Source organism: Paenibacillus sp. J31P316 (assembly GCF_056269105.1).
Map to the genome: position 1 here is coordinate 344832 of NZ_JBWDNI010000002.1, position 230686 is coordinate 575517.

Consider the following 230686-nt stretch of genomic DNA (forward strand, 5'->3'; position numbering starts at 1 on the left):
GCCCATCAAACCCATACGATCGCTCCCGCTGTCTTAATCTTCGCAATATTTCCGTGAATCCGCCGCTCGGAACGACGCTTGCGTAATGAATCTGCCCGGCTCGCCGTCGTCGCCATACTCGAAGACGAAGACGTGGCTGCGCGGAATTTGATTGCCCAGCACGTTGACGTAGGGCGACAAGACCCGATACACCGAAGGGAACGGACAGCAGTACCAATAGGAATCTTCTTTGATCATGCCATGCGCCAGCAGCTCCTCCACCGTCGTCTCGTATTCGCGTTCGACCGGCGTCTCGTTGAAGAGCTCCCAATGCTCGTTCAAATCCTCGATCGCCTGTGCGCGTTCGCCCGATAGGTTGATGTCGCGAATCGCGAGCTCCGATGTCACTTTCCAAATGTCGCGGGAATCCAGCTTGCACCGCTTGAACGCGGCTCCCGCGCGGTTCGCGCTTCCCCCGGCGGCTTTCAACAGCTCCGGCGCTTTCAGCCCCTGCGCGATCAAGATGAAGTTCGACAACGCGATCCAATATTGCTCTTCCGCTTCTTCGTGGCTCTCCGCCGATACGCGGCGGCCGTTCGAGATCGTGCCGACGATGGCATCGCCTGCCTGCCTGCGCGTCCTCGCTTCCTCGTACAACAGTATCGCTTCCTTGAACCGTTCTCCTTCGCCGCGCGCAATATCGACGTCGAGCTTCAACAGCTCTTCCATGTCCCCGGCCGCCCGGCGAAGACCGGCCAAATGCGCCTCCGGACAAGGCTGCGGCCCTTCGATCTGCTTGCCGAGCGTAACCGGCAGCGCCATGCGGGCGGAATTAGCGAACGCTGCCTCCTGCCTGGCGGCGACCATAATATCCGGCAGTGCGCCGTACCAGACATCCGCTTGGTCATGCGTCACGATCGGCACCGGCTTCGGTTCGCCTTCCCCGTCGAAAGCGTCGCCGATGAGCGCATCGGCCATCGTCTGCAAGCTGCGAGCCGCCTGCACGAACGCCAGCGCGCGCGGTGAATTGCTGCCGGCGAATTCCACGTGGAGGGAATACACTTGCTCGCCCAATCGTTTGTAGGCTTCCAAATGCTCGATCGGACAAATCTTCTGTCCCGTAATGCCTTCTCTCAACCAATCCATTAATCCCATATTGAAACCTCCAGTGACGATAGTAATGAATTGTACGCAGCGGTTTACGCCAATGTTTCATAAAAGTTGTATAAAGGCTTTCCCAAGACCGACCGACTTCCCGCGTCATCGAATAATTCTCGCCGTACCTGCAGCAAAGATCGTTATCCTGGCTAACGTCATTACTAATTTCAACCCCTTGATTGAAATATCCTGCCCATATGGATCATATAGGCTGCCGATATCGAAGATCATCGGTCGTTGCACGATATGGAGCAGCGAAAAAAAGAGACCCGCAGCATCGGGCCGCGGGTCTAAAGTATATATACAAAAGGGGGGTCGAGTTCTAGTATAGCCCAGCTCCCTAAAGACGAGTTAAAGATTGGATTGCATTCTCTTTACAATTGTCCTACAAAACGAATACCAAGATTGGTTGCCACGCTGCGTCTACCGCTTCTATTGAACTAATTTGAACTGGCTCATGACGACACCCAAGTGGATGGCTTCATGAAGAAGAGCGAAATTAAACAGCTCTCCGGCCGTGACAAATTGGAACGGTCCCATTTCAAACGGAGACTGAAGTCGCTGTTCGAGCATTTCGGGCGTCAGTTCCGATAGGCGGGACAATTGCTCTGCTAACCTCTCGATCAGCTCCTCTTTCGATGGTGGATTGGTAGTCCAATCCGAGGGTTTCGTTCCGGAGTTGAACAGTGCCTCGTAGAGAGCCGGAATCGCATGCGGGGAACCGAAGCTCAGCGCAGCGTACTTATCCATCCAGTACGCCATATGTCCAATATTCCAGCGGATCGTATTATTGAAGCCTTCCGGTTGAACATCCAGCTGCGACTCCGAAATGCCTTGAAGCTGCCCGATAACGATCTGACGAAGCACTTTACCCGTGTTAATGACTGGCTGTACCATTCTTGAAACGCCTCCCCATGTTCGATTGTTGGATGGTTCCTTTCACAACCAAAGTGTAGCTCTTACCGCCGTTGCGCAACAATCGCGAGATTCCGATGCAATCGATCGGTTTTACTAATGAAAGATTAGCAATTGTTGGAATCCGGTTTTGGTCGTTATAATGATCGAAAGGAGTTCGTACATCGAAAGGGACGTGAAGGAATGGAACTCAGACAGCTCGAATACTTTTCCGCCATCTGCAAGGAGATGCATTTCTCCAGGGCGGCCGAACGGCTCTGCACGACGCAGTCGAATCTCAGCCAACAGATCAAGTTTTTGGAAAACGAGCTCGGCGTTCCGCTGTTCAATCGGATCGGCAGACGGATCACGTTAACCGACGCAGGACAAATACTTCTCGACGAATGCCGACTCATCTTCGAACGCATCGATCATATCAAAGGGGCGATATCGGATCTCAAACGAATGGAAGGCGGCAAGCTGGACATCGGGATTCTTCCGGGCGACGGGGACCTGCTGTTCGACGCCTTATTGATAGACTTCCACCGTACGTACCCCAAGCTGTCCATAAGCGTTACGGAAACGATGAATGTGTATGAAGAGGTTGTCGGCGGGATAAGAGATCTCGGCGTAACCACGGTTCCTGCCAAGCCGGATGAGCGCCTTGCGATCATCCCCTTGTTTCACGAGGAATTTGCTTTAGCCATCCATTCGGATCACCCCATTGCGAAGTCGCAGGCAATCCCCTTCGAACAATTACAGCAATTGAAGATGGTTATGTTCGGGCCGGAGCATCAAATCACAAAGCTCATTCACGCGTGCTGCCAAGAAAAAGGAATCGCGATCGACGCTCCGATCGTTACCTCAACCTTATCGACGCTGCTGTCGTTAGTCGAACAAGGGATAGGAGCCGCTATTCTTCCGCGTTTGCTGCTCGATTACTTAGACCGCGAGCATATCGTTGCCGTCAAGCTGCTCCATCCTACGCCGAGCCAAGACATCTGCATGCTCTATCGTACCGACAAGTTTTTAAGCCAAGCAGCCAAGCTGTTCATGCAAGAATTGCAGGCTTTCCTCCAAAGCGTCACGGAGCGTAGCACGCGGTCATTGGGATAATAGGAGGCTCAATGCGTCCAAGCGCTCGCGTACTTCAGGTAACGGCATCTAATTAATCCATGTTTCCGACCAGTAGGCCTTCATGAAATCCAGCAGCCGCTCCAGGACCTCTACGCCGAACGTCTCGGTTTCCTTCGCCGCCCGAAGCAACGCTATCGCACGGTCCGCAACTTCCGGATCGTCAGGCCGCCCGCCTTGCGGAAACGGGAACCTCCTTACCCGCAAACGGATCAGATGCCAATGGCAACTCATATCTATCACATTTTTATAAATTCCGTGATTCCGCGTTTCTGCATCTCCTCCAATTCGAGAAAAAACTACAATCTCCCTGCTGCTCGCTATTTGCAGGTTATCCGCATAAAAAAACCAGCCGAAGCGTCCCTGCGCTTCGGCTGGCGTGTCACCTGCTATTCTTCTTCAAATAACCGTTCGCCTTTATGCAGCCGCCAGGCGATTCTGGCCGTATGCGGGAGCTCGCGCGCGGTCGGCGCGTGCGCCGCCAAATATCGGGTACAGGCGAGCAGCATCGTTTCCTTGGCTTTCTCCGCGGAAGCGCCTGCCGCCGCTTGCCAATGGTCGTATTCGGCCACTGCGGCCTCGTACATTTGGAACGAATGGAATTCCGCATCCTCCCTCAAGAGCGCATGGCCAAGCGTGTTCAGTAGCGCTCCCGAATCGCCTCCGCCGTGCACGTAGTCCGTCACCCATTGCGCGGCCGGTCCAACCTGCTGGCGCTGATCGAGCATATCGAGCAGTTCCTGGTGGTTGACCGGCGCCGGGGCAGCGGAAGGCTTCGGGCGCGCGGCCGTCGGCACGTTCAGGAAACGGTCGAGATAGACGCTGACGGCACCGTGAAATATCGCTCGCTGCAGCAACGGTTCATCCGACTGCAGCAGCCTTTCGTGGACCGCATGCGCATACGTGAACGTATGAAGCACGGCAATCCAATCGCCGAAATCGTTCTGCGTATGGAACCGAACGATCCGTTCAGCGGCGGCCCATGCAACGAGCTGCGCCAAGTGCGCCGGAGCCGTTCCCGCGAGAAGCAGATCGCGAAGCAGCAAGATCGTCTGATCCGGCTTATCGCTTAGCAGCTGCTCCAGCACTTGCGCTTCCCGTTCAGCAGTCAGCCGCGAACGCGCTGCCTCGCCGGCGAGCTTCGCCTGTTCCGCCGCATGCAGCTCCAATGCAAGCACCGCTTGCTTGATCGGCTCTACGAGGTTCAGCGGCGCCTGCCACTGATGGAGCTCCTCGCTCCGGGTCGGACGCGCCATCATCGGCACGAGCGAGGTGAGAATTCGCTCCTTTTGCTCCCCCTCCGCCCACTCCAGCGCCTCGAAAGCTTTGCTGTGGAAGTCGAATACATGTCCGCCGTCGAGATAGAAGTGATCCGTCGCGGCGGTAAGCATCATGTCCGATAACCGCCTTGTATCGATGCCTTTCAATATGGCGGTGAGGAGCACTTTCTCGGCCCCTTGGGTATCCCGTACCTCGATGCAGCTTCGGTACCATTCGGTCAGCCGTTCGAACGGCACGTCCGTCGACGGCAGCGCCGAGAGCAAGTGACGGGTTCCCCTGCCCGAGCTTCCTCGGGCGACATGAACCAGTCCCTGGTACAAGGCGAGTATCGTACCGTTCTTGTCCAGCTTGCCGACGCTTCGCGCCATCGCGGTCAGAATGGTAAGCCCTGCATTCCAGCCCGTTCCGTAAGTCGTGCCGAATTCGATGCCGATGCGGGCGACTTGCTGCTCCGGCACGCCCGCTTCGATCAGTCCGACGACCGCTTTCGCGACGACGATGCCGATATTTTGCTCGAGCCCTTCTTTTAATTTCAGCTTGTATTTGTTCGCGCCTCCCGTGCTTCTGGAGACCGGATTGACCCATATTTCGCCGTCGTCGACCCGCACTTCATGCGACGGAACATCGTCCGCCCACGGATCGAGCGTGCCGCCGCTGCAAACGTCAAATCGCGCATGATGCCAGTGGCACGTCAATATCCCGTCGCACAAGCTGCCCATATGAAGCGGAAATCCCAAATGCGGGCAGCGGTTGTCCACCGCGTAGACGCGCTCTTCATGATGGAATACGGCGATACCTCCTCGTATAACCTTAGCCCTCTCTTGTTTAAGCGCTTCCAAATTTCCTGCCGAAATCCATTTTGCACCGATGCCCATCGAAACAGCCTCCTTGTCGATATGCTGCTTGCCGCACTGCATCATTCTTTGAAAAGTTCCTGCTCTGATAATAGATATTCCACCCTAACATCCTCATAACCTTCGTAGGGCTGCAAATCTCAGCCCTTCACATGGCTTGCGACAAGACTCTTATCCTCGAATGCCGTCGAGAGCACGATTAAAGTCGTCGAGAAACCGAAGGCATTGCACGCGTCGAGAAAGTGAGTCAAGGTTTCGCTTGTTTCGGTGAGGACCTTCATCAGAAAGTTGAATTCCCCGCTTATTCTGTACAGTTCGACGACCTCGGGAGCCTCTTCGCAGAACGCGGAGAAGTCCTTGCAATTATTCGTTCTGAACATCACGAATGCCGTGCAATGGTTGCCGAGTTTCTGCGGAGACAGCTGCGCGCGATAGCCTGTGATCACGCCTTGCTCCTCTAATTTCCTCAGCCTCTCCGTTACGGCCGGCTGCGACATCGCGATCGTTCTGCTCATCTCGGAGATGGGGATTCGAGCATTTTCGTGCATCAACCCTAATATTTTGTAATCGATTTGGTCCATGAACGCAAGCACCTCACTATTAAAGGTATTTTATTAAATTTAACGATAGATATGACTTAAAATACGCCTTACTCCTTTACAATATCATGTAATTTTTTCATGATCCATACTAAAATGTCCTTATTCGATCGCAAAGGAGAGCAACGCTATGACACCGACCTTGAACGACCCCATCTCGATTGGTCCATTACGATTAAAGAACCGACTCATCATGGCCCCCTTGCAGCAGTACAGGGGTACTCCCGACGCGTTTGCCACTGAGCATCACATCGAACATTACGGCCGAAGGGCCAAGCATGTGGGGCTTATTATTCTGGAATCTACCGCAGTCGCTGCGAATGGCAGACTATGGGGCAACGATATCGGAATCTTCACGGATCGGCACATGGAGCCTTTAAGGAAAATCACGGACGCGGTCCACGCGCACCGAACGCCCGTCTTTATCCAGCTGTCGCACGGCGGACGAAAATCTTCGCCCGAAGTTACGGATTCATTGGTCGCGCCGAGCGCGATTGCGTACGACGATCATTTCGGCACGCCGAAGCCGCTGTCCGTATCCGGCATTAAAAGCATCGTCGAGGAATATCGTCTAGCGGCTAGACGGAGCATGGAAGCGGGATTCGACGGAATCGAGATTCATGCGGCGCACGGTTTTCTGATCCATCAGTTCTTATCGCCGCTATCCAATAAGCGGGAGGATGCCTACGGCGGTTCTTCCGAGAACAGAGCGAGGTTTTTGAAAGAAGTTCTCTTCGCGATTCGAGAAGAAGTCGGTCAAGCATATCCGGTCATCATTCGAATTTCTGCTACCGATTACAGTGAAGGCGGCCTGACTCCCGATGAGTGGGCGCGCATGTTAAAGCCGCTCGAGTCTCAATTGGATGCGATCCACGTCTCTTCAGGCGGAAATCTCCCTATACAACCTAGCGACGTCTATACCGCCTATCAGCTGCCTCATGCGGCCGCGATCAAACAGCATTTCAATATTCCGGTTATTGCGGTCGGCAAAATATATACCCGCAGTCTCGCGAACCGCATACTCGAGGACCGCTTGGCCGATAGTATCGCGATCGGTCGACCGCTCTTGGAGGATCCCGATTACGCGGCACATATTTTGATGCCTCAGGAGCATGCGAGCAGCAGCGTATAACAAGGAGAAGACGACCCCTATTCCGGTTATGGAGTAAAGGTCGTCTTTTTCGTTATTCAAGCCGATTCAGTAGTCAATCGGATTCTTTGCCTATCCGGATGCAGGTAGCCTTAAAACGCCGCTAGGCTCATGAATGAGCGTCCGCCGTCTTGCGCGTGTAACGGTTGGCCGGTATCGGGAGTCCGAGGTTGCCGCGGAGCGTGTCCTCCTCGTACGCTGTCCGGTAGACGCCTCTCTCTTGCAGAATGGGCACGACCAGCTCGACGAACTCTTCCAACGCATTCGGCGTAACCGATTGAATGATAAACCCATCGGCGGCGCCTTCCTCATGCCAGCGTTGAATCAGATCGGCGATATGCTCCGGCGTTCCGATGAACTCGCCCGGGGGCGTCACCGTACGGAGCGCGAGCTGCCGAAGCGTCAGCTGCTGCTCCTTGGCGATACGCTTGATTCGGTCGGTGATGCTTTTGTAGCTGTTGTCGCCCAGGTTGCCAAGGTCGGGAAACGGTTCATCCAGCGGGTACTGCGAGAAGTCGTGATGCTCGAAGAATCTGCCTAGATGGGCGATCGCGCCTTCGATCGTAACGAGATTCGCGATTTCCTCGTACTTGCGCTCTGCTTCTTCCTGAGTCCGGCCGACAAACAGCCCAATACCAGGCAAAATCGCAATGTCGTCTTCCGATCGGCCATAGGCCTTGGCACGGGCTTTCACATCGCTATAGAAAGCCTTGGCTTGCTCGATATTCTCGTGCTCCGTCAAGACGGCATCCGCCGATTTGGCAGCCAGGTTTCTGCCGGCCTCGGACGACCCTGCTTGGAAGATGACAGGCTGGCCCTGCTTCGAGCGGGCGATATTGAGCGGTCCCTGAACGGAGAAAAATTCGCCTCGGTGATGAAGCGCGTGCAGCTTCGACTTGTCGAAAAACACCCCGGTCTCCTTGTTGCGGATAAACGCGTCGTCTTCCCATGAATCCCACAGTCCCCTGGCTACCTCGATATACTCCTCCGCCATGCGATAACGCTCGGGATGGGTCGGATGCCGTTCCTTGCCGAAGTTGAGGGCCGAGCCTTCAAGCGGGGACGTCACGACATTCCACCCGGCTCTGCCTCCGCTGATATGATCCAAGGATGCGAACTGCCTGGCAACGTTGAACGGTTCGCTGTAAGAGGTTGACAGCGTGCCGACGAGTCCGATTCTGCTTGTCGCTGCGGCCAGCGCGGATAGGATCGTAACCGGCTCGAAGCGGTTCAGGAAATGCGGGATCGATTGCTCGGTAATATAGAGCCCGTCGGCGATGAAGACCAGATCCATTTTACCGGCTTCGGCAATTCGGACTTGTCGTTTGTAGAATTCCAAGCTGACGCTTGCATCCGTCCGGATGTCCGGATGCCTCCACAAACCGATATGCGCGCCTACGCCCTGTAAGAGAGCACCGAATTTGATCGCTTTTTTCTTGGCCATGCACTACCACGCTCCTGTTTGGTCGAATTATTCATACTGGCGAGTTCCTTCTCCGTTCCTATCCCCCGACTTGACATCTCCAATAGAAATAATAGGAAAAAGATATCGCTTAGCTTAGCACTGCCTTTTCCCGACGGTCCAATAGATTTTCATTCAAAAAGCATGAAAAATTCGATACGTAAGTTTAAAGAAAATCACTGGATTTTAAATTGAATTTAACGGTTTACAGGTCTGTTTTCCTTTAAATTCATATGCAAAACAGCCTATTGATTTTGTACTATGAAGTGTTAAAAGCTGCGCGGCGATGAAATCGTGAATGCGCATGGCGCTGCAGACATCCTTAAGCTTCTCCTTACTTACGTCGTTCAGACCGGTCGATTTCCCTCCGCCGCTGGCACCGACCAGCGCGATTTTCCGTCCGATGGGAAACAGCGGTGACTTGTGCACGATCATGCAAGCGGAGCGGCCGATACACCGCATACATTTATCCTTTTTTGGAATAATATCGGAAGCCATCCTGGAAGAATCAGAATCGGAGCGTGTATTTATTGTCTATCGTGGCCATGCTGCAGCGTCATTACGCGCACGACAACGATTTCATTTCGCGTCATATCCACCTCGGAACTGACGATATTACGGTGCTGGGATTAAAGTCGTTGATCGACTTCCCTCAGACGATCTCGATGATCCGAGATCTCATCCAAGTCGAAGACTTGGCCGAACACGGTCTGCGCGAGGTAGTCGTCGGACTCGGGGACGACTTCTCGTCCCGTCCTTCCCATGCGTTCGTCGCCGAAATTCAGATCGGCATGCTGCTCGTCGTCCATGAGACCTCCGCTACCTGCGTCAGCCTGATTCCGGTGCCGCAGACGCTCAGCCGTTCGATATCGGCGCCGCTGACCGAGAATAGCATCATGGGTTCGAACAGCGCTTTCAACGAGGATATGGAAACGAACATCGGGCTGCTCCGAAGGCACACGAATGCCGACAGTCTTGAGCTCGCAACCTACTCGTTCGGGAAAACCTTGCAGAACCGCGTGACCGTGTCCTATCTGAAGGGCAGCATCGATCCCGCATTCCTGCGGACGCTGATTGCGGCCATCGAATCGAAGCTGAACCTGGAAGTAAACAACGCGCAGGATCTCATGAAAGTGCTCGGCCTGTCTTCCTTCAATCTGATCACCCATTACCATACGACGGAAATGCCGCAAACCGCAATGCGCGCGTTACGCAACGGAAGAGCCGTGCTCTTCATCGAACGGATTCCGTTCGCGCTCGTCCTGCCGAGCTTATTCACGGATTTATTCATGACCGAAGACGACCGGAATCTGACGCCCGTCTTCTCGGTCTTACTGCGCTTACTGCGCCTGGTCGGCGTTCTCACCACGCTTATCGCGCCGGGTCTGTACGTCGCGCTCGTGTCCGTCAACCCGGACGTGCTGCGGTTCGAGCTGGCGCACTCGATCGCCAAGAGCCGGCTGGACGTGCCCTATCCGGCAATCGTGGAGACGCTGCTGCTGTTATTCGTCCTGGAGCTGTTGATGGAGGCCATCATCCGGCTCCCTTCCAGCGTCGGTCCGACCGTTACGATGGTCGGCGGCATCGTGCTCGGGCAAGCCGCCGTATCGGCGAAGCTGGTCAGCAACCTGCTCATTATCGTGCTTGCCGTCATCACCATTTCAAGCTCAACGGTCGTCGGCATCCAGAATTCGATGTCGGTTCGATTGTTCAAGTATCTGCTCTTGTTTCTATCCGCCGCTTTCGGCGTGCTGGGTCTCATGTCGGGACTCGTGATCATCTGTTCGTATATAGCCGGATTCCAGACGCTTAACGTCCCTTATCTGCAATCAAGAAAGCCCAAAGGTGAATGACATGCACAAAAATTTACAAGTTCCGCTTGTTTTTATCATCACGCATATGGGGTTGATTTTCTTTATGTATCCCACCGACCTCATCGCAAGTACCGCGGAAACCCATTGGGTGCCCATCCTTACCGGGTTCGTGCTGCAATTCGCGTTGCTGGCCTTGTACATGAAAGCCGTACGATTCTATGGCAACCAGAACATCGTCACGACGCTGATGAAGCAGAGCAAGTGGCTGGCTTGGGCGATTCTGCTCCCGGTCATGCTGCATCTGGCCATGATCGCCGTCCTGGCGGTGAGGGCCTATTCGGAGATCATATCAATCATTTTCTTATCGAATACGCCGCTCTGGATTCTCATGTGCCTGCTGATCGTGATTCCGACCTTCATCGTCATGCATGGCGGCGTACGGGGGCTGATGAAGACCGGCCTGCTATTAAGCCTCGTGTTTCTCCTGCCGGCGATATTCGTCCTTGTGTACGCTCTCCAAAACATCGATCCGCATTACGCGCTGCCGCTGCTTCCGAACGATCCGAAGGACTTCTCGTTTCTTACCTATTCCTCCTTCTACAAATGCTTGTTCGCGTTCTCGGACTGCTTCCTCTTCCTGGGGTTCGTGCCGCCCTATGTCCCGTATAAAGCAAAATCCATCTATATCGCCAGCCTGATGCTCCTGCCGTTGTTCATGCTGTCCGTCTATATCCCGATTCTGACGCTAGGCGAAGAAACGGCCAAACAGCTGGAGTTCCCCTTTATCTTCACGATCGATACGATCGAGATCGATTGGCTGATGTTCGAACGGGTCTCGATGTTCCTGGTTCTAAGCTCCCTCGCCTTCATCATGCTTTTCATCGCTTTGGTTCTCTGGCTGCTGGTCAATATTTTCCGGCACAGCATCAAGGACGTGAAGACGTCGATCCTGCATCCGGTGCTCTCCGTTCTCACGTTCGCAGCATGCCTGTTCATTCCCACCTTGAACGCGACCGAGGCATTCCTCCATTGGGAAACCATCCTTCTTGGGTATGTGGCGATCGTCACGCCGTTCGTCCTTCTCCTGACGGGGCGGCGTCATTTCAAGCAGCTGAGCAGGGATGCAGGATGAGAGCGACGGTGAAGTGGACGGTCGCGGTCGCCTTATTGTTCTTGCTCGGCGGCTGTTGGGACAACAGGGATATCAATCATCGCTCCCTGCCGATCGCCATGGGCATTGCTTACAAAGAAGGCGGCTATACGATCTATCTGGATATTCCAAGCGTGAGCGAGGATAAAGAAGAAATCCAGATCATCTCCGACCATGGGGATTCCATCAACGAGGTCATCGACCATATCAGCATGAACATGGAGAGCCAGGTCGATTTGCTCCATCTTAAAGTGATCCTTGTCGATCAAGCGTTTGCGAAGCACGGCTTGGCCGAAGGCGTTGCAAGCATCATTCGTTCGAGGTACATCGCGCCCAAAACGACGTTCGTCATTTGCGACGAACCGCTCGACAAGTTCTTCAACCATATCGACGCCAGTTCAACGGATGACGGAACGGCAATCTACGACTATTTCCAGAAGAATGCCGGCTGGAGCCCCAATATCGCTTATACGCCGACTTGGCGGATCTTCAGAAGCATCCATTCCTACACCCACGATGTCGTCATACCCATCATCAAATCGGGGGACTCGACGGTGATCAAGAGCACGGGCTCGGCGATCATGAAGAACGGCAAAATGGTCGGAAGAATGACCAATGAAGAAACGCTGCTGTACAACGTCTTCACCGGCGTGAATACCCAAGGAAAAATCGAAGTCATGGGCCATGCCACGGTGCAGATCGTCAGCAGCCGCGTCGGAAATCGGAGCCGCATGGAGCAAGGCCGGCCTCGTCTAAGAAGCACGGTGCATCTCAAAATCACCGTCATCGATACCGAGGGAAGTCCTTCGATGCAATTGATTAAATCGGAGCTACAGGAGCTTGTCTCGAAAGGTTTCGTGCAGCTGTTCATGAAAGTTCAGAAGAGCGGTGCCGATATCTTCGGACTCGGCCAGTATTTCCGCGATGATCTGACGCGTTCGCAGCTGTCCGGGTGGCGAACCGATTATTTGCCGAACATGAAGGTGGATCTCCACGTGAAATCGACGATAAGGAATACCGGTAATTTGAAAGCGCGGAAACACGGGGGCCGGCTGGCACGCGGACCGGGACCGGTGTCGTGATAAAGCCTGATTTCTCAGGCCGTTCAGACGCAGAGAAACCCCGGCTACTCATAAGCCGGGGATTTCTAATGCATATAATCGCGGCTGGAAACAACGCCAACGGCGATTTCCTATCGGTAATTGGCATCTTCTTGGGCCGTCGCGGAGATTTCTTCCGGAAGCTGCCCGAATGACATGCCTGGCACGACGCGCGGCTTGTAATCGATGACGTCGGAGGAATAGATCGCCACGAATAATTTGCCTGGGGCTACCTGTGCTCGGATAAGGATCGGCTGATTGTAGCCGTTCTCGAAGACGAAATCGGGACCGTTCCAGCTGACGGTCGCGTCGCGCCCCGGCCTCACGTACGGCACGTGCCGGCTGTGCGAGTAGCGCTTCACGATACGCAGCCCCGCGCGGTCGCTCGCATTGAACAACGTCGAAGACACTTGGCATATTCCGCCGCCGATTCCCTCCGATAATTCGCCTCTGACGATGATCGGTGCTTCCAGGTAGCCGGTTTCTCTCGTACGCTCGCCGACAACCAGATTGAATGAGAACGTCTCCCCGGGGAAAATGACCGTATTATTGATCGCTTGCGCCGCCAGCTTGATATTATGCGCGCGATTCTTGTTGCGATTATTGTAGTAGGTGACGTACTGGCCGATCGGCTTCTCCTTAATGTTCGCCAGCAGCTCGCGGTCAACCCGCGGATAGACGGCGGCAAGCGGCGCATCGATGACGGATGAGCCGCTGCCATAGAAGAAGGCAAAGAATTTCGCGGTAAATTCCATCCGATTGAGTTTGTGCCCGCTCACTTCGGGTATGATTCCGCCTCGATCGCTAATGGCCGCATTTCGAGGGGCTTCATAACTTTGCCGTTCCAAGGTTTTCATAAGTGCGTCGAATTTGTCCAAATCCACCATCGTAAAGCCGGGCGACGCGTAATCGGCGCGTTCGATCACGACGGGGTTTCGCCCCCGAAGATTCACGGATAGCTGCTCGTCGCTGCCGCCCAGCTGAAGTTGTCCCAACATTATCGTCGCCAAGAGCCACTTCATAACGCGTTCTCCACGTTTTCGATGGTCCATGGCTGCATGACGGAGCTTCTGCGCAGTTGAAAGACGAGCGACTTCTCCGCCTTCCGGAAACCGTCGCGGTAGATAACCGCTTTGGCCGGTACATCGACGGTCAGCAGATCGGAAGATGCGGTCCCCTCATATTGCGACTCTCTGCGGATGGCTATGACATCGGCCGCCTCCTCCTTCAGTCGCACCAGCTGCTCATGGTTGCGATACGGGAAAATCGCGGTCATGATCTCGGAGTCCCGCTGGTTGATCGCGATGAAAAACAGCTCCACCAAGTCGTTAGGCGAAGCCTGCTGCGCATATTGCCGGAGCTTTCCGGCCGCTTTATGCACCATGGTCTGATGATCCCTGTCGACGCTCCCGGTTTTGTGCGTGCTGCTGCCTAGAAAGTGGATGCAAAAATGTCCCTGAAAATCGTTGTCCGGGATACCGTCCCCGCCGTGCGGCATGCCGTTCATGGAACCGGCGATGGTTTGACCGTCCTTCACGACAAGGACGGCCCTGCGTCTCCAGCTCCACTTCCCTTGATAGATCCGCTTCATGATTTCCGTATCGCGCTTCGTCAACGGCTGCACGTCGGCATGCGTGCTTCCCGCTCTCCGCTGGACTTCGAACCGCAGACCGGTCTCTAGATCGACAACGGAGAGAATCGATTTCATCGGAATGATCGTTTTCGCCTCGGGCCACGTTAGCAATCTTCCGTAATGCTTCGACTTCATAGCGGATACATGGGCAGCAAGCTGTTGTCTCATTACTCCGCCAAGCTGGATCGCCGTGGAATTCGCCGTATCGTAGAGTTGATAAGACGGATCGATGCTATACGTTTTATCGTTGATGGACAAATAGGTATCGGAAATGGGAACATAGGCAGTTTGCTGCGTGACGCCTTTCGAAACCGCATCGACCCATTTTTTGGAATCGAGCAGCATCTGGGATGCCATGACGGCATTTGGAGAAGTTTTGACGATCAGCTGCACGGAAGGTTCCTCCGATTGAAGTGCCAATGCTCGCACGGGATCGCAAAACAACGCAAAAAAGGCGGTGCCGATCAGGCACAATCGCTGTATACCCTTACCTTTCATACTGTATTCTCCCTTCTGACTTACACTATTGCTTAAAGGGAGGTAAACCATGCGTGGAAAAATATAACATGCCGACCTGTCTGATTCATCGCGGCCGTCCTGCCATTCCCGCCAGAAAAGTGAGCATGAATTGGACCGCAAGGCGAGAGGTTACGTTGCGAACATCCACGGACGGATCGATACAAACGAAATCGATCGCCGCCACCTGCGGCAAAGCGCCTAATCGGTAGAGCGCGTCGAGCGCATCCCAAGGACTCATCCCCCCTGTCCCGATGGCCGGACATCCCGGAGCGAAGGCTTGATCGATCACGTCGACGTCGAAGCTGACATAGATGGCTTCCGTACCGTCGCCGGCAATCGCAAGCGCCTGATCGATAATGGAATCGATGCCCATGCGCCTTACATCGCGCGAAGTGAAAACGCGGACCCCTTTGGCCGCCACATAATCGTGATAAGGCTTCGCGTTCATGAACCCGCGGATGCCGATTTGCACGATATGACGGCCCTCTGCGAGACCCGACTCCAGAATACCGCGAAAAGGCGTCCCGTTGGTGACCCCGCCGTCTTCGAAATTGCGCACGTCATGGTGCGCGTCAAAGTGGATGATTCCGATTTTTCGGCCGGGGTAGCGCTCGGCGAACGCTCGGACCGACGGGCAGCTGATGGAATGGTCGCCGCCCATGACGATTGGAACGATCGCCGGCTGAACCTCGTACAGCGCGCGCAGACTCTCCTCGATTCGCCGATGGCATTCCGCGATGTCCGTCACGTGCATGCGGATGTCGCCCAGATCGCGGACGGCCATGTCCTGCAGGTCGACTCCGTACTCCATGGAATACGTCGTAAAGGATTTGAACGCGGCGCGTATCGCCGCCGGCGCTGTCGAAGCGCTCGATATCGAAATCGAAGATTTCGATATCGGGACGCCGACGATTCCCGCAAGCAGCGGCTCCGCGCCGTCCCATTGCCGAATCCAATGCGCGACCTTCGTCTCGTATCGGTCTTTATAGGCCGCCTGTTCCGGCGATTTCAAATAGGGGATCTCCCGGTTCATGGCATCGCCTCCCCGGAGCTTGTCAGCGGCTTGACGATTTGCCGGTTCCATACGGCAGCCTCCCCGTTCTTGATTACGCCGTACGTATGGTTGATGCCGAAATGGTACGGCAGATAAGCGAGATTCGGCGCATCGAACAGCGCGATGTCCGCGCGTTTCCCGACCTCGATCGTACCGATCCGCTTTCCTCGCCCGATCGCGCCAGCCGCGTTGATCGTGCAGGCCGTGAGAATTTCTTCCGGCGTCATCTTCAAGTTCAGCGATGCCAGCACGATCACGAGCTGCATGGATTCGCTCGGACATGAACCGGGGTTGTAATCCGTCGCCAGCGCGACGGGCAGGTTGAACGTATCGATCATGTCCCGCGCGCGGGCGTGTTTGTTCAGGCCCAGGTTAAACGACGTGCCGGGCAGCAGAACCGGAATAACGCCTCTCGACGCCAGCTTGCGCAGTCCTTCGTCGGATGCAGCCAGCAGATGATCGGCGGATATCGTTCCGAGCTCCCCTGCTAATTCGGCGCCGCCGAGCGATTCGATCTCGTCGGCGTGGATTTTGGGAAGCAGGCCGCAGCGCAGCCCCTCCAGCAAGATACGTCGGGATTGCTCCACGGTAAAGACGCCCTGCTCGCAAAAAACATCGCAAAACTCGGCCAGTCCTGCTTCCGCGATCATGGGAAGCATCCCGCAGACGAGGTCCGCGTACTCGTTCGTCCGCCCTTTGAACTCGGGCGGTACCGCATGCGCGCCCATGAACGTTGACGCCACGTCGAGCGGATGGCTATCGTCTAACCGCTTCGCCGCGCGCAGCTGTTTCAGTTCGTCTTCCAAGGAGAGCCCGTAGCCGCTCTTCGCTTCCACCGTCGTGACGCCTTGCAGCAGCATGATGTCGAGGCTGCGGCTGGCTTTCTCGTACAGCTCCCGTTCGCTCGCCGCGCGAGTCGCTTGAACGGTGCTCAGAATGCCGCCGCCTCGAGCCAATATCTCCAAGTAGGGCATGCCGGCGCGTTTGAGCGCAAGCTCGTGCTCGCGCGATCCGCCGTGCACGAGATGCGTATGCGGATCGACGAGGCCAGGCGTGGCCAAGCAGCCGCGCGCGTCAAGCGTTTCCACGATTTCCGTTCCGTTCAATGCTTCCAATACTTCCGCTTCGGGACCGACAAGCGCAATCAGGCCGTCCCGAATTGCGATCGCAGCGTCCGGAACTTCCCGGATCTCGTTCATTTCCTTCCCGCAGCGTGGCGTGTCCCCGACCGGGGTAACCAAGCAGCCAATACCGGTCAACAGCAGGTCGATTCGTTCGATGGCTAATCACCTCCAGTTTGTTGCGATTCCTCGCGCATCGGTATGCGGATGCCATGTTTCTCCGCGGTTTCGATCGCTTCGTCATAACCCGCATCCACGTGACGGATTACGCCCATGCCCGGGTCGGACGTCAATACGCAGCGAAGCCGTTCCGCCGCTTCTTCGGTACCGTCCGCCACGACGACCATCCCGGCATGCAAGGAGTACCCCATGCCGACGCCTCCTCCATGATGCACGGAGACCCAGGATGCACCGGACGACGTGTTGATGAGCGCGTTCAGAATCGCCCAATCGCCGACCGCGTCGGAGCCGTCCTTCATCGCCTCCGTTTCCCTGTTCGGCGAAGCCACGGAGCCGCAGTCCAGGTGGTCGCGGCCGATCACGACCGGAGCCTTCAACTCGCCGCTTCGAACCATGTCGTTCAGCGCGAGACCGAACTTCTCCCGTTCCCCGTAACCGAGCCAACAGATGCGCGCCGGCAGCCCTTGGAACGCGACGCGCTCTTGCGCCATCTCGATCCAGCGGCGCAGACGATCATTCTGCGGGAACAGGCGAAGGACGAGCTCATCCGTCTTATGGATATCTTCCGGATCTCCGGAGAGCGCGACCCATCGGAACGGTCCTTTGCCTTCGCAAAACAATGGGCGGATATAGGCCGGCACGAAGCCCGGGATATCGAAGGCGGCCGCAACGCCTTCGTCGAACGCGACTTGACGAATGTTGTTGCCGTAGTCGAAAACGACGGAACCCGCCTGCCGCAAGTCGAGCATGGCCCGAACGTGAATCGCCATGCTTGCCTTGGCGAGCCGAGCGTAGCGTTCGGGATCGCGCGCCCTCAGAACGGCCGCTTCGTCCAAGGTGAAGCCCGCAGGGATATAGCCGACGAGCGGATCGTGCGCGGAGGTTTGATCGGTTACGAAATGCGGCCTGATGCCCCGGCGGACGAATTCAGGGTACACGTCCGCCGCGTTCCCTACGAGACCGATGGCGAGCGCCCGTTGCTCGGCAAGCGCTTGATCGGCCAACGCCAACGCATCATCCAGCGTTTCCGCCAGCACGTCGCAGTACCTCGTCCGGATGCGACGTTCGATTCGGCTGCGATCGATTTCGACGGCAATGACGACGCCTTCGTTCATCGTAATCGCAAGCGGCTGCGCGCCGCCCATGCCGCCAAGCCCGGCCGTTAAAGTCAGCGTGCCTTTCAACGTCCCCCCCGCATGTTGACGGGCCGCTTCGGCGAACGTTTCGTACGTGCCCTGCAGAATTCCCTGCGTCCCGATATAGATCCAGCTGCCCGCGGTCATCTGACCGTACATCATCAGCCCTTTGCGCTCAAGCTCGCGGAAGTGCTCCCACGTCGCCCATTTCGGCACGAGCACGGAGTTGGACAGCAGCACGCGAGGCGCGCGTTCATGCGTCCGGAAGACGCCGACCGGCTTGCCGGACTGAATGAGCAGCGTCTCGTCGTTCGCAAGCCGCCGCAGCTCGCGCACGATGGCGTCATAAGCAGGCCAGCTGCGCGCGGCTTTGCCGATGCCGCCATAGACGACCAGCTCCTCGGGGCGCTCCGCGACGTCAGGGTCAAGATTATTCATCAGCATGCGGAGCGCGGCTTCCTGCACCCAGCCCTTGCAGGACAATTCCGTGCCGCGCGGGGCTCGGATGTCGCGTCTTGAATCGGCCGGCTTATTCATCGTCATAGCGGATTCCTCCCATGGCTTGCGATTGGTTAATACAACGAACCGGCGACGGCCTCCACCGCATCCAGCCACTCGCCGGACAACAAGGCGGCCGCCGTGCGCTCGATATCTTCGGACATGGACCGGTCCTGGGCGACCGGCCGAACGAGCGCGCGCAGTTTATCGTAGAGTACGCGAGTCGCGGGCGCCAAACCGTCCGCACCGACGAAATCGGCAGCTTCGGCCGCGCAGATCAGCTCGATCGCCAGCACTTTGGATACGTTGCCGACGACCTGTACCGCATGCCTCGCGGCCGTCGTTCCCATGGATACATGGTCTTCCTGATTGGCCGACGACGGGATCGAATCCACGCTCGCGGGATGGGCGAGCACTTTGTTCTCGGAGACGAGCGAGGCGCTGACATACTGCGTAATCATCAGGCCTGACGCGAGGCCCGGGGCGTGGCTGAGGAAGGGAGGCAGCCCGCCGGAGAGCGCCGGATTCACGAGCCTTTCTGTGCGTCGTTCGGAAATATTCGCGAGCTCGCTCATGCCGATCTTTAGAAAATCCATCGCGAACGCGATCGGCTGGCCGTGGAAGTTGCCGGACGAGACGACCTTGCCTTCTTCTAGGAACAAGAGCGGATTGTCCGTTGCGGAATTGATCTCGATCGTAAGCTTATCCCGCACGTACGCCAGCACTTGCCGGGTAGCGCCATGCACCTGAGGCAGGCAGCGGAGCGAGTACGCATCCTGGACCCGGATCTCTCCTTGCCCCGTGGTCAATCGGCTTCCCTTCAGCAGCGCGCGGAGATTCTTCGCCACGCCGATCTGTTCGGGATACGGGCGCGCAAGGTGCACCTCCTCCGCGAATGCCTCGGGGATTCCGCGCAGGCTTTCCAAGGTGAGCGAAGCGATCGCGTCGGCAATCTGAACCAGCCGATAAGATTGCATGAAAGTCAACGTCCCGATCGACGTCATGATCTGGGTTCCGTTGATGAGCGCTAGCCCTTCTTTGGCCTGCAGGGCGATCGGTCGGAGTCCGGCCCGCGCCAGCGCTTCCTCGCCCGGAAGCCGCTCGCCCAAGTAGGTAGCTTCACCTTCGCCCATCAGCACGAGCGCGAGATGGGATAATGGCGCCAGATCGCCGCTGGCGCCGAGCGAGCCTTGCTCCGGAACGACCGGGTGCACGCCGCGATTGACGCAGTCGATCAGCAGCTGCAGCGTTGCGGGCCGAACGCCGGAATAGCCTTTGGCAAGCGCATTGGCGCGAAGCAGCATGAGCGCCCGCACGGTTTCCTCCGGCAGCGGGCGGCCGACGGCGCAGGCATGGCTGCGGATTAAATTGATTTGCAGCTTCGCGGAATCTTGCGGCGAGATTTGCACGTCGCTGAATTTCCCGAACCCCGTGCTTACCCCATACACGACTTTTCCGGCGGCCGCCAGCTCCTCCACCATCTCGCGGCAGCGTGCGACCCGTTCGCCTGCTTCGCTGCTCAGCACGACCTCCCTTTGTTCAAAAGCGACTTCCATGACGGTTTCAGGCGTCAGATTCCGTCCGTCCAGTAGGATAGGCGTCATGTCAACACCCCTCTCTTGTTGTAGCAACAACGATTTCAAAAATAAAATCCCCTTTCTTGCTTTACCATAAGAAAGGGACCGAGCGGAAGCTATCAGCTTCCACGCGGTCCCTTTTTGCGAAGGGCGGTATGCGATTGTCCCGTATCAAGCTTTCGCCCATACTTCAACGCTAACCACTCATTTCCATTCAATTGGCGGTTCGAATCCCTTTTATTGTCACATGTGGACTTGAATGCTGTCAATGGTTTCCTGCTCATTGTTCACAGAAGTTCAACGTACCCTTCCGTTCCATGCACGCGAATTCGCTGCCCGTCTCGGATCAGCTTGGTTGCATTCTCCACGCCGACGACTGCCGGTAACCCATATTCACGCGCGATTACGGATCCATGGGTCATCAGCCCGCCGACTTCGGTGACGAGGCCTTTGATCGCTACGAACAACGGCGTCCAGCTAGGATCGGTAAAGGAAGTGACCAGGATATCTCCTTCTTCGAGATTGGCCTCTTCCATGTCCAAGATGACGCGTGCGCGACCTTCTATGACGCCGGAAGATACAGCCAGACCTGCGATCGCATCGGCTGGCAGATGTTCTCGATTGTACTTCCCTGCAATGATTTCGCCATCGGACGTAATCACGCGCGGCGGCGTTAGTTTTTCATATCCGTTGTAATCCTCTCTTCGCTTGCCGATGATTCGGTAATCCAGCGTATGCGTGCGCACGACATCATGAAGCTCTTCGAAAGCGAGATAATAGATATCTTCGACTTCATGAATAACGCCTGCTTGCACGAGTCGTTCTGCTTCTTTCAACATAGCCTGCTTATACACGAAGTAGCGGCTCACCATGCCGTATTTGGGATATTCCCGATACCCGATATAATTCCGGACGAGATCGATCCTTCGTTTGGTCTCTTCGGCTTTTTGTTCGCCATCCGGCAAGGACTTCAAGCGATCCAGTAATTCCTGTTCCTTGGCTATAGCTTCCCGCAGCCCTTGCTCGAATTTCCGTTTGCCGGCATTCGGCTCGAAGTTTTTGATATTACTTAGAATCAGCGGGACAAGAGTAATGGGTTTCTCGCTCCAACGCGTTCTTGTCAGGTCGATTTCTCCCGCGCATCGCATGCCGTATTTGCTGAGATAATCATTCAGGGCGTCCAACGTTTCCTGACCGCCATCCAGTTGAACGAGTTCATCCAAGAAGCGCTCCTCTTTCGCATGCTGCAAATAAGCAATGACTTCCGGATAAGGCCGAATCGCGTCCGCGACATCCATCAGCGCAAGTCCCATTTCCGACGTAATATTGTTCGGGACGGATTGGGAAAGCGTGTCCGCCGCGCTTTTCTCACCCAGCCATTCGTTCATGCTGTCATTGATCCAGGAGGAAGCGTTCATGGCAGCCATAAAGACGCTCGTGCTCTGCGGGTCGAATAGGATCTTCTTCAATTCTTCCAGATCTTCCACTATATAATCAAATAACTCCGATCCCGATTTGCTTTGGATGGTTTGTTTTAACTCTGCGATCGAGGTCTGGTTTCGCTTAATCAGATCCGCAACGATTGCCGGATCGCTGTCCGTCGGCACCGGCAGATCCGATAGGCTTCTTCTCGGACCCGGCGCATTCCCTTCATTCGGCGCCAATGGAATAAAATCTCGCTCGACGATCGTCGTAAGCGCGTCTTTGATCAGCGGATCGGACGATCCCAACGTGTGGATCAGCGTTTCTCTGCCGGCGGGCGAAGCCAGCATGGGCGTAGCATCGACAAACAACCTCCCGCCGGCTGTACGCATGGGTGCACGGGTCGTTAACAGGTAAAACGACAATCCCAACGGTTTTATGGGATCGGTCATCATTTGTTGATGTCCGACGGATAAATAGACGCGATTGGCCTCATCGCTCGCTTCCGGGATGGGGTATAACGTCGTGATTGGCCGACTCTGGACAATAAAGAAGCTATCCTGGTCCAAACACCATTCGATGTCTTGGGGGCTGCCGAAATGAGCTTCGATCTGTCTCCCGATGCTTGCTAGCCGTAAAATTTGTTGATCCGAAAGGGTTTGCGTCATTTGCTGATCGGGATCGATCGGCTTGACCTCCGTACCGCCTTCTTGTCGTCCATAAATCGCTACTTTCTTGGCCGCGATCCGCTTGTCGACGATTTCTCCTTCCCTCACTTGATAGCCATCGGCAGAGACCAAGCCCGAGACGAGCGCTTCTCCAAGTCCAAAGCTGGCATCGATGGATAGAAGCTTTCGGTTCGAGGTTATGGGATCCGCGGTAAACAAGATCCCCGAAGCCTGCGGGAAAACCATCCTTTGAACGATCACGGATAGGTAAACGTGACGATGGTCAAATCCGTTTTGCATCCGATAGATGACCGCGCGATCCGTAAATAGAGAAGCCCAGCACTTGCTGATATGCTTCAAGACGGCTTCTATGCCGATGACATTCAAATAGGTATCTTGTTGACCGGCAAATGAGGCATGCGGCAGATCTTCAGCAGTCGCGCTGGAACGCACGGCATAAGCATGTTCCTTGCCAATCTCGGAATGATAGCGGGCAACTGCATGCACAACATCGGCAGGAATGGTTGCTTCCGACATGACTTGCCGGATCTTTCCGCAGATTTCACCGATCTGATCGCGATCTTCTACTTTCAGGTTGGTCAGTCGATCCAACAAAGCCTGATACGCATCGTTTTGCGCAATGGCTTGTCGGAATCCCACGGTCGTCACGCAAAATCCATCTGGTACTTCTATGTCTGGAAGGGTTGATAATGCACCTAATTGCAGCCCTTTTCCGCCGACGAGCAAGAGCTGCGTTTGTTCGATTTCCCGAAAGCCAAGAACCAATGGATCCATTCAACATCTCTCCTGACCTTGAAATTAAAAACAGTTGACTAAAGCTTATCGGCATGTTACGATAAATATATAAGATGAAATAATTATGCCGATTTAACGATACCCAGTCGTGTTTCGATTGTATCATCGTGTCCGTTTATATGCAAGATAAAGAACCTGAGTCGTGTACTCAGGTTCTTTTTTTGATTTCACGCTTTCCAGATGCATTCCTATGAGCGACCGCCAACAAGTATCCTTCCTCCGATGCGTCCCCTATCGGCCGAGGCTCGTTACGCTCAATAGAAAAGACTGCCGACATCTGTCGGCAGTCCTCGAGGATTTCCAATATGAACATCGTTATTATTGAGCTGCCCGCAACGAAGCCGGCAGATTCGGCGTGAAGAGCGGCGCGGTTCTGGCCTTCGTCGATTGCTCGAACGAGTAAGCCAGGCTCAGAAGCTTCTGCTCGCTGTAAGCTAGACCGTAGAACGAGATGCCAACCGGCAAGCCGTCTTTGGTCGCGCCGGCAGGAACCGTCACTTCCGGGTAACCGGTAGACGACGCGACGTAGCTGGCAGCGTACGTGTCGTAAGCTTCGCACTTGTATGTCGGATCCTCGCGGTCGAAACGCGGGGATGCCGGGCAGGACATCGTCGGGAACACGATCGCGTCCAGCCGGTTTGCTTTCATGATGTTCTGAATTTCGGCGCGCGTCGCCGGAATGATCTTCTGCACGATTTGCTTGTATGCGGCCGAGTTCTTGTTTGCCGCCGCGGCCAGCGCTTCCTTCAGTCCTTCAAGGCGCGCCGGGTTGACCGGCGTAGCCGAGCCGAGCACCTCCGGCGATTCGCTGATGTCGATGATGTCCTGCAGCGTCTTCGGCTGGTCTTGCGGCAGACGGCCCAGATACTTCTCCAGTTGGACCTTGAATTCCGCGTCTCCGACCGGCCCAAGCACCGGCGTCCATAAGTAGCTCGTCGACTTCGAGAAGGTGACGGGCACGAACTGCGTTCCCATCCCTTTCATGCCGGCGATCGCCTTGTTGACGACGCCGTCCACCTCGGCATTGTCGCCGAAGAAGCCGGTTGCGATGCCGATCCGCGCCGTCTTGAGCGAGGCGGCGTTCAACCCGGCGCTGTAGTCAACCGCGTGTTTATCCGCAGCTCTCGTTGCGTAGTCGTTCTTGTCCGTTCCAGCCATGGCGCCGAGCGCGATCGCCGCATCCGTCACGCTTCTGGCAAGCGGACCCGTCGTATCGAATGAGAGCGCGGCGGGGATGACGCCGCTGCGGCTGGTCAAGCCGAGCGTAGGACGGATGCCGACGAGTCCGGTTACGTTGGCAGGTCCTCGGATGGAGCCGGACGTATCCGTGCCCAGGCCGAATACCGCAAAGTCGGACGCGACGGCCGCGGCGGAACCGCTGCTCGAGCCGGAGGCATCGCGGTTCAGGTTGTACGGATTGAGCGTCAATCCGCCGAGCGAGCTATAACCCAAACGGCCGTAGGATGCCGCGAATTCGGACATGTTCGTCTTCGCGATCACGATCGCGCCCGCGTCGATCAGCTTCTGGACGGCGAAGGCGTTCTTGGCCGGGTAGGACGATTTCAACGTCACGGATCCCGCCGTTGTTGGCATGCCGACCACGTCGTAATTGTCCTTCACGACGATCGGAATGCCGTGAAGCTTGCCCCGCGGCCCCTTCGCCTTGCGTTCCGCATCCAGTCGCTTGGCAAGGTCGACGGCTTTATCGTTCACCGTGATGATGGCGTTCACGTGCGGGCCGGTATTATCGTACGCCGCGATGCGGGCCAAATAATAGTCGACTAATTGCTCGGACGTCGTTTGGCCCGAATCCAGCGCCGCGGAGATTTGATCAATGCTTTTCTCGAACGGGTCGAAGCCCGTTTCCTTCGCGTCGGCGTTCTTCAAAGGAACGATGGCTATTGCCAATACCAGTGCTAAAACAACTTTGAATACGTTTCTCATCATGATACCGCTCCTCCTGGTGTCGACAAAATTATATGTTAGATTACTTAACATAATTTAAGGTAGGATAAGAGGGTTGTCAATAATCATTCTAGATTACGTCTAAAAAATAAGGTTTTCCGAAAAATGAATGCGCTATTATGTAAGATTTCATGACATTTATGATATTTGGGGTTGCAACAACGCAAAAAAGCCGCGGTCTACGCGGCCTTTCAATCTCGATATCCATTTGCGTCAGCTCGTCCAGTTGTCTCGAATAAATTGATCGCGTCCGGACTTCTCGCGGTCTTCCTTATAATCGTCAGGATTCTTCTTATGGTAATCCTGATGATAATCTTCGGCTGCATAGAAGGTCGCCGCCGGTAAAATCTTCGTTACGATCGGTTTGTCGAACCGGCCGCTCGATTCCAATGCTTGTTTCGATTGAAGGGCCAGCTCTAATTGCTGCTCGTTGTGGTAGAAGATCGCGGTCGTATATTGCGTGCCTCGATCATGGAATTGCCCAAACTCGTCTGTCGGATCAATTTGCGGCCAATACAGCTCCAATAACCTTTCATACGGGAAAATCGCCGGGTCAAACGTAATTTGGACGGCTTCGATATGCCCCGTCTCTCCCGTTTTCACTTCTTCGTACGTAGGATCTGCCTTCGCGCCTCCGGTGTAGCCGGATACGATCCCCATAATGCCGGGCAGCTCTTCAAACGGCGTTACCATGCACCAGAAACACCCGCCGGCAAACGTTGCTTTTTCCATGTTACATTTCCTCCCTTGATGTCATTCTCCGAGTTCTTGACCGATCGCCTTATGCAAGCCCGATGATTCCATCATGATAGCACAAATTCATCGCATCATCATTTCACAGAAACTGATCATCAGAGTATATGCCCTTTCGGACGAAAAACTCGTACACTGATAACTACAAGGAGGCGGTTCGATGTTGACTTCGCAAGTGTTCGTCGGGAGCGTGTTTCTCGCCGGGATCCTTTCCTTCTTCTCGCCGTGCATCTTGCCCATGCTGCCCGTGTATCTGGCCCATCTCGGCGGTACGGCTCCGGGGAGCGATTCGCGTTCGGTCCAATGGGGCAAGCTGCGGCTTCATCCCTCCTTGGTCGGGAATACGTTATTCTTCACGCTCGGCATATCCTTCGTGTTCGTGCTCCTCGGATTCGGAGCAGGCGGGCTCGGAAGCGTGATCAACGCCTCTTGGTTCATCGATGCCTGCGGGATTGTCGTCATTGCGTTCGGGTTGTTCCAGACGGGAATCGTCAAACTGCTCTTCATGCAGCGCGAGAAGAAGATCACTGTCGCCTGGAAAGGAAAAACGGGCTTCGCCGCGGCTTTCCTGCTCGGTTTTACGTTCAGCTTCGGCTGGACGCCGTGCATCGGCCCTATTCTCGCCGCCGTGCTCAGCCTATCGGCCAGCGAAGGGTCCGCCCTGCAAGGCGGAGGCTATATGTTCGTGTACGCGCTAGGGTTAGCGATTCCGTTTCTCGTCCTTTCGCTCTTCTCGGATGTATTGATCGGACGGCTGCGAGCGTTCAACAAGCATTTGCCGACGCTCAAGGTCGTATCCGGCCTGCTGCTTATCGTGATGGGCGTGCTGCTGATGACGAACAAGCTCAATATGATTACGGCGTGGTTTAGTTAAAGACTCCACATCTAAGGAGGTTCATCATGAATCGTACCAAACGGTCGCTGTCCGTCATCGCCCTGCTCTCCCTGCTGCTGCTGCTCGCGGCTTGCGGCAATGCCAGCTCTAACTCCGCCGCCTCGAATGCAGCGAATGCTACCACGGTCAACAAAGGCCCGGCGGCGCCTAATTTCGATCTGTTGGACTTGGACGGTAACGAAGTCACGCTGGCGAGTCTCGCCGGTCAGAAGGTCTATGTGAAGTATTGGGCTTCCTGGTGTCCGATTTGCTTGGCGGGGATGGACGAGTTGAATACGTTGGCAGGTCAAAAAAACGATTTTAAAGTCATTACGATCGTCAGTCCGAATTACAACGGGGAACAATCCGCGGCTGATTTTACGGAGTGGTTCAGAGGGCTGCAGGCTGAGAATACGGGCAAAAACATCTACGTGCTGTTGGACGAAGATGGAAAATGGGCCAAGAAATTCGGCATTAGAGGCTACCCCACTTCCCTCTACATCGGCTCGGACGGCGTTCTCGTCAAAACGGCCCCGGGGCAAAATGCCAATGATGCCATCATCGATGCTTTCAAACAGATTTCGTAGAATCGTAGAGCCGCGGTAACGAAGATCATGATCGGGAGGGATTGACTTGAAAAGACTTGTAACCGCAGCATCCTTGCTGTTGCTGCTATTTACGGCGGCGTGCGGCAGCCGGATGCCCGGCAATGACAGCTCCGACACGGCGGCAACGGCGGCGGCCGGCGTCACGACCGCATCCGCAGGACCTACGACGACGCGTTCGCCGAATCCGAACGATAAGGTGGATTATTCGCAGAGCCATTTGCAAACGATTTATTTGGCCGGCGGCTGCTTCTGGGGAATCGAGGCTTATGTGTCGCGTATTTACGGCGTCCAGGACGTGACCGTCGGCTATGCCAACGGTACCGGGGCCAACCCGACGTATGACGATGTCGTTCAAGGAGACCGCGGATTCGCCGAAACAGCCGAGGTGAAGTACGATCCCGACCGTCTTCCGCTCACGGATCTGCTGACCGATTTCTTCAAAGTCATTAATCCGACCAGCGTGAATAAACAAGGGAACGATGTGGGGATCAACTACAGAACGGGGATTTATTACAGCCAAGACACCGATCTGTCCGTCATTAACGCCGTCGTCGCGAAGGAACAGCAGAAATACACGAAGAAGATCGTAACCGAAGTGCTGCCGTTAACGAATTACTACTTGGCGGAAGATTACCATCAGGATTATTTGGAGAAAAACCCGGACGGGTACTGCCATGTCGATCTTACGATCCTGGACGAACCGGTTAAAGTCGATCCCGCCTTATATTCCCGGCCGAGCGACGAGCAATTGAAACAGAAGTTGACGGATATTCAGTACAAGGTCGCCGTCCTGAACGACACGGAGACGGCTTACTCCAACGAATATTGGAATACCTTCGACGCAGGCATTTATGTCGATGTGACGACGGGAGAGCCGTTATTCTCCAGCAGCGACAAATACGATGCGGGCTGCGGATGGCCCAGCTTCACGAAGCCCATCGATCCGGACGTCGTGACTTACGACGAAGATACGAGTTACAATATGGTACGTACGGAAGTGAGGAGCCGCGTAGGCAACATCCATCTGGGCCATGTGTTCGACGACGGTCCTAAGGAATTCACGGGGAAACGTTATTGCATCAATAGCGCCTCCATCCGGTTCGTTCCGCTTGACGATATGCAAAAGGAAGGCTACGGCTATCTCCGCTCTGTCGTCGAATAACAGATTCGAGGAGTTGGGGTCGATGTATACGCTGCTGATCGTCGAAGACGAGGAGTTAGTGAGGAAAGGCATTAAGCGGCTGCTGCCGTTCGAGGAATTCAACATTACCGAGATTATCGAAGCGGACAATGGCGAGGAAGGGCTTAAGCTCTTCCTTGACCGCCGTCCCGACATCGTGCTGCTGGATATTAACATTCCGAAGCTGAACGGTTTGGAATTCGCGCGCAAAGCGAAGGAATCGAAGCCCGCCGTGAAGATCGCCGTCATTACCGGCTATGATTATTACGAGTATGCGGTCACGGCGTTGAAGATCGGCATCGACGATTACGTACTTAAACCCGTTTCCAAAACCGACGTGTACGAGGTGCTGCGGAAATTGGTGGAGAAGCTCCAAAGCGAACAGCAGCTGTCGGAGCTGAGGCATCTTGTCAGCGAGTACAAGACAACGTTTCAAATGCCGGAGGATTCGAGCAACAAGGCGGCGATCGCCCAAATCATCGAGGATAACGTCGCCAACCCGGATTTCTCGCTCGCCATGCTGGCGAATCAGGTCGGATTTAGCTCGGGCTATATGAGCGTGCTGTTCAAGCGGCTGTTCAACGTGTCCTTTCAGGACTATATCATGGGCACGCGCCTGGAACGTTCCAAGCTTCAGCTGCTCACTTCCGATATGAAAATATACGAGATTTCCACGTCCGTAGGCTTCGACAACCCGAATTATTTCAGCGCCGCCTTCAAGAAAAAGTTCGGGCTCTCTCCCCTCCAATACAGGGAAAGGATCAAACACCCGTGAAGCTGATGCCCCGTTCCCTTCAATTCCGAATCTCGTGGATCTATATGCTGATCAGCGTGTTCACGATCGGCATCATCGGCGCCATTCTCTATGTAGGCATTTCCCGGGCGGTCATGAACGAATCGGTTCAATCCGCCGATATGGCGGTTTCCAAGAGCGGCACTTTAGTCGAAATGTATATCGACCGGTTGAAGGTGCTGAGCACCATGCTTGCCCATAATCCGCAAACGATTCGAACCCTCTCCTCTCCTTCCCAGGAAGGCGAGCAGGAAGAGCTTGAATTCATTCAGCTCGCGCTTAAGTCGGATCCGAACATTAAATCCGTCGTCGTGATCGGCAAGGACGGCTATGTGCTGTCCAACGAGAAGAAACTGAACATGCGGCGTTCATCCAATATGATGAACGAACCGTGGTACGTGGCCGCGATCAACAGCACCAATCCGGTGCTTACTTCCGCGCGCATGCAGAAGTTTTCGATGGATAAGAACAACTGGGTCATCTCGATGAGCCAGGAAATCAAGGACGCGAACGATCATAATCTCGGCGTCGTGCTGCTCGATATCGAGTACAAGGGCATCGAGGATTATTTGAACGATTTGGAGCTCGGCAGCAAAGGATTCGCTTTTATCATCAACAGCGAAGGCGGCATCGTGTACCACCAAGATCCCTCTTATTTTACGGACGCAGCCAAGCAGGAACAATTAAGGACGATCAGCATGTCGAAGCAGGGCTTCGATTCATCGACGAATCTCTTGACCTACCGAACGAAGCTGCGGAATTCCGATTGGACGCTCGTCGGCGTCAGTTCCCTTGACGGACTCCGGCAAGTGCGCAATCAGCTGCTGCTCTCGTTCGTCCTGGTCGGACTTGGCCTGCTGCTGCTGATCATGCTGGTATCCCCTTTCCTGGCCAAAAGCATGACCCGGCCGATTCATCGGCTCGAGCAAGCGATGCAGAAGGTGAAGTCGGGGACGCTGGAAGTGAGCGTATCCGAAACCGGCCCGACGGAGGTCCAAGGGCTGGCGCAGCACTTCAATTCGATGGTCACGGAGATGCGGCGGCTGATGCAGGACATCGAGACGAAGGAAAAAACGCTGCACGGTTACGAGTTGAGCGTGCTGCACAGCCAGATCAATCCGCATTTTCTGTACAACACGCTCGATACGATCGTCTGGATGGCGGAATTCAACGAGAGCGAACGCGTCATTTCGACGACGAAGGCGTTAGCCAAGTTTTTTCAGCTTTCCTTGAGCGGAGGCAGCGAGCTGACGACGGTGGAGAACGAAATGAACCATGTCGCCCAATACCTCATCATTCAGAAGGAGCGTTACGGGGAAAAGCTGCAGGTTCGTCTGCATTTCGATCCGGTACTGGCCGCCAAAGTCATTCCCAAGATCATCTTGCAGCCGCTCGCGGAGAATGCGATCTATCACGGCATCCGGGAAAAAGACGGTCCGGGACTGTTGGAAATTACGGCCCTGCCAACCGACGACGGGAATGTGCGATTCACCGTGAAGGATGACGGCGTAGGCTTCGATCCCGATGCGCGCGCGAAAGCAGAAAAAGAAGCCGATGACGCTGCAGAGCGCGCAGAGGAACCACGGCCCTCCCTGCCCAAACTAGGCGGCGTCGGCATCAACAACGTGGACGAGCGATTGAAGCTCTATTACGGCCAACCCTACGGGATCACGCTGCAGTCCCGTCCGGGCGAGGGAACGACCGTCACCATCATCATTCCGTAAACGGAGCGTTTTTCGAACAACCTAAGCGGCGGCGCAAGCTGCGGAGCTTGCATCGTGAATTCAATCGGAACCTTAACGGTTGTCAGCGATGCTATTCCACGAATAAGGCTGCTTATGAAACTCTAACGGTTGTGACTGACGTTATTGGGCGTAGATGAGCTGATTGGAACGGAAAAGTCTCGCATTAAGCCCCATGACATCCGTTAGCGATATAAAGTGGGCATTACGAGCCGATTAGCCATTCCCGTAACCGTTAGCTGTTTTTCAATGTTTTAGACAAACAAACCATGTCATTATTAATGACATGGTTTTTCATTGCGACCCTTGAACCGCCAGATTCAATTTATCTCGTCGTTTCAAGGGTTTTCGCCCAGCACGAATAGGCTACCGTGACAGCTAGCCGACAGATTGTAATTAATCATTGACAGGAAAACCAATCCGAAGTTAATATTGAGTTATATACATGTCACTTAAGTTGACATAATAGCATGTTTCTCTTGTATAAGCTCATTAATTTGGGATGAGCGTCTCGACCAGGCAACCGTAAATTGCCCCAGGCTACAAGAGGCCAGCCGATGAACTTCTCTTTCGTTCGCCCACAGCGGAGACGAAATCGAGTTTGGTTCATGCTGCGCCTCTTGAACCTGGGGTTTTATGCGTTACCCCATCCAACTCAAAGGAGCATACCCCAATGACAAAAACGAACAACCTTAACGAAACGACTCCAATGCCGCTTCCCCGAGATTGCACGTTCACCCCGAATGACTGGCATGTCCTGTCGCAGTATTGGTATCCGGTCGCCATTGCGAGCGAAGTCGCGGATAAACCGGTCGCCGTCAAGCTGCTCGACGTGAAGCTCGTCTGTTACCGCAGCAAAGGAAAAGTCGTGATCGCGCGCGATCTTTGCTTCCACCGCGGCGCTCCCTTGAGCAAGGGATGGATCGAGAACGATGAAATCGTCTGCCCGTACCATGGATTTCGCTATAACTGCGAAGGGGCTTGCACGTCGGTTCCCGCCCATCCGGATGCCAAAATCTCGCCTAAGCTGAAACTCATCCTGTATCCTGCCGTTGAACGTTACGGTTTGATCTGGACTTCGCTGGCATCGACCGATGCGCAGATCCCTGAATTCTCCGGCTGGGACGATCCGGACTATCTCAACATCCTGCCACCGAGCTTCGACATCGCCGGTTCGGCCGGGCGTCAGCTGGAAGGCTTTCTGGATGTCTCCCATTTTGCCTACGTGCATACCCAAACGTTCGGCGATCGCAACAACACCGAGGTGCCGCAATACAAAGTCGAACGCAGGGGAAATCAGCTCTATGCGGACTATTGGAGCACCGTTAGCAATTACGGCATCGGTCAGGAAAATCCGGCTCCGGAAGGATTCATGTGGCTGCGGGCATTCCGCGTGTTCGCCCCGTTCGCGGCTTCGCTAACCGTGCATTTCCCGGCGGACGGAAAGCTGATGATTCTGAACTGCGCGTCTCCGGTCTCCGCTCGTTATACGAGGCTCTTCTGTCCCATATCTCGTAATTTCGACAAATCCGCCCCGATTGAAGATTCCATTCGGTTCAACCTGCAAGTGTTCCAGGAAGACAGGGAAATGGTCGAAGCCCAGACGCCGGAGGATCTTCCGCTCGATCTCATGGCCGAAGCCCACATCCCGGCGGACCGTACCTCCATTGCTTACAGACAGCTGCTCGTAGAACTGGGATTGGGGCGAAATTATACCTCTTAGGATAACGAAGGCTTGCTTGCCGCCGCTTTCAATCCATTGAAAGCGGCGGCAATGATTTCCTTCACGCCTTCATCGTCCAAGGAGCCGCCCGTGACCAGCATGCGATAAAACAAAGGGCCGTACAACAGATCGACGCCCAAAGACAAGTCAAGGCCTTCGTTCAGTTCACCGCTATGTATGCCTCGATTCATCAACTCCATGGCTTCCGATCTGCGCGGCTGGATATAATGCGTCTGGATCGCTTCTTTTAACGTTGGATCCAATTGCCCCTGCCCGATCAGCTCCCGGATGATTTTGCCATCCGGACTGACCATGAACCGGGCTAAGTTTGTCGCGTGAATCAGCACGTCCTCGTATACCGTGCCGGTGTCGGGAACGGGAAGCCTGTCCGCTGCGGCAGAGAAAAAACCGTCCATGACCACGGCTGCCTTGTTAGGCCACCATTTATAAATGGTGGCCTTGCTTACGCCGGCGCGTTCGGCGATCTTCTCCACCGTTACGTTATCGAACCCGCTTTCGAGCAGCAGCTCGTAAGAAGCATCGAGGATGGATTTTTGCGTGAGCGGACTGCGCGGACGACCTTTCTTAGGCAACAGCCTTCACCCCTTTCGACGACTGCGTTTTGAATAAGTATATCGGCTAAATTGGATAATAAAAAGAGGTTCCCTATTTACAAAACGATACGTTCATTATATGATGAGTCCAGAACATTACTGTACGCACCGTTTAGTAAATAAGAGAGGATGTTGGACATGAATAAATCGATCCTGGCGAAACCAAAGAGCATTTCAAGCGGCATGGTGCTGTTATTGGCTGCCGCATGCGGCCTTATAGTCGCCAATTTATATTATTCCCAAACGCTGATCGGTCCGATTAGCGATAACATCGGACTGCCGCCCGGCGCCGCCGGCCTTATCGTAACGTTAACCCAAATCGGCTATGTCATCGGGCTGCTATTTATCGTACCGCTCAGCGACATGCTGGAGAACCGCCGGCTTATCGTGACTTCGCTCGCCGTCGTGGTGCTTGCCTTGCTCGGAGCCGCTTTCTCCACGGGTTCGGCAATGTTCCTTACCGCATCCCTCTTAATAGGATCGGGCTCCGTCGTCGCGCAGATCCTTGTTCCGTTAGCGGCTTTCTTATCCACCGAGGAACAACGTGGTCGCGTCGTCGGCAATGTCATGAGCGGCCTACTGCTTGGCATCATGCTGGCACGGCCGGTAGCGAGCTTGCTCGCCGGGATCTGGTCATGGCAAACGATATTCGTCGTTTCCTCGGTGCTCATGGCCTTGTTGGCCATCGTTCTGGCACGCGCTCTTCCCGAACGACGCCCGAATCGAAGCATGACTTATGGCGGCCTGGTGGCTTCCCTGCTCGTCTTATTCAAACAAACGCCTATCTTGAGACGCCGCGCGTTTTATCAAGCCTGCTTATTCGGCTCCTTCAGCCTGTTCTGGACGACGGTTCCGCTGCGGTTGGCGGATGAATACGGAATGTCCCAGCAGCATATCGCGTTGTTTGCGTTCGTCGGCGTGGCAGGAGCGATTGCGGCTCCCGTCGCGGGCCGATTGGCGGATCGTAACTGGAGCAAATCGCTGACGATGGGCGCCATTCTGATCGCGACCTTGTCGTTTCTCATGATCGCGCTCATTCACGATAACTCGACCTTCTCGTTAGTCCTGCTGTTCGTTGCGGCGGTTACGCTGGATATGGCGGTTTCCGGCAATCTTGTCGTCGGACAGCGAGCGATTTACTCCTTGGGCAGCGAAACCAGGGGGCGGCTGAACGGCCTGTTCATGGCCATATTTTTTCTCGGCGGAGCTGCCGGATCGTTCCTTGGCGGGCTAACGTATGCCCATGGAGGCTGGGGGCTGTCGGCATGGATCGGCGTTCTCTTCCCCGTCCTTGCGCTGTTCTATTTTCTAACGGAACTCAAATCCAAAGCTTAAGAATGGAATGGAAAAGTAGAAAGCCGCGATTACTCGCGGCTTTTTTGGATTGCCGAATCGTCCATGCAACGGTTCCTCATAAGGTTAACGCTAATCTCTGGATGAGCTCGGCCTGCGTAAAAGGCTGCTTCCTTCCCCAGCGTTTCACGTGGACGAGGTAAGGGCTTGCCGGATTCTTCTGGTGGTAGAAGCCGGGAACGCGCATGACGCGGGAGAGGTCCGTGATCTTGGGATCGGAATTGAATTTGCGGACGAGCGCCTGCTGAATGGATACGAACCGGGTGATGGAGCCTTTGCGGATGGCCCAGTAGATGTGGTAGCCGTTCTTGGTTTCGACGACCATCGAACCGCGAATGAGCTTCGCGTGCTTGGCTAGAAACTTCCGCTTCAGCTGCCGCACTCTTCGCTTGCCTCGCTGGGCGAGCAGCCGATAACGTCCTTGCTTCGTGCGCGTCACGGTAACGGATTCGATCTGTTCCAGGGGATCCGCTTGCAGCTCCTGCATGCGGCGCTCCGCTTCTTCGCTCGTATTCAGCATTTCGGATATTTTGTTCAGGTCGACATCGATGAAATGCGCGCGAACCGCCTGGAAATCGCCGCGTGCCTGCTCCCGATAATTGACGGTCATGAACACGGCGTAGCCTTGTTTGTTTTTGCTCAGCACCGGAACGGGCTGCTTCGTACGGGTCAGCAGCGTAATCCGCGACAGCCGGCGCTCGAGCTGCTTCATCGGCTTATGCAGCGTCATCGCCCGCGCCTTGCTCTGCGAGGTGGGCTGAACCGTCTTGCGCGCCATCGTATCGTGGACAAGCGTGAAATGCAACGTTTGGCTTCTCTTGCAGCCGAGCTTTTTGATAAACTGCCGGAATTGACGGGAACGCAACCGCATGCTTCTGGCATGCAGGGTCAATCGCTGCTCCACGAAATCACATCCCTCTATTTGGGCTGACATCACACACCCTGTTTTTTCCCTAACCAATCTTATTCTGCCGAGATGCCGCGCGTATGGTCGCTCGTACCTGTTCGGCAGTCAGGCGCGAATAAAAGACCGCCAAGCGAAGGATAATAGGGGAAAAATAAGGGAGCGTGTGGTCTTGATCTCCTCGCGGAACCCCGTTTCCTATCCCCGGGAAACGATCAGCGCCGACATGGCCGAGAATGAAGCTCTGCTTCGTCAATTATTCGAACATTGCTTCGACGTCGTCTTTCAACGGGTTGACTTGTCCGACGATTGTACGATTCTCATGGTCTACGTCGACGGGATGATCGACAAGAACGTGTTCGCGTCGCCGCTCTTTCAATCTTGGCTCGTGGAGAAGGCCGGCGCCGGCAGCAAAGACACGGTCGACTATCCGCTCTTGAAAGAGCATTTCGCGGTCGTGCGGCCGATCCGTAACGAGAGCCGTTTGCAAGAAATCGTCGAATCGGTCTTGCGAGCCGAACTTGCCGTCTTCGTCGACGGCGAGGCGGAAGCCCTGCTGCTGGAGACGGCCGGTTCGGAGCACCGGGGCGTCGAGGAGCCGGCCAACGAGGTCGCCATTCGCGGCCCGAGAGAGAGCTTTACCGAGACGCTCCAAATCAACACGAGCCTCATCCGCCGAAGAATTCAAACGCCGAAGCTAAAGCTGGAACCTGTCGTTCTCGGCTCGTTTTCCAAAACGAAAATCGTCATTGCCTACGTGGAGGGGCAAGCGCGTCCGGACTTGATCGAGCTCGTCAAACGAAGATTGTCCGATATTCAGCTGGATATCGTGCTGGAATCCGGCTATATCGAAGAACTCATCGAAGATCGAACGTTCAGTCCTTTCCCTCAAGTGATGAATACCGAACGTCCGGATATCGCGGCGGCCAGCCTGATGGAAGGCAGAGTCGTCATCATGACCGACGGAACGCCTCAAGCCCTGATTATGCCGATCACGTTCTGGACGGCCTTCCAAGCCGTCGAGGATTATTACGAGCGGTTTATCTATGCCACGCTGGTGAGATGGACCCGGTTTATCTTGTTCACCATTTCCTTATACCTGCCCTCTCTGTACGTGGCGGTAACGACCTTTCATCCGCAGCTGCTTCCGACCAACTTCTTGCAAAATATCACGTCGGCGCGCGAAGGCGTTCCGTTCCCGGGCGTCATCGAAGCCTTGTTGATGGAATTCCTGTTCGAAGGCTTGCGCGAGGCCGGCGTTCGCCTGCCGAAAGCCGTCGGCTCCGCTGTCAGCATCGTCGGCGCCCTGGTTATCGGGGAAGCCGGGGTCAAGGCGGGAATCGTGTCCGCGCCAATGGTCATCATCGTCTCGCTGACCGGAATCGCGTCCTTCGCCATCCCCCGTTACAACATGAGCATCCCGTTCCGTATCCTTCGATTTCCGCTTCTGATGGTGTCGGGAGCGCTTGGCTTGTTCGGCATCGCCATGGGAACGCTCGTCATCTTGATCCATATGGCGAGATTGGAGTCGTTCGGCGTTCCTTATCTATCCCCCATCGCTCCGTTTCAACCGGACCAAATCAAGGACGTGCTCATACGCGCTCCCAGGCGGAAATTGAAACCGCTTCAGGCCTCGATAAACAGAAAGCCTAGAAGGAGGTAACATGCGGAACAAACGACTGGGCTTGCCGGCGGCCATCCTTCTTCTGCTTCTGTTGACCGGCTGTTGGGACCGGCGCGAATTGAACGACCGCTTATTCGAGCTCGGTTCCGGCGTCGATCGGCTCGAGGACGGAAGAATCATGCTGATCGGACAATTCATGGTCCCGTCGAAATCCGGTGAATCCGGCGGCGGAGAGAAAAAGTCCTACTTGATCGAGACGGGAGTCGGAAAGATGGTATCGGACTGCCTCCTGGACATGCAGCTCAAGCTGTCTCGAAGAATCACCCGCGGGCATCGCAATAATATTTACTTCGGAGAGGAAATGGCGAAGGCCGGCATCGCGGATCTTATGGACTCCGTGACCCGGGATCCCGACAGCCGGCTCAAATCGGATATTTGGGTCGTGAAGGGAAGCACCGCGCTCGAGTTCATGCAATTAACTTACCCGCTCGAGACGATGCCCACGCTCGCGATTTCCAAAATCAGGCATATCATCGGCAAGACCACCGGTAATTCGTTATTGGAGATCTTAGTCGAGCAAAACGTCGAAGGCAGCGGCCCTACCCTTCCTGCCGTGGAGATAAGCTACGATCCGAAGCTCCGAAAAAAAACGCTGCAAGTCTATGGGCGCGCGATTTTCAACCGGAAACAGCAATTGGCCGGTTATTTGAGCCGGCTTGAATCCGCCTATCGGTTATGGATCACGGGCGAAACGGATCGCATCCCGATCACGGTGGAGTTGCCGAACGGAAAAGGCGCGTTCAATACGGAAGTAACCCGGCTGCATGCCAAGATTCGCACGGCAGTCAAAGCCGGCCAGGTTAACATCGACGTCGACCTGAACGGCAGCGGCGTCATACTGGAGAGCCTGCCGGCCGTCGACCTTCGAAAACCCGAGGATCTGCGCGCATTCGAGGACGAGATGAACCGCCATATCGAGAAAGACCAATTGAACGTCATTCAGAAGGTGCAAAAGCAGTTTAAAGTCGACGTGTTCCATTTCGGACAAGCCGTTAATCGGGAGCATCCCAAGGCGTGGTCGCAGTTGAATGCCCATTGGGAGCAGGCGTTCTCGGAAGCTAAAGTTACCGTTCATTCGCGCGTGAAGATCAGACGAATCGGACTTCAAGGGCCGCCTCCCAATAAACTGTAAGGAGCTCGAGATGAAGCTGACGAACTATCAACTATTTTGGCTGCTGTTTACGATGGAGGTCGGCATGACGATCATGCTGGTGCTCAGCCCGACGTTCGAAGCAGCCCATCAAGGCGCACTTCTAGCCACGCTCTTGGGCGGCGCCGCGTCCGTGCTGGTTACCTTTATCGCGGCCAAGCTGAGCCTGCTCTATCCGGAGCACACGTTCGTCGAATATGTCCCGAAAATAATCGGCAAATGGTTGGGCAACGCGCTTGTCTTCGCATACCTGCTGCTGTGGATCGCCGTAGCCGGAATCGTCCTGCGCGAATACGCGGACTTCGTGCATATGGCCTTGTTCGACAAGACGCCGTTATGGGCCATCGTACTCATCATGTTGATCGTGATTATGTATGCCGTGCAAGGCGGCGTCCATATTATCGGACGCTGCAGCGAGATCATCGGCCCCATCGTCGTCTTCAACATCATTTTGTTCCGGATCTTCTCGCTGAAGGACCTGCACCTGGATCGTCTGCTTCCGCTCTTGCCCCCCGCCGGTATGATGCCGGTACTGTCAGGGAGCGCCCCTGCGGCTTCTTATATGAGCGAGTCGGTCATGGTCGTCATGCTGATCGCCTTTATCGGAAATAAAAGAAAGACGTTATCTTCCGGCATATGGGGGGTGGCGTTCGCCGCGGTCGTGCTGCTGAACGTCGTTATCGATACGATGATGATGCTGGGCAATACCGTTCCGGCCAAGCTGCAGTATCCCGTTTACTCCATCAGTCAGTACGTATCCGTCATGGAATTCGTTCAGAATCTCGATATCTTTCTGGTCGTCGGCATGAGCTTCACCGTATTCGTCAAACTAGGCCTTTATCTGTTCATGGCGAGCTATGGGACGGCTCAATTGTTCCATATCCGGAAGTGGCGCCGCGTGCTTTGGATCGTCGGCATGCTCGTATTCGCCGTCGCCATGTTCCCGCGCAACGTGGACGAATCCCAAGTGAACTTTCCCCTCTTCTGGAAGAATATCGTGTTTCCCATCTTCCTGTGCGGCATCCCGCTGCTGCTGTGGATGATCGGAAGCGCCAGAAGCCGGATGAAACGATCCGAACGCTCAAATGCTTAGCCATACGGCTTTTTGTCATCCGGAAAGAAGACGAAAGCATACGGAAGGAAACGCAGGAAGCCGAGGAGCCGGATGGAGATCGAAATGCAGCAGCAAAGAAAAAAGCCGCACGCAGCGGCTTTCTTTGTGATCCTTGGATTCATTTTTCCTCGGTGAACTTGAACTTTGCATCGCCACCTGCCGATGCAAAGCTAACTTTTCGCAGGGGGAGCAAGCACGGGCAGACTGGTGCCGGAACCTCCCGGACCTTGATAAGGCGGTCCGGGCGGCCGTTTCTCCCGCATGCGCCTGCGTACCGAATCCACCAACAACGCAGCGACGATCGCCATGGCCGCCAACGTCCACAATGCCTCTCGCTTTCGTTCAGGCGCGCGGTCGAAGTGGGCATGTCCCAGCCGCTGCCGCGCCTGCTTCATAAGCGCCAGTTGCAGGTCGGGATCGTTCTGCGCGCCGCCGGCATTGAGACGGAAGCCGTTGCTCTGGCCGGGACTGTCGAGGCCATCCTTGACCGTCAGCGTCACGTCGATGCCCAGCTGCACGCAAATATGGAGCAGCGGCTTGGAGAACGCGCCGTAAGGGAAAGCCAGCACATGGTTCGGAGCGCCGAGCTCCCGGCGCAGCACCGCATTCGCCTGCGTCAGATCCGCTGTCACCCGCTGCTCGTATTCTTTCTCCGTCTCCCGCCTGCCCTTGTCTTTCAAGTAAACTGGCCCGGTCAACGCGGCAATCATATGCCTGCCTTTCGCATCGGTAGGCTCATACTTATGGGAGTCGTACGAATGGCTGTAGAACGAAATCCCGTGCCGGTTCATTTCCTTTACCTGGTTCCAGTTCAACTTCGGAACCCCTGCGTGATGCGAGTTGCCCACCGTGGCGGCAATCAAGAAGCTGGTCGCGGGCGCTCCGTACTTGCGCAGGATCGGATAGGCATACTGGTAGAACGATTCATAGCCGTCGTCGAACGTCAACAGCACCGCGTTATCCGGAACCGGGTCTCCGTGCAGGATGAAGCTTCGGTATTGGTTCATCGTAATCCAGTGAAAATTGTTGCGCTTCATCAATTCGAGCTGGCGCTCGAACTTGGCGGCGGACAGCGAACCGGCATCGTGCGGCGCTTGTTCGACTTCGTGATACATCAGTACGAGCACGCGGCCCTTGTAGTACCTGCCATGAGGTTCGTCGGATCCGGGTTTTAACCCATTGAACAACGGCAGAGAAGCCTCCGGATCTCCGCCGCTTGCCGCGCTTCCGGTACTGTAGAACATCCGTCCGACAAACGGTATTCGGCTATGATAAGCCTGGATGGTCAGCACGCCGCATAGCGCGGTCAGTCCAAGCAGCAATGAAGACAGTAGTACGATTCTGGTTTTAAAGGACATCGGGCCAACTCCTGCTGTATAGTGTCATTCGATGGTGATTCAGCCCATCGCGAACGTCACATTATCGACGCAGGAACATCGTCGGATGTTGCCATTTTCACGATATCGACACGGGAATTTCGTCGGATGTTGCCATTTCGCCTTATTTTATCAGGTTGGAACTTCTTCTCCCCTAATGCAAAAAAGCCGCGATTTACGCGGCCCTGCAGGAGATCCTATTCTCTTCGCCCCACATCGGACGTCGGCGATGAATTCGGGAAACGTCTCTCCTCGCTTCTTCATATTCATGTTACGTGATCGCTTGCAAATCGGATCTAAACGGCGATTTGGCGTTCCAGACCGTGCTCGGAACTTCGCGGCGCAAGATCGGCGCGACTTCTTCCGCGAATCGCTCCAGCTGTTCGCGCTGCTCCGCTTCGGACAAGCCGTCGACGCTAATGCTGAGCACTTCGTTCCCGAATGCTTCTTGATAGTTCAGTATTTTCTCCGCGACGCTCTGTGGACTTCCGACTAACATGGAACCGCGGGCGATATGATCTTCGAGATCCTTGAACGGAGACTGATTATGCTGGGAAGCAGGCGTGGAGAAATAGGCATCGTAATAAGGACGGAACCGCTTGATCGCCTCTTCGGGCGAATCGGCCAAATACAAACTCCCCGCTCCCGCTCCGACGATCGCCTTGCGAGGATCATGTCCGTAGAAGGCAAGACGTTCCCGGTAATGATCGATGAGCGCTTTGTATTTCTCCTGCGGATGGAACGTATTCGACGAGAATATCGGTTCTCCGTATTGCGCCGCCAGCTCCGTGGAGAGCGTGCTCGAAGCGCTGCCGTGCCAGATCGGGATTTTGTGTTGATAAGGTCTTGGCAGCACGGTGACATCGGTGAGCGGCGGCCGGTATTTCCCCTCCCAGGACACATTCTCCTCATCCCAAAGCTTTCGCAACAACCCGTATCGCTCGGCCAGCGATTCCCATTGTTCATCCTCTCGGATGCCGAACAACGGATAATGCCGCGGATCGTTGCCTTTGCCGATGATGATTTCGAGCCTGCCCTCGGATAGATGGTCGAGCGTCGCATAATCCTCGGCGACCCGCACGGGATCCAATATGCTGAGTACGGTTACGGTCGTGAGCAGCCGGATCCGCTTCGTTCTGGCCGCGATAGCCGTGAGCACGACGGGCGGGGACGAGGATAGAAAAGGCGGACCATGCCGCTCCCCTACGCCGTAAGCATCGAAACCGAGAAGTTCCGCCAACTCGGCTTGTTTGAGCACGTTTTGCAGTTTCTGATGATCCGAGAACGTCTCGCCGGATACAGGGTTCGGATTATTCATGATCAAGCTAAATAAGGCGAATTTCATCTGTCGAATAACCTCCCCGTCGCTTCAATTAAATGGCCTTGCGGCTAACGATGGATTGAATTTCTTGCAGGATGGCTTCCTGTTCTTGACCGATAACTTCCGTTCTCCGCTGCTTGATATGGCGAAGCAGTGCTTTCTTCTCCGAATCGCCGAGCTCGCTTATCGGTTTGCCGCGGCCTTCGAGCTCCGGATGCTCGGCCCAGAACGCTTCGATCCATTGGCCGAGAAGAGCGGTGATCTCCGCGGGGCGTTCGATGAACACGCCGAGCTCTTGTCCGGATCGGTCGAAAAAAACGTACGTGGGAATATGGCTGCGCCCGTCGGCATGCTTATACAAGTCTGCGATATCCTGATTGTCCGGATCGCGGTTCAGGATATGCAGCTGCAGCTTATCCGTCCGATCCGCGAGCTTGCCGAAGAGCGGAAGATTCGCGACGACGTCTCCGCACCAATCGTGAGCGAGGACGAGAACGTCCACCGGTTCCTCCCGGTCATTCAGAAAGTCCAATTGCCGGTCCTCCAGCGCGTAAGCGTCGTAATTTGCCGCCAATGTCTGCTGGTTCACTTGCGCCTGCTCGACGAACGCGGCAAAAGAAACCGCTTCTTGAAACGCGCGCTCTTTTCTCTCTTGAGACAAAACGGGTGTTTGCGATACGGACATGGGACAACCTCCATTTTAATTTCCGATTAATTTGATGAGAATATATGTATATACGTTAACATGGCCTCGCCACAAGGGCTAATTGACATTTTCTATCGGGCAATAGGGAAATCCGAAACACGACAAGCAAAAGCCAACAGCCGAAGGGCTGCTGGCTTCTGTGAAGCGATATGTCGGGTTTGCAGAACGGACTTGGATTACCACGCCAGAACGCCTTGCGCATTCAGAAATTCACCGTTGTGACGTTTACCGTCCGTCGCATATCCTACGATAATAGCGGCGGCTTCCGCTTTGGATTTCCCGCCTGCGGAATTGCCGTTCAGATCAGTCGTGGTGAATCCCGGCGTTACCGCAAATACTTGCGCGTTGCTGCTCCTGAGTTCGTAGGCCATCGCCACGGTCATGGCATTGCTGGCCGTCTTGGAGGAATTATAGTCGAATGCGTTCAAGGTGCGTTCGGCGTTCTGCATGTGGTCAAGGGACGCCATATCGGTGGATACGTTGACAACAGTTCCTTCGCTATCCTTGATTAGCTTGAACAAACGCTGGTTTAAACGGTAGGTTCCGAAGAAATTCACTTCGAAAGCGTTGCGCAGGTCTTCTTCTTTCGTTTCCGTGAATGAGCGGGAAAAGGCTCCCGGCATGCCGGCGTTATTCACCAGAAGCTGCAACTTCGGATACTTCGCCGCGATAGCGAGCGCAGCCTGCTCGATGTTCTCCAAATCGGTCATATCGATCGGAACGAATTCAACGTCCAAGCCTTGCGCGGACAGTTCGGAAACTGCCGCTTGGCCCCGTTCCGCGTCGCGGGCGCCAAGGATGACCTTCCAGCCTTTTTCGCCCAATTGTTTGGCGATTTCGAATCCGATTCCTTTATTGGCTCCGGTTACAAATGCGGTCTTTTTCATCAGATTCCCTCACTCCACCGTTGATTTAACGTCAGAAGCATTCCCATAATCCGCTTAAAGCAATCACAAATCCCAGCGAGAGCAATTAGGCGCGCCGCTAAATCGATGATTACCCTCCCATCCTCGACAATAGGAAATAAGGTACCATCACCATAGATGGCACCCCTGTTTTGCCGACCTGCAGCCGAACGATTAGGGCAAGCCCTGATTGCCGACTAACGCCGCTGCTCCCGTGCCAGCCATTCCTGCTTGACCTGAACCAGCGCCTCGACGCTGCGCGTCGTGATCGAGCCAACGCCCCAATCCGCGTATTGCCGCATCAGAGCGGCATCTTCGACGGTCCACGCATAGACCGGAAGGCCCCGCTCGCCGGCATAGTCGACGAATTCCTTTTGCAGGATGCCATGATAGATATTAATGCCTTGGCAATTGGCCGCTTGCGCATCCTCGCAGGTTTGAACCATCGCATCCCGGTAAGACATCGTCTTGAACAGCTCGACGTCCGTGTTCAGCATCTTGCGCATCTCCGGCTGCAGCCGCTCGGCCAGCAGCGCTCTCTCCCGCTGGCAGCCGGAGAAGAAAGACCGCTCCGACAGGCCGTATTGCTTCATCAGCGCAGCAGTCGGCTCGATCGCTTCATCGACCTTCAAATCCAGATTCACGATTTTGCCCGATGCTTGTAGAAGCGGCAGAATATCCTCCAGCCGAAGGAGGCGAAACGTCTCCCGCAGTTCTCCTTGCTCCGCTTCCAACACGAGTTCGCTTAATTCCGCGTACGTCGTCGCTGCTATATTCACGGTCAACCGATCCGCGGTCGACCATTCATCGTCATGCGCCAATACGGGTACGCCGTCCCTCGTCACCCGAATATCCTCTTCCACCACGTCGGCGCCGAGCTCGAGTCCGATCCGAACCGAGCGAAGCGTATGCGCCATGATGTTCATGCTGCCGGCATGTGCCGTTACTAGCGGGAATCGACGTGTCGTCATCTCGTCACGCTCCTTAAAGTGATGTGGATGCAGCCTCCTAAGGCTTTGCCGTTAGCGGGCTTCGTACCTTCGATCAAAGCGTTTTCGGAAGCCTAAGCTGCTTATCAGAATCCATGTAAATCGCATTCGTGAAGGCGATCGTCGTGCGAACGCCGCGTACCGTCCCTTTAAGCTCCGCTCGAATCCACAGCAAGCCTTCCCCCGGAATGTCGAACCGATAATCCGCTTGCCCCGCATGAACGTTGGTTTCACCGATCACGCCAAGATTACTCGTCAGCGCTAGCGAATATCCCGCATCCGGGAACGCCCACTTGCCTTCTCTAATCTGAAAATCAATCGTCGCGGCAGCTTCATAGCCGCTGGTTTGGTCTTGAATCGGCACGGAATCGCCGATGCCGTAAACTGCCGTCTCCGACCGCAGCGCAAGCGTCACGAGCGGTCCCATCGTTACCGTGGCCCTGCCAGCGGCAAGCGCTCGCACCGCTCGCTCCGTCTCGCTGCCTTCCGAGTCGTCCAGCAGCAAATACGTGACGGAAACCGGGTCTTCCGTCTGCTCCTGCGCATGCCAGTCGCGTCCGGACGTCGCCGCGATCCGGTACCCGGCGTTCAGCTTCTCCGTCCACAGACGGAACGCTCGGGCATTGTCCGTCTTGATCGACGGGAAGGTGCCCGACCATACCTCGATATAATCGAGCGCGTTCCAATCCTCGATCTCGAAATCCCAGAAGCAGCCCGTGCACATCGGACTGCCGATGCGGAACGGATGCGCCATGCCGGCAATGCCGCCGTGCGCGTGAACCTTGGCGATGCCCGCTTGAATGTCGCGGGGTCCAGCAGGACGCCAATCGACGAAATCGGTCAGTCCGATCGTCACCATATGTCCGTAGAAGGTCGTCCACTCCATGCCCGATATGATCGTCATGCCGGTTGCTTGCTCGACGTCCGACTTGTTCTCCAAGCCCGTCATCGTATTATGGTCGGTCAATGCAACGCAGTCGAATCCGAGCGCTTTGGCCCCTTGGGCCAGCTCGAGCAAGGATTGCCTGCCGTCGCTGTGGTAGGTGTGACTATGCAGCTCGCAAGCCATCCAGCGCATGATGCTTATGCCTCCTCATGATGAATTCGCAGCCTGTATCGGCAGCTCTCCGTGACGATCGCGTGCAGGCTCAGCGTCACGCGCCACAGCCCTTCGGGCAGATCTCCGCGGACGAAACCCGGGGAAGTCTCCTCCTCGCCGATCGCGAGCAGCTGCTCGGGATCATGTCGATGGCCCGCCCCGCGATGACGCACCGGATCGTCGACCGAAACCGTGATCAGATTCTTGAGCGGCAGGAACGATTCCCATCGGTCCATGACGAGCTCGCGCTGCGCCTGCTCGGTATACTTCTCGACGCCGGCCGCGATCAGTGCCCGCGACTGCTCGCGGTCTTCCAGATTCTTCGGTTCGTACGCGAAGTCGATCCACAGCTTGCCGCCTGACTTAGCCAGATGGAAGCTGTAGGCGATATGCGTCTTGGAGCAGACGGGCCGCACCAGTCCCTCCGCTTCCAGAACGAGTCGTTTCATCAGGAACGCGCCCCCTCTTCCTTAACCATGCTTCGGATGTAGAAGTAGCCCATGAAGGAGCAGAGCAGGAAGGTGAAGAACGCCAGCGCGGACGCCTCCTGCTTCTCCTGGAATACGCCGAAGATTTGCTCCATCGATACCCCAAGCATCTGAGGCGCGTTCGGTCCAAGCAGGAACGGAGCGGTGAACGAACCGATGACGCCCATGAAGACGAAGGTAACGGCGACGAGCAGCGTCTTGTACGTAAGCGGCAGAATGAACCTGGTGAACAGGCGGAGCTTGCCCGCGCCGACGTCCTTCGCGCTCTCGATGACCGCGTTCGGAACGCCGGACAAGGCGGAGCCGAGCAGCATCGTCGTGAACGGAATGTTGAACCACAGATTGGCGATGATGATCCCTTTCATATCGAAGATCATGCGCGGAATGTCGCCGCCTCCGAGCAGCAAGACCCACCGGGATAACCAACCGTGGTTGCCCAGCAGCTGAATCAAGCCGTACGTCGCGATAACCGACGGGATGAAGATCGGAATCATATACATATTGCGGATCCACTTTACGATTTTGCCGTTGTTGAACCGCATATACGCTGCCAGCGCATAACTGACGATAAGCACGATCACGACCGAAATGACCGTCACTTCGAGCGAGAATACGATATTGGAACGCATGAGCTTATCCGTGAACAAGAACATATAATTCGACAGATCGTAGCCGCCCTCCTTGTTGGTGAGGCTCTCCTTGAACGAAACCGCGATCGGGACGACTACCGTGACGAACAGCAACAAAAAAGAGGGGATGACCAGAAGCAATCCCAGTATCCCCATTTTCACCTGTTTCTTCATCATTGCGCCGCTACGTCGCTTTGCCAGCGTTTGTTGATGTCCTTGTCCAGATCGCCGATGTTGAACGTCCGGAACCCTTCCGCCACGCCTTTGAAGGAATCCTGAATGTCCTGCGGCATGCTCGAGAGCTTGATCCCCGGGAAGCCGTGCATTTTGGTCACGACGACGGACTGCGCTTCAGGGGAAAGCACGAAGTTCAGGAATTCGTTGACCGCGTCCTTCTTATCGGACAGCTTCGGCACCATCAGGTACGTCGGGCCGCCGTTGAAGCCTGGCGTGATTTGCGCGATCTTCGTCGTAGCCGGCAGCTGGCCGTTGCCGATTTGCTCGAGCGCCATGTCCGACCAAGCTGGGATCATGTCGACTTCGCCGCTAATAAGCAGATCCAGCGTACCTTGGTTTTTCTTCGGATAAATGCCTTTGCCGTACACGTATTTGCCAAGGCCCTTCAGCGTATCGAAGCCCGTGTCCCACTGCTTCTCGATGCTCGCATCGGTGCTGTGGATCGCGTCCTCCGACAGCTTGTCGTACAGCGTCGTCGTGACGAACGAGCTGCCGGCGCCGCCTGTGGATGGATCGTTGTAGGCAAAACGCTCCGGATTCGCCTTAATCCAGGTAAACAGCTCGTCGAGCGACTTCGGAGGCGTCTGCACCTTCTCGCTGTTGTAGGCGAGCACGACGGCGGACGAACGGTACGGAATCGCCAGGTTGGCGACGTCTTTCAACGTATTGGCGTCGACGGAGGCGAGGTTGGCGATCTTGGCCGGATCAAGCGTGTCCCACAGGTCGTCCTTCTGTCCTTGGGTCACGTTGGACAGACCGTCCTCGTACAGGTCGATGCCGCCGGAGCCTTTGCCCGCCTGCTTCGCCGCGAGAATCCGGTCGTATGTCGGCTGCGCGCCCGTGCCGGACGGAATGTACACTTCCTTCACCTTAATGTTCGCATGATCTTTCTCGAACATCGGAATAATCGTGTCCCACAGGTTCTTGACGTTCTCCGAGCCGGTGAAGTAGAAGTTGAATTCGACCGGTTTGGCTGACGTGTCTTCAGGGGCCGCGTTGCCTGCCGCATTCGTAGCGCCGTTGTTCGCCGTGCCGCCATTTGTCGCGCCGGCGTTGGCATTCTCGGCGTTATTCGTGCTTCCGCACCCTGCGAGAAGAGCTGCGGTAACGGTCGTCACTGTCAATAAAGTAAGAGCGGATTTTCTGCGTAACATGCTTGGTTGCCTCCTTGGCATTGGGGATTCGAATTGGGCTTTAGAATGGAGATTAGGAATTGAATTTTAGACTTCCGGATACATGAGTACTTTCTTGAAGCTGACGTGCACCGGATCGCCCGAATGCAGCGACTTGACGGCATCTCGCGGCTGGAAGGCCCGAATGACGCCGTGCTCCGGCAATTGAATCGAGACTTCGGCATAGTGGCCCAGAACCATGATCTGCTTGATGACGCCGGGCAAGCTTTGTTCTTCAGGACCGTTCATGATGACATCTTCAGGCCGGATCGCCAGCCTTACCCCGCCGGACAACTGGTTCGAATTCGGAAACCTCAACTTCCCTACGGTAACTTGGCCTTCCGAAATCACCCCTTTCAAAAAGTTCATTTTACCGATGAACTGCGCGACGAACAGCGTGTTCGGTTCATCGTAAATCTCCTGAGGCGAAGCGATCTGCTCGATGTTGCCGTGATTCATGACGACGATGCGATCCGAGATCGACAGCGCTTCTTCCTGGTCGTGGGTGACGAATACCATCGTGAGGCCGGTCTTCGCTTGGATCTCCCTCAGCTCCTCGCGCATCTCATGCCGAAGCTTGGCGTCAAGCGCGGAGAATGGCTCGTCCAGCAGCAGCACGGCCGGCTTCAACAACAGAGACCGGGCCAGCGCGATACGCTGCTGCTGTCCGCCGGAGAGCTCGCCGGGATGCTTGTTCTCCGCTCCGGGCAGCCGAACCAGCTCCAGGACGTCTTTCACGGCCTTCTCGATGTCGGCTTTCTTCATCTTGCGTATTTTAAGACCGAATGCCAGGTTCTCGAACACTGTCATATGCGGCCATAGATTGTAGCCTTGGAACACCATCGAAGTCGGCCGCTTCTCCGGCGGCGACTTGAGCACGCTCGCGCCTTCGATGAGAATTTCGCCTGAATCGGGGTCGAGGAACCCGCCGATGCTGCGAAGCACCGTCGTTTTGCCGCAGCCCGAAGGCCCGAGCAGCGTGACGAGCTCGCCTTTGCGGACGTCGAGCGAGATGCCGGTGACGCCTTCGCCGGTGTGGTACCGTTTGGACAACTGTTGAACGGATAGCTGAATTTCCATAATGGCCTCCTTAAGTCTGCGATTGATCCATCATTACTTGAGTTGAAAGCCGCTGGACATGACATCGGCGCTGACGAACCGTTTGGCGGCAAGCAGCAGGATGATCGTCGGAGCCGTCAGGATGATCGAGAACACAGCGCCGGCATAAGCCGGATAATCGCTAATGATGGAATACATGACGATCGGCATCGTTTTGTAATTCGGGATACCGACCAGGAACGTTCCCTGCGCTTCGTCGAGCGAGTTCAGGAACGTGAAGATCGAAGCGACGATGATGCCCGGCAAGGCCATGGGCAGCGTAATCTTGAGGAATACCCGGAACGGCCCGGCGCCTACGTCTCTCGCCGATTCTTCCTGCGCCTTATGCACGTTCCGGAAGGCGGCGGTCGGAATCCAAGTCATGAACATGAGCACGTTGATCATATGGATCAGGACGACGCCGAGCAGCGTGTTCATCAGACCCAGCTTGTAGAAAAGCACGGCGATGGAGACATACAAGCCCATCTTCGGGAACGCATGCGTCAGCAGAAACGAGAACAGGAAGAATCGGCTGAGCGGAAAACGAATCCGGGCGAACGCATACGCCGCGGGGATGCAAATCAAGATGGACAACCCGGTCACGATCGCGGCGATCATGAAGGATAAGCCGATGGACTGCGGAATGTCCTCTTGCTTGAAGACGAAGGTCCACCATTTCATGGACCATTGATGCGGCAGCACGTCCGGGTAATTCCATTTGCCGGTGAAGGCCAGAATGGCTAAGTTAAGCAGCGGGCCCAGGAAGAAGATGACGAAGAGCACGAGTACGATGAATTCCACGATTTTTCGGGTGCCCAACGCTTTGAGATACCAGCGCATGAATGATTGTCGCTCCTTTCGGATGATGGGATCATAGGGTTGATTGTCGAATGATTAACTCGGGAAGCAATTGGCTGGGATGCGCAACGTTCGGCTCTTGCCGGATCAGCTGATCCAACAGATGGACGGACTGTCTGCCCATCTCGCCGGCATCGACCCTGATCGTCGTCAGGGAAGGCGAGAACATCGCGGCCATATCGATGTCGTCGAAGCCGACGACCGAGATGTGCTCGGGAATCCTCGCCGACTGCTCCAGCAGAAACTTCATGGCGCCGAGCGCGAGCATGTCGTTGGTAGCGAACAGCGCCGAGTGCCGGCCTGCCCGGAAGGGTCCCCACTGACGGCTCATGATGTCATAGCCTTCGGCGAAGGTCGACGTCTCCGCATAGCGGACCGAAGCTTCCGAGACCGTGATGCCGGCTTGTTCCATGTACGTTAGAAAGCCCTTGAGCCGCAAATTATGGCTGCGGTGCGTCTGCGGCCCGGCAATGACGAAGATATGGTCATGTCCGGTACGGGTCAGATGCTGGGCGGCGAGCCTTCCTCCCTCTTCATCCTGATTGACGATGTGAATGACGCCGTCCACGTCCGTCGACCCGTTAACCATGACGTACGGAACGCCGAATTTGGTAATGTGTTCGATGACGTTCTGCTGCAGGCGGCTGATAAGAATGAGCCCGTCCACCCGCTTCTCCATCATGAAGTCCGCCGATCGGTAAGACATGTCGTGATCGGTCGTGACGAAGACCGAGTAGTTCAGGCTTGCCGCCGCCAGCAGAATGGCATCGACGATCTTCCCGTAGAACGGATGCGAGGCGATTGGATGATCCCTTCTATAGAGGAGCACGCCAATGTTGTGCGTTCTTTGCGACACCATCGCCCGCGCGACCGCGTTCGGTTTGTATTGCAATTCTTCGATCAGCCCGAGCACCTTGTCACGTGCCTCGGGACTGGAATACCCTTTGCCGGAGATGATCCTTGAAACGGTGGATTTCGAAAGTCCGGCTCGCAGGGCGATTTCTTTAATGGTCGGATTATCCACGGTGCACTCCCTCTCTTGCTGTGGTACCGTTCCCACATGAGACCGTTCCCACACACTTAGAATAAGGAAGCGGTGTTACTGCTGCGTTAAACGGAGCCAAAGGAATTGTAAATCTGACGTCTAAAATAGCCAATAAATAGGAAAAAGACCGGATCAGATGGCTGATTCGGTCTTTTTGTGTAAACATGGCGGCTTATTCTCGGCAAGTGGTGCCGTTAATCGCTATAGCTTGTCAAACCAATCATCATCGACGGGTTCATACCATTCCGTCTCCCCCGGCGTCATGGCCAGGTGCACGAACCAGCTGTCTCTGGTCGCGCCATGCCAATGTCTTACATTTGGCGGAATGTTGACCACGTCGCCAGTTTGGAGCAGCCGGGCAGGCTTGCCTTCTTCTTGATACCACCCTTTGCCGCCGGTAATTAACAGCACTTGTCCAACATGATGCGCATGCCAATTATTACGGGCGCCCGGCGCGAACGTGACGTTACCGATCTTGGTGTTCAGCGGCGCCGGATCGGTAAACACCATCTGCAGGTAAGCGTCGCCGACAAAGTTCGCCTTTACCTTGTCTCCTAGCGGAAAAATCGTACTGTTGCTAAGCTGTTCATTCTCCATCTTGGATTCCTTCTTTCGATTCATTCGTTTCGCTTATTGTCCGGACGGAACATCCGTAGAGGCTGCCCGGAAAGAGGTGCGATCACGTTTCAGCGGACTGCTTGTACATTAGAATACACGCTTGTTGGATGAATGCCCGTTCTTTCATCGACAACACATAAATCTCCGGTTTCTTATCGTCGGGCAGCGCGTTGAAGTTGACCCAGGCCTGCTTCATTCCTTTGCGTATTTCCGGGTCTCCCTGCGATCGGCGCGCGTTCAGCTCCGTTAGGGACCGCGCTAGGCGCAGCGCTTCCGGGCTGCCCGGATCGGCATCGGCTGCCACGAGCCGCCTGAGCTCGTCCCGAAACCGGGTATAGTGGACATGCGATTCTTGGGCGAACTCTTGGCCTGCTAGTTTCTTCAACGCTTCCCGTGAATAGGAATTCACGGTTAATTTGCGCATCGTCTTCCGTTCATCGCTCGTCAAATAATTGTCGATCCATCCCGGCTTCAATTCCAGTTGCATCACCTCCATGATATTGACGACGGCGTTATAGTCGACCGCGCCGCCTTGCGCCATCTTCTCGGTTTCCTCGATCGCGAGCAGGATGGAGTCAAGCTGCGCGCGCTTTTCCAACAGCATCGCTTTCTGTGTTCGCAGCGCGGCCGGTAATTGCTGCGGTCCCGTTTGAATCAGGCGCTTGATTTGGGCGAGAGAGAAGCCGAGATACTTCAGAGCCAGAATGTGCTGCATCTTGACCAAGTCCTCGTCGGAATACAATCGATACCCGGCCAACGTATGCTCCGAAGGAGCAAGAACGCCTTGTTTATCGTAATATTGAAGCACTAACCGTGACGGACGTTTTTTTGGCAAATTCATTCGTATGGTAATACCGTTGACTCAAACGGCAGCCTCCCCTCCAAATCAAATTTAAAGTATGACGCTGCGTCGTACGCAAGCTCTATATTCCGATTTATTACGCATCGCGTGTTCGACGCTGCCTATGTAGTAAATCCTATGCAATCCTGCTCATGAACGCAAGAAGGCCGCCGATTCGCCGGCAGCCTAATAAGATGCTTAACCCTAGCTCCACGCGGCTCTACCAAGCACTAGCGCCGCCGTCGACGATGTAGTTGGCGCCGGTGATGTAAGACGCCCGGTCGGAAGCGATGAAGGCCGCGAGCTCCACGAGCTCCTCCGGTTGACCGAAGCGCTTGAGAAGCGTCTTGCTGGTGATCGCGTCGCGGGCCGCTTGGTTATCGCCGAGGTCGCGGTCGCTGGCCGGGGTCAGGAATGGTCCGGGGCTGATCGCCACCGCACGGATTCCGACGCGCGCGCCTTCAAGCGCGAATTGCCGGGTCATGGCGATGACGCCGGCTTTGGCCGCGCAGTGCCCGACCATGGGAGGGGTCTCTCCGGCGATTACGCCAGCCAAGGACGCGACGTTAATGATTACGCCTCCGCCGCGCTGCACCAGATGCGGCCATGCGTACTTCGACACGAAGAAAGGAATGTCGAGCTCGCCGGAGATGGTCTTCCGCCAGTCCTCGATCGAGAATTCGGGCATCGGACCGAAGCGTTGAATAGCCGCATTGTTGTAGACGACGTCGAGCCCGCCGTAAGCAGCCACGGCATCTTCGACCATCTTCTGCGCTTGTTCGGGGTCGGTGAGATCGAAAGGCGCGATGCCTGTCATGACACCGCCCGCATTTCGTATGCGCTCGATCGTCTCCTCATTGGCGGCGGCGTTGATGTCGCATCCGACCACCTTTGCGCCTTCTCGCGCAAAGGTTACCGCGGCCGCGCGGCCCAGACCGCCACCGGTTCCCGTAATCAGCACGATCTTACTATCAAGTATTCCCATGGTTTCCTCCTGGCTTGTCGTTTGTCCCGGGGTACAGCGTTTAATCTTTGCATCATGTTTCCAAATCATGCATGAACATGAAGCGCCGAGCGAGGATCTACAAATTCATGCTCCATGTCGAACAATATCACGGCTCCATATCATACATGCCGGTATGGGAGATTCTAACGGTAACCTTCACGTTTCGTAACGAATCCTCGGTTAAAATCAATCCGTTATTCGGGCTTGCGGCCGATAAGGAGCGATAAGCTTTCGGATTCCTCCTGTACAGGTATTGTTGAAAGTCGTAGACATCGCTATGATTCGTTATGCCGGTCCGATAGGTTTGAATGACCTCTTCCGCAATTTTCTTCTCCGCGATTTCTTTGAATTGCTTGACCTTCGACGGTACCAATACTTCTTCGACCACGCCGCTAAACTTTAAGTTCAACGAGATAACGGGCTTGCCCGCCTGCATGACGATTTCAGTTTTCTTCCTGGGCTTAATGATCAATACCGTGCCTAGCCTCTTGCCGTCCTGACTGATCGGCAGAGTCGCCCGCCTTGTCTTGAGATTCACCCATCTTACGCCCTGTAACTGCTTCTCCGAAAACTTTTGTTCCGCTTTCCCTCCGTTCAACGCATAAGCACCGCTCATCTGCAGGACGGTTTGAGACTTCTTCGTATCCTCCCAATTCTTCGGTTTCAACGTCAACCTTGGAACGAGATCGGTCTCCCCCTGTTCCTCTGCATTGGCTAGGACCGTATTAAGCCGAATCGGCGGAATGTAGGACAATTGATTATGAAGGACTTTCGGGTTATGCAAGAGGTTCGAAATGGGCGACAGATTAAAAAACGTCGAATATTTGAATAGCTCGTTGATCGGTTCATGAGTGCCGAACACCCACGTGTTATAACGAATCTGAGGAAAACGCGGGATCGAATCAAAAAACGAGTTGATCTCGTTTTTCAGGGCGCTTTCGCTAAAAACGATGGCCATGATATGGTCCCAATACAAGTTTTGCTGCGCAGTTTTGTACAACTCGTTAATCGCCTCGTACAAGGATTCGCCTTCGCTTTTCCCGATCCATACCTTCGATCTGTCGCCGGGCGTAGCCTGCTCCTGGCTGCCCATATCGCCGAAATCCATGAGCTCGACATAGATCGTATATTTACCTTCTTGATACTGGATCCCCATTGCGGTCACAAAGTTGTAGTCGGATATCGTCTTCACGTCCCAGCATCCCGTAAGCGCAAGACTTGCACTGAGGAGTACAGCGGCGATTCCGGCTATTTTTTTCATTTCCCTCCCTCCTTTCGATCCAAATCGGTCGGATTATAGATGAGCGGCCTTGTCCGAACGGAAGTTCTTGGTTTCGTGAGCAGCGCCATCAGCATATCCTTGAAGACCGGCGGCGACATCGGCGCCAGATAAGGCACGCCGAAGGACTGCATTTTGCTCAGGTAGACAAGCAGGGCAAACATGCCCCAGAAAAAGCCGTACATCCCGAGGAATGAGGCACAGGCCAATACGAACAAACGCAGCAAGGTCACCAGCCCGCTTAACGATTGATTGACGAGCGTATAGGTCGATACCATGGATAAGGCGGTCACGACCAGCATGGCCGGAGAGGTTAAGCCGGCCTCGATCGCCGCTTGACCGATGAAGAGTCCCCCGACCACGGTAACGGTCTGGCCGACGCCTTTGGGCAGCCGAATGCCTGCTTCCCGGAACAATTCGAACGTGATCTGCATGAGAAAGGCTTCCAGAGGCGCGGGAATCGGCAAGCCCTTGCTTACGTTGATGACCGTCGCTAATGTGGTTATCGGGATCTGGTCCAGATGATACGACGTAAGCGCGACATAGAACCCCGGAATAAAGATCCCGATGAAGAGTCCAAGATACCTTAAGAGCGATTCGCAAGCGACGAAAATATAGGAGGCGTGAATGTCTTCAGGCGTCTTCAGCAATGATGACAGGGTTGCCGGGGCAATGAGCACCATCGGCGTCCCGTCGACAATGAGGATGAATCTTCCTCTGAGTATCGCCTCGACGGCAAAATCAGGCCTTCCGATGTAATCGATCAAGGGAAATAGGCGAAACGGGGAATCCGAGATGTATTCCGCTAACTCTTCGCTGCTGACGAGGGCGTCCACATCGATTTTTTGGATTCGTTTGCGGGCGGTAGCAATGATTTTCGGATTGATGATATCACGGTCATACAGAAGCGCCACCTTGGTGCGGCTCCGGCGGCCTACCACATAGCTTTCGCAGCACAAGGTTGGCGTACGAAGGCGTTTGCGGACCAGCGCGATATTCGTGGACACTTGCTCGGTAAAGCCGTCACGCGGCCCTTTCACGGACACTTCCGTATTGGATTCCTGCGGCTGCCTCTGCGGCGGATTTGCTATATCCAAGGAATAGATCTTTTCAAGACGGTCCAAGACCAGCAGCAGCTTCCCGGAGAATACCGCATCAATAATGGTTTGCTGCTCTTGATCAAGCGGCAGGAAGGACAGGTTCCCGAGTGTCCCCGATTCCGCCTGATCGGCAGTAAACTTCTCCAATTGCGGAATAATGGACTGTTCGATGCGTTGGGCGTCAATCAAGCCTTCGCAATAAACGAACAGCACGCCCCAACGGCTTTCCTCGTTCACGAGCTGAACATGCTGGAAAATAACATCGGAGCAGTTCTCGAACAATTGCCGCAAAGAGGATTCAAGAGGTTGGATTTGATTTGGCTGCATGGCTGTGACCTCCCTTCTCTCTCATGCGAACGATAACGGCAAATAGCAGCAGCAGGCAAAGAACGGCGAATACGAAAATCAACGCGAAGGGGTAAAATTTCTCCCGCAAAAACCAGACGAACAGCGGATCGCTGATCGGAAAAAGCGGCGTGATCAACATAAACACGGTCAGCGCAAGGAACGCTATGTTTCGCGATAACTTGCTCTTGAATTGGAATAGCTCGATGATGATGTACATGCAAAGCGATAACCGGATAAAAGCGCCGCTCAACCATTCATAGATCGATAAAAAATCGAGATGCGCCACGTTCTTGCCTAAGGTTACGAGTCCCCACTGCTCGAAGGACGGATAGCGCTGCAAGGTTACCTCGCCTGGCGAGAAGTTGGTTAAGATATCCAGCAGCGTCCCGAGCACGAGTCCGATCTGAACCACGATCAATAACAAAACAAAGGAAGGACGGACTTTGGTTTGGATATGATGCTGAATGAGCAGCAGGATCACGACTTCTATCACGGTATGCGTGGAGAACAGCGTGCCGTGCATGACGGGGGCATAGCCATTCTCCAGTACCGGCATCACGTACTGATAGTTTTTATATTGCATGTTGACGAGTAACAAGAAGATTTCCAGCAGGATGAAAAACGGCAGCAGCACGCCGGCGCATAGGGTAATCGACCAGAAGCCGGCTTGCGCCGTCAGGTAACATAACACGGTCAACGAAGCCGCGATCACGAAACGCGGCGTCTCCTGCAGAAACGTCGTATCTACCCAATTCGTCGTATCCTTCAGCGTTATCAAGCCATCGGACAATAAATAGATCATGAACGGCAGTGCGATGATCCAGCTGGCAAACGAGCCGAAATGACGCTTTACCCATGGGATGATGGATTCCTTCGTGGTCGAATTCATAATAAATTGAATCATAAGGAGAAGGATGATACCTGGCACGATGGCCATGACGACGCTGATCCAGGAGTCTCTGCCCGAAACTTTCAAGATGAGCGGAATGAGCGTCGTCTGATTCGTGACGGCCGAAGTGATCGTAAGCAGCAGAAATGCCTGCACAAGCGAAATTTTCAACGTATTCATCTAAACACACCTTTTAGGATAGGAATTTTAAGTAGTATTTTCCTGCGGCCTCACAATTATCCAACCCACGGCGGACAGGCTGCAGCGCGTCTCAATCTCCCCGCACATAAAAAAGCGAATACCTGTACAGGTATCCGCTCGCTCGTTAGGGTTTTCATTCCGCTTGCTTGCGATCCAGCTTAGCTTCAATTGAAGCCAGCAACTGCTTGATCTGCAGCAGCTCGCCGTTAAACTCTTCTTTGTTGCGCACGCCGTTTTCTTCGATACGGTGCAGATGCTTTTGCATATCGTCGATTTCTTGCTCGGCTTTATAATTAATGGCGAAATCGATGACCGACTCGTGTTTATCTCGGGCATTTTGCCGGTTTTGGCTCATCATGATGATGGGTGCTTGAAAGGCCGCAAGAAAAGACAAACAGAGATTCAGAAGGATAAACGGGGGTTCGTCGAAATGAAGCGTCGCGATAAACGGAATCGTATTCCATATCATCCACACCACCAGCAGCGCGCCAAAACAGCCGATGAACGTCCAGCTCCCGCCGAACTTGGCGATTCCATCCGCTAAGCGATCCGTAAACGTCGTATGTTCCGTATATTCTTCATCAACGCGATTGAGAATGCGCTTCTCGTAGTCGTCGACCAATCTGTCGATCCGCAGCGCATTGTTTTCGCTAAGCTCGATATCAAAGCCCTGAATAACGGAGGCTTCATCGAAATCATTCGGAATGGCGTCGTTCTCTGCATTCTTCTTGTTCATAGCTCTAGGTTCCGTCCTTGTATACGATTAGCGCATGATTCCACCGCATTTAGGTTTAACCTTCTTCGAGGGTTTCTATTCGGAAAGGAAAATAGAGCGTCCACCCTTCATCTTATCCGAACGGTGATATGAAACAATGAAAGGGCACCCACGATGGATGGGTGCCCTTGCTGCTAGCCGACTGCCGATTTGAGTCGATCAGTCATGAAAATCGAGGCCGGAATGCACTTCCTTCACGTACTCGGCGCGAATGCAGAAATCTCCGAAGTGTTCGTTCTCCGTCCGTTCCTTCGCATACCGGTTCAGGATCGGCCGCAGCTCGTTCAGAATTTCGGTCTCGCCGATGTTCTCGCGGTACAGCTTGTTCAGCCGCTGACCGGCGAATCCGCCGCCCAGGTACAGGTTGTACTTGCCGGGCGCTTTGCCGATGAACGAGATCTCTGCCAGTGCCGGGCGGGCGCATCCGTTCGGGCAGCCGGTCATCCGAATGACGATCTCGTTGTCCCGCAGGCCCGCTTCATCCAGAATCAACTCCAGCTTATCGAGCAGCGTCGGCATGTAACGCTCCGATTCCGCCATAGCCAGGCCGCAGGTCGGCAAAGCCACGCATGCCATGGAGTTCCTACGCAGCGCGGAGAAGGCCGCCCCGTCCGTTAGCCCGTAGGTCTTAATCAGCTGTTCGATCTTTTTCTTCTTCTGGCTGGTCACGTTCCCGATAATCAGGTTCTGGTTTGGCGTCAGCCGGAAGTCGCCCGTGTGAATCTTGGCGATCTCGCGCAGGCCGGTCATAAGCTGATAGTCGCTCTCGTCCTTCACGCGGCCATTCTGGATGAACAACGTATAATGCCAATTGTTGTTGCTCCCCTTCACCCAGCCATAACGATCGCCGTTATGGTCGAATCGATAGGAACGGGCTTCTTCCAGCTTCCATCCCAACCGCTGCTGCAGCTCGTCGACGAACCACTCGATGCCGCGATCGTCGATCGTGTATTTGAACCGGGCATGCTTGCGTACCGCGCGATCCCCGTAATCCCGTTGAATGGTGACCGTTTTCTCCGCTAGATCGACCATCTGCTCCGGCAGGATGAACCCAATCGTCCGCGCCACTTGCGGATAGGTCTTCGTATCGCCATGCGACATCCCCATACCGCCGCCAACGGCGACATTGAAGCCCAGCAGACGCCCGTTCTCATGAATGGCAATGAACCCGAGATCTTGGGAGAAGACGTCTACTTCATTCGCCGGAGGGACCGCGATGCCGATCTTGAACTTACGCGGTAAATAGACGGGGCCGTATATCGGCTCCTGCTCCGCTCCGTCCCTGCTGTCCACCACCTTCTCCTCGTTCAGCCAAAGCTCGTGATACGCTCGGGTATGCGGATCGAGATGATGGCTGACCTTCTGCGCCCATTCATAGACCTGCTCGTGAACGGCCGACTGGTACGGATTCGGATTGCACATCACGTTCCGGTTCACGTCGCCGCAGGCGGCAAGCGTGCTCAATAGCTCGTCGTTGACTTCCTGAATCACGTTCTTCATGTTCCACTTGATGACGCCGTGCAATTGGAAAGACTGCCTTGTCGTCAACCGGATCGTATCGTTGGCATACTTCTGCGCGATCCTGTCCATCATGAGCCATTGCTCCGGAGACACGAGACCTCCGGCCGCCCGCACGCGCACCATGAACTGAAATGCCGGCTCGAGCTTTTGTTTGCTCCGTTCATTCCGCACGTCGCGGTCGTCCTGCATATAGCTTCCGTGGAATTTCATCAGCCGGTTATCGTCCTCGGAGATCGAGCCGGTGATCCGATTTTGCAGCGTTTCTTCCAGCGTGCCCCGCAAGTAATCGCTTCTGCGCTTAATATCTTCTACGTCGCTGTGCGGCGCGCTGTTCTGCGATAGTAAGTTATTCTCAGACATGACATCTGCCTCCTTGTTCTCTTATGCTTCCAGGATTCAATAAACGTCCCGTTGGTAACGCTTCTCCTGCTGCATCTTCGTCAAGTACGCCGCCGCTTCCTCATCGCCCAGGCCGCCTTCTTGCTTCAATATCGCGATTAACGCGGCTTGGACGTCATGCGCCATCTTCTTCTCGTCTCCGCAGACGTAGACGGCAGCGCCTTCTTCCAGCCATTGATACAGCTCCCTGCTCTTCTCCAGCATCCGGTGCTGAACGTAAACCTTCTGCTCCGTATCGCGCGAGAAGGCGACATCCATGCGCGACAGCACGCCTTCTTTCAACCAGCGCTGCCATTCGACCTGATAGAGAAAATCGGATGAGAAATGCCGATCGCCGTAGAACAACCACGTCTTCCCTGCTGCCCCAAGCTCTTCCCGTTCGCCGAGGAAAGCGCGGAACGGAGCGACTCCGGTTCCGGGACCGATCATGACGACCGGCGTATCGGGATTGGCCGGAAGCTTGAAATTCGGATTGTCCTGCACGAATACGGGCACGGTCTGTCCGGGTTCCAGCTGTTCCGACACGAACGTCGAGCAGACGCCGTACCGGACTCTTCCGCGGGACTCGTAACGGACATTGCGGATCGTGAGATGCACTTCCTCCGGGTAGGCCTTTAAGCTGCTCGCGATGGAATACAGTCTAGGCGGCATCTTTCTGAGAAGGGATACGACGGAATCGGCCGCAATGCCCGTCCAATCATACTCCTGCGCCAAGTCGAGCAGATCCCGTCCTTTCAGGTACGCTCTGATTTCCTGCTCTTCGCCGGATAGGAGAAAATCTTTCAGTCCGTTGCCGGGAGCAAGCGCCGCCACTTGCTCGATCAACGGTTTCGTCAACACCGTAATCTCGCAGTGGCTTGTCAGCGCCTCCTTCAAGGAACGCTTCTCCGTGCTCTTAGGAAGAACGACGAGTTCGTCCGGCTGCCAGCCCATCGCTGCGATGAGTTCATCGACAAGCCGCGGATGATTCTGCGGATAAATGCCCAAGCTGTCGCCCGGTTCGTACTGGAGACCGCTGCTTGCAAGCGCAAGCTCGAGATGCCGGGTCTCTTGTTCCGATCCCCGTCCGTTCAAGTTCAAATTCTCGAGCACGTCCGCTTGAAACGGACGGGATCTGGAATATTCCGATGATAGCCCTCCCGGAACCGCCGAAACGTCTGCGACCTTCAGCGCATCTGCAGCTGCGGAAGCCTCACCGAAATAAGCGAGGACATCCTTGATCCAATTCTCGGCCGATTCTTCGTAATCCACGTCGCAATCGACGCGCGGAGCAAGCCGCTTGCCGCCCAGTTCTTCCAAGCGTTGATCGAAGTCGCTGCCTGTTTTGCAGAAGAGCTCGTAGGAAGTGTCGCCTAATGCCAGCACCGAGAACGGCATGCCTTCCAATTGAGGCGCTCGCTTGCTATGCAGGAATTCGTAGAACGAGATCGCATTGTCCGGCGGATCCCCTTCTCCATGCGTGCTGACGATAACCAATAGATGCTGAACCTTCTTCAACGTGTTCGGTTTGAAGTCGATCATCGCGGACAGCGTAACCTGGGCGCCTTGATCCTGCAGCTTGCCGGACAGTTTCTTCGCCAGCTTATGGCTGTTCCCGGTCTGCGAACCGAAGAGCACCGTCACCTCTTTGGGGACCGCCGGGGTACTCGCTGCCGGTGCTTCCGCTTCTTGCAGCGCGGCTGCCACCGGCGTTCCTGCCGCTTGGAGCGCGGCTAGATAACCGCTCAACCAGATTTTCTGACCTTCCGTCAGCGTGGGCAGCAAGAGATTAAGCAATTCCACTTGTTCTTGTCGAAACGGACTGTTCGTTACTTGAAGCATTCACCCTACACCCCTCGTTCGCTTAGCATAAGAGCCGACCCGATTACAATTGCATGTAATCGGTTACTTATATCACTTCATTAAACGTAACATGCTCTCCCTAGAGTAACAAGACATTTGATTTTATAGCATTCATAAGTTATTGCAATAAAGCATGGCGGATTAGCCCTTTATCGATCCCTTCTTGTCGAAAAGCAACCCATGTCCCTGTCGCGAAACGAAAAACGGACCCTATCCTTGTCGTCACGATCGACAAGAATAGGGTCCGATTCATTTCATTCGTTAGACAATCCCATTCATTCGTAAGAAAATTCATTCCTATTAGCGATGGTCAGTCATGACTCCGCGGGAATGGTGCCATGAGGAATGTGCAGCAGATCTTCGCTGATCGTCCAGAGCTTCTCGGCAAGTATCGGATCGATGGCCCACGAACGGACTCCGTTGAACTGAGGGCTGTCCGACGGAACGACCTCCGCGATATCGACATCTTCGCAATAGACGCCTCCTTTGCCGTTCAGCATCGGACTTACCGCGCACCATACGCTTGTCGCCGCACCTTGCTCCGTCGTTTTGAAACCTCCTCCGGATGACGCATAGGTACCGTCTTCGTTTCGTTTCACGCCCCAGCCGGCGAGATCCGCATCGCTTAAATGCCGTGCCAAACCCGACAGGATGGCGCCGGGATGGACGGCAAATGCGCGCACGCCATGCTCTCGGCCGCGTTTGTCGAGCTCGACCGCGAACAACGAACACGCGGTCTTCGATTCGCCGTAAGAGACAACCTTATCGTAAGGCCTGCGCGTGAAATGCAGATCGTCCATATCAATCGGTCCCGCCATATGGCCGATCGACGAAAGCGCGACGACACGAGCGTTGGCCGAACGCTTCAGCGAATCCCATAAGCGCGTCGTCAGTTGGAAATGCCCCAGGTAATTCGTCGCGAAATGCGTATCGAATCCCCGTTCGTCGCGAATCGTCGGATGATAGCTAACGCCCGCGTTCAGGATGAGAATGTCGAGCGCACGATCGGAGCGCAAGAAGGCGTCGGCGAACGCGTCAATCGATGAGGGATCCGCAAGATCGAGCTGGATGACCTCGACGTTGTTGATCGAAGCGAGCGCTTCTTGTGCTTTATGGACATCGCGTGCGCCCACGATGACGGTTGCGCCGGCTCCGGCTAGCGCGCGAGTAGTTTCCAGTCCGATGCCGCCATGGCCGCCTGTTACGATGGCCACCTTGCCGCTAAGGTCTTGCCCGGCTGTCACTTCTCGAGCGGTCGTTTCGGGTCCGAATCCTGACTGCAGCGGTGCTTGTACGGTATTCATAGGTGGCATGCTCCTCGGTAATGTATTTTAGACATAAATCATAAAATGTCTATATGTCTATAATAGACGAGTGTACAAAGTTTGTAAATTGTATAAAATAGACATATGGAAGATAAAAAGAAACTTCACATTGTTGCGACGGCGTTAGAGGTGTTCTTCAAGTACGGTTACAAACGCGTATCGATGAACGAAATCGCGGAGGCTGCGGGCATTTCCCGCGCCGGTCTCTATTTGTACTTCAAGAGTAAGGAGGAAATATTTAACGCAGCGATTGTTCATCACGGGGATCTGCTTATTGAGGAGATCAATCACGGGCTGTCGTCCCATAACACGGCGGAGGACAAAATCCTATATGCCCTCGAAATATGGTCGATCCGTAATTTCGATGATGCGATGAAATCGCCGGAGCATAAAGAAATCACGGACAGCTCTTACCAATTTGCCCGGGAAGCGCTTGACACGAGCTACGGGAAATTGGAAACGTTGCTAGCCGGCCTATTGGAAATATACCCTGCTGCCGTAAGCGGTATTCAGCCAATGAGATTAGCGCAACTGATATCAGGCGCATTGCGGGGGTATAAAACGGTCGCGAAGAGCTCGGAGGAGCTTCGTCATCTGATTCAAGACTTACTCCGAATCGTCCCCGTCGGCATCAAATGATGACCGGTGTCTCTACAAGCCCATGCAAAACACGAGACAACAAGAAAGCATCGCCAGTAATGACGATGCTTCCTATTGCCTTCTTATTGCCTTCCTATTGCTTTCCTATTGCTTCTTACGCCAATGATATGCTTCCAAATGTGACCGTAACCGGCGGAACAAGCAATACTCCGCATTCATACGGCATGGCTTGTTGTTTTGTTTCTGAACTGCCGGTATGCTGCGCATATGCCCATCAACACGCCTGTCGTGACGAAGACACCGATCGGAAACCCCCATGTTCCCCATGCCGGGACGATAAGCGGCATCAAGGAGACGCCGAACGCCACGGGTACGGGCGTTTTAAACAACTGACAAACAATGACCGTGAGCAGCACGTTGATGACGCCGACCCAAATGATCGAACCTGGCAGCAAGTGAAGCACGCCGACGGCTAGCAGAGCTGTAATCGTCAACACAGCTACCCGAGGCGAAATCAATTTCCACTTGAACGTCTCCGTATGGAAGAGCTCGAAAATAAGGGCAAATACCGGCGGCACCACGAGCACGTTCAGTTTCGCAGCGGATGCGAGCCCGATCCAAAGGCATAAAACAACGGTGATGATGACCGTATCCGGGACTCTCCGGAAATTCAGCGGGCCCTTAGGCAGCTTATCCGGATTTCTAGCTTTGAAAGCAGCCAACATGATCACGAACGTAAAGATGGCCGTCGAGATCGCAAAAACATAATCATGCAGGCCTAAGAAGATCGGCAGCAGGCCGGCAGGAATCGTCGGTCCGAAATTGACGCGAAATACATGCATGAGAACAACGATAATCAGAAGACCGATCCAAAGTTTCGTCAACGTCGTGAAGGAAAAGTCGTTCAAATACGTGCCAAGGAATGCGGCTATCGTCGGGGAAAGCCATAGTTGAACCGGCTTCCTTATCCAATGCGGCACCGGGAATACCATAACCCCCATGGCCATGCCGGCAATTTCCGGGAATAGAATATCCCGTTTATCGGATACAACGGCGCTGACAAGCATGAGAATAACCAAGAAGTAAGCCGATAAAAAACCTCTGGACTTGAGCAAATTCCAAACCATCGTAATCGTTCCCCCGTTTCCCGCTTGTTTTTGTAGCTTGCCCCAATGATTCTTTCGCAATTTATCTATTTATTAAAAGGTAGGTTTAATTTGATAATCACCGCCCACCGGCTCTAGATTAACTCTGATTCTTGAAGCTCGCCAAGGATTGCGCATACGGCATCCATCTCCCTGGAATTTCCTCCATGTCGTTGCAATAAACGGCCTGTAAATACCGGGACAAGTTCGTTACTTTCTCTTCCACCAGAACCTCTCGGATTTCAGATGGTTTTGTGGGTACGTCATTCTCCCGCACCAGCTCGAATCGGTCCAACGGCAAAAACATGCGCAAGCTTTTCTTGTAGGAACAACGAGCCGGATAACGCGGCGAGCTGCCGGAATCGTACTTCGACAATTTAATCGCGTCGTAGAAGTCATGCAGCAACGATTGTGCATCCAATTGAAGGATGGCAAATGCATCATGCCGCTCTCTTCGCGAATACATCTCCAGCATTTTCAGGCAATCCTTGCGCGTCGGCCACAAGAATACGTGCTGGTCCAAATAATGATGAAATTGTCGATGCGTTGTATGGGCGTCCATCACTTGATCCGCAATTCGCAGATGTGCGTTGGCTACGAAAGCATGTCCGTGAAGCTCAATTTCTCTACTCTCGCTTCGTATGTCATCCGATAAAGCAGGGTCGGCCTCGCCGCTGGCGTACAATGCATCGAGATGAGCCATGGAAGGCAAGTTGCGGCTTCTCGTAAAATGATAAAGTGACTTTCGTTTCGAACGCTGCGTTATTTTCATAACCATGGATTCGTTCATTCCGCAACTACGACCTCTCCTTGAGCGGATGCGCGGTTAAGTCGATAATTTGAACCACATCGATCAACTTGTTCAACTGTTTCTGCACTTGTTCGAGCACTTTATCTTCCCCTGATGTCACGATGATCATGCGAGACAATCCAGGATCTTCCGACTCGCCTACCGTCAAGCTGTCGATGTTGAAGCCGCGGCGCCCGAATAACCCGGCAACCCGCTGCAAAACGCCTGGTTGGTTGTTTACAAGAACGGCAATCGTCTGACGTTTCATCGTTCATCCCCCATAATCATTTCATCGATCGTGGAGCCCGGCTTAACCATCGGATATACATTCTCGTCCTGACTGATAACGAAATCGATGAGTACAGGGCCTGGCGTATCCATAGCTTCTTGCCACGCTTGACGAGCCTCTTCTTTATTCGTTGCCCGAAGCCCTCGAACGCCGTAAGCTTCCGCCAGCTTCACGAAATCGGGACTGCCCGAGAGATCCATATGACTGAAGCGATTATCATAAATGAGTTCTTGCCACTGCCGTATCATGCCGAGAACCTGATTATTCAGAATGACGACCTTCACGGGAATGTTATGGATGGCGCACATCGCAAGCTCTTGCGCGTTCATTTGAATCCCCCCGTCGCCATTGACGGACACCACGAGTCGATCCGGATTGCCTACCTGCGCTCCGATCGCCGACGGTAAACCAAAGCCCATTGTTCCAAGTCCGCCCGAAGTAATCAGAGAACGCGGATGCTTGAAACGATAGAACTGAGCGGCCCACATCTGATGCTGCCCCACGTCCGTCGTGACGATCGCTTCGCCATTGGTCGTCTCGCTGATCATTTCAACGACGAATTGCGGTTTTAACGTGACCTCCGAATCCGTATAACGAAGCGGCTGCTTGCATTGGTTCTCTTGAATATCTGCCAGCCACGCTGCCGTATTTGCCGGTTTCGCGTGAACGTTGATTAGTTGAAGGACGGTTTTCACATCGCCGACGATCGGAATCGCCGTATCAACGATCTTCCCGATTTCAGCCGGATCGATGTCGATATGCGCAATCGTGGTCGCCTTCGGTGCAAATCCGCTCGTTTTCATCGTGACTCTGTCGTCAAAGCGCGCGCCGATGCTGATGATAAGGTCGCAATTTTGCAGCGCTTGATTGGCTGCGTAGGTTCCGTGCATCCCCGGCATGCCCATCCATAATTCATGCGCGCTCGGGAAGCCTCCCAAACCGAGCAGTGTCGTCGTAACGGGGATTCGAGTTGTCTCTATGAAGGCTAGCAGTTCCTTGGATGCATCCGAATAGATAACGCCCCCGCCGGCCAGAATGACTGGACGTTCTGCCGCTTCGATAGCCTCGAGCAATTTTTCGATTTGCATTGCGCTCGGTTGAATGTCCGGGCGGTATCCCCGAATCTTAGGACGGTCTGACGGATAGTCAAATAGCGTCGTTTGGCTCGATACGTCCTTGGGAATATCGATCAAGACCGGGCCCTTTCGTCCCGTGGAGGCAATATAGAAGGCTTCATGAATGATCTTGGGCAGCTCATTCACGTCGCGAACGAAATAATTGTGCTTCGAAATCGGCATCGTGATGCCCGTAATATCGGCTTCCTGGAACGCATCCGTACCGATCAGAGCCGTCGAGACATTTCCTGTAATGACGATTAGCGGAACAGAGTCCATATTGGCAGTGGCGATCCCCGTAACCAGGTTCGTCGCTCCGGGTCCCGACGTCGCGAAGCAAACCCCGACTTTACCGGTCGCGCGCGCATAGCCGTCCGCAGCATGAATGGCCCCCTGCTCATGACGGGCTAATATATGGTAAAACCCCGGAAAGTCGTGAATGGCGTCGTAAATGTTCAGGGTGCTTCCTCCCGGAATCCCGAATACCGTTTCCACGCCTTCGATGAGCAAGCTTCTGACCAGCGCTTCCGATCCCGAAACCCGATCCTTCTTCATGAGTTTATCCAGCCATTCCGGCCTTACGCGCTGTTCATCGATCATTTCATGACGCTGTTCATCGATCATTTCATGACGCTGTTCATCGATCATTTCATGACGCTGTTCATCGATCATTTCATGACGCTGTTCATCGATCATTTTCATTGCAGTTCCCCCCATTTAGTGCCTTGCTGTCCTTGAATGCCAGCTTGAATGAAATCGGATATGTGAATTAATTCGGCAAATCGAAATACATGTCAGGCGGAGGCATCTGCATGAACGACGAGCATGCACGCGAGTGCTGTTTGCCCTTGATCCAAACATGGTCATCGTCAAAAGCTTCCAACAATCCGCCGCCCGTCATTTTCTCGTCCGTCATCACCATCACGTATTGACCGAAGAGGATCGCATTATCAAAATCGCTATCATGGTGAAGTTTAGTCACGATCATCCAAATCCCATCCCTTCTTCGTGCAAAATTCGAGCGCTGCAATAACTACCCTTTAAGCAGCTTTCCGTTGAACAGAATGTTCAGCGACCGAACGAAGAGCACGGTCAACACGATGCTGAGCAATGCAAGAAGAATCGCGGAAATGCCGATTAACAACCAGGAATCCACGAACCTCGCGTATTTCAGAGCGGCAATGCTGAGCGCGGCCATCGGAAAGCTCACGGACCACCAGGATGCGCCGAACGGAATCGACTTGTGGAATACTTTGAAGAACATCACGATGAACAAGAAAAGTCCGAAATAAAACAAAATCGAGGCAAACGGATCGATTCGCTGCTCGAAGTTCGTGTAGCCGAGAAAGCCGACCTCGAACGGCGCGGTCATGATAAACAGCGACGGCATTAAACCTTTCGGCAGCGGATCATGATGAATCAGTCTGGATAAAATCAAGGTGAAGAACACGAGCGCCACGATTCCGCCGATCGCAAGCGACAACAAATTGATTTCTTGCGTCCATGCGAACGGCATGGTTCCCCCGGCGACCGAAATATCGATCGTTCCGACCATCGGAATAAGCGAAGGCGGTACCGCGTTGGCCGGATCGTGATTTCCCTTCAGCAAGCGCCCGACGAATACGAAGCTCAGCGTTAGGGTCAGCACGGTCCCGATGATCCAGATCGCCTGCCCGGAATGCCGGCTGTAAACGCCGGTAACGGAGGAGAGCAAGAGGAGCGCGATCGTGATCGTTCCGAAAAAATTGCCCGAGACGGGATGCGCGAATTCGGCTTTGACTTTCTCCGGATATAACGCCCATTTCGAGAGGTAGGCGATGGTTAAAGCGACGAATAGGACCATCGCGAGAAGCCCGATTATATCCGCGATGACGGTGGAGGTTCCGAACAGCTTGCTCGCTTCTCTCCAGGCCAATGACAGTCCCGATATCCCCATGACTGACGCAAATAGACTAACGGGTAAAAATTGTATAGAACCGAGGCTTCTCTGTTTCTGCACGGCTGCCATGGTTTGCATGGACGGTCACCACTTCCTGTGTTCGATTCCAGAGTGTAATCAGCTATGTCGTCCTAACAACGTCAACTGGAAATTCCATTGCCGTTCTCCTTCAGAGTAAGCGACTTTCTTCTGTTGCCTCATTGTATGAAAATCAAAATGATTGATCAATATCATTGTTTCTATGAAAACGATAGACGGAAACTATGGTTGTACGGGATCCCGGCCGTCGCAATCCACCAGCAGCTTGTCATGCTTGAGCAGCTTGACATGAGCCGATAAGAGATCGATAAATCCACGGGCAGCTTTCCCCATATATTTATCGCGGAGATAGATAATCCCAACTTCTCTGCACAACGCGGGATTTTGAATCGGAATACGAATCAGTTCCTCGTAGTTGTACATTTCAAGAAGCGTTTTCGACAGCACGGTGCCACCTGCGCCGGAACGTACGAGCCCGAACAACGAATCGATCGTCGTCGTCTCGATCAAGGGTTGAAGCTTATGGCCGGCCGTCAAGCACGTCCGATCGACCAACTGGCGGCAGCGATGGGTTTCGGGAAACATCACGATCGGCACGTTCAGGATCTCCTCGAAATTAATGGCGGTTCGGCCTGCGTATGGATGCTCCGGCGTTGCAACAAAATAAAACTGTTCTCTGTACAGGGGAATCGTCTGAATTCGTTCGTCCTCGAGCGGCAGAATCGTAATCGCCAGATCCAATTCGTTTTGCAGGACGCGGCTCACGACATCTTCCACGCCGAAGATTTTAATGCGGACCTTCGGATAATCGCGATGAAAATCAAGCAGCAGCGTCGAGACGAGTTGGTTCAGCTCGCCCGGAAGCGCGCCGATCGCTAAGGTGCCGCGTTCGATTTGCTGCAGCTCTTGGATTTGCTCTTTGGCGCTTGCCAAGTTGCCGATGGCCAATTTACTCTGCTTATACAGAATCAACCCGGCTTCGGTGATCGCGATTTTCTTCCCGATTCGGTCGAATAACGGGACGCCAAGCTCGTCCTCCAGCGCTTTGATCTGATGGCTCAAGGAAGGCTGCGTAATGCCCAGCCTGACGGAGGCTCTTGTAAAATGCAATTCTTCGCATGTCGCGATAAAGTAATCCAGCTGTCTGAACTCCATTTCGATCGGTCCCTTCCATTCTCGCTTGAATGTGACAATTTCAATGTTACGCCACTATAACGGATGCTTCTATATCGATCAATACAGCTTTTTCTATCATGATCATAGTTTGTATCGATGATTCCGCAAAAGAAAAAAGCCGCTGCGGAAGCGGCTTACTAAACGGTCCATCCTAAATTCAGTGATAGCGGCACAAGAGCTTGCGCTACGGAAGCAGGCTAAAGGCAAGACCCTGCCAGCTGCAATCGCCGTTTTCCTTGAGTCTTCGATTGCTCCTGGCTATTCTGCCGAAGAGCTGCAGCGCGGCACGATCGCCAAGCCCGGAAATATCCGCGTCGAGATGTTCATCAAGCAGTGCGGTCAGCAGCGTGCGAGCCGCCTCTTCGTCCCAAAAAGCCGCGTTCATCTCGCAATTGCCGAACAGGGAGTAGCGATGCAGGTTGCATGAACCGACCGTCCCCCATTCTCCGTCGATCAACATGAGCTTGGCGTGAACCCATACCGGGTTGCGCTTGCCATCCTCACTTAATCCGGCGATGCCCGCTAAAGTGAAATGATCGAACGCTGCAAGGGCAGCTAGTTGTTCTGGAATGTCGCCTTCTGCCGGCACGAGAACTACGATTTCCACGCCGCGCAGCAATGCCTCTCTCAGGCAATCGATAATCTCAGGAACGGAGACATATTGATTCTCGATATAAATGGAACTCCGGGCCGCGCCTATTGCCGCACGGTACTGATCGAAATTCGAGCGTTCGCCTGCTTCAATCGGAAAGTCAGCCCCTCCAGGCGTCGCATGCCCGTCGCCCAACCGGCCGGGATGGATCGTCCGTTGAATTTGAACGGTGGCGCTGCCCCTTCTGCGAGGTACTTCTGTCGGGAACGCAAGATCGAATTCACTGCCCGCTCCCCATCGTCCGTCGGTCAATCCCCGCTCGCTCGCCTCGTTCCAACGCTGGACGAAATTATGGTGGACGTCGACCGCGGAAGGTCCCGACAGCTCGATATACGCATCATGGTTCTCGCCTTCCCCGCCATGGCCGGGAGTTACCACGGAATGGGGATTGAGATTGATGCCTCCGATAAAGGCTGTCTCCGCATCGGAACCCGCATCGATCAGCCAGCTCTTCTGATGCTGGCAATACCCCGGCTGAGCCCGATCCCAGCGGATGAGCATGGATGACTGGCTTGCTCTCAACCGTTCGAAATGCTCGGAAGCACCCCAGAAAGCATTGGTTTTCAAGTGCTCCGTCTCCGGGTCCGGGCGCCAGAAGATCACGCGAACGTCCACGCCTCTGTTGGCGGCCCGATTCAAAACGTCGAGAGGCGTGCCTCTTCCGTCCGGCATTCGGCAAGCCGACCACATGAACGTTACCGTCGCCCATACGCGGTGCTTGGCCTGTTCGATCGCCTCGCAAATGCGGCGGAAGGCCGGTTCTCCGTCAATGAGCGGCCGCAGCGCGTTGCCGGATCTGACCGGATATGAAGCACGTGAAGCATAAGGGATGGCGGAAGAGCCGATGACTAACACGCTAGAATCAAAGTCCTCTATAATAGAAACACCTCTTCGGTAGAAAACATCTCTTCAGCAGAAAACACCTCTTCAGCAGAAAACATCTCTTCGCTAATCTTCTGCCTATCGGGCTTAGGATTGACTGCTCGCGGACCAGCCGGATTGCTTGATCAGGTTGGTTACGCGTTCATCGTCGAACGCGATTCCGAAGCCCGGCGCGGCCGGAATATGAAACTCTCCGTTCTCGACCCGATATCCGGATACATCCATGCCATCGATGACGATGTCGTCGCATTCCACGAATTCGAAGTTGCGCACGGCGGCCGACAAATGTCCCGACGCGTAAATGCCATACGCATTGCCGTAGCAATGCGGAGCCGACCGCAAACCATGCGCATCCAGCTTCTCGCCTAATTCCAGCCAATGCGTGAAGCCGGGCCAGATAATATCGTACTGCAGCACATCGACCCGGCCGCGAATCGCCCACTCCACAAGATGCGGAGAGGCAAGCCCTTCCCCATCCGCGATGAGCACATGCTGTCCACGCTGACGGAGCCATTCCTTCAGGTCCTCGTACAACGCATCGTCTTCATGGAACGCTTCTTCCAGCCAGTACAGGTTCACGTCCGACAGAGCCGCCAAGACCTCTTTGGTCAAGTTCAAGTTGTAGGCGTTATTGGCATCGATCATGATCTTGCCTGCGGGACCTGCCACTTCCGAGATTCCCTGAACGATCGCGATATCGCGCTTCGTCCCTTCCCAGAGCGGCATATGCCGCCCGCCCCGACCGACTTTGATTTTAAAATGACGATGGCCATTCGCATAGCCTTGCTTCGCCTGTTCCCGCATCAGCTCGACCGCGGCCCGCTCATCCGGAAGATGCAAATCATCGAAATATAGAGACGTATCATAGCAGGGAACGACGAGCGGGACTCCCTTTTCCACGTGGGAACCCGACACCAACTCATACACCGGTCTGCCTAGTCGCTGCCCTAACCAATCGAGCAAAGGATATTCCAATTGCAAGCGATACGCTTCGCGCACTCTGCCCCGTTCGTCGAATAAGTCGATCATTCGAAGGCCTATTATTGCTGCGGCCCATTCAGGCGTTATATGAATGGAGCTGCCGTATCCCGTTTGCCCATCGATCGTGATTCTGGCGATATCCACGGAGCAGCTCTTGCCATGAATGCCGATTCTGCCATTGGCTCCCGCGCTTCGGGCTCGTTCTCCCGTTAACTTCGCGAATTCGATTTTTTCCACTTTCCAATCCGACTGAATATCCGACCTGTTCATGTTCATTGGATCCTCCCTATTCGACTGGATGTCATCTTCCACCTAGTGAGTTCGCGACAGCAACTGGATAATCCTGCACTTGTCGTCGATTTGCGAACTACGATGCTTGACTCCAACATTCGAACAGACAGAAAGAGGAGCTGCCGCGCGGCAATCTCCTCCTCGACAATTACGGTTATTTGGCTAACGGTTCATTCATACGCTCGGAGCTTTACCGGAATGCGACTTGCGCAGCGGCATGCCGTTCGAAGCGAATACCCCGAGCAGGACCAGTGCGCCTCCAAGCAGTTGCTCGTACCGGATCGCATCGCCAAGAATCCAGTGGCCGGCGACGAGCGAGATGAACGGAGGCAGATTCATGTAAGTCGCGGCTGTCCCCGGACCCACTACCGCTACTCCCTTTGTCCACCAGATGCCGGAGGCCGCCGTTATAAAGGCGAGCAGAATCAAAAGCAGCCATGGCGTCGTCTGGCCAGGGACGGCAAAGCCGCCCGCAATGGCTTCGCCGCCTGCCACCGGCGCCATCAGCAGCAGGCCGATACCGCTGGAGTAGACGTTGATGTCACGCAGCGGCAGCGTCTTTGCCAGGACCGGCGTGAACATCATGCCTGCGGTCAAGCCCAGCATCGCTAAGAGCAGCAGCCCGTCGCCCGAGGAGAGGCGGACGCGATCATCGCCGACGCCGACGATGATCGCCACCCCCGCGAAGCCGATGGCGCCGCCGATCAGCTTCGCGGGGGTCAGCCCCGTCTTCAGCGTCAGCCTCTCGAGAAATATAGCGAACAGCGGCGCCGCGGCATAGATCAATGACGCGTTCGCGGCCGACGACGTGCGCAGGCCCGCGAAATAGAGCGGCTGCTGAAGCAGGGTGCCGAACGCGGCAGACAACAGCAGGATCAGCCACTCCCGCCGGTTCGGACGCCTCATTGAGCCCATGCGATAGAGGAAGATCAATATCCAAGCCCAGGTTAGCGCCATCCGCAGGAAAGACAGGCCGATCGGCGAGAAGAAGCGAAGCAGATAGGCGCTGAAGACATAGCTGAACCCCCACGAGACGGCCGCGCCGAGCAGCGCCAATCCGGCGGCTTGACGACCGGTCATCCTCATTGCGCTCCATCTCGAATCAAGGCATCACGCATTCGTTTTGCCGACGTTCCCGTAAGGAAGACGGTCCTCTTCCCGCAGCGCCCATGTCTCGCCGTCGACGTTGACTGCGTCTACCGCTTCATTATAGAAGCTATACCGGCCCGCAATTGCATGCGCCTCGGGCAGCGGCTGCTCGTAACGCCAGACGATGTCCTTGTACGCACGGCCGCCGATATTCGCGGAGTGGTACGTTGCGACTCCCTTGTACGGGCACCGCGTGACCGTCTCCGATGGGACGAGTCGTTCGAAGTCGATGTCTTCCGCGGGCAAATAATAGCGCGGCGTCAAGCCCGTCTCGAAGAGAACGACTGGATTCCGGCTGTCCGCGACCACCTTGCCGCCGATCACCACCTGCACGTGGCGGGAGCTTGGAAGTGCGTCGATGCGCGTGTACGGATCCCGGGCGTGGACGAACACTTCCTCTTCCTCCTCGTACCAGGCGTCGGCCTTCTTCCAAGCGAAGGCGATATAGCCGAGCAGCAGCGCGCTGATCGCTGTCGGCTTCGCATACGACCAGGCGGCATGTTCGACTAGGCCGTCGCCTGCGTCGACATGCCAATACACGGCTTCGCCTTTATTGCGATCGGATTCACGCCGCGCCGATTCCCGCAGCAGGTCGGTACGCACGTCGGCTTCCGGAAAATAATAGACCGGCAGCTTGCCGGTCTCCGTGACCGCGATCGCGCGCTTGCTGTCCGCGACGAAGACCTCGCCGAACTTCACGCGAATCCAGCGCGGACTGCGCTCCGCCCGAATTTGCCATTCCCCGCCGCCCGGGTCTCTATCCCGAAGCGACCATTGCGGATCATGATGGGCCATGCTTGCACAACTCCTTTATGAAATAGTAGCTGCCTCCGCGGCAGCCTGTGCGGCGGCGAGCAGCTGCCCGCCGGCAACCAAAGCATAGGCGGATTCGATATCCACGCTGATATTGCGGTCCTCGGAGAGAAACGGCACCTTGCTTCTCAGCGAATCATAGACAACGCGCGATCCCTTGCCGAGCAAAGGCCCTTCTCCTTCCGCTCCGACGCTGCGCAAATCGACCGCCTGTGCCGCATGCAGCGCTTCGATGCCGATGATATAGCGCAGACGATCCAGTATTTCGCGCGTCTTGGCGACGACGAACGGCGAATTGGCGGCATGGTCTTCGATGTCCCCCGCCAAGGCGAAATAATCGGCTGATGCCGGATTGGACAGATGCCGGATTTCCGCGTCGAGGGACGTCGCTGTTTTCTGCGCGGTGCAGTACCCGATTGACGATGCTTCGTCCGGCGTCAGAAATCGGCTCAAGCCCGTAAAGGACGGCGTGCCGAGCTTGATGATGCGGTAGCAGGCAGCCCGGGATACGTGGTGCAGGGCGCTGCCCAGCATCTCGAAGCCGAGCGTCCAGGAGACCGCTTCGAAATTCGCGCAGGAGACGATGCGGCCCTCGTCCAGGAGCACGCACGGATTATCGTCCGAGCCGTTCAGCTGGATTACCAGCTGATCGGCTGCGTAGCCGAGCGCGTCGTACGCGGCGCCGTGGATATGGCAGGCATCGCGGAAGCTGAGCGGATCCTGCAGCGATTCCGGGTTGTAGCGCTGCCATAGATCGCTGCCTTGCAGCGCCGAGCGCACGCGGGCGGCGCTTCGCAGCTGCCCGGGATACGGCCGGACGCGATGAACGCCCTCCTCGAGCGGACTGACGTTGCCGCGCAGCGCCTCCAGCGACAAGGCGTACACGCTGTCCGCCAGCGCCAGCAATTCGCCGATCTCATGCAGGACGAGCGCTCCCGTCCCGGCCGCGTGCGCATTGGAGCTGACGATGGCCAGCCCGTCCTTCGGCCCGAGCGTAAGCGGCGCCAGTCCCGCCGCGGCCAGCGCCTCGGACGCCGGAAGCCGGCGGCCTCCGTAATCGGCTTCCCCTTCGCCGATGAACGCAAGCCCGATATGGGCAAGCGTCGTAATGTCCGCCGCGCCGACGGAGCCGCGCAGCGGAAGCACCGGGTGGACGCGCAGGTTCAGACATTCCGCGTATCGCAGCACGACGGACGGATCTGCTCCTGCGCAGCCGACCAGCAGCGAGTTCAGTCTGGCGAGCAGCACGGCCCGCACCTCGGGCTCGGATGCGTAAGGCGCGACGCCCGCGGCATGGGAACGGATCAGATTGCGGTTGAAGCGCCCGAAGAAGGCCGCTTCGATGGTCTTGTCCTTGTTCCAGCCTACGCCTCGGTTCAACCCGTACACGGGCACATCTCGTTCAGCCAGCTCGAAGATGAGCCGGCGAGCCGCGTTCACCCGCTCCCAGGCGGGCGCCGCGATCTCGACGGGCCTCCCGCCGTATGCAACCTCATGGACGTCCGCGATCGTCAGACGGCTGCCGTCAAGCAGCAGCGCGTCAGACATGCACTTTCTCCGTCTCGGGGAATGCGTAACGGTACAGCTCGATGCCGAGCGCCTGCTCCACCTCAGGGTAAACGCTGGGGTCCGTGACGCTCGAGCTGAGCGGTATCCGGGACTTGTCGATGACGAAGACGCCGACGGCTTGCCCTTCCTCGAGATGGCCGACGCTTACGGGACGGCCCGTCTCCAGCGAGAATGTCGTAATCACGTCGGGGAACGTACTCCTCCGGATGCCCTGATCGTCTTCGACCGCCATGTATTCGTTCATGACATGCAGCGTCAATACGCCGCCTTCCTGTACGGCGACATCAATCGTACCGATGTCGAACGCGCCGGAATAGCGGACGTTCTTCCTCGCGACGGTACCGCGGCCGATCAGCGCCCCGCCAGTCTGTTCTTCGATTGCTTGCAGGATGCCTTCTGCGTCCGCGCCGCGCGACTCGGCTTCCAGAATCGCGCGCCCGAGCTCGATCGCGATGGATACGCCGCCGACGGCCGCGTGTTCCTTAATATAGCTGGCCGGCAGCGGGTGGCGGGCGGCGGCGATGAATCCCCCTGCCATATCCGAAGCCGTGCGCAGGATGTTGGAGGTTTTGGCCGGCGTGCCGACCGTCACGAGCTCGATGTACGTCCCGATCTCCGGCTTCCCGCCGGCAACGGCTTGTATGGTCTCGAAATCGAGCCGGGACGCGAGGCCGAGCGAGCCCATCTTGCCCGTCGGATGGGCCCGGATATCGCCTGTCGCGTCAACGACGACGAGGCCGAGCGCCGCTGCGGGCAGCCAGCCGTTGATGCTGCTGGACATGCCGTTCTGCGGCGTCATGACGCCGACGATCTTGCCTTCGAAGCGTTCCTGCACCAATTGAACCGCTTTGATATAGTCCTTCCCGAGCATTTGCCAGTCCGTGCCGGCCGGCGCGCCGATCGCCGTACAGGTCAGCACGATGGCATCCTCGGGCAGCTCATCCACCGATACGAGCTTCGGTCTGCCGAGCGCGACGGCCGCTCCGCCGATCTCCAGCCCGTGCTCCACCCAGCCGCCGCCGCCCGAGGCGAACACCGAGCCGCCTTTCACGGCCGCAACGACGTCTTCTTGTGTCAATTCACGCATAAGGACTACCTCCGTATTGCTCCGTCGCGATGCGGCGGATGCCTTTGTTTTGAATTTCGTCATGGGATTCCGCGTAGCCGGCGTCCGCGTAACGCAGCACGCCGAGCGTCGTATCGTTGGTGAGCGCCGTGCGCAGGCGCTCGTCCGCGCTTTCGGAGCCGTCGGCTACGACCGTGATGCCCGCGCTCGTCATATACCCGGCATAACCTCCGCCGCCGGAATGGATCGCGACCAAGTCCGCCATGGACGAGCAGCTCATCATGGCGTTCAGCAAGGGCCAGTCCGCGATCGCGTCGCTGCCGTCCTTCATTCGTTCCGTCATGATATTGGGATGCGCCATCGCTCCGGCGTCGAGATGGTCACGAGAGAATGCGACCGGACCCGACAGCTTGCCTTCGCGCACCAACGCGTTCACCGCGAGCGCGAGCTTCGTCCGGTCGCCGTGGCCGAACCAGCCGATGCGGGCGGGCAGCCCTTCCACGGGCACATGGACTTTCGCCAGCCGAATCCAATTCGCGACGATCTCGTTATCGCCGAACGCTTCCAAGATATAATCGTCGATCAGAGCGATATCCGTAGGATCGCCGCTTAGGGCAATCCAGCGGAACGGTCCGATCGCGCGCGCGAACAACGGACGGAGAAACGCTTCCGTGAAGATATCGATGTCGAAGGCGTTCTCGACGCCGTACAGCTTCGCCTGCGTCCGCATGTTGTTGCCGTTATCGAAGACGACCGCTCCGCGTTCCTTGAAGCCCAGCAAAGCCCGGACCTCCGCGGCAATGGAGCGACCGGCGTCGTCCCTGAGCTTCGCCGGGTCCACGGCCCGCACCGCCGCGGCTCGCTCCGGCGTATAACCGCTCGGAATATACCCGTACAGCAGATCATGCGCGGATGTCTGGTCCGTCACGATATCCGGCACGACGTTCCGGCCAAGCAGCTCCGGATAGATGTCGGCGGCGTTGCCGTGCAAGCCGACCGACAGGCTCTCGCCGGATGCCGCCGCTTCGTTGATCCAGCGAAGCGCTTCGTCCAGGTCCGTCGTCTTGCGCTGCAAATACCCGCTCGCGATTCGCTTGTCGATGCGAGCCTCATCCGCCTCCACGCACAGAATCGCGGCTCCGGCCAATGTTCCGGCGAGCGGCTGGGCGCCGCCCATGCCGCCGAGACCCGCCGTCAGAATAAATCTGCCGCGCAAATGGCCGCCGAAATGCAGCCTTGCGATGCTCTGGAAAATTTCGTACGTCCCTTGGATCACGCCTTGCGATCCGATGTACTGCCAGGCGGCCGCTGTCAGGCCGCCCCAGATGATAAGACCCTTCTCCTGCAAATCATAGAAATGCTCGCTCGTCGCCCAGCGGCCGACGAGATTGCAGTTCGCCATGACGACGAGCGGCGCCTGCTTGTGCGTGCGGAAGATGCCGATCGGCTTGCCGGATTGGATAACGAGCGTCTCGTCCTCCTCCAGATGCTTCAGCGTATCCACGATCGCATGGTAGGCCGGCCAGTCGCGGGCTGCTTTGCCGAGCGAAGCATAAACGATGAGCTCCTTCTGGTTCTCGCCGTTCTCCAGCACGTTCTCCAGCATGCGCAGCAGCGCCTCTTGGCGCCATCCTTTGCAGCGCAGCCCCGTTCCCCGGGCCGCCGCGATTCGATTCTCGTTCGCTCGTACCGTCATTGCGTTCACCTCGTTCATCGGGATTGGACTTTGGCGTAACGGCTCGCGGGACGCTGCAGGCCGAGATGGTCGCGCAGCGTCGTGCCGGCGTACTCTTGGCGGAACAGTCCCCGGCGCTGCAGCTCCGGTACGACGAGATCGACGAAGTCGTCCAAGCCGCCCGGCAAGTGCGGAAACATGACGTTGAAGCCGTCCGCCGCGCCGGAGAGGAACCACGCTTCGAGCTGATCCGCGATCTGCGACGGCGTGCCCGCGATGCCGCGGGAATTGACGCGCTTGTACAGCTGGCGTATCGTCAGCGGCTCGCGCTCCAGCAGCTGCAGAATACGCGTGAGGCTGCTCTTGCTCTGGTTGAAGCCCTCGACCTGAGGAACGTACGGCAGCGGTTCGTCGAGCGGATATCCGGATATATCCCGGCCCAGATAATGCGATAGCAAGTCAAGCCCCAGCCGCTCCGGCGTCAATTCCTCGACGATCGCCAGCCGCTCCTTCGCTTCTTCCTCGGTCCGTCCGATAATCGGCAGCACGCCGGGCAAAATCTTCAGTTCATCCGGCGAACGGCCGTATTTGGCCATGCGGCCTTTGATATCATCGTACAGCGCCTTGCCATCCGCTACCGTGCCGAACGGTCCGAACGCCGAACCCGGTGCGAAGACGACCTCGGCGGAGGCGGCGGCCAGCTCCTTGCCCGCTTCCGACGCGCCAGCCTGAATGAGCACGGGGTAACCTTGCGGCGGACGAGAGACGTTCAACGGGCCTCTCACCGCAAAATTCGCCGATCGATGATGGAGCGTATGCAGCTTGGCCGGATCGGCGAACGTTCCCTCGCCTTTGTCGAACAGCAGCGCATCGTCGTCCCAGCTGTCCCATAATCCTTGCGTGACGTCCACGAACTCGCCGGCGCGGCCGTAGCGGTCGGCGTGCCGGGGATGCTCATCCTTACCGAAGTTGCGCGCTTCTTCGTCCGTTTGCGACGTCACGATATTCCAGCCCGCCCGTCCGCGGCTCAAATGATCCAACGTCGCCAGTTTGCGGGCGATATGATAAGGCTCGTTGTACGTCGTCGACACCGTCGCCGCGAGCCCGATCCGGTTCGTCACGGCCGCCAATGCCGAGAGCAGCGTAAACGGTTCCGGACGGATGCTGTTCGATTGCACGACGCCGGATTCGAACCGGTCCCACACGTAGAGTTCGTCCGCGTAGAAGAACATGTCGAACTTGCCCCGCTCCGCCGTTTGGACGACATGCTTGTAATACTCGAAATCCATGAGGCCTGCAGCGTCCGCCTCCGGATGCCGCCAGCTGGAAATATGCTCGCCTGCCGGAAAATACATCATGGCGCCGAGCGCCATTTGTCGCTTTTGAACTCGTGCTTGATCTCCTGCTTGATCTCGTGCTTGATCTCGTGCTTGATCTCGTGCTTGATCACGTTCTTGCTCACGTGCTTGATCTCTACCCATGCTTCACACCTGCCCTGTTATTTTTTAAGCAGCCCTTTGCTCAACAGCCATTCCTTCGCGACGTCGATCGGCGGACGCTTTTTCAACTCTACTTCGCCGTTCAGCTTTTGCATGCCGGCATCGTCGATGGTTCCCGCGAGCTTGTTGATGACGTCTTTGAGCTCGGGGTGTTTCTCCAGCGTCGCTTCGCGGATGACCGGGATCGCGTAATACGGCACGAATACGTGCTTGTCGTCCTCGAGCACGATGAAATTAGCGGTCGGGATTTTGCTGTCCGTCGTATACACGGCCGTAACGTCGATCAGGTTTTGCTCGATAGCTTGGTAGCCGAGCGATGCGTTCTGGATCGTCTTCGTTTCCTTGAATTTCGGGCCATACACCTTCTCGACCAGCGGCCACGTATCTTCGCGCTTGAGAAACTCCTGACTCGTGCCGAAGACGATCTCTCCGGCATGAGCGGCCATCTCCGAGGTGGTCTTGATGTTCAGCTTGCTCGCGACCTCCTTGCGCAGCACGAGCGCGTATGTATCGTTGAAGCCGATTTGGTCGAGAACTTCGATCTGGTTCTTCTCCTTCAGCTGCTCCTTGACGACGTCGTAAGCTTTCTGCGGATCGTATTCGGGCTTGGCTTTCAAGATGTTCAACAGCGCCGTGCCGGTATATTCAACGTACGTATCGACATCTCCGGCATCGATCGCCTTCCACAGCAGGTTGTTGTCCAGCGTCGTTACTTTGGTCTTCAGCTTCGTATTGTCTTCGATCAACAGCTTGATCGCGTTGGCCAGAATATCGGATTCCGCAAAGCCTTTGGTCGCGATCGTAATCGTATCGTCCGCCGAGGACGATGCGGACTCGGATTTGCCGCAGCCCGCCAGACTCGTAATCAACGCAAGCGCCAGCCCTCCCGTTAACACTCCTTTCCGCCAGGCACTGCCTTTTCTCGACCCGTTCGTGTACGATTTCTCCATCTCCCTGTTCCCCTCTCGCATTCTCTTATTTATTGTTTGGTATAATGTCGCAAGCCTTTCGGCGTTAAAGCCCGATTCAAGCCCAGCAGCAGCAAGTTGACCCCGATAACGAGCAGCGACACCGGTATGGCTCCTTCCATAATGGTGGTCGTATTGATCATGGAAATGCCGCGCGTGATGATATCCCCTAGACCGCCAGCCGCGATGTACGTGGCGATGGTCGCCAGGCTGATCGTCTGCACGGCAACAAGCCGGACCCCTGCCATGATGACGCCGCGCGCGATCGGCAGCTGCACCATCCATAGAATTTGCCAGCGCGTCATGCCCATGCCCGTGCCTGCTTCGATGAGAGCGGGATTGACGCCGCCGATGCCGACGTACGTATTTTGCAGAATGGGCAGGAGCGAATACAGCGTCAGCGCGATGATCGCCGGCTTCGTCCCGATACCGACGAACGGAATCATGAAGCCGAACAAGGCCAGGCTCGGAATCGTCTGGATGACCGATACGACGGTAATGACCGCATTGGCTACTCTTCGGTAGGCCGTCAATGCAATGCCGACCGGGATGGCGATAAGACAGGCGATCAGCACCGATACGAACGACAGCCGGAAATGCTCGCCCGTCTTCTGCACGATGAGCGGCCAATCGGCCTGCAGGGTGTTCCATATTTGATCCATGAACGTTCTACTCCTTTCGGGCGGCTTGTTTGCTTAAATGCTGTATTGGCTGAACCGTTCGGCACCCAGAAATTCGCGGACGAAATGTCCGGCCGGCTGGTCGAGCAGCTGCGCCGGGGTGCCCTTTTGGATGATGCGCCCCTCCCGGAGCAGCACGACCTGATCCGCGATCTTCAGCGCTTCGTCGATATCGTGGGTCACGAACACGATCGTTTTCTTGACCCGTTCGTTCAGCTTGATCAGCTCTTTCTGCAACTGTACGCGGCTGATCGGATCGAGCGCGCTGAACGGCTCATCCATTAGAATGATGGAGGGGTCTGCGGCGAGCGCGCGGGCAACCCCGACGCGCTGCTGCTGTCCGCCGCTCAGCTCGTGCGGGTACCGGTCGCGGAAACGAATGGGGTCGAGTCCGATCAGCTCGAGCAGCTCATCCGCGCGGGCGTTGAAGCGCTGCTTCTTCTCGCCTTTCAGGCGCGGCACGACCGCTATGTTCTCGGCGATCGTCATATGCGGGAACAGCCCGATCTGCTGGATGACATAGCCGATATTCCGCCGCAGCGTGACGGGATCCTGCTGCGATATGTCCGCCCCTTCCACGAAGACGCTGCCCGACTCCGGTTCGATCAGCCGGTTGATCATCTTGAGCAGCGTCGTCTTGCCGCAGCCCGACGGGCCGATGATCGTGACGATCTTGCCGGTTGGAATGACCAGTTCGAAGCCGTCCAGCACGTTGCCGGAACCGTAGTTTTTCGTCACCTTCTTGAACTCTACTGCTGCGCTGTTGCTCATGGCGTTCCCTCCTTTCTCGAAATTCTCATTATACGGATTGATTTAGTCAGATTTATAAGCGCAAATGAAGCCTCTGTCCCTCCTTCTGGACGTGTCGTCTCCGTCTATCGGAGACTTGCTTGCGGCCATGGATTGGCGAAGAAGCAAGCTTCGGCTGTTCCCGGACAACGAAAAAGGCCTCATCTTCCCCTTCGGGAAAATGAGACCTCCAAACGTCAGGTTGGTCTCTGAATTATTACATTGTGATAATGATATCTTGTAATTCAATATTATTATGAATCCCAAAGGCTGTCAATCATTATTTGCAAGTGATTTGGTCGGAATTAGCGGAATCAGTTTCCCAGCCTTCTCGACAACCGTTCGGAGGCCTCGAGCAATAAACCCGTCATCCTGTCGTCGTATTCGGCATTGCTGCGAAAGTTCGGTCCCGCGATGGATAAGCTCGCCACGATCAACCCGTGCGCATCGAGAATCGGCGCTGCCATGGCGAATATATCGGGATCCACTTCGCCGTGCGTGATGCTGCAGCCCCTGGACCGGATGAGGTCGAGCTCCGTCTTCAGCTTCGACTTCTTCGTCTCGGAATCGAGCGTTTCCATGACGCTTCCGATCGTCCGGTCGTTCTCGTAGGCGAGAATGCATTTTCCCGAAGCGCCCGACGTGAGCGGCAATACGCGGCCGTTCTCCACGGCGAATTGCAGCAAGCCCTGGCTTCTGACGTTTTGGATGCACACGCAGTTCAGCCCTGTCCGCACGAACAGCACGGACGTTTCCTGCGTCAGGGCGGTCAGCTCCTCCATGATGGGGAGGGCGAGCGGCAGCAGCTCCCGGTGCATCTGGTGGCTGAGGCTCCTGGCTAGATCCAATATGCGCAAGCCCAGGCCGATCTGGCTTTTGCCGCGTCTCTCGACGATGCCATTCTGTTCGAGCGTCTGCAGAAAACGGTAGGTCGTGCTCTCCGGAATGGATACCTTCTCGGCGATCTCGCTTACGGACAGCGTATCCTGCGCTTCCGATAAGGCAAACAAAATGTCCAGCGCCCTGTTCAACGTCTGTGTTCCGTTCATTATGATCCCCCTAGTTCATGTCGCTCGGCAATTCGTTTCTATTATATCGGAAGTTTCATGCCGTACATAGTATCGTACGCGATGCCGCGCATCCCCCATAAAAATAAAAAAGACTTCCCGCGATCAGGTCAGTCCGATGGAATGAATTCAGTTATGTCGCTATCGTGCCGCCTGCGAATCCGAACTTATGCGTGTACCGGCTTGATTTCATTGGCGTTAAAGAAGTCGAGCGCCGAGAGATGCCAGGTCAAATCGCCATCGCGCTCCCCGTCGATATACGTCTCAACCCGTTCGTTATAGAACGATAGCAGTCCTTTGATTTTCGGGATTTCGGGAATCGGATCGGCATAGCTCCACACGATATTGTCATGCGTCTTGCCGTCGATTTCCGCGTTCCAGTAAGAAGCCTCTCCTTTATAAGGGCAGCGCGTCCGATGTTCGGTTGCCGTCAGCAAATCCTGGCGGATATCCTCGATCGGCAGATAGTATCGTACCGGCAGGCCGGTCTCGAATACGATGACGGGGCGGCGGCTCTCCGCGACGGTAACGCCGTCGATCACGACGCGAACATGGCGGGAGCTTTGCAGCGCGTCCACGCGTTTGTACGGATCGCGGGGATGCACGAAGATTTCTTCGTTTTCCTCGAACCACGCATCGACCTTATTCCAATAAAAGGCTACATAACCTTTGATCGCTTCGGAAGGCGCGATCGCCTCCTGATAGCCCCACACCGCGTTCTCGGATATCCGGCCGTTCGCCTCGATATTCCAGTACGACGCATCGCCCTTGTACGGGCAATAGGAGCCATGATCGGAGGGCACGAGCAGATCCGTTCTAACGTCCTCCAGCGGAAAATAATAGACAGGCAGATGGCCGCGTTCATGCAGCGTCAGTACCCGCTTGCTGTCGGCGATCGTTTCCCCGGCAAACTTCACCCGCACCCGCCGCGGATTGGCGTCGATTTGAATAACCTTCTTCGTGCTCGCATTCATGCTCATCCTTTGAACCTCCTCTGAATTTTACTATCATATTTAAGTAACTGATTATCACAATGAGATAATAACATGGAGATGATGGGATTTCAATATTATTCCGACTATTTTGATCGAAATTAATTCAATAACCATACTCTCCATTGAACTTGGTGGTGGTTCAGTCCCCAGGTATGACAAAAAGCCGCGATTTACGCGGCTTCCAAGATCATCATAGTTCTTGTCAGATTACCATTAAACGACCGGGAACCATCCAGGAACGTTAATCAGCATGTTCCACATCGCATCCGGGATCACCAATTCTTGCTGCGCCGTTCTCGGCAAGGTCGTTCGGATCTCGTTTTCTTGATCGCTTAACACCTTCTCGACCCATTTCGGTTCCATAATGATCGCATGCCCCAAAGCCAGTAAAGGCACGCCAGCGTCCAGCGCTCGACTAACATCTTCCGGAGAAGATAATCCTCCGACCCCGATTACGGGTACACGATTCCCCACCCTCTCTTGGATCAGCAGCACGCGCGATTGTCGATCATCCTCATCCCGCATCGATCCCTCCCAGAAACCTCTCACGGAGACATGAACGTAGTCGAGGTGCTGTTCCGCCAGGACGTCAGCCAATCGAAGCGTGTCTTCCATCGTTATCCCCGGGTTTTCTCTTTCTTCGGGCGACAGTCTGTAGCCGACAATGAACGGCGTCTTCGCATGCTCGGCAACCGACTTCTTCACGCTTTCGATTACGGCCAGAGGAAATGCCATCCTATTCTCGATCGTCCCTCCCCACCGGTCGGTTCTGCGATTGGAATGGGGAGAAAAGAATTGTTGCAGCAAGTACGTATTGGAGCCTTGAATCTCAACGCCGTCAAAACCTGCTTCGATGGCTCTGCGAGCCGCTTCGCCGAACGCATGGATCGTGGCTTCAATATCTTCCTCCGACATCACTCTTGGAACAACCGAGCCTGGACGTTCCGAGGCAATGCCGCTGGCGCTGACAGGCTGCTTGCCGTTATTCAATTCCGGCGAAGCCATCCTGCCCGCATCGTAGATTTGTAAAATCGCTTTCGCTCCTTGTCCTTGAATGGTACCCGCCAGTTTTCTCAGTCCCGGAATCAAGGCATCGTCATCCGCGCCGAGTTCGTTGCGAAAAGCAGTTCGTTCTGGCGATACATGGCTGCTCGCCGTAATAACCGCGCCCACGCCGCTTGAGCGCTCGCGATAATAGGCCAGTTCATGCTCCGATACGCCCCCGTCCTCAAGTGAGGAAGAGTTGGTCATCGGCGCCATGATTACGCGATTCTTAAGCTGTACGCCCGAAGGGAGCATAAACGGTTGAAGGATAGGTTTATTATTCGGATGCATATGATGTTCTCCCCTTGTAGTTAAATAAGTTGTGATCCGTTGCCGGAGTTGCTTCAAGTGTTTCTATTACGTTGGTCCGCGCTTGGTCCACGCTTGGTCCACGTTATATCGCGCAAGTACCATCCACTCCGCAAACACCGCCCTCGGAATCGCCGAGCGAATGGGTGCCAATCATCTGCAAGGGATGCTCGTCTCTCCACACTTGCTCAAGCACTTCCAAGAACGCGCTGCTCGTCCTGATCCCGGATACGGCGAACTTATCGTTGAAAATATAGAACGGAGTGCCTGAAATCCCAAGCTGCGTGCCATATTGCCGCTCTTTCTTCATCGTGTCCTTGTATCTATCGCTTCCCAGCATAGCAAGAACTTCTTGGCTATCAAGGCCGCTCTCGCCCGCAAGCTTGGCAAGCGTATCGTGATCGCCGATATCCAACGAATCGGTGAAGTAAGCTTTATAAACCCGCGACAACCACGCTCCGGCTTTTCCCGATTCTTGGGCATAGACGGCGACCCGAAGCGCATCGGACGTATTGGATGGAATCAAGGTGTCGAGATTATAATCAAGGCCATTGTCTTTCGCCATTCGGATCACCGCTTTATTGCTTTCCCTCACGTAGTCGGCAGTCATGCCGCCGCCATGAATTTCGGCCGTCCAAGCATAGTAGTCTTTGCCGGTACGGCTCGGCGCCTGAGGGAATAGCTGAAACGGCCGATACACCACTTCTACTTCAGCCCGATGCTCGAATTGTTCCAACGCTGCTTCCAAATTCGTTTTGCCGATATAGCACAGCGGGCACATCACGTCCGACCAGACCTCTATTTTCATGACTTCTTCGCCTCTTTCCTCTGATTGGCACAGCTGAGGGGCTCTCAGTCTGCCTTTAAATTGTCTAGATAGTCAACAACAGTTGATTAGTTGACATCTATTGATTATCATTATAGATCACCCGCATTATTTCTCAATCGCTAATCGATTCGATTCTGTACACTAATCAACAGATCAATTACGTCTGTTCATCATCATTTCAACAAAAGGAACGGTGACGGTACGCCATGCCTAAAGTCGATCGAAGAATCCTCAAGACCAGGGAAGCGATCCACGCGGCGCTGATTGCGCTCATGTCCGAGAAAAGCTTCGAAAACATTACGATCAACGACATCTCGGAAAGAGCCAATCTAAACCGGGGGACGTTGTATCTCCACTATTCGGACAAATACGACTTGCTCGACAATTGCATCAAAGATCATTTGCGCACGATGCTGAATTATTGCACCTTAGCGAAATCTGGCGAGGCAAGCATCCCTATCATTCAGTCTCCGCTGCCATTGTTGCAATACATTGAAGAGCACTTCGCGTTTTACTCCTCCATGTTAAGCAATAAAGGAATCACTTGTTTTCAAGAACAGCTGAGCTTGATGGTGAGAAATGGAATTCGCGAGCGATTGAACATCGGAGACATCCAACAAGAAGATAACAAGCAAGTTATCGTGCAATACATGGCCTCTGCCTTTGTCGGAGTCGTGGAATGGTGGATTAAGAATGGGATGCCCTTGTCTCCGCAAACGATGGCGGAGCAATTGCAGGACATCTTCGAGAAGAATGTTGCCCTCGCAATAAATCATGAACGATATGAAAAAGGAGAATAAATGAAAAAGCCAAATAAGCCTGCGATGATCGCGGGCTTATTCGGCTTCTCGGCAATTAATGAAAACAATCGACAATGCCGCCTAGATGAAATAAAGAAGGCTTACAATGCGGTTGGCCTAACCATGATCTCGCTGATCAGCGTATCGTCAGGTTCATTGATGGCGAACGCGATGGCTCTCGCAATGCTGGCAGGAGAAATCCCTTTGCCGCTTAGCTGACTGGCGAATGCCTGCACCTCCGGGCTCGTAATGGTGCCGAACAGCTCGGTATTCGTCAGACCTGGCGCGATCACGGTCGATCGAATCCCCGAAGTCGGGGATTCTTCGAGGCGCAGTCCCTCCGAGATGGCTCTGACGGCGAACTTGGTCGCTGCGTACACGGCCGATGTCGGAGAAACCTGGTAGCCGGACGTTGAGGAGAGATTGATGACGTGACCGGACTGCTGCTCCCGCATGACGGGCAATACCGCCGCGATTCCGTAGAGAACGCCTTTGATGTTCACGTCGATCATTTGATCCCATTCTTCGATGCGCAATTCATTCAGCCTGGAGCTCGGCATGACCCCTGCATTGTTCACCAGGACATCGATTCGGCCATACGTATCTAAAGTAAACTTGGCCAAGCGCTGCATATCCGACGCTGAAACGACATCGGCTTTTATGGAAACAGCCTCTCCGCCGGCTTCTTTAATGTCATTTACTATCGCGTGCAGACGCTCTTCTCTTCGTGCAGCCAATACTACTTTCGCGCCGTTCTGGGCCAGCAGCTTCGCTGCCGCTTCTCCGATTCCGCTGGAGGCTCCCGTAATAATGACTACTTTATTTTGCACGTTTTCCATAGTTGCATGCTCCTTTAATTCGCTTATTTTTTGAGGACTCAGAGGTACTGGATGAAGTTCAAATTATATACGTTATCTAACACATGTTGAATATTTAACGGCCGTTGATTAATATTATAAACAGAAGCACCAACTACTCAATGGTTGATCGATGCGTATATGTCTCATATCCAACACCAGCCTCAAAACTGTTGATTAACTGCCGGAGGTAACGAACCCTATGGAACCCGTTGTTAAAACCGACCGCCGCGTACTCAGAAGCAAGCAGTCCATTACGAAGTCGTTTCTCGAGCTTTTTGCGGAGAAGGATTTCGAACAAATCACCATCAACGAAATCGCGGCACGTGCCAACGTGAATCGCGGCACCGTCTATTTGCATTACACCGACAAATACGACCTCTTGGATAAATGCATCGAAGATCACATCAACGAACTGATCTCGCTGTGCAAGAACCGGGAGAACACGGCGGAAAACCAAGGCATGGTGCAGGATCCCAAACCGGTATTCGATTATTTCCATGCGCATTTCGCGTTTTTTTCTGCTATGTTTTCCAATCAACGGGCCTTTCTATTCCGCGATCAACTGCTGAATTTCATATCGAACAGTCTTATGCTGAAAATGGAACGACCGGACAATGTGCCCGTCATCGACCATGAGCTGAAAGCCCAGTTCATGGCCTCCGCGTTCATTGGCATCGTGGAGTGGTGGATCCGCCAGCAAATGCCGCATTCCACGTTGTTCATGGCCGACCAGGTCAGGCAATTATTCGAGAACAATCACGTTTACTCGGAGCTTCATTGATCATTTCATGCTAACTAGAATCGTCGTTGAATGAGAAAACGGCAGCCGTCATTGGCTGCCGTTTTCTACGCTTATCACATGTATATCGTGTGCTCCGTTTCAGGCGTCTCGATCTCTGCGTCAACGATCACCGGGAACCGCGTCTCGAACATGGTTCTCTTCGGGTTGCTCATCGCCGTTATCCTTCCGCCGTGCTTTTCGACGATGCTCTTGGTGATGGCGAGACCGAGTCCCGTCCCCCCGGTCGACTTGGACCGGGAGCGCTCCACGCGATAGAAACGGTCGAATATGAACGGTAAGTCGCGGGACGGAATCGGCTCGCCGTAATTAATGAACCGCACGATCGCCCAACCATCTTCGCGGTGAACGGTAATATCGATATCCCGCCCTTCGGCCCCGTATTGGATGGCGTTCGCGATCAGATTCTCGAAGCTGCGGACGAGCAGGTCGCCGTCGGCCATGATGAACAGCTCTTCCTCTTCCGCTCGGATGCGGCAGGTGACCTCGGCCCGTTCTAGAATGGGGACGAACTCCTCGGCAAGTTGCCGGAGAAAGCCGACGAGGTCCAGCTTGACCGGTTGGATCGGAAAGCCGTTGTTCACCCGCGTGAACTCGAACAGCTCGTCGATCAGCTTCTTCAGGCTGAGCGACTTCTCATAGGCAATATTGACATAATGACGCAGTTCCGTCTCGTCCCGGTAACGGTCCTCCTCGATGACCTCGAGGAAGCCGATGATCGAGGTGAGCGGCGTTCTCAGATCGTGGGATACGCCCGTGATCAAGTCGTTCTTGGACTTCTCCGCATTCCGCTCCTCCTCGATGGAACGGCTGAGCTGGGAAGCCATCCGATTGATGCTGTCCGCCACGCGGGCAAGCTCTCCGGATTGGACGGGAATCGGGCTGTCGAACCGCCCTTCCGCGATTTCATCCAACCCGGTTCGGATGGACGCCATATACGTATCGAGCCCTTCCGTCATCTTGTTGATGCTGTCCGCGATCGCGCCCAGCTCGTCCGAGGTCCGCACCGGAATTTCCAGATCAAGCCGGCCGTTGCCGATCTCCTGCAAGGCCATATCGATTTCCTTCAGATAGCGGACAGTTCCTCTCGCGAACAGGTAGTACAGAAGGACGAACAAGATAACGCCGGCTGCGGCCATGATCGGCCTTGAGCCTACATGATTGATCAGCCAGGGAAGCGGCCAGAACAGCAGCGTATTCTCGTACAATAAATTCACCAGCTGCCGGAGCACATACAGGAGCGCAAGGGCGGCAACGATGCTCCAGAGCATCGTAACCAGTAATTTAGTACGCAGGGAATAAAACCGTCCAAGCTTCGTATGGATTCCCATTCCTCTTTAGGCGCCTCCCATTTTGTAGCCGATGCCCCATACCGTCTTGATGTATTGGGGGTTTCGGGGATCGAGCTCGATTTTTTCGCGGAGCTTCCGAATATGAACCATCACCGTATTTTTGGATTCCATGTACTGCTCCTTCCAGACTTCCTCATAAATGCGATCCATGCTCAGCACGATGCCGCGGTTGACGGCAAGCAGCTTGAGAATGGCGAATTCGCGCGGGGTCAGCTTAATTTCCCGTTGATCCTCGGTTACGGTATGCATCGCGATATTGATGGCCAGATTGTCGATGACGATCTCGTTCGGATTGTCGGCCGCCCGCTTGTCGAAGCGCTTATACCGGCGGAGCTGGGATTTGACGCGAGCCATCAGTTCCAACGGATTGAACGGCTTGGTTACGTAATCGTCCGCGCCGATGCTAAGGCCGGCGATTTTGTCGATGTCCTGGCTTTTGGCCGACAGCATGATGATCGGCGTATCGCGCTCCTCGCGGATGTGCATGCAAGCCTCGATGCCGTCCAGTCGCGGCATCATCACGTCGAGGATGATCAGGTCGACGGCGCTTTTCTGCAGGATTTCGAGCGCCTCCAAGCCGTCGGATGCCATGAGAAGCTCATAGCCCTCGTTCTTCAAATAGATCTCCATAAGTTTGATGATTTCTTTCTCATCGTCGACGATGAGGATCGTTTCCGTTGCGGACATAGCTACCTCCGGATAATGTTGGCTTGAGCGCGGCAGACTGTTCAGCCTCCGCGTGTCATTTTAGCAAATATACCATATAAACCTTCCAGCTTCGAAACTCGCGGAAGACGAAACGAGCGGCATTCTCCAGGACTGGAACGCGAGTAGGAGCCGACTCTTCCGTCGACTCCTGCTTGCGATCGTATGCACGTTAAGAGCCGGCACTCATTTTGCGGCTGCATGACCGGTCTTGTCGTTCAACAGCTTCGCCATGCCCGTTGTGCGAGCGGCCGTGGAGCTGCTCAGCACCAAAACATCGGTAATGCGGTGTTGGCTGATGAAATCCGTCAAGCTGCCCTCGTAATAACGGAGATCGACATAATCGATCGTTTCGAAATGCGGAAGCAGGAACGGAATCATTGCATTGGCGTAGGAATCCTTGACGACGACGAGCCTTTTACCGTTACCGGCACCCGTTGTTATTTCTCCCCATGGGTAATCTCCATTCATGAAGACGGAATAATAGCCGCTCGTCTTCGACGCATAATGAGGATCGACGACCTTCAGGTTAAGGGACTTTCCGGTTGCCGTATGTGCCGTGTACGTATAATCCAGATCGGGCCGATAATACGTAATCGTATCCGGATGCGCCTTGAGTTTGTCGCTCAATGTTTCTTTGTACGCCGAGCCGAGGAACCCTTTAACCGTTCCGGTCTTGTATTGATCCAGCGGCACCGGCTGTTCACCCATCGTCTTCATCAACTCGGCATACGCGTAGTACGCTCCGAGCGCGGTCCAGTGATGATCGGTGCGGAAGAAGATATCTTCCTTACTGTGCTCGTCCAACGCGCCGTAGGCATCGACCACGCTGATCTCCTGATCGAGCTGTTCGTCGATATGGGCGAAAGCCTCCTGCTGCGAATCCGACATCGCCCTATAGGTCTCGTTATCCATGAAGGCAGCGGAATTCGGGGCTAGCATGGAATACATTTTGACGGCCGGGTCGACGGCTTCCCTGAGCCGGTTAAGCGACTTCGCATACTGATCCGCCGCATCGGCCGAATAGTCGAACAACGTGATGGCCCGATCCTTCAAGATTAAATATTTGACGGCGTTCTTGTTCACGACCGCGCTTCCCGCTCCCCCGTCTCCATCGCCGAGGTCTTCTCCGGTGTTGTCCCCGCCCTGCTCGACGATCGAGGCGCCGTTCGATTCGGGGATGCCTTTCAGCTCCTTCAAATTCGAGCCCAAGTGAAGGAACGATTCGCGGAAAGCGAAATGGTCGGAGAAATAATCGTCTACCTTGCGCGCATACTCGCCATTGAGCAGTCCCCTCACGCTGAAAGCCGGTCGTTGCGCGAGCTCCCTCTGTTCCAGGTCGGATACGCTATGCGAGCGTGCGTGCAGCAAATTCACGGCACCGAAGCCGAACACTACGATTAAAAACAAACCGAGATTTACTTTGACGTTCATTGCTATTCCCTCTTCCATCAAAATCGGTAATAAAGAAACGGGTTATATGTGCTTCCGACAAGCATGGTCGTGGAAACAATCAGAAGCGCGATGTTGAGCAGCTGCGCTCCAACGACCGCCATGCCGGCATGAAGACGCGGGAAAAGTCTGGTCAATCGGCGCAGCAGCCATTTCGTAACCGGCGTCGATGCAACGATCGCGGCGGCGAACAGCAGCAGATTTTCTTTGAAATAGATGTGCAGCTCCGGCGAGGCGAACTCGCGATGATACAGCCCGAACATCGTCAGCAGCGCCTTGACCGCGTCCTTCAAATTCGTGAAATAGAACCAGACCCAGCCGACCAGCATCGCGACCGTTGCATAGCCATGGGCGACGAACGCCGGCGCTTTGGCCAGCAGCTTCCCGAGCCACAGGTTCTCCATGAAAATCAGCGCCCCGAAGTAAAGTCCCCATATAATGAAATTCCAGCTCGCTCCGTGCCAAAATCCGGTCAAGAACCAGACGATGAACAGATTTCTCACATAAAATTTGCGGTTGCCGCCCAATGGGATGTACACGTAATCGCGGAAGAAACCGCCAAGCGACATGTTCCATCGGCGCCAGAATTCGCCCGCGGATTTCGAAACGTACGGATAATCGAAGTTCTCCCGAAGCTCGAAGCCGAACATCTTGCCGAGGCCGATCGCCATGTCCGAATACCCCGAGAAGTCGAAATAAATTTGCAAGGCGTACAAGCTGATGCCGAACCAGATACCGAGCACGGAGGCGGAATCCGCACTGGGCTGAAGCATCTGCGAAGCGACTTCGCCGAGCAGGTTGGCGAAGATCACCTTCTTGCCCAGGCCGATCGCGAAACGGGTAATGCCTTCGCTGAATCCGGCCATCGACACCGCGGGGCGCTCGATCTGACGTTCGATGTCGGAATAACGGATAATCGGTCCCGCTACCAGGTGCGGGAAGAAAGAGACGTAGAGCAGAATTTTCTTCGGCGACCTTGGTGCCGTGATCGCGCCTTTGTACACGTCGGTTAAGTAACAAATGATTTCGAAGGTAAAAAACGAAATTCCGATCGGAAGCGCGACTTCCGGGCGGGGAAGGTCGATCGGCAAGAACGCGTTCAGGTTGTCGACGAGAAACGCTGCATATTTGAAAAAGCCCAATAGTCCGATATTGACCGCGATTGCCGTAATATATAACGCTTTGGCCAGCCATGTGGCCCTGAACCTCTCGATGCCGAGCGCAAACAGATACCCCGCCATGGCTGCTGCCAGGAGCAGCACGATCCATACGGGCTCTCCCCACGCATAGAAAGCAAACGAAAAGAGAATCAAAATCCAAATCCGGTAGGACGCGCACTTGAAGAGGTAAAACGCAATGAGCAGGGCCGGCAAGAATAGATACAGAAAGATTAAGCTGGAAAAAACCATGGTCTGAACTCCTCTCGTTTATGTAACAAGTAGGAGTATAGAGGAGAAAGCTTAACGCGCGCGTCTCGCAATTCTTAACAAAAGCTTATCGTTTGCTTATCATTCTCCGCACCGGGTGATTGCCCGCCGGACCATGTCCGTCGCATGCGGCAAAACGCAAAAAAGGCCGCGGTTTACGCGGCCTTGCCATTGCAGCTTATATTCGGAAGAGCGAGTCACGCGGGTCGGCTAAAGCGCTAAGCTAAGGGCAAGGTGATCACGTAAGTCGTGCCCGCCCCCTCCTTGCTCTGAACCTCGATATGACCGTTCATTCCGTCTATGATGCTGAATATAACCATGGTCCCTAACCCCGTGCCTTTGTCCTTCGTTGAATAATATGGCGATCCCAGCCGGTTAAGCTGTTCCTTGTTCATGCCTACGCCCGTATCGCGGATGGTTATTTTTACGGTACGGGAATCATCGTCCGTGCTGTATTTTAGGGTTAATGTTCCCCCGTTAGGCATGGCTTCGATGCCATTCTTGCCGATATTGATTAAAGCTTGCCTAAATTTTGCCTGGTTGCCATAGACCGCAGCGCTCGAATCGAATTCGGTGACGATCTCCACGTTTTGCAAATTGGCATAAGAGCTTAAGATTTGAAATGCTTTGACTAACGCTTCTTCAAGCTCGATGGCTTCAAGCTTTTCATTTTGAGGTTTGGCCAGCGATAAATAATCGGAAATAATGGATTCGGCCCGATCCAGCTCCTCCAACGTTATCGCGGAGAATTGCTGGCGTTTGCGATCGCTTAAGGTTGGATCCGCAAGCAATTGGATGAAGCCCCTGACGGAGGTTAAGGGGTTTCGGACTTCATGGGCGACGGATGCCGCAATCTCGCTGACCACCCTCATTTTTTCCACTTTAATGATCTCTTCCTGGATTTGAATATGATTACGAATCGTCTCGATCATAAACACGAGCATGACCGCCAGCGTACATTGCACGAGTATGATGGGCAGATTGGGCAAGTACGACGATACGAAATAATCTGTATTCCCCAACATTAGCGCATATAGATTGACGACCGTCGTACGTAAGAAGAAGCATATTCCAAATACGAGGAACATTCTCTTCTTTGCAGTGGCTTTCTCATAGATTCTGAACAAGAAACAAAGCAGCAGGAAAGTCGGTAGAAGCGCGATGATGTAAGGCAGGATATCGATGCCGCCCAATAAAAATCGGTATACGATAAGACTTCCGAATAACAGGAGCGATGCGTATAAGCCGCCGTACAAGGAGCCTATTATCAGAGGAACTCCTCTTAGGTCCAGCACCGAGTTGAACATCTTAACGGGGAACGTCATCGTGATGATCAATGGGACAAGAAACAGCAAGTAAACGAAGAATGGATTCTTGTATTTATAGAAAGGACGGTAAAAAATCAAAGGCAGGAAAATAATAAAGGCATTGAGGAATAAGTCTGAATGAAAGAGCATGCGTCGGAGGGTCCTCTCATAAGGGCTTAGCTTATCTTTCTAGAAAGATAAGCTATTTTCCTTCACCCTCGGCGAGTTTATTTTGACGTGTAGATCGGAGCCCCCAGCGGTGCCGAGCGCGCTCCCCCGTCAACGGTAATTTCGGCTCCCTGCACGTAGGACGAATCATCGGAAGCCAGGAACAGGACAGCAGCGGCGATTTCCTCCGGATCCGCCATCCGGTTAAGCGGGATCGTACGCGCCTGCGAGGCTTCCAGCTTCGCGGTTTCTTCAGCGGTCGACTTGTTCCAAATCGGCGTGCGCGTAGCGCCGGGCACCACCGTGTTTACGCGGATGCCGCGCGGAGACAGCTCAGAGACGAACACTCTTGCCATGCTGCTGACGGCGCCTTTGCTTGCCGCGTAGGCAGCTCTGTGCGATGCGCCGTCCGTAGCGCGCGTAGAGCCGGTTAAGATGACCGATGACCCTGCTTTCAAATGCGGCAGCGCGGCTTGAACCGTGAAGAAGGCGCCGGTTACGTTGATCTTAAGTACTTCCTCGAATACGGCGAGCGTCGTGCCTCCTAGCGGCGTAGCTGAAGAGATGCCGGCATTCGCATAAACGATGTCCAGCCCGCCGAAGGCTGCGACCGCTTCGGCAACCGCGTTCTCCATGCTTGCCGGATCGGCTGCATCCGCCTGAACCGCCAGGCTATTCGAGCCGAGTTCTTCCGCCACCGAGTTCAACGTCGTTTGATTCCGGCCCGTAATGACGACCTTCGCGCCTTCGGCAATGAACAGCTTCGCGGTCGTCAACCCGATTCCGCTATTGCCTCCCGTAATCAGTGCCACTTTCCCTTCAAGCTTTCCCATTCTCCCGCTCCTTTTGAATCGATATGCAACCCGTATCGCTACCGTTTTATCATGATTATTTGGCAGCGACTTTATCCCAACATGCCAAAAAAGCCGCGATTTACGCGACCTTAATCAGCTATCGTTCGGCTTCATCCAATTCTGGCGCCTTCAAAACGGGTTGCGAATCCGCTTAACGCCCAACCGCTATCCCCATTCGGCTTGGTAAAAACCTCGACTCTGTCCTTCGGCTTCAAATTAATGATGCCGGAAGCGGTAATTATGCCTTGCTTAGGGGTGAACGCTTCGCGATCCGAGATGCGCGGCACATTATTAATCCGGATTTGGAGCTCCATCGATACCGGCGTAAGCGTATGCTGTTCAAACGAAACGCTCGCCAATAGCGAGTATACGCCGGGCTGCTTGGGACGGAAGATCGATATGGACGAATTGTATTCATTAAGTAGATCCAATTCTTCGACTTGGTATTGCACTTTCTGGAACTCGCCCTCCGTTAACGTGAGATTGGCGCCGGAGAGTGCGCGGAACGCCGATTTGCGTCTTTTCGCCGTCGTCGGGCAAACCCATTTCTTCTTGCAGATTCGCCGCTTCCTGCACGAGCAGGCTTTGCAGGATACCGTTAGTTTGGTGCCGCATGATTTATTGGGCATGGACTTTTTGGCGTTGAATGGATTGGAGACGGACTTATTGGCGATGGAATATTGGGAGACGGAAGATTTGGAAACAACCTTGTTGGCGATCAGCTTCTTTTCCCCGATTCTTCTAATGGCCATACTTCTCCTCCTATTATTCTATCATCCTTCATTCTATGGAGGAGCGTTCAAATAATAGCGGTACTCGCCTGCCAGCTATAAAAAGGGCTAATTCAGCTTTATATGGCGTTGAAGATGCTACGGGATCGGCTTCGATATCCGGAAGGTCGAAACGACTGCAGCGTGGTCGGGCATATGGAGCATACCGTCTTCGATCGCCTAAGCCTAGTAAATATACGGAAATCGAATGCCAGAATACGGAACCTTATCGTTTGCGGAATAGAAAAAGGAGCTGCCGCCGCAGCTCCTTCTTGTTGCCCTTTATCCTATTTCTCTCTTGTTGGCTCTGCTTCTCTACGTGCAGCCGGTTAGTTCAAACCCGCTTTCGTCAATCCGAACGCAGCGTCAGCCGAACCTGGTGCGGTCGTGAAGCCAATATTGATGCGGTTCCAAGCGTTGATGGTCATGATGGAGAACGTTAGGTCCGAAATTTCCTTCTCCGACAATTGTCCGCGAACGCGGTCGTACAATTCATCAGGCACGCCATGCTCAGGCAGATTGGTCAAAATCTCGGTCCAAGCCAGCGCTGCGCGTTCACGCGGGCTAAACAGCGTCGATTCCCGCCAAATCGAGAGATGATAGAGACGAAGCTCGCGCTCGCCATGGATCTTCGCTTCCTTCACATGCATATCCAAGCAGAATCCGCAGCCATTCAGCTGCGATGCCCGAATGTGGATTAGATCGCGAATGCTCTGTTCAATGCTGCTATCGTTCTCGGCGCCGCTAAGTTCCATCAGTTTCTTGAAAAATTCCGGCGATTGCTGCATGTAATTGATTCGTTGCGTCATGATTGTATACCTCCGTTTTATGATTCGTTCATTCTATTGTGACAAGGGCGTGCGGTTCATTCTTCCGGTTAGCTCAAGCCCGCTTTCGTCAGTCCGAACGCCGCGTCGGCAGAACCTGGTTCGCTCTTGAAGCCGATGCTGATACGGTTCCAAGCGTTGATGGCCATGATGGAGAAGGTCAGATCGGAAATTTCTTTCTCGGACAAATGTTCGCGAACGCGGTTGTACACTTCGTCAGGCACGCCGTGCTCAGGCAGCTTGGTCAGAATCTCGGTCCAGGCCAGCGATGCGCGCTCACGCGGTGTAAACAAAGTCGATTCCCGCCAAATCGAGAGGTGATAGAGACGAAGCTCGCGCTCGCCGTGGATTTTAGCTTCCTTGACATGCATGTCCAGACAGAATCCGCAGCCATTCAATTGCGATGCCCGGATGTGAATCAGATCGCGGATGCTCTGTTCAATCGCGCTTTCGTTCTCGGCTCCGCTAAGTCCCATAAGCTTCTTAACGAACTCCGGCGATTGCTGCATGTAATTTACTCGTTGTGTCATTCGTATATCCCTCTCTCTTCTGTTGTATTTGTGTTCTTGCCTCAGCGTTTCAGCGCTTCGGACATATAACGAGACAATCAATATTTTTGTGACACGAGCACGACCATTTCTTTAGATTGGCATTCACGATAGCCAGAATCCGCATAGTTGATACTTGCGCAGATCATAATAGCCATAATAGCCATAAGGTCATCCTTGTCGTGCTTCTCCACCGCCATGGGAAACAAAAAAAGGACTGTTTGCACAGTCCCCTCATCGTTAAACGTTCGATTTCAGCCTGTCGGCCCTCCAATTGGTCACGCCATTATCTTCAATGATGCCAATCGTGACATCCGTAATATCCGCATCGTCCAGCAGCCTGCTTTTCACCTTGAATTTAATATCGTCCGCATCGGCCAGCGATAATCCAGGGGTTAATTCAATAAGACCTTCGACGTGGTAATATCGGCCTTCTTGAAGAATGCGCATTTGATAAATATCCGTCACCTTCCGATGGGAAAATATGATATTCGCGACTTTTTCTTCGATTTCCGGCGGAGCGGCGACTCCGATTAACCCCATCATGTTGTCATACCCTACCCTGAACGCAACGGCTACCATTAGCAATCCAATGAGTACCGTCGATATTCCGTCCAGAAGCGTAAAGTTGGTTACGGAAGTTACGACAACGGCGATCAAAGCCAGGAAGGCGCCTGTCGTTCCGACTAAGTCTTCGTAGAAGACCAAGCGCGTCGGCGGAGCTGCCCGTCCGACATTACGAAAGGAAGCAGCCACGATGCCAAAGCCTTTCGCTTCTACGCGCGCTTCATGGACGATTTCTTTCATGGCTTTCACCAAGACATATCCATCTACGACAATGGACAGGAGCAATACGATAAGGTTCAGCCAGAACCCGTGCGATTCTGAGGGATGCGATAACAAATGAAACCCTTCTCGAATGGTTTCATAGGCCATGACCGTTACCACGATAACGGCGATCATGCAGAACAGGTTAATCACTCGGCCGAATCCGGACGGGAAACGCTTCGTAGGTTGCTTCTCCGCCAGCACGCTTCCGGCAAATACGAAAGCCTGGTTAATGGTGTCGGCAACGGAATGCATCGTCGACGCGAACATGGCCCCGCTTCCGGTTAAACCGGCAGCAATGCCTTTCATAATCGCGATACCCGCATTGCCGATTGCTGCGCTTGCCGAAGATGTGTTGCCTTTTTTCAAGATCTTCCAAAAACGGATTCGACTTTCGCCTTCTTGCATTTCGGATATTTCCTCCTAGTGTATGGTTAAAAAGCAGTGCCTGTCTTAGAGAAGTTATACGCAGAGCGGCGGAAACTGTTTCAATCTTCCTGCACATGAATCATGAACCGAAACTCGCCATAACAAAAAGCCGCATCGCTGCGGCTTCTTCGTTCATTCGTTCTTATGAGATTCCATATCTAATTTCAGCACGCCATTACAGCGCTCAATCACAGCACACGTTGACCATAGAAAGCGAGAATAGGCATATACGTTCCGGAATCGAGCGGCAGGAAGCTCGAGGGATTCATTTGGTAAGCCCCGTGCACGAACGTTTCGCCCTCTGCGGCTCTAGCCAGCGTCAAGGTAATTTCGCTGCGTCCGGTTATTTGCCAGCTGCTGATTTCGATATCGCCTATTGCGTCCTCGACTGCGAACACTTGAGATACGGGACCGATGGGCAACAGGTAACCGGATACGTTTGCGAATTGCAATCGAATGCTTGGGCGATCATCGATTGCCGTGCATGCCGCTGAAGCGAGGGAAGGCGCTTCCGTATGTAAATTTGCTTGCTTGTAGACATGCGCCAATGCCGTCTTGCCCATTCTCTCTCCAATGATCATATTCCCCGCCGGACTATTATGAATACCGTCAGACAATGGACAGTCCAAGGCCGGTATGACATAAACGTGAGGCAGGGTCAGCGCTGCTTGGCGCTGCGCTTCCCGCACGCGTCCCCAGGACCGGTCGACTTCTTCCGTTGCCGAATCCGTGCAGCGATTAAGCTGTACCGTCAGGACCGGCAGTCTTTCATCGTTCAGCTCGCGGCGCCAGTATCGCACGGTGTAATCGAACCGTTCCAGGTAGCTGGCCGAGTCCGCCGGCGAGCAATCCGAACAGCCCTGATACCAGAGAATCCCGCGCACCCTGCCGCCGACGGATGCGATGCTCTTCATCATATTGCGATGCAGGACGCCATCCTCGTCCGGATTCCAAGCATTTAACGGAGAACCTCCCAATGCCGTCTGTACCAAGCCGATCGGGATGCCTGCCTCCTTGTGCACCAGTTTGCCAAACGCCAGGAAGGGAGAATGGCCGGGATTCGCTCGTTCCCGATTCTCGAAATGAATCGAAGCCGTCGATTCGTTGAAAGGATGCGAAGCCAAGTCCCAGTGTCCGTTATTGCGAAGCAAATGGATGCCCGGTTGAGGCGCATCCCGGAACGGGCCTTTCCCGTAGCCGGCCGCATTGCTTTGCCCTGCTATGACCCATAGATCGCCGATCCCGATATGATGGACCATATCGCCGCGAATGGCCCACTCCAAGGCCGGTTGCTGATCAAGCTGCAGACACGTCTTCAGCCGGTACAGCCCGCCTTGGGGAATTGCGTTCAAGGTGAGTTCCCATGCCTGCCCGGCTACCATGTTTGCTGGCTGCCAAGCAAGAACCTCTCTGGCATCCTCTTCGCTTACTATGCGAGCATAGACTTGCGCGGCCGTGCATGTTTCTTCTTCGCCAATCGCCCAGATCCCGGATAACGCGATGCTTCCGAGACCGTCAGCCTGCTGAATAATCGCCCAATGCTGCGGACCCTGTCGGATAATCGCTCCGATTTGATTCATTTGGCTATCACAATCCTTTATCGTAGAGTTCACTCTACTTCTCCGTCTTTCCTGAATAATCCTCTTCGTTTCCGTCGAAAGTCCCCAGCAGCGTTCATCACATTATTCGTGCTTCAAGTGCTGCAAGGTCAGAACAAAGATCTGTTCGATATGCGAATCGTCAAGCGAGTAATAAACCGTTTTTCCTGATTTCCTTCGTTTCACGATTCTTAAATTCCGTAAGTATCTTAATTGATGCGAGATGGCCGACTGCCCCATTTCAAGCAGAACGGATAGGTCATGAACGCATAATTCGTTGATTAATAAGGCGCCGATCAATTTAACGCGCGTGGGGTCGCTCAGTGCTTTGAATAACTCGGCTAATTCGTAGGCGGAATGCTCATCAACCATCTTTTGTTTAACCATGGACAAATCCGTCTCTGTTCCGTCGCAAGTATTGTCGCACATGTCTATGATTTGTTTTTCCAATTCCATCGTACATCACCTTTGACAACACATTTTTTCAATAAGTATAGCAAGTTAATCGCTTTTCGAAAAGCTTACGATCTAGGCTGACTTCCCTCACAACACCTCGCGTTTCCAACATAAGATAACATATGAACAGATACTCATAAATGGATTGACTTTCACACCGAACAACTTTAATATATGAGCAAGTATTCACATGTTATCGGGAGATGATCATGGATGATCGAATATCGCGTTAAAGGTCTGTCCTGCGGAAATTGCGCGCGCGAGCTTGAGGATGAAATCCGTCGATTAGAGCACGGCGAAACAGCGACGCTCAGCTACAATAGCGGCAAGCTGCAGGTGGATGAACGCGTTTCGTTGGATCGAATCAGGCATATTCTCAAAGCCGACCGCGCCTATATCGAGACTCCGATCGCGGACGCACATGAAGGACATGAGCATCGTCATGGACATGATCATGCACATGAAAACGGTCATAACCATGATCACGGTCATAGTCATAATCACGGTCATGATCACGATCACGGTCATAGTCACAAGCATGGTCACGATCACGGTCATGGTCACGATCACGATCATAGCCATGGGAACAAGAAAATCATTGGATACCTTGCCGTTTCTACCGTTCTTTACTTAGCGGCAATTCTGATGGACGGCCGTTCGGCAGCCTCCACTGTCATCCTGCTATACCTGATCGCGATTGCATTGAGCGGATATACGACCTTCTTCAAGGGTCTCAAGAACCTCCTGAAGCTGAAATTCAACATCGACACGTTAATGACCATCGCGCTTGCAGGCGCGGTAGCGATCGGCGAATGGAAGGAAGCCACTTTGGTCGCCGTACTGTTCGGCATCAACGAGCTGCTTGAAGGGCTTGGCATGGAGAAGGCCCGGCGTTCCATGGAGACGCTGTTGAAGGTCGCGCCCAAGGAAGCCACCATGATCGTGAACGGCGCCGAAAAGGTTGTTCCCATCGGGACGCTTGCCATCGGCAACGTAGTCGTCGTCAAACCGGGAGAGAAAATCCCATCCGACGGAACGGTCACGGCAGGCAAAAGCTCGGTGAACGAAGCGGCTATAACGGGCGAATCTCTGCCCATCGATAAAGCCGAGGGCGCAGCGGTATTCGGGGGAAGCATCAATAATGAAGGCGTATTGCACATCCGAATCGATAAAGCTTATCAGGATTCTTCATTGGCCAAGATCCTCCATCTGGTGGAAGAAGCGCAGGAAACCAAGACGCCGACGGAACTATTCATAAACAATTTCGCTAGATATTACACGCCGTTGATCATGATCATAGCTGGATTGGTTATCGTCGTTCCCCCTCTCCTGCTTGGAGGCGATTGGTCAGACTGGTTGTATCAGGGCCTTGCCGTGCTTATCGTCGGCTGTCCTTGCGCGTTGATCTTATCGTCTCCGATCGCGATCGTCGCCGGAATTGCGCGTAATGCACGTAACGGTATATTGGTGAAAGGCGGCGTATTCCTCGAGCAATTAGGCAAACTGGATACGTTGGCGTTCGACAAAACCGGAACGTTAACGAAAGGCGAGCCGTATGTCGAGGAAGTGATCGTCTATGACGAGAGCAGGCTGCTGCCTATAGCGGGAGCCATCGAGAAAACTTCTTCTCACCCGCTTGCCAAAGCGATCATGAAGCACGTGGCAGCTTCAAACGTCAGCTTTAACGATGCCGATGATATCGAAGCCATCTCCGGTCAGGGCATCGTCGCCACGTACGAGGGCAATAAATACTGGTTAGGCAACGAAACAAGCATGCAGCATCTAGCAATCCCTGCCGATGTCAAAGCCACGATCGAACTATTAAAAGAAAAGGGTCTTACATTGGTTCTTGTGGCAAGTGAACATCATGTTCTCGGGATGTTCGGACTATCCGATGAGATCCGCGAGGAAAGCAAATCCGTTATCGCGGCCTTGCATAAGAACGGTATTCGCCATACCGTCATGCTCACGGGCGATCATCGGAAGACGGCTGAGAAAGTGGCCCACGCGGTCGGCGTAACGGAGTACTTCGGCAACCTTCTCCCGGAAGATAAAGTCGCCAAAGTGAAGGAGCTAGCCAAGCAAGGCACGGTAGGCATGATCGGCGACGGCATAAATGATGCCCCCGCTCTCGCTTCCGCGCAGATCGGAATTGCCATGGGCAAAGGAACCGATAGCGCGATCGAAACCGCGGATGTCGTATTGATGCAGGATCACCTTGGCAAGCTGCCCGAAGCGATTCATGTAGCCCGCCTCGTAAATCGCGTCATTCGCTTCAATATCGGCGTGGCGATGGGGCTGAAGCTGCTTGCCTTGCTGCTTACGATTCCCGGTTGGTTGACCTTATGGGTCGCTATTCTATCCGACATGGGAGCAACGATCTTCGTTACTCTCGTCAGCCTGACGATCTTGATTCAGAATAAAGCGAAGACCCGGCACTCCCTTCGATGATCGTCGGTCTTCATTGTTCCACGATCTCGCTTTAACGAACAAGAGCAGGCGCCGAAGCGCCTGCTCTTGTTCGTTATTTTCGCTATATGATTGACTCGTCCCTTAGCCAGGACGGGCTGGTATCAATGTTTACCTGCCTGAACGGCTTCATACATGATTGGCGCGGGCGCATCAATGGCTTCTCGCTCGGTTAACGGAAACGCCGCTGCGCTTCGCAGCTTAAAAATAATTTTGCGGATGCTGTCGCCGGACAAATGATACTGCCGTTCAAGCTCCTGTACGGTGCTTCCGCCCGCGTAGCGCAAGTAAATCTCCTCGTTGCGCCGTTTGATCATGACGCGCGATCCGCTCTTCTCGCCCCAAGCGGCGCGTTCGCTCTGCGGCTTCGGGATGTAGAGCAATTCTCCTTGAATGTAATGCTGGAGTTCTTCCAAGAGTCTAGGGGGAAGCACATCTTTTCCATTTTTGTAGTTCAACGTAAACCTCCTTAATCGTTTCGGCCAAGACATCGGCTTCAGCAATCGTTATGTTCACGTTAACGCCCCCTCTCGTCAATTTGAGAATCCGCCAGCATGCTGCTGCATCCTGCTTATCTTACAGTATAATTGAAAACGGTTTGATCCGTCATCCATGCGATGCGATAAAAAGGGAGGCCTTGCGGCCCCCCTCCACGTTATGACGATTTCCGCTTTAGGCGGAAATCACCTCTGTGTGTTTGATCAACTGGATCAGCTCCTTTCGCGAAGATTTCGTCGGCCCGACATCTATATTAAGCCATACGAAGCCGCGCACCGGCAAGTGAAAGAATGGTTATAGTCGTTTTATGCGCGTCAATCGGCTGATAGGGAAGAAACCTTTTCGCTTTTCCCTGCTCCCTTCGCCGGTAATTTCAGGAGAAAGGAAATGACAACGCCTACAATGAGCATGGAACCCAACAGCTCGAAGGATAGCGAATAGTTTTCGGTCGTGATTAATTTCGCGACTGCCAGAGGTCCCGTGCTGGCGCCAAGGAAGAGAATAAAGGCATTGAACGAAATCGAGCTTCCTCTTGCGGGTCCTCCGAGTTGACTGACGATGGAGATCAGAACGGGAGTTACTAACGCGATCCCTGCTACGAACACCACGCTCATGAGGACCATGACCGGCACGGAAGAGCTGAATCCTAAAGCAAGCAATCCAATGGCCGCTAATGCTAATCCTCCCTGGAGAACGACTGCCATACCAAGTTGATGCGCGATTCGTCCGGAAAAAGGCGCCAACAGCATCCCTGCGATTCCAATCGCGCGAACAGAAAGAATCTCCTGCGCGGACAGTCCGAATTTCACGGCGCTTAAATAACTTCCCAGCACGGTGTACATGCCCACTAAAGACAATAAAAGCATAAACGTGATGGAGAACGCCAACAACAGCTGTTTTTGTTTCAGCAGCATCGCCATTTGTTTGAACTTCGCCAAAACACGTTCTTTCGGCCTTGGCTCGTCGTCACTCGGAAGAAAGCCGATCACAAGCAGCGCGGTAAGGCCGTACACGGTCCCTAGAATATAGAAGATGGCATGCCAACCCCAATAAGCATGGACGATTCCGCTAAATACCTGCCCCGCAATGCCTGCCATTAACAGACCCGAGCTTATGAATCCAACGGCGGTCAGCCTCTTGAGAGGCGGGAACATTTCCCCTGCGTACACGAGCGATATCGGTGCGAATGCGGAAGCGGCCAATCCTTGAACGCCTCTAAGAACAACGAGTCCGCCATAATGATCCACGAATCCCGTCACGACGGTAACGACCGTTAAACCAATCATGCTCGCTGCCAAGAACACCTTTCGCCCATACCTGTCGGAGAATGGGCCATACAGGAGACAACCCAGCGCATAGCAGAGCGAATACGAACTCCCGATCCATGCCGCTTGGCTCGAGCTGATTCGGAAGGCTTCCGTGAAAACGTCGGACAGCGGGATCGTGATGTACATGCCAGATAGAACAACCAACCCGCACCAGAACAAAATGATCGTCATGCATGCATAGCTTCGTTTGGCGCCTGAGACTTGAGTCGTTTGAGACATCGGTAATCCTCCGGTTTTCATCATCGTTCAATCGCGTTTTTCCTCACATTATATGCGGCAATAAATTGTCGATGTAATCCGGACTTATATAAACGCAATTCAATTTCTTAACGAACGACTATGCCGTAGACCAAACAAAAACCGGCATCTCTCGCTTGGGAGATGAGCCGGCTCTTCTGATTTACCCTATCCAATCGATCAATCACTCATGTCGTCATGATTCTCTTCTAACGTAGCGCAGATCTCATAAAGCTCCGCTAAGCTTGTAATCGTGTAGGTGCTTGGAATCTCCGCGGAGGCCGGCTGCGAATGCCTGTTCACCCAGCAGGTATCTATGCCTGCCAGCAGGCCGCCTTTAATATCCGTATTCAATGAGTCCCCGATAATCAGTGCTTCTCTCCGATTAAAATCCGGAATACGACTCGTCACGCAATCGAAGAAATGCGGGGAAGGCTTCTGAAATCCGATGCTCTGAGAATCGAATATCTCTTCGAAAAATGCATGCAAGCCGGACTGCTTCAATCGCTTGATCTGCGTGTGGGCAATCCCATTCGTGATCACGAACAGCCGATGAGTCGCAGATAAGCGCTGCAAGACTTCCATAGCGCCTTCGATCAACACCTGTTCTCCGCTGCCCAATAGCTCCCGGTACGCTTCTTCCCAAGCTGCGCCATCCACGACGTGTCCCAATCTCAGCATGGTCTCCGAGAATCTGGCGTTCAACACGACATCTAAGACGATCGTCCCTTTCTCGTAATCGGCCCATAGCTGTTTGTTGACGGTATTATAGTGGCTAAACAGCTCCTCCGAGAACGTATAGCCTTGCTGCTGGAACAGCTTGCTTAACGAAGCCGTTTCATTCGCGGCAAAGTCTAACAAGGTGTCATCCAGATCGAATAGAAGGATGTTGTAGCTCATTTTGCCGATGCCTCTCTTTAGTCCTGTTCCGGGAACATTCCCGTCGAAATGGCGATGCGATTCCAAGCGTTAATGGTATTGATGGCCATAATGATAGCTACATATTCGACTTCATCCACGTGCGACCGGACGCGATCGTACAATTCCTGCGGCACGCCTTGCTCGGAGATGCGGGTTACCGCTTCCGTAAGCTCAAGCACCACGCGTTCTTTGTCGGTATAGAAAGGCGCTTCGCGCCAAGCGTTAAGCAAGTAAATCCGCTGCTCCGACTCGCCGAGTTTGCGGGCATCCTTCGTGTGCATGTTCAAGCAATAAGCGCAGCCGTTGATTTGCGACGACCGGATCTTAATGAGTTCGTAGAGATTGGCATCCAGCCCGCTTGTTTTAATGAACCCTTCCAGCTTCAACATCGCTTGCATCGCACCTGGGCTTACCTGAGTATGGTCGAATCGAACGTTCATCATAATCTCCTCCAACATGTCTATTTTTATAAATCAAGCTTTATCGTCGATAACATCAATCGTCGATTAACCTTGTCTACAATATAGACCTTTCAGTTTCGGCTGTCAACCGCTTGGAGGCTTTAATTCGCTGGAAATCGCCTAATCCCCCGATTTGACAAGGGTTTTAAATCCACCTAAGATGATTACTAACAACCTTCGTGTCCAGAAAGCAGGTGTCTGCGTGCAGTATAGTATCGGCGTTGAATATGCCCTGCATTGCTTAGTCTATTTAATCGATATTCCTTCGGATGCTGCGATCGGGATCAAAGAGCTCTCCTCGTTTCAGGGGATTTCGGAGACCTATCTTTCGAAGATTTTCGGTAAATTAACGAAAGCCGGTATTGTCAGCTCGATTCCCGGCGTAAAAGGAGGCTATAAATTAGCCAAGTCTCCTGCGGATATATCGTTTTGGGATGTCGTTGAAGCCGTCGAAGGCGCTACGCCCATCTTTCAATGCAAAAACATCAAAAATAACAGTTATCTATGCCGCGACGAAGAATATGCAAAATGCGCGCTCGCTTCGCCCTGCGTGATTAACTTGACGATGCTCGAAGCAGAAGATAGTATGCGCAACGTGCTGCGCAATAAATCGCTTGTTTGGTTGAATGAAGAGCTTGATCGCGTATTGACGCCTCAATCCCGCAAAGAAACACGTGCGTATTTTGCAATGAGCAACAATGGCTAATCGGGCTCTCCGAAATCCTGGGCATGTCGCAGCCGAACAACTGCGCGCCGAGGATTTTTTTGCTTTTTGCGGCTTGCAAATAGAAAAAGCCGCTATTGGCATAGCGGCCTGACTCCTTTATAGCTAACTCCCTCTATTCAATCCCCTGCGCGCGATTTCGGAAGCCAGAAGTAAAAGGCGACGCCGTCCGGCGTATTGGCCGCACCGAATTCGCTGCCGTGCAGCTCCAATATGTTTTTGACGATCGCCAGCCCCAATCCCGTGCCGCTCGTACTATGGCGCGATTCGTCGATACGGTAAAATCGATCCCATACTTTGTCCAATTGTTCGGCCGGAATCCGCACGCCTCCATTCTCCACGCACACTTTGACCCGATCCTTCTCCTCGTCCACTGTCACGCTGACGACCTGCTCTTCAGGCGTATAACGGATCGCGTTGGAGAGGAAATTCGTCAAAACCTGCTCGATACGAAGCGAGTTAGCCAAGACTTGGACAGGCGAAGAACGAACACGGAGATGTAGACGATGATCGTTGATATCGGTTTCGAACCGCTCGCATACAATTGAGATTACTCTGTCGATATCGAACGTCTCCATTTTCAAGCGATAGGTGCCCGACTCGTATTTGGCCAGCTCCAGCATACCCACGATAAGCTCATCCATCTTGTTCACTTCATTGTCCATCGCGTCGAAGTAATGGTCCTTCTTATGGGCGGCCACGCCGTCCTTGAGTATCGCTATGCAGCTCTTCATCACGCTTAGCGGGGTTTTGAGCTCATGCGAGACGCCGGAGATAAAGGCTTTCCTGGTGTTCTCCAGCCGCTTCTCCTTCTCGATGTCGTCCTGCAGCTGCCCGATATACGCTTGGAGCTTCTGCGAGAGCGAGTTGATATTCCGAGACAGATCGCCGATCTCGTCCTTCGACTTGATGGGAATCGCCGCGCTGAAATCCAGCTCGGCCAGCTGCCTCGTCACCAGGTTGACGCGCAGCAGCGGCCTTGCGATGCTGACGGCGTAGTAATAGGAGGCCAACACGACCAGGACCGAGACGAACACGATGACGTAGACGAAATAATTATCGATCACCTGGACGGCTTCGTCGACCGGCTGGAGCGATGCCATGGCGAAGAGATACGCGGTATTTCCGCCTGCGCCGCGTACCGGCTGAATGATCACCTTGTATTTGGCGTTGCTCTGCTCGAAGTCCTGCGTTTGAGGACCCGCATCCCCGCCCGCGTATTTGAATAGCAGCGCCGTCTGGAAAACGTTGATCCGCTCGAGAAACAAGGCGTTCGTATAGAACAGGCTGCTCGTGTTGTCCAGCATCTGCAGCCGCTTCTTCACGACCTTGCCTTGCAAGTAAGTGAACGGATCGTACAGCTCCGCCTTATTGCCGTAGTAATCCGAATCATGCTGCAATTTCTCCGCAAGGGTCTCGTCAATACGGTTTAATTTATCCGACACGACCGTGTCCATGATCCTTTTCAAGTCCGCGTTCTCGAACGATTCGGCTTTGATTCCCATCCCGCTGTTGTCCGTTCGGATGGCAGCCGGGATTAACGTGTTCCCTTTCACAATGCCGTAGATCCAGAAAGGCGTTTCATCCGCAAGGAAGCGCTTGAAATTCTCCCCTTCGTCCGCGCTTACCAAATGATACAGCGGCACCGTATACGTCACGGTCTGGCCGCTTAAGCTCTCGCCGGTCAATACCATGTCGAACGCGTCCGTTTGAATGAGCTCGCCGTTGCGGTCCAGAACCGCCAGCCAACCGCCATGAGCCCTGTAAAAGTCCTCCGCTAGCGACTGCGCGAGCTTGGCGTCTCCCGCTCCGGATTCATACTGCGACGTATAGCTTTGCAGGCTGGATTGGATGTCTTTCACTTTCTGACTGACGTAATACTTCTTGAAGAAGAACGTCTGCCCCATGTAGATGGCCCCCAAGATAAGCGCGCATAACAACGTCGTAAGCACAAACAATTTCCATACGATGCGGCTTGTCATTCGCCTGCCTCGAAGCGATAGCCGTTACGGACGACGGTCGCGATGAGCTTCGATTTTGGCCCCAGCTTGCTTCTAATGTTCCGGATATGCGTGTTGATCGTGCGATCGTCGCCGTCATAGGCATATCCCCAGATCTTGAGAATCATCTGTTCCCTGCTGACCACGATGCCTTGGTTCTGCATGAGATAGCTGAAGATTTCGAATTCCGTATGCGTGAGCCCGATGCGCGCGCCGTCGCTCTCCACTGTCCGCGAAGGGTAATGGATGCGAATGCCGTGGCGGACCAAAGCATCATCCGAGGCCGCGGCAGACGAACGGGTTTGCCGCGAGCGGCTGTCGAGCAGGCGTTTCGCTCTGGCGAGCAGCACAGGCGGACTATAGGGCTTCGTGACATAATCGTCGGCGCCCAGCTCGAAGCCGAGCAGCGTATCGTCTTCGTCCACGCGTGCGGTCAGCATGATGATCGGGACGTCGGACGTCTTGCGAACGCGGCGGCATACCGACCATCCGTCCAGTTTGGGCAGCATGATATCCAAGATTATGAGATCCACTTGTCCGGTTCGCATTTGTTCCAACGCTTGTTCGCCGTCAGCGGCTTCAAGCACCCCGTACCCTTCGTTCTGAAAATAATCCTTCACGATCTCCCTCAGGATGGGCTCGTCCTCCACGACCAAAATCGTCCTAGCTTCCATACGGCGTTTCCCCCAACGTTCGCGATCTACCAATCAGTATACTTGAAATGACACGGCCGGCGCTTACCGCAGCTGTCGGACCTCCGCGCCGTCCGCGAGCGGTTCGCTGCTCTCCAGGATAACGGCTTCGTCTCCGAACAAGCCGTCCGAGATCGCCGTTCTCGACCCGCTGACTGCGGAAATGGTCACGGGCGTTTTCCTTACAATCTTCCTATTGCCAAGCGGTCCTTGGCTTATACGGACGACAAACACATAGGCGCCGTCCATGTCTTGGTGGACCGACTGGGTCGACACGATCTTCGCGTCCTTCGCGCCCGCAGCCGCTAGCTTCAGCTTCACCCGCTCGCCTTCTCGCAAATCCTTATCATGCAAGATTACGAGCAGTCGAATACGCTCCGCAGCGTCATCGCTCGCTCCGGAAGCATTCGGTTCCCCGTTTGCCGAATCGTCCGGCCCGGCAGAACCGCCCTCTCCGATCGCCGCAACGCGCCCCTGAACGGCACGACCGTTCTCGTCGGCAACCGTCGCCTCTACAGGATCGTTTATCTCCATGGCGGCGATTACATATACAGGAACCTGGATCTCGAGCTGCAGTCCCTTCTCCGCATTCGCGAGCCGAATATCGGGAGAGCCCGCTCCCGAAGGCAGGCCTTCTACGGCATTCACGGCTTTCACGACTCCGTCGAACGGGGCTTTAAGCAGCTGAAGCTCATCCGCTTGGTTCTGTAAAGCCCGAATGCGCTTCTCTTGCGCGGCAATATCGATCGTCGCGCTTTCAAGCGCGATGCGAGCGTCGTTCTGCGCTGCAGGATCCGCTTCCCGCATCGCTTCCATATAAGCCCGCTGCAAGCTTGGCAGCGGCAGCTTCAGCTTTCTGAGCGACGCCTTCTCCGTATCAAGCTGCTGCTCGGCATCTACGTTCTCGTAACGTACGAGACCTTGTCCCTTCTTCACCGCGTCGCCTTCCTTGACCAACACCTTCGTCACTTGGCCACCGGCCGGGTTCGACAAGTCCAGCTCCGACACGGCGTGCAGGACCGCCTCCCCTTCGAACGCCGAATTCAGCGTGCCGATGACTGGCTGTTCGGTCGTCACCTTGGGCAATGTCAGCGCAAACAGCGTATGGCTGAATAAGGTTAGACCGATCAGCAACGCGCAGAATAGTCCGGCAATCAGGCCAATCACCCGCTTCCGGCTCCGCGCAGCGGCTGGCTTGATGGATGCTTCCATTGCATCGCCTCCTTCCGTTACCCCTTGATTCCCGAATGCTGAATACCTTCGACGAAGTAGGTTTCGGCATACAAGAACAGCAAAATCATCGGGCTCATATACAGCGCGGAAGCGGCGAAGATCACGTCGCTCTCCTGATCGCGAATTTGGAGCAGATAGAGCGACAACGGCTGCTTGAACGCGTCTTCCAGAAAAATGAGCGGTTGTTCGACCATATTCCAGTAGTCGACGAACAGCAGCACGGTGAGCGCGGCGATTCCCGGCTTGACCAAAGGAAGGAAGATGCGGACGAATATCGCCGCATGCCCCGCGCCGTCCATCTTGGCCGCTTCCATATAGGCGGTCGGAATCTGCGCCATGAACTGACGGAGCATGAAGACGCCGAACGCGCCGAATATGCCCGGCAGAATAATCGCCGCATCCGTATTGAACAGCCCCAAGCGATCGATAACGAGATAATTTGGAACCAGAGTGACTTGGAACGGCATCAGCATCGTCATCAGGTAGATCAAGAACAGCGCATCCCTTCCTTTAAACCGAAGCTTGGCGAACGCGTAAGCGGCAAGCGACGCGAACAGCGTCTGTCCGAGGACGATCGGAACGACGAGTCCCGCCGAGTTCCAGAACATCTGCAGAAACCTCGGCGTCGCGATGAGCAGCTTCTTGTATTGGGAGAAGGTCACCCAGTCCGGAATCAGCTTCAAATTGACGAAGGCGTCCTTATTGCTCGCGGCGTCCGTCATCTTGCCGAGCAGTCCGTAGTTCAACGCGAACTCGCTTGGCGTCATCAGAGAGTTCGCGATCGTCAGCACGATGGGAAGGAATAGGATCGCTGCAGCCGTTACGAGCAAGACAAACAGCGCTGTCCTGGGAAGGATCCGGATCATCTGCATAAGCGGCCTCCCCGTTACTCCAAATTTTCCTGAAAGCGGCGCTCGATCGTCAGCATGCCTGATACCAGCAAGACGATGCATCCGACCATCAGCGTGGCTGCGGCCGTCAGCTTCTGGATGTCCAGCGAGAAGAACATATTGTTCATATAGTGCTGCATCATATAAATGCGGTCATAGGGGTAATCGCCCGCAAGCAGATAGGTCTCCCTGAAGATCTTGAAGGAATTGATGATCGAGACGAGAATCACGAAGAACATCGTCGGCGTGAGATACACGAGCGTAATGGAGAACAGCTGGCGGGTGCCGCCTGCCCCTTCGATGCGCGCCGTCTCGTAATAGCTCTGCGGAATCGATTGGAGTCCCGCAAGGAACAGAATCATATTGTAGCCGATGTTTTTCCAAATATAGATCATTACCAGCACGGCCATCGACCCGTTCGAGTTCATCCAATCGACCCGCGGCAGCCCCAGGCCGTGCAGCCATGCGTTCAAAGTTCCATTCCAATCGACGAAAATCTGCCAAATCATGACGATGGAAGCGACCGGCACGACGAGTGGCAGGACGAACGCCGTCTGCAGCCCCTTCTTCAGCCATAGGCGCCGGTTGAGCATCAGCGCCAGCCCAAGCGACAGCACGATCAGCACGGGGACGGCGATTCCGGTGAACAGCAGCGTATTGACGGCCGCTTGGCGGAAGGAGCTGCTGCCGAGCAGCTCCTTGTAGTTCGCGAGCCCGACGAAGGAACCCCCCGCAAGCTTGTCGGTAAAGGAATAGCAGACGCCAAGCGCGAACGGAAGGACATAGAACAACGAGAACCCAAGCAAGCTTGGCGCCAGAAACATCATGGCAACCGGCCCGTCTCTTCCTGGCCAACCGCGAAGCCGGCGCTTATTCATTGAGATACGTCGTCGCTTTGTTCTGCATCAATTCCGCGACGGCTTCGGCCGACTTCTGCCCGCTGAAGAAAGCCGGCGTTTTCTGGAAGAGCAGGAGCTCGATCTCGCCCGGAAGCATGACGACCGGATTGGCCGCCTTCGCTATATAGTCGGTTAACGATTGAAGCTCCGCTTGGTTAATCGTTCCTTCCCGCGTCGCAGCCGCCGCCCGTGCCTCGAACGCGGATTTGGATACCGGGAACATGCTATACCAGGAGGAATCTTCCGATTCCTTGTCCGACGTTCTCCCCTCGCCCGACATCAGAAACTTCAGGAAGTCCCATGCTTCGGGCTTCACGTCGGAATTCGCGTTAATCGCGATATTCGCATGCGGCGCGTAGAAGCCTCCGGCTTGCTGCCCTTCCGACTTCGGCGATTGATAGAGCTTCGGGTGCGCCAATTTGCTGTCTTTCAAACGCGCCTTGTAATCGCTCAAGGTATAGACATCCGTTGGCTGAAAATACACGTTATTGCCTATGAAGTTCTTGACGTCAAAGGTGACGGTCTTCTCCGCTTCCAACTGATTGATTCGATTCAGCAGCCCGATGAACGCATCGGAATCGAACTTCGCCTTCCGGTTCACCTGATCCACGTATTGCGAATAGGATGACGTCAGCAATCGCCATAACATGTTCGTCTTGGCTTTCTCGAAGTAACCGTACTTGTATGGGCCCGTCAGAGGCAGTTCCTGTACGATGCCGCTGAATTGCTCCCACGTCCAGCCGCTGTCGTCAACCTGCACGCCTGTCCCATGGAGTACCTCCTCGTCCGCCAGCAGGCCGGACAAGTTAAACGATAAAGGCAGCGCATATACGTTGCCGTCGCTCTGCTTCACGTTGTCCAGCAGGTTTTGAAAATAATTTGCTTTCCGAAATGCCGGATCGCCATCCATCATGCCGCTCAGATTGGCCAATAAGTTTTGCCCGATATAATGGTCGGCAGGCAAATCATCCATGACGATCAGATCCGCTCCTTTGCCGCCGAGGAAATCGGCCGCCGTTTTGGTCCTGAATTTCTCCACCAGCAGGCCGGACGGATCGAAATCCTTGGCTGCGTATTTCACGTCGATCTTCGTGTTCGGATGCTGCGCTTCGTAGGCTTTCTTCGCATCCTCATAGTAGGGGTCGTACCCGTACATGGCTATCACGACGGTGCTTTGCTTGTTCGGATCGGGCGCCGGCGTAGGCGTCGACGTCGGTTTGTCGGCTTCCGCATTCGCGGCTGATGGGCTGTCGTCGGTCTCCGGATTCGGGGAATGCGTTCCGCCCCCTCCTTCCGTCGATGTCCGGACTTCCCCGTTGCCCCCGCTGCAAGCGGCAGCACTCAGCATCAGTGCAAGACTAACGATCAACAGCAAGCTCTTCCTGGTCTTCTTCGTCCTCTTCATCCTCATCCTCCTCGTTAGATCTTCGCGACTAAGGCTAGTCTAGCGACTCGAGATCAAGAACGAGTGAAGCGCGCATCAAGATGAGATCAAGATGCAACACAAACAGACCGCCATTAACCTGGGTCACAGGTTAACGGCGGTCTGCTTTCTATCCGCAAGCATTACGAAATTGGAAAGCCCATCGGATTCCCTACTCGTTCAGCGCTTTTTGCAACGCCGCAAGATTATTCTTCATGACGCCGATGTAGTCCAGGTTGTTTTTCTTCTCTTCGTCCGTCAGCCCCTCGAGCGGGTTAAGCACATCCGTCGCCGCACCGATCTCGTCCGCGACCACTTGAGCGACTTTAGGCTCGACGAGCGTTTCGAAGAAAATCGTTTTGACCCCGTGTTCCTTCGCGAATTCAACGACTTTCGCCATCTCTTCCGGGGACGGCTCTTGCTCGGGAGAAAGTCCCGCTATCGGAATTTGGGTTAAGCCATATTCCTTCGCCAAGTACCCGAACGCCGCGTGCTGGGTGACGAATTCCTTATGCTTCGTTTCTTGCAAGCCTTCCCGGAAGGCAAGATCCAATTCCTTGAGTTTAGCGATATAGCTTTCCGCATTTTTCTTGTAATCTTCCTTATTCGCAGGGTCGGCCTTCTCCAGCGCCGCTTCAATCGCACGAACTTCTTGCTGCGCCAGCACGGGATCGAGCCATACATGAGGATCCAGCGGATGCCCTTCTGCTACGTCGTGATCCTTTGCTTCGTCCTGCTCCTTCGCTTCGCCTTCCTCGTGTTCTTCCTCTTCCTGCCCTTCCAGTAAGGTTATTCCGCTGCTCGCTTCGACAACGATGCGCTGCTTGTTCGCTGCGCTTGACAGCGCGCCGTCCACCCATCCCTCTACGATTCCGTTGTAGACGAAGACGTCCGCTTCCTTCAATGCCGCCATGTCCTTCGTGCTCGGCTCCCAATCATGAGGCTCGACTCCCGGCGGAATAAGGGCGACAACGTCCGCATGATCTCCGGCGACCTGCTTGCTGAACTCGTACATGGGATAGAACGTCGTCACGACCTTCAGCTTCCCATCCGAGCTTGCTGCTTGTTTTCCGCATCCGGTTAAGATAAATGCCAGTCCTGCAGTTATGACGATAGATGATAATAGCCATGTTGATTTCATGTATTGGCGACCTCCATATTGGTTTGCTTCGATTTGCTTGCTTGTTTCGATCCTATCCATACGAGCGCTTTCTTCAAGCCTAAACCCGTCACTAAGAACAATAGGAGCACCAATGCAATGGTCCCCCCGGGCGGGGTACTTAGCTCGTAGGATGCTGCCAATCCCGTACAAGTGCCGGCGAGTCCGATTCCCATCGCAACGAATACCGCCGCCGTAAAGCTCGGCGCGATGCGAATCGAGAGCGCAGCGGGCAAAATGATCAGCGATGACACGAGCAGCACGCCGACGATCGGCATGGCCGCCGCCACGATCATCCCCGTTACGATGCTGAAGCCGAGCGAAATCCATTGGACGGGGACGCCGCTCGTCTTCGCCGACTCTTCGTCGAAAGCCATCAGATAGAGCGGTCTGCGCAAGAACAAGAAGAACAGCGCGCCAATGATGGCCGCAGCAGACATATAGAGAAGCTCTGTCCGAGTGACCGCAACGACGGATCCGAACAAATACGAAGAGAAACTCTTGTTCATCGTCTTGTTCATGCTCATGAGAATCATGGATACGGACAGACCGCCGACCATGATAATCGCGACCGAAAGCTCGCTATAGGTCTTGTAGACTTTGCGGACGTACTCCACGGCGATGGCACCGAGAACGGCTACGATAAATCCGGAAATCGTGGGATTGATACGCATGCATGCGCCTGCGGCGACACCGGCGAGCGACACATGCGACAGCATGTCGGCCATCAAAGCCTGCCTTCGCAATAACAAGTAGACGCCGAGCGCGGATGCCATCAGCGCAATGATTCCACCGGCGCAAAATGCCCGTAGCATAAAGTCGTAGTGCAGCATTTCCATCCTCCTTCCTCTCTCCTCTCGAGCGTAATGACCCGGTCCAGCATCGGCTCCAGCTCTTCCAGGTTGTGCGTGACGATCACGACCGTTCGGCCGAATCGATCGATCTGTTCCCGCATCAGGCGATAGAATCGGATGCGGCTATCCGCGTCCATGCCGGTCGTCGGTTCATCGAGCACGAATAAATCCGGAGACATGGCCAGTGCTCTGGCGATGCAAATCCGTTGTTTTTGTCCCCCCGACAGCTCGCCGATTTTGCGATCGCGCAGCTCCCATGTTCCCGTTCCCCGCATCGCTTCTTCCGCTAATTCCTTCTCTGCAGGCTTCAGCCTTCTGAGCCAATTGCCATGACCGTACAGACCCGAGCGCACGAATTCGGCGACCCGGCTCGGAAATCCGCTGTTGAACGAGGCGATTTGCTGCGGTACATAGCCGATCTTCAACTTCTCGCCCTCTTGATTGCATGCGGACCATGCGACATTGCCCTGCCATGGCTTATGTAATCCAAGCGCAAGCTTAAGTAACGTCGACTTGGCTGCACCGTTAGGACCGGTCACGGCAATGAACTCCCCGGTATGGATTTCGATGTTCGCGTTCTCCAGACAGGGGACATCTCCGTAACCGAACGATATTTCTTCCAGCGCGGCGAGCAGCATCCTAAATCATCCTTTCAATCTCCCAAATTCGACTCTAGTGGCAGATCGTGAATTGCGTAATAATTACGATTAAAGGCCAAAGAAAACGTTCAACTCTATGGTTGAACGTAATTATTACGCTTAAGTAACGATAGCAGAGTCGGTCTTAATCGTCAATATTACGATTAAGATTAAATTTTCGAACCCCATTCCGAGCATCAAGATGATCAACAAAAAAAGACGATCTTCCCCTCAAGGAATAACCGTCTTCGCTGTTCATTTATGCTGTTCATTTAGTTGTTCATCAATTAAGTCGGCTGCGCGTTGTTACTGAAACGGATGCTGCGCTTCCAGCGCATGCATGACGACCATGACGGTTGCAATCGAAGTAAGCACGATAGACGGGACCGCTTCACCGATCGGATGCTTGACTCTGAAGTGCAGGAGGCACGCGACCAGCATCGTGATGCCGAGCCAAATCCCGGCCCATGCGGCGACTGCCGGATACCAGTACCCGATGACAAGTCCGGCTGCTCCCGCGAGTTGGACAAATCCCGTAACCACGCGGAACCATTGCGGGAGCCCAAGCTTCTCGAAAATCTCGACAAAAGCCTTCGAGCCGGTAAGCTTGTTTGCGCCTCCGAAGCCCATGGCGAGAATCAGAAAGCTTTCCAAAATAACGAAAACGATATACATAAGGTTCCCCTTCCTTATTCAACTCGGTTAACTCCGCTTGAACGGCTTACGCCAAATAACGACCCGTGATCGACTGCTCCGCATGAACGATCTGCGAAGGCGTGCCTTCGAATACCAGCCGGCCGTCCTTGCTGCCCCCGTCCGGTCCCATATCGACGATCCAATCCGCTTGGCTGATCACCTCGAGATTGTGCTCGATGACGATCACCGTATTGCCGGCATCCACGAGGCGGTTCATGATCGCAAGCAAGTGACCGATATCCGACATATGCAGGCCGGTTGTCGGCTCGTCCATGACATAGATGCTGCCCTTCTTATGCAGCTCGCTCGCCAGCTTGATGCGTTGGCATTCCCCGCCCGAGAGCGTGCTGAGCGGCTGGCCGAGCGTAATGTAATTCAGCCCCACGTCGCTCATCGCCTGAAGCTTGCGCACCACTTCTTTGAGCTGGAAGAAATCCAATGCCTGCTCCACCGTCATTTCCAGCACGTCGGCAATGGACTTGCCGTCCAGCTTGTAGGCGAGCACCTCTTCCTTGAACCGTCTGCCGCCGCAAACTTCGCATGGCAGCTTCACGCTATCGAGGAAAGCCAGATCCGTATACACGACGCCGAGTCCTTGGCAGTTCTCGCAAGCCCCCTTGGAGTTGAAGCTGAACAAGCCTTGGTTCACCTTGTTCGCCGAAGCAAACGCCTTGCGCACATCGTCCATAATGCCCGTGTAGGTCGCAGGATTCGAGCGCGTGGACACGCCGACCGCCGATTGGTCGATGACGATCGCGTCCGGATGGCGCCCTAGGAAGACGTCGCTGATAAGCGTGCTTTTGCCTGAACCCGCGACACCCGTCACGACTGTCAGCACGCCGGTCGGGATATCGACGCTCACATCCCGGAGATTGTGCAGGGTCGCATTCTTGACCGACAGCTTCCCGGACGGCTGCCTGGAATCAGGCTTCAAGTGAAGCTGGCGCTTCAAATGGTTGCCTGTCAACGTGCCCGCTTCCATCAGACCCTGGTAGCTTCCTTCATATACGATGGTACCGCCGCGGCTGCCGGCATGAGGTCCGACGTCGACGATATGATCCGCCACCTTGATGACGTCGGGATCATGCTCGACGACGATGACGGTATTGCCTTTGTCGCGCAGCTTCTGAAGCAGCCCGACTAATCGGTGCACATCGCGGGGGTGCAGGCCGATGCTGGGCTCATCGAAGATATAAGTGACATCGACAAGGCTCCCGCTCAGATGCTTCACCATCTTGACGCGCTGCGATTCGCCGCCGGATAACGTATCCGTCTCGCGGTCCAGCGTCAGGTAGTCAAGTCCGATATCCACAAGATGCTGCAGCCGCTCCGTCAGCGACTTAACGACCGGCGCGGCGATCGGATCGTCAATTTCGCGAACGACGCGGACGAGTTCTCCAACCTCCATCGCGGACAGCTCCGCTATGTTTCGTCCGTTGATCCTGCAGCCCAGCGCAGCCTGACTTAATCTCGCGCCGCGGCAGCTGGAGCAGGGTCCTTCGGTAATGAAGGGCGCAACGATCTTCTGCGTACGCTCGGACTTCGTCTTCACGTCCTGCTTGATGTATTTGTTGGTGAACTTCTCGATGATGCCTTCCACCGTAACGTTGACGGCCTTCCCGGCGAAATCCATCTCCACTTTTCTCGCTTTGGCGTACAGCAGCTGCTCTAGCTCTTCTTCCGAATACGCGCTAAGCTTCTTGTCGAGATCGAATGACCCCGACTGCACGATCATATTCCATTCCCAGCCGCCCACCCCATAGTCCGGCAGCATGACGGCCCCTTCGTTCAACGACTTGGACATATCCACGGCCCTGCTCATATCCACGCCCAGCCTGCGGCCGATCCCATTGCATTCCGGGCACATGCCTTGCGGATCGTTAAACGAAAACAGGTTCACGGGTCCAACGTAAGGCTGGCCCGCACGGGAGAAGAGAAGCCGGAGAATGGGAGAAATATCGGTGATCGTGCCCATCGTGGAATGGGAACCGCCGCCGAGCCGCTTCTGATCGACGATAACCGCCATGCTCAGGTTCTCGATCGCGTCCGTATCCGGCTGCGGTACGCGGGGCAGGAACGTACGCACGAACATGCTGAAGTTCTCGTTCAGCAAGCGCGTCGATTCCGCGGCGATCGTATCGAAGACGATCGAGGACTTGCCGGATCCGGATACCCCGGTGAAGATCGTGATCTTCCGCTTCGGAATGCGCAAGGATACGTTCTTCAGATTGTTTTCCCTCGCACCCGCGATGACGATATACTCCTGATTCGATTCGTTCATGCTTCACGTCCTTCCGATCGTATTCTGTCTATTGGTCCAGCACCTGTTCAAAGCCGCGGAACCAATTGCCCCAGCCGTATCTGGCGCCTTCAAGGCCATGCACGTTGGAGAATCCGGTCTGGTCAAGATGTAGGTTCACCTTGCCGTCCCCGAGATCCCGCAGCGTCCAAGTAACCGTGTGCTTCTCGTCTCCGGTGGCCCAGCTGTAGGACAGACGATTCGGCGCTTCGACGACCAGCACTTCGCCGGTAACGATGCCGTCCCAATATTCGTTCGGCTGCATGCGGAACTGAAACCGATGTCCGACGACGGGCTTGAAATCATTTTCCATGATCCACTTGGCGAGCTTGTTCGAATCGGTTAATGCGGACCATGCCTTCTCGATCGTCGTCGTGTACTGATAATCCAAGGATAATGCTAACGTCATTCTTCGTCCTCCTCGAGTAGTCGCTCCAAGCGCATCATATTCATGCTCCAGAACTTGCTGTAAAACCCCACCCAATCTTGAATTTCCCTGAGCGGGGCGGCGTTTAGCCGGAATCGCGTTTCTCTGCCGACTTTGCGGTCAAGCACCAGTCCCGCTTCTTTAAGAATCGTCAAATGCTTGGACACCGCCGTCCGGCCCATTTGGAACTGTGCCGTCAATTCATGGAGCGGTATCTCCTGCGCCTCTGCCAGCAGACGAATGAGCCGGCGTCTCGTTGGATCCGCAATCGCGTCGAATACATCCCGCAACTGGTTGTTATCGCTCACAACACCCTCTCCTAATGTTTTGTCCATCATCAATTGGACTACGTTTGGTGTCGCTTTTGATTATAGGACACCGTTCGGTGTCCCGTCAATTATTATCATCGAATGAATAACATGTTCCGCCTCCGCGAATTTATGGATAACGAAACACCCATCGCATTAGCGCGGATGGCTGTTTCCGTACGTTTGCTCAAGCTTGCCGTATTTGCCCATGCAAATCGCGAGCTGGAGATGAGGAATCCATGTCGAGTAAGGCGTAAAGACGATGCCCCATGCATCCGCAGGCCCATGGGTACATCCACCTAAACCGTTTCATTTAAGCTCCGAATCCCCTCGGATGACCCGCGCTTTTCCAACGAAATTCTCACCATGCTTTATTTTCAGCAAGCGCCGCAAAACGGAATTTATCTATGACAAATGTCTCTTGTTTTGACTCATACAGGAAATGGATGGCATTTATTAGCCTAATCAGACCCTTAAGGTTTTGTAAAGTCGTTCAATACGACCTATTTCTTTCGTCGTAGGCCAATAAGGTCGTTCGACCTACCGAGATTGCAATCCCGGACACTGCCAACCGAAATAGAACCCTCTTCCCCGTTGAGTCGAAAGTTGACATCGCCCTCCATGCACATTGCTGCTATGTTTCTATTGACATATGCGTCGCATGATCACGAATCGACATCATCCCCATGCCCTGAGACCTAGAAAGTAGTCGGAGTAGGATTTTTCGCTCATTGTGAACGGAAATCGGCAGAAGATATAATTGCGCTGAAAAAAAATTCCAATTAATTTAGCAATTTATGTTGGAATTTGACATTTCTTTATTTCGGGAAATGTCTCATAAGGATGTCCTTAAGGCGAGAAAGAGGAGGAATTGGTGGAATGAGTTCGATTGCAAGAAAGGTTCGTAAGAAATTGCCGCTGACGGCACCGTCAGTGCTCACTCTCTCCTTGCTTCTCGGTTCATGGAACGGATCGACCGTTTCGGCAGCCGGCGCAAAGGGAAACGAGGCTTCCCATCTGCTAACCTATGGGGGAGCGGCGTATGCCTCTTCCACGGAAGGCGGCTTGACGCCCGACAAGGCCGTTGACGGAAGCTTGGATTCCCGTTGGGGCAGCGCGTTCGGCTCGGATCCGCAATGGATCTACATCGATCTCGGCGCCCAAGCCACGATCGATAAGGCCGTCATCCGCTGGGAGAACGCCTACTCGAAGTCGTACAAGATCCAGGTGTCCGACGACGAGTCGACTTGGAAAGACATCTACGCGGACACCAAAGGCGACGGCGGCGTCGACACGATCGCGTTGTCCGGTCAAGGACGTTACGTGCGGCTGTTGTCCCTGGAACGGAGCGGCGGTTACGGCGTGTCGCTCTATGAGTTCGAGGTCTACGGCACGGGCGGAAGCAATCTCCTTCCGGTCGTACTGGGCGAGGATGTTGCCCGCAATAAACCGGTCGTCGCTTCCTCCTACGAGAAAGCCGACAAGGATAAACCGGCGATGCCGCCGGAGAATGCAAATGACGGCGACGCGAAGACCAGATGGTCCTCCGCTCACACGAGCGACGAATGGATCTATGTCGACCTCGGCAAAGTGCGCGACATCGGGCGTATCCGCCTGAATTGGGAGAACGCCGCCGGCCGCATCTACGATCTCCAGGTATCCGACGATACGGTCCATTGGAAGACGATCTACCGGGAAATGAACGGTACGGACGGCTGGATGGATACGCCCGTGTATGCCAGCGGCCGTTATGTAAGAATGAAAGGCATCAGCCGTACGACCAGCTACGGCTACTCCTTGATCGATTTCGGCGTCTATGACTACGTGTACGGGGATCCGAAGCCGGATTATGCCATTCCGTCGCTCCCTGTCGCTTCCACGGTCGACGTCGGCAAAGGCAGCTATCTCACCAGCGATATCAACATGCCGCAGCCTCGTCCGCCGATGAACAAATCGGATGAGCTGAACGCGCCGATTCCGTCCAATGACTGGTGGCAATCGGTCTTGATCAAGAACTTGAGCGACAGCCTGATCACGCTCCCGTTGAAATCCAAATACACCACGCTCGGCCTCGGCATCCTTACTCCTGGCGCGGGTTGGGTGAATGATACAGGCAATTCGCAAGCGGCCGACGGAGCACCTGATTTCTACTTGAATGCCGGCAATATCAGCACCGGCAAAATCAAGAACAAAGTGACCGGTTACGGCGATTGGTCCGCTACCGTCGCGCTGAGCGACAACGACACGGATAAGATGTCAACGACGTTCGTCAAAGGTTCGCCGTATTTGTATTCGGAATTCAGCGATCCGACGACATCGGAATTGTATTTCCCGCTCTCCGCCAGCTTCTATGACGACAAGGGCAACCCGGTTCTCGCGGCCGAAGGCGCTTCGTTGACGGCAGACCATATCGGATTCGCGGTCGCGAACGTAGACGGCTCCCCGCAGGCGACGAAAACAGTCCGCAATTACGGCATATTCGTGCCGGAAGGCTCCGTCTTCATGAGAGTCGGCAACAAGGTCAAAATCCGTCTCGGCGGCGGACAAAACTACTTGTCATTGGCATCCATGCCTGCAGCGGGCGACTTGAACTACTTCTATAAACACGGGTACGCCTTCGTCAAGAATACGATCGTGACGCCGAGCTTCGACGAGAACACCTCCGAGGTGACGACCCGCTTCGACGTGGAGATCGACCGGAAGCGTTCGGACTTGGAGCCGACGACCTTGATGGCGCTGCTTCCGCATCAATGGAAGCAATCGTCTTCGACGCTGACGCCGCTTGCGTATCCTTCCATTCGCGGAACGCTGAAGCTTCATGAAGGCAATTCGTTCACGACGACGGATCGCTTCAACGGCATCGTGCCTCAATTCACGGAGCCGGGAGATCCTTCCTATTCCCGCGACGCGCTGCTTGCGCAATTAAGCTACCTGGACGAAGCGACGTCCAAGAACATCATGTCCGGCGATGCGTATTGGCAAGGCAAAGTGCTGCATCCGCTGGCGATGGGCGTCCTGATCGCCGACCAAATCGGGGATCAAGCGTATAAAGAAACGTTCCTCTCGCGCCTGCGAACGATCTTGACCGATTGGTACACGTATACCAAAGGCGAACCGGACTACTTCATGTACTATGACCCGACGTGGGGAACCATGTATTACAAAAACAGCGAATTCGGCGCGAATACAGGTCTGACGGACCACCATTTCACTTATGGTTACTACGTCTTCGCTTCTGCCGTGCTCGCGACCTACGACCAAGACTTCAAGGACAATTACGGCGGCATGGTCGAGCATCTGATCCGGGATTACGCCAATCCGTCCAAAGAAGATCCGCTCTATCCGTTCCTGCGCAACTTCGATCCGTACGAAGGCCATTCATGGGCCGGCGGTTACGGCGACAACAACAACGGGAACAATCAGGAAGCGGCCGGCGAATCGCTGTTCGGCTGGGTCGGCGAATACATGTGGAGCTTGCTGTCCGGCGACAAAGCGACCCGCGACATCTCCATCTACGGCTTCACGACGGAGCTGAAGGCCATCGAGCAATACTGGTTCAATTACGACAACGACAACTGGCTGCCGGGCTTCAATCACAAATCGGTCGGCCAAGTGTACGGAAGCGCGTATAACTTCGGTACCTTCTTCAGCGGAGACCCCGTCAATGTGTACGGGATTCACTGGCTGCCGACAGGCGAATATTTGACGAGTTACGGCTTCGATCCCGCCAAAGCCGCCGACTTGTACAACGGCATGGTGAAGGATAACAAAGGCCCCGAGAACGCGTGGTACCATATCGTCTGGCCGATCGAATCACTGAGCAACCCGCAGGCGGTGCTCGATAAGTTTACGGTCGATAACACGCAGAAGAACGAAATTTTCAATACCTATTGGTTCGTGCACAGCATGGCAACGCTCGGAACGCGCACCGACGACATTTGGGCGGGCGGCTGGTCCGGCGCGACCGTATACAAGAAAGGCGCCGTTTATTCCGCCGAGGTATGGAACCCGACGAACGAAGCGGTTACGGTGACGTTCCACGATGCGGCAGGCGTAACGGGCTCCGCGACTGTCGGACCGAAGTCGCTCGTGAAAGTCGATCCGACGAAAGTAACGGATTTGGATGCCAACGTGTCCCCCGTGCTTGCGTCCGATAAAACGCTGAATCAAATCCATCAGCCGATCGAAGTGACGTTCGCCGATCATCTGAAATGGCGCGAGTCGATTCATGCCGTGCTCGTGAACGGTACGGCAATCGATCCTGCCCGATACGAGATCGAAGCGGGAAAAATCACGCTCGACAGTTCGTTGTTCCCGGTTGAAGGCAGCTACACGATTGCGGTTCAGTCGACCGATTATCCTGACGCAAGCGTGAAGCAAGTCGTGATTACCGACTCGACCGTTAATTTGGCGCTGAATAAGCCGACTTTCACGTCGGATAAACCGAATAACCCGGGCTCCTACGCGGTGGACGGCAAACCGGACACGCGCTGGGAATCCGCATTCAGCGATCCGCAGTTCGTCGCGGTTAACTTGAAGTCGGAGTATAAGATCAGCCATGTCCGACTGAATTGGGAAAACGCGGCCGGCAAGAGCTACGCCGTTCAAGTGTCGACGGACGGTCAACAATGGACAACCGTGTACAGCACGACTCGCGGCCATGAAGGCATCGACGACATTACCTTCCCTGCCGTGAACGCGAGATATGTCAAAGTGGAAGGCACTGAACGCACGACGAACTACGGGTATTCCTTATGGGAGCTCGAAGTGTACGGAAGCCCGGCAGGCAGCCTGGACGCGCCGGATCTGGTGGCGGATTCGACGATGAACCGCGCCGGTCAGCCGATCGACATCGGCTTCGAGGATGCCGCGGATTGGAGAACGGCCATCCAGACCGTGAAAGTGAACGGCACGCCGGTATCCCCTGCGCAATACCAAGCCGCGCCGGGAACCATCGCGCTGAACGGCTCCTTATTCCCTGAAGCCGGCAGCTACGACATCACGATCGAGTCGAAGGGCTATGCCCCGGCTGCCGTGAAGCAGACGATCATAACCAGCTCCAACGTTAACCTTGCCCTGCGCAAACCGACGTTCACGTCGCCCGCTCCGAATCAAGCCGGCAGCTATGCGGTGGACGGCAACAAGGCAACGAGATGGGAATCCGCCTCCAGCGACCCGCAGTTCATTACGGTCGATCTAGGAGCGGAAGCGCTTGTCAGCCGCGTCCTTCTGAATTGGGAGAATGCAGCCGGCAAGAGCTACACCGTCCAAGTCTCCGCCGACGGCAAGGCTTGGAAGACGGTCTATGCGACGACGACAGGCAAGCCTGGCGTCAATGACATCGGATTTGCGCCGATCTCCGCGCGCTACGTCAAAGTAAACGGCACGGCACGGACAACGAATTATGGCTATTCGCTCTGGGAATTCGAAGTGTACGGCAGCGGAGCCGGCCTGCCGAGCGCGCCGGAACTCGTATCCGATACGACGAACGCCGTTGTCGGCCAGCCGATCGAAGTCTCCTTCGGCGATGAGGCGGCATGGAGAAACGCGATCGAAGCCGTCTCGATCGACGGCACGACGATTGGCGCTGCTCTATATCAAGTCAAGGCCGGAACGATCGCGTTGGATGCCTCCTTATTCAAGGATGCCAAATCCTACCTGATCTCCGTGCAAGCGAAAGGATACACGGAGGCGTCCGTTCAACAATCCGTTAGCGCCAAAGATCAACCGGGCAACTCGAATCCGAATCCGGACCCGGGTCAGAACCCGAATCCGCTCAACCTTGCGTTCGGCAAACCGACGGCTTCGTCGCCGGATTATCACCGCTCCAGCGCCGATGCGGTCGACGGCCGCACGGATCGCCGCTGGGAGTCTGCTTTCCAAGACAATCAATGGATGAGCGTTAACCTTGGATCGGTCCATACGATTAACCGCGTCGTCCTGAACTGGGAGAACGCGTACGGCAAAGCGTATACCATTGACGTGTCAGCGGATGGGCAGACATGGAAGACCGTATACGCTACCGATAATGGCAACGGCGACGTCGACGACATCTCGTTCGCTCCCGTCAGCGCGCAATACGTGAAGATGAACGGCATCAAGCGCGGATCCCCTTACGGCTTCTCGCTGTGGGAGTTCGAGGTCTATGCCGGCGACAAAGCCCCTCTCGCAGGACCGGCTTTGACCGCGGATACGACGGATAACGTGCTTGGCAAACCGATCGAAATTTCGTTCGCGGACGATGCAGCTTGGAGAGCCGCAATCACCGCAATCGAGCTTAACGGCGCAGCTCTTCAAGCCAATCAATACACGGTGACAGCCGGCAAGCTCACGCTTAACGCCGCCTTGTTCACGGAAGCCAATCCTTACGAAGTAGCCGTGATCGCGACAGGTTACGGAAAGGTTACCGTCGTACAGCCGATTGCTTCGGCGGTCAACCTTGCGCTCGGCAAGAACGCCGCTTCTTCCGATGGCGCGCTTCAAGCCGGGAAGCTGGCAGTCGACGGCAGCAAAAGCACGCGCTGGGAATCGGCATTCAGCGATCCGCAATGGATCAGCGTCGATCTGGGCAAGACGACGACCGTCAGCCGCGTCCTTCTGAATTGGGAGAACGCCTCCGCGAAAGTCTATTCGATCGAAGTATCCGAGGACGGCGCCAACTGGACGACGGTATACGCGACGACAAGCGGAGACGGCGGAATCGACAATATCTTCCTTACCCCCGTCGATGCCCGTTACGTCAAAGTAAACGGAACGGCGCGCAATACGCAATACGGCTACTCCCTGTTCGAATTGGAAGTTTACTAATCTTCAGCTTTCCGATTTGACGCCGATGCACGATTTGGAATACCTGCAAAATCGATTAAAAGCAAAGAGACGCCGGTGATTCACCCGGCGTCTCTTTGTCGTGCACGCTGCCACTTTAATGCCTAGCGGAATCGGACACGCGTTCAATCGTAACACAATAACACTTTGGCCGTCAGTCCCTGAGCGAAATCCCGGAACGCTTCCGGAGCTTCGCGAAACGGCAGTACGTCCGATATGAGCGAGTCGACCGGCAAGCCTTGCCGGTACAAAGCCAACATCTGCTCATACTCCCCGAAATGGTAAAACCATGAACCGGTAGCGGTAACATCGCGTCGGATGAAATCGTCGCTGATCGAAAGCTCCACTTTCCCTTGCTCGCCGTTGAAGATCACCTGCCCGCCGGTTTTTACCGCCGCAAAACAGTTTTTCACCGCTTCCGGCTTGCCGGTCGCCTCGATGCAAACATCCGCGCCTAGCCCTTCGGTGGCGGAAAGGATCGCGGCTGCAACGTCGGCATCGGCTGCATTCAAGCATACATCTGCGCCTAATTGTTCAGCGAAGGTCAATCGTTGGACGGAATAATCGACGATGATGATTCGCCGCTTCAAATACTTCTGCATGATGACATTGCCCAAGCCGATCGGCCCTGCGCCGAAAATGGCTACATTCCGCACATCGCCCGATCGAAATTGGGTAGAGGTGTGGTAAGGAACGCCGAATCCGTCTCCGGTGAGCAGCACGCCGGTTTCCCAGGACAGGTCATCCGGCAGAATATGGCACGCAACGGCGTCGGTGACGAAATACTCGGCATGCATCGACTCGTAATAGTTGCGGTTAGGACACCATGTGTATTGTTTTTTGGCGCAGTAATCGCAATGGCCGCATCCGGCAATGGCAGATACGCCGACCCGTTGACCGACCTGCGGTGCCGTTACCCCCACGCCGACGGCAACGACTGTGCCAGCCGCTTCATGCCCCGTATTGCCTTGGGCCGTTCCGTCGTTCCGGTAACGGCCCAGCTCGCTGCCGCACAGCGCGGATACGGCGGTGCGGATAATGACTTGTCCCTTTTGCGCTACCGGCATGGGCTGCTCAACCCAAGCGACATGCTGCTGTCCGTTCATTTGTAGGGATAGCATGATTTATGCTCCCTCGAGCGGGAATGCAGCTTCAAGCTCGACGGTTTTCCCGGAAGCCGCAGAGCGCTTCAGCGCAGCTTCGAATTGCAATTCGGCCAGTCCGTCTAAGCCGGTAACCGGTGGGTTCTCCCCGCTCCGCAGTGCTTGGAAATACGCTTCAAGCGAATGCCTGAACGATGCTTCGTATTGCGTCCAGCGCGATTTGTCCGGAATGATGAAGAAGGATTCGCCGAAATTCGTGCCCTCTTGATAAATGGTCAGCCTCGCATCCAGATCGGACAAACAAACCGTTCCGTGCTCGAAGTTCATCGTCACGTGGTAGAGCGGCGAAGCGAACGAAGAAGCAGACGATCCGATGATCGTGCCGACCGCGCCGGAGCGCATCGTGAAAGCGGCCGCGATATCGGTTCCGCGCATGTCGCCCTGCCCGTACGGGCGGTCTCCGTTCAACGCGACAACGCTGCGGACTTCTCCGCCGAAGTGTCGAAGCAAATCAATGCAGTGGCTCCAACACGCATAATGAACATGCCATGTACTTTGCAACAACTGCCCCAGATTACGCTCCTGGATCAGCTTCTTCAGGTTCAAGCTCTGCGTAAAGAAGCGGTAATTGAAATTCATCGCCACTTCGGCGTCCGCGTCGCTCGCTTCCCGCAGCAGTTCCCGGGCGTCGAAGAAGTCTTGCTCGGTGACATTGGCTTGGCCGTTCGACGCTTGCAGCGGTTTCTCCATAAACAAACGCTTGACGCCGTACCTCAACAACTCCCTGGCAATGGGAACATGGCTCGCTTCATTGGTGAGGATGAAAATAACATCGGGATTTTTGCCGGCCAGCTCCTCCAGCGACTCCGTCCGGCTTCCGCCGAACTGATTGACGGCTACGTCTATGCTGGCGGCTGTCCGCGAATAATAGTACAGGCTCACCCCTTGTAGTTGAGCCAGCCACGGCAAATAATTGTTGATGGCGACACTGCCGACGCCGACTATCCCGATTCGCAGATCGGGGCGATTGATTGGAGCTGCAGTCACTGTACCGTCAACCTCTTCCGGATTTATCCTCGTCACCTGGATGTATCCCTCCCATATTTCAAGTGATGTTCTTAAGCGCGATCCCCGCCGGTCATCTTACAAATAGTTCAACAAGCACGTTGAAAGCAAAATTAATGTACACGCTTCCAATCTGGATGTCAACATTGACAAAGGAAACACCGGGCTGTCCCAAAAAATAGTCGAATAAGTTAATCCCATAGCGATGCCAAAGAACCCTCAATACCACTAAGCAGTGGTGCTGAGGGTTCCTTATTCATTCGAAGCACCTAAAGTCAAAGGTTACATCGCCAGATCAAACCCTGTAATCGTTTTGGTCTCCAGACAGTCTTCCAGCCCGTAAATGCCGTACTCGCGGCCGATGCCGGAATGCTTGAAGCCGCCGAACGGCGCTTTCATCTCGAAGCCTGCGCCGTTAATGAGCACGACGCCTGCTTGAATGCGGGACGCAAGCTCACCTGCCTTCTCCAGGTCGGCCGTGCTAATATAAGCACCTAAGCCGTAATCCGTGTTATTGGCCATCTCGATGGCCTCTTCCTCCGTCGTATACGTCAGAATCGACAGCACCGGTCCGAAAATCTCTTCCTTCGCAATCGTCATGTCTTCGGTGACATGCGCAAATACCGTCGGTCTGACGAAGTTCCCCTGCTCAAGTCCTTGCGGATGGCCTTCACCGCCGATTACCAGCTCCGCGCCTTCTTCAATGCCGGCTCTAATGTAATGCTGCACTTGCTCGTACTGCTTCTCCGTCACGATCGGTCCAAGCACCGTATCCGCTTCGGACGGAAGGCCGACCTTCATCGCTTCCACGGTTTCGCGGGCCAGCTTCTTCACCTCTTCGAGCCGGTGCTCCGGCACGAACAAGCGAGTACCGGCTACGCAGGCTTGCCCGTTATTCGTGTAGCAGGATCTGACGGCTGCAGGAATCGCCTTGGCGAAGTCCGCATCGTCGAGTACGATATTCGGGGATTTGCCGCCCAGCTCCAGCGTCACGCGCTTCATCGTGTCGATCGAAGCTCTGCGGATTTCTTTGCCGACCCGGGTAGAACCGGTGAAGTTGATCATCGCCACGTCCGGATTGCGCGTCAGTTCGGCGCCCACCGCAGCGCCAAGACCGTTGACGACGTTGATTACCCCTGCTGGAATGCCTGCTGCATGGAAACATTCCGTCAGCAATTGGGTTTGCAGGGCGCTTAATTCACTCGGCTTCATGACGACCGTACTCCCTGCGGCGATTGCCGCTCCAAGCTTCGCCGTCATCTGCGAATAGCTCGCGTTCCATGGCGTAATAATACCGATAACGCCCACGGGCTCGGCCACCACTTTGGCTTTGCCGATATAACGAACGAACTCGAACTGTTCCAGCGCTTCCTTGCTGTCCAGCAAATTCGCCGCGGCCAGCTTCACCCGGCCGACGGCTGCCATCCGAGGCGCGCCGTATTCGAGAATATTGGCTTCGGCGAGATCGTCGATGCGGTCCAATATGGCGTCGTTCAGACGCTGCAGCATTGCGGCTCTCTCCTGCACGGAGGTCTTCGAGAACGAACCGAAGGCTGCTTTCGCTGCCGCGACAGCAAGCTTGGCATCTTCTTCGTTCCCGAGCGCCGCGCTCCCGAAGACTTCACGCGTAGATGGATTAATCAGCGCTTGACGATCTGTACCCCGCGGGGGAACAAACGTCCCGTTTATATAGACATGTTCGATGTTCCTCATTCCAGGCACCGCCTTTGATTTATTTTATGGGCGCTTCTGTTTAATGGAGCGGCTCCTCTTTGCTTTGTGTAAAAGGGCAAATCGGCCATGATGGCCGACCTGCCTTTGAATCCCCTTGCGATGCAGCGTTTCATCTATCTGCGATGCCAACGATCAGTTGTCCATCTCGTCGTACATGCGCGATACCGCCAAGTCCAATTCTTTGGCCTCGAAGTCGGCCGAGACGCTCAGCTTCTCCCAGCGTTTCGTTTCGGCGAGCTTGCCGGTATCCACCGCGTTCGCGATCGCAACCGCATCGCTTCCGAGCAGCAGGCGAAGCGGCGGATTGTCCTCATTCACGACCGCGATGATCGCTTGCGCGGCTTTATCCGGATCGCCGTTCTCTTTGCCGGTCATGTCGCGCAGGTGCTTGAGCAAACCGCCGACCGTGTCTTTGTATACGTCAGCAGGCTCGGTATGCTGCATGGAGGAACCTGCCCAGTCGGTGCGGAAACCGCCCGGTTCGATCAACGTCACCTTCAAGCCGAGCGGAGCGACTTCTTTGGACAAGACCTCGGAGAAGCCTTCCACGGCCCATTTCGACATTTGGTACGCCCCGAGACCCGGAGCGCCCGTACGTCCGCCGATGGACGAGAATTGAACGATATGACCGTGGCCCTGTTCCCTCAGCAGCGGCAGCGCGGCTTTCGTTACGTTCACGACGCCCCAGAGGTTCGTCTCCACTTGCGCGCGGAAGTCTTCCATCGTCGTTTCCTCAATGGAGGAGACATTGCCGTAACCGGCGTTATTCACAAGGACGTCCAAACGGCCGAATTTGTCGAATGCCGCATTCACGGCAGCTTCTGCCTGCTCGTACCGGTTGACGTCCAACGGCACGATATGAACTTGGTTTCCGTAGCGTTCCGCCAGATCGGCGATCTGTTCCGTTTTCCGAGCCGTCGCGACGAGTTGATCTCCCTTTGCCAATACCGCTTCCGCAAGACTGCGGCCAAACCCTCTGGAGCTTCCTGTAATCAGCCAAACTTTATTCATCTAGTTGTCCTCCCAAGTAGTTGTTTTTGTTTTGGAATGTTTGTTCCAACAACGTCAGTATAGATTCTTTCCGCTTTACCGTCAAGACATTTTGGAATGTATATTCCAACCAATTCGATAACAGGCGGTACATGTTCAGATGAACCGGCGATCTTAATATTAGCCATTAAACCTGATAAAATACGAGAAAATGTAAAGTTCTTTGAATGAAGCTCAGAACTTTACTTAACAATGATTAATCAATATCGGAATATATGTTCCAATCTGCACGCACAAAAAAACCCTCGGACGCAGCGTCCAAAGGGTTGTTTCACACCAGTATCGCTTTCCAGGATGCCTCGAGAATTTGCTGCGTCTGAAGCTCGTTGAGCGGATATTTCTGAACGTAATATCCTTTCAGGATGGAAGAAATGATGCCGTGCATGAGCTGATGGCACAAATGGGAGTCCATCTCTTTGAAGATGCCCTGTTTCTGCCCTTCGACGATCAGGGAGATGACGACTTCTCGCGAATTGCGGGCATCGTCCATGTTGCGCAGATCGGGGGAAATATACGGCGAGAACGAGAAGCCGTCGATAAAAAGGAACTCTTTCGGACAATGAATGCCGAACTGGAGTCTATTCATCTGCAGGCACTTAAACCGCTCATACAGGCTCGCTTCAGGATCGTAATCCTTCAGCAGGTAATCCCCCATCAACAATCGGGCCTCTCGATAAAGGGCATTAACCAATTCTTCTTTATTTTCAAAATAGTTATAGATCGTGCCGGAGCCTACGTTCGCCCGCTTGAAAATCTTCGAAAACGTAACCGACTGCAGCCCCTCTTCGTGAATCAATTCGAGCGTGGCCGCCATAATATCCTGCCGTTTACTCATCAACTCCACCTCTTGGCACTAACATTAGTACGAGCCGGAGGCGGATGTCAAGTCCGCGCGATGTCCGGCGCTACTCAATGGCGGGTTCGAAAGTTCTGACGACTTCATACATGCCCGGTTCGAACTTCGCGATCGTCAATGCTTCCTGCAGATAGGGAAGCGGACGAGGGTCGTCTCGCATCGCATCGTAATCTTCCTTGCTTCTCCACTGCGCGTACATGGTCACTTTAGTCCCGTCAATGCCTCGGTGAAGACTGCAGGAAATAAATCCCGGAGCGTATCGCACGGAAACTTCAGTGACGCGCGTAAGCAGTTCGACCACGCGTTCCTGATTGCCGGGCTCGACCGTGAAGACGTTAATGAACGTCAGGATGCTTGGATTCATCGTAATCTGTGTCATGTTTGAGCTCCTTAACCATCGTCTCCGAATCATGTGCTGCGGGTACTTCAACCCGCTTATTTTCCGCTGCGGATCACGATATTATCCCCGCCAATAACGCTGTGCCGCCATTCGCTTTCCCTGGGCTTGCACGCTGTCCGCTGGGTATAATTGCCTGTCAAATCGACGATACTTGAAACACCTCTGCGAAGAAAGGAGAGTGCGCGAGCATGCAGAAATCCGAAAAAATCTCGGGAACCCAACTGGGTTATCTGATATTTACCTTCATCGTTTCGACGAATATGCTAACCGTTCCCTCCATCAGCGTCATGTTCGGCAAACAAAATGCTTGGATGGCCATTATACCTGCGGCATCGACAGGATTGATCACGATTTGGGTCATGATCGTGCTGGGGAATCGATATCCCGGGCTGACGATTAATCAGTACAGTTCGAGAATCGTCGGGTCTTGGCTCGGCAAGCTCGTAGCGGTAAATTACATTTATTATTGGTTCGTATCGATCTCGACGATAACGATGCAGCATACGGGGTTTATTACGACGCTTCTGCTGCCCAAGAGCCCGATCTTGGTGACCAACGCGACCTTCATGATTTTATGCGGACTGGCAACCATAGCGGGCATCGAAGTCATCGCGCGAACCAATGAGTTTCTTACGCTGCTTATTCTCGTCTTTCTGATTCCCCTCTTGATCCTTACGGCCTTGGATGCCAACCCGGAACAGCTGAAGCCGATTCTGGGCGATGGCATCGTGCCGGTGCTGCAATCCGCGATCAGCCCCGCCGGCGGATTCATGAACCAGCTCTTCCTTCTAGGGTGGCTCCTGCCCTATTTGGATAAACCCGATAAGGCTCGTAAGGTTTCCCTGTATGCGCTGCTTGGCATTACTTGTTCCTCCATCCTCATCGTTACCCTGACGATCATGGTCCTCGGGCCGCTGACGGGCAAATTAACGTATTCTTTCTTAAGCGTAATCCAATACATCGGCATCGAAGGGTCGTTCGAGCGGCTGGAGGCGATCGCGGTTTCGATGTGGGTGCTTGGTTGTTTCGTGAAGGTCTCGGTCTCGTTGTTTATTCTCTGCCTGTGCATCAGCCAGCTGTTCGACATCAAGCATTATCGGGACATCGTGCTTCCGACCACGCTGCTGTCGATTATCGGCGCGGTGTGGATATTCTCCAGCTCGACGGAACTGCTGAATTACCTTGTTTTTACGTTCCCTTTCTTGGCTTTCCTGAACCAAACCCTTCTGCCATTATTGCTGCTCATGATCGACACGCTCCGAAGAAAAGTCCGCCATTCACTGCTTTAGCAGCCGTTTACCGATGGGCTCCAGCATGATTTTGAACGGGACGGTAAAGCTCGGCAGCTTCACGCCCGCGATGAGCAAGGAGCCGACCACGATACATAGACCCATAAGCATGCCGTAAACGGCTGCTTCTTTTTTTTTGCGCTCGTGCAGCAAGGATCGCATTCGAACGACCGACCATAGAACCGAGAGAAGTATAAAACCAGCCATTTGCAAGATCATTTAATGATCTCCTCTTCTTTCAATTGCAGGGGAGGGCCTGCCATCCCCGCTCCGTTAATCGCCAATTTCACGTCGATCGTTACCTCTGCATGCTGAAACATGCTGTCCCATTGTCCTTTTACCGCTTTCCATTGCTTCGGGCGATTTCGGTAGATGCTTTGGCCGAAGCCGACGCTGTCCAGCTTGTACTGCTGTTGAAGCTTGCTGATCGTATAGCGGACTTGCTTTTGGACCGTTTGCTCCAAACATTTTTCCACGAGCTTAAGATTGTTCGGCCGGCTGATATCGAGCGTGGTGTTGTTCTCCACGAGGCTGCCTTTCCCGCTAAGGTGAATTTTGATTTTCACCTTGTCGCCTTTTACCTCCGCGCTTATTTTACGATTGGCATGTTTTAACATCACGCCGACGATTCCGGCGCCGTTCGGCAGCTCGGTGCTGATCCTGCCGTGCTTCATCCGTTCCGTTATCCACATCAATCCGTCCGTTTCCGTTCGGTCCAGAAATCCCACGACCTTCAAATCCTTGAACAAAGCCGATCCGGACAGCTTGAATATGTCGTTTTTTCTTTCTTCTCCCGAAGAATGCTCGACCTCGATGACGCCGGTCACCGGATTGATGCCCTCGCTGGACGCCTCGACGAAGAAATCCCGAAGCGTAACCGCCAATTCGCTGCGCAGTCCTTCCATTTCCTTGACCGCTTCTATGGGCACTTGCTCGAAGGGGTACTTCGTTTGCAAGATTTCCCGCGCCGTTCCTCCCTTCACGACCATGATATAGGTTCGCAGCCGCTGGCGCGGATCATGCGCGTATACGTCGAGCGCATCGTTGATGCCTTTCCTCCCGAACGCTTCGCCGACGAAAATCACGCTGCGATGGGCGGTGAACAGCTTTCGCGAGCTCTTCTGCTGAAGCTTTTGAAAGGCTTCGTTCGTATTCTTGCCTGTGGCGGACAGGACGAAAAACTTCTCTTGCCTGCCGGAATCTCCGCCTCCCGGCCCTCCCTCGCCCGAAGAAGGAATCGCGATCTGCACCGACAACAAGAATTGCTGGTCCTTCGTTAAATCGAATGCCGCGCCCGATATGAACGCAAGGTCGTTGATCTCCGTGCGGTCCCAACAGCCGCTCACGAGCAGCGCGGCGATCAACAGGCAACTGCATAGGAATGGTCTCATGGTTGAAGTTCCTTTCTCCATCTCTCGTAGAAGGCTCCGGATTGCGTTAGGACGGCTGCTTCCCGCGAGACGGACCCGGCTGCTGTCCCGGCGGTTCACGGTACGGATTGCTGTTTCCGCTCATGATCGGACGGCGGGTTTTCGCCCAAATCGGTGCCCGAATGATCGTATCCTTCAAGCTTTTGACGGAAATCGGAATCGGATTGAAATACGGTTCGCCGAACGAGCGCAAGGACGCCACATGCAGCAGAATGCCCAGAAACCCAAGCACGATGCCGTAAAGTCCAAGCATGCCGGCCAAGAATAACATCGGAAAACGCAGCAAGCGGATGCCGTTCGCGAAGCTGTAGCGTGGGATCGTAAACGACGCGATTCCCGTGATGGATACAATAATGACGACCGGCGCGGAGATGATGCCCGCCATGACGGCGGATTGGCCGATGACCAGCGCACCGACGATGCTTACCGCTTGACCGATTTGTTTAGGCAGGCGAATGCCGGCTTCCCGCAGCGCCTCGAACGTGATTTCCATCAGCAGCGCTTCGACCAAGGCCGGAAACGGAACGGCCTCCCTCGAGGACGCGATGCTCAGCACGAGATTCGTCGGAATCATTTCCTGATGGAACGTCGTCACCGCAACGTAGAGCGGAGGAGCGAATATAGCGATGAAGATGAACACGAAGCGAATCCACCGTATGAAGGTCGCGATGGGCCAGCGAATATAGTAATCCTCGCTTGCATGAAGGCCTGTCCAGAACGTCATCGGCACGATCAAGACGAACGGGGTATTATCGACAAGGATGGCTATTTTACCTTCCAGCAGCTCGGCTGCGACGACATCCGGCCGCTCCGTGCTATGTACTTGCGGGAAAGGAGAATATGGCAGATCCTCGATAAACTCCTCGACATACCCCGAATCGAGAATCCCGTCGATTTGAATCCGCGTAACCCGCTCGCGAACTTCCTCCACCAGAGAATCGGAAACGATACCGGCGAGATATGAAATGATGACTGTGGTTTGAGACAGCTCCCCAAGCGTGACGGACTCCATTTTTAACCGCGAGGTTTTGAGCCTGTTGCGAAGCAGACCCATATTCGTGGAAATATTCTCGATGAAGCCATCCCTGGGACCGTGAATGACGGGTTCGGAGGAAGGCTCTTCCAAGCTGCGCTGTTTCGTGCCGTTGGCCTTGACCAGCACCGCATGGCCATCCGCCCTGGTCAAGACGACGACATAACCGTTCAACACTTTGCCGACAATCTCTTTGAGATCGGACGTCATCTTCGTCGACCCTGCCGAAATGATCCGCTCGGTCTCGATGTTGGCGCGTCCGCGATCAGAAACCTCTTCTTCCGCGCATTTGGCGATGAGGGGCTTCAAGATATGATCATCGATCAATTCTTCATTAATCAAGCTTGAAATAAAGATGACCAGCCACCGTAATTGTCCGGCGGTTCGAATTTCTCGGAATTCGATATCGGAACAATCCTGGAACAGCTGTTTGAAGACGGTTTCGTTGTGCTCCAAATCCGAGGTGATCGTGCTGTCCGCTTCTAGTTCAGCATGTTCGAGCTCCGTTATGGTTGAATACCTGGCTTGCATGCGTATCCTTCTCCTAAACGGTTTCACGGATCTACCCCCCAAATAAACACGGATACGTCATATTTTCTCATGATCCACCCAAATTTATGCTGCGGCTGCCGAGGACTCGAGCTGCTCTATGACAATGACAAGGCCCATAGAACGCAAAAAGAGAAACGGCTGGAACCATGCGGTCTCAGCCATTTCTCTCTTTCGTTACGATCGGATCTTGTCTTTCGTTCGTTCAAGTTAAATTATGATTGCTCCGCTTCCCATTTTGCGTTCGCTTCCCGAACCCGCGGCGCGACTTCCGTCCCAAGCAGTTCGATGGCTCTCATGACATCCTTGTGCGGCATCGTGCCGACGGGCATATGCAAGAAGAAGCGCGTGAAACCCAGCTGTTTGCGCATATACATGATTTTGTTCGCCACCGTCTCGGGATCGCCGACGAAGAGACTTCCTTCCAAGCTGCGTTCGGCATCGAATTTGGCTCTGGTGTACGCTCCCCAACCGCGTTCTCGGCCGAATGCATTAAACGAAGCCTGCGTAGAAGGGAAATACCTGTCGATCGCAAGCGACGTACTCTCCGCAACGAAACCGAGGGAATGTACGGCGATGCGCAATTTCGAAGCATCATGTCCTGCGGCTGCGGCTGCTTTCTTATAGAGCTGCACGATCGGCGCGAAGCGCAGCGGGCTGCCGCCGATGATCGCCAATACGAGCGGCAGTCCGTTAACGCCTGCACGTACGGCCGATTCCGCATTCCCCCCGCTGCCGACCCACACGGGCAGCGGATTTTGCACCGGCCGCGGATAGATGCCCAGATTCGTAAATGCCGGTCGATGCCCGCCTTTCCAGGTGACCTTCTCCGATTCTCTTAATTTCAATAAGAGCTCCAATTTCTCTTCGAACAGCTCTTCATAGTCATTCAAATCGTAACCGAATAGCGGGAAAGCATCGACCATGGAGCCTCGACCGACAATCATCTCCGCACGTCCGTTCGATATCCCGTCCAGCGTGGCAAATTGCTGAAACACGCGCACGGGATCGGCAGCGGAGAGCACGGTAACCGAGCTGGTTAGACGAATCCTTTTGGTCATCGATGCCGCCGCCGCCAGCACGATGGCCGTAGCCGAATCCCCGAATTCCTTCCTGTGATGCTCGCCGACCCCGAATATATCGAGCCCAACCTTATCCGCTAAGACAATTTCCTCTACGACTTCGCGCAAACGCTCCGCATGACTCATCGTTACGCCCGTATTCACGTCAGGCGTCGTTTCAACGAATGTATCTACGCCGATTTCCATTTTAACAGCTTCCGTTCCCATTATCTTTTCCCCCCGTCATGAGTTGCATGATCATTAAGATTCTTGATTCCATATCCGATTTTCTTGAGTACGCGTATAAGTTCGAGCTTCTCTTCATCCGTCGCGAAGGATAATTGATCGGCGATCGTCTGAACATGTTGGGGAAAGATCGTATTGAAGTAGCTTCGTCCTTCCCCTGTCAAAGCCACATTCGTTTTACGCCGATCGCCCGGGCAAGGGAGACGCTCAACAAACCCTTTCTTCTCGAGCTTATCGACCACATAGGTGATGCTCCCATTGGGAATGGAGAACGTTTCGCTGATTTTCTGAATGGTATGCTCGCCTTTACTGAATAGCAATTCGAGTATTCGAAAGGTATCCATGCTCAGCCCGTAGCTGCTGATCGCGCGCTCTAAGCTTGCGTACAACGCATCCACCGATTTGCTTAGTACGCGGATCAGTCTCAAATCAAGCGCCTTGCCATCGGCGTCGCGTTCCGACATTGGCATCCCACCTTGTCCTATTAATATTTAAACTATTAATAGATAATATACTTTTAGGATATTAAATTGTCAACCTTTTGACTCATCGATAAACTTGAAATACATGGGTAGGACCCTCGCCATAGCCGGAGAACGACGAGACGCTATGCTGCATTCGTTTGGTCGCGTAAGCAACAAAATGGACATCGCAAAAACCAAGCCGGGAAGTCCCGCCCTGGATTTGGATTCGAATTCGAAATTCATACGTATTCTCATTAACTCATTAGCGTGCAATCACTGATCAACAAGAAGAGGATCAGGCTTCGAATTTCACGCCTGTCAGCTCTTCGCTAAGCTTCCAAAGCCGCGCCGCAAATCCGGGGTCAATGGCCCATGGCAGTACGCCGGTCAACGTTTGCCCCACGCCTTGCAGGTCGAATCCGGTAACGAGCGGCGCGATATCCGCATCCAAACAATACACGCCGCCTTTCCCCGCGAGTTGAGGACTTGTCGCGCACCACACGCTCGTCGCAGCTCCCTGCTCAGCCGTCTTATAGACGCCGCCTGCCGCGCTTTCCTCTTCGGACAAAAATCTCGTCAAATCGGTCATGATTCTGCCAGGATGAACGGAAAATGCTCTAACGCCATACGCGAAGCCCAGACGATCCAGTTCGACGGCAAACAGCGCATTGGCCGTCTTGGACTGGCCGTAGGCTTTCCACTTGTCATACGCCTTGCGTTCGAAGTTGGGGTCATCGAAATCAACGCCTCCGAAGCGGATTCCCGTCGAAGAAACGGAGACGACGCGCGCGCTTCCGGCTTGCTTCAATGCCGACCAAAGCCGAGCCGTCAATTGGAAATGCCCCAAATGATTGGTCGTGAATTGGGATTCGTAGCCCCGTTCATCGCGCACCAAAGGCGGAGCCATGATGCCTGCATTGTTGATCAGCATGTCCAGCTTCCGCCCCGTATTCAGAAAGCGCAGCGCGAAGGCGTCGATGGAAGCCGGATCGAAGAGATCCAGTTCCTCCAGCTCCGTCCGCGGTATACCCGCCAGCGAGCCGCGGGCTTTATCCGGCGTGCGCGCCGGCACAATGACCGTCACCCCTGCTTCGGCTAGAGCGCGGGTCGTCTCTAAGCCCAGACCGGCATATCCGCCTGTCACAATGGCGATCTTGCCGCTTAGATCTCGTCCTTCGACGACTTCCCATGCAGTGGTGTACGGACCGTAACCCGACGGAATCGGCTCTTGAGGAGTGATTGTATAAGCTGCTATCATCGTTCCCCCTTCTTCTCCTGCCTTTACCGGGGCAGTCTTACTCCGGCTGGAAAAAAGGCGCGTTTTTCATATAGATGATATCGATGCTCTCGTATAACGGGCCGTTTTGCTCGGTTCTCTTCTTAAGGTCAAGCCATTCTTGATCCTCCTGAAAGGCCTTGAAGTTGCGTTCGCGGGCCGCTGCGTCCGCATGCTCAAGGATGTAATACAGTTCATTCTTCGTTTCGTCCGCATCGACCCAAAAATTCGTTACTTTCATGTCATGCTTCGCGAAAATCCGAATCGTATCATCCCGGAATCGATCCAGCATCGCCTGCAAGCGACCCGGCACAATATGGTAAATCCGCAGCTCGTACAACATAACTGTCATCCTCCTCGTATTTCTTTCGTTTTCGTTCGAAGTCGCAACCGTGCAGATGAGCCAAGCTTAGATCTAGGATTCACATCCATGAACGATTCTAAGCTTGGCTTCACCAATTATCTACCTATCAATAGATAGATTCTAGGTTGGAAAAAATCCGCCTTTTATGAAGTCAAAGCGGATAATAATCCATTGGCAATCCGATCAAACCTGCTTATATCGCGAAAGCTTTTGGCAAGCAGCTGCGCACCTTGAAGAGATGCAAGAAATTGATGGGCCTGCACGCCGGCATCGCCAGCGAAGTTCAACTGACCTTCGCGTCGTCCCTCTTCCAGTACCCGCTGCAGCCAATCCAAATTAGCGGTGAGAAACTCGGCTAACCCTTCTCCGGCTTTACCCGACAACGCGCCCAAGTCCGTGGAAAGCATGACGCCCAGGCACGTGCAATAATCTTGAACCGGTGCGCCGTACATGAGCGTGAATTTACGCAATCGTTCCAGGTTATTCGACGTTTCGTTATCGAATTGAATGGATGCGGCAATGAAATTCCTGCGATAGCGCGCAATAAGAGCTTCGCCCAGATCCTCCTTATTCGGAAAATGGTAGTGAATGCTGGCCGTGCGTATCCCGATCTTCTCTGCAATGTGCGAATAACTGAATCCGTTAAAGCCGACATCCTGCACGATAGCCTGCGCAGTATCCAATATGAGCTCAGCCGTGTTCTTGTTTTTGTTCATAATGCCATCCTACCTTTGAGTAGATAGCTTGTCAACCTTGGTTGCTCAAGCGGGTTCGGCAATTTCTGCGGTCATCATTTCCAAAGGCTTGCATCCATTGCTGTGGAGATTTCAATTTGCAATGAAGTCCCTTATACAGTCACCGCGACCGCTTTTACCGTTTGAAGATGGCGCACGTAGTCTTTGGCGCTCTTTGCCAAACGTTCGTCCGTCACGTTGGACGTGTCGCTCAGCGAGAAGTGAGGCAGGTACGCGGCACTGATAAAATGGGCAGTCGCTTCGATCGGACGCAAGATTTCTTCCAGCGTGAACCGATTGAATCCGCTAGGTTGATACGACTCTTCCGTACCGTAAGTCGAGATGGCAACGCCGAATTCTTTGCCCGTCATTTTAGTGCCTTCCGGACCATAGGCCCAGCCGTACAGCAATACGGTATCGAACCACTTCTTGAGCAGCGGCGGCGTGCTGTACCAATAAAGCGGATATTGGAAAATAATTCGGTCATGCGCCTCAAGGAGCTTCTGCTCTCGCGCCACGTCGATATTTTCGTTAGGGTACTCCTTGTACAATTCGTGAATCGTAATATCGTCTTGCTTTTGCAATTCCGCCACCCATGTTTTATTCCAGTTGGATGCTTCGATGTTCGGATGCGTTACGATGACTAATGTTTTCATTTTTATTTGCTCCATTCGTGTTTGTATTTTTGGGGTTAATATAAACTTCATTCTCGCAATCGTTAATCAATAAGCATAAATCGTTATTATTTCGGCTTACCATTGACCGGCGTTTTGACCGCCATCGACATGAAGGATCTCGCCGGTAACGAATTGTGCGGATTCTAGATACAGGATAGCATCGACAATCTCTTGGGATTCGCCCATTCGGCCGACAGGATGCAGGCCGTTCAAGAAGTCATGATGCTCGGCCGGATGCATCGGCGTCTTGATGACCCCTGGCGCGACTGCATTCACGCGAATGCCTTTGTCCGCATACTCGATCGCCAGCGATTTCGTCGCGTTGCTCAATCCGCCTTTGGTCAATGCGGCAAGCACGGCCGGAACGGCTTTGATCGGCTGGTCCGAGGTCCCGCTTGCCGTGATGTTGATAATATGCCCTTTACCTGCTTTAAGCATTTCGGTAACCGCACGTTGCGTGAGGTGGAAAAATCCGCCTACGTTCGTCGACAATGCCGCATTGAAATCATCTTTCGTGTATTCCGTGAACGGTTTCGATATGAAGATGCCGGCGTTGTTAACGAGCGTATCAATGCGGCCAAAGCGCGATAGCGCTTCTGCGATCAATCGATCGGCGGTCTGGGGATCCGAAATATCGCCGGCGACGTAAGCAACATGCGTGCCTGTCGGATCGATTTCCTTCGCTGTCGCGGCAAGCTCTTCTTCGCGGCGTCCGTTAATGACGACGGATGCTCCGCGTTTCACCATTTCGATCGCCGTAGCTTTGCCCATCCCGCTGCTTCCACCTGTAATTACGGCTACTTTTCCTTGAACGTTGGATTGATTCATTGTTCATTCTCCTTTTTTCTACCTATTGAAAGGTAGGTGTATTGGTTTGGAATTCATGTTCGTTTCTTTATAGCATTCTATCGCGTTACACAATTTATTCGCACGCAATCAACGGCCCTGTAGTGCTGCGATACCTCGGCTAATTCAACTCGGGCACCTCCTGTTTCATGTCCAAGCAGGATTCCATCGATCGCTGCGTCGTGCGTGTTGTGCTGTTGTTCATGAGGTTATTCTACCTTTTAGTAGGTAGACTGTCAACGCTAAAATTTAGCATCCGGACATGACGTTCTCCTTCTTCTATTATAATTAACTCAATTGCAGGTGCGGACGGCTGAAACCCGGCGAACCTGCCCCGCATTCATCGCATAACAGGCCGCCAGGCATAAGGCCATCAAGCACCTTCAATAATGATGCTTCGATAAACGGCTCCCTTCAATCGGTGTCGCACGGCCTCTTGGTACGCAGGGCTGTAATACCACGCTTTGGCTTCCTCATAGCTCGGAAATTCAAGCACCGCGGCTCCTTCAACCTCCGGTCCCTCGATAACTTCATGGGTACCATACATGGCGAGCGGTTTGACCGGATGGCCTTCAAGCCCGGCAGGTGCCTTGGAAGCATATACGCGCAGCTCCGCCGGATCGTTCGTTTGCTCTCTAATAAATATGACATAAGCCGGCATTCGTCATCGCTCCTTCTTTCAAGTCTTCTCCGATTCAAGTACTTTCTTATTGTAAACGCGTTGAATGTCACCGTATAATTCATTATTTTCATGACATCCATTCCTAACTGTAATGTAAGAAAAGGGTGCAGGCAGTCATCCGCAATGACTGCCTACGCCCTTCAGTCCGCTCAAGCAGAGAATGAACCGGCCTTGCCTTCAATGAAGCTGACGAACTTCCGGGCTGCCGGGGTCAGAAAGCGATCTTTCTTGAGATGCAGGCCGACTTCCCACACCCATCCTTCATCTTCGATCTCAATCCATCGCAGACCCTCGAGGTTCAAGCCAGCCGTCTTCGGCAATACGGATATGCCAAGTCCAGCCGCAACAAACCCTGCTACGGTCGGAAGATCCTCCGCATCGTAGGTGGATGCGAGCGTAAAATTCATATGATGGACGCGTGTCAGTAACGAATCCTTCAAGGTACAGTTATCCTTCAACCCCACAAACGGCTCGCCCGTAATTTCCTTCAGACGAATCCTGGCTTGACCTGCTAACGGATGCTCGGAGGATACCGCGAGATACAACGGCATCGACAGGATCGGTACCCAAGCGTAAGCATCGCTGACGGGTCTCTCCGAGGTGATCATCAAATCCGAATGCCCGCTCTCGACCCGCTCCAGAATCGTGCCTTTATCCCCTTGCGTCAGCTCAAAGGTGATCTTGGGGTTGGCTTGCTGATAATCACGAATCAAGCGGGGAATCAAACCCACGCCCAATATGTTTAAATACGACAGATGGATGACGCCGGATTCGGGGTCGGCGCATTCGTCGATTTCCTTCTTCCCTCGGTCCACCTCCTGCAAAATCTTCTCGACGCGCTTGGCGAACATGGAACCGTAACGGTTAATCCGCAGGTTCCGGCCCTTCCGTTCAAACAAAGGCACGCCGAGCTCGGCTTCCAGCTTCGATATGGAATGGCTGAGCGCGGGCTGCGTGACGGATAACGCTTCGGCAGCTTTCGTCAGATGCTCCAGCCGGGCTACTACCAAGAAGTATTCTAATTGCGTAAGTTCCATCGGGGCTCCCTCCTCATTGCTGACAGGCATATTTCTTGGTGCCATCATACACGCGATTATAGATTTCAAACAAGCTTGCATGCAGGAATGCTTCATCTCTAATGAATATTAGTAATGAAATTTATTATAAAGATCAATTAGATTTATTATTCGAATTGGCGTAAGCTGACACATGTACCGGGTTCATTATCACATCAACTTATCTACAGGGAGGATATTCATCATGAAGCTTGCTTCTTATGAGACTGAATTTCAAGGAAAACGCGCATTAGTAACCGGAGGAACGAAAGGCATGGGCCAAGCGATCGTGAAGCGGCTGGCCGAAGCCGGCGCCACGGTGCTCACGACTGCCCGCACGATTCCTTCGGAAGACCCGATTCGGGGCGTTCATTTCATTCAAGCCGACATTACGAAGCCGGAGGGCACGGCACGGATCGTCGAAGCCGTGAAAGAAAAGCTCGGCGGCATCGATATCCTTATTAATACGGTCGGCGGTTCATCCACTCCCCCGGGCGGAGCGTTAGCCTTAACGGACGAAGATTGGATGGAAACCTTGAACATGAATCTGCTGGGTTCCGTCCGCTTGGACAGAAGCTTGCTGCCGCTCATGGTCGAGCAAGGCAAAGGCGTGATCATTCACGTAAGCTCCATCCAGAGATCGTTGCCCTTATATGAAACGACATTGGCGTACGCGGCGTCCAAAGCAGCGCTAACGAACTATAGCAAGGGCTTATCCAAAGAATTCTCCCCGAAAGGGATTCGCATCAACACGATTGCGCCCGGCTTTATTCAAACCGAAGCGGCGGATCGTTTGATCGATCGAATCGCGACTGCCGCGGGAAGCCGCGAAGCAGCCATAGAAGAATTGATGAATTCCTTAGGCGGCATTCCGATCGGACGTCCGGGCTTGCCCGAGGAAGTCGCCGAGCTAGCCGCCTTCCTGGTATCCGACCGCGCGGCCTCCATTACGGGAAGCGAATATGTCATCGACGGCGGCACGGTGCCTACTGTCTGATGCGATCCCGACCTTACCCTTCATTCGCTCAATAGAAAAAAGCCGCGTCCGATATGGAACGCGGCTTCTTGTTGTACTCATAATGATGGTTCAAGTAATGCTGGCTAAAGCTTGATGATCTGCTCCCCGCGGGAAGCGCTCTTCCGAAAATCGGGCATTTCCATCGCGCGGCCGCCGTTCATCACGGACAGCTCGGATAAGATGGCAACGGCCGTCCATTCGCATGCGTCGTAGACGTCGATGGCAGGCTTGCGCTCCCCTTTCATCGCCGCTACGAAATCCTCGACGATGAAATAGTCGCCTCCCCAATGTCCTGCCAGCTTCTGCTCCTCCGTCACGTTCCGATACCGCTCCGGCAAATAGCCGGCGTAGTCCGCGAGCGGACGCCATTGCATGCTCTCCTCCCCGTCTCCCATGCCATCGAGCCATATCTTGTGCGTATCGCCAAGCCCTCGCGGCGCTTCATAACAGCCCTTCGTCCCTTGCAGCGTATAATAGTTCATATTGTGCGGCCGTCTCGAGATGCAGTCGATCCGCAGCTTGATCAGCTTGCCGCTCTCCATCTGGCAGAGCGTGATCGACGTATCCTCCTGACGGAATCGCGAGTCGGTATGCCAGCCCGAGCCGAAGCACGAGACCGAACGGATCCGATCCCCGCCGAACCACTGCATGACCGGGCCTAGACTGTGCGTCGGGTAGAACGCGCCCCGCTTGCCCAATTGCCAGTAGTTTCGCCAGGTCGGCTTGACTCCTTCGTTCGTCTGCTGACGGTTCTGACGAAATGCGAGGCTGCGAATATCGTGAATATATTCGCCTTCTCCGAAGTAGACATCGCCGAACAAGCCGGCTTTCACCATGCCCAGAATTTGCTGGTTCTCCGGGATATAGCAGTAATTCTCGGCCATCATGTACACCTTGTCGACTTGTTCCGCTGTCTCCTTCAGCCACCATAGCTCGTCCATCGTCACCCCTGCGGTGACTTCGCTCAGGACATGCTTGCCCGCTTGAAGCGCCAAGATCGCCTGCGGGACATGAAGCTGCATCGGGGTTGCGATAATGACCGCGTCAATATCCGAGTCCAGCATATCCTCGTAGATCCGGTACGTCCGCGGGATTCCGTGCTTGACGGCCGTCTCGGCGACGTAATCGCCGTCCAAGTCGCACAGGGCGACGACTTCGGTATCTTCGATGCACCGGAAACCTTGAAGGGTGCTGAGTCCTCTTGCTCCGACAATGCCAATTTTGATCGTCATGCCCACGCTCCTTCGATTTGCCTGCCTTCCCGATTCCAGCATATTCCATCGTTGTCCAGTAGACAAGCCATGTCATGAACGAAGGAAAAGACGACATCAGGAGCGAACGATTCGAATGCCGTGATCGACTTGGTTGCCGAGGTTTCGCCTATAGCTGGCGCTTACGCTCGGGAAGGACCCGTCTCGACGACCCAACGGTTGATATTGAATGTCCGTCCTTCGTAATCCCCTTTCCGTTCCGAAATTCCTTGCGAGCCATCCCACCCAAGGACGACCCGGTTGAAGGCTCCCTGCTCGAACGCTCCGCTCACTCCGTCGTCCTCGAACAGCTCGAACCGGGCTGCGCGATCGCCGAAGACATGCACCGTAACGTCAAATACCGTATCCGGCTGAATCGACATGACAGGCTCCGCCAGCGGCAGCAGGGTGTTTTCCTTGACGAACAGCGGGAACGTATCCAGATCGGCCGCGAATTCGTAGGCTTGTCCGCCTTCGTACCGCTGCTTGGTCCAATAGCAGTACCAGCCTCCCTTGGGCAGTCGCACGGTCCTGCTTGTTTCGCCGGCAAGCAATGGAGCGGCCAACAAATGATCGCCGACCATGAATGCGTCATCTACGGCATGGAGCGATAGATCCGAAGGATCCTCGGTGACGAGCGCCCGGAACGGCGGGGTGCCGTCGAAGCGGTACCGCGCGAACGCCGCGTATAGGTAAGGAATGAGGCGCATCCGAAAACGGAACCACTCGCGGCATTTGTCGGCGAGCCAACCGCCGTCATCCAGCAGAATGCCCTCGTTGTTCAGCGCGATATCGAATTGACGCCACGGCGGATTGTGGATCATCCATGCGTTCACGAGTGCCTGCGGCGACAGAACGACGGTCTGGAGACGTCTGATCAGATCCTCCGCCGATTCGCATTGTCTGACTTCGGGGGACCATAGCAGGCCGCTGAATCCCATGTTGACCATGCCGCGGACGAAATCCCGATGGTCGTACAGATCGCTGTAGAGCACGAACGGATAAGGAGCCGCCAAAGCATGGGAGCTCCGCGTCTGCCCGTACGTGCGGACGCCGGACGCGCTGAAGCTGTCCGCGATGGTCCGCTGGTATAGGAGTCCGAACAGGCTGTGCATCTGTTCCCCGTCGAGCCCGGACGGAAAATGGCTCGTCTCGGGGAACGACCACGGCGTAGGGATATAATCCGAATGATCGCATTCGTCCAGCTTGAATCCGGCGATCCCCTGCGATACGAGCCGCTCGGCATGATCGGCTGCGAACAGCTGCCTGGCTTCGGCGGCGGCAAAGTCCGGAACGACGCCTCCCCATACCTCCGTATCCCCCGAATACGGGAACAGCCCATCGTAAATCGGCGAAGTCGGGTGCGTGAACGCATGCTCCCACAAATTGACGCGGAAGCCGAGCTCGCCGAACGCTTCCAGCGTCTTCCGCGGCTGCGGGAAACGTCCTTCGTCCCACGTATAGGAGCAGGAATAGGCATGGCTTTGCCAGCCGGGCTCCAGACCGAACACGTCGCACGGCATGCCGTCCTCGCGAATCGCGTTCGCGACCTGCAGCACCTCTGCGGCGTCCGCACCCGTGTAAGCCCGGTACCAGACGCCCAGCCCCCAGAGCGGTGGCAGGCAACCGCCGCCCGCGAACAGATTGTACCTCCGAATCGCATCCAGCATGGCGGGACCGGCGAAAACATAAATATCTACGCCTGCCGCGACTGGCACCTCCGCGACCATGTCGCGCTGATCCGCTTCCTTGCGAACACCGTACAGCGATTCCGTCGTATCCCGCGGCTGCGCCGCTTCCGCAGACGGCCCGGACGGTAAGCGGGAAGCGCCGCGAGGCAGATGCGTGCCGAAATAAAACGACGCATAGCGTGCGGTGTCCACGAGTATGCCGTAGCCGGCGGTCGAGACATAGAACGGAACGGGCGCATGCGAATCGCCCGTATCCGCGACCGGATCGCTGTTGACGCGGAGTTGTTTTTTGAGGCCGCGCTGGTCGAATGATTTGAGCTGCAGCCCCAAGCCGTAGATGCGCTCCTCCGTCTGCAGCGGGTGCCGGACGGTAACGCCCCGGCTCGTAAGCCTCCATTGGAACTCAGCAGGGCCGGTCGGTAACTCGGGCTGCTCGCCGAGACGTTCCATGGCCTGCGCAAGCGGCGACTTCTCCTTGTAGGTCATCGGCGTGAGCGCCTCGGGGTTCCCTAGACGCAGACGCCAGACGCCAGGCGCGACGCGCTCCGGCGCTCCTGCTGCCGTCCATTCGGATCTCTCTTGGCCGGCTCGTTCGCCGGGCATCGGTTGTTGATGCTGCATGGGTCCATTCTCCGTTCGCTTTTGGAATGTGTGCTTCATGCGCTCCGCAGCGCGATCATATCGCGATTATAGTAAAGAAGCTGCCTCTTGTACGAGGCAGCTTCGTTGTCTAAATCCGTTCCAATGCCAACTTACCGGCATGACGTTAGTATGGCAGCTCGACCGATACCTCGCGGCGGGATTCCGCGGAGCGAAGCACGCCGTCGATAATCGCTTGCTGAATGAGAATTTGATCGCCGGGGATCGGAGCTGGACGGCCATCGCGGACCGCTTCGGCAAAATCATGGACCTTCTGATCGAACAGGTTCAATTTATGCTCGATCGTCGGAATCGGCGTTGCCGTGTTGGCGCCGAATTCGTCATGGAACAACGTAATGGAGCCGACCGATCCGTCCCACACGCCAGACCACGGTCCGATTCCAGCCGGCGTTACCTTCAGACCTGCGTCCGTGCCGAGGAACATCGTCGCGCCGAGCGTATCCATGTGCATGGCCCAGGAAATCTTGAATTGCAGCACGAGATCGTTCTCGAAGCGCACCATCGCTACGCCGAAATCTTCCACCTCGAACTTGCTTGCTTCCGGATGGTAGATCGTATTGGAGCCGAAATGATTCGATGTGAATGCCGAGACCGTAAGCGGCCGCGGATAGCCAAGCGTGTTCAGTGCCATGTCCAGCGAGTAGCAGCCGATATCCGCCATCGCGCCGGCGCCTGCAAGCTTCTTGCTGATGAACGTACCGCCCGGCATGCCGCGGCGGCGTCCGCCTCCCGTCTCGACGTAATACACGTTGCCGAGGCGTCCGGACTGCACGATCGTTTGCAGCAGCTTCATGTTCGGGTCATAACGCGGCTGGAAGCCCAGCGTCAGCATCTTCCCGCTCTCTTTCGCCGCCTCCGTCATCTCGATGCCTTCTTGAAGCGTGACGGACATCGGCTTCTCCAAGAGCACGTTCTTGCCCGCACGCAGCGCGTCTACGGTCGTAATATGGTGAGAAACGTTCGGCGTGCAGATGCTCACGCCGTCCAGCTCCAGCTTCAGCAGCTCGTTGTGGCTATCGAAGGATTGGGCCTCCGTCAAGCCTTCCGTTTCGGCGAATGTCGCCGCCTTGCCCGGAATGACGTCCGCGACGCCGACGATCTCGACGTACGGCAATTTTTTGTAGGCGGAAATATGCGCTTTGGCAATACCTCCGGTTCCGATGATTCCGATTCGCAGCTTGTTGCTCATTGTCGTATCCCTCTCTCTATGAAAGTGTCGAATATAGGCTTGGATAAACATAGCTTCACAGATTGACGATAGCACATCGGCGGAAGAATGGTAACTTCAATTTGATGTCACCTTTCATACGAGTTTGCGACAGAGGGAACGACCATGGGTGAAACAGTCTAAGGATCGTCGGGGTTAACCGGCGCGATGCTTTTCTCTAATGAATACGAATGAGAGCAGGCCGCCGCCGATTAATACACCTGTCATCGCGAGAAGCGCTGCGTGCATCCCCGCGGCGAATTCCGCGCGGCCGGTTAACATCATGCTCGCCAGCGCGACGCCGATCGTCGCGCCAAGCTGCCTGCTGGCGTTTAACGCGCCGCTCGCCGCGCCGGCAGCTTCCTTGGCCGCGGATGATAGGACGGCTGTCATCAGGGAAGGAATCGTCAGCGAGATGCCGAAGCCGATCAGGAGCAAACCGATGATCGCGATCGCTCCTTCCGCCTGCTTATCCAGCGTCAACAAGGAGGCCGTGCCTGCGGCCGTCAAGATAAAACCGACGGTCATCGGGATTCGCGGCCCGATTCTCCCCACGATTCGTCCCGTCAAAATGGGGTTGAATGCAAGCGGAAGCATCATCGGCAGAAGCCAAAGCCCGGCGGCTCCAGCAGATAATTCACGCGTTTGCTGCGCATGCAAGGGCAGCATGAACAATAGTCCGGCTAGCGCTAGATTGATTGCCATTCCCGCGGCCATCCCTCCCGAGACGGCCGGCTTCCGAAACATTCGAAGCGGCAGCATCGGCGCTCTTCCTCTCGATTGCGCGCGGATAAACAAATATCCGCTCAGCACTGCCGCGCAGACAGCCCCAAGTATCAGAGGAGAAAACCACCCGTAAGTCTCTCCTTCCATGAGAACGAACGACACCGCCGCAATCGCCGCAAACGCCGTCACTTGACCTGCCAAGTCGAAGCCCTGCCCCGGATTGCGGCTTGTTTCGCCGACATGCCGTGCCGTGACAAGCAGCCCCGCGAGCGCGAGCGGGACTTGCAGCAGGAAGATGCTGCGCCAGCCGGCAGCATCCACGAGCAAGCCGCCGACTACGGGCCCGGCCGCCATCGCCGCTCCCGTCGACGCCGCCCAGATCCCCATCGCTCTGGCACGTTCGGCCCTTCCCGTGAACGCATGCGCCAGCAGCGTCAACGACGCGGGCATGAGAACCGCCCCGCCGACGCCAAGCGCGGCGCGGCAGGCGATCAGCACGCCGATCGTCGGTGCGGCAGCCGACAGTCCGGACGCGGCGAGAAATATGAGCAAGCCGCCGAGATAAATGCGCTTCGCTCCCCATTTGTCCGCCAAAGCTCCCATGCCCAATAACAACCCGGCAAACACGATCGTATACGTGTTCACCACCCATTCCAAGCCTTCCATCCCGCCGCCCAAATCGTCTTGAATCGCGGGCAAGGCGATATTCACTACCGTCGTATCCATGAGTACCATGAAATAGCCCAGCGCTAGCCCCAGCATAAGCAGCGGCTTCGATTGACGGCTTGGCGTCTCCATCGCGATCCCTTGTTGCATGATGTCCATCCTCCCAATCTCGTATTTCCTACACCTCTCCTGCTTGCGTTGAAAGTGTATAATGAAACGACAAAGGGAAGTAGATGACGGCTTATCCTAGGAGTGCCGCTCCTAGGGTCGGGCATGGAACGGAAGGCAGGTGCGAAGACGAGTGGAACCATCGGGTCATGAAAGAAGGCAGGAGCTCGCGCAGTTTCTGCGAACAAGACGAGCCCGCATGCAGCCGGAACAAGCCGGTCTATTAAACGGCGGCCGGAGGCGAACGCCGGGACTGCGGCGCGGGGAAGTCGCGCTGCTTGCCGGCGTCAGCGCGGATTGGTATACGTGGCTGGAACAAGCAAGGAACATCCAGGTGTCCGCGCAAGTATTGGACAGCCTCGCGGCGGCTTTGCAGCTGAATAGCGATGAACGGAAACATCTCTACTTGCTGGCCTTGCAACAGCTGCCGGCCGAACAGCGGCCTGCATCCTTCGCTATCAGCACCGGCCTGCAGCGCTTCTTGGATCTGCAGGGTACCAGCCCTGCTTACGTAATGGATCCCCGGCTGAATGTCGTCGGTTGGAACAAGGCGGCTGCGATGATTTACGGCGATTACGAAACGATGTCCGAGCGGGAACGCAACAGCCTGTGGCGAACGTTCACCTCTCCGTACGTCCGCCGAATGCTGCATAATAATTGGGAATCGCATGCCAGGCACCGCTTGGCCACGTTCCGATCCCATTACGCCAACGATCCGGGGGATCCCTGGTGGACGGCGATGATTGGCGAGCTAAACGCCATCAGTCCGGAATTTCAAGCCTGGTGGCCGCAGCATGATGTCCTGAGCGGACCCGAAGGCAAGAAGATCAATCATCATCCGCTTGCCGGCCGTCTCGTCTTCGACCAGCTGTCGTTTATCGTATCCGATGCGCCGCATCTGACGATGACGATCAACATGCCCGACAATGATACCGACACGGCTTCACGCGTAGGAAAACTGCTGTCCGGGGACTATTAAAGTCCTCATCGCGTGTCATCGCGTCTTAGGTCTTATAGGACTTGCCGCCACCACGCTGCACACGCCGGTTCCGATCATCATTTAATGCCGCCAGAGCTCTTAATCCGGATCTGCACCTTCGTATCAAAGCTTATCTTCGGATAGATCGCTTCCCACGTCTTCCAATCCTTCTCCCGTTGATAGCGCGTCGCTCGATACCGTAATCCGAATCCGACGGGATCGACGCCCAGCGACTGCAGCTTTTGCAGGACATGCGTGTAGCGCGCCTGCGATTGCTGTTCGGCAAGCCGTTCATAATAGGACCAGGGTTGATTGTACAACGATTCGGTCGATTCTTCGGACTGGCCGACGATGCGAACGCGCAAATTCAATGCCGGGGCGGACGGATCGATTTTGTACGTGTACTTAAATTGTTGAACGGTGATGGCATATTGAAGGCTATTCGATTTCGTCTCGATATCGAAATTTTGGAAGTTCGTCGTCAGCGCGTTAAAGATTCTCGTTTCTTCCGGAGTTAATATCGCCCTCAGCTGTTTCTTGTCGAACACGGCGACGCGATCGATCAAATAGGATCTGTCCATCGGACGGATGACCGGCAAATACGGATCGATCCCCTTCTCCGTTACCCTGCGGTGAAAATCGAATAAATATTCGGTCGCAATATACGAAGACTCCGTGCCGTCCTGGTCGAAGCTTAAGAACAAGCTGTCGCCCGGAAAACGCTCGGAGTCGGTTTTTACGTTCAGAACGTCTTCGGCGGTAGGGTCTCCTAACGCCATATAGGCGGCACTTTGAATGTCCCTTCTGCGCAAAAACCAATCCAGCGTCCCTTTCTGGAGGATTTCCGCGCTCATCGCTTTGCCGATGACGATAATTTTCGCCTGCGAGAAGTCGAGCTCTTTATCCACCTTGGATTTCATATGACGGACCGCTTCCGTGATCGTGCTCGCGTCATCGCTGACGAGCTGGTACGCGTTGGTCTTGCCGGGCTGGATTTTCGTGAACGGAATGGCCAGCTTCAAGGTCACGTGATAGGGTTTGTTCTCGTTATCGGACTTATCGATGCCGATGGCCATGACGAAGAAGCGCCGGTCGATATCCTTGAACCCGCATCCCGGCAGCCATGCCAGCGACGCAATCAGCAATCCTTTCCATATCCAGGCCCGCTTCACTGCTTTATCCTCCGTTTGCTCCAAATAAACACGATCAAGACGAACGCCGCATCGAACGGCAAATGAATGATCATCCAAAACGAGGCTGCCTTGAACAGCATGATTTCATCGAATCGACTGCCGGCTATGACGGTGCAAATTCCGATGACCAGGCAGATGGCGAGGCTGGGGAGCTTCGATCGCCAAGTGTCGGCTTGCGGCTTGTATTTCCGAAAACAGCTGCTGATCGTCTGCGAACCCAAATGCCAGGTGATCATGGTGAAGAGATACGTCATCATGAGCAGAATGAGCAGATAGATCGAAATGACCCGTTCGATAAACACGTATTTCATGCGAACCGCGTCGATTGTCGAGACCCATGTATAGATATAATCATCGATGCCGTCCGTCCCCAAGTAACCGATCGGAATAAAGAAGGACGCGAGCATAAGTCCCAAACCGAGCAGTGGGAACAACCATAAGAACCGGATCCCCTTCCCGTCCTTGAATTCGCGGTTGAATATGGCAAGCCCGATATAGCCCGCGAAGGTAAACGATGAAGCCGATATCGATTTCCAGGAAGGCGTCATCCACGAATAGTCGATCATCGCTTTGACGGCGTCGTAATTCATGTTCTTGTTGAAAATACTGTGAATCAGCAAAAGGATCAGGAGCGGCACGCTCAGGAAAAAAATGATCTCCAAGCTGAACAGCACCGTCTTCGTCGCCTGCAAGGCACCGAAGCAGGTGACGACCACGAACAAGCTGAGGAGGATGTAGATGGCCATATCCGGATTCAAGTACTTGGATATGATAAACGTGCAGTGGATCCATATGAGACAGCCGGATAGCATCGTCACCAGCCCGAATAGCAGCATTAACGGGATCGCGATTGCCTTGGGCAGGAACATCGCCGCGATTTCCGGCAGCCCTTTGCCTTTGAATTTCTGCATGGACTGGGTAAAAACAACCATCAAGAAACATCCGATCACGGGGCCGACGAAGAGCGACATGATCGCGCCGTCGAATCGCTCGTCGATCAGCACGCGAGGAATGAACAAGATCGTATGGACCAGCATGGAAACGCACATCAAGTAGAAAAAGTAGCGCGACAATTGCCTCTCACCTGCTTTTTTTGGCTTCCCCGATAAACAGCTTCAAATACGGACGACCAAAGCTCCGCAAGCTCGTCGCATAGACAATGAAACAGAAAATGCCTGTCACGACGCCGACCAATCCGAAATACATCGCGCAGATCACGAGCGGGAATTTGATGAGCCGCATCGAATAGCTCATCGTATTGATCGGGATGACGAAGTTCGAGACGGCGACGGAAGAAGCAATGATGATCATAATGCTGCTGACCAGTCCGGCTTCCTGTGCCGCTTGACCCAGAATCAGACCGCCGACCGTCGTCGCCGTCGAACCGATATGCTTGGGCAGCCGAATGCTGGCCTCCGTCAACGCTTCCGTCATGAACAACATGAAGAACACTTCATAGAAGGATGCATAGGGCACGGCGGCGCGGCTCCCCGCGATTTCAATCGCGAGCTGCGTCTGGAAAAACTCCGGATTGTACGAAACCGCCGCCACGTATAAGGCCGGCAGCGTCGTCGTAATGAATACGGCCATGTAACGGAGAATCAATAACGGCCTCGTCAGCCAAGGCGATTGATACACGTCGTCCATGGAGACCATGAAATCGTAAAAGACCGCGGGCAAATTAATCGAAAACGGCGTGCCGTTCAGAAGAAGGATGACCTTACCTTTGCTGAGGCTCAGAGCCGTCCGATCGGGCCGGTCCGTGACCAACGCCGTCGGGAAAAATTCGAATCGGCTCGTCAGCAGCATCTGGACTTGATTCGAAGCCTGCACGACCGCCGCGTCGATTTGAGATAGACGCTTGTCAAGATCAAGCAGAATTTCGGGGTCTACCTTCGATTTGTCATATAGAATCGCTAATTGCGTGCGGCTTTCCGTTCCGATTTCCGTGTATTCCACGTTCAAATTTTTGGAGGGATACCGGGTTCGAATGATTTGCACGTTCTGCTCGAGCTCTTCCGAGAAGGCGTTCTGCGGCCCTTGAATAATGCTTTCGGACGAAGTCTCCGCCGGCTTGGCGAGGGCGGGCTTCCTGGCTTCGATCGCGCAGATCGAATCCGGAAGCACGACGAGCGCATAACCATGAAGCAGCTTCTCGGCCGTTTGTTGGCTGCTCTTGATTCGTTCGAATCCGGCGACCAGAGTCAGCTTGTCGTCGAATTCCGATATATCGCCGCTGGAGTCGAAAGCCTGCATGATCGACGATTGAATATATTGCTTATCGCACAGCGACGACAAATAAATCAGCTGCGCGCTATCTTTATCGAGGTTCAGCGCTCGGCACACGAGATCGCTGGAATGTTCCAGTCCAGGGACAGCGGTTTGAAGATGGAAAGATTTCATGAGAACATCCATCCTTGTCGGTCATTTGCCTATAGTCGTTCCCTATTCTTGCTAATTCCATCCATTTCCATCGTCTCCGATCCCTTGGCAGCATATCGCCACATGCGCAAAAAGCCCGGGATGGGATCCCGGACTTCAGCTCGACAATCATTCATTTTCATGCGTTTACCGGTCGATTCGGATTTCCTTCGCTTTGCCGTCCCATTCCACGCGATACCCGATCAGCTCAGAAATCGCCCGTAACGGCAGCATGACCGTATTCGCCATGATTCTGGAGGCTGTCATCGTCAGTAATGATCCATTGACAATCACTTCGCTCGTCAAAGGCGTGTGCGTAATCGTTCGGTCGCCGATCACGGCCGTGACCGTCTTGGCCGCTGCGTTCCACTGTACCTTCGCGCCCAGCATTTCGAAGACGTCTCGCATGGGAATGAACACTTGCGCGTCGGCGAGGATCAGCGGATGAACGGGCGTCATCGTCTCACCGTTCAGCACTAATTTACCTGCGTACGGCTGCACGACCGGATACGCATTATCCTCTGCAATCTTGACCATCGAAAGCGCCGACGTCGTGATGATGACTTTCGCGCCAAGCTCGATCTGCGGGAAGAGCCAGTGAATCTCCTCGTTTTTCATGCGGATGCAGCCGGCGCTCACGTACTTTCCGATGGAGGAAGCGTTATTATTGCCATGGATCGCATAGGTCGTTCCGTAAGTCCCGTTCACTTCGAGCCCTAACCAGCGATCGCCCAGCGGATTGCGGGGATCGCCTCCGGGAATTTTTTCTTTGTAATACGGTCTGTTCTTGATCTTGTTCACGATGGTGAAGCTTCCCTCGGGCGTCAAAGTACGGTTCCTGCCAGTGGCGACGGAGAACGTCTTGATGAGTTCCCCATTTACGAAGAACGCCAATTGATTCGTTTTCTTATTTATGATGAGCAGCTCGTTTTTGCTTGTCTCGGCGCTTGCGAGAGGAAGCGAGATAACACTCCAAGCTAGCAAGAGAACGATCGATAGAATACCCGCTTTTCTGCTGTATCGTTTCAGGACCGGACAACCTCCCCTTCTTATATTGATAGCCATCAAATCAATATATGAGGAGATGTCCCGCTGTCATGACTCCGATTTCATATTGAGTGCCTCTAGGAGCTTCGCTCCTTGCCTTTCTTGGATGAAAACCCAATGACAAATGACTACCCCTTGACCGCGCCGGCAGTCATGCCTTGGATCATGAAGCGCTGGAAGACGATGCCGATGAACAGCGTCGGAATCGCCAGCAGCACACCGGTCGCCATGATCGCGCCCCAGTCGAATGTTCGCAGGCCCATATATTCCATGACGGCGAGCGGCGCGGTCTTGATGTTCTTCCCCGTCAGAATGAGCGAGAAGAAGAAGTCGTTATAGCTGAACAGGAACGTCATGATCGCCGTTGCCGCAAGGCCGGGAGCGGCAATCGGGAGAATGACCCTTATGAACGCGGAATACCAGCTGCAGCCGTCGATCAGGGCCGACTCGTCCAGCGCCTTCGGGATTTGGGCGAAGAAGCCGAGCAGCAGCCAGATTTGGAACGGGAGCGCAAACGTCGTGATCGCGATAACCATGATGAAATACGAATCGAGCAGCTCCAATTTCCTGGCGATAATATAGAGCGGAAGGCCAAGTACGATGGCCGGAATCATCCTTGAAATCAGAATCAAAGTTGAAAGCGTGTTGGCGCCTACGAGACGAAATCTCGTTAGTGCATAGGAGCTCGTTGCGCTGCAGAACAAGGTTAGCAGCGTAGTCAGGATCGCAATGACGGCGCTGTTGAGAAACGACTTGAGAAAGCTGGGATTGCTCAGCACGGTCGCGAAATTGTCCAGCACCGGCGTAAAGAGCAGCTTCGGCGGCAGCGACATCGCCTCGGAGTTCGACTTGAAAGCCGTCACCACCATCCAGAAGCTCGGCAGCAGCAGGAATAGAAGCGCCACTGCAACAAGCAGCGAGAACAGCAGCGACTCCGCCTTATTTGTTCTGCGAATGCCCGTGAATTGCATACCCGCTTTACCTATATGCGTACGAGGCCTCCCCCGCGCTTCGCCGGTCATCATCTCGCTCATATCAGATTCTCAACTCCTCGTTCGTCCGGTTCATTTCGCGGATCAGCAGCGATCCGACGAGCAGAATGATCGCGACGATGATAAGCGCCAAAGCGGAGCCTTTGCCGATATCGAATGCGTTGAAGGCAAGCTCGTAGTCAAGGAACTGAACCGTCCGCGTCACGTTGGCAGGCCCACCTTTGGTCAACACGTAGATGTTGTCGAAGATGCGTATCGTGTCCATGATTCGGATAATCAGCACCACCAGCAGCACCGGCTTGATGGATGGCAGCGTAACATGCCAGAAAATCTGCCACCGGTTCGCCCCGTCCACTTGCGCCGATTCCACAGGATCCTGCGGCACTGCCTGAAGCGCGGCATACATGACAAGGAAGACGAACGGAATCGTGCTCCAAATATCGACCAGCGCCACGGAGAGCAATGCCGTGCTCGTATCCGAGAACCAACCCGGCCCCTCGATGCCGAACCAGCTGAGCATATAATTGACGATGCCGAACGTTGGCTCGAGCAGAAATTTCCAGGACAAGTAGACCGCGACCGGTGCGATCATCATGGGGGTCAGAACGAGCGCCTGTATCGGTCGTTTCCCCCGAAACGGCCGGTTAAGCAGCAGCGCCAGTCCCAAACCAAGCAAAATCCCGGTCGGCGCCGAGAGAAGGACGAATTTCAGCGTGACCATGATCGATTCGCGGAACTGGTCATTGGCCAGCATGCTGCTAAAGTTATCGAAGCCGATGAAATCTTGTCCCGCTTGCGGCTTCATCAGATTCCAGCGAAACATACTCGTCCAGATGACGTAGCCGATCGGAAACACGAAGATGCAGATAAACAATAGCAAGGTAGGTGCCAGAAACACGTAGGGAGCTGCATTTTTTCGCATGGCCCTCTCCTTTCGTTTCGTCTGAACAAGGGGAAGCCGAGCGGCAGTAAAGCCGTTCGGCTCCAGCTGTCAACAACTAGCCGTCTTACTTGCGATCTTACTTGCCGTCTTACTTGCGGTCTTACTTGCGATCTTACTTACTGCCATACTTACTGTCAGACTAGCGGTCTTACTTGTCGTAATAGCCCGCATCCTTGAGAATGCCTTCCACCGTCTTTTGGACGGCATCCAGCGTTTCCTTGGCCGGCTTGCCAGCGACGATCGAGTTGATCGCATTGCCCACCTGCGTGTTGATCTGCGCCGATTCTGCGAAGGAAGGACGTTCTTGCGCCGTATCGAGCACGTCGGCAGAGGCGCCGAGCGTCGGATTGAGCTTGCGCAGCTCCGGATCGCCGTTGATGGACTTGCTTGCCGTTGATGTTTGTTTGGCGATCTCCTTCATCGTCTCCGGCTTGGTGAAGGCATGGATGAATTCATACGCCGCATCCTTGTTCTTGACGTTGGACGTGACCGCGATTCCCCATGCTCCGAAGCGCGGAACCGCCTTCCCGCTTGGTCCGGCAGGCACGGGTGCTACCGCGAACTTGTCGTAGATCTTGCTCTTGGTCTTATCGGTGAAGGTGCTGAGATAGCCGGGCCACATGATCGTAGCGGCCACGTTGCCTGAATTGAAAGCGGCGACCGTCTCTTCGTTCTGCCAGGTCGCCACTCCTTTAGGCGCCGTTTCTTTGAGAATCTTGGCGAACAGCTCCGCGGAACTGACCGCTTCCGGCGTATTCAGCAGCGGCTTCATATCCTTGTCGTAATACGTTCCGCCGTGCGACCAGAAGAAATAACTCCAGAAGCTCGAGGATCCTTCATCCGGTCCGCCCGGATAGGCCATTCCGTAAATGCCGTCCTTCGTCAGCTTCTTCGCCGTATCGTACATTTCATCCAAGGTTTTGGGCGGCTGCAGGCCTGCTGCATCATAGAGGTCCTTCCGGTAGAAATACACCATCGCCTCGGCGGAGAACGGAGCCATATACCATTTGCCGTCCACCTTGCCGTAGTTTTTGACGGACTCATAATAATCGTTCTCGTCATAGCCGAATTTCGAGAAGAAGTCGTCCATCGGCAGCGCTGCCTTCGAGTTCGCCCACAGCACGGTATAGTTGCCGGGGAGAAACACGACGTCGTAATCTCCGCCCTGGCTTGTCATGGCGAGCTTCTGCTTCCCGTCATAGGTCACCCAATCGTAAAACTCCGTTTCCAGCTTGATCCCCTTGGCTTCGAGCTCGGGTGCGATCGACTTGATGATATCCTCCGTGAAACCCGAGCTGCCCAGGATGCGAAGCGTAACGGGTTTGCTGTTCGTCGGCGCAGAATCCGCGTTGTCCGCTCCGTCGGTGCTCGCAGCATTGCCGTCCGAATTCGCCCCGCCGTTGCTGGCGCCGTCGTTGTTATTGCCGCCGTTACCGCAAGCGCTTGCAAGAAGCATGGCGAGAATCGGCAGCATCGAGAATAGGAGCTTCTTTTTACTGGTTATCAAACAGAATCCCCCCAAAGTTGATTTACGGCAGCGCTGGCGCGCATGATCCACTTGCGCGGTTATGTAAACGCTTTCTGCCGTTACTATCATGGTAGCCCCGGGCGCCATTTGCCACAATGCGGTATCCTTTTGATTTCCCCCAAATTATTTCGGCTTTTCCACTGCCGGCCGGCCGCGCTCATCAACCGGTCGTAAAGCTCCAAAATCTTTCGAATAGGTGCAAAATATTCGGTTTCTGGTGCCTCCTAAAGCATCGACTTCTTGTATTCGGTCGGCGTGACCCCTACTCTGCTACGGAATACCTGACTGAAATATTTCTCGTTGTCGAAGCCGACCATCGTGGCGATTTCATAAATCCTGCCGGAGTCCAGCCGCAGCAGCTGCTTCGCTCTTTCAATGCGATAGTGGGTCAGATAGTCCACGAAATTGAGGCCCGTCTGCTCGCGAAACACGACGCTCAAATGGCTTTTGCTTATCCCGACATGCTCCGACAGGTCGGTTAACGTGATCGGACGCTCATAATGGGCCTGGATGAATGCGATCGCCCTGCGAATGGAAGGCGTTACTCCGGCTGCCGGCGTCGCGATCGCGTCCTCGCGAAGCTTGCCTGCCCGATCCAGAAACAACCGCGCGAGCTCCGATGGCTCCCGGGAATTCAGCAGCTCTTCCACATTCAAGTAGTCCGCTTCATGGACAGGCCTGCCTTCAAAGACGGAATAATCCAATTGCCTGTTGTACCAGCTGGCCAATTCGGTGCACAGGACTTTCAGAAGTCTGCTGCTGCCGCTTCCGCATGACTCGCCAACGAGGTTCTGCAGAAGATCATGGCTTTGGCCCGCATGACCGCCGACGAGAGCCATGAATAACTCTTGCAGCCTGGCTTGCAGCTTCTTCAACCCTTCGCGGAGTTGACCTTCGTCTGCCGCAAATTCCCTATGGGAGAACACCATCCGGTCGTGATGCAGCAGCCTGCAGCGCAAAGCTTCTCTGGCATGACCGAGCTCCCGGTGAAGCTGCAGCGGATCACGAGCCATCCCGCTAACTCCTACGGTCAGCTTCAATCGCATATACGCCGCGACAGCCTGAACCGCCCGGTTCGACACGTTCTCCGCTTCTTGCAGCAGCTGGCCTCCGGCAGGACTGCTGACCACGGCGATATAATCGCCGCTGTCAACGTCCCGGATCATGCTGGATGCGGGAAGGGTTTGCAGCAGCCCCTGGATGATGTTGAACAAGGAATTCTCCACGGCTTCCCGCTTCTGCTGCCCTTGCTGCTCCGGTACGCCTCGATGCGGTTCGGCCGAAAATAACAACACTGCATATTCATGATCAGGCAGCTTGATCGCATACTGCGCCGCTGCTGCATCCAGTTCTTCCTGCGACGCGTAACTTCCTCGCAGCAGCTCCCGATAGAAATTGTCCATCGCATAATAAGCATGCAGAGCCGCCTGCTTCTTAAGCTCGTAATATTCCTTGTCCCGTTGCTCCTTCTCGTCGATGCGGGCACTGATGCGGCCAAGCGCTTCCTCGAGCACCGTACCGGTCAGTTCCGGTTTCAGGATATATTCGTTAGCTCCGGCTGCCAGCGCCTCGCGCATATAGTTGTAATCATCGTAGCAGCTGAGCACGATGATCTGCAGCTTGCGGCTCCGCTCGCGCAGGCATTGGAGCAGCTCCGCCCCGTCCATCTGAGGCATCTTCATGTCCATAATGAGCAAGTCAGGCTTCATCGACTCGATCATCTCCAGCGCCTGCACGCCGCTCGCGGCCTCGCCCGCGATTTCCCAGCCCGCGCCGGCCCAGTCGATCAACACGCGCAATCCTACCCGAACAAGAATATCGTCGTCGACGAACAATACTTTATGCAATCCGGGCCTCCTCCTTCAGCGGCACTGCGGGAAAACGAACGGTTACCGTCGTTCCCATGCCCTCGACGCTCTGGAATTCCAATCCGTACTGCGGTCCGTAATGCAGCTGCAGCCTTTCGTGCACGTTCTTGACGCTGATGCCGGAGAACCGCGATTTGATTCTCCCCTCCATGACTTCCTTCAGTAGATCGCCGGCCATGCCCTTGCCGTTGTCGCTGATTCGGCAGACGAGATGTCCGTCCTCCAGCTTCGCCTCTAACGTAATCAAACCATTGTTCTCCATAGCCTCGAGGCCATGAAACAAAGCATTTTCCACGATAGGCTGCAGAATGAGCTTGGGGATCCCGTAATCGAGCGTCTCGTCGGCTACCTTGTACGCCATCTCGAAAGAATGATAATACCGCATTTGCTGAATGTGGATATAATGCTTGAGGTTCTCGATCTCTTTCCGGAGGGGAATCGTCTCGTTGCCCAGATTGACGCTGTTGCGCAGAAGGTTCACAAGCGCCGATATCATGTCGCTGATCTGCTGCTCGCCTCGGATCACGGCCATCCACTTGATGGAATCCAGCGTGTTGTACAGAAAATGAGGTTGGATTTGCGCTTGCAGCGCCGACAGCTCCGCTTGCCGTTTCAATTCCTGCTCCCGGTAAATCTCATTGCGCATTTCCTTCAAACGAGAGGTCATCATATTGAAATTCTTGCTCAGATAACCGATCTCGTCATTGCGGATCGTATCCAGACGAACGTCGAGATCGCCAAGCTGCACCTTTTTGATGAGCCCCACCAAATTCATGAGCGGCTTCATCAGCCTTCTCGACATGAATGCGGACATGATGAGCGCCGCGGCCAGGCAAATCAATACCAGCAGCAGGGTCAGCCTCTTAATGAATTGAACGGGGGCCAATATGTCGGAGTAGGGAATGAGTTGGATGACCTTCCATCCGCCAAGATGGGAGGTCCGATAAATGCGCAGCATCCGTTGGCCGTCGACCTTCACTTGATCGACGCCGCTCTCAAGCCGAGACAGCTCCATGCTGTCCAATGCTGATTGCGCGGCAAAGCGCTGACCGGGATCGCGTTTATAAATGGTATTGCCGGCTTCGTCGATCAGGATCAGCGAGCTGTTGTATCCGCTGTGCAGCCTGGACACGATCCCGTCAATGACCCGGTAATCCATATCGACGCCAAGCAGGCCGAGCGGGTTGCCGGTCTGGATGTCCCGATACAGACGGGCCAAGCGAATCGGCCTGTTCTGCTCCGAAGCATCGCGCGTTATCCCCTCTTCGCCCGACGTGCTTGTTCCGTCATCCGGCTTATTTTGCTCCGGAACGATCGTAAAGTAGCTCTTGCCTCCCCGATCGGAAGCTTCCCGGTACCAATCCTGCTTCTTCATCAGCTCCGGAACATGGTCGAGCGGAGAGGCCGTATTCGTATTGCTGCTGCTGACAAGGAAGTACTTGTCGCCGATCAGGAATACCGACTCGATGCCGTCCTGCACGCTTAGCTGCTTGGTTAACACGGCTTTGATTTCATTGACGGCCTGGATCTCCTCCTCGTCGTATTCTCCCTTCACCTTGCGCAGGCTGCTGTTGATGGTGGAATTGAAAATGATGTCGGTGGCCACGCTTTCCATGCCGCTCAGATGAAATTCGATATTGTCGAGCACCTGGTCCATCGTTTCGGATGTGTTCAGGGTGACGCTTTTCTCGATTATGCCCGACGATGCGCGGAACATCATAAACCCCAGAAATAGCAATGGCAGAATGATCATCACGAAAATAAACATCATCAAACGGGCTTGAATGCTTCGCAGGAGCAAGTGCCTGAGCCGATTCATGCCGCTTCCGCCTCCTTCAGAGCGATGTTTGCTGCTTCTGCCGGATACGCTGCCGATATGCCGTAGGGCTGACGCCGAAGTGGCCGGTAAAGAGCCGGCTAAAATAATAGGCGGTGTCAAACCCCACGTCGAACGCGATTTCGTTGATCCGGCGCGATGTTAATTCCAGCAATCTTGCGGCTTTCGCGAGTCTCATCTTGTTCAGCCGTTCGGTAAGCGTATCGCCGGTCTGCTCCTTCATCAGATGACAGAAACGGGACGGCGACAAGCCTGCGATAGCGGCCAGATCAGACAGCCGATGCTTGAGGTGCAGATGCTCGGACAAGTACCGGATCACCTGGCTGATCCGTTCGTCCACGATGCGATCGCTCTCCTGCTCGCCGTTGTAGTGATAGAGCAGCACCAGCACCTCCGCTAGCGCCAGCTTTGCCAGTTCGCGGTTAACCGGCGCCGTCAAGGACGAATCGCGGATCAGCCGATGGAAGGTTTGCTCGATTCTGCCCCGTATCTCGTCGCCTCGGAGATGGAGGCAGATCAATCCCTCTCCGGTTCTCGGCAGCGCAAGCCACGGCATCCAATCCGGCAGCGGCACGAAATGCGTCCACAGGATGTCCCATTCGCCGGTTTCGTTGGACGCATAATGATGCGGCACGCCCGGGGGCAGGATCACGACATCTCCCGGACCGCAGTCATGCACCTCCCTGTCCACCCGAAAGGAACCGCTTCCATGAATCGTGTAGACGATGAGCCAATCCCCCGTCCCCCTGGAGCGATGTCCCTGGAAGCCGAAAGGCCGGCGAAAATGATCCGCGAGCAGCACGCCGACCTCGGGCGACTCCGTCTCGGTATCGAAGCGAAACAAATGCTCGTTCAACGCCATTGCGCCCCCTTCTTCCGGCAGTAAAATCGTATATCATTTTAGCAAACGCATTCATTTCTTCCATTTACCGACTATTCTATGCTAGATATGACCAAATCTCAACGAGAAAGGATGTCTTGGCATGCAAGCCCCATTCAAGCCCGACCGTTTGACGGCCGAACAGAAAAAACAATTCAAGGATGAAGGTTACTTGATCATCCGGGGATTGTTCGATAGCGAGGATGTACGCGCAATCCGGGATACGTTCATGGACATACAGGAACAAGGCGTGCTCCCGGGCTATTTTGAACCTGCTCCCCCCGAGGTGGCGAACGGCGATCCCTTGCTGTTGTATCCGCGGATCCTCTATCCGCATCGCATTGTTGAGCTGGCACGACAATATATGCTCGACCCGCGCATCGTGGATATCCTCGCCGACATGATGGACGAAGAGCCGCTCGCCGCGCAAAGCATGTTCTACTACAAACCGCCGGGCTCGCGAGGTCAGGCCTTGCATCAGGATAATTATTATTTGCGCGTGGAGCCCGGCACTTGCATCGCGGCGTGGACCGCGATCGACGATTGCGACGAGGAAAATGGCGGTCTTGTCGTGGTGCCGCAAACCCAGAGCCTCGATATCCAGTGCCCGCACGAAGCGGATCCCGCCGTCTCTTTCTTTCGCGACGAAGTCGATCTGCCCGCAGGCAGCCGGATCGTCCCGGCGACTATGGCGGCCGGCGATGTGCTGTTCTTCAACGGAAGCACCATACACGGCTCCTATCCCAACTATTCCGCAGACCGTTTCCGCCGGTCTTTCATCTGTCACTACGTGGGCGAATCCACGCTTCGGCTCGGCCATCATATCCATGACAGCCTTCATAACCGTCACGGCGAGATCGTTCAGGTGCAGAAGAATGAGAGCCCCGGACCTTGCGGAATCGAATTCGAAGGGGCGCCGCATTAGCACTAGGCGCACTCCATAGACCTCCTTCCCAAGTGATTGCTACCGTCGACAGGAGAAAATAAATGCAACTATGCATTTATTTCCGGCTGATAGAGTAAATCCGGAGCAATACATGCAAATCTGCACTTATTTTTAGTTTCCGAGCGCTTAGTAGCTTGTTTTTCGCGAAATAAGTGCAGCTATGCAGTTATTCCATTGATTGCCTGCGAAAGTGTTGAGATAAGTGCAGATATGCACTTATTCTGCTCTTTACTTGCGAAAGTGCTGAGATAAGTGCAGATATGCCCTTATTCTGCTCGTTACTTGTGAAAGTGTAGAGATAAGTGCAGATATGCACTTATACCGCTCGCCGAATAAGACAGCGTATAGCAACGTACAAAATTCCTTATTGCTGCCATTAGGCGCATCGAAGCGGATTGCTGCTTGAAGGCTGCCGCATCGCCAAACAGCTTTCTCGACAGACGAAGCCCTCCCGATCACGGGAGGGCTTCGAATGCGTTAGTATTTTGCGACTGCTGCCGCGATTGTCATTCCGTTTGCAATGCGGCTAATAATACTTACTTCCCGGTAAGCGTGATCGTTTTCTTGGCCGTAATGGCCGGATCGATCGTCGACGTGATTCGGATCGTGTAGACGCCCGGCTTCGCCTTGGACGACACGTTCAGCGTATTGTTCGGATCGGGCTTCGCGTTAAACGTCAAATATCGGGCCGGCTTGCCTTGATCGTCGAACACTTCCCACTTGTACAAGAAGTTCCACGAGTTTCCGTTGAACATATTGTCGTAGGCAGGAATGCCGAGCGCCACGCCCTGCGTCGATTCGCCGTATTTGACAAGCACGTTGTCATGCTCCGGAATCGCAATGGTATCGGGTCCCGAGCTGATTGAAGCGCCGGCGAGCTTGAACAGGTTGAGCTCGTAGGTGCCGCTTACGGCCGGGTTCGTTTTGGATACGGCCGTTATCTTATACATGCCCGGTGCGGTGCGGCTGTTGACGGTCAAGAAACCGGACTTGTCGACGCTCATCGTATAGACGAGCGCGCCGGTGTCCGACTTCACGACGGAATAGGCGTAGCCGTCATTCCCGATCGAGGCGCCTTTGCCGTCCGCTTGGCTGATCGACTTCGCGGCGTACGGCGACGTGATCGTGATCTTCCCGGACGGCGGGATCGTAATCTGGCTGTAGAGCGTGCCATCGCCGAACGCGGAGACGATATCTACCTTCGCTACGGGCGCCAGCGTGACCGTCTTCGTTGCCTTCACGCTCGCGTTGGAATGAAGCGAAGCCTGGATGGTATAGCTGCCTGCGGCGGCCGAATTCTTGACGGACAGCACGCCGTGCTTGTCAACGTTGACGTCATTGACGGCATGTCCCGCTGCATCGAATACCTTCCAATCGAGTTCTCCGGGCATCGCTGACATATGCTGGTCCGTAACCTTGCCTGCATAATTAGCAGTACTGCTTCCCTCGGCAGGGATTGCCGCCGCATCCACGCCGCTGATTTCAACTCCGGCCGCAGCTGCCTTATACAACGCGATCGTCGTTGATTTCCGAACGGCCGGCTTCGTGGACGTGCTTGCCGTAACCGTATAGCTGCCTGCTTTGGCCGAAGACTTCACCGTCAACACGCCCTTCTTGTCGATCGACAAGCCGTTGGCATTATGACCGGACGAATCGGTGACATTCCAAATGACGGATTCAGTCCCGACCGGCGCACCGTTCTGGTCCGTGACTGTGGCAGTTAAAGGCGTCGTAGTGTTTCCGTTTGCCGGAATCGCGATTTGTTCGCTGACGGAACTCTCTTTCAGGCCTGCCGCCTTCTGATTGGTCAGCACGATCAGCGGCTTCTCGCTGACGTTTACTTTGACCGCGCCGTTCTGGATGGACAGCTCCTTCGCCACGCCGTCCGTGTCTTTATCCGTCAGTTCAACGGACGTTGCCTTGGACGGTTTGCCGTCAAGCTGCAGCTTGTAACCGTTCACCTTCGAGCCGTCTCGGGTCGGAGACCATACGACGTATGCGCTCTTGCTGCCTTCCAGGCTCTTGAATTTATAAATCCAAACGTTCGGATCATTCGATTCTACTTCTTTGTCGAACACCATGCCCTTCAGCGCATCCTTGAAAGTGTACATATAATACCAGGAAATCTTGGGAACCTCTCCCGTGTTGCGGGTCGACGTGAATCCGCTGGAACTGTATTGAATATTGTTGTTCGGATCGTCGTTCGCGTCGCGGATCATATATTGGGTCGTCCGGTCGATGCCGGCCGCCAATGACGCCAGGAAGCCGCGGATAATCCATTCGGCTTGCACTTGCTCCGATTGGATGCTCGTGCGCGAACCCCAATAGCCGAGCGGATCAATCCCCTTGCTGGTGTCGTAGCCGAATTCCGTCAGCCACAGCTCTTTGCCCGGCAAATATTGATCGCGGAACTGGACGAACTCCTCGAGCCATTCCTTCATATGACCTTCTTCGGGCGACTGCGGGCTGCCTGCCCAGCCTGTGTCCCAATAATGGTGGATATTAAGCACATCCGCAGGAAATACGCCATCGGTGCGGTGATAATCGGCCCAGAACTTCATCGCTCTGATATAGGAGTTCGCCGATACGTTTCCGACCGAGCCCGCATCCGCAAGGCCGCCCATGACCAGCTTGGCGTTCGGATCAGCGTTCTTCACGCCATATTCTTTACCAAGCGCAGACTGGTGACCGTCGTAGTCCGCACTAACCATGGCTGCGAATTCATAGGGCGAGAAGTAGACATTGCCGTCGCCTTGCCACGAAGCGTCAGGCTCGTTCCAATCCTCGTAATAGTCCAAATAGCCAAGCCCCGTCTTTTTCTCCTGTCCTGGCGCTACCTTGATCGTATCGAGCGGAACGGGATTGCTTCCATACCTGGCTGCATACTGGTACAGATGCGAAGCATGCAGGAAGTACGATTGGGGATCCAGCGGATCGGCACCTTGCTTGATGGGCTGGCCGTTCCAGCTGCCGTTGACATAAGGCGCGTTCCCTTGAATCGCCGGAGAGGCGATAATGCCGGCTTCCTTAAGCTGCTTGTAGTAGGCATCGAAATCCCAGAACGTGTTCGCGGACGGCGAGAACTTATTCTGGCCCTCCTGCTCCTCCACGAAGCTCCAGTTGTGGTATTCGCGAATGACGCCCGTCGCCTTCATCTGCTCGATCGGCGAGTCGATAAAGGCATTCGTTCCGATGGCTTCGTTAACAGGAATCGTGAAGTTGGTTGGAGCGGGCTTCGGCGCAGCAGCCGGCACATCCTCTAGCGGATAGCCGTACACGACGATTTCGCTCATCGCCACATCCGAGGAGACCTTCGATAGCTGGAGGAAACGGGTCTCTACGTCGGTATCGTGCTTGTTCCAGACATTGTTGCCCTTCAACGGGTCGGTAAACAGCTCGACCCATTGGAAAGGCGGCCCGTACGATACCTTGAAATCGCCGCTGCTGCCAGCCGGGTCATACAAGTAAACGCCGGTAATTTTATAGCGCCGACCCAAATCGATAACGGCACCGGCCGGATACAGATAGGATTGATTGTTACTGACGAGCCAGTTGGTGTACTCGTCCTTGGCAGGCGTGTCACCGGCTTCGTCCTGCTCGTCAACCAGCATGCCGACGTCGCCAAGTCCGGTCTCGTTGATGAGCATGTCGGTCGTCAGCTTTATTTTTACCGGAACCTGCGCGTTATTGCTGTTGGTGTTGGTGTTGGTACCTTCCGCAAGCACGGGCGAATCGATTACGATCAAGAGCAGCGAAGCGGAGAGCAAAGCGGACATCAGGCTTCTCTTTCTTAGCACGCAAACACTTCCTTTGCAGATTCATTTGTGGGGACACCATGAGCAAATAAATAGACTGCCGGCTTGCCTTTCGACTCGTTCGGCTTAGCGGTGGATCGGATCAAGTATGTAAACGGACTATAATCCGAACGCGGGAATCGTTACACTTTTTACCTCCTTTGGGTTTGTATTCGCTTACATTGTAATTATAAAGGCTGTCTACCTCGGCAACTATTATCTTTATTTGTCTTTTGTTGCACTTTGATATCTAATTTAACAAAGATTGGGATTACGCTCAGGTGAAAACCGGGGATGGGAGCAAGCTCATGACCTTTTCTAAGGGGATGCTTTCTTCTTGCAATTAAAAAAAAGCCGCATTGGATGCGACTTTAATAGGATGACTGCCTTGTCACCTGCAATTCGGCTTAAGAGCCATGCCTCGCGGTAACAGCAATCCAATGTATGGGAAATAAGTTACCTAGTGCTGAGAATTCGGAAAAATAAACCGTCTCTTGGATGGGTCGGCTATCATCAGCCGTCCTCCGTCTGACCAGCCTAACAGCGATCCGGCGCCGGACCAGCGGGCTCGTTCCCTTCCGACATCCAAGATCCAAACTTCAGGTATATTGATGCTGCCATAAATTTCAACCGCGACAGCCTTGGTTTTCTCGTCTCGTGCTATATGCTGGATTTCAGACACTCCATGCAGCTCGTCGTCCAATAATCTTTGCTCCGTTAACGTTAACCGTGATGATTCTCGTTCACGAACAAAGCCATCTTGAAGATGAAACGAGACGAAATCCATGCCATTTCCAGCATACACTCTTCTCCACGGACAATCGGTTCAATTGACGGGTTGATTCTACTTCGATCCTTGTTTGTGAGGCTTTTACTGCGATGTAGAGCAATGGAGGCGTTTCGTCCAACGAATGGGTTTCAGCGTTCGCGGCCGAACCGTTGAGGACAAAGAGAACAACAACCAGAAACAGCTTTAACGGCATAAGCGCCATCCTTCCAGACGATGTGCGATCCGTTCTCAACGCTGACGCCCGTTCACACAAGCACCTTAACGGCTTCTGCTGAGTTCAAGAGACAGTCTGTCTGCCAAGTTACCGGATAAAGCATCCAGCTGATTCACGATGCGAATGCCCGCATCGCTAACGAGGGCAGCAGCTTGCCGTGCGGCCGGAACCATTGATAATTGCGCGGCAGCGATGCAGGCATCCGAATTTGCCATTGCGATACGATGCAAGCCTTCGGTCACCGCTTGAAGGTATTCTTCTTTCCTGCCCTTCATAATCAGCTCGAACGTCCCTGGCAGCAACTGGGCTTCCGCGAGAATAACCTTTTTTTTGCTCGCAGCGAAATGCTCGAATTGCTCCGTCGATCCCTTAATCGTAGCAGGATTAGTGAATACGAAGACCACTCGTTCCTCTTGGCCGGCGAGCAGCTCGTTCAACGGTTCATCGATCTTGATGACCGGAACATCGAAGTGTTGGTCACCTTGCAGCAGTCCCGTGAAGTTCGTGCAGGTAACCAAGATCGCATCCACATGGCAGCGCGAGATCCAAGCCAACGTTTCAAGTACCTTCGTCTCGGCGAACTGCGGGGTAAAATCGGCATCGTGCTTCAGACGATCCAGGCCTGGTTCCACGAAGTGGACGAGCTCCGCGTCAAACGCTTGCAAGCGTCTTCGATAGGAGCGATATTGGAATGATGTGCGTGCAGGCAACCGATCCTCTTCATGCCAGTACCTCCTGCTTGGTTGCGGATTTGTCCGAATCGGAAAACCAGTGACGGCGAAACGAACGATAACTACTATCATAGAGTAACCGTTTGCGAACGACAATGTTGCCCGGTCAATCTGCCGTCTCGAATCAGGTTCCAGCTTGCGACTGCCCTTGCGATTGCGCTTGCGGCTGCGCATGGGTTTGCTCTGGCGTACTCCCCTGCGTTTGCGCCTGCTGCCCGCCCGGTTTGCCGCCGATCGACAGAATGACGAGCAGCACGATCGGGAGTCCGACGCAAAAGGTGAGATCAAACCACGGGTAATAGCGATTCAGGATATCGATGTACACGGTAATGTTGGGCGTTCCGGCAACCGTCCCTACGATGAGCATCATACCGAGCGGGATCACCAGCATCCGGTTCTCGCGCAATTTCAGCACTTGTCCGATGCCTTCCTTCAACGCGAAGAATAGCAGCAGCGTTTTGTAGAATACCGTTATGATCCATAGAAACGCAATGATGGCCTCAAGCCGTTCCAGGAAGTTCCCGATCGTGATTTTCTGCGCCAGTACGTAGGTGGGGTAATACTTGGTTTCCATCAGACTCGTTCCCAAGACCAGCACGCAGAAGAGCACGATCACGAAGAGCACCGCGCCGCCGAAGGCAAAGCCTTTCATGATCGGCTTCGTCAGTTTGCCTTCTCCCTCCACGTAAGGGACCAGCATGAGCAGAACGACCATTTCCGCGAAGACGATCAAGAACGCCATATACCCGCCCTTTGCGATCGAGATGGCGCCCGTGCCTGCATATGGCTTCAGATTCGCGAAATCCACTTGCGGCAGAAGGAGAAGAATCAGAAGCGCGAGCAGCCCCAGCATGAACGGAAACAACAGTTCCCCCATGCGGGAGAAGGCTTCGATGCCGTAGCGGCAAGCGATAGCGACGACGGCCAGAAACAGCACCATGATCGCGTCGGCCGGCGTCTCGGGCATTAACTGCGTCGTCATGAATTGGCTCATCTCGCTGAGCAGCGATAAGCCGCAGATGAAATATTCGAACAGGAAGAGCAGCATGACGATACTCCCGACCCAAGCGCCCGCCTTCTGCTTCAATGACGCGTATAAGCTCCGTCTTCCCATTGCATTCGCGATGGCGACGAACAAGCCTCCCGTCGCCATGCCGAGCACCATGCCGAGCAACATGCCGAGCCATGCATCCTGTTTGGCCGTGTGGGCCACGATGACCGGCAAAATGAGAATGGAATCGCCGATCGTGCCAAGCACGATCAGAATGGTAAACTGCCTTACGGATATGGTGAAATTGCTATACCGGTTCTTCATTTTCCCGCCTCTTCTCCGTCCGCCTCGTGACCGCCGACCGCCAGCCGCCGCGCATCAAGAGTACATCCACTTAATGAGCATGAACGGGTTCGGCAGCTTGACATGCAGCGCCATCGCGGCATACAAAGCCGTTCCCGCAAGCAGGAACACGAGGAAAACGGCGGTTTCGCGCTTGTACTTGCGCGCCTGGAGGGCAGGCAGGTCCAACCATAAGGCGAACCCTGCCAGTGCCAGCAAGCCAAGGATCGAAGCTATGGTCATCATCGTCGGCCGCCCTCCCCGCTTGTCGATTTCAACGTCGCATTGCCGATCGTGCCCGTCTTCCGGATATGAAGCTTGATGTCGTATTTGATTTCCATCTGCGGGAAAAAGTCGTCGTTCCAACGCGCCTGGATTTTCTTCCACGCCTGCGGATGGTCCTTGCCGAACTGGCTGCCGAACCCGAAAATATCGGTTTTCATTTGCTTGGCTTTCTTTACCGCCGCTTCTTCGTTGCTCTGCATATAGCGCTCCGCGCTCTTCTCGAGCCGTTTGATCGTTGCCGGGTTTTGCAAATCCACGTCCGTACAGGGCCGATCCACGATGTTAGACTCCACCTCCGTATGAATGAACGCCGACGGCTTGCCGGCTTGCAGGACCACTTTCAAACGCGTTTTCGCGGAGGTCACTTCGAGCCCCATATAATTCCTCTTCTCGTCGCAAGGGAGTTCGATCGACGTGCTGTACAATTTGTTCGTAATATCCGTGTACCCTTTGCTTTCCTTCTCGTTCAGCCAGCCGGCCAGCTTGTCTTCCTTGAAAGCCGCAATGCCCGTATAGCGAAATCGGCCCGGGGGCAGAAACACTTCCACGTTGCGCTTGGACGCGTCCATTCGCCGCGGCCCGATCAGCTCGATGCCGGACAGCACCAGCTCGTTTCCATCCGCGGAAAGCTTGGCGAGCGCTTGGTCGAGCGTGACGGGAACGGACGGCGCCCATGATTTGCCCGACGTCTGCAGCGATTGGAGCATGTTGTTCGACGGCAGCCTCTCCAGCGGCGTGTACAGTTTCAACAGGCTTTGGGCCGTCGTGTTCTTGGCGATAATCAAATTGAAATCCATGCGAAGTTCATTATCGCGCAGCATGTTGTCGACGAGATGGTTCATGCCTCTTCTGGCCAGCTCTTCGCTGATGATGTACAACTGCAGATGGCCCATGTATACTTTACGCGGCGCTTCCGCTGTCATCGATCTTGCCGCCTCGAATATCGTCTTTCCCTTGCCGACGTAAAGCGTAACGGGCGGCCGCTGGCCGCCTTTCAACTGCGAGGAGATTTCGCTTGGGTTGACGACCTGGAACGAGAGGAGGTATTGGCCGTCCTGCCAATCGACGCCCACGCCGAGCACGATCAGCAGCTCGTTCAGCTCGCGCCTGCTCCAGCAGCCCGTCGTCAGCAGCAGGCAGAGGAGGACGATACCGAACCGTCGTACCCCGTTAATGCAGCCCATGGTTCACCACCGCCTCCGGTACCGGTTGCTCCCGCCGTCTACCGCCGTGCCCGGCCGTTTGAACGACAGCCATCTTGGCAGACGAAGCAGCGTATCGTTCATTCCCACGGCGCGATACGGCGCGAGCGGCGACATGAACGCTTCCCCGAAAGAACGCAGCGCGCATAAGTGAAGCAGCAGCACGAACAGCCCCATAATGATGCCGAATAAGCCGAAGCTCGCGGCGATGGCCATGAACGCGAACCGCAGCATCCGAATCGGGATGGACATGCTGTACGCGGGAAGCGTGAACGTCGAGATGGCCGTGACGGAGACGACGATGACCATCGCCGCGGATACGATGCCCGCCTGAACCGCGGCCTGCCCGATAACGAGCGTGCCGACGACCGAAACCGCCTGTCCGATCGCGCGCGGCATGCGCACGCCCGCTTCCCGCAGAATTTCGAACGTCACCTCCATCACGAGCGCTTCGACGAAAGCGGGGAAAGGCACGCCTTCCCGCTGCGCGGCCAAGCTGATCAATAAGGAGACCGGCAGCATGTCGCGATGAAAGGTCGTGATGGCGATGTAAAAGGAAGGCAGCAGGAGCGAAATAAAGACGCTCATGAAGCGCAATAGGCGAAGCAAGCTCGCGTAATGGAACCGCTGATAGTAGTCCTCCGCCGATTGAAAGAACGTCACGAGCTGGGTCGGCGCGATCAGCACGTTCGGCGTGCCGTCCACCAGGATCGCGATTTTGCCTTCCAGCAGCTGGCCGGCGACATTGTCCGGCAGCTCCGTGTTGTAGATCGTCGGAAACAGCGAATACCTTCCGTCCTCGATCAATTCCTCGATATAGCCGCTGTCGAGCACGCTGTCGATATCGATGGCGCCGAGCCTGGAGCGCGCTTCCTCGACGACGGAAGCCTTCGCCACGCCTTGGATGAACATCAGGATGACTTCGGTCTGGGTCGACCGGCCGATGATCGTTTTTTCCAGCCGCAGCCGGGGATCTTTGATCTTTCGCCGCACGAGCGACGTATTGACCCGGAGCGTCTCGGTAAAGCTTTCCCTCGGCCCGCGGATGGACGTCTGATTCGTGGATTCCGTGACGTCCCGGCCCTTCCACTGGCAGATATTGATGCCGTAGGCAAGCTCGCAGCCGTCCAGCAGAACGATCGCTCCGCCCGACAACAAACAGCCGTACAAGGTCGCCATGTCCGCCGCTTCTTCGACCGGACCGACGCCGTACAGCAGTTCATGAGCGTCCGCGGACATCCGCGATTGTTCTTCGCTTCCGTCCTTTGGCGCTTTCAACAGGGAGCGGCTGAGCAGGTCGAAAATATATCCGTTCACCGCCGCCTGATCCGTCAAGCCTTCGATATAAATAACCGCTCCCGCCGTCCGTTCCGAGCGGTCGGGCCGAATTTCGCGAATCGCTAAATCCTCGCTGTCGCCCATGTCGGCGCGTATGCGCGCGACGGTGCCCGCGACGTCGGGATTGACGGGAACTGCCGCGTATTCCCGCATCAAGCGGGCATAGCCGTTCGGCTCCGGTAGAGACTTTTGAGGGGGTGTTCGCATTTGTGGGTCGCTGCCTTCTCCGTGTCTTGGAATGCTTCCCTATTATGACCATCGGGGTTGAGGGATAAACGGAGATGGAATGGGGCATGGCGGCCGCTTCATGGTTCGCTTCTGATCCGTTTCACGGTTGTTATCCGACACTTACGGCGTCAATTCGCTTCTCGCCCTTCTTGGCGATTTCGAACGTGCCGGTCTCGGTATCCGTTTCGCCGAACCCGTAGTGGCGGTAGCCCGTCTGCGTAAACGTCCCGTTGGCGTCGACAATCCCGTATTCCGTCCATCCGGTCTCTCCGAAGATGCCGGTGTTGTAATACAAATAATCGCCGCCCGGCTTCGGTGCTTCGCCGACGCTTCCGGTCCACTTCCGCTTCATGAAACTGAGCAAGCGATCCGCCTTCGTCCCGGTTAATCGGCCGCCCCATGTCACGACCGCATGATCATCCACGATCTCGATCTGCTCCGCAAGATCCCCTGCGATCCGGATGAACCGAAGCGCTTCCCCTTCGGGAAACAACATCGTCAAGCCGTCGGTTTCGCCGACGTTGCCCGCGATCATCGGCTTGATCGCGTATTGCGGATCGTAACCGAGGGAGACCGCGATTTCGCGCGCCTTCGCGAGATCGCCCGCGTTCAGCGTATCATGCTTCTGCTTGCCGAGCGGCGACGAGACGAAGACCGTCCCGTCATGCCAATCGGCGGCATAGCCGAATTGAGCGGCCAAGTAGCGAAGCGGCACATAGGCTCTGTTTCCGCGCAGCTTCATCGACACGTCAAGCTTATCCTTCGCTTGGCTCGAGCCGCCAGGGTATGCCCGATCGACGACGGTTGCGTTGCTGAATGCTTGAAAACGGATGGTAACGCCCCACTTGCGGACAGACGCCGTATTCGTCTTGGCCTCCCACTGCACGGTCGCGCCGAACGCTTCGGTAACCGCGCGCAGCGGCACGAGTACCCGATCGCGATCGATTAGCGCCGCCTCTCCGGAGGAGACCGGCTTCCCCATCACTTCTATTCGCATGGCCGGAGAAGTTCCATTCGCATGCGTCCTCTCCGCGCCGGGCGGCGCGAAGATCACGCCGGCCATGACCGAAGCCGCTACCGCCGCGGCTATAACCTTTCGATTCATAGGGTTCACGCTCCTTATCGTATTCTTCAATCGGCGGAACGCCGATCCTGGATATTTACTAAGACGACGACAGGAAGAAGATGGTTGCAAGGCCCAAATGCCGCGCGGCTTCGCCTGTTCGAACATATCCTATACGAATCGACGTGCTTCGAATCCAGATTCGAACGATGCGAAGATGAGCGCATAATAGGCGATCAAGACGAGCTTTAGATTTAATTGGAACGCCTTGTGCCTATCTTTCGTAGTACCGTTGATGTTAACATGCATGTAGAACAGCAGCGTCGAGAGAGGACCATGACAACCTAATGAAAGAAGCCCAGCAAAGCAATTGGAGAAAAGAAATATCAGCCTATGAAAGACCGAGGCTCAAAAGCAGTATTTGGCAGCTCATCAATACGATCGGACCCGTACTACTGCTTTGGCTCGCCGCCTTCCTGTGTTCGTCGATCTCCGCTTGGCTTACGGTAGGGATTTCAATCATTGCGGGTGGATTTCTCGTCCGGACGTTCATTATTTTCCACGATTGCTGTCACAAATCGTTTTTCAAGAATCGCAAGGCCAACGATATTATCGGAACGATTACGGGAATTCTAACCTATGTGCCGTATATGCAATGGAAGTACAGCCATACCGTCCATCACGCGACATGCGGCAATCTCGACCGCCGAGGAACCGGAGATATTTGGACGTTAACCGTAGAAGAATATTTGACCGCTTCACCGCTGCGCCGGTTGGTGTATCGTTTGTATCGGAATCCGTTAATTATGTTCACGATCGGTCCGATCTACATCTTCCTGATCGACTACCGCTTCAATCGGAAGCGCGCAGGCGCCAAAGAGCGGATGAATACGTATATAACGAATGCCGGCATCGTTGCCGTAAGCGGCCTGCTTTGCTGGGCTGTCGGATGGCAGACGTTTCTCCTGATCCAAGGTACGATCTTCATGGTCTCCAGCGTTGCTGGGATTTGGCTGTTTTATGTGCAGCATCAATTCGAAGATTCGTATTACGAAGAGGAAGCGGATTGGGAATACGTGAAGGCGGCGATGCATGGCAGTTCTTATTACAAACTGCCTCGCGTGCTGCATTGGATCACGGGCAACATCGGCTTTCATCACATCCACCACTTGAGCCCGCGAATTCCAAACTACAATCTGGAAGCCGTGCACGAGACCAACCCGCGCATGCAGGAAGTGAGAACGATTACGCTTCTGACCAGTCTGGCTTCGTTGAACTTCCGGCTGTGGCATGAACCGAGCAAGCGATTGATCGGGTTCCGCGATCTGAAGACATTGGCGCGCCTGCCCGTGAAAACAGCGCCCGCAGCGGAATTATAGCCGACCAGTTATAATAAAAATCTTTTCTGAACAGTCAAAGAACCGGCAGCCGATGCGAATCGGCCGCCGGTTCTTTATTTTAGCAGCTCAGGTTCATACGATCACAATTTGCGGATGCGGATGACTGCGCTACGTTTATTGGCGCAGCTGCGGCAGCTGCGTGAACGTCATTGCGATCGGCAGGTTGCTTCCCGAAGCGATGGTAAAGACGATGTCGACCGCTTCTTCGCTAGCTCCGGTGCGATACAGGACGGCCGACTGCGCGTTGCTCCTCAGCGCCTGGTTATTCGCGACCGTGACGAGCTGATCGTTGACGAGAAACGCGCCTGTGTACAAGCCGCCGCGCGCATTCAGCGAGATCAGCGTGTTTGGTGCCACGTGCGATAGGTGCATGCGATAGAGTACGCCGTAATTGCCTCGATTGTACTCGAGCTGCCCCGTCATCTCGTCGATGCCGTCGATAATCGTATCGACACCCCCGACATCGCCGAACATGATGCGCTGCGGCGTTGCGCCGATCTGGTCTTCGATATCGATGGAACGGTCGGCGTTGTAGAACGTACCTCTGACATGCTTGCCGTCCCTAGGCATTTCCGTCAGGTTCGGCAGCTCCGCGACCGGGTCTTTGCCCACGGCGGTCACGACGACGGTGTACAGCAGCTCGCGGTCAGAGAATACGTCCACATAGGAGCTTAGCGATTCGCCTGCCTTCATAGGCACCTTGGCCAGCTCGGGAAGAATTTCCTTCGTCTCGCCTGGACGAATCGTCGACCATACCTCCGCCGGCTTGCTTGCGAGCGACGTCAGATAACGGGACGTGGAGAGCTTGCCGGCCAGCTCGGGCGATGCCGTCGGTCCGCCCATTCCCGAGGCGCTCTTGTTATAGTTCGCCGTGCCGCTGCCCATATTCGTTGCGAGCAGATGGACGGATACAGGGTATCCGATATTATTGACATTATGGAACATGAAACGAACCTTGCCTGCCAACTGAGCATGATACGAGATACCTTCCTGCACGAGCGTCTCCGGACTGTTGCTGCGAACCATTTGGGCAGGCTCGTTGACGATCGTGTACTTGTAGGCAGGATAGTTCAGTACGGCTGCTCCGTCAACGGTGTAAATATCGCCCGTCGCCGTGAATAACCGCTCGTATTCATCCTTCGTATAGAGAACTTCGTTCGTGACCGTAACTGTCTTCGTCACGGAAGTCTTCAAGCCGTGCGTATCCTCGACCTCGAGCGTGACTTGATGATCGCCCGGTTCGAAGAAGGCTTTGTCGGCGCCCGTGAACGTACTGCGCGCAATCGCGTTCTCGTCATCGGTACTGAGATCCGTGTACGTGATGTTCTCGCCAATTCGGTACTGCGTCTTATCCGTCGTAAAGTCGGCGACCGGCGGCAAGTTCGGCGCTTTGACCGTCACCGTGACGGAGAACGGATCGCTCCACACGCCATTGCTGTCCTGTACTTCTCTCGTAACGACGTAGGTGCCGGGTTCAGGGAAAATATCCATTCGGCCGTCCCAACGTTCGTCCACGAACGGCAGCGCGGTCGTATTCGTCGCATGATCCGTGTATGTAACCATGGTTTGCCCTGCATAGATTTCAGTTGGCTGCACTTCGAAATCTGCCGTCGGCTTCGGCGGAATGACCACCGTCGACCATTTCAGCGTAATCTGTTTGCCGACGACCGCGATCGTGCTGTCCGCCATCTCGCCCCAGGAACGAAGCGGCACCATCAGATAGCCTTTCGAAATATACGGCACGCCGGCCAGCTTGGTCTGTACGCCGTCGCGGGTAGCGAAGCCGCTGCCGATCTTGAAGACGAGCTCGTGCCGATCGCTCTTGGCGATCGACTCCTTCTTCAGGGCATCGTAGGAAATCTTATAGCCGTAGCGGGCTGCGATGGAACTGAACGGGATATAGGTTCTGCCGTCGATGGCAGCTACGGGCTGTGCGGATTGATAAGTCGCGCCGTTATGAATCATCTGGGCGCTCTTCATCATCAAGACGAGCGTATCCGTGGCGGGCGGCGGAGCGACCGGCTCCAGACCTTCCGCGGCGGCGGAATTGGATACTGCGGATGCGAACGGCAACAATAAGAACGATAAGACCAACAACCATTTCGATAATTTCATGCTTCGTCTCCTCTTCTCTCTCTCTTTTGGGCCCAACGCGAAAGCGCGTCGGGAGGCAGTCTTTTTTGACTCCCTTGGTTAGACGATACACGCGTTGCAATAGTTGCGAATTATTGGAAGAAAAATTCCACTTGCTTCACATGCCGTTGATCTTGTCCTCCGGACATCCAGGTTAGGCTGGAGCCCGAGTCGGAAACACCGAAAAGGACAGCGCTTGTTCGCAAGCACTGTCCCTGATTGCGTGAAGCACCGCCCCGGACTTTAAGATGTCGTTGTACCTGCGGCAGCCACGCCGTTGAATACGACCGGGCCGGACAAGATCAGCGCGACATCGCCGTCCGATGCAATGAAGAGCACGTAGCGGATTTCCCCGGCCAAGACAGCGGCTGCGGGCGGAAAATCGGCCGCGGATACGCTGATCGGAAAGAAGGGGCTGAACGCCGAGATTTCGAACTGCTGATTCAAGATCATCACGCCTGTTCCCGCCGTGCCGTCGCCGCCGCGTTCCACGGTAAGCGAAACGACGGTCGGTCCGGGTTCTTCCGGCGATCCGCTGAGGGCGATGCTAGCCGTTCCCGTCAGCAGAACGCGGACGTTGGACGTATTCGCCGGATTCGCGGCAACGACCTGAAGGCCGATGTCGCCGATCAAGATCGGCAAATCGTCAAGCGGCTCCGTGCCTCCAAAGCCGTCGTTATGGATCGAGATACGTTGATCAAGAAATTGGATTGTCATTAGGTTCACCTCGCTATTCTTTTATCATATTCTATGAAACTACGTGGAAAATGGGACTAGTCTATGGCGTAATGAGCAAAACGACCAAAAGAAGCAACGCCGTCACGAATCGTGACGGCGTTGCTTCTCCTTACCTTTATGCAGTTCTGGCATCTATCCCTGATTGCCCTCGACGGCGATCAACAGAATAGCGGCGGCGAGGCCCAAACGGCGATCCAATGCGTCGTCGTGCTCCGCGTAGAAATCGAGGTTCAGCTTCTGGACGAACGGATTGAAATTTTGCTTGAATTCCGCGATCGTACTGCCGTTCACCTCTACGATATAATGCTGCGGAATCAAATTGGACAAGAATCTTCGCAGCAGCGCGAAGAGCGCATTGTCTTCCTTCACCAATCCGATCTCCGACTCGTTCGCATCCAGAATCGTCCATTCGTCCTTCAATAGCGACTTCATCCCTTTGCGGCGCAAACAACCGATCCTCGTCCCCGTTGCCGTATCGACGACGTCATAGGTGGCGGAGAAATCGATGACGCTCCGCGCTTGAATGGTGATCAATTCTTCCCGCATCGTGTCATCCGCATATAATCGGATGTCTTCCTTCAGCTTGAAGGCTTTCATCTGCGAATAAAGAACGGGCGCTCCATCCTTGTCGAAAATATCGATTTTTGCGCCGATCAGCGAAAGGATTTGTTTCCTAACCTCGAAATGTTGATGCGTGAATTTCGGATTCAACGTATTTGCCCCCCAAGGATTCTCGTCATTCCAATGCGTTTATAGGAATGGAATTCGACATAACCAGGGGCAATTCCTTGTTACCTTCGAATTCAGTTCGCTGTCGAAGCAGCTTCGATGCCGCTCATCCATTGGAAATGGAAGCTGCCTTCGCGGTCGACCCGCTGGAACGTATGCGCGCCGAAGTAATCGCGCTGCGCTTGCAGCAGATTCGCCGGCAGACGCTCGGAACGGTAGCTGTCGTAATACGCCAGCGCGGAAGCGAACGCCGGTGCCGGTATGCCGCGCCGAACGGCCGTCGCGATCACGTCGCGCCATGCGCTTTGGTAGTTGTCGACGATGTCTTTGAAATAGTCGTCGAGCAGCAGATTTTTGAGTGCTGGATCGCGGTCGTAGGCGTCCTTGATATTTTGCAGGAAACGTGCCCGGATAATGCACCCGCCGCGGAAAATCATCGCGATGCTGCCGAAATCGAGGTTCCAGCCGTACGCTTCGGATGCGGCGCGCATTTGCGCGAAGCCTTGGGCGTACGAAGCGATTTTGCTGGCGTACAGCGCCTTGCGCACCGCTTCGATGAATGCGCCGCGATCGCCGGCGAATGGTTCGTAAGCAGGGCCGCCGAGCAGCTTGCTGGCCGTGACGCGTTCTTCCTTCATCGCGGAGATGAAGCGGGCGAATACGGATTCCGTAATGATGGACAACGGAACGCCGAGGTCGAGCGCGTTTTGGCTTGTCCATTTGCCCGTGCCCTTCTGGCCTGCGGAGTCGAGAATGACATCGACCATCGGTTTGCCTGTTTCGGGATCCGTTTTGCCGAAGATATCGGCCGTAATCTCGATCAGATAGCTGTCCAACTCGCCTTTGTTCCATTCCGTGAAGATGTCATGCAGCTCCGCCGGCGAGAGGTTTAGGACGTCCTTCAGCAAATGATAAGCTTCGCCGATCAGCTGCATGTCGCCGTATTCAATGCCGTTATGCACCATTTTGACGTAATGTCCCGCGCCGTCCTCCCCGATATACGTCGAGCAAGGCTCGCCGTTCACTTTGGCAGAGATGGCCGTCAGGATCGGTTCGACCAGCTCGTAAGCGCTGCGCTGTCCGCCCGGCATGATCGCCGGTCCGTTCAATGCGCCTTCTTCGCCGCCGGAGACGCCTGCGCCGATGAAGCGGAAGCCTGCTTCCGACAGCGCTTTGTTTCTGCGCTGCGTATCCGGGAAGAACGCGTTCCCGCCATCGATAAGAATGTCGCCAGGGCTTAAGAACGGCACGAGCTGATTGATCGTATCGTCCGTCGGCTGCCCGGCTTTGACCATGATCAGGATTTTGCGCGGCATCTCCAGGGACTGCACGAACTCCTCCACGCTGTACGTACCGACGAAGTTTTTGCCTGCCGCCTCCGCCAGAAGCTCATTGGTTTTCTCGGGCGACCGGTTATAGAGCGCGACCGAGAAGCCTTTGCTTTCGATATTGAGCGCCAGATTCTTGCCCATGACGGCCAAGCCGACGACGCCGATTTGTTGGTTTGCCATTGTAGTTCCTCCTCGTTAGTTCTCTTGTTTATTGGACAGGCGACGCTCCAGCTCTTCCTTCCGCGCTTCGAAGCCCGGCTTGCCGAGCAAAGCGAACATATTCACCTTGTAGGCTTCGACGCCCGGCTGGTCGAACGGATTGACGCCTAGCAGCAAGCCGCTGATACCGCACGCTTTCTCGAAGAAATAGACCATCTCGCCGTACGTATAGGCGTTCAATTCGTCCAGCTCGATAATCAGGTTCGGCACGCCGCCGTCGACATGCGCAAGCCGCGTACCTTGGGCCGCTTTCGCGTTCACTTCATGCAACGTCATGCCGGCGAGGAAATTCAGCCCGTCCAGGTTGCTGTCCGCTTCCTCGATCGCAAGCTCGATCCGGGGCTTCTTCACGCTCAGCACGGTCTCGAGCAAATCGCGACGCCCTTCTTGGACATATTGCCCCATGGAATGGAGATCGGTCGAGAAATCGACGGAAGCCGGATAAAGTCCCTTCTGATCCTTGCCTTCGCTCTCGCCGAACAGCTGCTTCCACCACTCCGACACGAAATGCAGGGAGGGTTCGAAATTCGCAAGCAGCTCGATCGTTTTGCCTTTGCGATACAACGCATTGCGGACGGCCGCGTATTGATAGCTTTCGTTGGTAGCCAAGTCAGGATCGCTGTATTTGCGCGCGGCTGCGGCTGCCCCTTCCATCATCCGGTCGATGTCGATGCCGGCAACGGCGATCGGCAGCAAGCCTACGGCGGTCAGAACGGAATAACGCCCGCCGACGTCGTCCGGAATGACGAACGTTTCATAGCCTTCTTCGTCGGCCAGCTTCTTAAGCGCGCCCTTGGAGGCATCGGTCGTCGCGAATATGCGTTTGCGCGCCTCTTCGACGCCGTATCGTTTCTCCATGTAATCGCGCAGAATGCGGAAGGCGATCGCCGGCTCCGTCGTCGTGCCGGACTTGGAGATGACGTTGAGGGACACATCCTTGCCATCCAACAGCTCCAGCAAATGCGTCATGTAGGTCGAGCTGATGTTCTGGCCGGCAAAATACACTTCCGTGTTTCCTTCGATCTGATTATGGAACGTATGCGACAAAGCCTCGATCGCGCTTCTGGCACCGAGATACGATCCGCCGATGCCGATGACGACAAGCGCGCTTGAATTGCCGCGAATGCGGGCTGCCGCAGACTTGATGCGTGCGAATTCTTCGCGATCGTACGTTAGCGGCAGGTTCACCCAGCCCATATAATCCGAACCGGGCCCTTTCTTCTCGTGCAGCATGCGATGCGCCACGCTCACGAATTCGCTAAAATAATCCACTTCATGTTGACCGATAAACGATAATGCGTTGGAATAATCGAATGATATCGCCATTTGATAACTCTCCTCTTCTCTGGTGAATCCCGGTCAGAATGACTCGGTCTGTTTATTTCTTCCATAGACATCACATAAGACGGCACTTTGATTGTCGTATCGTCTCTTCGCGCAAGATATTGTCGTTGTGCTCGACTCCTTCTCGAACAGCTAGTGATTAGCTTTCGGATTATTTTGCTGATTTCACTATAATACAAAGGCAGTCTATACAAGTAATGCATAGATTTCAGAGGGGCTATAGATGGCATCTATGGCTAATTGCAGATACAATTGCCATTCTTGCCTAGCTATAAGCAACCAACTTCGAGAGTGATTTCCCCTACTCGCAACTTTAGTTATAGCAGACGAGGTGTAGTAAGCCTAATTGAAGATGAAGATTGCGTAAGTTAAACGTAATTCAGGCGTACTCCGGCTTAACTCAGGCCAATTTCAGACTTATTTCAGTCGTATTTCAGGGGTATTTCAGACGAATATGAGGGGCATTTAGTGATGAAAGGGTTTACATGTTAGGTAATATAACACAACTATTGACTTATATCGTAAAGCGATCTATATTGAGCGTAACGAGTTAGATTTAGTTACATCGCACGCAAAATTCGACGGCTATGGAACGAGTTCGTTAGACCTGCCAGTCACATAAACGTTGGTGATTTCAATGAAGACACAAAAAGTGAAAAGCGTATGCCCCTACTGCGGGGTGGGCTGCGGCATCGTGATGGAAGTCCAAGACAACCGCGTCATTAAAGTAACGGGCGATAAGGAGCATCCGGCTAATTTCGGCAGGCTGTGCACGAAAGGCAGCACCAGCGCGCAAGCGATTGCCGAGTCCGGCCGCATGGAATACGCCTATATCCGCCCGCTGCGCGATGCCGAGCCGATTAAGACGAATACGCGGACGGCAATCAGCGAGACCGCCCGTCGACTGCGCGCGATTCTTGATGTGCATGGTCCGGACGCCTTGTCCTTCTACGTATCCGGTCAAATGTCGCTCGAAGCGCAATATCTCGTCAATAAACTGGCGAAAGGCTTTGTCGGCACGAACAACATCGAATCCAATTCCCGCCTGTGCATGGCGAGCGCCGGCAGCGGATATAAGCTGTCTCTCGGCGCGGACGGCCCTCCTGGCTCTTATCAGGATATGGACCGGACGGATGTGTTCTTCGTCATCGGCGCGAACATGGCAGATTGCCATCCTATCCTCTTCCTGCGCCTCATGGACCGCGTCAAGGCGGGAGCGAAGCTGATCGTAGTCGATCCGAGACGAAGCGCCACGGCGGATAAGGCCAACCTGTTCATGCAGATCAAGCCTGGTACCGACCTGGCGCTGCTCAACGGATTGCTCCATCTGCTCGTCAAGAACGGCCATACGGATCCGGCATTTATCGAGGAATTCACCTCCGGTTGGGACGTCATGCCTAGCTTTCTGGAAGACTATCCGCCGGATCGAGTAGCCGCTATCACCGGCATTCCCGAGGCGGATATCCGTCAGGCCGCGCAATGGATCGGCGAGGCGCCGGAGTGGATGACCTGTTGGACGATGGGACTCAACCAAAGCACGCACGGTACTTGGCACACGAACGCGATATGCAATTTGCATCTGGCAACGGGGAAAATATGCCGTCCGGGCAGCGGCCCGTTCTCGTTGACCGGCCAGCCGAATGCGATGGGCGGGCGTGAAATGGGCTATATGGGACCCGGCCTGCCAGGTCAGCGGTCCGTGCTTGTCGATGCAGATCGCCGATTCATCGAAGAGCTATGGCGCATTCCGCACGGTACGCTGCGCAAGGAGACCGGCGACGGCACCATCTCGATGTTCCGCAGCATGCAGGAGAAGACGATCAAAGCCTGCTGGATCATCTGCACCAATCCGGCTGCTACCGTAGCGAATCGGAATCAAGTCATCGCCGGCCTTCAAGCCGCCGAGCTTGTTATCACGCAGGATGCTTTCTATGAGACCGAGACGAATCACTATGCGGATATTATGCTCCCTGGCGCCTTATGGTCCGAAGGCGAAGGCGTCATGATCAATTCCGAACGCAACCTCACCTTGATGCAGAAGGCCGTCGATCCTCCGGGCGAAGCTTTGCCAGATTGGGAACTCATCGCGCGGGTAGCGTGCGAGATGGGTTATGCAGACGCTTTTTCCTACGATAGCGCCGCTGAGGTCTACGCCGAAATTCAGCAGGCTTGGAATCCGAAGACCGGTTACGATATCCGGGGCGCGACGTACGAGCGTTTGCGGAAGAAGCCCTTGCAATGGCCGTTCGCGCCGGATCGCGAGGACGATCGAAGTCCGATCCGGTACTTGAACGACGGCGTGAGCCAAACGCTGAAAGAAACGGATGACGGGCACCGCCCCCGCATCCTCTTCCCTACCGAGAGCGGAAGAGGGATCTTCCTAGCCCGTCCGTATTTGCCGCCAGCCGAGATGCCGGACCATGAATTTCCTATCGTATTGAATACCGGCAGAGTCCAGCATCAATGGCATACCTTGACCAAAACCGGCAAAATCGCGACCTTGAACAAACTGAACGCCGGGCCGTTCGTCGAGCTTCACCCCGAGGATGCATCCGCGCTCGGCATACGCGAGAACGATTCCGTCGAGATCCGTTCCCGCCGCGGTCTTGCCGTGCTCTCCGCCGTCGTAACCGATCGGGTGCGCCCGGGCAATTGCTTCGCTCCCTTCCATTGGAACGATCGGTACGGGAATAACCTTGCGATCAATGCGGTGACGAACGATGCGATCGATCCGATCTCGATGCAGCCCGAGTTCAAGTTTTGCGCGGTATCGCTTGTTCGTGCGGATGCTTCTACGGAAGAGAGATCATGCCATGATCGGGGACGGCCACACATCGAGCATACAGGCACGTTCAGCACGGCCATGAAGGAGGAACATGCGATGGTTCAACTGGAAACGTTAACGAAAATGCTCGGCATCGACACCTTGGAGAGCCATTCTTTGGAAAGACACGAGAAGGTCTACTTGTCCGGCTTTATTACCAGTTTGCATGAAAGCAGTGCCCGCTCCCTCCATGGCATTCCTGTCCTGCCCCCTACGGCGCCATTCGAACCGATTAAGCGCTATTGGCTCGATGGCGTGCTTGCCGGCCTCTTCTCTCGGACTTATCTGACGGATGAAAATCCAGCGATTGATTCACCGATAGCCGATGCTTCTGTAAATGTCGAGGGGTCGGATCGTCCGCAAAATGCTGATAAGCCTCCTGTCGTTACGATCCTTTGGGCCTCGCAAACGGGCAATGCCGAGAATGCGGCGGAAGCATGCGCCAAGAAACTGAAGGAAGCCGGACTGGAAGCTCGGATCATGAACATGAATGCTTATCCTGTCGGGGACTTGCCCCATGAGAAGCTGCTCGTGCTGGTCGCAAGCACCTTCGGGGCCGGAGATCCGCCGGACAACGGCGCGGCGTTCTGGCATGCGCTCCAAGGGGAAGCCATGCAGCAGCTTCCGAACATGCGTTATGCGGTACTCGCGTTCGGGGATTCCAGTTACGATTCGTTCTGCGGCTTCGGACGTCAGTTAGACGGCCGTCTGAAGGAGCTTGGCGGCCGTTCGCTGATCGAGCGGACGGATTGCGATACGGATTACGAAGAGATAGTAACCCATTGGATGGAGCAGCTCGAGCAGCGATTGACCGCGCTTCAAGCTGCTCCCGAAGCCGCTATGCAAGCCCAATCCATGGCGGAAGTCGCTGCCGCTGCGGAAATAACGACGCCGACGATCATCGACCGTCACCATCCCTTGCAAGCAAAGGTGGCCGTCAACCGGCTGCTGAACCAAGCCGGCTCCGAGAAAGAAACGCGTCAGTACGTATTTGATCTAAGCGGATCAGGCTTACGGTACGAGACCGGCGATGCCTTAGGGGTATGGCCGACGAACTGTCCGGATCTCGTGGAAGAGATGCTGACATCGCTTGGGCTTGATCCTATAAGTCCCGTGCCGGTCAAGGGCCGGGGCGAAGTCCCGCTGGCCGAGGCCCTGCTCTATCATTACGAGATTTCGCGCCTAACGCCGGAGATTCTCCGCTTCATTCAAGCGCGTTCCGGGAGCAAGGAGCTCGCCTGGACGATACAGAACAAGGATAACGACAAGGCGAAGAAATGGCTCTGGGGTCGTCAGCCTGCGGACGTGCTGCGAGAATTCCCGATCATCGCGAGCGCAGCGGAATGGACCTCGGTCCTAAAGCCGCTCCAGCCGAGGCTTTACTCCATTTCCTCCAGCCCCAAGGCAAGCCCGAACGAAGTTCATATAACCGTCTCGACCGTTCGTTACAGCTGCGGGGATAATGCCCGGATCGGCGTCTGTTCGGCTTTCCTCGCGGATCGGGCGCAGCTTCAAGGAGAAGTGCCTGTATTCGTCCAAAAGAATGCCCACTTCCGCCTACCCGACAATCCGGATGCGGCGGTCATTATGATCGGTTCCGGCACCGGCATCGGTCCGTTTCGAGGCTTCCTCCATGAGCGGAAGGCTATGCTCGCCAGAGGGAGAAACTGGTTGTTCTTCGGCGAACAGCGTGCCGCCAGCGACTTCTACTACCGAGAGGAGCTGGAGCTGCTGCGGATGGAAGGGTTCCTCCACCGGCTGGATACCGCCTTCTCCCGCGATCAAACGGAGAAAATCTACGTCCAGCACCGCATGATGCAAAACGGCGCAGCGTTATGGCAATGGCTGACGGAAGGCGCGCATGTCTATGTGTGCGGCGATGCCGCCTGCATGGCCAAAGATGTCGATGCCGCCCTCAAGCAAATCGTTGCCGAGCATGGCGGGATGAGTCCGGCCGCTGCCGCGGATTATGTAAAGGAGCTGTCGCTCGCCAAGCGATATGCCCGGGATGTTTATTAGTGAACGTCAGAGGTTCGATTCGCGCATTGACCCGCACGGAGGCGAATGAACAGAAGTTATACGGCAAAAAACCATTGTCTGCTGGACAATGGTTTTTATTTTGCGTCAAGTTGCCCTTCACTCTTTCGCTTGCAAATCCGCCATGATTTCATGCACGCATTGTTGAATGTCCTTCTCCGCGCAATCAATCGTCTGATCGCTATACGTCAGGTACAGCGGCACTCTTTCGTCGTAAACGTCCTGAAGGCTGTTCCCGTTCTTCATCACGATGCCTCTGGTCGAGATATTCGTAAGCCGCCTCGCGATTTCTGCATACGGGACATGCAAATAAATGACACGTCCGCGCTGCTTTAGGGCATTCATCGCTTCCTCCGAATAGATCACGCTACCGCCTGTAGCGATAATGCAATGGTCAAGCTTCAATTCAGAGACGACGTTCTCCTCGATCTCCATGAACTTGTCGATCCCGTCTTGATCGATGATTTCTTGCAGCAATCGGCCTTCGTGATGTTGAATAACCAGATCGGTATCGACGAAAACCATGCCTAAAGCTTTTGCAAGCAGCACGCCTAAGGTGCTTTTACCAGCTCCGGACATGCCGATAAGGACGATATTCATACGTTTCCCCGCTTTTAATTGATCATGAATATTGCACTCGGAACTCTTCGATGCGAGGCTCAGCTATTCCTGCCGGCCACTGTCAACCACCCCAATCTAGCGGCGTTTAAGAGGGATCAGCTTCATTCCCGCCACCAAGGGCTTCCAGCGCAAACGCGATATGGAGCTGCGCGCCGATCTTGAGTGACCGTTCATCTATGTCGAAGCGCGGGTGATGCAGCGGATGCACGATACCCCGCTCTTCATTGCGAATGCCAAGGAACGCGAAGCAGCAGGGAATGCGTTCCGCGTACAGAGCGAAGTCCTCGCCCGCGAGACTCGGCGACTCCAGCCAATGCACCTCCGCTTCGTTTGCTGCCGCTGCTTGGGCGGCCAATCTCACGACATCCCCGTCCGCCCGCAGCGCCGTTCCCAAGCGATAGCTGGATCGATACGTGCCGCCGAACGAACTGGCCGTGAATTCGGCGCGCTGCTCCAGCAAGCTCTTCAGTCGCTGAACGGCATCATGGCCGAACGTCCGGAAGCTGCCGCTGATCTTGCCCTGCCCCGCGATCGCATTCAGTGCGTTACCCGCCTGCATCGTGCCGAATGACAGTACGGCCGGTACGAGCGGGTTCCACTGGGAGGCAACGGCCGTCTTCGATTCGACCGCGAATTGGGCTGTCATCATCAAGGCGTCCGCCGCCAGATGCGGAGTCGCGTGATGACCGGACAAGCCCGTAAACTCATAGGTGAAATGCGAGGAAGCCGCCATCACGTACCCTTCCTTCAAGCCGATCGTACCCGTCGGGAGATCCGGCCAGACATGTAGACCGAAGCCCATTTCGACCGCGTCCAATACGCCGTCGTCGATCAGATCCCTGCTTCCGCTTACGAGACTGCCGTCAACCGGACACGGAACGGCGCCTTCCTCGGCCGGCTGAAACACGAAATGCACCGTGCCTCGCAGACGCTCGCTCTCCCGGCTAAGCGCATAGGCAGCGCCAAGCAGCATGGCTGTATGCGCATCGTGACCGCAAGCATGCATGAAGCCGTCTCTCACTGAACGGTACGGCGCTTCCGTCTGTTCCTGAATCGGCAAGGCGTCCATATCCGCGCGCAGCATGATCGTACGGCCGCGCTGCCCTCCTCTGAGTATGCCGACTACCCCTGCCTTGAATCGCCTTCCTGCCCCTCGTCGGACTTCCAATCCCCAACTCTCCAATAGCTGCGCTACAATCTCCGCCGTTCGCGAGACCTCGAACATTCTCTCGGGGTTGCGATGCAGATCGCGGCGTACCGTAATCATCTCATTCTCCCAATCGTTCAGATGCGACTTCACGATTTGCGCTAGATTCATCGTCTCACCTCTTCCGCCTGCAATGATGTCAACATAACTCCACTTATCCGATCTAATAAATCGGAATAAACTTTACAACGAGTATAGCATCATCCGCTGACGGCCGTACATCAGGAAATAATGATTATAGTCAACATGTGACTTGTTAGAAGCCATTGAGGTACACTAGTATGAACGATAATGAAGTTTTCAGAAAGCGGTGAGTAAAATAGTTGCCATTACGACCGAACTTGTACGCCGATTAATCGACCGTCAATTTCCGCAGTGGAAGGAACTGACTATACATCCGGTAGAAAAGAGCGGACATGATAACCGCACCTATCGGCTGGGCAATGAGATGACCGTCCGTCTGCCAAGTCATGAACACTACGCGTCGGCCGTAGCGAAAGAACTGACTTGGCTTCCTGTTTTCCAGCCCAGCCTTTCCTTGCCCATCCCGGCACCCGTCGCGAAAGGCGAGCCGACGGATGAATATCCGCTTCCCTGGGCGGTCAACCGATGGATTGACGGCGACACCGTCACGCATGCGAACATCCGCGATTTGGGCGAATTTGCCGAAGATCTCGCGGCGTTTCTGAAAGAGCTGCAAGCGATTGACGCCAGCCGCGGCGTTCCGGCGGGCATTCAAAACTTCCATCGCGGCGGAAACCTGGCCGTCTACGATGACGATACAAGGTCCGTCATCGAGAAGCTTTCCAGCGAATACGATCCGAAGCTGTTAACGGAGATCTGGGAGCTTTCGCTTGCGACGACCTTCCAGTCGGCTCCGCTATGGCTGCATGGCGATGTTGCGGTAGGCAATCTGCTCGTCAAGGACGGAAGGCTGAGCGGCGTCATCGATTTCGGAACGATGGGCGTCGGCGACCCTTCCAGCGATCTAGTGATGGCGTGGAACTTCTTTGACGACGTCAGCCGCCGCATCTTCCTTAGCCGCATGAACGTCGATGAGGATACCGTCAATCGGGCACGCGGCTGGGCATTATGGAAAGCGCTGATCACGTACGCTTGGAATGAGCCGGGCTCGGAAGCCGCGAATTGGGGCAGGCACGTGCTGCAAGTCATCATGCAAGACTACCAAGCGCGTTAACAAACGCACGATACATGGAACAAGAAGAAGCAGCTGCACGGGCAGCTGCTTCTTCTTTGATGTTCCGAACACCTTTCGCACGCCTTTCGCACGCCTTTCGTACGCATTTCGTACGCCTATTAAGCGTTTGCCTTCAATCTTCGCTCGAATACGAAAGGTCCCAGCGGCAGAAAAGCAGCGATGACGGCGCCGACGATACGCAGCGCTTTCCACCGGAACAGAATGGCCATGATGACGATCCCGATCAGATAGAGCGAGAACAATAACCCGTGGATGCCGCCCGTGACGGATACGGCCTCCGGACGATCGCCGATGTATTTGAGCGGCATGGCAATGCACAGCAGAAACAAGAACGACGTTCCCTCCAAATAACTGATCCATCGAAAGTACTTCAAGGCTGATGTTTTCATCGTTACTCCCCTTCGCCAATTCGCTTGTTATCTCTCATTAGTTTACCATGAAAGACTTCGAGATTTAATCTGCAGGCTCGTCCGAAATAGGGCGAAAACGGTACAACATGCTAAAAAGGCCGCCGAAATCATATTCGGCAGCCTCTTGCATCCGTTCTCAGCATGGAAGTCATTTCGGCATAAATTATTTCCGCATAAAGTATTTCAACATGGAAGTCGTCACTTAGCCTTGGAAGTTGTATGGGGAACGATCCGGAAAACGGCCCGCCCGTTCGCGCTGCTCTGCTTGGAGGTCGTTCGCAGTTTCCGGACCTGCGTGATATCGGTCTTCCCGCTGCGATCCTTCCGAATCGTCAGCGTCAAAATCATCCCGCTCAGCGTGTGTACGTTTCCGTACAACCGGTCCGAGATGAAGTTGCCCAGCGAATAAGCGGCGACCCGCGTGCGAACCTTGCCATCGACGTCCCTCATGGCGCTCGTCGTGACAGGTTGGAGAACATGAGGATGCGCGCCAAGCACGGCATTGGCACCATGCTTGAGAAGCAGCCGGACTAGGCTTCGCTGCCTGTCATTCGGCGTGCGTTTATATTCCGTTCCGAAGTGCATGCAGACGAGAACGGCATCCGTCCGTTGCTTTAACCGCTTGAGATCCGCCAGCATTTGCTCGTTGCGGATTCGATTCACGAGCCATGGCTCCGGTACCGTAAACTTATTCGTTCCGTAGGTGTAGGCGAGAATGCCGAGCTTGATTCCCTTCGCTTGAACGATGAGCTGCCGCCTTGATTCCTTCGGCGAACGGGCAGTGCCCGTATGGCGCAGACCGTGTCGGTCGAGCACGCGCAGTGTTCGCTTCAAGCCGGCCGAGCCTCCGTCCATGCAGTGATTGTTCGCCGTTGTCAGCACATCGAATCCGAGCCGCTTCAAGGTCCGGGCGAGCTCATCCGGGCAATTGAACATCGGGTTGCCGAAGCGGCTTACCCGTTCGTATCGATAAGGCTTCCCTGCGCCTTGCTCGAACCAGCGCTTTCCGGAAAAGGTCGTCTCCAGGTTGCCAATCGTCACGTCCGGCTTTCCGAGATGGGAGCTGACCTTCGCGAATATCGGCCGAAAAGCGTAGCTTTCCTTCGTATGGGTGCGGTTCGTACGCCTTGCCGACTCGATGATTACCCCTCGCATCAGCAGGTCGCCGACTGCCGCTACCGTAATGGTTGCCATGAGCTGTTCCCCTTTCCGAGCTGTTCCAATACTGTATTCGCAGGCGAGAAAATCGTTCTATCCCATATATAAACCGCCGCTTACATTCGTGCAGGTGCCCGTTAAGAACCTGCTCTCCTCGCTGGCCAGGAACGCAATCGCGCCCGACACGTCGTCCGGCATCGCCACCCGCTGCAGCGGCGTCATGGCGGCAACCTGCTGCTTGATTACATCCGGCGTCATGCTCGAGGCATCCGTTTGGACCAGTCCGGGAGAAACTACGTTCGCCGTTATGCCATAGGGGGCATTCTCCAAGGCAACGTATTTGGCAAAAGCATTGAGCGATGCTTTGGCTGCGCCGTGTGCCGCCATATAAGGCATCGCCACCTCCGCTGCATTGCTGGATACATAGATAATCCTGCCGTAATTCCTAGCTATCATGCCGGGCAAGACTGCTTGGGTCAGCGTAAAAGCGGTCTTCATCTCATCGTTCAGCTTCTGGGCGAATTCCTCCCACGTCATCTCATGCAGCGGTTTCATGACGAACGACATATGCGCGTTGTTCACCAAGATATCGATGCCGCCCAGCGTATCCTGAATATGGGCCGCAGCCTGCTTCACCTGCTCGGGATCCCGTACATCCGCTCTTGCCAGCTCGGCTTCTCCGCCAGCTAGACGAATACGATTCACGAGCGCCTGGGCGGCATCTTCGTCCCGAATATAATTCACGGCTACCTTGGCGCCTTGCTGAGCCAGACGCTGCGCCGCAGCGGCACCGATTCCCCGAGCCCCACCCGAGATAAAAGCTACTTTTCCTGTTACTTGCATGTCTATTTCCTCCTCATTGGTTGGGTGTGTCCTCTTGCATTTCGGTCAGGTTTTACATGGGTTTGATGATCATTAAGCTGATGAGTACGATTCCAAGAATGGATGCGGTGTTGTAAAGCCCGTTGGCTTTGGCAAGCAGCGCGGAACGTTTCATCTGGAGCGTCGACTCGCCGACCTGTTCTTCGCCGGCGTTCAGCGCTTCGATCAATTGCCCCAGAATGGGACGCAGCATGCCGAGCACGACCAGCTGAATGAGGACGTACAGCACGAGCGATACGAGAATCCACATGTCGGTGAATTTCCAGCCCGAGTCGGCAACGAGCGCTATGCCGGATACAACCGCGATCGAACCGCCGATTTTCGGGAAAACGTCGAGCAGCTTGAACAAGGCCAACGATTGCAGCAGCTGCTCCCTCTCTTGTTTCTTGCGGAGTAAAATATGACCGACATACGTCGGACCGATGCCGACGATCGCCGACACCACATGAATCCATACGAGCCATTCCATTGCTCTGCCACTCCTGATCCTTTGGATTTTTTTGACGCGCAAGCTCGGAGTACCGCCTCACATGCCTCAATTTACCATGAAGGATTTCAATCCGATATTATACGAACGTATAGTTTCATCGCTCCCGGATAAACGCAAAACAAACCCGCACCGTGTAGGCGTGGGCTTGCTTTAGTCTTGCTTTAGTCTTGCTTTAGACTTGCTTTAGACTTGCTCTAGGCTTGTTTTAGGCTATTTATGAGTGCCGCCCGCAAGCAGCTTGATCAACTGGCTTCGTCCCTTAACCGACAGCTTGCTGTAGATGGAGCTGACATGCTTCTTGACGGTAATCTCGCTGACGAAGAGCGCCTTGGAAATTTCCGCATTGGTCAACCCTTCGAGAACCAGCGCGACCACCTCTCGCTCCCGCTTGGATAATTGCTGCTCATGCGCGTTCGTTGGGGCCAATTCATCCGGGAATCCGCCGCGTCGCAATAAGAAGCGAATAAATTCCTCCCGCTTGTCGCCCCGCGTATCAATGATAAACGTCGGCGTCGGCGTGCGTCCGTCGTAATGGAGATGGACGACTCCCGGCACCAATTGGAAGCCTAGGCTCAGATGCGCGTCGCGGAAGAAAACCATCGGCGGCGGCGAAGTGACGAAAACGCCTCCCGCGCACATATAGGAGAACATGAAATACGTCGTTTCCGCGGCCATATCGGGATTTTGCCAATCCGCGTAATCGATCGTCCGTATAAACCAGCCCGCCGGATGGGACGGCTCCGCTTCCAGCAGCTTGCGTTCGGCAGGCGACAGCGACGACAAATACGGGCTTGCGAACGGATCCTCGTCCAGAGCCGGCAGCGTCGCCTTATGGATCGGTACGATGACGGCGAGACCGATTGCTCTTCCGTCCGTCGAACGAAGCAGCATGGCCGCCCGCTGATCGAGCTCGACCCACGTGCGCAAATTCAAATCCTTGATCGTTAACGTCATCTCTTCTTTGTCTACATACTCGTCGAAGGTTTCTTCGGACTCGGGGTCCATCCCGTTGAACCTCAGCGGGGTTATCGCCTCCAGCCGCTGCTGCAGGTAGGCCTCGCCTTCGTTCACATTCGCCATTGAGAGCGGGTCCCATACGTATTGGCCTCTGGCGTAGGTTTGCATCAAGGCGCGGATCATCGGATTGCCGGAGAAGTAAAAGAGCTCTCCTAATTCGATTTCGGTGCTTCGATAAGGAGCGGAATGGCGGATCCGGGCCGCATAATAGTGCGCGGCTCTGCCCCGCAGCCGTTCGAAATAAGCCGGCATGCGTTCCTCCAGCTGCCTGCGCATGGCAAGCCGCATGAGATCATGCAGCATCCAGCCGCGCTCCGTCTTGCGGACGAAGGATAGCGCGATCAGCCGGCTGAAGGTTTCGTCATCGATATCCTGATCGAGAATCACCTGCAGCACTTCATGATTCATGCGCAGCAGGACCGCCGCGGCCTCGACCACTTTCCGAAGGTGAATGTCCGGCACCTCGCGCAGCCAGGCCTTGGCCAGATGATCGAACCAGCCGGTATCATCCATCGCGTTCATCCAATCGACGTCCGGAGCAACGTCCGCAGCCAGCGCGAGCGCGAGCGGATGACCGCCCGTTTTGAGCCAGATGCGCTCGATTTGCTTGGCATCCGTCATGCCGCATTGATTCAAATACCCTTCGCTGTCTGCCTTGGTCAAATTACCGAGCGGGATGAAGAAAAGGCGTGCCCGCAAAGCCGGAGATATGATCCATGGCCCCGTCAGCTTATAGCGTCCTGCAATTACGACCAGCATGCTGTCCGGCAGCCATTTGATAAATTGATCCCGGAACCAGCCGTCGAGCTCGCCCATTTCCTCATAAGTGTCGAAGGCAAGCACCACCTTCGTTTCTGCAGCCAGCTGGTTCAGCTTCGCCAGACAAGCAGCAAGCGCGCTCGGGTAACGCGCCTTCTCCCTCGAAGAAGGCAGCTGCATAAGAAGCTGGCGGCACAGCTGCTCTCCGGTATGATTGAAATCCCGGCTGTCCACGTACAGCAGAAGCGCGCCTGCGCGCTTCGCTTGCCGGCGAAACGAGTCGATCAGGAAGCTTTTCCCGACGCCTGCCGTCCCGTAAATATTCCAGATCGTCTTCCTGTCACTCGGCGTACCGGATAGAAATCGTCGAAACAGGTCAAGCGGTTCGCCGCGTCCAGCGATATATTGATCCTCGCGCTCATCGATTACGCTTAACGATGTCTCTAAGCCTCGCGAAGCATCCATGTCTTCGTTTATTATCATCGTCACCATTCCCCTGCTTATCTATTAGCGTCGATGCCTCTCGAATCTACCTCATTTTAGCATATTTTAGGAGAGTAACTACGATTGTCACGATCGATCCGCACAAAAAAAGTCCGGTCACCTGGAGAGGTTTCCGGACTTACTGTCAGCCTGCATGGAGCCTGTTACTGATTGTATACTTCGAACTCGTAAATAATCGGCGCGAAGCTCGTGCCGGAGGTGTAATAAATGCGTACCTTGCTGGCCGTCACCGCCGTGAACGTGATCGTCTTCGGCACGAAAGAAGCGCCGATGCTCGTGCCCGTGTAGGCCGTCTGCCACGTCGAGCCGTTCCAATATTCGATCCGATAGCCCGTCGTGCGGCTGTCGTATTCCGTGAGGACGACCTTGTTGAACGTGGTGTTCGCCCCGAAGTTCACTTCCAGCGTCTGGCCGTTCCAGCAGCCGCTGCATGCCTGCCAATTTGTCGAGAGCGAACCGTCGAACGCTTTGTCCGCGGTCTGCGAGCCATCCCACGTCGAGGAGCTGGCATACGTCTTGCCTAGCGCCAGGTTCACGACATCGTTATAAACCTCGAATTCATAGATGATCGGCGCGTTCGCGGTACCGGACGTGAAGTAAATCCGAGCCTTGCTGCCCGTCACCGCAGGGAACGTGATCGTCTTCGACGAACCGATGCTCGTGCCCGTGTACGCCGTCTGCCACGTCGAGCCGTTCCAATATTCGATGCGGTAGCCCGTCGTGCGATTGTCGTACTCCGACAGGACGACGCGGTTGAACGTCGTGTTCGCGCCGAAGTTCACCTCCAGCGTCTGACCGCTCCAACATGTGTTGCATGCCTGCCAGTTCGTCGAAAGCAAGCCGTCGAATGCTTTGTCCGCCGTTTGCGTGCTATCCCAATTGGAAGAGCTGGCGTACGTTTTGCCAAGTGCCAGATTCGTCGACGCCGGCACCGGCGTGGATGTCTTCTTCAGCAGCAGCACCCAGTCGCTCGAATCCGGCTTCGTCGGAACGTTCCACTGGCCGGAGGTCGACTTCGCGGTCGTGCTGATCGACGTGTAGGCGCCAGTCCGCGGGTTGAACCATTTCGCATCATAGTAATAGCCGTTGTCCATGCCCTTGATCGTGCCCGTGCTCGTCGAGCCGTTGAAGAAGAACGTCACGTACGTGCTGTTGCCGTCCGAGGACAGCAGCGATCTGGAGGTGTCGCTGAACGAGCCCCATGCGGCATCGTCGAACCGCGGCACGAGCTTCCACCATTCAAGCGAAGTGTAGAAGCTTTTGAAGTAGGTCAGCTGATTCCCGGTCGCATAATTCGCTCCGTCGTACCACCACGTGTATCGGGATGGCAGCTCGTATCCCGTACCGAAATCGTCGGGATCGCCGGTCTTGGAATAGACGTCGTTCCAAACGCCGGATGCGCCGTAGCCGTAACCGTAAATGCCGTATTGGAACGCCTTGTAGGCAGCGCCGAGCGCGCCGGTGGAATCCGTCCAGAAGCCGTCATAGGCGCTCTCATACAGTACCGAAGGCTTCGCCGTGCTGAAATTGTAGAAATCCTTCGCCGTGCTCATGCCTGTCAGATCGCCCTGCCACTGTACCGCCCAGCCGTCATGGTAGGACTTGCTCGCCCAAGTCGAGTTGGAGGCGACCGCCGTGCTCGTGTTTTCCATATGCGGCATGATCGGCTGGCTGTAGGCATCGTTGTCGCTGATGCTCTGGCCGACGGCATACCATTTGCTCATCGTCGTCGCATTATACGCGCCGTACATGTTCCGGTCGATCTCCTGCGCGATCGTGTAGATGAGCGGATACGAGCCGAAGCGCGCGACCCAATATTTCGCTACGCGAGCCATGTAGGCATCGGTGTAGACGGAATAGTTCGCCGGATCCTGCGCCCAGGATACCTGCGCGTTGGCATGCACGAGGCCTTGATCCGCGATGTATTTGAACTTGCGGTCGAGGTTGTCGAAGCCGGCCAAATCGGCGCTCGTGAAGCCGTCGCTCAGATTGGCTACCGCTTCTTCGTCTGAACCCGTGTGCGTGCCCCCGCCGTGCGGCTGCCAGATTGGTTCCGATTGATAGACCGTGAAGCCTTGGCTGACGCGCTTATCCACGACGTACTTGAACTGCGAGGCGACGCCGGTCGCGTTCGAGCTCGAGAACCGCTCATGCGGGAGAATCCAGTGCGTGTCGCCGAGGTAGAAGAACGGCGTACCGTCGTTGTACGTCAAGTAGCGGCCGTTGCTGCTCACTTTAAGGAAGCCTTTCTTATAGATATCGAGGCTCCCCGCGTAAGCGTTTACTTGAATGGTTTTCGTAATGCCGTTCAAGCCCGTGTCGGTCGGATCGTTGGCCGACGTCGTCATCGACCATGCGCCGGTTTTCGTCGGCGCGAAGCGGACTTTCCACACGCTGCCGCCGTTCCAGAAGGCAGGTCGCGTAATGACCGTGCCGCCTGGACCGGTGAAGGTGGCGGTGACGTCGACGTTAGCGAACGGATCGGCGTACGTCTTGGAGCTGGTGAGCGAGATTTCGACCGTCTGCCAGTTCTGCGTCGTGTAATCCGCTGCGAACGCTCGCTTCGGTATGACCATGACCGCCAGAAGCATGATTAGCGCGAGCAGGATAAAAGCTGTTTTTTTGCCAAGGCCGCCATTCATCGTAATCGACATTAAAGCACTCCCTTTCATCGTATGTGCTGCATATTCTCGCCTTTCGGTTTCCTGCCGCCGCTGATTCGGTTCCCCTCCTTCCGAGCATGACAAACAGCCCGCCTCTCTATTTGTACGGGAGCTCCACCCTTGCTTTCAGTATAAAAGGTTCCTCGGCATGCGGACATTGCTGCGTTTTTCCATTTGTTTGCTCGAATCGTGCGAATCGCTGCATGCTGCATAACGAAAACGCCCTTCCAGTGGAAGGACGTTGATTGGAGAAAGCTCATTAACCCCGGTAATAAGACAACACCCAACAAACGCCGTTCCGATCGGTAACAATGGCGAGCAAACCATTGAACGGAGCCTCGTACACAGCCGTATTTACGATCCCCTCCGCGGCAAACTCGTCATAGATTCTTCGATACGCGTCCTCCGTCTCGATTTTGAGGAACACTCTCACGTAATCCCCTTTGAGCTCCGGCTTGGCTGCTTGGGTGTCGGCAAACTTAAGCGTGGCCCCCTCGACATGCAGATCCGCGTTAAGCACTTCCTCCCCCAGCTTTCGGAGAATCGTCACTTCGCCGCCTAACACGCGCTGATAATAATAGATTTCGTCCTTGCAGTTCTCCACGACGATAAATGGAACGGCAATCATCCTTTCACTTCTCCCTTCTTAGCTTGAGTCGTTCATAATTGGAAGCCGCGATTTCAATCGCGCCTGCAACATCCTGCTCGGTATTCAGATAGACGGATACCCAGTTCGAATCGGGATAGATATGATGCAGCTTCGCTTTGGCTTCCTCGATCCATCGGCCGCGTTCGGATTTGGGAACAAGCAGGTCGAACAAATGGTTATCGTGCAGATGTCCGATCTCATAGCCGTTGATTTGAAATTCAACGCCTCCGAACCGGTGAGGCAGCGTCGTAACGCCTGGCCAATTCAATAGTTCGTTCGTTAAAATCGTTCCTCCGCTCCAGCTCATCTACATCTCCTCCTGCTCGGTTAGATTGCGAAGCACGATCTTCAGCAGACCGACCAAGGAGGCGTACTCTTCGTCGGTAATCCCTTTCCGGGTTTGGTGCTTGATCCGGTTCAGCGCTTCCTGCACCTTCGGCACGACCTCGTTCCCGGAATCGGTTAAATAGAGCCATTGGTAGCGATTGTCGGACGGATTGGCTTCCCTCCTTACGTAGCCCTCGGTCTCCAGCTTCATGATCGCCTTGGCGGTCGTCGTCTTATCGATGAGCAGCTTCTCGCTAAGCGCTTTCTGCGTAACAGGCTGCCCGGACGCAATCGCCATCAGAAAAATATACTGACCGCTTCCGATTCGATACGGCGCCAGCTCGGACGCGATCAAGACCTGCATGTGGCGGTAGATGGCGGAGATGACTTGACCGTGCGACTCCGTTGCGGCGTTGTCAGTGCGGTTCCAATGTTCGCTCAGTGTAAGCCCTCCATAGATAGAATGCTATTGCAACTAATTTCATCTTATTCTATATAGGATGTTATTGCAACTATTAATTTCTATAATTATCCTTAACCTCATCCTTATTTATCCCTTCGCGATCAAACGGCCGGTAGACGTGTAATCAAGAAAAAAGCCGCTTCCCGGTGAAGATCGAGAGGCGGCCCCAAACGTTTAATGGCATTAACATTGAAATTCCTAATGCGGAAATCGAATTGATCGTTTCTTTCTAAATAAATTGCCCGTTTCTTCCTAACAGGCAGTCCATTCATCGAAAATCTTTCTTATGCCGCGACGTCTCTACGCGTGAAGAAGAACCAGGATACGAGATTGAACAGGATAAAATAGCCGGTTAGCACGAGGATCGAGAACGTCAGCGTCATGCCTTCCTGATAAGGACTGCCCTCCAGGTACTGCGACAGATCCAGGTTCGAGAACAGCAAATATTTGCTCCATGCATACGCTTCCGTCAGTTCCATGATGATCGCGCCCGCGAACAGCGCGAAGATCGAGATCCCGATTGCCATGGCGCTGCTGCGGAACGCCGACGAGATCATGAACGCCAGCGTCACGAAGATAATCGTCGATACGCCGTTCAACAAATACGTTTTCCACAGGTTGCCAAGCATGCTGCCCTCTACCGTGTTGCCGGCGGAATCGAGAAACACCCTCGGCAGATCGAGCAGCTTGAACTGGTAAAGCAAACCGTTCGTAAGCACCGAGACGATGAAGAGGATGACGAGCAGCAGAAGTCCGAAGAGGATCATTGAAATATACTTGGAGACCAGTATCTTCAGCCTGCTCGCCGGACGGATCAGCAGCAGCTTGATCGTGCCGGTCGAGAATTCCCCGGCAAGGCTGTCGCCTGCCACGATGACGGTGAACAAGGTGATGAGCATGATTAGCTGCGCAGAGCCATTGATGCCGGACCACATCGTGTCCGATTCCGGCCGAATGTCATGCGCCAATCTGTACTCGCCGATCGCAAGCTGCTCTTTGGCGTAGCTTCTCGCCCCTTCGTCCGTCTTCGGATCGGCAATCATTTCGTTCCAGTGCTGCTTCTCTTGCGTGATCTGGCTCCGCCAATCATTTGCCCCGGCATCCTTGTTATCGTAATGCCAGTCGACGATACTTCCGATCAGCACCGCGCCGACCATTAGCACCACCATGATCCAAGTGCGCCAGCGGCGGTACAGCTTCATGTTTTCGTTCAGAATCAAATTAACCAACTTGCTCACCTCCCGTAATTTCCAAGAACCGGTCTTCCAGCGACTGACGGATCGGGGTTACGCCGTAGATGCGGACCTCCATGCGCATGAGATGGGCCAAAATATCCGGTATCCGGTCTCGCTCCGCCGTCACTTCGAAGCCGTTATGGACCGGCTTCACCGCGCTTGCTCCGGCAATCTCGCGAACTGCGGCGATGGCCGGCTCGCTAGGCGATGCTTCGATGAGATATGTCTGCGCATCTTCGTTCGTGCCGATCAGTTCGCCGATCCGCTTCACGTCGACGATCTTGCCCCGCATCATGATCGCGACTCGGTCGCACATCAGCTCCATCTCCGAGAGCAAATGGCTCGAGACGATGACGGTGATGCCTTCTTCCCTCGTCAGATAGCGCAGGTAGTCACGAAGCTCGCGTATGCCCGCCGGATCGAGGCCGTTCGTCGGTTCGTCCAGGATGAGCAGCGACGGCCGGTGCAGCAAGGCTTGGGCGACGCCGAGACGCTGGCGCATGCCGAGCGAATACTTCTTCACCTTGTCGTGAATCCGGTCCTCCAGCTTCACGAGCTCCACCACCTCGCGGATGCGTTCCTTGGTCACTCCCGGCACCATGCGCGCATAGTGGACGAGATTGTGATAGCCGCTCAGGAACTTGTACATCTCGGGGTTTTCCACGATACCGCCGACGTGGCGGATCGCCTGCTCGAATTCGCGGGCCACGTTCTTCCCCTGAATGGTAATCGTTCCTTCGGTGATCGACATCAGGCCGACCATCATCCGGATCGTCGTCGTTTTGCCGGCTCCGTTAGGTCCGAGGAATCCGAAAATTTCGCCTTTCGGCACATCGAACGAGACGTTGTCGATGATCGTCTTGCGTCCGATTCGCTTCGTTACGTTGCGAAGACTTACGATTGGTTCGTTCATAGTCTACCTCCTAGTTCGTTACGGCCGCAGCCGTACGTGTATAGACATATATATCTGACGCTACGCCGTTGATAGCGATCGTCCTTGCACCGTCTCCCAAGCTTCCGCGCATACGATCCATGCTTTCGTTATCCGAATCGCGTTCAACTTGCAGCGGGAGCCCCGTAACGATATGACCGTCCCTCACAGACATATCCAGTGCATAGCCCCCTGCTTCTTCAAGCATGACCGTCACATCGCTCGACTCTGGTTGAATGCGCAGATCTCCTCGCAATTCACTTACTTGGACGTTGGCTGCCACCGACGCGATGTCCACGGCGCCGCCGATGGCCCGCAGCATGACCGAGCCTTCTTGGGCTCTGCCCGACAGCGATCCGTCGATCGGCCCGATCGCGTCGACGCCTTGAAGGCTGTCCAGCTTGACCGCTCCTTTAGCGTGCTCGATCGTAACATCGCTGGTATCGTTCTTCAAGCTGATATCTCCCGTGATGCCCGACAGATACGCATTGCCGCGCGTGAGGTCCGTCATGATCCGTCCTTCGACCTGCTTGATCTCCACCATGCCGTTGTCCGATTGAACGTTCACCTCTCCTTTCGTGCCGATAACGGAAACGGAGCCTCGTTCGCTCTTGATGTCAAGCTTCAGTCCGGACGGTACCAGGAGTTCATACTCGACCATGGCGCTCCCGTTCTCGATCGGCTTGCCGTCCAAGGTCACCGCGAGCGTCAACCGTTCGCCCGATGTATCCTTGTCGGCCTTCACGGCGGCCTGACTGCGCTTGGCTGCTTCCTCATCGCGGGCTGTCACCTTGACTTGATAGCGCAGCCGGATCGTATTGCCTTCAGCCGGCCGTACGGCGATCGTTCCTGCCTTGCCAGCCAAACTCACTTCCTTGATCTTCCCGCTTTCAATGGCGTATTCTCCTTCCGCGGTCGTCGTTGCCTCGGGATGGGCTTGCTCGTACGTGTTCGTACGCTCTATGTTGACCAGCTTCCTGGCGAATTGTTCGAACATGTCATCCTTCAGGAACGTCATGTCAAGAATCGAACAAGCGAACGCGATGACAATGGCAAGGAGAAGGACGATCCGGTTCGTTCGAAATAGCATCCTTACACCTCCACGACTTTCTCGAATAAGTACCCGTTCAGCCAGACGAGACCGCCGCCGAGCAGCACGAGAGCTGCGAACAGACCCGAATGGAGGTAGATCACGCCTTCTAAGCTTCCGCCGAAGCGAACATCCGGCAGCCAGTACAGCAAGGCCGACAAGAACGGCGCAATGCGGTAGATGAACCACAATCCGGCGAAGAAGGCGCCAAGCACCACGATCCACCGAAAGCGCGTGACCAGCTGTCCGCTCAAGAACGCAAATTGGACGAGTATGACCAACAGCACGAACGACAGCAGGTACATCCAAAGACTGTTGCCCGTCTGGTTCAGCAGCGTGCTCCTGAACGCGCCGTCTCTCCACTCCTGGTTATCGAACAGCGCTGCCGAGGTGCTTCGAAGCAAGAACAGGGAATAGCTTGCGCCGAGCCAGAGCAGCGTGCCGACGAGAAGAAGCAGAAGTGCGCCGAGCTTCGCCAGGAGAACCTTCCAGCCTCGGATCGGCAGCGAGAGCAGCAGGTAGATCGAATTCGTCTTCCATTCCGTGCTGAGCTGGAAATAACCGGCTCCTGCGGCGATGAAGGATATGAACAGAAACGGCATTAGCAGCGAGACGACCAGCACAGCCTCTTCTCCCCATGCAGCGCCTTTGATCATCGCGATCAGGTGCAGTGCCATAACCGCGACGCCGCAGACGGCAAACAGCGGGAAGAGACTCTTCAATTCTTTGCGAATCAACCGACGGAATCCCATCTATCCGTACACCTTCTCCCAAATGTTCTCCAGCGAGCAGCCGTAGGCCGACCGCAGATTGTCGGCCGAATCGAATAGCTTGACGCGGCCCTGGTGCAGAAACATGACGTCGTCGAACATCGGTTCCGATTCGCTGACGGAATGCGTCGATACGATGATCGTCTGCTCGCCCGTCTGGAATTCGCTCACGATGGAGCGGATGATCTTCGCCCGCGACGAAGGATCGATGCCCGAGAACGGCTCGTCAAGCAGCACGAGCGGTACGCTGCGGGATAGAGCGACGATCAGCTTCAGCCGCGCGCGCAGACCTTTGGAGAGATTGCGCACCTTCTGCCTGCCGTCCAAATCCATCTTCACGAGCAGCTCGGCTGCCTTGTCCGCTTGCCAGTCCTCGTAGAAGCCCGCGATGAAACGCAGCGTCTCGTCGACCGTCATCCAGCCGTACAGATGATCGATTTCAGGCAGGTAGGCGATCTGTTTCTTGTGGTTGGCATCCGGCGCGCGACCGCCGACGCGTACCGTGCCCGATGTCGGATGGATCAGGCCGGCCAATAGTTTAAGCAGCGTCGACTTCCCGCTTCCGTTCGGTCCCAGCAGTCCGACGATCCTGCCCTTCTTGATCTCCAGATCGATGCCGGTCAGCGCATGCTTGAGGATGTAGCGCTTATGTATGCCCGATAACTCGACGATGTTCTCCGATGCTTCCGATGCTTCCGTTTCCGTATGCATGCGCTAGCCCTCCTTCTTCGCCTTCGATAATTGATCGCGCAGGATCCGTTCAATCTCTATCGCTTCTATGCCCAAGCCGTGCATTTCCTCAATGAAATGCATCACGGCGATATGTGCCATTTCTGAACGAAGATGCAGCAGCAGCTCCGGATCGTTCTTGATAAAAGTCCCTTGTCCGCGCAATGTTTCGGTCAGTCCTTCCCGCTCCATCTCTTGATAGGCTCTTTGCACCGTGTTCGGATTGATATTTGACATTTGGGCCCTCTCCTTCAGCGAAGGAATTTTATCTCCGGGAGCGAGCTCCCCTCTGACGAGCGCCCGCTTGGTCTCGTCCACCATCTGCAAATAAATCGGTTTGGGGTTGTTGAAATTCAGCTGCAACGTTCCACCTCCTTTGGTTCAATGAACCAGTGCACTATCTCACTAGTGCACCTTGAGTCTAAATGACCTTTAGCTTCATTGTCAATCTCTTTCGTCATCTTGGCGCCATATAAGCCCCTATTCTCGCAAACAAAAAAGCAGATTACCGTGGGAGCGGTCATCTACTTGGGCTATCCATCTCTATATTTAATGACATAAATAATCAACCAAATCCTCCGTCAACGGTATCCCCATCGCAAGACGGATTTGCGCTCTCCGGCTTTCCGGCTCGCCAGGCAGCATCACCTGCGTATAGCCCGGCGCGGGCGGCATCGCCTTAAGGTCCTGCACCATCCGCTCCATGTTCGTTGCATAGGATTCGGCACTCGTGAATCTGCCGATATCGATCGCGAGCATGAAATGCCCGAGCTTGCGGCGCTCGCTCAAATCATCGGCGTACATCCGGCTGACGTACGGCCCGACCGGCGAGCCTGTCAGCATGCCCGAGAATAGGTCGACGACCATGCCTAGCGCATACCCTTTCGCCCCGCCGAACGGGAGCAAAGCGCTGAACAGCGACGGGTCGGTTATCGGTTCGCCCGCCTCGTCGACCGCCCAATCGGGCGGAATCGGCTTGCCTTGGCGAATTGCGTCCAATATTTTGCCGTACGCGACCGAGCTCGTCGCCATATCGACGATGATCGGCGGCTGTTCGCCTGCCGGAAACCCGTACGCCATCGGATTCGTGCCGAAGTAAGGGGCGCTGCCGCCGAACGGCGCGACCATCTTGTCCGTGTTCGTCATCATGACGCCGATCAACCCTTGCTCCGCCGCCATGTTCACGAAGTAGGACAACGCGCCGCAATGGCTGCTGTTCACGGCGCTCGCCATGCCGACGCCGTTCAGCTTCGCTTTCTCGATCGCATATGACATCGCTTTCTCGGCGACGACGTGACCGAGTCCGTCATCTCCGTCCACGATCGCGGTTACGGGACCGGTATCCCGGATTTGCATATGCGGGTTTACGTTGAGCCCGTTCGCGGCGATCGTGTCGAGATAATGCGGCATGCGCATGACGCCATGGGAATCGACGCCCCTGAGATTGGCATGGACGAGTACGTCCGTCGCGATCGCGGCATCCCGCTCGCTTACGCCGGCGTCCATGAACTTGCGTACGCACCATTCGCGCAGCTGCTCGTGTCTAACTAATACTTCCTGCATGCGGCATCTCCTTTAGGATTCCCAGTATGCGGCGTTCGGCAGGCTGCCGTCCATGACGTAACCGCCGTCGATCGTTAACGTGGAGCCGGTCATGTATCTCGACTCGTCGGATGCGAGGTATAAGGCCGCGTGCGCGATCTCTTCCGGCTGCGCGATGTCTTGAAGGGGAACGCGCTTGAACAGCGCTTCCTTCACGGCCGGCGTGTACATGGGAATCGTAAGCTCGGTATACGTGGCTCCGGGCGCAAGGATGTTCGCGGTAATCTTGTGCGGCGCGACTTCGGTGGCCAGCGTTCGGGTAAACGATTCGACGCCGCCCTTCGCTGCCGTATACGCGCTGCATGCGGGCTCGGATAACGTCGCGTGAATCGAGGAAACGTTGATGATGCGGCCGCCTTGGCTCTGGCGAATCATCTCGCGCGCCGCGTATTTGCTGCCCAAGAATACGCTGGTCAGGTTGTTGCGAAGGATGCGCTCCCAATCGGCTTCATCCGTATCGACAACGTTCGCTTGATGAATGACGGCGGCATTGTTCACCATGATATGAATCGCGCCGAAAGCAGCCAGCGTCTCGCATATATACCGCTGCACGTCCAAGACGGAGCCGGCGTCCGCCTTGACGAAGATCGCATTGGCGCCGATCGCTTCGATCGCCTGCACGGCCTTGCGCCCTCCCTCTTCGTTCTTGTCCGCGATGCAGACCGAAGCGCCTTCCTGCGCGAACACTTTGGCGATCGCCGCGCCGATACCGGCTGCACCGCCCGTTACGATCGCTGTTTTACCCGACAATTTGCCCATATCCCAATTGGCCTCCTAGAAAACCTTATAGATGTCGATCAGCTTCAAGATATTGTGCAGCGTCAGCTCCAAATGCCGCTTCAACAGCCGCATGGCGGCCGGCTTGTCGCCGTCCTTCAGCGCTTGGAGGAAAGCCTGGTGCTCGTCATGCGACTGCCGCATGCGGTGTAAATCCTGCAAGTAATACGCGCGCGCCATCTGCACATGCCCGTTCAGCTTATCGTAGGAATCGCAGATGAGCCTATTGCCGGAATACGAGACGATCGTCTTGTGCAGCTTAATGTCCGATTCCATCAGTTGAAATCCGTCCCAGCCCTCCTGGCCGATCAAGCTGTCGAACTCGCGAATGATCTCCGCGATAAGCGCCCAATCTCGGCTTAAACCTTCAAATCCGACGTCAAGCGAATAAAGCTCGACCATTTCGCGGTAGCCGAAGATTTGCATGAGATCGTCTTTATAGACGCCTTTCACGTAAATGCCTTGTCTGGGTACCGTCGTAATGAAGCCCTCGGCATCCAGCATGTTCAGCGCATCGCGAACCGGCGTGCGGCTGACGCCGAGCTTCTCCGCGATATCCGCGGCGTCGATCCGTTCGTTCGGCGTAAGGTCCCTGCGCATGATCATGACTTTCAGCTTCCGATAGACGGCTTCCTTGCGGTCCTGTTGGCCTTCCACATCCGCCTTATTAAGCGACTCCAAGCTTTTGCCGGTCATGCTGCACCTCCGTTTATCTGATTAGACCGTTAGCCGCTTCGCCTACTGCGATGACGCCGGGCGACATCGCTCCTAGGCGCAGGCTGAACGTAACGCGATCCGAATGCCATTCCGCGTCTGCTCCGGATACGGGCAACGGCGCAGCTTTGCCGCCGAGCAATGCGATTGGCACATGAAAGGTCAGTTCCGCGTCCTCATCCGTCAAATTAAAGACATTGATAACGCCGCCGGCTTCATCCGCGAGCGTATGCAGATGGATATGCTCGGCAATGCCATGGAAGACGCCGCGTACGAAATACGGCTTCAATTGCTTGTATACGTTCATCTGTTCGCAATAATTGGCGAAGCGCGCTTCCTTGTCGTACGGCGCCAACGCGCCAGATATTTCCACGCTTGGATGGCTGGTCTTGCCGCCGATGCCGAGATGGCGAATCGTCGAGGCGCACCACCAGAAGAACACGCACTTGTCATTGTCGGCGGCCATCGTAATGTGCAAATAGAGCGGAATGCTGCAGCCCAGGTTGTAATAATAGAGCGCCAGCGCCTTGCCCGTCTTCATATCCTCGATGCAATTCCACATGTACTCGAAGCCCCAGTTCTCGTCGTAGCTGCCGATTCCCGGCGCGCCCTGGCGGAAATACGTCGGAATGTAGAGCGAGGTTACCCATGGCGATACGGAGTCGTGCACCTCGGTCAGCACCTGCGGGCATGCAGCGCGAACGTCGTGAACCAGCCGGTAGACAGCTTCAATATGGTCCAGCGGCGTCGATGGCACCTGATGTCCGTGGTTCGGGTTATAACACGGGCCGCGCCAGTCCATTTCGTCGAACATCATGAATCGGATGCCTTGCTTGGAGATCGCGAGAATCCGATTCAACTTCTCTTGATAGAATTCCGGGTCGCAGAGGCACATCTCCCAGAAGTGATAGCCCCACACGGGATCCATTTTCTCCGGCTGCATCGGTCCGTACGAATGCTGCACGAAATAGTGTTCCGGCCAATGCGGCTTATACGCGCGCAGTATCGTCCGATAACCGAGATCCAAGCCGTAATCGTCCTTCAACTCGCGGATCAGATCGGACACGGTGCCAAGCCTTGATTCATCCCACAACGTAAGCCCTTCCGCGACCTCCCAGCCGGGATCCAGATAGAGCAGCTCGCAGCCGCAGGCCTTCGCCTTCTCGGCCTCCCGCAGCAGCGCTTCCTTGTGATAATGCAGCTTCAGCTGCTCCGCATCCGAGTGGTACCAGCCGATGTCGTACAGCTCGTTCCAATTCACCGGCGGATCGTAATCCGCGCCATGCGTATGTCCCCGGGATTCCTGGAAGGCACGATAAATACCGTAAGCCGTCCGGATCGCTCCTTCGTACGGAAAATAATGCGTTTGCCCGAAAACGAACGTTTGTCCGGGCGCAAGCCTACTAACGCCGAACGGTTCGCCGAGCAGCGCGAGTCCCGCCCCGCCGAAGCGAAGCAGCCCTTCGCCATCGGTATGATCCGTTCTCGCCATGGCGTATTCGATCTGCTCGTTGTTGTATTTGATGACCACGATTCCTCGGTCCCCATCGCCCCAAGCCCACGCTTCCGAGCGCAGACCGATCTCGTCGAACGGCAGCACTTCTCTCGATGCGTCCACGTACATGCTGTTTTTCGCTTCGCCGACCAACAGTTGTTCGACCGTAAAGTCATGGACAGTGCCGTCGAGCTCGACCAAGAACGGAATCGCGCTTAACCGCCAGGCAGCCCGACTGGACAACGCTGCCGTGAAACCGAGCATCACTTGATCGATCGTCACGTCGTTCGCATTGGTGTTCGTGATGGAGATTCGCTCCGCGATGCCTAATCCGTCATTTGTAAACGTTTGCAAAATCGTGATGCCGGAACCGCCGAAGCTGCCTCTCCCTTCCGTTGCGCCATCGTTAACTGTCCACTCCAAATGCGGCAATTCAAGTACCGCAGGCGCTTGGCCGTTCATGCCGGCCGTCAACGCGTATTGATAAGGCCGATCGGAATAAACACCTTCTGAATCCGTGGTTTCGAGGTACGGAGAATGGTCCTTGATCGTCACTTGAAGCATGTGCTTAGCCTCTTTTCTGAGAGATGGGAATCATTGGCGTCTCTTATTTCCTAATATATCAGATGATATTCACGTGTCAATGCCTAGAAAGAAAAAGACCGCCATCATGTTATGGAGTTCTGTTTTAAATTCAAAATCAAAATAGACATTAAAAATGGCGAGCAAACTGACAACAGTTTTGACTCGCCTTTTTTATGATTTGTATCTAGTTCATGCATCCGGATTTACCCATTCCACATCAAGAACAAATTCGCCATGTTCGTCTCTGAAAAACGCCGTGCCTGGCCGTGCATCAAGATACGAAATTATATCCGGATCATAATTGCAAATGGTATTAACTTGATAGACAGCACTGTTTTCCGAGTTGTCCATGTAATCCTGGTCTTCGTCACCAGCCATGAACCTCCAACCACTATCAGGATTGCCGTTTTGGTATGGTTGTTCTCTGTACATAAATCCAACCTTACAGCCATCAACCGTAATTCTATTTGTCGCTATACATCCCTCCTCCGAATCTATAAGCCTTTTTATCTCATCCGCTGAAATTGCAAATTTCTTGCTTCGTGTAGTAGACGTGTCGAACGAATCCGAACCATCGCTCTTGTTGTTTGCACAAAGCTCTTCAGCTATTTGCTGAACACGTTCGATTGTTACACCATCTCTCAATTCTACAGCTAGCGGGTGGTCCGTCGCTTCAAGTTCAATATAGGGGCTAATTCCACCGCCTCTATGATGTATTTTCGCCTTTAAATTAAGCGTATCAGGATAATTTGGCAAAACTGAAGAAAACCATCCAAACATTGGCTCCAACACTTCTTGATTGTTGAGGTTTTCTCTTACGTTCTTATAATTTGCTTTACTTAAAGAAATCCAAACGCCCCAAATCAACTCTTCATTTGTTCCGATGATCGAGATTTCAACATTTCCTCGAATAAAGAAGTGTTCATTGTCCATAACACAAAAATCTTCACTTAGTTCAAAGACTTTTTCTTGTTCCTCAGGTTTTGCAACTTCGTAATAGAGCGGGGCTGAGCTTCCATAACTCCGTGGAAGTTCATCATAATATTCGCCACAACAACCACATGTATATCCTTTGGAATTATTCATTCTACCCTCCAACTACATTTGTTTTAATCATGATGGTCTTATCAATACTTTTTTTTAAAATCCTCTTGCTATTTACCGCCCCATCCAGGCGCTTAAAGCGGTTATTCAAAAATTTTCTCTGCATCTTCAAGAATACCGGAGAGCTTCATTCTGACACGAGGAACCTTATCAAGTTCATAATAAGCTTTTAACACGGATTCAATTTCAACATGATTAGTTTGAATTATTTTGTAAACCAAACGGTCCCGATAAATGTTTCCACCCGGTATCCCGGAATTCGCCATCGTATCCAGCGCGATTAAACTAAACGGTCTGCCTTTATTTAACCACGACTTCATCCTATCCCAGTTAGGCATGCTCGCGGCTGCAAGATTCCCCCAGCTATCGTGGTGTGAAGTAACATTCTGTTCCATCCAATCAAGCACTAGGTTAGAGCGGAAGCGAGATAAACATGCATTTGCGCTCATGGGCAATTTCTTTAGTTCCACATCTTTTAACTTTTTAAACACAAGAGTTAACCCTTCGTCTTGTGGCAAACAGCGTGCAACCGCACTAGATATTTCGGTAAGTAAGCCATCATCGTATTCTTCACAAAGTTCTCTGACCCAGCTTGAAGCTGATGTTTCTAATACATCTGCTACTATTTCTAACATTCGAGATTTAATTTCATAGTTGTCCGTGTTGTAAAACTTCGTTTTGATTGCATGCAGAAGCTCTTCTGAGTCATGGCATCTGAAAGCTTGGATACTATCATTTTTCAAAAACCACTGCGTAATTGTAAAATCAATTAAGTCCCCCAGGTTCTTTTTCACATTTTCTAATGCAGGGGCTCTTTCTTCGTGAAGAATTTCAAATTCTTCTTCCGGCTGGCACGCTTCACCATTTTCGTCGTAAAAGTCATCGTGCAAATAAAAACTTAAAGGCCCATGGAGAACGGCAAGGTTATACCACTGAAAGGGACGTAACGATAGCGTCTTTAATCGATTATGGCATCCATAACACATTTTGTAGGGGTGTTGGGGCAAGTCGGATTCTTCTTCAATTTGCACATGCTGATGCTGACATGCTTCGCACCTATTATTGAAATCTGACAACAAACTCACCTGCTCTTTTAGAATAAGAATATGCCCACATCTCAAAAATGACGAGTCAAGACTGTTTCCAGTGTGACCGCCATTATTAATATCATTTTCAGTTTATTACCGCCATCATGCGCGGTCTCTCTTTCTCTCTTAATCTTCCATGTATTTACCCTTAAGGGACAGGTGAAACACTTCTTCTAAAAGCGTCTTTGCAATCACCCAATGGCCTTCCCTCTCCGGATGAATGCCATCTCCGTAAACGAAGTCAGCATGTTGATCTCGTTGTTCGCCGATAAACGCCGCCAAAGGCGCGTAGATATCCACCACCTGATCGACGATTCCAACCAAGTCGGTTTTTATCCAATTCCCATACTGCTGCAGCACGGATGAATAATCTTCATAAGGCTCCATGTAGCTGTAATTGTCCATGCCATCGGGCAGCAGCTTGCCGGAGCTTACGGAAAGGGAGTCGAATGGCGGCGGCGTCATGACAATTACCTTGGCACCGTAGGCTTTGATCGTCTCGATGAGCGCCAGCATGCCTTGCTTATAAGCCTCGAACCGTTCGCCCGACAACGGATAATAGATGCCATCATTCATGCCGTAACAGACGACGACCCATTCAGGTTTGCTTTGTTCCAAGGTTTGATCTAGACGGTTCAACACGCATGGACGCGGAAAAGGGTGATCCGGTTCGCTAAGCCCGGACACCGTTTCGCTGCTCAGCCCCAGATTAATCAACTCCAGCCGCTTATGAGGCATCTCCTGCGTAAAATAATCATTCATGAGCGCGATGTAGGTTCCATTTTCGGTAATGCTGTCACCCAAGAAGACAATCCTTTTGCTATCCGGTATTTGTCCGCCTTTGTTCAAGATACGTTGCATGCTGTTACTCCTCTTCCTCTACAAACGGGATTGGTGTCGATAAGCCGTCACAGTCACATTCTTAACTTTGCGATCAAATAAAATCTGGTAAACGGTCTCTTCCTCCTAATATAGCAGGTGATCGTTGGCAGTCAATGCCCATTAGAAAGAGACCGCCAGCGCACGCGGTCTCTCTTCATACAGCTATTCAACGTCTGAACGTATAACCGTCCTACGTAGCGCCGACCACTGGATGCGGCACGTACAGCTCTTCGAGCGATTTGATTTCATCCAGCGTTAACGTAATCGCCAGCGCGCCTACCGCTTCTTCGAGCTGGGCGTTATTCGTGGCCCCGATGATGGGAGAAGCCACTTGCGTCTTCTGCAACAGCCAGGCAAGCGCGATCTGGACGCGAGGAACGCCGCGCTGTTCCGCGATGGCAGCAACCCGATCCACGATCAACCGGTCTGCGGCCGCGGTGGCATCGTATTTCATCTTCTGCGCTTGGTCCGTTTCGGAACGATACGTCGTTTCGGACCAGTCGCGTGCCAATCTGCCGGAAGCGAGCGGGCTGTAAGGGATAACGCCGATCTTCTCTTCCTTGCAGAGCGGCATCATCTCCCGCTCCTCTTCGCGGTAGATGAGGTTAAGGTGATTCTGCATGGAGACGAACCGGGTCCATCCATGCCGTTCCGCTACATGCAGCGCCTTAAGGAACTGCCACGCGTACATGGCCGATGCACCGATATATCGGACTTTCCCTGCTTTAACCACGTCATGCAAGGCTTCCATCGTCTCTTCGATCGGCGTTCCGTAATCCCAGCGGTGAATCTGGTACAGATCCACATAGTCGGTCCCCAGCCGCTTCAGGCTCTTGTCGATTTCGCTCATGATCGCTTTACGCGATAGTCCGGCACCGTTAGGTCCCTGCTCCATGCGGAAATGAACCTTCGTGGCGATGACGATTTCATCGCGGTTGGCATAGTCCTTCAATGCTCGTCCGACGATTTCTTCGCTGGAGCCGACCGAATAAATATTGGCCGTATCGAAGAAATTGATGCCGAGCTCGAGCGCCCGCTTGATCATGGGACGGCTGTTCTCTTCGTTCAGCACCCAAGGATGCGTCCAACGTTCCGCAACGCCGTAGCTCATGCATCCCAAGCAGAGGCGAGAAACGTCCAATCCGGTATTTCCGAGCTTCACATAGTCCATTTGCTTCCCTACTTTCCGAAAGATCGTATTCCGTCCAGCTATCTTTCCGTTTACGTCGATGTCTGCCTATGTATGAATCGCTGCTATTATCTCACTTCGAGTTCACTCGAAGTCAAGTTAAAGGCATGAAAACATGCCAGGCTGCCGAATGCTCAGGATATCTTCCTATTCGGCAGCCTGATCTTTAGTAGCGAAGTCCCAACAGGACAAGAATCCGGTTAGGACCGGTTCTCTTCAACACGTAATACCCTCTGAACGCCGCCGAAGCCACGCCGTCGTCGTTAGTCGCGCACAAGCCTCCCGGCACGCAAGTCCCGTCATCGCGCACCAGCAGCTTGCCGACCATCCCGACCGCGACCCACTCCGGCCGTTGCAGCCGCGGTACGTATGGCTGCAGCGGATTCCAATCCGGATTTAGTCGAGGCTGCCGCTCCGTGCGTTCCGGCTCTAGCAGCACGCCGTTCGGATCCCGTTTCTCAGGGACTAGCACGTCATGATACTGGGTTTGTCCCCATTCATCGGTCAGGTATTTCTGATGCCAGCCGAGCTCGGCGTTCCCGGAGAGAAAAGCAGGCTTCCCGCTTGTGATGCCGACGATATACGTATCCCTTGCATTCGCGACGCGAACCTTGTCTTCCGTCAGCGCGACAAAATAGCCCGGCGCAATCGGGTTGCCGTCAGCGGTTTCGAACATCTCCGCGTAATCCGCGGCCGGGCTGCTGACGGTACCGTCGATTTTCACGTCGCCGTTGCTTAATATTTTGGCGGCTATGCCGGGCGATTCCGGACTTGTACCATTCGCCAAGTACCAGGAGTACGTCTGCTCGTTGGCTGAACCGAATTTCCCCATAACGTGTACGCCTTCGAGGTTATTCGCCGATGTGCTTTGTCCTTCCGCATGCGAGAACAGCGCGTTCGCAACGGTATTGACCCCTTCCGCGTGGGAAGCGAAACCGCTCGCGGTCGTCAGCGCGCCTTCGGCATGCGCATTCTGTCCGCTGGCGATCGTTTGGCTGCCTTCCGCGTGAGCAAGATCCCCGGATGCCAGCGTGGCTTGCCCCTCCGCATGCGAGAACAGTCCGCTGGCCACATTCAAGCTGCCTTCGGCATGCGAGGCTCTCCCGCTCGAGATCGTGTTCTCGCCTTCCGCATGCGCGCTTTGCCCGGAAGCGGTCGTCGACAGTCCCTCCGCATGGGAATCCAAGCCTGAAGCGACGGTCAGTTCCCCTTCGGCATGGGCATTTATACCGTCAGCGAGCGTGTCGGCGCCTTCCGCATGCGCATTCGCTTGATTCGCGCGCGTCCGCTGGCCTTCCGAATGGGAGCGCGCTCCCAGCGCTAGCGTAAATTCGCCTGCCGCATGCGAATATATTCCTCCTGAGACCGAATTCCCTCCTTCCGCATGGGACGCAGCGCCGGATGCCAGCGTAAAGTACCCTTCCGCATGCGAAGCAAAGCCGGTTACGGCGGCGCCAAATCCTTCGGCGTGCGAATAAATGGCATTGGCGGTCGTGCCTCCTCCTTCGGCATGGGCGGCGTCCGAGCCCGTGACCGTCAAATACCCTTCGGTATGCGAGGCGTACCCGTTCGCCCTCGTCTGGTATCCCTCCGCGTGCGAGGCTCCCCCGTTCGCCAGCGTGTTCACGCCGATCGCCGCGGAACAGATACCCGGTGCCTGTGCATTGCACATTCTATCGCGCTCCTCCCGTTATGAAACTCAAGTGGTTACCTTTTCATAGTATGGTTGAAAGCGATTTATGATTGGATGCCGCGGGTTGAAAACAAAAAGAAGGATCGCTCGCGGCAATCCTAGTGCTTGTGATTAGAATCGTTTTGCTGGTCTGGTTCCAGCTGACTTCAGCACCCAGCTGCTCGGAGATGAAGCGGATCGGCACGAGCCACGATCATCGCCCCTTCTGCCATTTCCAGTTATTTACTAGACGGGATAGGAGCGTAAATGTTCCAACGTACGATAAATGACGAATGAATCGGTCTCGAGGAGGAGCAACGATCATTCTGGCGAAGCTATTCGGACATGGGTGGATCTTATACAATGCTTGGAGAACAAGAAAACCGGATACCGAAAGGGTGAAATGCATGTCGTCCAAGCAAGCCGCCCCATCCCCATCCCTGCTCGGGAATCGGTTCGTGCAAACGATTCTGATGTCCACGTTGTTTTTGCAGATCGGGATTTGGGTGCGCAATATCGCCATCTTGCTGTATGTCAAAGAAATGACGCATGACGACGCGTTCGCCGTGTCGCTCATCTCGGTCGCGGAGTATGCGCCTATCTTCATCTTCTCGTTCATCGGGGGGACGTTCGCGGATCGCTGGCGGCCGAAAAGGACGATGGTCAGCTGCGACTTGCTCAGCGCGGGCTCTATTCTCGCCATTCTTGTCGCCTTGACGTACGGCTCGTGGAAAGTGGTATTCTTCGCGACGCTGGTATCTTCGATCTTGTCGCAATTCTCTCAGCCGTCCGGCATGAAGCTATTCAAGCTGCATGTGCCGGAGCACTTGGTGCAGAAGGGCATGTCGGTCTACCAAACGCTGTTTGCCGTGTTCATGATATTCGGTCCTGTCGTCGGCATGTTCGTCTTCCAGACTTACGGGATCGAAACGGCTATCGGCATTATGGGCATCGCCTTCCTGTTATCGGCCGCATCGCTCTCCTTCCTTCCGCGTGATCGACAGGAGAATGAAGCGAAGCAGCACACGCAGGTGGTGGCAGACATGAAAGCGGGGTTCCGCTACATTCGGAATAACGCCATCCTTCGCAAGCTCGGCGGCAGCTTCTTTGCCGTAGGACTCGGCTTTGGCCTGATTCAGCCGATGGGAATCTTCCTCATCACGGAACGTCTCGGAAGACCGGATTCCGACTTGCAGTGGTTCGCGTTGATCAATGGCGTCGCCATGATTATCGGAGGCGTGCTGGCGATGGGCTTCGCGAGCAAAGTCTCCCCGCAGAAGCTGCTTACCTTCAGCATGGTCATCGTCAGCTTGACGATTATCGCCATGGGCTTATCCACGAACTATGCGCTGACGCTAGGGCTGCAATTCGTAAGCGGACTGGCATTCCCGTGCATCAATATCGGAATCAACACGATGATGATGAAGAACACGGAGGATTCGTTTGTGGGCCGGGTAAACGGCATCCTGAGTCCGTTGTTTACAGGCTCCATGGTCGTCATGATGCTGTTTGCCGGCGGCATTAACGACGCGTTCTCACTCGCCGCGGTGTATGTCCTTGGCGGTCTGTTCGTCCTCGCGGGCTCGGTTGTACTGGTACCGCTGTTCAAGCTGAAGGACGTCGTTCCGACTGGACAAGAGAAAGCAGCCAGCAGCTAGCCCAATGCGATATTAACTGCGATAGTAGATGCGAGAGAACAGATGCGAGATAGCAAATCGCAACGCTATACGAGCACAACACAAAAACCTTCTTCGGCCGCAGCTGCGCCAAAGAAGGTTTTTGGCATTTTCGGAGGGTTGTCCCGTTGGCAAGGATAACCTTGCCTAGTCCAATCGGAAACCCTGACTTTCCAAAAAGTCTCGCATATGCGGCCGCAGATTCTCCAAACGGAACCGGGCAGACATTTCCTTCGACCAGACGGAGGATCGCCCTCCCCCTGTGCGCCGTGCGTAATACTCGGCCATGACTGAGTCGTACGCGTCGATGCCCTCCGCGAAGCCGGCTTCGGAATAGGCCTCCTCGTGATACACGATCGATACCGGCAGCCTCGGCCGCAGATCGGGCGCTTGATCCGGCGTGCCGACGCACATGCCGAACACCGGATACACCAGCTTCGGTAAGTTCAGCAGCTCGGCGACTTCGCGAGGCCGATTGCGAATGCCGCCGATATAGACGACGCCGAGCACCAGCGATTCCGCGGCAACGGCCGCGTTTTGAGCCGCGAGCGCGCAATCTACGGTTGCCATGATGAAGGCTTCCATATTCGACGGCAGCTCGATCCCCTCCGCCTCCGCCGACCTTCTGACTGCGGACTGCAGCCGGTTCAAGTCTGCGCACCATACGAGAAACAGCGGTGCCTGCTCGACGTGCTTCTGATTACCCGTGAGTTCCGCCAACCGTTTGCGCTTCTCTTCGCCGCGGACCCCGATGACGCTGTACGCCTGAATATTGGATGAGGTGGATGCCGCCTGTGCCGCGCTCAAGATTGCCCTCAATTGCTCGTCAGTGACCGGATCCGGCGTAAAGCTTCGAATGGAGCGGTGCTTCTTTATGAGAGAGATGATTTCGTTCATGGTGTAGACCTCCTTGTATTCACGTATGCATGTTACCCGTTATCAGCAAACCAGTATCAAAAGGACTTAATCCCGTTCGTCCTCGTCCCCTTCGTCATTGAACAGCTCCTTCAACACCCGTCCCCGGTTGTCCAGAAACCGCCTCGTCACGATGTAATGGAGCGTATCCTCATAGCGAATTTCTCGGACCGGCACCGAATCGAAATCATAAATCCGCGCATCCGGATAGCCAAGCAGAATCGGAGAATGCGTCGCGACGATGAACTGGGCCTCTCCCTCCAGATCGTGCATAATGCGCATGAGCGCCAGCTGCCTGGCCGGCGACAGCGCCGCCTCGGGCTCGTCGAGCAAATAAATCGCCCGTTTCCCGAAACGATGCTTGAACAACGAAAGGAATGCTTCGCCATGGGACTGCGCATGCAGCGAACGTCCCCCGTAGGATGGGAGCGATTCCGGCATGGAGTCGATGTGGGAGGCAAAGCTGTAGAACGTCTCGGCTCGAAGGAAGAAACCGTTCGTGATCTTCGGCAGCCAGGACAGACGAATATGCCCGCCGAGCGCGGATCCGGAAGCATCCACGTCATACGCGTTGTTGCGCCCGCCTCCGGCCGTGTTGAAGCCGCACTGGTAAGCGATCGCTTCGAGCAGCGTCGACTTGCCGGATCCGTTCTCCCCTACGAAGAACGTCACGTTCGACTCGAAAGTTAATGACGTTAATGATCGAATCACCGGAATCGAGAACGGATACTGCCGCTGATCCATCTCCTCTCGGCGGTCAATCGTAATGCTCCTTAAGTACATGCTCTCAGCTCCTAAGCTTCTTCTTCCTTCCGGTCCATCCGGAGCAGCATCGTAGACGATACGATATTACAGACCAACATCCAGATCAATACGCCCGGTACGCCGGCTAATACTCCCCAAGGACCATATGCCTGCATGCCGCCTATTAAGCCGAATAGAGCAGCGGCCGGAACGACGAGCCAGAACCGCACGCGCTTAGCCGAATTGCGAAGCGACGCATCCGTCCAGCGGAACTGTCTGAGGAACGGTTCGGCGATCATGCCTCGCCAGTGGGAGATGACCCAGCTCGAGAGCAGCAGCAGCAGCGCGACAGCGACGAAAGGCTTGATTACCTCAGGCGAAAGAAAGACAGCCGCAGCCGAAACGAAGATAAAAATCAGCCATGTGCGAACGAGCGGCAGCCGCCGAATGAACGCTTTGATAATCATCTCGCCGAGAATCGTCTCGCCGTTGAACGTCTTGAAGATCCGATTCGAGCGGCGGAGCAAGATCGGCCGGCTGAGCTTGACGCGCGGTTTCCGCTGAATGACGTTCCGCAGCAAGAGCTGCGTGCTGGCCAGCCTCGCGAGCTGTTCCTGCTGCACATCGGACTCGAAGGTATCTCTTGCACGCAGCTTGACGCGAAGCAAGAACACGATTGTCGCCACGCCAATGAGTATAGGAACAAGCAGCTCGAGCGGCGATGTACCGAGCACGATCATCGGCACGAGATACGTACCCGCGAGCAGGAGCATGGACGCCGTCTTCATCGCCCATTTGCGAAAGCCAGAGAATCTAGCCTCGATCATATTTCTGCCGAATGCCCCAATAATAGCCCATATCCAAGTGAACAGCATCATCGCGATCATGGCCGATGCCGAGAAATGATGGACCGCCAGGAAGAACGGGAACAATACGGCATAGATTAGCACAGTCACGACGAGCAGCGTCAGCGCTGTATAGACCGCTCCCCGCCGGAGCAACCCTCTGCCCCACGACTGTTTCTGCAGCAAGAACAACACGTCGGCTTCTTCCGTAAACGTTCGAAGTCGGCCCAAGAAGATGACGATGAGCGGCATGCGTTCGCCAGTCCATAGCGGAAGCTTGACGAGCCAATCCGCCGGATGATGCCATAGATCCAAATAAGTGCCGCCGCCGATCCACAGCAGCGGAAGAATGAAATACACCCAAACCGTCCAGTCCAGCGCGGTCCGCCACGCTTTCCACTGCTCCAGCCAAAACCGGCCCAGCCTTCGCCTGAACAAGGTACCGATGCGCCAATTTACCATCTGCTTCTCCATTCCATACCTCCTATGTCAGCGCATAGAAGCAATCGGTCAGCGGCGCGTCGACGGCGCACCCTGCTTGCTCCCGGACCTGTTCGAGCGTCCCTTGCGCCACGACGGATCCTCCGTTTATGAGGATAATGCGATCACAGATTTTCTCGGCGGTATCGAGCACGTGCGTGCACATCAATACCCCGGCGCCACGTCGGCGTTCATCCTGCAGCAGCTCAAGAAAATCCCGCGTTGCCCGCGGATCGAGACCGACGAACGGCTCATCCACCACGTATACGTCCGGCCGCAGCAGGAAGCCGATGATGAGCATCATTTTCTGCTGCATCCCCTTCGAGAAGCCGGTCGGCAGCTTATGCCGCTCGCCCGACAGGCGAAACCGCTCCAGCATCCGCTCCGCCCGCTCCAGGAACGTCCGCTCATCCAGCTCGTACGCGGATGCGGCCAGCTGCAGATGCTCCCACAGCGTCATATATTCATAGAGCACCGGCTGCTCCGGCACATAAGCATAACGTCCTTGTTCGCCGCCGAACGTCACGTTCCCGTCCACGCTGCGCAGGAGGCCCAGCAGCGACTTGATCGTCGTGCTCTTGCCTGCGCCGTTCGGACCGATCAGGCCGACTAATTCTCCCGCTTCTATCGAGAATACGATATTTCGGATGACATCCGCATCCGCCGCGTATCCGGCTTTCCGAATCTCTACGTCTAGCACAGCCACGATTTCATTACCTCCAACCGGCATTGCCGTCTTTTACGATCGATTGCCGTTCCAATCTGGCAACCGTCATTCGCTTGCTTATGATGAAATCATACCACTCCGAGACAACCTTGTCCTACTATAAGCATCTGGTATAACTAACGTCAACGTCAACGGCAGCACCAGAAGGATCGCATGGTAAAAAGGCCGCCAGCAACGGCAGCCTTAGGAAGCTATACTAAGCTAAATATAAGAACCCAGATCCCACACATGCTTCGTGCAGGTGCCCTTCTCCGTGAATATAAAGCTGAATTCCGCCTCCCTGCTCCGGCGGATAAGCTGAACGAGCATCACATTCTCGCCCTTGCGAAGCGTAATTCCTTCCAAATGACGGTTCTCGGCCGTCCACCAATCCGCATGCTCCGACGCGCTGATGCGTTCCCCGTTCAGCCACAAGGCGTACGCGTCGGAATGGCCGATCTGCAAGTGAACCGTCCGATCCTCGGGACAGTAGATACGGCGTTCCGCCCAGATCGCGCACGGCCCTTGGAAGCCGATCAGCTCGGAGAACAGCATGCGGTCTTCGTGAATTTGAACGAGGCGTCCGGAAGAACCGCCGCCAGCCGCGGGATGATGCCCGGCATCGTCGTCCGGCTGCGTATTCAGGTGATATTGCCGTACGAGGTCATCCGTTTCGTTCTTCGTGCCGGCCGGAAAATGCGGATAATACCACTCGCCGAGCTCCGTGTGCGGCAGCACGGCGGCATTGCGCCAATACGGTCCGTATACCCGCCACTGCTGCGCGCCGTTCAAGCCGAACGAACGGTCTTGCTCGCATGAACCGTCGCTCCAGGTCGCTTCGATTCGGTTATGCTCGTGCACCACGCCTATGGATAACGGAACCTCGATGGAGAGCGGGACCGCCACCGACTGGTTTCCTTGCAGCTCGACGCGCTTGCGAAGGCTGCCTCCCCGCTCCGCTGTCAGCCATCCATCCGGCAGCCGAACGGACAACAGGCCCTGGCGGTAATGCGCCGTACGGTTGCGTACGACGATATCGATGCGCTTCTTCATCCCTGCGCCGATAACGGGTATGCCTCCGTAATCGATCGCGATTTCGATTTCCGCGGGTTCAGCGGATAATGGCAATGGCTCGATATCGGGCGCGTCCAGGATGCTGATCGTGGTATTTCGCGACGCCGCGACCGCCAGGCCCACTCTGCACGTGTCCGCGGCCAAGTCTTCCAGCTTGTTGCTGACGCGCGTGACGTCGACGCTGAGCTTATAGCTGGTATCGTAGAAGTTATGCTTATCAATGAGGTAGTTAGCGCCGTTAATAATGCCGAGCAGCGCGCCGGCCGTCGCGCAGCTGCAGTCCGTGTCGAAGCCGCAGTTCAAGGCGATCATCGTCGTTCGAATGAAATCGCCCTCTCCCTTCAGCAGCGACAGGAGCGTGAAGCCGATATTTTGATACAAATTCGTGCAGTCGGGATGTCCGTAATCGCGCAGAATGAGCGTCCTCACTTCCTCCCAGCGCTCCGTCGTCCCGCACCAAGCGATCGTATCCTCCGCCAAGCCGCGAATCCGGCTGCCTTCGGGCAAGTATGGCATGCCTACGGCGAGCAGCAGCGACAGATCGGATTCGAAGAAGGCCTCCGCTTCCATCGCGGCAAGAAACTGCTCGGCGAACACGGAATCGCCTTCATGGTCAAGTACGCCGTCGAGCGACGCATATGCAGCCGCAAGCGCCGGGTTTCCCGGACTGATGCAGGCCCATATCTCCGAACGGATGGGACAGCCCATGCCGTTCACGTAATAACGGTTGTTGAACCCGCCGGAATAGGGCGGATAAATACCCCTTGCGTAATTCTTCATGAAGTACGCATACTCGCCGGGCGCGTAGGGGCATTGACGGTAGAAAGCATCCGCCAAGTCCATGGAGGTGATATGCACGCCTTTCTTCTCCACGACCTCGAGCCACAGCACCTGCAGGTCCAAGTCGTCGTTCGCGAACATTTCTTCGATCGCCTTGGGGTCGTACTCGTAATGAAACAGCTCTTTGCGGCCCTCATAAGGCGCGCCGATCGTACCGGCGATGCTCTTGCCGAGCCAAGCGCCGTACACCTTATCCAGATATTCCTGATACGCCAATGTTCGGTTGGCCAATGCGAATCTCTCCTGTCGTATGGCATGCGATTGCGATCCAACATGAGTATAGCGCTTCGGCATTAGGCTCGCTTGCACGATCTGTTGATGCATTTGCAGGATTCGACTATTATTCTAGGAAAGGCATTCAGGAATGAAAGAGAGGCGTATTCAGACGATGACCAGACTGATATCGGCTGCCGAATGGGGCGGCCTGCCTTACTTCTCCGCTGCCTTCGATCAGTACGGCTGGGAGCGCAGGGAAGAACCTTGGGAGTTCCCGAAGCCGCCCGAGACGGGGATGTCCCGCTACGAGCACGATGCGGCGCGTAAGCGCTATCTTCGCTCCATGCCCTTCCATCATCTCCTGTTCTTGACGTCCGGTGGCATTCGGTACGAGACGGAAGACCAAACCTTCGCCGTCGAAGAGGGCCAGCTCGTGCACGCCGCTCCCAGCCGCCTGCACCGGATGGTATCGGACCGGCCTTTTCGCTACGTCTGGATTCATTACCGGCTGTTCGTCCCCGAACCGGTCTTCTCGGCGCGCATTGCCGCGTCGGACGCGCCGCAAACCGGCCCGATCGGTTCCGTCAGCGGCCTGATCGAAGCGACGGTCGATCTGCCGATCCATATCGTCCCGCGCGATCCCGAGCCGATCCGCCAACATATGATCGGCATCGTGAACGAATGCTTCGCGCAGGAATACGGGCATGCCGCCGCGGCCCAGGGCCATCTCCGGCTGCTGCTGACCTCGCTCGCGCGCGAAGCGATGCGGAATCAAAGTCTATACAGAACCGTCAGCAGCGATTCGCTGATCGACGAATCGCTCGCCTATATTCATGCGCATTACGCCGAGCCGCTTCGCGTGGAGGACCTCGCCGCGGCCGTAAATTTAAGCAGCGGGTATTTCATCGCCCGGTTCAGAGAAGCGACCGGTTTCAGTCCCGTCGATTACGTCATCCGAATGCGCCTGAATCAAGCCAAGAAATGGCTGCAGCGCAGCTCCTGTTCGCTGACGGACATCGCGGAGCGGTGCGGCTTTAATTCCCTCTCTTATTTCAG

At 54.9% G+C, this 230686-nt stretch carries 197 protein-coding genes, 3 pseudogenes and 1 riboswitch (2 of these 201 only partly in view); of the genes and pseudogenes, 30 read left to right on the forward strand and 170 right to left on the reverse strand.

Translation table 11 applies throughout. From position 1 onward, the window contains the following. The 3 genes from AC0YNU_RS06940 to AC0YNU_RS06950 all read right to left on the reverse strand — a co-directional run. On the reverse strand, positions 1 to 15 hold the start of the coding sequence (locus AC0YNU_RS06940) for a hypothetical protein (protein WP_475754612.1). 588 nt of this gene lie to the left of the window's left edge; the window shows 15 of its 603 coding nt (coding positions 1-15); its start codon is at positions 13 to 15; the stop codon falls past the left edge of the window. A gap of 18 nt (positions 16 to 33) precedes the next feature. Next, on the reverse strand, positions 34 to 1134 hold the full coding sequence (locus tag AC0YNU_RS06945) for a hypothetical protein (RefSeq protein WP_475754614.1): 1101 nt from the start codon (positions 1132 to 1134) through the stop codon (positions 34 to 36). 435 nt (positions 1135 to 1569) lie between these two features. Further along, positions 1570 to 2034: a DinB family protein gene (locus AC0YNU_RS06950; protein ID WP_475754616.1), complete on the reverse strand. Its 465-nt coding sequence runs from the start codon at positions 2032 to 2034 to the stop codon at positions 1570 to 1572. Positions 2035 to 2235: 201 nt separating this feature from the next. Here AC0YNU_RS06950 and AC0YNU_RS06955 point away from each other — a divergent pair, with 201 nt between their 5' ends. Further along, the gene (locus tag AC0YNU_RS06955) at positions 2236 to 3147 is read left to right on the forward strand and encodes a LysR family transcriptional regulator (RefSeq protein ID WP_475754618.1); all 912 of its coding nucleotides are present in this window, start codon (positions 2236 to 2238) and stop codon (positions 3145 to 3147) included. A 48-nt stretch (positions 3148 to 3195) separates the two neighbouring features. Here AC0YNU_RS06955 and AC0YNU_RS06960 read toward each other — a convergent pair whose 3' ends face one another. The 3 genes from AC0YNU_RS06960 to AC0YNU_RS06970 form a co-directional block, all read right to left on the reverse strand. Beyond that, positions 3196 to 3399 (reverse strand): hypothetical protein, encoded by a 204-nt coding sequence (locus AC0YNU_RS06960; protein ID WP_475754620.1) that lies wholly within the window; start codon positions 3397 to 3399, stop codon positions 3196 to 3198. Between the two features lie 155 nt (positions 3400 to 3554). Then, the gene (locus AC0YNU_RS06965; protein WP_475754622.1) at positions 3555 to 5321 is read right to left on the reverse strand and encodes a Rieske (2Fe-2S) protein; all 1767 of its coding nucleotides are present in this window, start codon (positions 5319 to 5321) and stop codon (positions 3555 to 3557) included. A gap of 119 nt (positions 5322 to 5440) precedes the next feature. Further along, positions 5441 to 5881: an Lrp/AsnC family transcriptional regulator gene (locus AC0YNU_RS06970; RefSeq protein ID WP_475754624.1), complete on the reverse strand. Its 441-nt coding sequence runs from the start codon at positions 5879 to 5881 to the stop codon at positions 5441 to 5443. A 148-nt stretch (positions 5882 to 6029) separates the two neighbouring features. On the opposite strand from AC0YNU_RS06970, the gene AC0YNU_RS06975 reads away from it, so the two are divergent. Then, positions 6030 to 7031 carry an oxidoreductase gene (locus AC0YNU_RS06975; RefSeq protein ID WP_475754626.1) on the forward strand — a complete coding sequence of 334 codons (1002 nt, stop codon included), beginning with the start codon at positions 6030 to 6032 and terminating at the stop codon, positions 7029 to 7031. 127 nt (positions 7032 to 7158) lie between these two features. Here AC0YNU_RS06975 and AC0YNU_RS06980 read toward each other — a convergent pair whose 3' ends face one another. After that, positions 7159 to 8493, reverse strand: a complete 1335-nt coding sequence (locus AC0YNU_RS06980) for an LLM class flavin-dependent oxidoreductase (RefSeq protein WP_475754628.1) — start codon at positions 8491 to 8493, stop codon at positions 7159 to 7161. Between the two features lie 204 nt (positions 8494 to 8697). Beyond that, on the reverse strand, positions 8698 to 8946 hold the full coding sequence (locus tag AC0YNU_RS06985; RefSeq protein WP_475754630.1) for a hypothetical protein: 249 nt from the start codon (positions 8944 to 8946) through the stop codon (positions 8698 to 8700). Positions 8947 to 9050: 104 nt separating this feature from the next. Between AC0YNU_RS06985 and AC0YNU_RS06990 the strand changes: the two genes are divergently transcribed. Genes AC0YNU_RS06990 through AC0YNU_RS07000 form a run of 3 tightly spaced genes read left to right on the forward strand, consistent with a single transcriptional unit; the run spans position 9051 to position 12557 of the window. Next, positions 9051 to 10364, forward strand: a complete 1314-nt coding sequence (locus tag AC0YNU_RS06990) for a spore germination protein (RefSeq protein WP_475756201.1) — start codon at positions 9051 to 9053, stop codon at positions 10362 to 10364. Between the two features lies 1 nt (position 10365). Beyond that, complete coding sequence (locus AC0YNU_RS06995; RefSeq protein ID WP_475754632.1) at positions 10366 to 11457, forward strand: GerAB/ArcD/ProY family transporter; 1092 nt, start codon at positions 10366 to 10368, stop codon at positions 11455 to 11457. Then, entirely contained in the window at positions 11454 to 12557 is a 1104-nt protein-coding gene (locus AC0YNU_RS07000) for a Ger(x)C family spore germination protein (RefSeq protein WP_475754634.1), read from the forward strand. Before AC0YNU_RS06995 ends, AC0YNU_RS07000 begins: the two co-directional genes overlap by 4 nt. Positions 12558 to 12667: 110 nt before the next feature. Here AC0YNU_RS07000 and AC0YNU_RS07005 read toward each other — a convergent pair whose 3' ends face one another. The 9 genes from AC0YNU_RS07005 to msrA form a co-directional block, all read right to left on the reverse strand. Then, complete coding sequence (locus tag AC0YNU_RS07005; protein WP_475754636.1) at positions 12668 to 13597, reverse strand: VanW family protein; 930 nt, start codon at positions 13595 to 13597, stop codon at positions 12668 to 12670. Continuing rightward, the gene (locus tag AC0YNU_RS07010) at positions 13594 to 14706 is read right to left on the reverse strand and encodes a hypothetical protein (RefSeq protein WP_475754638.1); all 1113 of its coding nucleotides are present in this window, start codon (positions 14704 to 14706) and stop codon (positions 13594 to 13596) included. The genes AC0YNU_RS07005 and AC0YNU_RS07010 overlap by 4 nt, the downstream gene beginning before the upstream one ends. An 85-nt stretch (positions 14707 to 14791) precedes the next feature. After that, positions 14792 to 15811 carry a formimidoylglutamase gene (gene hutG, locus AC0YNU_RS07015; protein ID WP_475754641.1) on the reverse strand — a complete coding sequence of 340 codons (1020 nt, stop codon included), beginning with the start codon at positions 15809 to 15811 and terminating at the stop codon, positions 14792 to 14794. Continuing rightward, positions 15757 to 17061, reverse strand: a complete 1305-nt coding sequence (hutI, locus tag AC0YNU_RS07020) for an imidazolonepropionase (protein ID WP_475756203.1) — start codon at positions 17059 to 17061, stop codon at positions 15757 to 15759. Before hutI ends, hutG begins: the two co-directional genes overlap by 55 nt. Before the next feature lie 2 nt (positions 17062 to 17063). Further along, positions 17064 to 18755 carry a urocanate hydratase gene (hutU, locus tag AC0YNU_RS07025; protein WP_475756205.1) on the reverse strand — a complete coding sequence of 564 codons (1692 nt, stop codon included), beginning with the start codon at positions 18753 to 18755 and terminating at the stop codon, positions 17064 to 17066. 35 nt (positions 18756 to 18790) lie between these two features. Further along, a complete protein-coding gene (hutH, locus tag AC0YNU_RS07030; RefSeq protein WP_475754643.1) occupies positions 18791 to 20320 on the reverse strand; it encodes a histidine ammonia-lyase in 1530 nt (509 codons plus the stop codon). Between the two features lie 260 nt (positions 20321 to 20580). Further along, positions 20581 to 23178 (reverse strand): phosphoenolpyruvate synthase, encoded by a 2598-nt coding sequence (ppsA, locus tag AC0YNU_RS07035; RefSeq protein WP_475754645.1) that lies wholly within the window; start codon positions 23176 to 23178, stop codon positions 20581 to 20583. Positions 23179 to 23517: 339 nt separating this feature from the next. Then, positions 23518 to 25146 carry an amidase family protein gene (locus AC0YNU_RS07040; protein WP_475754647.1) on the reverse strand — a complete coding sequence of 543 codons (1629 nt, stop codon included), beginning with the start codon at positions 25144 to 25146 and terminating at the stop codon, positions 23518 to 23520. A gap of 231 nt (positions 25147 to 25377) precedes the next feature. Continuing rightward, positions 25378 to 25896: a peptide-methionine (S)-S-oxide reductase MsrA gene (gene msrA / locus AC0YNU_RS07045; RefSeq protein WP_475754649.1), complete on the reverse strand. Its 519-nt coding sequence runs from the start codon at positions 25894 to 25896 to the stop codon at positions 25378 to 25380. 181 nt (positions 25897 to 26077) lie between these two features. On the opposite strand from msrA, the gene AC0YNU_RS07050 reads away from it, so the two are divergent. The 6 genes from AC0YNU_RS07050 (at position 26078) to AC0YNU_RS07075 (ending at position 32837) form a co-directional block, all read left to right on the forward strand. Further along, entirely contained in the window at positions 26078 to 26791 is a 714-nt protein-coding gene (locus AC0YNU_RS07050; RefSeq protein WP_475754651.1) for a cytochrome c biogenesis CcdA family protein, read from the forward strand. A 26-nt stretch (positions 26792 to 26817) separates the two neighbouring features. Beyond that, positions 26818 to 27378 carry a TlpA family protein disulfide reductase gene (locus AC0YNU_RS07055; RefSeq protein WP_475754653.1) on the forward strand — a complete coding sequence of 187 codons (561 nt, stop codon included), beginning with the start codon at positions 26818 to 26820 and terminating at the stop codon, positions 27376 to 27378. A gap of 46 nt (positions 27379 to 27424) precedes the next feature. After that, positions 27425 to 28561, forward strand: a complete 1137-nt coding sequence (gene msrB, locus AC0YNU_RS07060) for a peptide-methionine (R)-S-oxide reductase MsrB (RefSeq protein ID WP_475754655.1) — start codon at positions 27425 to 27427, stop codon at positions 28559 to 28561. 22 nt (positions 28562 to 28583) lie between these two features. Continuing rightward, positions 28584 to 29354: a response regulator transcription factor gene (locus AC0YNU_RS07065; protein WP_475754657.1), complete on the forward strand. Its 771-nt coding sequence runs from the start codon at positions 28584 to 28586 to the stop codon at positions 29352 to 29354. 5 nt (positions 29355 to 29359) lie between these two features. After that, a complete protein-coding gene (locus AC0YNU_RS07070) occupies positions 29360 to 31096 on the forward strand; it encodes a sensor histidine kinase (protein ID WP_475756207.1) in 1737 nt (578 codons plus the stop codon). Positions 31097 to 31573: 477 nt separating this feature from the next. Continuing rightward, positions 31574 to 31677: riboswitch (purine riboswitch) on the forward strand. Positions 31678 to 31787: 110 nt separating this feature from the next. After that, positions 31788 to 32837 carry a Rieske 2Fe-2S domain-containing protein gene (locus tag AC0YNU_RS07075; RefSeq protein WP_475754660.1) on the forward strand — a complete coding sequence of 350 codons (1050 nt, stop codon included), beginning with the start codon at positions 31788 to 31790 and terminating at the stop codon, positions 32835 to 32837. Here AC0YNU_RS07075 and AC0YNU_RS07080 read toward each other — a convergent pair. After that, positions 32834 to 33433 carry a TetR/AcrR family transcriptional regulator gene (locus AC0YNU_RS07080; protein ID WP_475756209.1) on the reverse strand — a complete coding sequence of 200 codons (600 nt, stop codon included), beginning with the start codon at positions 33431 to 33433 and terminating at the stop codon, positions 32834 to 32836. The genes AC0YNU_RS07075 and AC0YNU_RS07080 overlap by 4 nt on opposite strands. A 156-nt stretch (positions 33434 to 33589) precedes the next feature. Here AC0YNU_RS07080 and AC0YNU_RS07085 point away from each other — a divergent pair, with 156 nt between their 5' ends. Further along, the gene (locus tag AC0YNU_RS07085; protein WP_475754662.1) at positions 33590 to 34786 is read left to right on the forward strand and encodes an MFS transporter; all 1197 of its coding nucleotides are present in this window, start codon (positions 33590 to 33592) and stop codon (positions 34784 to 34786) included. 76 nt (positions 34787 to 34862) lie between these two features. Here the strand turns inward: AC0YNU_RS07085 and AC0YNU_RS07090 are convergent, their stop codons facing one another. Further along, positions 34863 to 35708, reverse strand: coding sequence for a DNA-primase RepB domain-containing protein (locus tag AC0YNU_RS07090; RefSeq protein WP_475754664.1), 846 nt, complete (start codon positions 35706 to 35708; stop codon positions 34863 to 34865). A gap of 166 nt (positions 35709 to 35874) precedes the next feature. Between AC0YNU_RS07090 and AC0YNU_RS07095 the strand changes: the two genes are divergently transcribed. Genes AC0YNU_RS07095 through AC0YNU_RS07105 form a run of 3 tightly spaced genes read left to right on the forward strand, consistent with a single transcriptional unit; the run spans position 35875 to position 39635 of the window. Next, a complete protein-coding gene (locus AC0YNU_RS07095; RefSeq protein WP_475754666.1) occupies positions 35875 to 37371 on the forward strand; it encodes a spore germination protein in 1497 nt (498 codons plus the stop codon). Position 37372: 1 nt separating this feature from the next. Further along, positions 37373 to 38524 carry a Ger(x)C family spore germination protein gene (locus AC0YNU_RS07100; protein ID WP_475754668.1) on the forward strand — a complete coding sequence of 384 codons (1152 nt, stop codon included), beginning with the start codon at positions 37373 to 37375 and terminating at the stop codon, positions 38522 to 38524. Positions 38525 to 38534: 10 nt separating this feature from the next. After that, on the forward strand, positions 38535 to 39635 hold the full coding sequence (locus AC0YNU_RS07105) for a GerAB/ArcD/ProY family transporter (RefSeq protein WP_475754670.1): 1101 nt from the start codon (positions 38535 to 38537) through the stop codon (positions 39633 to 39635). Between the two features lie 191 nt (positions 39636 to 39826). Here AC0YNU_RS07105 and AC0YNU_RS07110 read toward each other — a convergent pair whose 3' ends face one another. The 22 genes from AC0YNU_RS07110 to AC0YNU_RS07215 all read right to left on the reverse strand — a co-directional run bounded on the left by AC0YNU_RS07110 (position 39827) and on the right by AC0YNU_RS07215 (position 63702). After that, positions 39827 to 41014: a polysaccharide deacetylase family protein gene (locus AC0YNU_RS07110; protein WP_475754673.1), complete on the reverse strand. Its 1188-nt coding sequence runs from the start codon at positions 41012 to 41014 to the stop codon at positions 39827 to 39829. Between the two features lie 289 nt (positions 41015 to 41303). Further along, the gene (locus tag AC0YNU_RS07115) at positions 41304 to 42377 is read right to left on the reverse strand and encodes an LLM class flavin-dependent oxidoreductase (protein WP_475754675.1); all 1074 of its coding nucleotides are present in this window, start codon (positions 42375 to 42377) and stop codon (positions 41304 to 41306) included. Between the two features lie 28 nt (positions 42378 to 42405). Next, positions 42406 to 43038: a thioredoxin family protein gene (locus AC0YNU_RS07120; RefSeq protein WP_475754677.1), complete on the reverse strand. Its 633-nt coding sequence runs from the start codon at positions 43036 to 43038 to the stop codon at positions 42406 to 42408. Between the two features lie 197 nt (positions 43039 to 43235). Then, positions 43236 to 43946, reverse strand: a complete 711-nt coding sequence (locus tag AC0YNU_RS07125; protein WP_475754679.1) for an SDR family NAD(P)-dependent oxidoreductase — start codon at positions 43944 to 43946, stop codon at positions 43236 to 43238. 215 nt (positions 43947 to 44161) lie between these two features. Next, a complete protein-coding gene (locus tag AC0YNU_RS07130; RefSeq protein ID WP_475754681.1) occupies positions 44162 to 44935 on the reverse strand; it encodes a glycerophosphodiester phosphodiesterase in 774 nt (257 codons plus the stop codon). Positions 44936 to 45008: 73 nt separating this feature from the next. Further along, the gene (locus AC0YNU_RS07135; RefSeq protein ID WP_475754683.1) at positions 45009 to 46031 is read right to left on the reverse strand and encodes a CehA/McbA family metallohydrolase; all 1023 of its coding nucleotides are present in this window, start codon (positions 46029 to 46031) and stop codon (positions 45009 to 45011) included. A 5-nt stretch (positions 46032 to 46036) separates the two neighbouring features. Further along, complete coding sequence (locus tag AC0YNU_RS07140) at positions 46037 to 46501, reverse strand: hypothetical protein (RefSeq protein WP_475754685.1); 465 nt, start codon at positions 46499 to 46501, stop codon at positions 46037 to 46039. Further along, entirely contained in the window at positions 46501 to 47343 is an 843-nt protein-coding gene (locus AC0YNU_RS07145) for an ABC transporter permease (RefSeq protein ID WP_475756211.1), read from the reverse strand. The genes AC0YNU_RS07140 and AC0YNU_RS07145 overlap by 1 nt, the downstream gene beginning before the upstream one ends. After that, a complete protein-coding gene (locus AC0YNU_RS07150) occupies positions 47343 to 48560 on the reverse strand; it encodes an extracellular solute-binding protein (RefSeq protein WP_475754686.1) in 1218 nt (405 codons plus the stop codon). Before AC0YNU_RS07150 ends, AC0YNU_RS07145 begins: the two co-directional genes overlap by 1 nt. Before the next feature lie 66 nt (positions 48561 to 48626). Then, on the reverse strand, positions 48627 to 49658 hold the full coding sequence (locus tag AC0YNU_RS07155; protein ID WP_475754688.1) for an ABC transporter ATP-binding protein: 1032 nt from the start codon (positions 49656 to 49658) through the stop codon (positions 48627 to 48629). Between the two features lie 33 nt (positions 49659 to 49691). Continuing rightward, on the reverse strand, positions 49692 to 50516 hold the full coding sequence (locus tag AC0YNU_RS07160; RefSeq protein WP_475754691.1) for an ABC transporter permease: 825 nt from the start codon (positions 50514 to 50516) through the stop codon (positions 49692 to 49694). A 31-nt stretch (positions 50517 to 50547) separates the two neighbouring features. After that, positions 50548 to 51594, reverse strand: a complete 1047-nt coding sequence (locus AC0YNU_RS07165) for a LacI family DNA-binding transcriptional regulator (RefSeq protein ID WP_475754693.1) — start codon at positions 51592 to 51594, stop codon at positions 50548 to 50550. Positions 51595 to 51780: 186 nt separating this feature from the next. Next, on the reverse strand, positions 51781 to 52176 hold the full coding sequence (locus AC0YNU_RS07170) for a cupin domain-containing protein (RefSeq protein WP_475754695.1): 396 nt from the start codon (positions 52174 to 52176) through the stop codon (positions 51781 to 51783). Positions 52177 to 52258: 82 nt separating this feature from the next. Further along, the gene (locus AC0YNU_RS07175) at positions 52259 to 53038 is read right to left on the reverse strand and encodes a MerR family transcriptional regulator (protein ID WP_475754697.1); all 780 of its coding nucleotides are present in this window, start codon (positions 53036 to 53038) and stop codon (positions 52259 to 52261) included. Positions 53039 to 53258: 220 nt separating this feature from the next. Further along, positions 53259 to 54023 carry an SDR family NAD(P)-dependent oxidoreductase gene (locus AC0YNU_RS07180; RefSeq protein ID WP_475754699.1) on the reverse strand — a complete coding sequence of 255 codons (765 nt, stop codon included), beginning with the start codon at positions 54021 to 54023 and terminating at the stop codon, positions 53259 to 53261. A 127-nt stretch (positions 54024 to 54150) separates the two neighbouring features. Beyond that, entirely contained in the window at positions 54151 to 55305 is a 1155-nt protein-coding gene (locus AC0YNU_RS07185; protein WP_475754701.1) for a Ger(x)C family spore germination protein, read from the reverse strand. Then, the gene (locus AC0YNU_RS07190; protein WP_475754703.1) at positions 55302 to 56750 is read right to left on the reverse strand and encodes a spore germination protein; all 1449 of its coding nucleotides are present in this window, start codon (positions 56748 to 56750) and stop codon (positions 55302 to 55304) included. Before AC0YNU_RS07190 ends, AC0YNU_RS07185 begins: the two co-directional genes overlap by 4 nt. Beyond that, a complete protein-coding gene (locus AC0YNU_RS07195) occupies positions 56722 to 57840 on the reverse strand; it encodes a GerAB/ArcD/ProY family transporter (protein ID WP_475754706.1) in 1119 nt (372 codons plus the stop codon). Before AC0YNU_RS07195 ends, AC0YNU_RS07190 begins: the two co-directional genes overlap by 29 nt. 154 nt (positions 57841 to 57994) lie before the next feature. Next, on the reverse strand, positions 57995 to 58597 hold the full coding sequence (locus AC0YNU_RS07200; RefSeq protein ID WP_475754708.1) for a DUF1003 domain-containing protein: 603 nt from the start codon (positions 58595 to 58597) through the stop codon (positions 57995 to 57997). 198 nt (positions 58598 to 58795) lie between these two features. After that, positions 58796 to 60517 (reverse strand): assimilatory sulfite reductase (NADPH) hemoprotein subunit, encoded by a 1722-nt coding sequence (cysI, locus tag AC0YNU_RS07205; RefSeq protein ID WP_475754710.1) that lies wholly within the window; start codon positions 60515 to 60517, stop codon positions 58796 to 58798. 36 nt (positions 60518 to 60553) lie between these two features. Further along, a complete protein-coding gene (locus AC0YNU_RS07210) occupies positions 60554 to 62377 on the reverse strand; it encodes an assimilatory sulfite reductase (NADPH) flavoprotein subunit (protein WP_475754713.1) in 1824 nt (607 codons plus the stop codon). Between the two features lie 335 nt (positions 62378 to 62712). Beyond that, a complete protein-coding gene (locus tag AC0YNU_RS07215) occupies positions 62713 to 63702 on the reverse strand; it encodes an SDR family NAD(P)-dependent oxidoreductase (RefSeq protein WP_475754715.1) in 990 nt (329 codons plus the stop codon). Positions 63703 to 63807: 105 nt separating this feature from the next. Between AC0YNU_RS07215 and AC0YNU_RS07220 the strand changes: the two genes are divergently transcribed. Continuing rightward, entirely contained in the window at positions 63808 to 64362 is a 555-nt protein-coding gene (locus tag AC0YNU_RS07220) for a TetR/AcrR family transcriptional regulator (protein WP_475754718.1), read from the forward strand. Positions 64363 to 64538: 176 nt separating this feature from the next. Here the strand turns inward: AC0YNU_RS07220 and AC0YNU_RS07225 are convergent, their stop codons facing one another. The 22 genes and pseudogenes from AC0YNU_RS07225 to AC0YNU_RS07330 form a co-directional block, all read right to left on the reverse strand. Continuing rightward, the gene (locus AC0YNU_RS07225; protein ID WP_475754720.1) at positions 64539 to 65450 is read right to left on the reverse strand and encodes a hypothetical protein; all 912 of its coding nucleotides are present in this window, start codon (positions 65448 to 65450) and stop codon (positions 64539 to 64541) included. Between the two features lie 118 nt (positions 65451 to 65568). Continuing rightward, positions 65569 to 66258 (reverse strand): DUF7002 family protein, encoded by a 690-nt coding sequence (locus AC0YNU_RS07230; RefSeq protein ID WP_475754722.1) that lies wholly within the window; start codon positions 66256 to 66258, stop codon positions 65569 to 65571. 13 nt (positions 66259 to 66271) lie between these two features. Next, positions 66272 to 66526 (reverse strand): annotated as a pseudogene (gene ilvN / locus AC0YNU_RS07235) (acetolactate synthase small subunit); the annotation flags it as partial. Continuing rightward, on the reverse strand, positions 66523 to 68262 hold the full coding sequence (gene ilvB, locus AC0YNU_RS07240) for a biosynthetic-type acetolactate synthase large subunit (RefSeq protein ID WP_475756213.1): 1740 nt from the start codon (positions 68260 to 68262) through the stop codon (positions 66523 to 66525). The pseudogene ilvN and the gene ilvB, both read right to left, overlap by 4 nt. Positions 68263 to 68431: 169 nt before the next feature. Then, positions 68432 to 68650, reverse strand: a complete 219-nt coding sequence (locus AC0YNU_RS07245) for a hypothetical protein (RefSeq protein WP_475754724.1) — start codon at positions 68648 to 68650, stop codon at positions 68432 to 68434. A 45-nt stretch (positions 68651 to 68695) separates the two neighbouring features. Then, a complete protein-coding gene (locus AC0YNU_RS07250) occupies positions 68696 to 69679 on the reverse strand; it encodes an SLAC1 anion channel family protein (RefSeq protein ID WP_475754727.1) in 984 nt (327 codons plus the stop codon). Positions 69680 to 69862: 183 nt separating this feature from the next. Continuing rightward, positions 69863 to 70795, reverse strand: a complete 933-nt coding sequence (locus AC0YNU_RS07255) for a LysR family transcriptional regulator (RefSeq protein WP_475754729.1) — start codon at positions 70793 to 70795, stop codon at positions 69863 to 69865. Between the two features lie 205 nt (positions 70796 to 71000). Beyond that, entirely contained in the window at positions 71001 to 72323 is a 1323-nt protein-coding gene (locus tag AC0YNU_RS07260; RefSeq protein WP_475754731.1) for a phospholipase D-like domain-containing protein, read from the reverse strand. Between the two features lie 114 nt (positions 72324 to 72437). Next, positions 72438 to 73601 carry an enolase C-terminal domain-like protein gene (locus AC0YNU_RS07265; protein WP_475754733.1) on the reverse strand — a complete coding sequence of 388 codons (1164 nt, stop codon included), beginning with the start codon at positions 73599 to 73601 and terminating at the stop codon, positions 72438 to 72440. A gap of 195 nt (positions 73602 to 73796) precedes the next feature. Then, complete coding sequence (locus AC0YNU_RS07270; protein WP_475754735.1) at positions 73797 to 74702, reverse strand: DMT family transporter; 906 nt, start codon at positions 74700 to 74702, stop codon at positions 73797 to 73799. A gap of 30 nt (positions 74703 to 74732) precedes the next feature. Beyond that, positions 74733 to 75566 (reverse strand): DUF427 domain-containing protein, encoded by an 834-nt coding sequence (locus AC0YNU_RS07275; RefSeq protein ID WP_475754737.1) that lies wholly within the window; start codon positions 75564 to 75566, stop codon positions 74733 to 74735. A 15-nt stretch (positions 75567 to 75581) separates the two neighbouring features. Next, positions 75582 to 77132, reverse strand: coding sequence for an HAL/PAL/TAL family ammonia-lyase (locus tag AC0YNU_RS07280; protein ID WP_475754739.1), 1551 nt, complete (start codon positions 77130 to 77132; stop codon positions 75582 to 75584). Further along, a complete protein-coding gene (locus AC0YNU_RS07285) occupies positions 77125 to 78240 on the reverse strand; it encodes a DUF917 domain-containing protein (protein ID WP_475754741.1) in 1116 nt (371 codons plus the stop codon). Before AC0YNU_RS07285 ends, AC0YNU_RS07280 begins: the two co-directional genes overlap by 8 nt. Further along, positions 78233 to 79915 (reverse strand): urocanate hydratase, encoded by a 1683-nt coding sequence (locus tag AC0YNU_RS07290; protein WP_475754743.1) that lies wholly within the window; start codon positions 79913 to 79915, stop codon positions 78233 to 78235. Before AC0YNU_RS07290 ends, AC0YNU_RS07285 begins: the two co-directional genes overlap by 8 nt. Positions 79916 to 79929: 14 nt before the next feature. Next, positions 79930 to 81252, reverse strand: coding sequence for an LLM class flavin-dependent oxidoreductase (locus AC0YNU_RS07295; RefSeq protein ID WP_475754745.1), 1323 nt, complete (start codon positions 81250 to 81252; stop codon positions 79930 to 79932). A gap of 140 nt (positions 81253 to 81392) precedes the next feature. Then, on the reverse strand, positions 81393 to 82343 hold the full coding sequence (locus AC0YNU_RS07300; RefSeq protein WP_475754747.1) for an ABC transporter substrate-binding protein: 951 nt from the start codon (positions 82341 to 82343) through the stop codon (positions 81393 to 81395). 29 nt (positions 82344 to 82372) lie between these two features. After that, complete coding sequence (locus AC0YNU_RS07305; RefSeq protein ID WP_475754749.1) at positions 82373 to 83023, reverse strand: ABC transporter permease; 651 nt, start codon at positions 83021 to 83023, stop codon at positions 82373 to 82375. 54 nt (positions 83024 to 83077) lie between these two features. Continuing rightward, positions 83078 to 83812: pseudogene (locus AC0YNU_RS07310) on the reverse strand (ABC transporter ATP-binding protein); the annotation flags it as partial. Positions 83813 to 84144: 332 nt separating this feature from the next. Further along, entirely contained in the window at positions 84145 to 84879 is a 735-nt protein-coding gene (locus tag AC0YNU_RS07315) for an IclR family transcriptional regulator (protein WP_475754752.1), read from the reverse strand. A 185-nt stretch (positions 84880 to 85064) separates the two neighbouring features. After that, complete coding sequence (locus tag AC0YNU_RS07320) at positions 85065 to 85877, reverse strand: DUF427 domain-containing protein (protein ID WP_475754754.1); 813 nt, start codon at positions 85875 to 85877, stop codon at positions 85065 to 85067. 228 nt (positions 85878 to 86105) lie between these two features. After that, on the reverse strand, positions 86106 to 87227 hold the full coding sequence (locus AC0YNU_RS07325) for an NADH-dependent flavin oxidoreductase (RefSeq protein WP_475754756.1): 1122 nt from the start codon (positions 87225 to 87227) through the stop codon (positions 86106 to 86108). Between the two features lie 103 nt (positions 87228 to 87330). Next, on the reverse strand, positions 87331 to 88053 hold the full coding sequence (locus AC0YNU_RS07330) for a DsbA family oxidoreductase (protein ID WP_475754758.1): 723 nt from the start codon (positions 88051 to 88053) through the stop codon (positions 87331 to 87333). A gap of 293 nt (positions 88054 to 88346) precedes the next feature. Between AC0YNU_RS07330 and AC0YNU_RS07335 the strand changes: the two genes are divergently transcribed. Beyond that, positions 88347 to 88874, forward strand: coding sequence for a TetR/AcrR family transcriptional regulator (locus AC0YNU_RS07335; RefSeq protein WP_475754760.1), 528 nt, complete (start codon positions 88347 to 88349; stop codon positions 88872 to 88874). Positions 88875 to 88975: 101 nt separating this feature from the next. Here the strand turns inward: AC0YNU_RS07335 and AC0YNU_RS07340 are convergent, their stop codons facing one another. Next, the gene (locus AC0YNU_RS07340) at positions 88976 to 89713 is read right to left on the reverse strand and encodes an SDR family oxidoreductase (RefSeq protein ID WP_475754762.1); all 738 of its coding nucleotides are present in this window, start codon (positions 89711 to 89713) and stop codon (positions 88976 to 88978) included. A 220-nt stretch (positions 89714 to 89933) separates the two neighbouring features. Between AC0YNU_RS07340 and AC0YNU_RS07345 the strand changes: the two genes are divergently transcribed. Further along, positions 89934 to 90515 carry a TetR/AcrR family transcriptional regulator gene (locus AC0YNU_RS07345; protein WP_475754764.1) on the forward strand — a complete coding sequence of 194 codons (582 nt, stop codon included), beginning with the start codon at positions 89934 to 89936 and terminating at the stop codon, positions 90513 to 90515. Positions 90516 to 90589: 74 nt separating this feature from the next. Here the strand turns inward: AC0YNU_RS07345 and AC0YNU_RS07350 are convergent, their stop codons facing one another. The 12 genes from AC0YNU_RS07350 to AC0YNU_RS07405 all read right to left on the reverse strand — a co-directional run bounded on the left by AC0YNU_RS07350 (position 90590) and on the right by AC0YNU_RS07405 (position 103254). Next, positions 90590 to 91864, reverse strand: coding sequence for a sensor histidine kinase (locus AC0YNU_RS07350; protein WP_475754766.1), 1275 nt, complete (start codon positions 91862 to 91864; stop codon positions 90590 to 90592). 6 nt (positions 91865 to 91870) lie between these two features. After that, complete coding sequence (locus tag AC0YNU_RS07355; RefSeq protein ID WP_475754769.1) at positions 91871 to 92572, reverse strand: response regulator transcription factor; 702 nt, start codon at positions 92570 to 92572, stop codon at positions 91871 to 91873. 204 nt (positions 92573 to 92776) lie between these two features. Further along, positions 92777 to 94024 carry a DHHW family protein gene (locus tag AC0YNU_RS07360; RefSeq protein WP_475754771.1) on the reverse strand — a complete coding sequence of 416 codons (1248 nt, stop codon included), beginning with the start codon at positions 94022 to 94024 and terminating at the stop codon, positions 92777 to 92779. A gap of 17 nt (positions 94025 to 94041) precedes the next feature. Continuing rightward, positions 94042 to 95451, reverse strand: coding sequence for an MBOAT family O-acyltransferase (locus AC0YNU_RS07365; protein ID WP_475754773.1), 1410 nt, complete (start codon positions 95449 to 95451; stop codon positions 94042 to 94044). A gap of 236 nt (positions 95452 to 95687) precedes the next feature. Then, on the reverse strand, positions 95688 to 96926 hold the full coding sequence (locus AC0YNU_RS07370) for an ATP-binding protein (RefSeq protein ID WP_475754775.1): 1239 nt from the start codon (positions 96924 to 96926) through the stop codon (positions 95688 to 95690). Between the two features lie 77 nt (positions 96927 to 97003). Further along, on the reverse strand, positions 97004 to 97777 hold the full coding sequence (locus tag AC0YNU_RS07375) for an SDR family NAD(P)-dependent oxidoreductase (RefSeq protein WP_475754777.1): 774 nt from the start codon (positions 97775 to 97777) through the stop codon (positions 97004 to 97006). A 131-nt stretch (positions 97778 to 97908) separates the two neighbouring features. Next, the gene (locus AC0YNU_RS07380) at positions 97909 to 98550 is read right to left on the reverse strand and encodes a hypothetical protein (RefSeq protein WP_475754779.1); all 642 of its coding nucleotides are present in this window, start codon (positions 98548 to 98550) and stop codon (positions 97909 to 97911) included. A 347-nt stretch (positions 98551 to 98897) separates the two neighbouring features. After that, positions 98898 to 99377, reverse strand: a complete 480-nt coding sequence (locus AC0YNU_RS07385) for a carboxymuconolactone decarboxylase family protein (RefSeq protein ID WP_475754781.1) — start codon at positions 99375 to 99377, stop codon at positions 98898 to 98900. A 68-nt stretch (positions 99378 to 99445) separates the two neighbouring features. Further along, positions 99446 to 99925 carry a carboxymuconolactone decarboxylase family protein gene (locus AC0YNU_RS07390; RefSeq protein WP_475754783.1) on the reverse strand — a complete coding sequence of 160 codons (480 nt, stop codon included), beginning with the start codon at positions 99923 to 99925 and terminating at the stop codon, positions 99446 to 99448. 258 nt (positions 99926 to 100183) lie between these two features. Continuing rightward, positions 100184 to 101179 carry a cation diffusion facilitator family transporter gene (locus AC0YNU_RS07395; RefSeq protein ID WP_475754785.1) on the reverse strand — a complete coding sequence of 332 codons (996 nt, stop codon included), beginning with the start codon at positions 101177 to 101179 and terminating at the stop codon, positions 100184 to 100186. Between the two features lie 209 nt (positions 101180 to 101388). Further along, positions 101389 to 102780, reverse strand: a complete 1392-nt coding sequence (locus tag AC0YNU_RS07400) for a sialate O-acetylesterase (protein WP_475754788.1) — start codon at positions 102778 to 102780, stop codon at positions 101389 to 101391. Between the two features lie 102 nt (positions 102781 to 102882). After that, entirely contained in the window at positions 102883 to 103254 is a 372-nt protein-coding gene (locus tag AC0YNU_RS07405; RefSeq protein ID WP_475754792.1) for an ArsR/SmtB family transcription factor, read from the reverse strand. 213 nt (positions 103255 to 103467) lie between these two features. Between AC0YNU_RS07405 and AC0YNU_RS07410 the strand changes: the two genes are divergently transcribed. After that, positions 103468 to 105705 carry a heavy metal translocating P-type ATPase gene (locus AC0YNU_RS07410; protein WP_475754796.1) on the forward strand — a complete coding sequence of 746 codons (2238 nt, stop codon included), beginning with the start codon at positions 103468 to 103470 and terminating at the stop codon, positions 105703 to 105705. A gap of 122 nt (positions 105706 to 105827) precedes the next feature. On the opposite strand, the gene AC0YNU_RS07415 is transcribed toward AC0YNU_RS07410, so the two are convergent. The 4 genes from AC0YNU_RS07415 to AC0YNU_RS07430 all read right to left on the reverse strand — a co-directional run bounded on the left by AC0YNU_RS07415 (position 105828) and on the right by AC0YNU_RS07430 (position 109150). Beyond that, the gene (locus tag AC0YNU_RS07415) at positions 105828 to 106181 is read right to left on the reverse strand and encodes a CD3324 family protein (RefSeq protein WP_475754799.1); all 354 of its coding nucleotides are present in this window, start codon (positions 106179 to 106181) and stop codon (positions 105828 to 105830) included. Between the two features lie 354 nt (positions 106182 to 106535). Next, a complete protein-coding gene (locus AC0YNU_RS07420) occupies positions 106536 to 107792 on the reverse strand; it encodes an MFS transporter (protein WP_475754800.1) in 1257 nt (418 codons plus the stop codon). Positions 107793 to 107966: 174 nt separating this feature from the next. Continuing rightward, positions 107967 to 108686: a YjjG family noncanonical pyrimidine nucleotidase gene (locus AC0YNU_RS07425; RefSeq protein ID WP_475754802.1), complete on the reverse strand. Its 720-nt coding sequence runs from the start codon at positions 108684 to 108686 to the stop codon at positions 107967 to 107969. Between the two features lie 17 nt (positions 108687 to 108703). Then, on the reverse strand, positions 108704 to 109150 hold the full coding sequence (locus AC0YNU_RS07430) for a carboxymuconolactone decarboxylase family protein (RefSeq protein ID WP_475754804.1): 447 nt from the start codon (positions 109148 to 109150) through the stop codon (positions 108704 to 108706). A 220-nt stretch (positions 109151 to 109370) separates the two neighbouring features. On the opposite strand from AC0YNU_RS07430, the gene AC0YNU_RS07435 reads away from it, so the two are divergent. Beyond that, a complete protein-coding gene (locus AC0YNU_RS07435; protein WP_475754807.1) occupies positions 109371 to 109874 on the forward strand; it encodes an RrF2 family transcriptional regulator in 504 nt (167 codons plus the stop codon). A 137-nt stretch (positions 109875 to 110011) separates the two neighbouring features. On the opposite strand, the gene AC0YNU_RS07440 is transcribed toward AC0YNU_RS07435, so the two are convergent. From AC0YNU_RS07440 to AC0YNU_RS07500, 13 genes are all read right to left on the reverse strand, one after another. Then, positions 110012 to 111874 (reverse strand): sensor histidine kinase, encoded by a 1863-nt coding sequence (locus tag AC0YNU_RS07440; protein WP_475754809.1) that lies wholly within the window; start codon positions 111872 to 111874, stop codon positions 110012 to 110014. Then, positions 111871 to 112566, reverse strand: coding sequence for a response regulator transcription factor (locus AC0YNU_RS07445; protein WP_475754813.1), 696 nt, complete (start codon positions 112564 to 112566; stop codon positions 111871 to 111873). The genes AC0YNU_RS07440 and AC0YNU_RS07445 overlap by 4 nt, the downstream gene beginning before the upstream one ends. Before the next feature lie 63 nt (positions 112567 to 112629). Further along, positions 112630 to 113796, reverse strand: a complete 1167-nt coding sequence (locus AC0YNU_RS07450) for an efflux RND transporter periplasmic adaptor subunit (RefSeq protein WP_475754815.1) — start codon at positions 113794 to 113796, stop codon at positions 112630 to 112632. A 17-nt stretch (positions 113797 to 113813) separates the two neighbouring features. After that, positions 113814 to 114689, reverse strand: coding sequence for a carbohydrate ABC transporter permease (locus AC0YNU_RS07455; protein WP_475754817.1), 876 nt, complete (start codon positions 114687 to 114689; stop codon positions 113814 to 113816). Between the two features lie 14 nt (positions 114690 to 114703). Continuing rightward, on the reverse strand, positions 114704 to 115585 hold the full coding sequence (locus tag AC0YNU_RS07460) for a carbohydrate ABC transporter permease (protein WP_475754819.1): 882 nt from the start codon (positions 115583 to 115585) through the stop codon (positions 114704 to 114706). Beyond that, positions 115578 to 117011 (reverse strand): ABC transporter substrate-binding protein, encoded by a 1434-nt coding sequence (locus AC0YNU_RS07465; protein ID WP_475754821.1) that lies wholly within the window; start codon positions 117009 to 117011, stop codon positions 115578 to 115580. The genes AC0YNU_RS07460 and AC0YNU_RS07465 overlap by 8 nt, the downstream gene beginning before the upstream one ends. Positions 117012 to 117201: 190 nt before the next feature. Further along, positions 117202 to 118170: a metal ABC transporter substrate-binding protein gene (locus tag AC0YNU_RS07470; protein WP_475754823.1), complete on the reverse strand. Its 969-nt coding sequence runs from the start codon at positions 118168 to 118170 to the stop codon at positions 117202 to 117204. Beyond that, a complete protein-coding gene (locus AC0YNU_RS07475; protein ID WP_475754825.1) occupies positions 118167 to 119027 on the reverse strand; it encodes a metal ABC transporter permease in 861 nt (286 codons plus the stop codon). The genes AC0YNU_RS07470 and AC0YNU_RS07475 overlap by 4 nt, the downstream gene beginning before the upstream one ends. Next, complete coding sequence (locus tag AC0YNU_RS07480; protein WP_475754827.1) at positions 118964 to 119680, reverse strand: metal ABC transporter ATP-binding protein; 717 nt, start codon at positions 119678 to 119680, stop codon at positions 118964 to 118966. The genes AC0YNU_RS07475 and AC0YNU_RS07480 overlap by 64 nt, the downstream gene beginning before the upstream one ends. 306 nt (positions 119681 to 119986) lie before the next feature. Beyond that, positions 119987 to 120355: a DoxX family protein gene (locus tag AC0YNU_RS07485; protein WP_475754829.1), complete on the reverse strand. Its 369-nt coding sequence runs from the start codon at positions 120353 to 120355 to the stop codon at positions 119987 to 119989. 46 nt (positions 120356 to 120401) lie between these two features. After that, complete coding sequence (locus AC0YNU_RS07490; RefSeq protein ID WP_475754831.1) at positions 120402 to 122657, reverse strand: ATP-binding cassette domain-containing protein; 2256 nt, start codon at positions 122655 to 122657, stop codon at positions 120402 to 120404. A gap of 28 nt (positions 122658 to 122685) precedes the next feature. Then, positions 122686 to 123084 (reverse strand): SRPBCC family protein, encoded by a 399-nt coding sequence (locus AC0YNU_RS07495; protein WP_475754833.1) that lies wholly within the window; start codon positions 123082 to 123084, stop codon positions 122686 to 122688. Next, complete coding sequence (locus tag AC0YNU_RS07500; RefSeq protein ID WP_475754835.1) at positions 123081 to 123410, reverse strand: ArsR/SmtB family transcription factor; 330 nt, start codon at positions 123408 to 123410, stop codon at positions 123081 to 123083. Before AC0YNU_RS07500 ends, AC0YNU_RS07495 begins: the two co-directional genes overlap by 4 nt. A gap of 879 nt (positions 123411 to 124289) precedes the next feature. On the opposite strand from AC0YNU_RS07500, the gene AC0YNU_RS07505 reads away from it, so the two are divergent. Further along, the gene (locus AC0YNU_RS07505) at positions 124290 to 130217 is read left to right on the forward strand and encodes a discoidin domain-containing protein (protein WP_475754837.1); all 5928 of its coding nucleotides are present in this window, start codon (positions 124290 to 124292) and stop codon (positions 130215 to 130217) included. A 143-nt stretch (positions 130218 to 130360) separates the two neighbouring features. Here AC0YNU_RS07505 and AC0YNU_RS07510 read toward each other — a convergent pair whose 3' ends face one another. The 6 genes from AC0YNU_RS07510 to AC0YNU_RS07535 all read right to left on the reverse strand — a co-directional run bounded on the left by AC0YNU_RS07510 (position 130361) and on the right by AC0YNU_RS07535 (position 136422). Continuing rightward, positions 130361 to 131356 carry a zinc-dependent alcohol dehydrogenase gene (locus tag AC0YNU_RS07510; RefSeq protein WP_475754839.1) on the reverse strand — a complete coding sequence of 332 codons (996 nt, stop codon included), beginning with the start codon at positions 131354 to 131356 and terminating at the stop codon, positions 130361 to 130363. A gap of 3 nt (positions 131357 to 131359) precedes the next feature. Beyond that, positions 131360 to 132421 (reverse strand): Gfo/Idh/MocA family protein, encoded by a 1062-nt coding sequence (locus AC0YNU_RS07515; protein ID WP_475754841.1) that lies wholly within the window; start codon positions 132419 to 132421, stop codon positions 131360 to 131362. Between the two features lie 264 nt (positions 132422 to 132685). After that, a complete protein-coding gene (locus tag AC0YNU_RS07520; RefSeq protein ID WP_475754843.1) occupies positions 132686 to 134116 on the reverse strand; it encodes an aldehyde dehydrogenase family protein in 1431 nt (476 codons plus the stop codon). A gap of 153 nt (positions 134117 to 134269) precedes the next feature. Further along, positions 134270 to 135148 carry an oxidoreductase gene (locus tag AC0YNU_RS07525; protein ID WP_475754845.1) on the reverse strand — a complete coding sequence of 293 codons (879 nt, stop codon included), beginning with the start codon at positions 135146 to 135148 and terminating at the stop codon, positions 134270 to 134272. A gap of 310 nt (positions 135149 to 135458) precedes the next feature. Further along, the gene (locus AC0YNU_RS07530; protein WP_475754847.1) at positions 135459 to 136022 is read right to left on the reverse strand and encodes a TetR/AcrR family transcriptional regulator; all 564 of its coding nucleotides are present in this window, start codon (positions 136020 to 136022) and stop codon (positions 135459 to 135461) included. A gap of 70 nt (positions 136023 to 136092) precedes the next feature. After that, positions 136093 to 136422: an antibiotic biosynthesis monooxygenase family protein gene (locus AC0YNU_RS07535; protein ID WP_475754849.1), complete on the reverse strand. Its 330-nt coding sequence runs from the start codon at positions 136420 to 136422 to the stop codon at positions 136093 to 136095. A 209-nt stretch (positions 136423 to 136631) separates the two neighbouring features. Between AC0YNU_RS07535 and AC0YNU_RS07540 the strand changes: the two genes are divergently transcribed. Then, positions 136632 to 137732 carry a GerAB/ArcD/ProY family transporter gene (locus AC0YNU_RS07540; protein ID WP_475754851.1) on the forward strand — a complete coding sequence of 367 codons (1101 nt, stop codon included), beginning with the start codon at positions 136632 to 136634 and terminating at the stop codon, positions 137730 to 137732. Here the strand turns inward: AC0YNU_RS07540 and AC0YNU_RS07545 are convergent. From AC0YNU_RS07545 to AC0YNU_RS07600, 12 genes are all read right to left on the reverse strand, one after another. Further along, complete coding sequence (locus AC0YNU_RS07545) at positions 137721 to 137951, reverse strand: hypothetical protein (RefSeq protein ID WP_475754853.1); 231 nt, start codon at positions 137949 to 137951, stop codon at positions 137721 to 137723. The two genes, AC0YNU_RS07540 and AC0YNU_RS07545, sit on opposite strands and share 12 nt — an antisense overlap. After that, positions 137948 to 139123 (reverse strand): Ger(x)C family spore germination protein, encoded by a 1176-nt coding sequence (locus tag AC0YNU_RS07550; RefSeq protein WP_475754855.1) that lies wholly within the window; start codon positions 139121 to 139123, stop codon positions 137948 to 137950. Before AC0YNU_RS07550 ends, AC0YNU_RS07545 begins: the two co-directional genes overlap by 4 nt. Before the next feature lie 46 nt (positions 139124 to 139169). Continuing rightward, on the reverse strand, positions 139170 to 140726 hold the full coding sequence (locus AC0YNU_RS07555; protein WP_475754857.1) for a spore germination protein: 1557 nt from the start codon (positions 140724 to 140726) through the stop codon (positions 139170 to 139172). A 233-nt stretch (positions 140727 to 140959) separates the two neighbouring features. Beyond that, a complete protein-coding gene (locus AC0YNU_RS07560) occupies positions 140960 to 142012 on the reverse strand; it encodes an Atu2307/SP_0267 family LLM class monooxygenase (RefSeq protein WP_475756215.1) in 1053 nt (350 codons plus the stop codon). Between the two features lie 20 nt (positions 142013 to 142032). After that, positions 142033 to 142515, reverse strand: a complete 483-nt coding sequence (locus tag AC0YNU_RS07565) for a MarR family winged helix-turn-helix transcriptional regulator (RefSeq protein WP_475754859.1) — start codon at positions 142513 to 142515, stop codon at positions 142033 to 142035. Positions 142516 to 142810: 295 nt separating this feature from the next. Continuing rightward, positions 142811 to 143773, reverse strand: coding sequence for an SDR family NAD(P)-dependent oxidoreductase (locus tag AC0YNU_RS07570; RefSeq protein ID WP_475754861.1), 963 nt, complete (start codon positions 143771 to 143773; stop codon positions 142811 to 142813). Between the two features lie 37 nt (positions 143774 to 143810). Then, on the reverse strand, positions 143811 to 144134 hold the full coding sequence (locus tag AC0YNU_RS07575) for an NIPSNAP family protein (RefSeq protein ID WP_475754863.1): 324 nt from the start codon (positions 144132 to 144134) through the stop codon (positions 143811 to 143813). 164 nt (positions 144135 to 144298) lie between these two features. Next, positions 144299 to 144871, reverse strand: a complete 573-nt coding sequence (locus AC0YNU_RS07580; protein ID WP_475754865.1) for a TetR/AcrR family transcriptional regulator — start codon at positions 144869 to 144871, stop codon at positions 144299 to 144301. Between the two features lie 131 nt (positions 144872 to 145002). Beyond that, complete coding sequence (locus tag AC0YNU_RS07585; protein ID WP_475754867.1) at positions 145003 to 145545, reverse strand: NAD(P)H-dependent oxidoreductase; 543 nt, start codon at positions 145543 to 145545, stop codon at positions 145003 to 145005. Between the two features lie 96 nt (positions 145546 to 145641). After that, positions 145642 to 146394, reverse strand: coding sequence for an SDR family NAD(P)-dependent oxidoreductase (locus AC0YNU_RS07590; protein WP_475754869.1), 753 nt, complete (start codon positions 146392 to 146394; stop codon positions 145642 to 145644). A gap of 391 nt (positions 146395 to 146785) precedes the next feature. Continuing rightward, positions 146786 to 147073, reverse strand: a complete 288-nt coding sequence (locus AC0YNU_RS07595; RefSeq protein ID WP_475754871.1) for a DUF1330 domain-containing protein — start codon at positions 147071 to 147073, stop codon at positions 146786 to 146788. A 170-nt stretch (positions 147074 to 147243) separates the two neighbouring features. Further along, positions 147244 to 148131, reverse strand: a complete 888-nt coding sequence (locus AC0YNU_RS07600; RefSeq protein ID WP_475754873.1) for a LysR family transcriptional regulator — start codon at positions 148129 to 148131, stop codon at positions 147244 to 147246. A 223-nt stretch (positions 148132 to 148354) separates the two neighbouring features. Between AC0YNU_RS07600 and AC0YNU_RS07605 the strand changes: the two genes are divergently transcribed. Continuing rightward, positions 148355 to 149146: an SDR family oxidoreductase gene (locus AC0YNU_RS07605; RefSeq protein WP_475754875.1), complete on the forward strand. Its 792-nt coding sequence runs from the start codon at positions 148355 to 148357 to the stop codon at positions 149144 to 149146. Between the two features lie 104 nt (positions 149147 to 149250). Here AC0YNU_RS07605 and AC0YNU_RS07610 read toward each other — a convergent pair whose 3' ends face one another. The 4 genes from AC0YNU_RS07610 to AC0YNU_RS07625 form a co-directional block, all read right to left on the reverse strand. Further along, the gene (locus AC0YNU_RS07610; protein ID WP_475754877.1) at positions 149251 to 150399 is read right to left on the reverse strand and encodes a Gfo/Idh/MocA family protein; all 1149 of its coding nucleotides are present in this window, start codon (positions 150397 to 150399) and stop codon (positions 149251 to 149253) included. A gap of 161 nt (positions 150400 to 150560) precedes the next feature. Beyond that, the gene (locus tag AC0YNU_RS07615) at positions 150561 to 152729 is read right to left on the reverse strand and encodes a glycoside hydrolase family 31 protein (RefSeq protein WP_475754879.1); all 2169 of its coding nucleotides are present in this window, start codon (positions 152727 to 152729) and stop codon (positions 150561 to 150563) included. Positions 152730 to 152874: 145 nt separating this feature from the next. Continuing rightward, entirely contained in the window at positions 152875 to 153957 is a 1083-nt protein-coding gene (locus AC0YNU_RS07620) for a Gfo/Idh/MocA family protein (protein WP_475754881.1), read from the reverse strand. 174 nt (positions 153958 to 154131) lie between these two features. After that, entirely contained in the window at positions 154132 to 155517 is a 1386-nt protein-coding gene (locus AC0YNU_RS07625) for an MFS transporter (protein ID WP_475754883.1), read from the reverse strand. A gap of 151 nt (positions 155518 to 155668) precedes the next feature. Here AC0YNU_RS07625 and AC0YNU_RS07630 point away from each other — a divergent pair, with 151 nt between their 5' ends. After that, positions 155669 to 156514: a helix-turn-helix transcriptional regulator gene (locus AC0YNU_RS07630; RefSeq protein WP_475754885.1), complete on the forward strand. Its 846-nt coding sequence runs from the start codon at positions 155669 to 155671 to the stop codon at positions 156512 to 156514. 77 nt (positions 156515 to 156591) lie between these two features. Here the strand turns inward: AC0YNU_RS07630 and AC0YNU_RS07635 are convergent, their stop codons facing one another. The 10 genes from AC0YNU_RS07635 to AC0YNU_RS07680 all read right to left on the reverse strand — a co-directional run bounded on the left by AC0YNU_RS07635 (position 156592) and on the right by AC0YNU_RS07680 (position 169205). Further along, on the reverse strand, positions 156592 to 157686 hold the full coding sequence (locus AC0YNU_RS07635) for a Ger(x)C family spore germination protein (RefSeq protein ID WP_475754887.1): 1095 nt from the start codon (positions 157684 to 157686) through the stop codon (positions 156592 to 156594). Further along, positions 157683 to 158780, reverse strand: a complete 1098-nt coding sequence (locus AC0YNU_RS07640; RefSeq protein WP_475754889.1) for a GerAB/ArcD/ProY family transporter — start codon at positions 158778 to 158780, stop codon at positions 157683 to 157685. The genes AC0YNU_RS07635 and AC0YNU_RS07640 overlap by 4 nt, the downstream gene beginning before the upstream one ends. A 7-nt stretch (positions 158781 to 158787) precedes the next feature. After that, on the reverse strand, positions 158788 to 160110 hold the full coding sequence (locus tag AC0YNU_RS07645; protein ID WP_475754891.1) for a spore germination protein: 1323 nt from the start codon (positions 160108 to 160110) through the stop codon (positions 158788 to 158790). 165 nt (positions 160111 to 160275) lie between these two features. Continuing rightward, positions 160276 to 161193, reverse strand: coding sequence for a L,D-transpeptidase family protein (locus AC0YNU_RS07650; RefSeq protein ID WP_475754893.1), 918 nt, complete (start codon positions 161191 to 161193; stop codon positions 160276 to 160278). Positions 161194 to 161303: 110 nt separating this feature from the next. After that, positions 161304 to 162209, reverse strand: a complete 906-nt coding sequence (locus tag AC0YNU_RS07655) for a carbohydrate ABC transporter permease (protein ID WP_475754895.1) — start codon at positions 162207 to 162209, stop codon at positions 161304 to 161306. A gap of 1 nt (position 162210) precedes the next feature. After that, the gene (locus AC0YNU_RS07660; RefSeq protein WP_475754897.1) at positions 162211 to 163089 is read right to left on the reverse strand and encodes a carbohydrate ABC transporter permease; all 879 of its coding nucleotides are present in this window, start codon (positions 163087 to 163089) and stop codon (positions 162211 to 162213) included. Between the two features lie 169 nt (positions 163090 to 163258). Continuing rightward, entirely contained in the window at positions 163259 to 164617 is a 1359-nt protein-coding gene (locus tag AC0YNU_RS07665) for an ABC transporter substrate-binding protein (protein ID WP_475754899.1), read from the reverse strand. A gap of 245 nt (positions 164618 to 164862) precedes the next feature. Beyond that, positions 164863 to 166485 carry a response regulator gene (locus AC0YNU_RS07670; RefSeq protein WP_475754901.1) on the reverse strand — a complete coding sequence of 541 codons (1623 nt, stop codon included), beginning with the start codon at positions 166483 to 166485 and terminating at the stop codon, positions 164863 to 164865. After that, positions 166478 to 168325: a cache domain-containing sensor histidine kinase gene (locus AC0YNU_RS07675; protein WP_475754903.1), complete on the reverse strand. Its 1848-nt coding sequence runs from the start codon at positions 168323 to 168325 to the stop codon at positions 166478 to 166480. The genes AC0YNU_RS07670 and AC0YNU_RS07675 overlap by 8 nt, the downstream gene beginning before the upstream one ends. 16 nt (positions 168326 to 168341) lie before the next feature. Continuing rightward, on the reverse strand, positions 168342 to 169205 hold the full coding sequence (locus tag AC0YNU_RS07680; protein WP_475754905.1) for a helix-turn-helix domain-containing protein: 864 nt from the start codon (positions 169203 to 169205) through the stop codon (positions 168342 to 168344). Between the two features lie 121 nt (positions 169206 to 169326). Between AC0YNU_RS07680 and AC0YNU_RS07685 the strand changes: the two genes are divergently transcribed. Continuing rightward, entirely contained in the window at positions 169327 to 170148 is an 822-nt protein-coding gene (locus AC0YNU_RS07685) for a phytanoyl-CoA dioxygenase family protein (protein WP_475754907.1), read from the forward strand. A 557-nt stretch (positions 170149 to 170705) separates the two neighbouring features. Here the strand turns inward: AC0YNU_RS07685 and AC0YNU_RS07690 are convergent. The 7 genes from AC0YNU_RS07690 to AC0YNU_RS07720 form a co-directional block, all read right to left on the reverse strand. Next, positions 170706 to 173966, reverse strand: coding sequence for an Ig-like domain-containing protein (locus AC0YNU_RS07690; RefSeq protein WP_475754909.1), 3261 nt, complete (start codon positions 173964 to 173966; stop codon positions 170706 to 170708). A gap of 1045 nt (positions 173967 to 175011) precedes the next feature. Then, on the reverse strand, positions 175012 to 175599 hold the full coding sequence (locus AC0YNU_RS07695; protein ID WP_475754911.1) for a hypothetical protein: 588 nt from the start codon (positions 175597 to 175599) through the stop codon (positions 175012 to 175014). 223 nt (positions 175600 to 175822) lie between these two features. Further along, a complete protein-coding gene (locus tag AC0YNU_RS07700) occupies positions 175823 to 177013 on the reverse strand; it encodes a GerAB/ArcD/ProY family transporter (RefSeq protein ID WP_475754913.1) in 1191 nt (396 codons plus the stop codon). 54 nt (positions 177014 to 177067) lie between these two features. Further along, positions 177068 to 177277 (reverse strand): hypothetical protein, encoded by a 210-nt coding sequence (locus AC0YNU_RS07705; protein WP_475754915.1) that lies wholly within the window; start codon positions 177275 to 177277, stop codon positions 177068 to 177070. Next, complete coding sequence (locus AC0YNU_RS07710) at positions 177274 to 178500, reverse strand: Ger(x)C family spore germination protein (RefSeq protein ID WP_475754917.1); 1227 nt, start codon at positions 178498 to 178500, stop codon at positions 177274 to 177276. Before AC0YNU_RS07710 ends, AC0YNU_RS07705 begins: the two co-directional genes overlap by 4 nt. Before the next feature lie 3 nt (positions 178501 to 178503). After that, positions 178504 to 180063, reverse strand: coding sequence for a spore germination protein (locus tag AC0YNU_RS07715; RefSeq protein WP_475754919.1), 1560 nt, complete (start codon positions 180061 to 180063; stop codon positions 178504 to 178506). Positions 180064 to 180193: 130 nt separating this feature from the next. Further along, positions 180194 to 181189 (reverse strand): copper amine oxidase N-terminal domain-containing protein, encoded by a 996-nt coding sequence (locus AC0YNU_RS07720; protein ID WP_475754921.1) that lies wholly within the window; start codon positions 181187 to 181189, stop codon positions 180194 to 180196. 305 nt (positions 181190 to 181494) lie between these two features. On the opposite strand from AC0YNU_RS07720, the gene desA reads away from it, so the two are divergent. Next, a complete protein-coding gene (desA, locus tag AC0YNU_RS07725; RefSeq protein ID WP_475754923.1) occupies positions 181495 to 182526 on the forward strand; it encodes a Delta(5) desaturase DesA in 1032 nt (343 codons plus the stop codon). A 135-nt stretch (positions 182527 to 182661) separates the two neighbouring features. On the opposite strand, the gene AC0YNU_RS07730 is transcribed toward desA, so the two are convergent. The 5 genes from AC0YNU_RS07730 to AC0YNU_RS07750 form a co-directional block, all read right to left on the reverse strand. Then, positions 182662 to 184662, reverse strand: a complete 2001-nt coding sequence (locus AC0YNU_RS07730; protein WP_475754925.1) for a stalk domain-containing protein — start codon at positions 184660 to 184662, stop codon at positions 182662 to 182664. A 261-nt stretch (positions 184663 to 184923) separates the two neighbouring features. Beyond that, on the reverse strand, positions 184924 to 185397 hold the full coding sequence (locus AC0YNU_RS07735) for a hypothetical protein (protein WP_475754927.1): 474 nt from the start codon (positions 185395 to 185397) through the stop codon (positions 184924 to 184926). A gap of 153 nt (positions 185398 to 185550) precedes the next feature. Beyond that, positions 185551 to 186129, reverse strand: a complete 579-nt coding sequence (locus tag AC0YNU_RS07740; protein WP_475754929.1) for an LURP-one-related family protein — start codon at positions 186127 to 186129, stop codon at positions 185551 to 185553. A 92-nt stretch (positions 186130 to 186221) separates the two neighbouring features. Next, complete coding sequence (gndA, locus tag AC0YNU_RS07745) at positions 186222 to 187658, reverse strand: NADP-dependent phosphogluconate dehydrogenase (protein WP_475754932.1); 1437 nt, start codon at positions 187656 to 187658, stop codon at positions 186222 to 186224. A gap of 15 nt (positions 187659 to 187673) precedes the next feature. Beyond that, entirely contained in the window at positions 187674 to 189023 is a 1350-nt protein-coding gene (locus AC0YNU_RS07750) for a glucose-6-phosphate isomerase (protein WP_475754934.1), read from the reverse strand. Between the two features lie 655 nt (positions 189024 to 189678). On the opposite strand from AC0YNU_RS07750, the gene AC0YNU_RS07755 reads away from it, so the two are divergent. After that, positions 189679 to 193884: a sulfite reductase subunit alpha gene (locus AC0YNU_RS07755; protein WP_475754936.1), complete on the forward strand. Its 4206-nt coding sequence runs from the start codon at positions 189679 to 189681 to the stop codon at positions 193882 to 193884. A gap of 117 nt (positions 193885 to 194001) precedes the next feature. Here AC0YNU_RS07755 and AC0YNU_RS07760 read toward each other — a convergent pair whose 3' ends face one another. Continuing rightward, the gene (locus tag AC0YNU_RS07760) at positions 194002 to 194502 is read right to left on the reverse strand and encodes a shikimate kinase (RefSeq protein ID WP_475754938.1); all 501 of its coding nucleotides are present in this window, start codon (positions 194500 to 194502) and stop codon (positions 194002 to 194004) included. 106 nt (positions 194503 to 194608) lie between these two features. After that, positions 194609 to 195841 (reverse strand): M20 metallopeptidase family protein, encoded by a 1233-nt coding sequence (locus AC0YNU_RS07765; protein WP_475754940.1) that lies wholly within the window; start codon positions 195839 to 195841, stop codon positions 194609 to 194611. Positions 195842 to 196049: 208 nt separating this feature from the next. On the opposite strand from AC0YNU_RS07765, the gene AC0YNU_RS07770 reads away from it, so the two are divergent. Then, entirely contained in the window at positions 196050 to 196928 is an 879-nt protein-coding gene (locus tag AC0YNU_RS07770; protein WP_475756216.1) for an aminoglycoside phosphotransferase family protein, read from the forward strand. A gap of 119 nt (positions 196929 to 197047) precedes the next feature. Here the strand turns inward: AC0YNU_RS07770 and AC0YNU_RS07775 are convergent, their stop codons facing one another. From AC0YNU_RS07775 to AC0YNU_RS07900, 26 genes and pseudogenes are all read right to left on the reverse strand, one after another. After that, positions 197048 to 197338 (reverse strand): DUF3817 domain-containing protein, encoded by a 291-nt coding sequence (locus AC0YNU_RS07775; RefSeq protein WP_475754942.1) that lies wholly within the window; start codon positions 197336 to 197338, stop codon positions 197048 to 197050. A 219-nt stretch (positions 197339 to 197557) separates the two neighbouring features. Then, a complete protein-coding gene (locus AC0YNU_RS07780; RefSeq protein ID WP_475754944.1) occupies positions 197558 to 198553 on the reverse strand; it encodes a CapA family protein in 996 nt (331 codons plus the stop codon). Between the two features lie 57 nt (positions 198554 to 198610). Next, positions 198611 to 199360 carry an SDR family NAD(P)-dependent oxidoreductase gene (locus AC0YNU_RS07785; RefSeq protein WP_475754946.1) on the reverse strand — a complete coding sequence of 250 codons (750 nt, stop codon included), beginning with the start codon at positions 199358 to 199360 and terminating at the stop codon, positions 198611 to 198613. A 52-nt stretch (positions 199361 to 199412) separates the two neighbouring features. Next, a complete protein-coding gene (locus AC0YNU_RS07790; protein WP_475754948.1) occupies positions 199413 to 199868 on the reverse strand; it encodes a DUF2269 family protein in 456 nt (151 codons plus the stop codon). Positions 199869 to 200099: 231 nt separating this feature from the next. Then, complete coding sequence (locus tag AC0YNU_RS07795; RefSeq protein ID WP_475754950.1) at positions 200100 to 202148, reverse strand: LuxR C-terminal-related transcriptional regulator; 2049 nt, start codon at positions 202146 to 202148, stop codon at positions 200100 to 200102. A gap of 164 nt (positions 202149 to 202312) precedes the next feature. Further along, the gene (locus AC0YNU_RS07800) at positions 202313 to 204823 is read right to left on the reverse strand and encodes an apiosidase-like domain-containing protein (protein ID WP_475754952.1); all 2511 of its coding nucleotides are present in this window, start codon (positions 204821 to 204823) and stop codon (positions 202313 to 202315) included. Between the two features lie 268 nt (positions 204824 to 205091). Continuing rightward, positions 205092 to 205460, reverse strand: coding sequence for a VOC family protein (locus tag AC0YNU_RS07805; RefSeq protein ID WP_475754955.1), 369 nt, complete (start codon positions 205458 to 205460; stop codon positions 205092 to 205094). Positions 205461 to 205464: 4 nt separating this feature from the next. Continuing rightward, positions 205465 to 205788 (reverse strand): luciferase domain-containing protein, encoded by a 324-nt coding sequence (locus tag AC0YNU_RS07810; RefSeq protein WP_475754957.1) that lies wholly within the window; start codon positions 205786 to 205788, stop codon positions 205465 to 205467. Continuing rightward, positions 205789 to 206172, reverse strand: a complete 384-nt coding sequence (locus AC0YNU_RS07815) for a MarR family winged helix-turn-helix transcriptional regulator (protein WP_475754959.1) — start codon at positions 206170 to 206172, stop codon at positions 205789 to 205791. Between the two features lie 383 nt (positions 206173 to 206555). Then, the gene (locus AC0YNU_RS07820; RefSeq protein ID WP_475754961.1) at positions 206556 to 207500 is read right to left on the reverse strand and encodes an ABC transporter permease; all 945 of its coding nucleotides are present in this window, start codon (positions 207498 to 207500) and stop codon (positions 206556 to 206558) included. Then, the gene (locus AC0YNU_RS07825; RefSeq protein ID WP_475754963.1) at positions 207493 to 208419 is read right to left on the reverse strand and encodes an ABC transporter ATP-binding protein; all 927 of its coding nucleotides are present in this window, start codon (positions 208417 to 208419) and stop codon (positions 207493 to 207495) included. Before AC0YNU_RS07825 ends, AC0YNU_RS07820 begins: the two co-directional genes overlap by 8 nt. A 10-nt stretch (positions 208420 to 208429) precedes the next feature. Beyond that, complete coding sequence (locus AC0YNU_RS07830; protein ID WP_475754965.1) at positions 208430 to 209527, reverse strand: DUF4097 family beta strand repeat-containing protein; 1098 nt, start codon at positions 209525 to 209527, stop codon at positions 208430 to 208432. A 2-nt stretch (positions 209528 to 209529) separates the two neighbouring features. Next, positions 209530 to 210279, reverse strand: coding sequence for a hypothetical protein (locus AC0YNU_RS07835; protein ID WP_475754967.1), 750 nt, complete (start codon positions 210277 to 210279; stop codon positions 209530 to 209532). Continuing rightward, complete coding sequence (locus AC0YNU_RS07840) at positions 210280 to 211008, reverse strand: ABC transporter ATP-binding protein (protein ID WP_475754969.1); 729 nt, start codon at positions 211006 to 211008, stop codon at positions 210280 to 210282. Positions 211009 to 211011: 3 nt separating this feature from the next. After that, positions 211012 to 211389, reverse strand: coding sequence for a GntR family transcriptional regulator (locus AC0YNU_RS07845; RefSeq protein WP_475754971.1), 378 nt, complete (start codon positions 211387 to 211389; stop codon positions 211012 to 211014). Positions 211390 to 211575: 186 nt separating this feature from the next. Continuing rightward, a complete protein-coding gene (locus tag AC0YNU_RS07850; protein WP_475754973.1) occupies positions 211576 to 212589 on the reverse strand; it encodes an Ldh family oxidoreductase in 1014 nt (337 codons plus the stop codon). A 12-nt stretch (positions 212590 to 212601) separates the two neighbouring features. Next, entirely contained in the window at positions 212602 to 213387 is a 786-nt protein-coding gene (locus AC0YNU_RS07855; RefSeq protein WP_475754975.1) for an SDR family NAD(P)-dependent oxidoreductase, read from the reverse strand. A gap of 15 nt (positions 213388 to 213402) precedes the next feature. Further along, positions 213403 to 214101, reverse strand: a complete 699-nt coding sequence (locus AC0YNU_RS07860) for a GntR family transcriptional regulator (protein WP_475754977.1) — start codon at positions 214099 to 214101, stop codon at positions 213403 to 213405. A 13-nt stretch (positions 214102 to 214114) separates the two neighbouring features. After that, a complete protein-coding gene (locus tag AC0YNU_RS07865) occupies positions 214115 to 216178 on the reverse strand; it encodes an alpha-amylase family protein (RefSeq protein WP_475754979.1) in 2064 nt (687 codons plus the stop codon). Between the two features lie 210 nt (positions 216179 to 216388). Continuing rightward, a complete protein-coding gene (locus AC0YNU_RS07870; protein WP_475756218.1) occupies positions 216389 to 216808 on the reverse strand; it encodes a DUF2185 domain-containing protein in 420 nt (139 codons plus the stop codon). Beyond that, a pseudogene (locus AC0YNU_RS07875) lies at positions 216782 to 217285 on the reverse strand (DUF2199 domain-containing protein); the annotation flags it as partial. The gene AC0YNU_RS07870 and the pseudogene AC0YNU_RS07875, both read right to left, overlap by 27 nt. Positions 217286 to 217386: 101 nt before the next feature. Then, on the reverse strand, positions 217387 to 218379 hold the full coding sequence (locus AC0YNU_RS07880; RefSeq protein ID WP_475754981.1) for a hypothetical protein: 993 nt from the start codon (positions 218377 to 218379) through the stop codon (positions 217387 to 217389). A 138-nt stretch (positions 218380 to 218517) separates the two neighbouring features. After that, on the reverse strand, positions 218518 to 219252 hold the full coding sequence (locus tag AC0YNU_RS07885) for an SGNH/GDSL hydrolase family protein (RefSeq protein ID WP_475754983.1): 735 nt from the start codon (positions 219250 to 219252) through the stop codon (positions 218518 to 218520). A gap of 211 nt (positions 219253 to 219463) precedes the next feature. Next, entirely contained in the window at positions 219464 to 220444 is a 981-nt protein-coding gene (locus tag AC0YNU_RS07890) for an aldo/keto reductase (RefSeq protein ID WP_475754985.1), read from the reverse strand. Between the two features lie 184 nt (positions 220445 to 220628). Beyond that, entirely contained in the window at positions 220629 to 222134 is a 1506-nt protein-coding gene (locus tag AC0YNU_RS07895; protein WP_475754987.1) for a peptidase G2 autoproteolytic cleavage domain-containing protein, read from the reverse strand. Positions 222135 to 222177: 43 nt separating this feature from the next. After that, positions 222178 to 222339, reverse strand: coding sequence for a stalk domain-containing protein (locus AC0YNU_RS07900; protein WP_475754989.1), 162 nt, complete (start codon positions 222337 to 222339; stop codon positions 222178 to 222180). A 202-nt stretch (positions 222340 to 222541) separates the two neighbouring features. Between AC0YNU_RS07900 and AC0YNU_RS07905 the strand changes: the two genes are divergently transcribed. Next, the gene (locus AC0YNU_RS07905) at positions 222542 to 223792 is read left to right on the forward strand and encodes an MFS transporter (protein ID WP_475754991.1); all 1251 of its coding nucleotides are present in this window, start codon (positions 222542 to 222544) and stop codon (positions 223790 to 223792) included. A gap of 165 nt (positions 223793 to 223957) precedes the next feature. Here the strand turns inward: AC0YNU_RS07905 and nfsA are convergent, their stop codons facing one another. The 5 genes from nfsA to AC0YNU_RS07930 form a co-directional block, all read right to left on the reverse strand. Beyond that, on the reverse strand, positions 223958 to 224707 hold the full coding sequence (nfsA, locus tag AC0YNU_RS07910) for an oxygen-insensitive NADPH nitroreductase (RefSeq protein ID WP_475754993.1): 750 nt from the start codon (positions 224705 to 224707) through the stop codon (positions 223958 to 223960). Positions 224708 to 224773: 66 nt separating this feature from the next. Further along, a complete protein-coding gene (locus AC0YNU_RS07915; protein ID WP_475754995.1) occupies positions 224774 to 225508 on the reverse strand; it encodes an AAA family ATPase in 735 nt (244 codons plus the stop codon). A gap of 11 nt (positions 225509 to 225519) precedes the next feature. Further along, complete coding sequence (locus AC0YNU_RS07920; RefSeq protein WP_475754997.1) at positions 225520 to 226788, reverse strand: ABC transporter permease; 1269 nt, start codon at positions 226786 to 226788, stop codon at positions 225520 to 225522. Positions 226789 to 226798: 10 nt separating this feature from the next. Then, positions 226799 to 227500 carry an ABC transporter ATP-binding protein gene (locus AC0YNU_RS07925; RefSeq protein WP_475754999.1) on the reverse strand — a complete coding sequence of 234 codons (702 nt, stop codon included), beginning with the start codon at positions 227498 to 227500 and terminating at the stop codon, positions 226799 to 226801. A gap of 222 nt (positions 227501 to 227722) precedes the next feature. Continuing rightward, entirely contained in the window at positions 227723 to 229645 is a 1923-nt protein-coding gene (locus AC0YNU_RS07930; RefSeq protein ID WP_475755001.1) for an ADP-ribosylglycohydrolase family protein, read from the reverse strand. 157 nt (positions 229646 to 229802) lie between these two features. Here AC0YNU_RS07930 and AC0YNU_RS07935 point away from each other — a divergent pair, with 157 nt between their 5' ends. Next, positions 229803 to 230686: the 5' portion of a helix-turn-helix domain-containing protein gene (locus tag AC0YNU_RS07935; RefSeq protein WP_475755003.1), read on the forward strand. 76 nt of this gene lie beyond the right edge of the window; the window shows 884 of its 960 coding nt (coding positions 1-884); the start codon lies at positions 229803 to 229805; its stop codon lies off the right edge, out of view.

Bases quoted from the DNA above. Each gene is read 5' to 3' on its own strand.
- AC0YNU_RS06945 (WP_475754614.1), bottom strand. From the start codon at position 1,134: ATGGGATTAATGGATTGGTTGAGAGAAGGCATTACGGGACAGAAGATT.
- AC0YNU_RS06950 (WP_475754616.1), bottom strand. From the start codon at position 2,034: ATGGTACAGCCAGTCATTAACACGGGTAAAGTGCTTCGTCAGATCGTT.
- AC0YNU_RS06955 (WP_475754618.1), top strand. From the start codon at position 2,236: ATGGAACTCAGACAGCTCGAATACTTTTCCGCCATCTGCAAGGAGATG.
- AC0YNU_RS06960 (WP_475754620.1), bottom strand. From the start codon at position 3,399: ATGAGTTGCCATTGGCATCTGATCCGTTTGCGGGTAAGGAGGTTCCCG.
- AC0YNU_RS06965 (WP_475754622.1), bottom strand. From the start codon at position 5,321: ATGGGCATCGGTGCAAAATGGATTTCGGCAGGAAATTTGGAAGCGCTT.
- AC0YNU_RS06970 (WP_475754624.1), bottom strand. From the start codon at position 5,881: ATGGACCAAATCGATTACAAAATATTAGGGTTGATGCACGAAAATGCT.
- AC0YNU_RS06975 (WP_475754626.1), top strand. From the start codon at position 6,030: ATGACACCGACCTTGAACGACCCCATCTCGATTGGTCCATTACGATTA.
- AC0YNU_RS06980 (WP_475754628.1), bottom strand. From the start codon at position 8,493: ATGGCCAAGAAAAAAGCGATCAAATTCGGTGCTCTCTTACAGGGCGTA.
- AC0YNU_RS06985 (WP_475754630.1), bottom strand. From the start codon at position 8,946: ATGATCGTGCACAAGTCACCGCTGTTTCCCATCGGACGGAAAATCGCG.
- AC0YNU_RS06995 (WP_475754632.1), top strand. From the start codon at position 10,366: ATGCACAAAAATTTACAAGTTCCGCTTGTTTTTATCATCACGCATATG.
- AC0YNU_RS07000 (WP_475754634.1), top strand. From the start codon at position 11,454: ATGAGAGCGACGGTGAAGTGGACGGTCGCGGTCGCCTTATTGTTCTTG.
- AC0YNU_RS07005 (WP_475754636.1), bottom strand. From the start codon at position 13,597: ATGAAGTGGCTCTTGGCGACGATAATGTTGGGACAACTTCAGCTGGGC.
- AC0YNU_RS07010 (WP_475754638.1), bottom strand. From the start codon at position 14,706: ATGAAAGGTAAGGGTATACAGCGATTGTGCCTGATCGGCACCGCCTTT.
- hutG (WP_475754641.1), bottom strand. From the start codon at position 15,811: ATGGAACCGGCAAATCGTCAAGCCGCTGACAAGCTCCGGGGAGGCGAT.
- hutU (WP_475756205.1), bottom strand. From the start codon at position 18,755: ATGAATAAGCCGGCCGATTCAAGACGCGACATCCGAGCCCCGCGCGGC.
- hutH (WP_475754643.1), bottom strand. From the start codon at position 20,320: ATGACGCCTATCCTACTGGACGGACGGAATCTGACGCCTGAAACCGTC.
- ppsA (WP_475754645.1), bottom strand. From the start codon at position 23,178: ATGGATCCATTGGTTCTTGGCTTTCGGGAAATCGAACAAACGCAGCTC.
- AC0YNU_RS07040 (WP_475754647.1), bottom strand. From the start codon at position 25,146: ATGATGAGAAACGTATTCAAAGTTGTTTTAGCACTGGTATTGGCAATA.
- msrA (WP_475754649.1), bottom strand. From the start codon at position 25,896: ATGGAAAAAGCAACGTTTGCCGGCGGGTGTTTCTGGTGCATGGTAACG.
- AC0YNU_RS07050 (WP_475754651.1), top strand. From the start codon at position 26,078: ATGTTGACTTCGCAAGTGTTCGTCGGGAGCGTGTTTCTCGCCGGGATC.
- AC0YNU_RS07055 (WP_475754653.1), top strand. From the start codon at position 26,818: ATGAATCGTACCAAACGGTCGCTGTCCGTCATCGCCCTGCTCTCCCTG.
- AC0YNU_RS07065 (WP_475754657.1), top strand. From the start codon at position 28,584: ATGTATACGCTGCTGATCGTCGAAGACGAGGAGTTAGTGAGGAAAGGC.
- AC0YNU_RS07070 (WP_475756207.1), top strand. From the start codon at position 29,360: ATGCCCCGTTCCCTTCAATTCCGAATCTCGTGGATCTATATGCTGATC.
- AC0YNU_RS07075 (WP_475754660.1), top strand. From the start codon at position 31,788: ATGACAAAAACGAACAACCTTAACGAAACGACTCCAATGCCGCTTCCC.
- AC0YNU_RS07085 (WP_475754662.1), top strand. From the start codon at position 33,590: ATGAATAAATCGATCCTGGCGAAACCAAAGAGCATTTCAAGCGGCATG.
- AC0YNU_RS07100 (WP_475754668.1), top strand. From the start codon at position 37,373: ATGCGGAACAAACGACTGGGCTTGCCGGCGGCCATCCTTCTTCTGCTT.
- AC0YNU_RS07105 (WP_475754670.1), top strand. From the start codon at position 38,535: ATGAAGCTGACGAACTATCAACTATTTTGGCTGCTGTTTACGATGGAG.
- AC0YNU_RS07110 (WP_475754673.1), bottom strand. From the start codon at position 41,014: ATGTCCTTTAAAACCAGAATCGTACTACTGTCTTCATTGCTGCTTGGA.
- AC0YNU_RS07115 (WP_475754675.1), bottom strand. From the start codon at position 42,377: ATGAAATTCGCCTTATTTAGCTTGATCATGAATAATCCGAACCCTGTA.
- AC0YNU_RS07120 (WP_475754677.1), bottom strand. From the start codon at position 43,038: ATGTCCGTATCGCAAACACCCGTTTTGTCTCAAGAGAGAAAAGAGCGC.
- AC0YNU_RS07125 (WP_475754679.1), bottom strand. From the start codon at position 43,946: ATGAAAAAGACCGCATTTGTAACCGGAGCCAATAAAGGAATCGGATTC.
- AC0YNU_RS07130 (WP_475754681.1), bottom strand. From the start codon at position 44,935: ATGACGACACGTCGATTCCCGCTAGTAACGGCACATGCCGGCAGCATG.
- AC0YNU_RS07135 (WP_475754683.1), bottom strand. From the start codon at position 46,031: ATGCGCTGGATGGCTTGCGAGCTGCATAGTCACACCTACCACAGCGAC.
- AC0YNU_RS07140 (WP_475754685.1), bottom strand. From the start codon at position 46,501: ATGAAACGACTCGTTCTGGAAGCGGAGGGACTGGTGCGGCCCGTCTGC.
- AC0YNU_RS07145 (WP_475756211.1), bottom strand. From the start codon at position 47,343: ATGAAGAAACAGGTGAAAATGGGGATACTGGGATTGCTTCTGGTCATC.
- AC0YNU_RS07150 (WP_475754686.1), bottom strand. From the start codon at position 48,560: ATGTTACGCAGAAAATCCGCTCTTACTTTATTGACAGTGACGACCGTT.
- AC0YNU_RS07155 (WP_475754688.1), bottom strand. From the start codon at position 49,658: ATGGAAATTCAGCTATCCGTTCAACAGTTGTCCAAACGGTACCACACC.
- AC0YNU_RS07160 (WP_475754691.1), bottom strand. From the start codon at position 50,516: ATGCGCTGGTATCTCAAAGCGTTGGGCACCCGAAAAATCGTGGAATTC.
- AC0YNU_RS07170 (WP_475754695.1), bottom strand. From the start codon at position 52,176: ATGGAGAATGAACAGCTTAGCAACAGTACGATTTTTCCGCTAGGAGAC.
- AC0YNU_RS07175 (WP_475754697.1), bottom strand. From the start codon at position 53,038: ATGAATTTGCCAAAAAAACGTCCGTCACGGTTAGTGCTTCAATATTAC.
- AC0YNU_RS07180 (WP_475754699.1), bottom strand. From the start codon at position 54,023: ATGGGAATACTTGATAGTAAGATCGTGCTGATTACGGGAACCGGTGGC.
- AC0YNU_RS07185 (WP_475754701.1), bottom strand. From the start codon at position 55,305: ATGAAAAAAATAGCCGGAATCGCCGCTGTACTCCTCAGTGCAAGTCTT.
- AC0YNU_RS07190 (WP_475754703.1), bottom strand. From the start codon at position 56,750: ATGCAGCCAAATCAAATCCAACCTCTTGAATCCTCTTTGCGGCAATTG.
- AC0YNU_RS07195 (WP_475754706.1), bottom strand. From the start codon at position 57,840: ATGAATACGTTGAAAATTTCGCTTGTGCAGGCATTTCTGCTGCTTACG.
- AC0YNU_RS07200 (WP_475754708.1), bottom strand. From the start codon at position 58,597: ATGAACAAGAAGAATGCAGAGAACGACGCCATTCCGAATGATTTCGAT.
- cysI (WP_475754710.1), bottom strand. From the start codon at position 60,517: ATGTCTGAGAATAACTTACTATCGCAGAACAGCGCGCCGCACAGCGAC.
- AC0YNU_RS07210 (WP_475754713.1), bottom strand. From the start codon at position 62,377: ATGCTTCAAGTAACGAACAGTCCGTTTCGACAAGAACAAGTGGAATTG.
- AC0YNU_RS07215 (WP_475754715.1), bottom strand. From the start codon at position 63,702: ATGAATACCGTACAAGCACCGCTGCAGTCAGGATTCGGACCCGAAACG.
- AC0YNU_RS07220 (WP_475754718.1), top strand. From the start codon at position 63,808: ATGGAAGATAAAAAGAAACTTCACATTGTTGCGACGGCGTTAGAGGTG.
- AC0YNU_RS07225 (WP_475754720.1), bottom strand. From the start codon at position 65,450: ATGGTTTGGAATTTGCTCAAGTCCAGAGGTTTTTTATCGGCTTACTTC.
- AC0YNU_RS07230 (WP_475754722.1), bottom strand. From the start codon at position 66,258: ATGAACGAATCCATGGTTATGAAAATAACGCAGCGTTCGAAACGAAAG.
- ilvB (WP_475756213.1), bottom strand. From the start codon at position 68,262: ATGATCGATGAACAGCGCGTAAGGCCGGAATGGCTGGATAAACTCATG.
- AC0YNU_RS07245 (WP_475754724.1), bottom strand. From the start codon at position 68,650: ATGATCGTGACTAAACTTCACCATGATAGCGATTTTGATAATGCGATC.
- AC0YNU_RS07250 (WP_475754727.1), bottom strand. From the start codon at position 69,679: ATGCAAACCATGGCAGCCGTGCAGAAACAGAGAAGCCTCGGTTCTATA.
- AC0YNU_RS07255 (WP_475754729.1), bottom strand. From the start codon at position 70,795: ATGGAGTTCAGACAGCTGGATTACTTTATCGCGACATGCGAAGAATTG.
- AC0YNU_RS07265 (WP_475754733.1), bottom strand. From the start codon at position 73,601: ATGAACAGGTCGGATATTCAGTCGGATTGGAAAGTGGAAAAAATCGAA.
- AC0YNU_RS07270 (WP_475754735.1), bottom strand. From the start codon at position 74,702: ATGACCGGTCGTCAAGCCGCCGGATTGGCGCTGCTCGGCGCGGCCGTC.
- AC0YNU_RS07275 (WP_475754737.1), bottom strand. From the start codon at position 75,566: ATGGCCCATCATGATCCGCAATGGTCGCTTCGGGATAGAGACCCGGGC.
- AC0YNU_RS07280 (WP_475754739.1), bottom strand. From the start codon at position 77,132: ATGTCTGACGCGCTGCTGCTTGACGGCAGCCGTCTGACGATCGCGGAC.
- AC0YNU_RS07285 (WP_475754741.1), bottom strand. From the start codon at position 78,240: ATGCGTGAATTGACACAAGAAGACGTCGTTGCGGCCGTGAAAGGCGGC.
- AC0YNU_RS07290 (WP_475754743.1), bottom strand. From the start codon at position 79,915: ATGACGGTACGAGCGAACGAGAATCGAATCGCGGCGGCCCGGGGAACG.
- AC0YNU_RS07295 (WP_475754745.1), bottom strand. From the start codon at position 81,252: ATGATGTATTTTCCGGCAGGCGAGCATATTTCCAGCTGGCGGCATCCG.
- AC0YNU_RS07300 (WP_475754747.1), bottom strand. From the start codon at position 82,343: ATGGAGAAATCGTACACGAACGGGTCGAGAAAAGGCAGTGCCTGGCGG.
- AC0YNU_RS07305 (WP_475754749.1), bottom strand. From the start codon at position 83,023: ATGGATCAAATATGGAACACCCTGCAGGCCGATTGGCCGCTCATCGTG.
- AC0YNU_RS07315 (WP_475754752.1), bottom strand. From the start codon at position 84,879: ATGAACGGAACACAGACGTTGAACAGGGCGCTGGACATTTTGTTTGCC.
- AC0YNU_RS07320 (WP_475754754.1), bottom strand. From the start codon at position 85,877: ATGAGCATGAATGCGAGCACGAAGAAGGTTATTCAAATCGACGCCAAT.
- AC0YNU_RS07325 (WP_475754756.1), bottom strand. From the start codon at position 87,227: ATGCATCCGAATAATAAACCTATCCTTCAACCGTTTATGCTCCCTTCG.
- AC0YNU_RS07330 (WP_475754758.1), bottom strand. From the start codon at position 88,053: ATGAAAATAGAGGTCTGGTCGGACGTGATGTGCCCGCTGTGCTATATC.
- AC0YNU_RS07335 (WP_475754760.1), top strand. From the start codon at position 88,347: ATGTCCGAGAAAAGCTTCGAAAACATTACGATCAACGACATCTCGGAA.
- AC0YNU_RS07340 (WP_475754762.1), bottom strand. From the start codon at position 89,713: ATGGAAAACGTGCAAAATAAAGTAGTCATTATTACGGGAGCCTCCAGC.
- AC0YNU_RS07345 (WP_475754764.1), top strand. From the start codon at position 89,934: ATGGAACCCGTTGTTAAAACCGACCGCCGCGTACTCAGAAGCAAGCAG.
- AC0YNU_RS07350 (WP_475754766.1), bottom strand. From the start codon at position 91,864: ATGGGAATCCATACGAAGCTTGGACGGTTTTATTCCCTGCGTACTAAA.
- AC0YNU_RS07355 (WP_475754769.1), bottom strand. From the start codon at position 92,572: ATGTCCGCAACGGAAACGATCCTCATCGTCGACGATGAGAAAGAAATC.
- AC0YNU_RS07360 (WP_475754771.1), bottom strand. From the start codon at position 94,024: ATGAACGTCAAAGTAAATCTCGGTTTGTTTTTAATCGTAGTGTTCGGC.
- AC0YNU_RS07365 (WP_475754773.1), bottom strand. From the start codon at position 95,451: ATGGTTTTTTCCAGCTTAATCTTTCTGTATCTATTCTTGCCGGCCCTG.
- AC0YNU_RS07370 (WP_475754775.1), bottom strand. From the start codon at position 96,926: ATGCTCTTTCATTCAGACTTATTCCTCAATGCCTTTATTATTTTCCTG.
- AC0YNU_RS07375 (WP_475754777.1), bottom strand. From the start codon at position 97,777: ATGGGAAAGCTTGAAGGGAAAGTGGCACTGATTACGGGAGGCAATAGC.
- AC0YNU_RS07380 (WP_475754779.1), bottom strand. From the start codon at position 98,550: ATGGCCATTAGAAGAATCGGGGAAAAGAAGCTGATCGCCAACAAGGTT.
- AC0YNU_RS07385 (WP_475754781.1), bottom strand. From the start codon at position 99,377: ATGACGCAACGAATCAATTACATGCAGCAATCGCCGGAATTTTTCAAG.
- AC0YNU_RS07390 (WP_475754783.1), bottom strand. From the start codon at position 99,925: ATGACACAACGAGTAAATTACATGCAGCAATCGCCGGAGTTCGTTAAG.
- AC0YNU_RS07395 (WP_475754785.1), bottom strand. From the start codon at position 101,179: ATGCAAGAAGGCGAAAGTCGAATCCGTTTTTGGAAGATCTTGAAAAAA.
- AC0YNU_RS07400 (WP_475754788.1), bottom strand. From the start codon at position 102,780: ATGAATCAAATCGGAGCGATTATCCGACAGGGTCCGCAGCATTGGGCG.
- AC0YNU_RS07405 (WP_475754792.1), bottom strand. From the start codon at position 103,254: ATGGAATTGGAAAAACAAATCATAGACATGTGCGACAATACTTGCGAC.
- AC0YNU_RS07410 (WP_475754796.1), top strand. From the start codon at position 103,468: ATGATCGAATATCGCGTTAAAGGTCTGTCCTGCGGAAATTGCGCGCGC.
- AC0YNU_RS07420 (WP_475754800.1), bottom strand. From the start codon at position 107,792: ATGATGAAAACCGGAGGATTACCGATGTCTCAAACGACTCAAGTCTCA.
- AC0YNU_RS07425 (WP_475754802.1), bottom strand. From the start codon at position 108,686: ATGAGCTACAACATCCTTCTATTCGATCTGGATGACACCTTGTTAGAC.
- AC0YNU_RS07430 (WP_475754804.1), bottom strand. From the start codon at position 109,150: ATGATGAACGTTCGATTCGACCATACTCAGGTAAGCCCAGGTGCGATG.
- AC0YNU_RS07440 (WP_475754809.1), bottom strand. From the start codon at position 111,874: ATGACAAGCCGCATCGTATGGAAATTGTTTGTGCTTACGACGTTGTTA.
- AC0YNU_RS07445 (WP_475754813.1), bottom strand. From the start codon at position 112,566: ATGGAAGCTAGGACGATTTTGGTCGTGGAGGACGAGCCCATCCTGAGG.
- AC0YNU_RS07450 (WP_475754815.1), bottom strand. From the start codon at position 113,796: ATGGAAGCATCCATCAAGCCAGCCGCTGCGCGGAGCCGGAAGCGGGTG.
- AC0YNU_RS07455 (WP_475754817.1), bottom strand. From the start codon at position 114,689: ATGCAGATGATCCGGATCCTTCCCAGGACAGCGCTGTTTGTCTTGCTC.
- AC0YNU_RS07460 (WP_475754819.1), bottom strand. From the start codon at position 115,585: ATGAATAAGCGCCGGCTTCGCGGTTGGCCAGGAAGAGACGGGCCGGTT.
- AC0YNU_RS07465 (WP_475754821.1), bottom strand. From the start codon at position 117,011: ATGAAGAGGACGAAGAAGACCAGGAAGAGCTTGCTGTTGATCGTTAGT.
- AC0YNU_RS07470 (WP_475754823.1), bottom strand. From the start codon at position 118,170: ATGAAATCAACATGGCTATTATCATCTATCGTCATAACTGCAGGACTG.
- AC0YNU_RS07475 (WP_475754825.1), bottom strand. From the start codon at position 119,027: ATGGAAATGCTGCACTACGACTTTATGCTACGGGCATTTTGCGCCGGT.
- AC0YNU_RS07480 (WP_475754827.1), bottom strand. From the start codon at position 119,680: ATGCTGCTCGCCGCGCTGGAAGAAATATCGTTCGGTTACGGAGATGTC.
- AC0YNU_RS07485 (WP_475754829.1), bottom strand. From the start codon at position 120,355: ATGTATATCGTTTTCGTTATTTTGGAAAGCTTTCTGATTCTCGCCATG.
- AC0YNU_RS07490 (WP_475754831.1), bottom strand. From the start codon at position 122,657: ATGAACGAATCGAATCAGGAGTATATCGTCATCGCGGGTGCGAGGGAA.
- AC0YNU_RS07495 (WP_475754833.1), bottom strand. From the start codon at position 123,084: ATGACGTTAGCATTATCCTTGGATTATCAGTACACGACGACGATCGAG.
- AC0YNU_RS07505 (WP_475754837.1), top strand. From the start codon at position 124,290: ATGAGTTCGATTGCAAGAAAGGTTCGTAAGAAATTGCCGCTGACGGCA.
- AC0YNU_RS07510 (WP_475754839.1), bottom strand. From the start codon at position 131,356: ATGCTATCCCTACAAATGAACGGACAGCAGCATGTCGCTTGGGTTGAG.
- AC0YNU_RS07520 (WP_475754843.1), bottom strand. From the start codon at position 134,116: ATGAGGAACATCGAACATGTCTATATAAACGGGACGTTTGTTCCCCCG.
- AC0YNU_RS07525 (WP_475754845.1), bottom strand. From the start codon at position 135,148: ATGAATAAAGTTTGGCTGATTACAGGAAGCTCCAGAGGGTTTGGCCGC.
- AC0YNU_RS07530 (WP_475754847.1), bottom strand. From the start codon at position 136,022: ATGAGTAAACGGCAGGATATTATGGCGGCCACGCTCGAATTGATTCAC.
- AC0YNU_RS07535 (WP_475754849.1), bottom strand. From the start codon at position 136,422: ATGACACAGATTACGATGAATCCAAGCATCCTGACGTTCATTAACGTC.
- AC0YNU_RS07540 (WP_475754851.1), top strand. From the start codon at position 136,632: ATGCAGAAATCCGAAAAAATCTCGGGAACCCAACTGGGTTATCTGATA.
- AC0YNU_RS07545 (WP_475754853.1), bottom strand. From the start codon at position 137,951: ATGATCTTGCAAATGGCTGGTTTTATACTTCTCTCGGTTCTATGGTCG.
- AC0YNU_RS07550 (WP_475754855.1), bottom strand. From the start codon at position 139,123: ATGAGACCATTCCTATGCAGTTGCCTGTTGATCGCCGCGCTGCTCGTG.
- AC0YNU_RS07555 (WP_475754857.1), bottom strand. From the start codon at position 140,726: ATGCAAGCCAGGTATTCAACCATAACGGAGCTCGAACATGCTGAACTA.
- AC0YNU_RS07560 (WP_475756215.1), bottom strand. From the start codon at position 142,012: ATGGAAATCGGCGTAGATACATTCGTTGAAACGACGCCTGACGTGAAT.
- AC0YNU_RS07565 (WP_475754859.1), bottom strand. From the start codon at position 142,515: ATGTCGGAACGCGACGCCGATGGCAAGGCGCTTGATTTGAGACTGATC.
- AC0YNU_RS07570 (WP_475754861.1), bottom strand. From the start codon at position 143,773: ATGATAGCAGCTTATACAATCACTCCTCAAGAGCCGATTCCGTCGGGT.
- AC0YNU_RS07575 (WP_475754863.1), bottom strand. From the start codon at position 144,134: ATGTTGTACGAGCTGCGGATTTACCATATTGTGCCGGGTCGCTTGCAG.
- AC0YNU_RS07580 (WP_475754865.1), bottom strand. From the start codon at position 144,871: ATGAACAAAAACAAGAACACGGCTGAGCTCATATTGGATACTGCGCAG.
- AC0YNU_RS07585 (WP_475754867.1), bottom strand. From the start codon at position 145,545: ATGAAAACATTAGTCATCGTAACGCATCCGAACATCGAAGCATCCAAC.
- AC0YNU_RS07590 (WP_475754869.1), bottom strand. From the start codon at position 146,394: ATGAATCAATCCAACGTTCAAGGAAAAGTAGCCGTAATTACAGGTGGA.
- AC0YNU_RS07595 (WP_475754871.1), bottom strand. From the start codon at position 147,073: ATGCCGGCTTATGTCATATTTATTAGAGAGCAAACGAACGATCCGGCG.
- AC0YNU_RS07600 (WP_475754873.1), bottom strand. From the start codon at position 148,131: ATGGAACTTACGCAATTAGAATACTTCTTGGTAGTAGCCCGGCTGGAG.
- AC0YNU_RS07605 (WP_475754875.1), top strand. From the start codon at position 148,355: ATGAAGCTTGCTTCTTATGAGACTGAATTTCAAGGAAAACGCGCATTA.
- AC0YNU_RS07610 (WP_475754877.1), bottom strand. From the start codon at position 150,399: ATGACGATCAAAATTGGCATTGTCGGAGCAAGAGGACTCAGCACCCTT.
- AC0YNU_RS07615 (WP_475754879.1), bottom strand. From the start codon at position 152,729: ATGCAGCATCAACAACCGATGCCCGGCGAACGAGCCGGCCAAGAGAGA.
- AC0YNU_RS07620 (WP_475754881.1), bottom strand. From the start codon at position 153,957: ATGAGCAACAAGCTGCGAATCGGAATCATCGGAACCGGAGGTATTGCC.
- AC0YNU_RS07625 (WP_475754883.1), bottom strand. From the start codon at position 155,517: ATGCAACAAGGGATCGCGATGGAGACGCCAAGCCGTCAATCGAAGCCG.
- AC0YNU_RS07645 (WP_475754891.1), bottom strand. From the start codon at position 160,110: ATGAAATCTTTCCATCTTCAAACCGCTGTCCCTGGACTGGAACATTCC.
- AC0YNU_RS07650 (WP_475754893.1), bottom strand. From the start codon at position 161,193: ATGGCTATCAATATAAGAAGGGGAGGTTGTCCGGTCCTGAAACGATAC.
- AC0YNU_RS07655 (WP_475754895.1), bottom strand. From the start codon at position 162,209: ATGAGCGAGATGATGACCGGCGAAGCGCGGGGGAGGCCTCGTACGCAT.
- AC0YNU_RS07660 (WP_475754897.1), bottom strand. From the start codon at position 163,089: ATGCGAAAAAATGCAGCTCCCTACGTGTTTCTGGCACCTACCTTGCTA.
- AC0YNU_RS07675 (WP_475754903.1), bottom strand. From the start codon at position 168,325: ATGAATCGGCTCAGGCACTTGCTCCTGCGAAGCATTCAAGCCCGTTTG.
- AC0YNU_RS07680 (WP_475754905.1), bottom strand. From the start codon at position 169,205: ATGGCGTTGAACGAGCATTTGTTTCGCTTCGATACCGAGACGGAGTCG.
- AC0YNU_RS07685 (WP_475754907.1), top strand. From the start codon at position 169,327: ATGCAAGCCCCATTCAAGCCCGACCGTTTGACGGCCGAACAGAAAAAA.
- AC0YNU_RS07700 (WP_475754913.1), bottom strand. From the start codon at position 177,013: ATGAAGAACCGGTATAGCAATTTCACCATATCCGTAAGGCAGTTTACC.
- AC0YNU_RS07705 (WP_475754915.1), bottom strand. From the start codon at position 177,277: ATGATGACCATAGCTTCGATCCTTGGCTTGCTGGCACTGGCAGGGTTC.
- AC0YNU_RS07710 (WP_475754917.1), bottom strand. From the start codon at position 178,500: ATGGGCTGCATTAACGGGGTACGACGGTTCGGTATCGTCCTCCTCTGC.
- AC0YNU_RS07715 (WP_475754919.1), bottom strand. From the start codon at position 180,063: ATGCGAACACCCCCTCAAAAGTCTCTACCGGAGCCGAACGGCTATGCC.
- AC0YNU_RS07720 (WP_475754921.1), bottom strand. From the start codon at position 181,189: ATGAATCGAAAGGTTATAGCCGCGGCGGTAGCGGCTTCGGTCATGGCC.
- desA (WP_475754923.1), top strand. From the start codon at position 181,495: ATGAAAGAAGCCCAGCAAAGCAATTGGAGAAAAGAAATATCAGCCTAT.
- AC0YNU_RS07730 (WP_475754925.1), bottom strand. From the start codon at position 184,662: ATGAAATTATCGAAATGGTTGTTGGTCTTATCGTTCTTATTGTTGCCG.
- AC0YNU_RS07735 (WP_475754927.1), bottom strand. From the start codon at position 185,397: ATGACAATCCAATTTCTTGATCAACGTATCTCGATCCATAACGACGGC.
- gndA (WP_475754932.1), bottom strand. From the start codon at position 187,658: ATGGCAAACCAACAAATCGGCGTCGTCGGCTTGGCCGTCATGGGCAAG.
- AC0YNU_RS07750 (WP_475754934.1), bottom strand. From the start codon at position 189,023: ATGGCGATATCATTCGATTATTCCAACGCATTATCGTTTATCGGTCAA.
- AC0YNU_RS07755 (WP_475754936.1), top strand. From the start codon at position 189,679: ATGAAGACACAAAAAGTGAAAAGCGTATGCCCCTACTGCGGGGTGGGC.
- AC0YNU_RS07760 (WP_475754938.1), bottom strand. From the start codon at position 194,502: ATGAATATCGTCCTTATCGGCATGTCCGGAGCTGGTAAAAGCACCTTA.
- AC0YNU_RS07765 (WP_475754940.1), bottom strand. From the start codon at position 195,841: ATGAATCTAGCGCAAATCGTGAAGTCGCATCTGAACGATTGGGAGAAT.
- AC0YNU_RS07775 (WP_475754942.1), bottom strand. From the start codon at position 197,338: ATGAAAACATCAGCCTTGAAGTACTTTCGATGGATCAGTTATTTGGAG.
- AC0YNU_RS07780 (WP_475754944.1), bottom strand. From the start codon at position 198,553: ATGGCAACCATTACGGTAGCGGCAGTCGGCGACCTGCTGATGCGAGGG.
- AC0YNU_RS07785 (WP_475754946.1), bottom strand. From the start codon at position 199,360: ATGCAAGTAACAGGAAAAGTAGCTTTTATCTCGGGTGGGGCTCGGGGA.
- AC0YNU_RS07790 (WP_475754948.1), bottom strand. From the start codon at position 199,868: ATGGAATGGCTCGTATGGATTCATGTGGTGTCGGCGATCGTCGGCATC.
- AC0YNU_RS07795 (WP_475754950.1), bottom strand. From the start codon at position 202,148: ATGATAATAAACGAAGACATGGATGCTTCGCGAGGCTTAGAGACATCG.
- AC0YNU_RS07800 (WP_475754952.1), bottom strand. From the start codon at position 204,823: ATGTCGATTACGATGAATGGCGGCCTTGGCAAAAAAACAGCTTTTATC.
- AC0YNU_RS07805 (WP_475754955.1), bottom strand. From the start codon at position 205,460: ATGATTGCCGTTCCATTTATCGTCGTGGAGAACTGCAAGGACGAAATC.
- AC0YNU_RS07810 (WP_475754957.1), bottom strand. From the start codon at position 205,788: ATGAGCTGGAGCGGAGGAACGATTTTAACGAACGAACTATTGAATTGG.
- AC0YNU_RS07815 (WP_475754959.1), bottom strand. From the start codon at position 206,172: ATGCAGGTCTTGATCGCGTCCGAGCTGGCGCCGTATCGAATCGGAAGC.
- AC0YNU_RS07825 (WP_475754963.1), bottom strand. From the start codon at position 208,419: ATGAACGAACCAATCGTAAGTCTTCGCAACGTAACGAAGCGAATCGGA.
- AC0YNU_RS07830 (WP_475754965.1), bottom strand. From the start codon at position 209,527: ATGCTATTTCGAACGAACCGGATCGTCCTTCTCCTTGCCATTGTCATC.
- AC0YNU_RS07835 (WP_475754967.1), bottom strand. From the start codon at position 210,279: ATGGGATTCCGTCGGTTGATTCGCAAAGAATTGAAGAGTCTCTTCCCG.
- AC0YNU_RS07840 (WP_475754969.1), bottom strand. From the start codon at position 211,008: ATGCATACGGAAACGGAAGCATCGGAAGCATCGGAGAACATCGTCGAG.
- AC0YNU_RS07850 (WP_475754973.1), bottom strand. From the start codon at position 212,589: ATGCAGGAAGTATTAGTTAGACACGAGCAGCTGCGCGAATGGTGCGTA.
- AC0YNU_RS07855 (WP_475754975.1), bottom strand. From the start codon at position 213,387: ATGGGCAAATTGTCGGGTAAAACAGCGATCGTAACGGGCGGTGCAGCC.
- AC0YNU_RS07860 (WP_475754977.1), bottom strand. From the start codon at position 214,101: ATGACCGGCAAAAGCTTGGAGTCGCTTAATAAGGCGGATGTGGAAGGC.
- AC0YNU_RS07865 (WP_475754979.1), bottom strand. From the start codon at position 216,178: ATGCTTCAAGTGACGATCAAGGACCATTCTCCGTACCTCGAAACCACG.
- AC0YNU_RS07885 (WP_475754983.1), bottom strand. From the start codon at position 219,252: ATGCAACGTATCTTGAACAAAGGCGGACAAATACCGGATAGCAAAAGG.
- AC0YNU_RS07890 (WP_475754985.1), bottom strand. From the start codon at position 220,444: ATGGACTATGTGAAGCTCGGAAATACCGGATTGGACGTTTCTCGCCTC.
- AC0YNU_RS07895 (WP_475754987.1), bottom strand. From the start codon at position 222,134: ATGTGCAATGCACAGGCACCGGGTATCTGTTCCGCGGCGATCGGCGTG.
- AC0YNU_RS07905 (WP_475754991.1), top strand. From the start codon at position 222,542: ATGTCGTCCAAGCAAGCCGCCCCATCCCCATCCCTGCTCGGGAATCGG.
- nfsA (WP_475754993.1), bottom strand. From the start codon at position 224,707: ATGAACGAAATCATCTCTCTCATAAAGAAGCACCGCTCCATTCGAAGC.
- AC0YNU_RS07915 (WP_475754995.1), bottom strand. From the start codon at position 225,508: ATGTACTTAAGGAGCATTACGATTGACCGCCGAGAGGAGATGGATCAG.
- AC0YNU_RS07920 (WP_475754997.1), bottom strand. From the start codon at position 226,788: ATGGAGAAGCAGATGGTAAATTGGCGCATCGGTACCTTGTTCAGGCGA.